Below are 229385 nucleotides of genomic sequence, written 5' to 3'. Positions count from 1 at the left end.
GGCAGCGCGCCGAGCACCTGGTCGGCGGCGTCCACCCAAGTGACCAGTTCACGGTCGGAAGCCGCCCGATGGGCGGCCTCGTTGGCGCTGATGGCCATGCTCAACCCTGCGACAGCAGCTGACGCAGGTCGATGACCGCAGCGTTGGCCCGGGAAATGTAGTTGGCCATGACCAGCGAGTGGTTGGCCCACATGCCGAAGCCGCTGCCATTGAGCACCATCGGGCTCCACAGTGGTTCCTGCGAGGCTTCCAGCTCACGAATGATCTGGCGCACACTGACCGTGGCGTTCTTCTTCGCCAGCACGTCGGCGAAGTCGACCTCGATGGCGCGCAGCAGGTGCGACAGCGCCCAGGCCTGGCCACGGGCTTCGTAGAAGACGTTGTCGATCTGCAGCCACGGGGTTTCCACCAGCTCTTCATCCACCTGCGGCGCCTGGCCGGCAACCACCGACTCGGTCTTCAGGGTGGTGTTGAGCTTGACCCGGCCAACACTGGCCGACAGACGCTGCGACAGCGAACCCAAGCGGGTGGCCACGTCACCCAGCCAGTTGTTCAGGTTGTCGGCGCGGGTATAGAAGGCGGCGCCCTTGTCGCCAGCGGCCAGGCGCGCCTGGTAGCGGCTCAGCGACTTGATGCCCTCTTCGAACTCCGACTCGCTCGATGGCAGGATCCAGCTCTTGTTGTCGAAGTTGAAGCGCGGCTCGGCCTTGGCCAGGTCGGCATCTTCGGTGGACTGCGACTGCGAACGGGCGAAGTCCTTGCGCAAGGCCCGGGAAAGGTCACGCACCTGCACCAGCACGCCATATTCCCAGCTCGGCATGTTGTCCATCCACAGGCCAGGCGGGAAGCGGTCGTTGGAAATGTAACCGCCCGGCTTGTTCAGCAGGGTGCCGGCCACGCTCTTGAGGGTTTCGATGGTGGTATAGCCCACCACCATCTGCTGGCCATTGCGCTCGGCAGCTGCCTGGGCATTCTGCTGCACCGGGAACAACGCCGGCTCCTCGCTCCAGTACCAGCCAAGGCCCAGGCACACCAGCAGGTACAACCCGATCAGGGTCCCCAGGGCACGGCTCCAGAGCCCGCCAAGATAGCTACGGGCAGCGGCGCGGCGACCATCGACACGTTCGCGGGGCTCGGCTTTGGCCTCGCGGTTTTTCCAGTCCAGCATGGCTTTGTCCTTAATCAGTCACGACGGTTCAGGGGCTTGGACCACAGGCCAACGCCAGGGTGCCACGGCAAGCCCGCGTCGCAGCACTATAAAGCAGACACCGCCGTACGCATAAGCGACCAATGAGTCAGTAACTGAATATTCGTCCGCAAGCCTTTGTTGATGCGGCGCACGTACGGGTGGAAAAAGTGGTGCTAGCATACAGCCATCATCGAACCTGCTTAGCCCACTAACAAGTAGCCAGGACATGACCCAAGCCGCGGAGCCGAGCCAGGAGCGCCTCTCGCAGGAGCTCGAACAGCTGTTGCAGCGCCTGTCGCGTACGCGCTTGCGCCACGGCGACCAGCCCGACCAGCTGGAGCTGCCACCTGCGCGCAAACCGGTCTACCTGCTGCTGCACGACCATGAGCGCGCCGAGCGCCTCGCCCAGCAGCTGGAGTTCTTCGGCCTGAGCGCGCAACCGCAACCGTGCGCCAGTGCGTTTCTGGCTTCGCTAGCCGAGCAACCTCCGGCCGCCATCGTCATGGATGTCGACTTCTCTGGCCCCGGTGCTGGCCTGCCGTTGGCGGCGCTGGCGCAGCGCGGCCAGGCGCAACCCATACCGCTGCTGTTCTTCAGCCTGCACGAAGCCGACACGCCGACACGCCTGGCCGCAGTGCGCGCCGGCGGCCAGGCGTTTCTGACCGGTACGCTGGAAGCCTCCAGCCTGCTGGAAAAACTCGAAGCCATGACCAGCAACGCACAGCAGGAACCCCTGCGCGTGCTGATCATCGACGATTCACGCGCCCAGGCCCTGCACACCGAACGCGTACTGGCCAGCGCCGGTATGCTGACCCGCAGCCTGAACGACCCGATCCGCGCCATGGTCGAGCTGGCCGACTTCCAGCCCGACCTGATCATCCTCGACCTGTACATGCCGACGTGCTCGGGCCCGGAACTGGCCAAGGTGATCCGTCACAACGACCGCTACGTCAGCGTGCCGATCATCTACCTGTCCGCCGAGGACGACCTGGACAAGCAGCTCGATGCCATGAGTGAAGGCGGCGACGACTTCCTGACCAAGCCGATCCGTTCGCGGCACCTGATCACCACCGTGCGCAACCGCGCCGCCCGCGCCCGCCACCTCAAGGCCCGCATGGTCCGCGACAGCCTGACCGGGCTGTACAACCACACCCACATCCTGCAACTGCTCGAAGACTGCAGCTACCGTGCCCGCCGCACGCAGCAACCGCTGAGCTTCGCCATGCTCGACATCGACCACTTCAAGAAGATCAACGACCGCCACGGCCACCCCATGGGTGACCGGGTGATCAAGAGCCTGGCGCTGTTCCTCAAGCAACGCCTGCGCAAGACCGACTTCATTGGCCGCTATGGTGGCGAGGAGTTCGCCATCGTCATGCCCAACACTTCGCTGGAGGCCGCGCACAAGGTACTGGACGAGATTCGCCGGCGCTTTGCCGAGATTCTCTACCCGGCGCAGCCGGAGGATCTGCGATGCACCTTCAGTGCCGGGGTGGTGCAGCTGGACGATGAGCTGGATGCGCTGAGCATGGCCAGCACGGCGGACGAGGCGTTGTACCGGGCCAAACATGCCGGGCGTAACTGCGTGGTGAGGGTCGAGCCGTAGCGGCTGCGCTCAATGGCTCAAGGCCACCATCGTCATCACCTGGTAATAAATTCGCCATAAATTCAGGCACCTATCTCTCGACTCCCCCGCAGGAAGTTCGCGGCTATGCGCCTGAAGTGGCTGACCAATTTCAACACCCTGTTGCTGGTGACCGTGTGTATCGCCTTGGGTGCGACCCTGTGGTGGTCGCAACGCGCCCTGGAGCGGCCCTATCAGTTGATGGAGCGCTACCTGGGCCTGTCGCAGCAGTTCCAGAACCAGACGGCGCGCAACATCCAGGCTTACCTGGGCAGTGGCGACGCCTTGCGTCACGCCGCTGCCGTCGACGCCAACCAGCAGCTCGAAGCCTCGCTGACCGACTGGCCGCCAGCGCTCGCCGCCAAGCTGCGCCCGAGCCTGGACACCCTGCAGGCCTTCACCGCCAACGAACTGCTCGCCGCCGGCAAGCTGGCCGGCGACCCGCAAGCCCTGCTGCTGCAGGCCGAACGCGAACTGGGGGCCAACTTCGAACAGTTGACCGCCTATGCCCGCGACAGCGGCAGCAGCGACGCCAACCGCTACCTGCTGCCATTGCTCGATGCCACCGTGCACCTGGGCCGACTGTCGCTGGCCCGGGACAAGCTGGTCAGCAGCGGCCGCGCCGAACTGGCCGACGAGGTCGAGCGCGAACTGCAGCTGATCCGCACCCAGGCCCAGGTCATCGACGGCCTGCCGCTGCTGGGCGTGACCCGAGCTGCAGAATCCAACGCCGACGACTTCGCCGCCATGATGGGCCTGCAGTCCCAGGCCAGCGAACACCAGGAAGACGTGGCGGTCGGCCTCAAGCGCGAGCTGCAAAGCCTGCTCAACCGCTACCCCGCCGAGTTGCAACGCACCCGCGAGCAGATCGAACGCCGCACCGCCCTGGCCGCCAGTACCAACCAACGCCTGGAAGCCGTGCAACAGGCCATCGCCGGCCTGGAGCCGGAAGTGCGTGGCCAGCACGCGAAGATTGCCGGTGAAGTGCGCATCATCCAGGGGCTGATGATCGGCCTGATCCTGCTGATCGCCCTGCTCATCGACACCCTGCAGCGGCGCCTGGCCCGCACCCTGACCAGCCTGGCCCCGGCCCTGTCGCGCTGGGCCGAAGGCGACTTTGCCGCGCCTATCGCGCTGGGCAAGACCAACCGCGAGCTGCACGACATCCAGGAATCGCTCAACCGCCTGCGCCAGTACCTGGTGGAACTGGTCGGCACCATCCGCCACAACGCCGAGCAGGTCGCCGGCAGCAGCCACGCCCTGGCCGGCATGAGCGCCGCCCTGCACGACGGCGCCGAGCGCCAGGCCGGCGACACCGGGCAGATTCGCGATGCGCTGGGCGAGCTGGAAGCGACCATCCAGCAAGTGGCCGGCGACGCCAGCTCTGCCGCCGATGCCAGCCGTGATGCCGGCCGCGCGGTGGAACAGGGCCAGACGGTGATCGGCCAGAGCCTGTCAGGCCTTCGGGCGCTGGTCGACGAGGTGCAGGGCAACGCGCGCATGATCGAGCAGTTGGCCGAGGAGTCGGCCACCATCGGCGGGGTGCTGACGGTCATTCGCTCCATCGCCGAGCAGACCAACCTGCTGGCGTTGAATGCCGCCATCGAGGCCGCCCGCGCCGGTGAGATGGGCCGTGGCTTCGCGGTGGTGGCCGACGAGGTGCGCTCACTGGCGCAGCGCACCACCGGGGCTACCGGCGAGATCCAGGCGCTGATCGACCGCCTGCAGCAGGCGGCGCGAGAGTCGGTGGCCGGGATGCGCACCCAGCTGGAACATGCCGAAGCCACCGCCAACCAGGCCCAGGCCGCCGATGGTGCGCTGGACGAGATTGTCAGCGCGATCCGCACGATTGCCGATACGGCGGTGCGTATTGCCGATGTCACCGCGCAGCAGAGTGGTGCGGTGAGTGAAATTCGCGATCACAGTGAGCGGATTCACAAGTTGGGTGAAGACAACCTGCAGCGTATTGGCGAAGGGCGCGAGCAAGGCGAACAGTTGCTGAGCCTGGGTGGTGAGCTGAGCAAGGCAGTACGGGCCTTCAGAGTCTGAGCCCTCCTGTGCCGGCCTCTTCGCGGCTAAAGCCGCGAAGAGGCCGGAACAGGCAATACATAACTGGCGCCATGTGTCGCCGTCACTTTCAACCACCGCCAACTCCGCTATCATGCGGGCACGTTCCACCTCGCGAGTCCGTCATGCGCCGCCTGTTTTTCCTGCTGCTCCTGCTGCTGGCCAGCCCTGCTTTCGCCTCGGGCCTGCTCGACAACCGCCCCAGCGCCACCCTCGGCGCTGCTTCGCTGTCCAACAATGCCGACTTCCTGCCGGTGCACGAAGCCTTCAAGCTCAGCCTGGTGCAGGCCGACGCGCAGACCCTCAAGCTGCGCTTCGTTGCCACTGATGGCTACTACCTGTACCGCCACCGCTTCCACTTCCGCACGGAACCGGCAGACATCACCCTGGGCCCGCCGAACATCCCCAAGGGCGAAGCCAAGCACGACGAGTTCTTCGGTGACGTCGAGGTGTACCACGGCGTGCTCGACATCGAGATCCCACGCACCGACGCTCGCGCCTTCACCCTGCTGGTGGGTTACCAGGGCTGCGCCGACAAGGGCCTGTGCTACCCGCCGGAAACCGAACGCCTGAGCATTGACGGCAAAGCGCCCGCCGCAGGCACCGCCCTGCCTGCAGGCAGCGAACAGGGCTGGAACTGGAAGTCATTGCTGCTGTTCTTCCTCGCCGGGGTCGGCCTGACCTTCACCCCTTGTGTGCTGCCGATGCTGCCGATCCTCTCTGGTGTGGTCCTGCGTGGCCAGGTCGGTGGCCTGCGTGGCCTGGCCCTGTCGCTCGCCTACGTGCTGCCGATGGCTGCCAGCTTTGCCGTGCTCGGCGCACTGATGGGCCTGTTCGGCGCCGGTCTGAACCTGCAGGCACGCCTGCAGTCGGCCTGGGTACTGGTGCCTTTCGCGCTGTTCTTCGTGGCGTTCGCCCTGGCCATGTTCGGCCTGTTCGAGCTCAAGTTGCCGCAGGCCCTGAGCAACCGTCTGAACAACGTCGCCAACCACACCCGCGGCGGCTCGCTGCTCGGCGCGGCTGTGCTCGGCGTGCTCTCCAGCCTGCTGGTCTCACCCTGTGTTTCGGCGCCGCTGGCGGGCGCCTTGCTGTACATCAGCGCCAGCGGCGATGCCGTGGGCGGCGCGCTCAAGCTGTTCGCCCTGGGCCTGGGCATGGGCGCCCCCTTGCTGCTGATGGCCACGGGGGGAGCCGCCTGGTTGCCCAAGAGCGGCCCTTGGCTGAACACCGTGAAAAACGCCATCGGCGTATTGCTGCTGGGCCTGGCCATCGGCCTGCTCAGCCGCGTGCTGCCGGGGCCGGCGACCTTGTTGCTGGTCGGTTTCCTGGCGGCCGGCGTGGCGCTGTTCCTCGGCGCCCTGGAGTTCGTGGTCAAATCGCCACGCCAGCGCCTGGCACAACTGTTGGGCCTGGCGCTGCTGGTGTATGCGTTGGCCTGCTGGTACGGCGCGCTCAACGGCCAAGGTGACCCACTGCGCCCGCTGCCACCGCCCGCCGCTGCCACCGTCAGCGGTGCAGCGGCCAAGGCAGATGCCTGGCAAACCGTCACCACCCCGGCCACACTGGACGCCGCCCTGGCCGAGGCCAAGGCCGCCGGCCAACCGGTGCTGCTGGACTGGTACGCCGACTGGTGCATCAGCTGCAAGGTGATCGAACACGAAGTGCTCAATGCACCGCAGGTTCAAAGCCAATTGAGCGCCTTCAAGCTGCTGCGCTTCGATATCACCGAGAGCAGCGCCGAGCAGCGCACGCTACTGGATCGCTACCAGCTGTTCGGGCCGCCGGCGCTGTTGTTCTTTGCGGCGAACGGCAGCGAAATGACCACCGATCGGGTGATTGGCGAGATAAACGCCGGGGAATTTGCGCAGATTCTGGCGCGCGTGCGCGGCAAACTCGGTCTATAACTTCCCGCGTGCCGGGAAATTTCTCCAAATGAGTGACCAGATTTAATTATTTGGTCACATATTTCGCGCGAACCTCGGACAACGTGCTGGCTATTGCCGGGAACTGGACACTTGCCGTCGCTTTGCGGCACACTCGCCGCGCTGTGTCGAATTGCCCTACAAATCCAAGGAAACCGCAGATGGCAACCCTACTGGTGCTTCACGGCCCCAACCTGAACCTGCTCGGGACTCGCGAACCAGGCCACTACGGCGCCGTGACCCTGGCCCAGATCAACCAGGACCTGGAGCAGCGCGCCCGCGCCGCTGGCCACCATCTGCAGTACCTGCAGAGCAATGCCGAATACGAACTCATCGATCGTATTCACGCTGCACGCAACGAGGGTGTGGACTTCATCCTGATCAATCCGGCTGCTTTCACCCACACAAGCGTCGCATTACGTGACGCGTTGCTCGCGGTGAGCATCCCATTCATCGAAGTGCACCTGTCCAACGTGCACAAACGCGAACCGTTCCGTCACCACTCCTACTTTTCCGATGTTGCCGTAGGAGTGATCTGCGGCCTGGGCGCCAGCGGTTATCGCCTGGCCCTGGAATCCGCACTGGAACAACTGGCTGCCAACGCACAGCCCTGATAACGAAAACCCTGGCCTCAGTGGGCCGGGGTTAGAGAGAAACGTTCAGATACGTTTTTAAATTTCGCCCCCTGACCGAACCTTTGGGAGTTGATGATTAATGGATATCCGTAAAGTCAAGAAACTGATCGAGCTGCTGGAAGAGTCTGGCATCGACGAGCTGGAGATCAAGGAAGGCGAAGAGTCGGTCCGTATCAGCCGCCACAGCAAGACCCCGGCCGCCCAGCAGTTCTACGCACCTGCGCCAATGGCTGCCCCTGCCGCTGCTCCGGTTGCCGCTGCCGCTGCGCCAGCCGCCGAAGCCGCTGCTGCCGCACCAGCCCTGAAAGGCACCGTGATCCGCTCGCCGATGGTCGGTACCTTCTACCGCAAGCCTTCGCCGACCTCGCCGAACTTCGCTGAAGTTGGCCAGAGCGTGAAGAAAGGCGACACCCTGTGCATCGTCGAAGCCATGAAGATGATGAACCACATCGAAGCCGATGTTGGCGGTGTCATCGACGCCATCCTGGTGGAAGACGGCCAGCCGGTTGAGTTCGACCAGCCGCTGTTCACCATCGTTTGAATCGCGGAGAGCCAACGATGTCTGGGAAGCTCGAAAAAGTCCTGATCGCCAACCGTGGGGAAATTGCCCTGCGGATCCTGCGTGCCTGCAAAGAGCTGGGCATCAAGACCGTCGCCGTGCACTCCACGGCCGACCGTGAACTGATGCACCTGGGCCTGGCAGACGAGTCGGTCTGCATCGGCCCTGCATCGTCCAAGGATTCCTACCTGCACATCCCGGCGATCATCGCTGCCGCCGAAGTCACCGGCGCCACCGCGATCCACCCGGGTTACGGCTTCCTCGCGGAGAACGCCGATTTCGCCGAGCAGGTGGAAAAATCCGGTTTCGCCTTCATCGGCCCGAAAGCCGACACCATTCGCCTGATGGGCGACAAGGTTTCGGCCAAGGACGCGATGATCAAGTCGGGCGTGCCAACCGTACCGGGCTCCGATGGCCCGCTGCCGGAAGACGAAGAGGTCGCCCTGGCGATCGCTCGTGATGTCGGCTACCCGGTGATCATCAAGGCCGCCGGTGGCGGTGGTGGTCGCGGCATGCGCGTGGTGCACAAGGAAGAGGACCTGATTTCCTCGGCCAAGCTCACCCGTACCGAAGCCGGTGCTGCCTTCGGCAACCCGATGGTCTACCTGGAGAAGTTCCTGACCAACCCACGTCACGTGGAAGTTCAGGTACTGTCCGACGGCCAGGGCAACGCCATCCACCTGGGCGACCGCGACTGCTCACTGCAGCGCCGTCACCAGAAGGTGCTGGAAGAAGCCCCAGCCCCGGGCATCGACGAGAAGGCCCGCCAGGAAGTCTACAAGCGCTGCGTCGATGCGTGCATCGAGATCGGCTACCGCGGTGCCGGTACCTTCGAGTTCCTGTACGAGAACGGCCGTTTCTACTTCATCGAGATGAACACCCGTGTGCAGGTTGAGCACCCGGTCTCGGAGATGGTCACCGGTATCGACATCGTCAAGGAGATGCTGAGCATCGCCGCTGGCAACAAGCTGTCGTTCCGCCAGGAAGACGTGGTCATCCGTGGCCACTCGCTGGAGTGCCGGATCAACGCCGAAGACCCGAAGAAGTTCATTCCGAGCCCAGGCAAGGTCAAGCACTTCCACGCCCCGGGCGGCAACGGCGTACGCGTCGATTCGCACCTGTACAGCGGCTACTCGGTTCCGCCGAACTACGACTCGCTGATCGGCAAGCTGATCACCTACGGCAAGGACCGCGACGAAGCCATGGCGCGCATGCGCAATGCCCTGGACGAGATCGTCGTCGACGGCATCAAGACCAACATCCCGCTGCACCGCGACCTGGTGCGTGATGAAGGTTTCTGCAAAGGCGGCGTGAACATCCACTACCTCGAGCACAAACTGGCCAGCCAGGAGTGATCGCGTTAGCGTGATGCATCAAAACCCCGGCCCTGCGCCGGGGTTTTTTATTGCCTGTCAGAAGGCTTGCGCGGCCGCTCCTACACCTTCATACGCGGCATCTCGATCCGGTGCTCATGCACCCGTCGATACAAGGTCGCTCGCGATATCCCCAACGCCCGCGCCGCTTCCGCCGGTTTCCACCGATGGCGGATCAGGGCATCGAGCAGCAATTGCCGAGCCGGGCTCGATACGCCGACGTCAGCCGCAGGCACGGCATCACCCCGCACCTCTTGCGGCAGGTGCTCCAGACACACTTGCCCGCCCTCACTGACCGCACAGGCATAACGCAGCACCTGCCGCAGCTGGCGCAAATTCCCCGGCCAGCGGTACACCAGCAGTGCTTGCAAGGCATCATCTGCCAGCATCACCTCGACCCCACAAGCCTCGGCCTCCTCAGCCAGCAACTGATGAATCAGGCCCAACCGGTCCTCGCGCTCACGCAGCGGTGGCAACTCGAAGCGGGCATTGGCCAGACGGAAATACAGGTCCTCGCGGAAACGCCCTTCACTCACCATCCCCGCCAGGTCGCGGTGGGTCGCACAGATCACCTGGATATCCACCCGCTCCCGCCGCGCAGCGCCCAGTGGCGCCACTTCGCCTTCGGCCAGCACCCGCAGCAGGCGGGTCTGCAGGTGCAGCGGCATGTCGCCGATTTCGTCGAGGAACAAGGTGCCGCCATCGGCCTGCTGTAGCAGCCCCTGCATGCCTTTGCTCGACGCACCGGTAAACGCCCCGGCGACATAACCGAACAGTTCGCTCTCGATCAGGCTCTCGGGGATGGCCGCACAGTTCAGCGTGACGAACGGCCCTTCACGGCGCTGGCTCTGCTGGTGCAACTGGCGCGCGAAGACTTCCTTGCCGGCACCGGTCTCGCCCTGCACCAGCACCGCCAGGTTGCAATCCTTGACCCTTGTGGCCAAGCGCAAGTGCTGTTCGATGCGCGCATCCTGCGCTTGCTGCAAGGGTTGCGCCCGGCCTCGCCGCTGGGGCGCGCTGACCCGCCCGTACAACCCGCCCCAACCTGGCAGGCGCTGGGCCGAGGCCTCGTTGGCGCGGCGCAGCTGGGCCATGTCGAACAGCTCACCGATGTGCTCAGGCAAACGCCCGTGCCGTGCCAGCAAGCGCTCGCGGGCCAGGCTGTTGATCGCCTGCAGGCGGCCGTCGGCATCCCAGGCCAGCAAGTAGTCGGGCTGGCTCTCCACATAACCCGGCGTGCCATGGGCGCGCATCACCCAGTGGCCCTGGGCGCTGTGCATGAAAAAGGCGTTCTCGATTTCCCGCGCGGTCTGTTCCACCAGTTGCAGGATCAGGTGCTGGCTGCGGCGGTCGTCCGGTGATTGCAGGGCCGACACATCCACCACGCCGAGCAGTTCGCCCTGCGGGTCGAATACCGGCGCCGCCGTGCAGGTCAGGCCGATGAAGGCGGCACGAAAATGATCGCGCTTGTGCACCGTGACCGGCGCCTTGCCGGTCAGCACCGCCGCCACGCCACAGGTGCCCTCCTCGCCCTCGGACCAGCAGGTGCCCAGGTACAGGCCGGCCTTGCGGCAGTCGTTGCGGATGGCCGATTCAACCCGGTAATCGATGGTGCGCCCCAGGGCGTCGGTGAGCAGTACGCAGTAGTCGGCGCCACGCACCCGCGCATGCAGGCGCGCCACGGCGTCGCTGGCAATGCGCAGGAACAGTTCGGCGCGTTCGCGGCATTCGTTGAGCAGGGTTTGGGAAAGGATGCGCGGCCCCTGCTGGGACCCGGGGTCAAGACGGTACAGCTCCATGGAACGGCGCCATGAGTCGAGGATCAGCGGCGGCACCGGCGCCTGGGGCAGGCGGTCGGCGTTCTTCAGCACCCGGCTGACGCAATCGACATGGGCTCGGGAGTTCGCGGCAAGCATGGGGCCTCCGGTTCCTGTTTGTTCTTGTCGTTGTGCGGCCATTAAGCGCCTGCCGGCATGTCCCGACAAGCGCCGCGTGATTACCGGCAGGCTTGAGACGCAGCGTCTCAGCCTACCGGCCAGAGCCCGGCAACGCTGGCACGCAGCGTCTCAGGCAAGGGCCGCCGCAGCCTGGCCCGACAGCCTTGCAACCGCTCTGCAGCGGCCCTTGCAGGGCATAGGGAAAAGTCTGGCATCCACCTTGCTCAAGCCTAGGCAAACAAGAACACGAGGTGTGCCATGCCGCAGCCCGCCCCGATCATCGGGATCATTGCCAACCCTGCCTCCGGCCGCGACCTGCGTCGTCTGACCAGCAACGCCGGGCTCTACTCCAGCACCGACAAGGCCTCGGTCATCCAGCGCCTGCTCGCTGCATTCGGTGCCACGGGTGTAAGCGAGGTGCTACTGCCCACCGACATGACCGGGATCGCCGCCGCCGTGCTCAAGGCCAGCCTCGGCCCCGTGGCACAGGACCAGCACTGGCCGCGTCTGGCACTGCTCGACCTGCCATTGACTCAGACCGTCAGCGACACTCGCCTGGCCACCCGGCAGATGGTCGAGCGCGGTGTGGCGATGATCGCCGTGCTGGGCGGCGACGGCACGCACAAAGCCGTGGCGGCAGAGGCCGGGGACACGCCCCTGCTCACCCTGTCCACCGGCACCAACAACGCCTTCCCGGAGCTGCGCGAAGCCACCAGCGCCGGCCTGGCTGGCGGCTTGCTCGCTGGCGGCCGGGTACCGGCCAGCATTGGCCTGCGGCGCAACAAGCGGCTGCTGGTGAAGGTGGCGCAGCAACAGCTGTGTGAATGGGCGCTGGTCGAAGTGGCGGTGTCGCCGCAACGCTTCATTGGCGCCCGCGCGCTGAGCCGCAGCGAAGACCTCAGCGAAATCTTCGCCTGCTTCGCCGAGCCCCATGCCATCGGCCTGTCCGCGCTCTGCGGGCTGTGGCAACCGGTGGCCCGTCATGAACCCTACGGTGCCTGGGTACGGCTCAACCCCGGCGCCGAACAGGCCCTGCTCGCCCCACTGGCCCCCGGCCTGCTGCAAGGCTGCGGCATCACCGCCAGCGGCACACTCAGCCCGGGCGTGGCCCATCGCCTGAGCCTCACCGCCGGCACCCTGGCCCTGGATGGCGAACGCGAGATCGAGTTCGCCGAACACGACACGCCAACCATCACCCTCGACCTGCAAGGCCCGTTGACCGTCGACGTCGAGGCCGTGCTGGCACATGCCGCCCGTCATCACCTGCTGGCCGTCCCGCGCGGCCATCGGCTGCACCCTGCAACCCCGTGTTGAGACAACCCTGGAGAACAACAAGATGTCCACTCACCTCAGTTCCGAGCAATTGCTGCATGCCTATGAAGTGATGCGCACCATCCGCGCCTTCGAAGAACGCCTGCACGTGGAGTTCGCCACGGGCGAGATTCCTGGTTTCGTCCACCTGTATGCCGGTGAAGAAGCCTCCGCCGCCGGGGTCATGGCGCACCTGCGCGACAGCGACTGCATCGCCTCGACCCACCGTGGCCATGGCCACTGCATCGCCAAGGGCGTCGACGTGTACGGCATGATGGCCGAGATCTACGGCAAGAAGACCGGTGTGTGCGGCGGCAAGGGCGGTTCGATGCACATCGCCGACCTGGAAAAAGGCATGCTCGGTGCCAACGGCATCGTCGGTGCCGGTGCGCCCCTGGTGGCCGGCGCCGCCCTGGCGGCCAGGATCAAGGGCAATGACAACGTGGCCGTGGCCTTCTTCGGCGACGGCGCTTCCAACGAGGGCGCGGTGTTCGAGGCGATGAACCTGGCCTCGATCATGAACCTGCCGTGCATCTTCATCGCCGAGAACAACGGCTACGCCGAAGCCACCGCCTCGACCTGGTCGGTGGCCTGCGACCACATCGCCGACCGCGCCGCAGGCTTCGGCATGCCGGGGGTGACCATCGACGGCTTCGACTTCTTTGCCGTGCACGAGGCCGCCGGTGCTGCCATCGAGCGCGCCCGCTCAGGGCAAGGCCCGTCGCTGATCGAGGTCAAGCTGAGCCGCTACTACGGCCACTTCGAAGGCGACGCACAGACCTACCGCGCCCCTGACGAAGTGAAGAACCTGCGCGAATCCCGCGACTGCCTGCTGCAGTTCCGCAACAAGACCACCCGTGCCGGCCTGCTGCAGGCGGCGCAACTGGACGCCATCGACGCCCGTGTCGACGACCTGATCGAAGACGCCGTGCGCCGCGCCAAATCCGATCCTAAGCCACAGCCCGCCGACCTGCTCACCGACGTCTACGTCAGCTACCCCTGAGCCCGGACAACAAGAACAACAGGAGAACCACCATGGCTAGAAAAATCAGCTATCAGCAGGCCATCAACGAGGCCCTGGCCCAGGAAATGCGCCGCGACACCAGCGTGTTCATCATTGGCGAAGACGTGGCCGGTGGCGCGGGCGCCCCAGGCGAGGATGACGCCTGGGGTGGCGTGCTCGGCGTCACCAAAGGCCTGTACCACCAGTTCCCGGGGCGCGTGCTCGATGCGCCGCTGTCGGAAATCGGCTACGTCGGAGCCGCCGTCGGTGCCGCCACCCAGGGCCTGCGCCCGGTGTGCGAGCTGATGTTCGTCGACTTTGCCGGCTGCTGCCTGGACCAGATCCTCAACCAGGCCGCCAAGTTCCGCTACATGTTCGGCGGCAAGGCGGTCACCCCGCTGGTGATGCGCACCATGTACGGCGCCGGCCTGCGCGCCGCGGCCCAGCACTCGCAGATGCTCACGTCGCTATGGACCCACATCCCCGGCCTGAAGGTGGTCTGCCCGTCTTCGCCGTATGACGCCAAGGGACTGCTGATCCAGGCGATCCGTGACAACGACCCGGTGATCTTCTGTGAGCACAAACTGCTCTACAGCCTGCAGGGCGAGGTACCGGAAGAGGTGTATACCGTGCCATTCGGCGAGGCCAACTTCCTGCGCGACGGCGACGACGTGACCCTGGTGACCTATGGGCGCATGGTCCATGTGGCCATGGAAGCGGCCAACAACCTGGCCCGCCAGGGCATCGACTGCGAAGTGCTGGACCTGCGCACCACCAGCCCGCTGGACGAGGACAGCATTCTCGAAAGCGTGGAGAAGACCGGCCGCCTGGTGGTGATCGACGAAGCCAACCCGCGCTGCTCGATGGCCACCGATATCAGCGCACTGGTCGCGCAAAAAGCCTTCGCCGCGCTCAAGGGCCCGATCGAGATGGTCACCGCACCACACACCCCGGTGCCGTTCTCCGATGCCCTGGAAGACCTGTACATCCCTGACTCGGCGAAGGTCGAAGCGGCCGTGCGCAAGGTCATCGAAGCTGCAAGGAGCGCCGCATGAGCCAGATCCATACCCTGACCATGCCCAAGTGGGGCCTGTCGATGACCGAGGGCCGGGTCGACGCCTGGCTCAAGCAGGAGGGCGATGAGATCAGCAAGGGCGACGAGGTGCTGGATGTCGAGACCGACAAGATCAGCAGCAGCGTCGAGGCGCCGTTCAGCGGCGTGCTGCGCCGCCAGGTGGCCCGGCCCGACGAAACCTTGCCGGTCGGTGCGCTGCTGGCCGTGGTGGTGGAGGGTGAAGCCGAGGAGTCGGAGATCGACGCCGTGGTGCAACGCTTCCAGGCCGATTTCGTCGCTGAAGGTGGCGCCGACCAAGCCCAGGGGCCGGTACCGCAGAAGGCCGAGGTGGCCGGGCGCCTGCTGCGCTGGTTCGAACTGGGCGAAGGTGGCACGCCATTGGTGCTGGTGCATGGTTTTGGCGGCGACCTCAACAACTGGCTGTTCAACCACCCGGCGCTGGCGGCCGAGCGTCGGGTCGTCGCCCTCGACCTGCCGGGGCATGGCGAGTCGGCCAAGGCCCTGGCAAAGGGTGATCTGGATGAGTTGAGCGAAACCGTGCTGGCCCTGCTCGATCATCTGGACATCGCCAAGGCTCACCTGGCCGGGCACTCCATGGGCGGCGCGGTCAGCCTGAATGTGGCGCGCCTGGCACCGCAGCGGGTGGCGAGCCTGAGCCTGGCGGCCAGTGCCGGGCTGGGTGAGGCGATCAATGGCCAGTACCTGCAAGGCTTCGTCGCCGCCGCCAACCGCAATGCGCTGAAGCCGCAGATGGTGCAGCTGTTCGCCGACCCGGGACTGGTGACCCGGCAGATGCTGGAGGACATGCTCAAGTTCAAGCGCCTGGAAGGCGTGGATGACGCCTTGCGCCAGCTGGGGTCGGCGCTGGCTGAAGGTGACCGCCAGCGGCATGACCTGCGCGGGGTGCTGGGGCAGCACCCGGCGCTGGTGATCTGGGGGGCCGAGGACGCGATCATTCCGGCGGCGCAGGCCGACGGCGTCGAGGCCGAGGTGCTGGTGGTGCCAGGCGTCGGGCACATGGTGCAGATGGAGGCGGCGGAGCAGGTGAATCAAAAAATGGCCGAATTCCTCGCCAGACATTGAGATCGCCGGGGCCGCTTCGCGGCCCATCGCCGGCAAGCGCGGCGCCCTCAAGTACAGCGCAGGCCTGGAGGCTGGTGATAATCCTGTGGGCGCGGGCTTGCCCGCGAAGAAGGCGACGCAGTCTGCCAGCCCTGCTCTACAAACCCCCCGCACTCGCGTAAACTGCCAGGCTTCTCGCAGCCTCGGGCTGCCCCTGTCAGATTTACCAAAGGTGCCCGCCATGCCTTGGCTGCAAGTACGCCTGGCCATCAGCCCGGAACAAGCCGAAACCTACGAAGACGCCCTGCTCGAAGTCGGCGCCGTATCGGTCACGTTCATGGACGCCGAAGACCAGCCGATCTTCGAACCCGACCTCAACACCACCCCGCTGTGGTCGCACACCCACCTGCTGGCACTGTTCGAAGCCGACGCCGAACCTGAAGCGGTATTCGCCCACCTGCAACTGCTGACCGGCGCCGAGCTGCCCGAGCACCAGGCCGAAGTGATCGAAGACCAGGACTGGGAACGCAGCTGGATGGACGGTTTCCAGCCGATGCGCTTCGGCCAGCGCCTGTGGATCGTGCCGAGCTGGCACGAGGCCCCGGAACAGGACGCGGTCAACCTGCTGCTCGACCCGGGCCTGGCGTTCGGCACCGGCACCCACCCGACCACCGCACTGTGCCTGGAATGGCTCGACGGCCAGCCACTGCAAGGCACCCAGGTGCTGGACTTCGGCTGCGGCTCGGGCATCCTCGCCATCGCTGCCCTGCTGCTGGGCGCGCGTGAGGCCGTCGGCACCGACATCGACGTGCAGGCCATCGAAGCCTCCCGTGACAACGCCCAGCGCAACGGCATCGCCGACGAAAAGCTGGCGCTGTACCTGCCCGAGCACATGCCGGCCATGCAGGCCGACGTGCTGGTCGCCAACATTCTTGCCGGCCCGCTGGTGTCGTTGGCACCGCAGCTGTCCGGCCTGGTCCGCCCAGGTGGGCTGCTGGCCCTGTCGGGCATCCTCGCCGAACAGGGTGAAGAAGTGGCTGCTGCCTACGCTGCCGACTTCGACCTGGACCCGATCGTCGTGCGCGACGGCTGGGTGCGCATCAGTGGTCGGCGCCGCTAAGCGGGCCTAGAATAGTTCTCTGCACAGCTCCCGGATCGCCGCATGACCGACAGTTTCGTCACCCAGTGCCCGCATTGCCAGACCAGCTTTCGCGTCACCCATCACCAGTTGAGCGTGGCTCGCGGCGTCGTGCGCTGCGGTCACTGCCTGCAGGTGTTCAATGCGGCCAAGCAGCTGCTGGAGCAGAACCGTGCCAAGGCCGGTGTTACCCCAGAACTGCCACCACCTGCGGTGGTCGAACCGATCGCCGCGCCTGAACCGGTCGCCAGCGAGCCGCCGCCGGTCGAGAAAGAGGACTGGGCCATCACCGCCCAAGCCCTGGATGAACTCGACCTGGACCAGGAACTCGCCCGCCTCGAACGCCGTGGCGAACCTGCCGAACCGGGCCCGGACGCCAAGGCCGGTGCCCTGCAGGCCCGTCGCGACGAGCCGGCTGCCGATGAGCATGATGATGAACTGTTCGGCACCGCGACCGACGACCGCCATGAACCGCTCGCGGCCCATGACCCGGCGCCAGTGCTGCTGGATGAGCAGCCACTGGAGCCAGAGCCGGGTGATCGCACCGAGCCGACCCTCGGTGGCAACCTGGACCTGGACCTCGACGACGAACCCCCTGCGCCACACACTGTCGAGCCAGAGCCCACGCAACGGTTCGACGAGCACGATGACGATGACGATGTCATTCACGAAAAAGGCCTGAGCGCCCGTGACGACGACGACACCGACCTTCATTTGTCAGCCCGCGATGACGACCCGCTCGAGCCACTGCCCGGCGAACGCCTGGAGCCCGGCTTCGCCGCCAAGCCGGAGCGCCCGTCACGCAAGGAGCCGCTGGTCGACGTGGTCGACGATCCGCTGCAGCTGGGTTGGGAGAAACCTCGGCCCAACTGGGGCAAGCGCCTGCTGTGGAGCTTCCTGACTCTGCTGGCCGCTGGCCTGCTGGCATTCCAGTACATATGGTTCCACTTTGACGAGCTCGCCCGCCAGGACCAGTACCGGCCGATCTTCCAGCAACTGTGCCCGATGCTCGGTTGCCAAGTGCCGACCCGCGTCGATATCGGCCGGATCAAGAGCAGCAACCTGGTGGTGCGCAGCCACCCGGACTTCAAGGGCGCACTGATCGTCGATGCGATCATCTACAACCGCGCACCGTTCGCCCAGCCGTTCCCGCTGCTGGAGCTGCGTTTCGCCGACCTCAACGGCCAGCTGATCGCCAGCCGTCGGTTCAAACCCAGCGAATACCTATCGGGTGAACTGGCGGGGCGGGGCGAAATGCCCAGCCAGACGCCGATCCACATCGCCCTGGATATTCTCGACCCAGGCCCCAAGGCCGTGAACTACAGCCTCAGCTTCCGCTCCCCGGAGTGACAGCCTACGGCTGGCTGCCGGATTCTCGGCGCCAGCCCGCTGCCGCAAACCCTCGGGCATAAGGCCGCAGCTGTTCAGAATTTATCCAAATCCATCTTTATCCGGTCACCGAGAGCGGGTATCATGCCAACCCTTTTTCGACTCCAATGATTCGGCCCCACAACAGGGAACACCTATGTCGGCGGTACGCATCGGCCCATACACACTACGCAACAACCTGATCCTCGCGCCCATGGCCGGGGTCACGGACCAGCCTTTCCGTACACTTTGCAAGCGCCTGGGCGCTGGCATGGTGGTGTCGGAGATGGTCAGCAGCGACATGAGCCTGTGGAACAGCCGCAAGTCCAGCCTGCGCCGCATCCATGAAGGTGATCCCGAGCCACGCTCGGTACAGATCGCCGGTGGTGACGCGCAGATGATGGCGGCGGCAGCCCGGGCCAATGTCGAGGCAGGCGCCCAGATCATCGATATCAACATGGGTTGCCCGGCAAAAAAAGTCTGCAACAAAGCTGCAGGCTCTGCTTTATTGAGAGATGAAGCTCTGGTCGCCGAAATCCTCCACGCCGTAGTCGGCGCGGTGGACGTACCGGTGACGCTGAAAATCCGCACCGGATGGGACCGGGCGAACAAGAACGGCCTGAACGTGGCGAAGATCGCCGAACAGGCCGGTATCCAGGCGCTGGCGGTGCATGGCCGCACACGCGCCGACCTGTACACCGGCGAAGCCGAATATGACACCATCGCTGCCATCAAGCAGGCGGTGTCGATCCCGGTTTTTGCCAATGGCGATATCACTTCGCCAGAAAAGGCCCGGGCAGTGCTGGATGCCACCGGGGTCGACGGCCTGCTGATCGGCCGGGCTGCCCAGGGGCGGCCGTGGATCTTTCGCGAGATCGAACATTTTTTGGGGACTGGCCAGCATTTGCCGGCCCCGCAGTTGGACGAAGTGGAACGCATCCTGCTGGAACACCTGGCCGCGCTGCATGCCTTCTATGGCGATGTGATGGGCGTGCGTATCGCCCGCAAGCACGTGGGCTGGTACCTGGCAACACGACCCGGCGGCAAGGAGTTTCGCTCCCGGTTCAACGCTTTGGAAGACACACAAGCGCAGTGCGCCAACGTTCGCGCGTATTTCAGCGAACGTCGACAGAGCCTTGAGACAGAGGACGGACAAGGGGTGGCCGCATGACGATGATGACCGAGACATTAGTGAGTGGAACAACGCCCGTGAGCGACAACGCCAACCTCAAACAGCACCTCAACACGCCAAGCGAAGAGGGCCAGACCCTTCGTGACAGCGTCGAGAAGGCGCTGCACAACTACTTCGCACACCTGGAAGGCGCGACCGTCACCGACGTGTACAACCTGGTGCTCTCCGAAGTCGAGGCGCCCCTGCTCGAAAGCGTGATGAACTACGTGAAGGGCAACCAGACCAAGGCCAGCGAGATGCTCGGACTCAACCGTGGCACCCTGCGCAAGAAGCTCAAGCAGTACGACTTGCTGTAAGCCAGAATCCCAATCAGAAAAGGCGGCCTCTGCGAAGAGACGCCTTTTTTGCTGACTCCACCGCGTTATTGGAACCCGAAATGACCGACCAGACTACCCGCCTGCCAGTCCGCCGCGCCCTGATCAGCGTCTCCGACAAGACCGGTATCCTCGAATTCGCCCGTGAGCTGCAACAGCTCGGTGTCGAGATCCTGTCCACCGGCGGCACCTACAAGCTGCTCAAGGACAACGGTGTGAACGCGGTGGAAGTGGCCGACTACACTGGCTTCGCCGAAATGATGGATGGCCGGGTCAAGACCCTGCATCCGAAGATCCACGGTGGCATCCTCGGCCGCCGCGGCACCGACGACGCCATCATGAACGAGCACGGCATCAAGCCGATCGACCTGGTCGCAGTCAACCTGTACCCGTTCGAAGCCACCATTTCCAAGCCTGGCTGTGACCTGCCGACCGCCATCGAGAACATCGATATCGGTGGCCCGACCATGGTTCGTTCGGCGGCCAAGAACCACAAGGATGTCGCCATCGTGGTCAACGCCAGCGACTACGCCGGCGTGCTGGAAAGCCTCAAGGCCGGCGGCCTGACCTACGCCCAGCGCTTCGACCTGATGCTCAAGGCGTTCGAGCACACTGCCGCCTACGACGGCATGATCGCCAACTACATGGGCACCATCGACCAGGCCAAAGAAACCCTGTCGACCTCCGCGCGCAGCGAGTTCCCGCGCACCTTCAACAGCCAGTTCGTCAAGGCCCAGGAAATGCGCTACGGCGAGAACCCGCACCAGAGCGCGGCGTTCTACGTCGAAGCCAAGAAAGGCGAAGCCAGCATCTCCACCGCCGTGCAGCTGCAGGGCAAGGAACTGTCGTTCAACAACGTGGCCGACACCGACGCCGCGCTGGAGTGCGTGAAGAGCTTCGTCAAGCCGGCCTGCGTCATCGTCAAGCACGCCAACCCATGCGGCGTGGCCGTGGTGCCTGAAGACGAAGGCGGTATCCGCAAGGCCTACGACCTGGCCTACGCCACCGACACCGAGTCGGCGTTCGGCGGCATCATCGCCTTCAACCGCGAGCTGGATGGCGAAACCGCCCAGGCCATCGTCGACCGTCAGTTCGTCGAAGTGATCATCGCGCCGAAAATTTCCCAGGCTGCCCGCGACGTGGTAGCGGCCAAGCAGAACGTGCGTCTGCTGGAATGCGGCGAGTGGCCAGCCGAGCGCGCTGCCGGTTGGGACTTCAAGCGCGTCAACGGTGGCCTGCTGGTGCAGAGCCGCGATATCGGCATGATCACCGCCGATGACCTGAAGATCGTCACCAAGCGTGCACCGACCGAGCAAGAGATCCACGACCTGGTATTCGCCTGGAAAGTGGCCAAGTTCGTCAAGTCCAACGCCATCGTCTACGCCAAGCAGCGCCAGACCATCGGTGTCGGCGCTGGCCAGATGAGCCGCGTCAACTCCGCCCGCATCGCCGCCATCAAGGCCGAGCATGCCGGCCTGCAGGTGCAGGGTGCGGTCATGGCGTCGGACGCGTTCTTCCCGTTCCGTGACGGCATCGACAATGCGGCTAAAGTGGGTATCAGCGCCGTGATTCAGCCAGGTGGCTCGATGCGTGATGCCGAAGTCATCGCTGCTGCCGACGAGGCAGGCATCGCGATGGTGTTCACCGGTATGCGCCACTTCCGCCACTGATTTACGGCAATCGGCCGCACTGAAGCAGGCATCTGCTGCGTTGGGGCCGGTTCCGCTGATGCTCATTGCCAGAAGGCAACTCCGCTCATCGGAACCGGCCCCGCCTTGCATCTACCTGCTTCATTGCGACCTCGTACAGCGAGAGGCCAGGCCTCTCGTTCGACAGATTTCGAGGTTTTGACATGAAAGTTTTGATCATCGGCAGCGGCGGCCGTGAGCACGCCCTGGCCTGGAAAGTCGCCCAGGACCCACGCGTCGAGAAAGTCTTCGTCGCCCCGGGCAACGCCGGCACCGCCATTGAAGCCAAGTGCGAGAACGTCGCCATCGACGTCTGCGCGCTGGAACAACTGGCCGACTTCGCCGAGAAGAACGTCGACCTGACCATCGTCGGCCCGGAAGCGCCGCTGGTGATCGGCGTGGTCGACCTGTTCCGCAGCCGTGGCCTGGACTGCTTCGGCCCGACCAAGGGCGCGGCCCAGCTGGAAGGTTCCAAGGCCTTCACCAAGGACTTCCTGGCACGCCACAAGATCCCGACCGCCGACTACCAGAACTTCACCGAGATCGAGCCGGCCCTGGCCTACCTGCAGGAAAAAGGCGCACCGATCGTGATCAAGGCCGATGGCCTGGCCGCGGGCAAGGGCGTGATCGTCGCCATGACCCTGGAAGAAGCCGAAGCCGCCGTGCGTGACATGCTGGCCGGCAACGCCTTCGGCGAGGCGGGTTCGCGCGTGGTCATCGAAGAGTTCCTCGACGGCGAGGAAGCCAGCTTCATCGTCATGGTCGACGGCCACAACGTGCTGCCAATGGCCACCAGCCAGGACCACAAGCGCGTCGGCGACCAGGACACCGGCCCGAACACCGGCGGCATGGGCGCCTACTCCCCAGCTCCGGTGGTTACCCCGGATGTGCACCAGCGCGTGATGGACCAGGTGATCTGGCCGACCGTGCGTGGCATGGCCGAGGAAGGCAACGTCTACACCGGTTTCCTGTATGCCGGCCTGATGATCGACAAGGCGGGCAACCCCAAGGTCATCGAATTCAACTGCCGCTTCGGCGACCCTGAAACCCAGCCGGTCATGCTGCGCCTGGAATCGAGCCTGGTGCTGCTGGTCGAAGCCGCCTTCGCCAAGGCGCTGGACAAGGTCGAAGCACAGTGGGACCCGCGCCCGAGCCTGGGCGTGGTGCTGGCTGCCGGCGGCTACCCGGGCGACTACGCCAAGGGTGACGTGATCAACGGCCTGGATGCCGCGGCCAAGATCGAAGGCAAGGTGTTCCATGCCGGTACTTCGCTGAAGGACGGCCAGGTCGTCACCAACGGCGGCCGCGTGCTCTGCGCCACCGCCATGGGTGCCAGCGTTGCCGATGCCCAGCAGCAGGCCTACCGCCTGGCCAAGGAAGTGAGCTGGAACGGCAGCTTCTACCGCACCGACATCGGCTACCGGGCCATCGCCCGCGAGCGCGGTGAGCACCAGCAGTAAGGTGTACCGGGTTGCCGCAGCGCGCCACAGCACGTTGCGCCTGCGCTACCCGGCTCGTCGACAGGGCCCCGAGGGGCCTTGCCTTCGACTTGGCGCGCCGCGCATAGTAAGTATCTGGCACATCGGCTAGGAAAGGATCTCGTAGTGCGTCGGCTTCGGATTGCCATAGCTCTGATCGTCAGCTTGCTGACCTTGTTCTGCCTGTTGCCGGCTTCGGCCGAACAGGGCGGAGGCTGGTCCGTTCTGCTCGATGAACAGGCCAACCTGCAATTGAGCGACGTGCGCTCCGATCGCTATCGCAGCCAGTTCAGCCCGATCACCCTTGGCGAGCTCGATGCAGCACCGGCCGAACAGGCCCTGTGGTTGCACTATCGCCTGGAACCGGGTGACCAGGAGCAGCTGCTGCGCATCTTCGCCCCCGACCTGTCCCGCCTCGATCTGTACGCCCTCGATGGCGACAGGCTGCTGCGCCAACTGCACCATGGCCGCCAGGCCGGCAACGCTAATGGCAGCCCGACCCTGCGCGGCAGCGACCACGTATTACCCTTGCCCAACAGTCAGCACTCGCTGGACATTTACCTGCGCCTGGTCTCGGAACACCAACTGCGCCCGGCGATAAGCCTGGAGCCTGCAGCGGTAGCCGCCTCCGACCGTAGCCAGCCGCTGCTGTTCGGCATCCTGTTCGGCGGCCTGGTGATGCTCATCCTGCATAACCTGATCCGCTTCATCTATACCCGCTCCAGCACCACCCTGTACCTCGCCCTGTATCACGGGCTGATGCTGCTCAGTGGCCTGATCCTGCTCAACCTCAGCGGCCCGTGGTGGCATCTGTGGCACAGCGCACAAACCCCGGCCGCCTACCTGACCCTGGTACTGGCCGGGCTGTCGGGGCTCTATTTCACCCAGCATTTCTTCTCCCCCTGCAACTCACCGCGGCTCAACCGCCTGCTACAGGGCGAAATGCTGGTCGCTGCGGTCAGCGGGCTGATCCTGCTGTTCGTCGATACCTTGCCGCTCAACCTGATGACCTATGCCTTGCTGGCCGTGGGCAGCGTGACCATGCTGCTGGCCAGCAGCTACCACTGGTACAAGGGCTATGCGCCGGCACGGCTGTTCAGCATCGCCATGCTGGTGTTCAACCTTGGCGGCCTGGTGCTGCTGCCTGCCCTGCTCGGCCTGACCCGCACCTCGACACCCTGGCTGCTGTGCATCCTCCTGGGCATGGCGGTGGCCAGCGGCCTGTTGCTCAACCTGGCCGTCAGCGAGCGCCTGCGGCGCATCAGCGAAGAACGCTTCAGCGCCAGCCGCGCACTGGCTGCCAGTGATGCCGAGATCAACGCCAAGGCCGAGTTCCTGGCCAAGATCAGCCACGAAATCCGCACCCCCATGAACGGTGTGCTGGGCATGACCGAGCTGCTGCTCGGCACGCCGCTGTCGGTCAAGCAGCGCGACTATGTGCAGACCATCCACAGCGCCGGCAACGAGTTGCTGACGCTGATCAACGAGATTCTCGACATTTCCAAGCTCGAATCGCGGCAGATCGAACTGGATGACGTGCAGTTCGACCTCAACGCCCTGATCGAAGACTGCCTGAACATTTTCCGCGCCAAGGCCGAGCAGCAGAACATCGAGCTGATCAGCTTCACCCAGCCGCAGGTGCCGCGGGTCATCAGTGGTGACCCGACACGCCTGCGCCAGGCGCTGTCGAGCCTGCTGGAAAATGCCCTGAAGAACACCTCCCAGGGCGAGATCCTGCTGGTGGTGGCACTGGACCAGCGCGGTGAAATCCCGCGCCTGCGTATTGCCGTGCAGGACAGTGGCGAACCGTTGCCAGCTGCCGAGCGTGAAGCCTTGCTGCAGGCCGAGCTGCACAGCCACCACTTCCTCTCCAGCAACAAGCTTGGCGGCCACCTCGGGCTGGTCATCGCCAAGCAACTGATCGGCCTGATGCAAGGCGAGTTCGGCATCAAGAGCAGCACCAGCATGGGCAATACCCTGTGGCTGACCTTGCCGCTCGACCCGTCACGCCTGGAGCAGCCACCAGCAGACCTGGACGGCCCATTGCGCGACGCCCGGGTGCTGGTGGTGGACGACAACGACACCTGCCGCAAAGTCCTGGTGCAACAGTGCAGCGCCTGGGGCATGAATGTCAGCGCGGTGCCGTCCGGCAAGGAGGCGCTGGCCCTGCTGCGCACCAAGGCGCACCTGCGCGACTACTTCGACGCCGTGTTGCTGGACCAGAACATGCCGGGTATGACCGGCATGCAGCTGGCGGCCAAGATCAAGGAAGACCCGAGCCTGAACCACGACATCCTGGTGGTGATGCTCACCGGCATCAGCAACGCGCCCAGCAAGGTCATCGCGCGCAATGCCGGGGTCAAGCGCATCCTCGCCAAGCCGGTTGCCGGCTATACGCTCAAGACCACCTTGGCCGAAGAACTGGCCCAACGCGGCCGCGAGCAGGCTATCCCGGCTCCGCTACCCGGCGCGCCAGGCACGCTTGAGCTGCCGAGCGACTTCCGTGTGCTGGTGGCCGAAGACAACAGCATCTCGACCAAGGTCATCCGCGGCATGCTCGGCAAGCTCAACCTGGAGCCCGATACCGCCAGCAATGGTGAAGAGGCCTTGCAGGCGATGAAGGCACAGCGTTACGACCTGGTGCTGATGGACTGCGAGATGCCGGTGCTGGACGGTTTCTCCGCGACCCAGCAGTTGCGCGCCTGGGAAACCACCCACCAGCGCCAGCGCACCCCGGTGGTGGCGCTGACCGCGCATATACTGGCAGAGCACAAGGAACGCGCGCGGCTGGCCGGCATGGACGGGCACATGGCCAAGCCGGTGGAACTGTCGCAGTTGCGCGAGTTGATCCAGTACTGGGCCAATCAGCGCGAAGCCAAGGCTGACCCTGCGCATACGTCCTGATCACCGAGGCCAGTGAGAACAACCGCAAGGCGGCTGATACACTTCTCCTCACCTTCCCTGCCAGGGGCTACCCCATGCTCCACGAGTTGTTCAGTGTCTACCTGAAGATGCTGGTGCTCTATAGCCCGTTCTTCGTGCTGTCGTGCTTCATCAGCCTGACCCGTGGCCACTCCAGCAAGGAGCGCAAGCAGCTGGCCTGGAAAGTCGCCTTTGCCGCGCTGGTGGCCAGCGTGCTGCTCTATCTGTTCGGCCGGGTGATCTTCGGCATCTTCGGCATCACCGCCGACGCCTTCCGCATCGGTGCCGGCAGCGTGCTGTTCATTTCGGCGCTGGGCATGGCCCAGGGCAAACCGGCGGTGCAGGCCGACAACGTGCAGCAAGACGTGACCATCGTGCCGCTGACCATCCCGCTCACTGTCGGCCCCGGCACCATCGGCGCCTTGCTGGTAATGGGTGTGGGCCAACCGCACTGGGACGACAAGCTGCTGGCTATCATCAGTATCGCGCTGGCCAGTTTCACCGTAGGCCTGGTGCTGTACCTGTCGCACGGCATCGAAAAGTTGCTTGGTGACCAGGGCCTGCAGATCGTCAGCCGCTTGATGGGGCTGTTCGTCTGCGCCCTGGCGGCGCAGATCATCTTTACCGGGATCAAGGGCTACCTGGTCGGCTAGCCCTCGGGCTCAGGGCGCGGCCGGGTACCAGCGCGGGGTGTAGGCCCATTGCCCGCCATCGGCGCGGGCAAAGGTGCAGGTGGTGGACGAGCCAACGAGCACCATGGTGCGCATGTCAACCATATCGGGCTGCAGCTCTGCCAAGGTGACGACCTTGAGCGTCTGCCCTGGCCGACCAATGTCGCGGCCCAGTACTACCGGCGTGCTCCCTTCGCGATGCCGGCGCACCACCTCCAGCGCCACACCCAGCTGATGCGGCCTGGATCTGGAGATCGGGTTGTAGAAGGCCAGCACCAGATCCGCCTGGGCCGCCAGGTCCAGGCGCTTTTCGATGATCGACCAAGGCTTGAGGTTGTCCGACAGCGACATGACGCAGAAGTCATGCCCCAACGGCGCGCCGGCTTGCGCGGCGGTTGCCAGCGAAGCCGATACCCCGGGCAGGATCTGAAGGTCGACACGGTGCCAGGCAGGGTCGCTGGACTCATGCAGGGCTTCGAGCACCGCCGCCGCCATGGCGAACACACCCGGGTCGCCCGAAGACACCACCACCACCGAACGCCCCTGGGCCGCCAGCTCGAAGGCATGGCGGGCACGCTGCATCTCTTCACGGTTGTCGGTGCAGTGCTGCACCTGATCGTCACGGAACGGCCCGGCCATGCGCACGTAGGTCTCGTAGCCGAGGATGTCCTCGGCACGCGCCAGCTCGGCTTTCACCGCCGGCACCATCAGTTCGGCCGCACCAGGGCCCAGGCCGATCACTGCCAGGCGACCACGCTTGCGACCCAGGCGTACCGTGTCGACCGGCAGTGGGGCCGCTGCGATGACCAGGCCCGACTGTTCGACCAGGCGAGCCTCGGGCATGGCCTCGGCCACCATGCTGGCCAGCGTGCCGTTCATGGCCGCGAAGCGCAGCACGACGCCCAGCTCTGCTGCGGCCTCATGCAAGGAAGGCTCGGCCATCGCCTGCTCGGCGACCAGCAGGCAAGCCAGCGAGGGCTCGGCAATGCCGGCCTCACGCAAGGCGCCACGCACCTGCCCGGCCAGGCCGGGCCCGCCTGCCGCGAGCGCCACCACCACGGAGCGTGGGTGGATCAGCAGCTCGTCACGGCTGGCCGCGCGCGCTTCACAGCCAACACGGATGGTGCGCAGGGCCGTGGCACTGGCCGGCAGTTGCGCCTGCGCAAGCCAGGGTGCATCGCCCTCGACACGCACGCTTTCGCCAGCCAGCAGGTCGGAGACAAAGCGCTTGCCCTGCTCGAGGTCCGCCAGGGCATAGCCCTCGGGCGGGTTGAGCAGGCAGGTGCCGAAGCGCAACTCGCCACTGGTGGTGATCGCAGCCGCCACGCCCAGTGCCTCGCCAAGTTCGCGAGCCATGACATTGACCCCGCTCAGGCCGCCCAACAGCGGCACCACCGCGCTACCGTCCTCGGCCACGGCCAGTACTGGCGGCTCCGCACCTTTTTCATCGAGCAGGCTGGCCAGGCTGCGGATGACGATGCCGGCGGCGCACAGGGCGATGATTGGCGTGGCCTGCTGGTACAGCACGCGCAGGGTGTCGCCAAAGCCGTCGTAATACTGATCGGCGCCCTCGACCCGGCCACGCAGGCCGTGGATGGTCGCCTGTGGATAACGCTGCTGGATGCGCTGCGCCGTGACCAGGCTGCCGGCGCCAAGGATGACGATGGCCGGTGCCTGTTGCCTGTTCAGCCCTGCCATTTTTCCCCCGGTACGATGATCAGCGAGAAATACGGCGAGGATTGCGGGTCCACCTCATCCAGCGGCACGATCTTCTGGTTGGCCATGGTTGCCCGCTCGACATACAGCGCACGCCCGTCCAGGCCCAGTTCGCCCAGCACTTGACGCACCTTGGGGAAGTTGCGGCCCAGCTTCATGATCACCGCCGCATCGGCATCTGCCAGGCGGCGCTTGAGCTCTTCGGCGGGCAGCACGCCCGACAGTACCGACAGGCTCTGGTTGCGATACACCAGTGGCGCGCCCAGTACCGAGGCGCCACCGAGCATCGAACAGACGCCCGGGACCACCTCGGCCTCATGCTGCCGGGCCAGGCGGTCGTGCAGGTACATGTAGGAGCCGTAGAAGAACGGGTCACCTTCGCAGATCACTGCCACATCGCGACCGGCGTCCAGGTGTTCGGCCACCTGTACGGCCGCTTCATCGTAGAAATCGCTGATCACCTGCTCGTAGGACAACGGCGCAGGCAGTGCCTCGGTGGTCACCGGGTACACCAGCGGCAGCAGGGTCTGCTCGGCCTGCAGGTGCGCCTCGATGATGCCGAAGGCGTTGCCGCGCTTGCCCTTGGCCACGAAATACGCCACCACCGGCGCCTCGCGCAGCAGGCGCAACGCCTTGACGGTGATCAGCTCAGGGTCGCCGGGGCCTACGCCCAGGCCCAGCAGTCGTCCGCGCGCCATCACTCCACCTCCGTGGCCAGGGCGTTGACTGCGGCAGCGGCCATCGCGCTGCCGCCCAGGCGGCCCTGCATGATCACGAACGGCACGCCGCGGCTGTCGGCGGCAAGCATCGCCTTGGACTCGGCGGCGCCGACGAAGCCGACCGGAAAGCCGAGGATCAGGGCGGGCTTGGGCGCACCGGCATCGATCATCTCCAACAGGTAGAACAGCGCGGTCGGGGCATTGCCGATCACCACCACGCTGCCTTCCAGGTGCGGGCGCCACAGCTCCAGGGCCACGGCGGAGCGGGTATTGCCGGCGTCCTTGGCCAGGCCTGGCACGCTCGGGTCGCGCAGGGTGCAGATCACCGGGTTGTTGGCGGGCAGGCGCGCGCGGGTGATGCCTTCGGCAACCATGTGCGCGTCGCAGAGAATCGGCGCGCCATTGGCCAGGGCCTCGCGACCGGCGCGGCCGGCACCTTCGGAGAACTGCAGGCCGTCGATGGCGTCGACCATGCCGCAGGCATGAATCACACGCACGGCGAGCTTTTCCAGGTCGGCGGGGATCCGCTCGAGCCGGGCTTCCTCGCGGATGATCCGGAAGGAATTGCGATAGATCTCCTGACCATCGCGGATGTAGTCAATCATCAAGGTGCTCCGTCGGCAGGGCGAGCATGGCGCCTGCTTCATTCAAGGTAAGGTCGGTGGCGCGCAGGGCACCCAGGCCCGGCAGGTGCGCGTCACGCAGATACAGGTCATAGCGGCCCGGTGCACGGGCCAGCAAGGTGGCCGGGGCGACATGGGCCACGGCGCAGGAACGGGGGCAGCCAGACAGGTGCACACTGCCGGGCGCGCCACGGCCCAGCAGCGCCGCCAGCTCGACGGCATCGGCTTTGGTTTCGGCATGGGCCTTGGCGCAGCCACTGCTACCGGTGCAGGCGACCAGGCGCGCCAAGGGCTCATCGGCCTGGCAGAGCAGGCCCAGTGCCGTCAGCTCGACGCGGGCTCGTTCGAGCTCGGCTGCGGCGATGTTGGTCAGCATCAGGCTTTGCCACGGGCTCAGGCGCAGGCTGCCGTCACCCCATTGGCGGGCCACCCGGGCAGCACCACGCAACATGGCCGGTGACAGGCGGCCCAGCGGCGGCGCGACGCCCAAAGCCATGCCCTGCTGTTGTGTCACGGCACCCAGCCACGGGCTTTGCGCGGCTTCGCGCTGCCAGTCAAGCACGGCCGCGTCGCGGCGGACCTGTAAGCCGAGGCCGTCGATGAAGGCATCGACCCGGCAATCTTGCAGCAGCTGGCGCATGCGCGACTGCTCCGGGCTGGCCAGGTCGAGGAAGCGATCGAGTACCGCGCGCACCAGCGCCAGCCCCTGCTCCAGCGGCACCGCACCCCGTACCGGGCCACCGGCCGGGCAGCTGGCCAGGCCAAATGCCAGCCAGTCGCGCTGTTCCAGGCGCAGTGCCGAGAGCCACAGGTCGTGAGGATGATCGAGCATCGCCACGCCCTCCCCCCCATCGAGCTGCACGGCGAACTTGGCCGACAACTGATGGAAGCGTGGCGTACCTTGCAGCAGGTCGAGGATCTGACCGGCCAGCGGGCGTACATCCAGCAGCATCGACGGATCATGGCCGGCCAGCGGGCTGAGCATCAGGTTGCGCACGTCATCGCTGGCTGCGTCACGCGGACCGAGGCCGGCGGCCAGCAGGCTTTCGACCAGCCCGGCATGATCGCTGCCGATACCGCGGATCTGCAGATTGCCGCGGTTGGTGGCCTCGATCACCCCACCCGCGAAACGCTCGGCTGCCGCCGCTACCGCCTCGGCCTGGTCGGCCAGCAGCAGGCCGCCGGGCAACTTGATGCGGCAGATGCCACCGTCACGGGCGCTGACGATGCGCCACAACCCCGGGCAGGCCGAGGGACGGGGTGATGCTACGGGGGTGTTGGCTGGCGTCAAAGGGGCGTCCGGCAATCGCTGAAAATGCGCTTGAGTGTAGAAGGCGCGGTATTATGCCTGCTTTGTCCGGCGGCATGAAAAGCCGGTGGTCGAGCGTCAACAGCGATTGAGCTGAAAAAGAGGTATCAATGACCCCCTGGCTGACAGTAGTAGGCATCGGCGAAGACGGCTTCAGCGGCCTGGGCAAACAGGCCCGGCGCGCATTGCTGGGCGCCTCGCGGATCATCGGCAGCCCGCGCCAGCTGGCCCTGCTGCCGCGCTGCATCGGCGCCGAGCGGCAAGATTGGCCGACCCCGTTCTCCCTTGCCCCGGTACTGGCACTGCGCGGTGAACCGACCTGCGTACTGGCCAGCGGTGACCCGATGTTCTACGGCGTCGGCGCCAGCCTGGCACGGCAGGTGGCGGCCGAGGAAATGCAGGTGCTGCCGATGCCTTCTTCCTGTGCCCTGGCCGCCGCCCGCCTCGGCTGGCCACTGCAGGACGTGCAGGTGGTATCGGTGGTCGCTCGCCCCTTGGCGGCGCTCGCTGCCCATCTGTACAGCGGCCAGCGCCTGCTGGTGCTGAGCAACGACGGCGATAGCCCGGCGGCCATCGCCGCACTGCTGCGCGAGCGCGGTTTCGGGCCCAGCCGCCTGCACGCCCTGGAGCACCTCGGTGGTGCGTCCGAGCGGCAGCTCTTGGGCACAGCCGATGACTGGCCGCACAGTGAAATCGCCGCCCTCAACCTGGTCGCCATCGAGTGCCTGGCCAGCCCGGATGCCGTGCGCCTGGCGCGTGTGCCCGGGCTGCCAGACAGCGCCTTCCGCCATGACGGCCAGCTGACCAAGCGCGACGTGCGCGCCATTACCCTGGCGCGCCTGGCGCCGCAGCCCGGCGAATTGCTGTGGGATGTCGGCGCCGGTTGCGGTTCGATCGGTATCGAATGGATGCGCGCCCACCCGGCCTGCCGCACCTTGGCCATCGAAGCCGACGAAGGTCGCCAGGGCTTCATCGAGTACAACCGCGATGCGCTCGGCGTGCCGGGCCTTCAGCTGGTTCGCGGCAAGGCACCCGACGCCCTGGCCGATCTGGAACGCCCGGATGCCATTTTCATTGGCGGCGGCGTCACCCGCGAAGGCGTGTTGCCCCTGTGCTGGGAGCGTTTGCGCCCCGGTGGGCGGCTGGTGGCCAATGCGGTGACCCTGCAAAGCGAACTGGCCCTGGCGCACTTCCGTGAACAGCACGGTGGCGAGCTGACCCGTATCCATGTCGCCCAGGCCCAGCCGTTGGGCGCCTTCGACACCTGGCGCCAGGCGCTGCCAATCACCTTGCTCGACGTGGTGAAACCCCTCGATGCGTGAAGAAACCCGTGAGCAACCCGCGCCCCTGCGCAGCGGCCTGACCACCGGCAGCTGCGCCACCGCGACCAGCCTGGCCGCCGCCAGGCTGCTGCTGACCGGCCAGTGCAACGACGCGGTGAGCATCACCCTGCCCAAGGGCAAGGTGGTGCAGATGCGCCTGGAGTTCTGCCGCCTGGTCGGCGAGCGCGCCGAAGCGGGCACGCTGAAAGATGCCGGCGACGATCCTGACGTCACCCACGGCGCCCTGCTCTACAGCCAGATCCGCTTGCAGGCGCAACCGGGCATACGCTTCGTTGCGGGCCAGGGCGTCGGTACCGTCACCCGCCCCGGCCTGGTGCTGGCAGTGGGTGAACCGGCGATCAATCCGGTGCCACGGCGGATGATCAGCGAGCACTTGCAGCAGCTGGCCGACGACTGCGGCTACCCGGGCGGCTTCGAGGTCACGGTCAATGTGCAAGGCGGTGAGGCACTGGCGCTGAAGACCATGAACCCGCGCCTGGGCATCCTCGGCGGGCTGTCGATCCTCGGCACCAGTGGCATCGTCCGGCCCTTCTCCTGCTCGGCGTACATCGCCTCGATCCACCAGGGCATCGACGTCGCCCACACCAACGGCTACACCCATATCGCTGCCTGCACCGGCAACGCCAGCGAAGACACCATGCGCCGGGTCTACAACCTGCCCGAGATCGCCCTGATCGAAATGGGCGACTTCGTCGGCGCCGTGCTCAAGCACGTGCGCAAAGTGCCGGTGCCACGCCTGACCCTGTGCGGCGGTTTCGGCAAGATCAGCAAGCTGGCTGCCGGGCACATGGACCTGCACAGCCGCCATTCGAGCATCGACCTGCCACAGCTGGCCGGCTGGGCAGCGGACATCGGCGCCGACTCCCAGCTGCAAACAGCCATCATTACCGCCAACACCAGCCAGCAGGCCCTGGCCCTGGCGCATGCCGCCGGCATCGCCCTGGGCGACGCGGTCTGCGCCCATGCCCTGGCCTTCGCCCGCAGCGTGGTGCCGGCTCAGGTGCAGGTCGAAGTGTTTGCCATCGACCGCCAGGGCGGCATCGTCGGCAAGGCCGGTGTGCAATGAGCCGCCGCATCCTGCTGCTCGGCGGCGTCACCGAAGCCTTGGCCATCGCCCGCCAGCTCGGCCCCGAGCATGTCTACAGCCTGGCCGGCATCGGCCGCGTGCCGCAGGACCTCGCGTGCCAGGTGCGGGTCGGCGGCTATGGTGGTGCTGAGGGCCTGGCCGCTTATCTGCGTGAAGCCGGCATTACCCTGCTGATAGACGCCACCCACCCCTATGCCGCGCAGATCAGCCGAAACGCCGCCAGCGCCGCACAGGTTGCCGGTATCCCCTGCTGGGCCCTGCGTCGCCCGGCCTGGCAGGCGCAGCCGGGGGACGACTGGCGCGAAGTGGAGGACTGGGCTGGCCTGATCGAAGCGCTCAAGCCGTTCAAGCGACCACTGTTCACGCTAGGCCGCGAGCCGCTGCAGCATCTTGCGGAGATTCCGCCGGAGCAGTTCTGGACCTTGCGCGCGCTGGAAGCCTGCGCGGGCAATGAGCGCTGTGAGGTAATCGGCGCACGTGGGCCGTTTCAGATCGAAGACGAGTGGGCATTGTTCGAGCGGCGCCGCATCGATGTGCTGGTGAGCAAGAACAGCGGCAGCGTGGCGACCGAACCAAAGCTTGACGTGGCGCGGGAACGCGGGGTGCCGGTGCTGATACTGAAACGCCCTTTGTTACCTGTGGTAGATCGGGAGTTCACATCCTCAGCTCAATTGACTACAGCACTTTCAGACTTTTCTGTCCGCCCGTGAAGTGGTCTTGTGCCGCCCCACTGCCTTAGACTTCGGCTTCCCCCTGGAAGGCGTAGCTCATATGGAAATGCAATGGTGGATCTGGCTGGTCTTCGGTATCGGCCTGATCCTGCTCGAACTGGTCCTGCCCACGTTCTTCATCATCTGGTTCGGCATCGGTGCCGTGCTGGTCTCGCTCATCGCCCTCGCCGCCCCCGCCCTGCAGCTGGATATGCAGGTGCTGCTGTGGGTGCTGTTCTCCTCGGTGACCACGTTCCTCTGGTTCAAGCTGTTCAAGCGCAAGCAGCCGGACGTGCGCTGGACCGCCGACAGCGTGATCGGTGAAGTCGGGCTGCTGACCAGCAGCGTCTCGCAATTCCAGAAAGGCCGCGTGCGCTTCCAGAAGCCACTGCTCGGCAACGAGGAATGGACCTGCGTCGCCGACGGCGACATCCCCGCTGGCGAGCGTGTTCGGCTCGTCGCCATCGAAGGCAATACCGCCCGGGTCGTCCGGGCCTGAATCGGCATTCAAAAGGAAGTTTGCATCATGACCAGTCTCATCGTCGTCGCCGCCCTCGCCCTGTTCGTCCTGATCACCGTGTTCAAGGGCGTGCGCATCGTGCCCCAGGGCGAGGAATGGATCGTCGAACGCCTGGGCCGCTACCACAACACCCTCAAGCCGGGCCTGAACATCGTCATCCCGTACATGGACGTGGTCGCCTACCGCCTGCCGACCAAGGACATCATCCTCGACGTGCAGGAGCAGGAAATCATCACCAAGGACAACGCGGTGATCGTCGCCAACGCCCTGTGCTTCGCCAAGGTGGTCGACCCGCAGAAGGCTTCCTATGGCGTGCAGAATTTCTCGTTCGCCGTCACCAGCCTGACCATGACCTCGCTACGCGCCATCGTCGGTGCCATGGACCTGGACGAGGCGCTGTCGAGCCGCGAACAGATCAAGGCGCGCCTGCGTGAGGCGATGTCCGAGCAGACCGAAGACTGGGGTGTGACCGTGCGCTCGGTGGAGATCCAGGACATCAAGCCGTCGGAGAACATGCAGCTGGCCATGGAACGCCAGGCGGCCGCCGAGCGTGAGCGTAAAGCCGACGTGACCCGCGCCGAAGGTGCCAAGCAGGCGGCGATCCTCGAAGCCGAAGCACGCTTGCAGTCGGCCAAGCTGGACGCCGAAGCGCAGATCAACCTCGCCGAGGCCTCGGCGCGGGCCATTTCGCTGGTCAAGGAAGCGGTGGGCAACGAGACCGTACCGGCCATGTACCTGCTGGGTGAGCGTTATGTGGGCGCCATGGAGAACCTGGCCAGCAGCAACAATGCCAAGGTTGTGGTGCTGCCTGCGGACCTGCAGGAAACCGTGCGCGGCCTGATGGGCCGCAACAAGGCCTGAGTATGCCGGGGGTGCTTTGCGCCCCTTTCCACCCCTGCCTGCGTCACTTCACCGCACCCCACCATTTTTACCTATACTCCGCCTTACAATACCGCCCACGATTCCTGACCGGATCTCTCCATGCCCCCACGTCGGCACATTGCCTGGATAGCCTGCCTTGCAGTGCTGTTCAACCTGCTGGCCATGCCGCTGTCTTCTGCCGCGCCCAAAGGCCCGGCTGAGCAGCTGCTGTGGGGGGCTTTCTGTTCCAGCGTGGCTGGCAAGGCCAAGGTCGATGTCCAGGCTCTGGCCAAGATCGACCTCGGCACCCAAAGCGATCAGCACTCCAACATGCAGCACTGCTGGTGCTGTTCGGGCGCCGCTCCGCTGCTGGCCCTGCCGGGTTATCCGCCGCAACTGCACAACCCGCCCACGCTGCTGGCCGGGCACACACCGCCGCTGCTCGACTACCAACCCACGCCGCGCCAGCTATGGCCCGCGCTCAATCCCCGTGCCTCTCCACCGGTCTGAGTTCTTCATGCTGTCAGCCTGAACCTCACTGATCGGAGACTCACCATGCTCAAGCAAGCCCTTGTACTGGCTGCCCTGCTGCTGCCCGGCGCCTACGCCAACGCCCATGAATACACCGTGGGCGACCTGCACATCGCTCACCCGTGGTCGCTGCAACTGCCGCCCAACGCCCCCAACGTCGCCGCCTATTTCGTCGTGCACAACAACGGCAAGGCCGATGACCGCCTGCTCAGCGTCGACAGCCCGATCAGCGATGACGCACAGCTGCATGAGCACGCCATGAGCGCCAGCGGCGCGATGAAGATGCAACAGGTGCAAAGCGTGGCGGTGCCCGCCGGCAAAGACCTGGTGTTCGCCCCCAGCGCCTACCACGTGATGCTGATGCAGCCCAAGGACCGCAGCCTGCTTACCGACGGCAAGCGCTTCCCGCTGACCCTGCACTTCGAAAAGGCCGGGGACCTCACTGTCGACGTTGCCGTCCAGAAGCAGGCACCGGCAGACCAGCCCCAGGCTCACGAACACGCGCACTGAAGCCAGCTGACAGGCGCTCGCCACCATGAACCTGCCGCGCAACAGCCTCAGCCGTACCACCCGCCCTGAACGCAGGCGCGTCGGTGGCGGCTGGCTGAGCCTGTTCGCCATGTGGATGATCTTCATCGGCCCGCTGGTTTCCCAGTCGATGCCGATGGATCACCACGCCGGCATGAACATGCCGATGGACATGTCGATGTCCATGCCGGCCGAGCACGCCCACGGTAGCGATAGCCATCATGGCCACGGCAACGATGGCCAACTGCATGTGATGTGGGAAAAGTGCGGCTACTGCAGCCTGCTGTTCAATTGCCCGGCCTTGCCGCAAACCCTCAGCCCGCTCAGCGTCGCCAGCACAACTCCCCCTACCCTCATCCCGGCCCCCACGCGCCAGGGCCACGCCCGGCAGGCTGTGTTCCCCGGTGCGCGCAGCCGCGCACCGCCCCTTTCGATCAGCGTCTGACACCACCGTTATCGCACGGAGCCAGGAGGCTTCGCGCACACTCATGACTGATCGACTGGAATCACTATGTCCGGCTGCACCCCTGTTTTAGCCCCGTCCCTGCGAGGGACATTCGCCGCGCTGTGCGGCTCGCTGCTCGCGCCCATGGCCCTGGCTGCCGAACCTGGCCATGAAGGCCCTGAGGCCGAGCTGAGCCCGACGGTGATCACCGCGCTTGCGCCAAGTTCGCCGCTGACCGTGGTCACCAACCCCAAGGAACCGCGCCAACCCGTGCCGGCCAGCGATGGGGCCGACTACCTGAAGACCATCCCTGGCTTTTCGGCCATCCGCGCCGGTGGCACCAATGGCGACCCGGTGCTGCGCGGCATGTTCGGCTCGCGCCTGAACATCCTCACCAACGGCGGCGTGATGCTCGGTGCCTGCCCCAACCGCATGGATGCCCCGACCTCCTACATCGCACCGGAAACCTACGACCGCCTGACCGTGATCAAAGGCCCGCAAAGCGTGATCTGGGGACCAGGCGGCTCGGCGGGGACCATCCTCTTCGAGCGTGAGCCGGAAAAGTTCGGCACCCTCGGCAGCCGGGTCAACGTCAGCCTGCTGGCCGGCTCCAATGGCCGCTTCGACAAGCTGCTCGATGCTGCAGCCGGCAACAGCCAGGGCTATGCGCGCTTCGTCGGCAACCAGTCGCACTCGGACGATTACGAGGATGGCAACGGCAACACCGTGCCTTCGCGCTGGGAGAAATGGAACGGCGACGTGGCCCTGGGCAGGACGTCCGACCAGGACACGCTGCTCGAACTCACCGCCGGCAAGGGTGACGGCGAGGCACGCTATGCCGGCCGTGGCATGGACGGCGCGCAGTTCAAGCGCGAGAGCCTGGGCCTGCGCTTCGAAAAGTCCAACCTCGGCGAGGTACTCGACAAGGTCGAGGCGCAGGTCTACTACAACTACGCCGACCACGTGATGGACAACTACAGCCTGCGCACGCCATCAGGCACCGGCATGATGGGCATGCCCATGGTCAGCAACGTCGACCGCCGCACGCTCGGCGCTCGCCTCAAGGCCACCTGGCGCTGGGCCGATGTGCAGCTGATTGGCGGCATCGACGCGCAGACCAACGAACACCGCCAGCGCGGCGGCATGGGCGTCGATGCGCACAAAGGCCAGCCTTGGACCAAGGACGCCGACTTCCACAACTATGGTGCTTTCGGCGAGCTCACCTGGTACGCCACCGGCGAAGACCGGCTGATCACCGGCGCCCGCCTGGACCGTGCCTCGGCCCGGGACTTCCGCCAGGGCAGCGCGACCCAAGGCGACACCCGCGCCGACACACTGCCCAGCGGCTTCGTGCGTTACGAGCATGACCTCGCGGCGATCCCCGCCACCACCTACATCGGCCTCGGCCACGCCCAGCGCTTCCCGGACTACTGGGAGCTGTTCTCACCCAAGCTGGCGCCACCCGGCGCGGTCAACGCGTTCGACGGCATCAAGCCGGAGAAGACCACCCAGCTCGACTTCGGCATCCAGTACCGTGACGAGCGCCTGGAAGCCTGGGCCTCGGGCTATGTCGGGCAGATCCGCGACTACATCCTGTTCGACTACCGCACCGGGATGATGGGCATGAGCACCTCCCAGGCCCAGAACATCGATGCCCGCATCATGGGCGGCGAACTGGGCGCGGCCTACAAGCTCACCGAGCGCTGGAAGGCCGATGCCACCCTGGCCTACGCCTGGGGCAAGAACAGCAGCGACGGCAAGGCACTGCCGCAGATGCCGCCGCTGGAAAGCCGCCTGGGCCTGACCTACAGCCGCGACAGCTGGAGTGCCGGTGCCCTGTGGCGCCTGGTGGCCGAGCAGAACCGTATCGCCGAGAACCAGGGCAACGTGGTCGGCAAGGACTTCGACAAGAGCGCCGGGTTCGGCGTGTTCTCGCTCAACGGCGCCTACAAGGTGAACCACAACCTCAAGCTCAGCGCAGGGGTCGACAACCTGTTCGACAAGGCCTACGCCGAGCACCTGAACCTGGCCGGGAATGCCGGGTTCGGCTACCCGGCCAATGATCCACAGCCGGTGAACGAGCCAGGCAGGACCTTCTGGACCAAGGTCGATTTCAGCTTCTGACAACAACAACGGGCGCGGCTTCGGGCGCGCCCATCAGCTGGTCAAACAGGAGGTTCCCATGAGCGGAACACGCATCAACTTCTACAACCTGGCCTGGCGTTGGCACTTCTATGCGGGGCTGTTCGTCGCCCCTTTCATGATCCTGCTGGCGCTCACCGGGATCATCTACCTGTTCAAGCCGCAGCTCGACCCGCTGCTGTACCGTGACCTGATGGTGGTCGAGGCCGGCCATCATCGACAGGGCGCCGACACACTGCTGGCCGAAGTGCGCCAGGCCTACCCGAAAGGCCATGTCGGCCAGTACCTGCCGCCGATCAATGCCGAGCGCAGCGCGCAGTTCGTGGTACATGACGGTGGCCGCGAGCTGAACGTGTTCGTCGACCCGTACAGCGGCAAGATCCTTGGCGAGCAGGACGGCAAGCAGAACCTGCAGGCCATTGCCCGCGCCCTGCACGGCGAACTGATGGTCGGTACGGTCGGTGACCGCCTGGTTGAGCTGGCCGCCGGCTGGGGCATCGTGCTGGTGGTGTCTGGCCTGTATCTCTGGTGGCCACGCGGGCGTAACGGTGCCGGCGTGCTGTGGCCACGGTTCGCGGCGAAAGGTCGATTGTTCTGGCGCGACCTGCATGCGGTGACCGGGTTCTGGGGTTCGGCCCTGCTGTTGCTGATGCTGGTCAGCGGCATGACCTGGACCGGCATGTGGGGCAAGCAGTACGCCGACCTGTGGAATCGCTTCCCGGCAGCCATGTGGAATGACGTGCCCAAGTCGGACCAGCAAGCGCGCGAACTGAACAGCGCGCACCGTCAGACCGTGCCGTGGGCGATGGAGAACACACCGATGCCGCAATCCGGCGCGCATGCCGAACATGCCGGGCATCACATGATGGACAGTGCACCGGCTGCGCCACAGGTGAGCCTGCAGCAAGTGGAAGACATCGCCACGGCGCGTCAGGTCGAGCCGGGCTACAGCATCACCGCACCGACCACTGCCGAAGGCGTGTACACCATCGCCGTGTTCGCCGACGACCCGCGCAACGACGCGACCCTGCATGTCGACCAGTACACCGGCAAGGTGCTGGCGGACGTGCGCTGGCAGGATTACAGCCCGGTGGCCCGCGCGACCGAACTGGGCGTGATGCTGCATGAAGGCAAGATGTTCGGGGCGCTGAACCAGATCATCATCCTGCTGGTGTGCCTGATGATCCTGCTGGGTTCGGTGAGCGGACTGGTGATGTGGTGGAAACGCCGGCCCGAGGGTGGGCTTGGGGTGCCGCCGCTGCGCCATGACCTGCCGCGCTGGAAGACTGCGGTGGGCGTGATGCTGATGCTGGGCTTGATGTTCCCGTTAGTGGGCGTGTCGATGGTGGTGATGTGGGTGGTGGATAGCCTGGTGGTGAGGCGCCGCCGGGTGCTGGCCAACGCGTGAGATCGCCGGGGGCGCTTTGCAGCCCCCGTTGCACCCCAAAAGTCGTGTCGATCTGTCGCGCCCCTATCTGGCACGGGCGTGTTAGCCTACTCGGCTACCTCCGACAAGAAGACTGACTCTCAAGGGAATGCAGCCTGATGACGCAACCTTCACCCACAACACCAGATGACCAACATCTGCAGCGCAACCTGACCAACCGCCACATCCAGCTGATCGCCATCGGCGGCGCCATCGGCACCGGCCTGTTCATGGGCTCGGGCAAGACCATCAGCCTGGCGGGGCCGTCGATCATCTTCGTCTACATGATCATCGGCTTCATGCTGTTCTTCGTCATGCGCGCCATGGGCGAACTGCTGCTGTCGAACCTCAACTACAAGTCGTTCATCGACTTCTCCGCCGACCTGCTCGGCCCCTGGGCCGGCTACTTCACCGGCTGGACCTACTGGTTCTGCTGGGTGGTCACCGGCATCGCCGACGTGGTCGCAATCGCCGCCTACACGCAGTTCTGGTTCCCCGACCTGCCGCAGTGGATACCGGCACTCACTTGCGTAGGCCTGTTGCTGTCGCTGAACCTGGTGACGGTGAAGATGTTCGGCGAAATGGAGTTCTGGTTCGCCCTGATCAAGATCATCGCCATCCTCGGCCTGGTCGCCACCGGCCTGTACATGGTCATCACCGGCTTCACCTCGCCCAGCGGGCGCACCGCACAGCTGGCCAACCTGTGGAACGACGGCGGCATGTTTCCCAATGGCCTGATGGGCTTCTTTGCCGGCTTCCAGATCGCCGTGTTCGCGTTCGTCGGCATCGAGCTGGTAGGCACCACCGCCGCTGAAGCGAAGAACCCCGAGCGCACCCTGCCGCGGGCGATCAACTCGATCCCGGTGCGGATCATCGTGTTCTACGTGCTGGCACTGATCGCGATCATGGCGGTGACCCCATGGCGCGACGTAGTGCCGGGCAAGAGCCCGTTCGTGGAACTGTTCGTGCTGGCCGGCCTGCCGGCGGCGGCAAGCATCATCAACTTCGTGGTGCTGACCTCGGCGGCCTCGTCGGCCAACAGCGGCGTGTTCTCCACCAGCCGCATGCTCTACGGCCTGTCCCAGGAAGGCGATGCGCCCAAGGCGTTCGAGAAACTGTCGAGCCGCTCGGTGCCGGCCAACGGCCTGTTCTTTTCCTGCACCTGCCTGCTGCTGGGTGCGGTGCTGATCTACCTGGTGCCTAACGTGATCGAGGCGTTCACCCTGGTGACCACGGTGTCGGCGGTGCTGTTCATGTTCGTCTGGACGCTGATCCTGCTGTCGTACCTGAAGTACCGCAAACACCGCGATGCGCTGCACCAGGCGTCGACCTACAAGATGCCGGGCGGGCGCTTCATGTGCTACGTGTGTTTGGTGTTCTTTGCTTTCATCCTGGTGTTGTTGAGCCTGGAGGCGGATACGCGTTCGGCGCTGCTCGTCACGCCTATCTGGTTCTTGCTGCTGGCAGTGACCTATCAGGGCGTGCGTAGCCGCCGTCATCCGCGCTCGGCCGTGCGTAACGGCTGATGGCCTTGGGGGCTGCTTTGCAGCCCCCAAGGGTATTACCCTTGCTCCATTCCTTCTAGTACAGCCTCGGCCAGCGCCAGGCCTTTCTCCAGCGAGTTTTCCGTAGCCGTCAGCAAGTTTCGCAACGGCTCCCCCGCCTTTTCCAGCGCCATGGCATTGGTTTCGTACGCCGCCTTCAACGCCGCCACGGCACACACCAGCGCATCCTCGCTATCGACACCCTCACGCACCGCGATTATTGGGGCGTGGGCGTGATTGCAGGTGCCGAAGTGGGAACTGGCGGTAACTGGACGGGCTTTGCGGGGCGTGATGTTGACCAGCGATTCCTGGCTCACGGCTACACCTCCCGATGAAAGGTGGCGACTTCAACACATACGAACGGTGGATCTGGAACGATCTTCTTGAGCATGGTGCGTTTCCTTGCGGCCTTCTGAAGTGTATCTCCGTGCCCACACGCCAATATGGGTGGACGGAGCCGTGCGGGTTGGCGTGCCGGTCAGAAGGCCCGGTGAGCCCGAAGGCTCCCACACACGGCTCCGCCCATAACGGGTGCAACCATGCAGGACACAACTATCGCAAGTGCGATGTGTCCGGTTCTGACAACGGGACGCCAATCCCGAACCGCAGAAGCTACTGCGGCACGGCACGGTACTCAAGTGCCGCTTATGTGTCAAAAGTCTTCAGCTGTGCCGCACCTGCGTTGCGGCATTCGTCCTGTCTCGACCTGATATTTTTGCCAGTTGTGACGCCCCCGGCCTTCGCCCTCAAATACGCCCAGACCGCGATGTATGGCAATGACCATCCTCACCCGTCAGGGAGCACGCCCGCATGACCGAGCAAGCCGCTACCGCCCACACCTACGCCAAACTCTTCCCCGAACAGTTGGCCAACCCGTGCAGCCCCGATGCGCCCGAATCGAACACCGGGCCCATCGCCTATCTGCACGCCCTCTACCAAAAGGCCTTGGAAATGGAGGCGGCCAGCACGAGCACCAGCCGCCTGACACTGGCGCAACGGCGCCCGGACATCGGCGCACTGCTGCTCGATCCCGGCAAACTGGAGCACCCCGTCAGCGCACTGACCTTGGCCATTCGCACCCTCACGTACCATGCTCAAGACCGTGCCGGGCCAGCGGCTTACTTGCCCGAGGTGCTGGCCAGCGCAGGCCAGCATGCCCACCTGCCGTTCAACTATGCCCAAGAACAAGCCAAGGCGGTGCTCTCGCACAAAAAAATCCCGCTTTTCGAACTGCTGCAGCAGACGCAATACAGCTACCCCAGCTTCTGCTACGAAGGGTTGCGCAGCGATGAGCTGCGCCAGGTCATGCGTAACGCCAGCGGCTTCAGCCCCGCCCTGCAAGCGTTGCTACTGGAAGAAAAGCCCTTGCGCGCGAAAGGCGACGGATGGCGTCAGTGGTACGGCATGGCCGATATCGACGCCAAAAAGGCCATTGCTTCATTGCTCGATGTCGAAACATTCGGCCGCCGAACCGGGCTGAGCTTCGAGCAGATACTGGAAATGCTGGCCGTGGCCGGGATCGATGACAATGCTGCGGCCAGCTACAGCCTGGTGCGCAGCTCCAATGCCTACCGCCCCACCGGCAAGCCTGTGCTGGACAAATTCCATTACGGCGCGGCCTACATCAATGCGCGCCGAAAAACGCCACTCACAATCAAGGATGCCTTGGCCGGGGCGGGTATCAAACCGCGGTTTGACTGGATGGATTACGACTGCCTGTCGCGCATGTACCAGATGGTCCACCTGCAACGGGCGCTGGCGCTGCCCTTCAAGGACGTCGACCTGCTGTTGACGTCAATCCTGCGTGCCGAAGGTCAGTTCGACAACTGGCACCTGTCGCCATCCACTATCCGTGCCATGGGGGTTTTCCGCTACCTGAACGAGGCCTACGGCATAAGCGCCGAACAGTTCGCCGCCCTGGTGTGTGAAATCAACCCGTTTGCGGTTGGCGAGCAAGCACCAATGCTCGACCGGGTACTCGATGGCCCAGGTGCCGGCCAGCTCGACACACCCAACCCACTGATCCTCGACGATCGCGTATTCGACCCGGCCGATGGCGAGGACGGCCAGTTCAAGGTCGTGCCAGCACTGGCCAAGGCCTTGGGCGTGGATGAGCAGGCAACCTTGGTGTACCTCGCGCAGGTCAAGCAGGCGCAAGGGCTGGAGGCGTACAACGTCTCGCTGTCGTTGATTTCTGCGCTGTATCGCCTCAGCCGTTTGCATCGCCTGTTCAAGCGCTCCGCCCGCGAAGCAAGCGCCTTGGTTGGGCTGCTGGCAACGACCGGCACCGATGTGCTTGCCCAGTTGGCAGGCAGGCCGCTGATCAGTGATGTCCCAGGTGCCAGCGATGTGCTCGACACCCTGGTCGCGCTTGGCAACCTTGACCAGTGGCTGCGTCAACAGCAGATCCTGCCCAGTGTTCTGCTGGTGACTTTGGCGCCATTACCCACAGCGGAGATGGCGGTGGGCAGCTCGCTGTTGAGCGCCGTCCAGAAGCATGGCGAAGCCATCAGGAAAGCTCTGCTCCCCGAGGCTACTGAAAGCGAACAGCAAGAGGCGGCAGCAAGCTTGCTGATGTTCATTTTTGGCAACCAGCGGCCTCAGCCGGGCCTCAGCCAGCAGTATATAACGGCACTATTGGGCTGGCCCGGTACGACAGCAGCGCAGGTGCTGAGGGCTGCGATAACGATCCTCGACCCGAACAACGAGGCCACGGCCGATGACCGGTGGGAATCAAGCCTGGTGTGGTCCAAAGCCGGGCGCCGCTGCGCTCTTGTTGGCCTGCTGCGTGTAAGCCCCGGCGTGCTAAGGGCACTGTGTGACAAGCCGGAATGGTTCGACCTGGAAAAGACCCCGGACGAGGCCATTACCCTCGACCTGTGCTATCAACTCAGTCGCTTCCGGGATTGGGTCGAGGTGAGCAGAGCCAATGGCGCCGATGAGCGTGACGTCATCGATTATCTGACCAGGCACCGTCACTCCACCGTTCCAGAAAAAGTTGCCCAAGCGGTCAAGGCATTGGGCACCTTGGTAGGGTGGGATAAGAGCGAAGTGGAAGAGGCCTGCCCGAACATCATGGAAACTGAGGTGGTGGAGGATACAAGGCCTACGTATGACGACTATCTTGAAACGCTATCTGAGGCAGAACGGTCTAGTCACCACTATTGGGGGATTAAGATATGTCTGAGGGATTTTGTTGTTCGCCGAACAGGCGGCTATAGCTACTCTACTTCATTCCAAGGTCATGTGGACAAACTGATCGAGTTTACCAATCAGAACCCTGGGCCGCTGTTGGTCACGCAAGAGCAATACACGAAAGGGTATTTACCTGAGCTATGGGCAGCGGAGTGGGAAGAATTCAAAACGGACGGCCGTTTTGGTTATTTCCCGATTACCATGGAAGCTCTGGCTGAGCGGCCTGGCACGGTCAATCGTGTCGTCGGCACGCCCTGCGTGCCCAGCACAATCAGCGATATCGACTATGTCCTAAGACTGAAGCTGCTTTGCGATAAAACCGGCTTGGCCTGCAACTCGCTGCTGAGCCTCAGCGAGCTTAACGAAACCTCGCCGTACCGGGAGTTCGAGGGTGCCAGCCAGTTGCTGATGGCCAGCGCCGATGACGCGCTGCGCGAAGTAGTCGACAAACAGATGCGTGAACACTGGCGCGACGCACTGGCCGGCTACCTGATATCACACTGGGCACCGCCCGAGCCTGATGCGAAACCCAACGTTGCCTCTTTCGATGACCTGTCGAGTTACTGCCTGACAGATATCCAGGTCGCCAGCGAGGTCACCACCACGTTGCTGAACCAGGCCATCGGCAGCCTGCAGCACTACCTTTCGCGGCTGTTTGCGAGGCTTGAGCCGGGGTATGGCGATGCCGGGCCTTCCGGCGAGGATCAGGCCGAATGGCAGAATGGGCTGGGGCAGTACGGTACGTGGAAACGCCTGATCGACCGCTACAACCACCCCGCCAACCTCATCTACTACGCCAACCGCACCAACAAGAGCGCGGCGTTCCAGGAATTGGAGGTGGCCCTCAACCAGGGCAAGATGGACACCTCGCTGCTGCACACCGCCATCTGCAGCTACCTGGCCAAGTTCGAACGGGTCAGCAACCTGCAAGTGATCAGCGGCTACCTGGATGGGCATAACCCCAAGCAGGACACCTATCACCTTATCGCCAAGACCAACACCACACCCTACGAGTATTACTGGCGAACACTGGACATCAGCCTGCGTGACGATCAGAACCGGCTAAGCCCGCTGGCCTGGAGCGAGTGGGAGAAAATCGAGCTGGCGCCCACGGGTGAAATTGCCCAAAGCAAGTGCAATGGCAAGCTTCACGACACCGTACGCCCGGTGGTCATTGCTGGTCGTCGGTATGTGTTCTGGGCAGAGCGTGGCAGCACTGACCTGCCGGATCACGAAAACCAGAACAAGACCTTGCATAACAAGCGCAAGCTGTCGGTGAATTTTATATTCCAACAAAGCGACGCGACCTGGAGTACCGGTAATGAGCTGTTCTGCCTGGATGGCTATAAAGACGGAAAATGGGATGAAACACGCGCAAAAGATGTGAACTTCATGCCTGGCTTGATCGTGGTGGTTCAGGAAACCAGTGCTAATGAGCCATTACTGACTGCGCTATTGCATGATAGTGAAAAGGAATTGGAAAAAGGAGAGAATACGCAACATAAGCGGAATACCGACTACTACCTTGAAGCGCGAGACCTCCTGTTGCTAGCGAACAAGGTAATAGATGATACAGACGCTAAGGCACTTTATGTTTCGCTCCTGAGAACGTACAAAAACGCGCACGACATCCAGCATCCTTACAACGGCAACCCAAAACACCTTAAGCTTAAAAGCTCGAAGACTGAACCTGGTCAAAAAAAATTATTTCACACTCAAGTTGAATTTCACTCTCCCGCCAAGGATATAATCAGAATCCACATAACCAAGGACCGTTTCCAAATACCCTCAAGAACCTCCGACTATATTGTTGCAGAAATTCTTGCAGACAACCAGCCAGTTTTCAGAAAAACCCTCTTGGCAAAAGTCTCACCCCTAGGCTTTACAAAAGAAATTGAAGCAAAAGAATACAAGGAAATTACAATACTGATCTATTACCACGATCACAAACACTCATACGTCACTTCAGAATACCATCTAGAATCCGATATCTGCGAAGAAGTATACGAGATCGCGTCCAACACCGCCGCTGACGAGACCTGGACTGTTTCCCTTGCATCCACTGAAAACCAGGCACAGCATCTCGACCTGAGCCAGGTTGAAGAGCATGATCCTAAATTCCCAACGAATAAGATCCGCCTCAATACTCTGTTCGGCAAGAACCTCGTCGCACGCGCCAGCCAGGGGGTCGAGCAGGTACTTGCCTGGGACACGCAGAAACTGCAAGAACCGAGCCTTGAATCAGATTCGGGCACACTTGTCGACATGGACTTCCACGGCGCAAATGCTCTTTATTTCCGAGAACTGTTCCTGCATTTACCCGCCCTGGTGGCCATGCGCCTGACCGAACAACAACAGTTCGAAGAGGCCGAAGACTGGTACCTGCGTTACCTGTTCAACCCTTACCGGACCAAAGCCGACGCACATGGCCGACCCGCGCCTTGGGGTACCCGCCCGCTTGCCCAGGTGGGCACCTTGAGTTCTTCCCTGCGCAAGGGTGTCGACCCCATCAGCCGGGTGTTCACCCTTTCGCGTCACTACCAGCAAGCGATCTACTTGTCGCTGCTGGAAAACTGGCAGTTACAGGGCGACCATTTCTACCGTCAGCTCACCCTCAGCTCACTGAACCAGGCCTGGCTGTGCTACCAGCAGGCGCAACAGTTGCTCGGCCCGCTGCCACAAGGCAGCAATGCCTCGCGCTGGAACGCTGTGACCTTGGCCTCGGTCGACACAGGCAGCTTCCGCCGGCCAATCAATGGCCGGGTGCTTGACCTGCACCAAAACCTGCAAAGCCGCCTGTACAACCTGCGCAACGGGCTTACCCTTGATGGCAAGAAGCTTCCACCGCTGGACTGGGGCAGCGAAAGCCTGGACGCTTTCGACAATGGGCGAGGAGGCGTGAGCAACCTGCCTATCCCTTACCGCAGTGGCCAGGCTGATATCCCGCACTACCGCTTCCGTCAACTACTGCCCCTGGCCAAAGCAGCGGCGCAACAACTGTCGGATTTCGGCCGGCATTACATGAGTTTGATGGAGGAAGAGTTCAATACCAGCCTGTCGGTGCAGTTGAAAGCGCAGGATATCAAGATGTCTGAATTTGCAATTCGCTTGCAAAAAGAGGCTGTTAGTAGCATAAAGGCGAAGAAAAAAGTACTGCTGATTAGCCGTGATAAAGTATCTGCGCAGAAAACATATTTCAGCGACCTCATCGACGTCGGCCGATCCCCGGAAGAAGAGGCAGCCACCGCGTTCACCTGGATTGCCAATACGTCAACGCTTTTGGGTATTCCCTTCCAGTTCCTAGCTGGCGGTTTGGAGGCGGCGGTGCCTACCATTTACGGCATGGCGATTGGTGGCAACAAACCGGCAGCCCCCATGGTCAGAACCGCCCAAGCCTTAGCTGCCGCAGCTGAAGCTTCAAAAATGATCGCCGACGAGCTGACGATCCAGGCAAGTTACAACCGCCGAGCGGCGGAGTGGGCATTTGAAAAAAACCAGGCCGAATGGGACCTGAAAATCATTGACCAACAATTGGCCGAAACCAACATCGAACTCAATGCCAGCACCATTGCCCTTGACCAGTGCCGACAGGACCTGGTCAACCTGAAGGAAGCCTACGTGTCCATGACCACCGGGTTCACCATCATCCCCGTCTATAACTGGCTGGTGGCACGCCAGGAGCAGATCTACGGGGCAGCCTATGACACTGTACGCTCATTGTGCATGGGGGTAGAGGCCGCCTGGCGCTATGAAATCGGTGACTACCGGCGTGACAGCTTCATCGATACCAGCGCCTGGCGGGACAACTACAAAGGCATGCTGGTGGGTGAATCGCTGCTGGTGAACCTGCAGCAGATGGAAAATGAATACCTGGCCAGAAACGAGCGGCGGTTGACTATCAAGAAGTCGTTCAGCCTCAAGAACCAGCTGGACAGTGATGCAACCAAGGCCGAAGAAAAGTGGGCCGGTATTTTCAAAAAGAACACTAAACGCACCACCCCGCTGACCCACACGTTCGAATTCAAGGCAGAAGATTTCGACAAAGGTTACCCGGGTCAGTACCTCCGCCAACTGAAATATGTGTCCGTCACGCTTGTACTCAAGGCAGACAAAAAGGAGCAAGAGCTGTGTGCAATCCTCAAGCAAACAGCCAGTACCACGCTGCTTGAGCCTGACAAGGATGCAGCTCGCTCGTTCTATCCAGGCAAGGAGAACGAAGTCGTGGTGAAGCGCGCGAAAGATAATCCCAGACTGGTCCTGCGCAACCCCCGCGAAAACCAGCAGATTGCGTTGTCGTCAACCGTGGCCGAAGACGGGCTTGGCTACGATGCCGGTACCTGGGTGTATGAATTGATGTTCCACGATGGCCGTTATCTGCCGTTCGAAGGTACCGGCGCGATCTCGCAGTGGACGCTGGAGCTATTGGGCGATGAGGGCCTGCTCAAGGACCTTTCGATCATTGAGGACATACGGTTCAACATGGTTTATACGGCCAAGGCGGGTGATGGCGAGTTCATCAAGGAGATAGACAAGATCAGGAAAGAGGTTGCCACAGCACAACAGGGCGATGCGTAACGGCTGATGGCCTCGGGGGCTGCTTTGCAGCCCCAATCCTGTGCACACAAATCTCCCAGGCACCAACCTGGACCTGAGAAACGCCCTAATAACTCGCACAACCCCTCTACCCCGGCGCTTTCGCCACTAGGCACACCCCTTGCAACACCCCTCCCCGCTTGCCCAACACCATAAAAATACTCAGCGGAGAGAGCACATGAAGCGTCGCAGTCTGATCAAGGCCTTTACCCTCAGTGCATCGCTTGCGGCGATGGGCCTGAGCTGGAGCATCCAGGCCGCCGAGACCATCAAGGTCGGCATCCTGCATTCGCTGTCCGGGACCATGGCGATTTCCGAGACCTCGCTCAAGGACATGGCGCTGATGACCATTGACGAGATCAACGCCAAGGGCGGTGTGAACGGCAAGCTGCTCGAACCGGTGGTGGTCGACCCGGCTTCCAACTGGCCGCTGTTCGCCGAAAAGAGCCGCCAGCTGCTGACCCAGGACAAGGTCGCGGTGGTGTTCGGCTGCTGGACTTCGGTATCGCGCAAATCGGTGCTGCCAGTGTTCGAAGAACTCAACGGCCTGCTGTTCTACCCGGTGCAATACGAGGGTGAAGAAATGTCGCCGAATGTGTTCTACACCGGCGCCGCGCCCAACCAGCAGGCCATCCCGGCCGTCGAGTACCTGATGAGCGAGGACGGCGGCAGCGCCAAGCGCTTCTTCCTGCTGGGCACCGACTACGTCTACCCGCGCACCACCAACAAGATCCTGCGCGCCTTCCTGCACAGCAAGGGCGTGGCCGACAAGGACATCGAAGAGGTCTACACCCCGTTCGGCCATGCCGATTACCAGACCATCGTCGCCAACATCAAGAAGTTCTCCGCCGGCGGCAAGACCGCAGTGATCTCCACCGTCAACGGCGACTCCAACGTGCCGTTCTACAAGGAACTGGCCAACCAGGGCCTGAAGGCCACCGACGTACCGGTGGTGGCGTTCTCGGTGGGTGAAGAAGAACTGCGCGGCATCGATACCAAGCCGCTGGTGGGCCATTTGGCAGCGTGGAACTACTTCGAGTCGGTGGATAACCCGGTCAACCAGAAGTTCGTCGCCGACTGGAAGGCCTACGCCAAGGCCAAGGGCCTGCCGGGTGCCGACAAGGCGGTGACCAACGACCCGATGGAAGCCACCTACGTAGGCATCCACATGTGGGCCCAGGCCGCCGAGAAGGCCAAGTCCACCGACGTCGACAAGGTCCGCGAGGCGCTGGCCGGGCAGACCTTCAAGGCACCGTCGGGCTTCACCCTGACCATGGACAAGACCAACCACCACCTGCACAAGCCGGTGATGATCGGCGAGATCCAGGATGACGGGCAGTTCAGCGTCGTGTGGGAAACCGAGCAGCCGCTGCGGGCGCAGCCATGGAGCCCGTTCATTCCGGGTAACGACAAGCGTCCGGACTATGCAGTGAAAGGTAACTGAGTGCATGGGGCTGCTTTGCAGCCCTATCGCGGATAAATCCGCTCCTACAGGTTCTGCGCCGACCTTGTAGGAGCGGATTTATCCGCGATGAATCCAACACCGATTTCCAGGATTGCCCGCATGCTCAGATTCCTGCTCACACTGCTCCTGCTAATCCCTCTGGCAACCCAGGCCAGCGAGGGCGAATTCTTCCTCACCGCCAAGCCCGCCGAGCAGGCCCAACTGCTCGAAGGCTGGGCGGCACAACCCGATGCCACGCGCCTGCCACTGCTGGACAACCTGCGCCAAGGCCGCATCGCCGCCGATGACACCCGCAAGGTACGCCTGAACAACCGCCTGCGCGGCCTGATCGACAACGCCCTGGCCAGCCACCAGCTGCTCAGCGACGACAATGCCACGCGCCTGGCCGCCGCCCAACAACTGCAAAAGAGCGCGCAACCGGCGCAGATGGCCTTCCTCGACCGGCGCTTCGCCATCGAAATGGACACCGCCGTGCACGCCGCCCTGGGCCTGGCCCTGGCCAACCTGCAACTGGGCGCCAGCGAGCCGGCCGTGCGCCTGGCTGCGGTGCGCCTGCTCGGCGAAACCGGCGACCCGCTGGCCCGCACCCGCCTCGAAGCGCTGCTGCAACCGGGCGCGGAAAGCGACCCCGGCGTGCGCACCGCCGCCGAAACCAGCCTGGCCCAGGTCAAGCGCAAGCTGCTGGTCGGCGAGCTGCTCGGCCAGGCTTTCAGTGGCCTGTCGCTGGGCTCAATCCTGCTGCTGGCCGCACTGGGCCTGGCGATCACCTTCGGCCTGCTCGGGGTGATCAACATGGCCCACGGCGAGATGCTCATGCTCGGCGCCTACAGCACCTACATGGTCCAGGTGCTGCTGCAACGCTACGCCCCCGGTGCCATCGAGTTCTACCCGCTGATCGCCCTGCCGGTGGCCTTCGCGGTCAGCGCCGGGGTCGGCATGGCCCTGGAGCGCACGGTGATCCGCCACCTCTACGGGCGCCCGCTGGAAACCCTGCTGGCTACCTGGGGTATCAGCCTGATCCTGATCCAGGCCATCCGCCTGCTGTTCGGCGCGCAGAATGTAGAAGTCAGCAACCCGGCCTGGTTGTCCGGCGGCATCCAGTTGCTGCCCAACCTGGTGCTGCCGTACAACCGCCTGGTGATCATCGGCTTCGCGCTCGCTGTGGTGCTGCTCACCTGGCTGCTGCTCAACCGCACACGCCTGGGCCTGAACGTGCGCGCCGTCACCCAGAACCGCAACATGGCCGCCTGCTGCGGCGTCTCCACCGGGCGCGTCGACATGCTCGCCTTCGGCCTTGGCTCCGGCATCGCCGGCCTGGGCGGCGTGGCCCTGAGCCAGGTCGGCAACGTCGGCCCGGACCTGGGCCAGAGCTACATCATCGACTCGTTCCTGGTGGTGGTGCTCGGCGGTGTCGGGCAACTGGCCGGCAGCCTCTGGGCAGCGTTCGGCCTAGGGATAGCCAACAAACTGCTGGAGCCGCAGATCGGTGCCGTGCTCGGCAAGATCCTCATCCTTGCGTTGATCATTCTGTTCATCCAGAAGCGCCCGCAAGGCCTGTTCGCCCTCAAGGGACGGGTAATCGACTGATGAACCAGCCACTGCTTGTCACCGCTGCGCAAAAGGCCGGGCCGCGCCTGTCGCTGGCCATCGGCGCGGTCGTCGTCCTGCTGCTGGTAGCCCTGCCGCTGCTGTCACTGCTACCGGCGGATCACGCCCTGCAGGTCTCGGCCTACACCCTCACCCTGGTCGGCAAGATCCTCTGCTACGCGATCGTTGCCCTGGCCCTGGACCTGGTCTGGGGCTACGCCGGGTTGCTGTCGCTGGGCCACGGCCTGTTCTTCGCCCTCGGCGGCTACGCCATGGGCATGTACCTGATGCGCCAGGCGGCCGGCGACGGCCTTCCCGGGTTCATGACCTTCCTGTCGTGGAACGAACTGCCGTGGTACTGGGCCGGCACCCAGCACTTCGCCTGGGCCCTGTGCCTGGTGGTGCTGGCGCCCGGGCTGCTGGCACTGGTGTTTGGCTGGTTCGCCTTTCGCTCGCGGATCAAGGGGGTGTACTTCTCGATCATGACCCAGGCCCTGACTTTCGCCGGCATGCTGCTGTTCTTCCGTAACGAAACGGGCTTCGGCGGCAACAACGGCTTCACCAGCTTCCGCACCATCCTCGGCTTCGACATCGCCGCGCAGGGCACCCGCGCCGTGCTGTTCCTGCTCACCGTCGGCCTGCTGCTGGCCAGCCTGTACCTGTGCTGGCGCCTGACCCAGAGCAAGTTCGGCCGCTTGCTCACCGCCGTGCGCGACGCCGAAAACCGGCTGATGTTCTGCGGCTACGACCCGCGCGGTTTCAAATTGCTGGTGTGGGTCCTCAGCGCCGTGCTGTGCGGCCTGGCCGGTGCGCTGTACGTGCCGCAGGTGGGCATCATCAACCCCAGCGAAATGTCGCCGACCAACTCCATCGAGGCCGCCGTGTGGGTGGCCCTGGGCGGGCGTGGCACGCTGATCGGCCCGCTGCTCGGTGCCGGCCTGGTCAATGGCATGAAGAGCTGGTTCACCGTGGCCTTCCCAGAGTTCTGGCTGTTCTTCCTTGGTGCGCTGTTCATCCTCGTGACCCTGTACCTGCCCAAGGGCGTGGTCGGCCTGTTGAAGAAAAGGAGCCAGCCATGATAGGCGTGCCCCCGGTCCACCCGGAATTCATGCTGGAACCTGTGTTCGACACCCTCGGCAGCGGCCGCGAGGCGATCGGCCTGGGCCACAGCCGCAAGGCCGGCCTCGACACCCGCCACGGCACGGTGCTGAGCCTTGAAGACATCAGCGTCAGCTTCGACGGCTTCAAGGCGCTCAACGCGCTGAACCTGTACATCGGCGTCGGCGAATTGCGTTGCATCATCGGCCCCAACGGCGCCGGCAAGACCACGATGATGGACGTGATCACCGGCAAGACCCGCCCCGACACGGGCAGCGCCTACTTCGGCGACACCCTCGACCTGACCCGCATGAGCGAGTACCAGATCGCCCAGGCCGGCATCGGCCGCAAGTTCCAGAAGCCCACGGTGTTCGAGGCACTGACCGTGTTCGAGAACCTGGAGCTGGCGCTGAAGACCGACAAATCGGTGTGGGCCAGCCTGGCCGCGCGCCTGAGCGGCGAACAGCGCCAGCGCATCGAGGACGTGCTGACCACCCTGCGCCTGCTGCCCCTGGCCCAGCGCCAGGCCGGCCTGCTGTCGCACGGGCAGAAGCAGTTTCTCGAGATCGGCATGCTGCTGGTGCAGGAACCACAACTGCTGTTGCTGGACGAGCCGGTGGCGGGCATGACCGATGCCGAGACCGAGTTCACCGCCGAGCTGTTCAAGGGCTTGGCCGGCAAGCACTCGCTGATGGTGGTGGAACATGACATGGGCTTCGTCGGCAGCATCGCCGACCATGTGACCGTGCTGCACCAGGGCAGCGTGCTGGCGGAAGGGTCGCTGGAGCAGGTGCAGGCGGATGAGCGGGTGGTCGAGGTTTACCTGGGTCGCTGATCAATACCAAGGAAAAGACATGCTGAAAATCGACACCCTGCACCAGTACTACGGCGGCAGTCACATCCTGCGCGGCCTGTCCTTCGAAGCCAAGGTCGGCGAAGTCACCTGCCTGCTCGGGCGCAACGGTGTGGGCAAGACCACCTTGCTGCGCTGCCTGATGGGCCTGGTGCCGGCCCGCGAAGGCAACATCGAATGGGAGGGCAAACCGATCACCACACTCAAGCCACAGCAACGAGTCCACGCCGGGATCGCCTACGTGCCCCAGGGCCGGGAAATCTTCCCGCGCCTGACCGTCGAGGAAAACCTGCTGATGGGCCTGTCGCGCTTCCCGGCCCGCGAGGCAGGTGAAGTACCCGCGTTCATCTATGAACTGTTCCCCGTGCTGGAGCAGATGAAGCAGCGCCGTGGCGGCGACCTGTCCGGCGGCCAGCAGCAGCAGCTGGCCATCGGCCGCGCCTTGGCCAGCCGCCCGCGCTTGCTGATCCTCGACGAGCCGACCGAAGGCATCCAGCCCTCGGTGATCAAGGAGATCGGCGCGGTGATCCGGCGCCTGGCCGAGCGTGGCGACATGGCGATCCTGTTGGTGGAACAGTTCTACGACTTTGCCGAAGAATTGGCCGACCACTATCTGGTCATGGCCCGTGGCGAAATCATCCAGCGTGGCCGCGGCGAAAACATGCAAGCCGAAGGTGTGCGCGGGCTGGTAACCATTTAATCTGCAATCAACGATTCTGCGAGACGCTGTCATGAGTTACCAAATCCGCGACGCCCTGCGCACCGATGTGCCGGGCATCCTCGACATCTACAACGACGCCGTGCGCAACACCACGGCGATCTGGAACGAAACCCCGGTGGACCTGGCCAACCGCCAGGCCTGGTTCGAAGCACGGGCGCAGCAGGGCTATCCGATCCTGGTGGCCGTGGATGAGGCCGGTGTGCTGGGTTATGCGTCGTTCGGCGACTGGCGGCCGTTCGAAGGTTTTCGCCTGACCGTGGAACACTCGGTGTATGTGCGCGGCGACCAGCGTGGCAAGGGCCTGGGCCCGGTGCTGATGGCGGCGCTGATCGAGCGGGCGCGTGGGTGCGGCAAGCATGTGATGGTCGCGGCCATCGAGAGCGGCAATGCCGCGTCGGTGCGCCTGCATGAGCGACTGGGCTTCGTGGTGACCGGGCAGATGCCGCAGGTGGGGGTGAAGTTTGGCCGCTGGCTGGATTTGACCTTCATGCAACTGATGTTGAACCCAGGTGCCGAACCCACCTGAAATGCGACCCCTTGTAGGAGCGGCCTTGTGTCGCGAAAGGGCTGCAAAGCAGCCCCGGCAATCTTGCAATTGGGCAAAAATCTGGGGCTGCTGCGCAGCCCTTTCGCGACACAAGGCCGCTCCTACAAGGGGCCAAGCAAGGCGGCCTACATCTGGGTAAACCGCCCCAACCGCTGCTTCAGCATGCTGTTCTCACTACGCAATTGCTGCACTTCCTGCAGCAGCTCCAGCGCCAGCGCCACCCCTTCCCATTCCAGTTCCAGCTCCTGATGCAGCTTCGCCGCGCGCTTGGCCAACAGCGGCGCCTGATCGTCGAACAACCAGTCCTCCGGCGTTCGCCCCGAAGGTTCGACAATGCCGTGCTCGACGATTTCGATCACGTAGTCAGCCGTGATATCGGCTTCCTGACACAGGGTACGCATGTCCAGTTGAACGATCAGGGTGCTGCTCATGATCACTTACTCCATTGTGTCCTCGGGTCGAACGCCGCTTTCTCGGAAAGCTGGGTCCACAGTTCACGGGTAGCAGCGTCGGAAGCCGGCGGCATTACCACTTTCAGCTGCGCGTAGAGATTGCCGCGCTCGCCGTGCTTGTTGGCCAGGCCCTTGCCCGGCACGCGCAGGCGCTGGCCGCTCTGGCTGTCGGGGCGGATGGTCAGGTTGATCTTGCCGTCCAGGGTCGGCACCGCCACCTTGGTGCCCAGGGCAGCCTCCCACGGCGCCAGCGGCACGGTAATGATCAGGTCATGACCTTCGACATCGAACAGCGGGTGCGGTGCCATGCGCACGGTCAGGAACAGGTCGCCATTGGCACCACCGCCAACGCCCGGGGCGCCCTGGCCCTTGAGGCGGATGCGCTCGCCGTCGGTAACCCCGGCCGGGATCTTCACGTTCAGGGTCTTGGTGGTGAACCCGGTGCGCTGGCCGGCCGCGTTGGTCTGCGGTACCTGGAAGCTGATCTGCTTGGATTCCTTGCTCAGGGTTTCTTCCAGGAAGATCGCCAGTTCCAGTTCCACGTCCTGCCCTCGCCTGCCGGCACTGCGTTGTTGTTGCCGGCCGCCACCACCGAACGGGTTACCGCCGCGGGCCCCGAAGATCGAGCTGAAGAAGTCGGAGAAGTCGCCGCCCTCGAAGCCACCGCCAGCGCCACCCGCGCCGCCACGGCTCTGCCAGCCCGGTGGCGCCTGGAACGGCCGGCCATGCTGGCCGCCGTACTTGCGGATTTCGTCGAACTCGGCGCGCTTCTGCGGGTCACCGAGCACCTCGTAGGCCTCGTTGGCCTCCTTGAACTTGTCCTCGGCGTCACGCTCCTTGCTGACGTCAGGGTGATACTTGCGCGCCAGCTTGCGGTACGCGGCCTTGATCGCCTTCTCGTCCGCCGTGGGCTCTACGCCGAGTATCTTGTAATAGTCTTTGAAGTCCATCTGTGGATCACCAATGTGAATTTTCGTGTTGCATCTGAAGATAGGGTTCAAGCATAGCCTTTCAAGGTTCGCTTGGGGTTGCCTCAAGGCAGACGATCGGTCTTGATTCTGTAGCCAACTGGCATAAACTGCGCGGCCGTTTTGCCTCCGGAAGCTTTTTCCCATGTCTGACGTATCGCCGGCCCGCGCCCTGGGCATCGACTTTGGCACCTCCAACTCCACGGTCGGCTGGCACCGCCCGGGTGTGGAGTCGCTGATCGCCCTCGAAGACGGCAAGATCACCCTGCCGTCGGTGGTGTTCTTCAACATCGAAGAGCGTCGCCCGGTGTATGGCCGCCTGGCGCTGCACGAGTACCTGGAAGGCTACGAAGGCCGCCTGATGCGCTCGCTCAAGAGCCTGCTGGGCTCCAAGCTGATCAAGCACGACACCAGCGTGCTGGGCAGCGCCCTGCCGTTCAAGGACCTGCTGGGCATGTTCATCGGCGAGCTGAAAAAGCGCGCCGAGGCTGCCGCCGGTCGTGAATTCGAGCAAGTGGTGCTGGGCCGCCCGGTATTCTTCGTCGATGAAGACCCGGCCGCCGACCAGGAGGCCGAGGACACCCTGGCCGAGGTGGCGCGCAAGATCGGCTTCAAGGACGTGTCGTTCCAGTACGAGCCGATTGCCGCAGCGTTCGACTACGAGTCGGGCATCAGCCGTGAAGAGCTGGTGCTCATCGTCGATATCGGCGGGGGTACCTCGGACTTTACCCTGATCCGCCTGTCGCCCGAGCGCCATCGGGTGGCCGAGCGCCAGAGCGACATCCTCGCCACCGGCGGCGTGCACATCGGCGGTACCGACTTCGACAAGCAGCTGAGCCTGCAGGGCGTGATGCCACTGTTCGGCTACGGCAGCCGGATGAAGAGCGGCGCGCTGATGCCCACCAGCTACCACCTGAACCTGGCGACCTGGCACACGATCAATGCCCTGTACTCGCAGAAGTCGCAGCTGGCCCTGGGCAGCATGCGCTACGACATCGAGGACACGCTGGGTATCGATCGCCTGTTCAAGCTGATCGAAGAGCGCGCCGGGCACTGGCTGGCGATGGAAGTGGAAGCCAGCAAGATCGAGCTGACCGAGCAGGTCAGCCGCCGCGTCGACCTCAGCCGTGTCGAGCGCGAACTGGGCGTGGACCTGACCCGGGTGCTGTTCGAGGAGGCCATCGAAGGGCTGCTGGAGCGGGTACGCGGCAGTGTGAGCGAGTTGCTGGCCAAGGCTGGCGTGAGCGCGAGCCAGGTCGATACGGTGTTCTTCACCGGCGGTTCGAGCGGGATCCCGGCACTGCGCAACAGCGTGTCGGCGATGCTGCCGAATGCGCGGCATGTGGAAGGCAACATCTTTGGCAGCATCGGTAGCGGCCTGGCGATCGAGGCGCGCAAGCGCTACGGCGCGGCCTGAGCCATTTTGGGGCTGCTTTGCGGCCCCAGCAATCTCTCAGACCAGCTCCGCCCGCTTCAGCTCACTCTTCAGGTAGGCGTAATAGACCGGCCCCGCCACCACCCCCGGCAAGCCGAACGCCGCCTCGAACACCAGCATCGCCAGCAACAGCTCCCAGGCCTTGGCACTGATCTGCCCACCGACGATCTTGGCGTTGAGGAAGTACTCGACCTTGTGGATCACGATCAGGTAACCCAGCGCCGCCGCCGCCACCCAGATCGACAATGACATGCCGACGATGGTGATCAGGGTGTTGGACATCAGGTTGCCGATCACCGGCAGCAGCCCGAGCAGGAAGGTCAGCACGATCAGCGTCTTGGTCAGCGGCAGGTGCACGTCGAACAACGGCATCACCACGGCGAGGAAAATGCCGGTGAACGCGGTGTTGAGCATCGAGATCTTGATCTGCGCGAAGACGATGTTGCGAAACGCCTGCACCAGCAGGTTCAACCGCTCGAACAGGGCCGCAGCCAAGGGCTTGCGCCGGGAAATGTCGGGGATGCGCTGCAGGGCGATGATGGCACCGAGGATCATGCCGATCAGCAGGGTCACGAACATGTGCGCCATGCCCTTGCCCACCAGCTGCAGGTCGCTCAGGTGGCTCTTGATCCAGTCACCGATGGCCACCTTGAACTCCGCCGCGCTGGCCGGCAGGTAGGCTTCGATGAACGGCGGCAGCTGACTGCGAGCGCGTTCGACCAAAGTCATGAACTTGTCCAGCGAGGCACCGGGGTTCTCGGCTTCGTGCAGCAGGAAACTGAAGGCACCGGCAATCAGAAGAGTCAGGACGCTGACTACCAGCACCCCCAGCAGCGCCACCGCCAACCAGCGCGCACGCTGCCCGGCGATCAGCGGCTGCAGGCGCGGGGTGAGCATGTTCACCAGCTCGAACACCAGCAGGCCGGCCAGCAGGCTCGGCAGCAACTTCAGGGGCAAAGCCAGCAGCAGACCGGCCATGACGATGATCAGGCTGGCCAGGGTGATCTGACGGGGGGTGAAAGTCATACAGCCTCGACGGCAGACGGCGGGAATGCCCGCAGTCTGCCAGCCTTCAGGACACAGGCATAGGCGCAGGTCACTTCTTCTTCAGGCAGTCGCTCATGTACGCCTTGCGTTCGTCACCTTTGAGCGCCTTGGTGGTGGCATCGGCGTTGCAGGTCTTCATCTTGTCTTGCTGAGACTGCGGCACGTCCTTTTTCAGGCAGGTGCTCATGAACGCCTTGCGTTCATCGCCCTTGAGGGCCTTGGCCGTGGCGTCGGCGTTGCAGGTTTTCATCTTTTCCTGTTGTGCCGTGTTGGCGGCGAATCCTTGCGCGCTGAACAGCACAGCCAGCGCCAGCAGTGGCACGTGCAACATCTTCATGGAGTGGTCTCCTTGGCTCCGCGCCCGATGCACGGGGTCAGGCTGAGTGTAGACAAGAATTCTTACACACCATGCCGGGCCTGGCGCCGGTACTGCTCCGGCGTACAGCGGGCCTGGCGCTGGAACATGGCAATGAATGCCGACGCGCTGCTGTAGCCCAGGTCAAAGGCAATCGCCTGGATCGGCTGCCCGGCCTCCAGGGCCTCGATGGCGCGCAGAAAGCGCAGACGCAGGCGCCATTCGCCAAAACTGATGCCCAGTTCGCGCAGGAACTGGCGGGCCAGGGTGCGCTCGCTGACATGCACCCGTGCAGCCCAGTCGGCCAACGGCCGGTTGTCGCCGGGTTCGGCGGTGAGGGCATCCAGCACCTTGCGCAGGCCCTCGTTGTGGGAGAAGGGCAGGTAGCAGGTCTGGGTCGGCGCCTGGTGCAGTTGGTCGAGCAATACCTGCACCAGGCGCTGGTCACGTTCATCCTGCGCCACCCGCAGGTCGCGGCGGGCGAAGTCACCGAGGATGGCCTTGAGGATGTCGCTGATGATCAGGCTGCATGGCTGCAACGGCAGCTCAGCGCACAGGCTGCTGTCGAGATAGACCGAACGGTAGACGATGGCCTGGGGGTTGTAACAGCCATGCTCGGTACCTGGCGGCACCCACACCGCATAGTGGGGTGGCGAAAGGAAGCGCTGGCCCGCGACATCCAGATGCATCACCCCGTGGGCGGTGTAGTTGAGCTGGCCCCAGGCATGGCGATGGGGCGCACTGTGGGTGTCGGCGCCGAATTCGTCATGGCGGAAGTACACCGGCGCCGGGAGTCGGGCGAATTGTGGGATGTCGAGGTATTTGCGCGGCATGCTGTCTGCTTCGTGGGGCAGGTTGTCTGGATGGAAGTATAGGCTTATGAACAGACAACCGATAATGAGCCTCCATGAGGGCCTGCCTTTCAGCCCCAGCCAAGCCAAACGAGTAACCGCTCCATGAACTACCTGTTCCCTCTCGTCGCCATCCTGATCTGGGCCGGCAATACCGTGGTCACCAAGATGTCGGCCGGCGCCATCTACCCTGCCGAAATCGGCTTCTACCGCTGGCTGCTGGCCGGCGCACTGTTCACCCCATTCTTGCTGCCCGCCGTGTGGCGCAACCGTGCGACCATCCGCCCGCACCTGGGCAAGGTGGCCATCCTCGGCGTGCTGGGCATGGCCGTGTACCAGAGCCTGGCGTACTTCGCCGCTGGCATCACCAGCGCCACCAACATGGGCATCATCCTCTCGCTGATGCCGCTGATGTCGCTGGCACTGTCCATCGCCTGGCTGGGCCAGCGCCTGAGCTACGGGGCCCTGGCAGGCGCTGTGGTGTCATTCGTCGGCGTGCTCGAGGTGGTCTCCGCCGGCCAGCCCGGTACCTTGCTGGAACAAGGCTTGAACAGCGGCGACCTGCTGATGCTGGTGGCGACCCTGGCCTACGCGCTGTACAGCTTCCTGCTGAAGAAATGGCAATTGCGCCTGCCACCGTTGCAGCTGCTGTACCTGCAGGTGCTGGTGGCCATCCTGGTGTTGCTGCCGCTGTTCCTGCTTTCGGACAAGACCGGCCTGAACGGCCACAACATCGGCCTGGTGCTGTACGCCTGCGTGCTCGCCTCGATGATCGCGCCGCTGGTGTGGATGCAGGCGGTGCATCGCCTGGGGCCAAGCCGTACCACGTTGTTCTTCAACCTGCTGCCGGTGGTGACCGCACTGATCGCTGCGGTGGTCCTCGACGAACAACTGGCCAGCTATCACCTGACCGGTGGTTTGCTGACCTTGGTCGGGGTGATTCTGGCCGAGCGCTGGACCACGCCGGTACGCCGCTAGAGCCCGGCCGCCTTGAGCCGCGCCGCATGTTCGGTGAACAGGCGCAGCGGCTCGGCGCCCTTACCCACGGCACCCAGCTGCTGGTTGACGATGTCCAGGTGATCGAGCGGGTAGTCATCGCCGATCACCTGCCCCAGGTGCGAGCTGAAACGCCCGACCATGCCGTCGCAATGGCCCTTCTCCTTGACGAAACCGCGCGCGAACAGCCGGCAGAAGCGGTTGCTGCCGTCGAAGCGGTTGCGTCCCTGGTCGGTCAACCCCGGCTGCAAGGTGCCGGACCAGGAGTAGTAGCGCACGCCGTTCACCTCATACGCACCCTCCCCGCCCCAGGTTTCCGGCAACCCTTGTGGATAAGCCTGGTTGAACAGGGCCACGCCAGCGCTGGTCAGGGCCTGGTGCGAAGCATGCACGTCGACCGGCAGCGGGTCGCGCCGCCAGCCGGTTTCCAGCCATACCAGCAACACCGCCAGGCCGTGCAGGATGGCCTTGAGCAAGCGCCCCTGGGGTGAATCGCCTGGCGCCTTGCGCTCAAGGTGATCGGCCAGTTCCGAGCCATGGTTGGGGCCCGCCACCGAAGTGACCGAGGCCACCCGATCCGGCCGTTTGGCCGCTGCATAACGTGCGTTCAGCGCCCCCTGGCTGTGACCGATGAGGTTGACCTTGGCCGCCCCCGTGCGCTGGCAGATGTCTTCGATGATCGCCAGCAACTGCTCGCCCCGCACCTCGTTGGAGTGCAGCGGCGAGACCTGCACCGGGAACACCTGCGCGCCGCCCTTGCGCAACGCTGGCACGATGCCGAACCAGTATGGATAGAGCAGCACCCGGACAAAGCCGAGCATGCCCGGCACCAGCACCAACGGGTATCGCGTAGCCAACTCCTGCGGCATGGCTTGAGCCCCTTTCCGTGGACGATGGGCCAACACTAACGCTGCTTCGATGACCATCGCAATCGAACTCCCGACGCGCTGTGTGGTTCCAAACCAGAACAGACCCTTTGCAAGGAGCGGGACCATGTACAAGCAGACCCTGGCAATTCTTCTGGCAAGCGCCGCCCTGGCCGCCTGCAGCAGCCGCCCGGAAAACCCGGTGGACTACGTCACCTACCGCGACGAGCCGCTGGTCAAGCAGGTGGAAAACGGCATGACCATGCAGAGGGTCATTGCCATCGGGGGCAGCCCGTCGAACGCGATCGACCTGCCACACGGGGGTACCTGCAACGACTACATCCTCAACCGCGACGGCCACCAGCAGCCGTACTACGTGCGCTTCGACGCCACCGGCCATGTCGATGCCAAGGGCTTCAAGACCTGCAAGCAACGAGAAGCGGACAGCAAAGCCGCCCATGGCGCTTGAACCATCCGCCCGCCGTGACCACCCGTCCTGATCTGTTTGGAGACAATCATGAGCAACGTTGAACTGACCGATGTGCAAACCCTGCGCAAGCGTGCCCGCCAGCACGTCGAGCAAGGCGCGGTGACCGAGGGTTACCACGCCGACCGCGAGCAAATCCTGCGGCTGCTCAACGAGTCGCTGGCCACCGAACTGGTCTGCGTGCTGCGCTACAAGCGCCATTACTTCATGGCCAGCGGCATCAAGGCCAGTGTCGCGGCCAGCGAATTCCTCGAGCATGCCAATCAGGAAGCCGAACATGCTGACAAGCTGGCCGAACGCATCGTGCAGTTGGGCGGGGAGCCCGACTTCAACCCGGATAACCTCACCAAGAACTCCCATGCGCAATATGTGGCGGGCAGTTCGCTGAAGGAGATGGTGCTGGAGGACCTGGTGGCAGAGCGGATTGCGATCGACAGTTATCGCGAGATCATTCAGTACATTGGCGATAAAGACCCGACTACGCGGCGGATCTTCGAAGACATCCTGGCTCAGGAAGAGGAACACGCCGACGACATGTCCGACCTGCTTCAGGGGCTGTAAGTGCAGGGGGCGCTTTGCGCCCCCAGCTATTTCTGCTTTTTCACCGCAGCCGGCGCCTTGCCGGCTTTCATCTGCTGCAGCAATGGCGTGCACTGGTTGGGCTCATCACCGCTGCTGGGCGCCACCAGCGCCAGCAACCCGGCAGCCGGCCCGGCAACCACGCCTAAAGCAACCATCCCCGCCCCACGCAGCGCCAGCGGCACCGCCTGCACCCCGGCACTCGGTTTGGCAAACGGCCCGCGCACATACAGCGGCGAACGCAGCGAGAACAACCGCAGCCCCTTGGATTCCGGGGTGACCTTCAAGTCCAGCTGCTCGCTGGCAAAGTTGGCTGTACCGTTGATGTAGATGATCGCGTTCTCGGTATCGAAGATGAACAACCGCGTGGTCGCCAGTCCGTCCTTGATCCCGACATCCGCCGCCGCACAGTTGATCTTCACATCCTCGTCGCCGAACAGCTTGCCAACCACGTAGTTGCCGACATTGAGCCCGGCGATCTCCATCAGACTGCGGCTGATGGCGCCATCATTGATCAGCATGCGCAGGTTGCCATTGGCCGTGCCCAGCAACGCCGCCACCGAGTTGCCACGGCCACTGAGGTCGGCATCGCCGTTGAGCTCGCCGAAGCTGGTCTGCATCGGCGCGAAGCTGGGGAACAGCTGCTTGAGCTTGAAGCCACGCGCCGTCAGCTGGGCGTGCCCCTGCAGCGGCACGTTGCGGCCGTCCAGGCGGATGTTGGAGGCCAGGTTGCCACCGGCCACGCCAAAGCGCAGCGGCTCCAGGCGCAGCAGGCCGTCGTCGAGGATCACGTGGGCGGACAGGTCGTTGAAGGGCAGTTTTTCGCTGTGCACGATGCGCTTGCCGGCAAAGGTGACGTCGGCGTCCATGGCCCGCCAGCGCTCGGTGCGGAACTCCTCGACCGGCAGCACCTTGTCGGCCGGCTGCTTGCTGGCACCGCCACGGGCTTTCTGCTCGGCATTGGAGTCGGCGCCGATCAGCGGGGCCAGGTCCTTGAACAGCAGCTGGTTGGATACCAGGTTGCCAGAGAGCTTGGGCCGTGGCTGGCTGGCGACGAAGGCCAGGTCGCCATGGATGTCGCTGTCGCCGATCTTGCCGTTGAAGCCCTGGTAATTGAAGGTCGCGCCTTCGGCGGCATGCAGGTTGGCGCTGAGCCGGCCGTCGGTGGAATAGGCCGGGGTGTCGGGCAGCGTCACGCCGGTCAACGGGTAGAGGTTGCCCAGGCTGGCACCGGACAGGCGCAGGCGCAGGTCCAGCGCGCCGAGGTTACGTGGGTCGGTCAGGGTACCGGCGAGCACCACATGAGTATCGGCAATGCGCACGTCGGCCTGCAGCGGGAACGGCTGGCTGGCGTCCTGCAGCGCCAGCAGGCCGCCGATCTTGCCGGTACCGGACACTGGCTGGCCCTTGTAGCGGCCCTGGGCCTTGAGCCCAAACGCGTAATCCTGGGCGCCTCCAGCCTTTTCGGCGTTGGCCTTGCCGACGATGTCACTGAAGGGGATCGGTTTGCCGAGCGGGTCGATCTGCACCTTCATGCTGGTTTTCAAGGTCTGGTCATCGAAGCTGACATTGCCCTGGTCGAAGCCGATGGCTCCGATGTCCAGCTGCCACTTGGACGGTGCCTCGTTTTCATCCTTGGGGCCGAAGTCGAAGGTCCAGTTGGCGCGGCCATCGGCCAGGCGCTTGAGGCTGGCGGTGGGTTTGGTCAGGTCAATGCGCGGGATGCTGATCTGCTGGAACACCAGCGGCAGCGGCGCCAGGCGGAACTCCACGCGCTCCAGGCCGACCATCTGCGGCTCCTTGAGCCAGTCAGGGTTGCCCAGGGTCAGGTCTTCGGCAATGAAGTGCGGCCACGGCACCCAGGCGCGCCAACCGCCTTCTTCCGGCTCGGTGCGCCAGTGCACGGCGAGGTTGCCATTGATCGCGAAAGGCCGGTGCAATGCCTCGGAAACCTTCTCGTTGAGCAGCGGCTTGACGCGGTTCCAGTCGAAGGTGGCGATGATCACCACCAGAATCGCCAGCAGGGTCAACAGGGTGGTTAAGGTCCAGACGAGGATTCTGGCGGGACGCGTCATTGCGTGATTCTCCTGACGGCATGGCACAAAGCAGGCGTAACGATGGCACTCAAGATCTCGGACTGATGAAAACCCGCTGGGTTTTATCGGAGACGGCCATGATAGCGAGTTTTTTCAGGTTTCCTGCTCGGGTTTTGGCCGTGCAGCGGCACTTGTGTTACCACTACCCATTACTGGCAAAAAGCCGTACACCATGGCGAAACAGCTGGAATAGAGCCTTCCTGAGACGCTATCAATACCGTCGATTGTTACCATTACCCGTATGAACTTCTCTCTGGCGTCACCGGGCGTAGCATTGGCTTCGTACCCACTTTCCAGCCCCCGAGAGGAGCACCGAATCATGAAACGCACCCTGCTGACCCTGACCCTGTCGATCCTTGCTGCCAACGCCTTCGCCCTGCCAGCTGCCGATCAGCACCTGAGCGCCGAAGCACGCTCCAGCGCTGCTGAAATCGCCCAACCGCTCAAAACTGTTGCCGAAGGTGGTTCAGATCGTCTGATCGAACGTTCTGGCCGTGTTGCCGAAGGTGGCTCGGATCGCCTGATCGAACGCTCTGGCCGTGTTGCCGAAGGTGGCTCGGATCGCCTGATCGAACGCTCTGGCCGTGTTGCCGAAGGGGGTTCGGACCGTCTGATCGAACGCTCTGGCCGTGTTGCCGAAGGGGGCTCGGATCGTCTCATCGAACGCTCTGGCCGTGTTGCCGAAGGTGGCTCGGATCGCCTGATCGAACGCTCTGGCCGCGTAGCTGAAGGTGGCTCGGATCGCCTGGTTGCAATCAGCCACGTGAGCTGATCGCCATGGCCGAAAAGAACAACCTCTGTCACACGGCTTGCTCCCCTCCCAGCCCGGTCCATTGACCGGGCTTCGTTTTTTTATCTAGAGTGCCCAGCCTTAACGTCACAGAAGCCCACCCATGCTGCCGCGCGCCGAACAGAAGCTACAGACCCGCCAGGCCCTGCTGGACGCCGCCTGCCAGCTCATGGAGAGCGGCCGTGGCTTTGGCAGCGTGAGCCTGCGCGAAGTGGCCAAGGCAGCAGGCATCGTGCCTACCGGCTTCTATCGGCACTTTTCCGACATGGACGCCCTGGGCCTGGCCTTGGTGGCCGAAGTCGACGCCACATTCCGCCAGACCATCCGCCTGGTACGGCACAACGAATTCGAGCTCGGCGGCATCACCGATGCTTCGGTGCGCATCTTCCTCGACGTGGTCGCCGCTCACCGCGCCCAGTTCCTGTTCCTCGCCCGCGAGCAGTACGGCGGCTCGCAAGCCGTGCGCCAGGCCATCGCCCGCCTGCGCCAGGACATCAGTGACGACCTGGCCACAGACCTTGCGCGGATGAAGCGCTGGCAGCACCTGGACAACGCCGCGCTGGCGGTGATGGCCGACCTGGTGGTGAAGACCGTGTTCGCCACCCTGCCGGAACTGATCGACAGCCCGGAGCCGGGTTATCCACAGGTGCTGAGCGCCCAGGAAAAGATCACCCAGCAACTGCGCTTCATCTTCGTCGGCGCGCGCCACTGGCAAGGCCTCGGCAACCCACAACCCTAGTTCTGCTACCATGGCGCCCTGCCCGAAAGCGACGAGCGCCGACATGCCCAACCCCCGCCCCACCCTGCCCGAACTGGCCCGCTTCAACCAGCACTTCGCCGAACGCATCGTGCCGCTGTGGCAAGGGCCTGGCTGGAACGCCGACATGGCCCTGCCCTACGAGGCCCTGGACGCCCAGCACCGCCCGTTGCCGGTGCAGCGCTACCGGGCCATGGCCTGTGCTCGCCAGCTTTACCTGTTCAGCAGCCGCATCGAGCAACCGGGTGCGGCCGAGCGGGCGGCGGCGCTGTTCCGTTCGCTGCAGAAGCACTTCCACGATGCCGAGCATGGCGGCTGGTTCTACAGCATCGACGCCGAGGGCAAGCCGCTGGACCGGCGCAAGGACCTCTACACCCACGCGTTCATCGTGTTCGCTTGCGCGCACTACTGGGGCAAAGTCGGCGAAGGGCTGGTGGAAGCCACCCTCAATGCCGCGCTGGAAGTGATCGACGAGCAATTTGCCCGGGATGATGGCCTGTATGAAGCCAGCCTCGGCGAAGACTGGGCCGACCTCGGCAGCGGCCCGCTGCAGAACCCGCAGATGCACCTGGCCGAGGCCTTCCTGCAAGTACTGGCGGTACGCGAGGACGAGCACGTGCAGCAATCGCTGCTGCAACTGTGCACAGCCCTGCAAGAACACTTCATCGAGCCGCAGCATGGGTTGATGCTTGAGAAACCCCGAGGGTCTGTGGATAACTGGTTCGAGCCGGGGCATCAGTTCGAATGGTTCTACCTGCTGGAAACCTCGCCGCTGCTGCGCGGGACCGCGCTGCATGCCTCCATCGAGCGGGCCTTCGGTTTTGCCGAGCTATGCGGGGTGAACCATGCGGCCGTGCTGGCCATGCTCGATGTGGAGGGCAACGTGCTCGATGCGACCCAGCGAATCTGGGCACAGGCGGAATACCTGCGGGCACTGGTGTTGCGCCCGGGGAACGAGGCGAAGCTGCTGGTCCAGCTGAAGGCGATGGAACAGCAGTTCCTGCATGCCGGTGGCTGGTATGAGTGTCGCGATGGTGAAGGGGCGGTGAGCCGGCATGACATGCCTTCGACGACGCCCTATCACCTGGCTACTTGCCTGGAAGGCCTGCAACGCCTGGCCTGACACCGCCCCTGTAGCAGGGCCTCGGATCAGCCCTTGGCCGAACGGTCGATCGAGAACCCTGCCCAGTCCTGGCTCACCGGCATCAGCTCGAGGCTGTTGATGTTGATGTGCGCCGGCTGATTGAGGATCCAGAAGATGGTCTCGGCGATGTCCTGCGGCTGGATTGGCTCGGCGCCAGCATAAGTGGCATCGTACTTGGCCTGGTCACCGCCGAAACGCACCAGCGAAAACTCGCTCTCGCACAGCCCCGGCTCGATGTTGCTCACCCGCACGCCAGTGCCGCGCAGGTCGCAACGCAGGCTCAGCGAGAACTGGCCGACGAAGGCCTTGGTGCCGCCATACACGTTGCTGCCCGGGTACGGGTAGTTGCCCGCCACCGAACCCACGTTGAGGATCGACGCGCCGCGGCCGTGGGCGATCAGGCGTGGCAGCAGCAGGCGGGTGGTGTACATCAGGCCCTTGATGTTGGTGTCGACCATGGTCTCCCAATCGTCCAGGCTGCAGTTCTGCGCCGCATCCACACCCAGCGCCAGGCCGGCATTGTTGACCAGGCCGCGAATCTTCTCGAAGCCGGCCGGCAGGCTAGCGATGGCCTGCTCCATGGCCTTGCGGTCACGCACGTCGATAACCAGGCCGTGCACTTCGGTCTTGGCCGACAGTTCGGCACACAGGGCATCCAGGCGATCCTTGCGACGGCCGGTGAGTACCAGCTTCCAGCCGGCTTCGGCGAAGCGGCGGGCGGTGGCCTCGCCAAAACCGGACGTCGCGCCAGTGATGAATACGGTGGATGTCATGCTCTGTTCCTCACGGTAGGTTTTCATCGACAGCTTTGCAGCATGCCCGCGCCGAGCGTTGGCAGCAAGCCGTCAGGGCCGCTGTTCATTTTTTGTTCATATGCGCAAAACCCTTGCGGCAGAGGGCTCGCCGCCAGCTATGCGCATGTTATCCACAAGGCTTTCCCCACGGATTGGGGGCAACTTGTCCATTGCGCGGAACCCTTTCAGCCTGTCGTGGTCGGTTGATATCTTTCACGTGATGGCGCAACGCTTTCAAGCATGCCGCCTGCAGCGGACTGTCCAAGGCTTTCCCACAGACTTATCCACAGACTTTGAAGCACCTTTCGCAGCGGTTGAACTGTGCAGAAAATGCGTGTGAAATCATCCACAAAGGGCAACTGTTCAAATTTTGACCAGAGCCTTGCAAGTGTTGAAAATAAAGGGCTAGAGCGAGGTGCCACCATGTTTTCCACAGGCGGTTCCACATTTATCGTGGAAAAGATTCAACCTGTGGAAACAAGGGCTTGCGAGGGGATTGTCGAGTGGGTCGAGAAAGATATGCGACAAGTTGTCCACATTTGAAGCGGGGGCTGCCAGGCAACCCCCGGATGCAACTCAATGCCCGCCAAGATAGGCGTTGCGCACCTCTTCGTTGACCAGCAGCTCCTGGCCCGTCCCGCTCATGCGAATCTGCCCGTTGACCATCACATAAGCCCGGTCCGACAACTTCAGCGCATGGTTGGCGTTCTGCTCCACCAGGAAGATGGTCATCCCGCTCTTGGCCAGTTCGCGCAAGGTCGCGAAGATCTGCTTGACCACGATCGGCGCCAGCCCCAGCGATGGCTCGTCAAGCAGCAACAGCTTCGGCCGGCTCATCAGCGCCCGGGCAATGGCCAGCATCTGCTGCTCGCCACCGGACATGGTCATGGCGCGCTGGTTGCGCCGCTCCTTCAGGCGCGGGAACAGTTCGAACATGCGCTGCATGTCTTCAGTCGCGTATTTGTCGCCGATGGGGATGGTCCCCATCATCAGGTTCTCCTCGACGGTCATGTCGGGGAACACCCGGCGCCCTTCCGGCGACTGGGCGATGCCGTTGGAAGCGATGTAGTGCGACGACTTGCGGGTGATGTCGGTGCCTCGGTAGACGATATGCCCAGACGCCGCCCGCGGCTGCCCGAAAATAGACATCAGCAGGGTCGACTTGCCGGCACCGTTGGCACCGATCAGGCTGACCGTCTCGCCTTCATTGATGTGCATCGACACCTTTTTCAGCGCCTGGATCGGCCCGTAGAACACGTCCAGTTCCTTCAGTTCGAGAATGGGTGCACTCATACCAGTTCCTCTTCGTCGGCACCCAGGTAGGCGGCGATCACCGTCGGGTTGTGGCGGATTTCCTGCGGGGCGCCTTCGGCGATCACGTTGCCGTGGTCGAGCACGACGATATGGTCGGAAATGCTCATGACCATGCCCATGTCGTGTTCGATCAACACCACGGTGATGTCGTGCTCGTCGCGCAGCACGCGGATCATCCGGCTCAGGGCCTCGGTCTCCTGAGGGTTGAGGCCGGCAGCCGGCTCGTCCAGGCAGATGATCTTCGGCCGCGTGCACATGGCCCGGGCGATTTCCAGGCGGCGCTGCTGGCCGTAGGACAGCTCACCCGCCAGGCGGTTGGCGCAGTCGACCAGGTCGACCACTTCCAGCCAGTAGAACGCGTGGTCCAGGGCGTCGCTCTCGGCCTTGCGGTAGGCCTTGGTGTTGAGTACCCCGGCCAGCAAGTTGCGGTTGACCCACATGTGCTGGGCCACCAGCAGGTTTTCCACCACCGACATTTCCTTGAACAGGCGAATGTTCTGGAAGGTCCGCGCCAGGCCTGCGCGGTTGACCAGGTGGGTACCGCCGAACATCTTGTAGTACAGACGGTTGGCAAAGCGCGCAGGCGACACGAAATCCGCCGCCTGGAAGCGCTCGCCAAGCAGCTGGATGACGTTGGTGTGGCTGCCGCGCACGTTCAGCTCGATGCGCCCGCCACTGGCCTTGTAGAACCCTGTCAGGCAGTTGAACACGGTGGTCTTGCCGGCACCATTGGGGCCGATCAGGGCGAAGATCTGGTTACGCTTGACCTTCAGGCTGACGTCGCTGAGCGCCTTGATGCCGCCGAACTGCATCATCAGGTTGTCGACCGAGAGAATGATTTCGTCGCTCATGGCGCCACTCCTTTACGCGGGGTCACACCGGTACGGCTGATGCGGATCAGCCCACGCGGTCGCCAGATCATCATCAGCACCATCAGCACGCCGAACAGCAGCACGCGGTATTCCGAGAAGCTGCGCAGCAGCTCCGGCGCCACGGTCAGCACGAACGCCGCGATCACCACGCCGACGGTCGAGCCCATGCCGCCGAGCACGACGATGGCGAGGATCAGCGCCGACTCGAAGAAGGTGAACGAGGACGGGTTGACGAAGCCCTGGTAGGTGGCAAAGAACACCCCGGCCAGGCCTGCGGTGGAAGCACCGAGGGTAAAGGCCGAAAGCTTGACCAGCACGTGGTTCAGGCCCATCGAACGGCAGGCGATCTCGTCTTCGCGCAGTGCTTCCCAGGCGCGGCCGACCGGCATGCGGGTCAGCCGGTGCTTGATGTACAGCACCGCCAGCACGACGATGAACAGCACGGCATAGATGAACACGAACTTGAGGTTGGCGTTGTAGTCGATGCCGAGGAACTCGTGGATCGGCACCCCGCCGTCCTTGGCCCTGCGGCCGAATTCCAGGCCGAAGAAGGTCGGCGACGGCGCCGGCATGCCGTTCGGGCCACCGGTGAACGACAGCCAGTTGTTCAGCACCAGGCGGATGATCTCGCCGAAGCCCAGGGTCACGATCGCCAGGTAGTCACCGTGCATTCGTAGTACCGGGAAGCCGAGGATGCACCCCGCCAGCGCTGCGGCGATGGCCGCCAACGGCAGCACGCTCCAGAAGCCCAGGCCGAGGTATTGATAGCCCAGCGCCAGGCCGTAGGCACCGATGGCGTAGAACGCCACGTAGCCCAGGTCGAGCAAGCCGGCGAGGCCGACCACGATGTTCAGGCCCAGGCCCAGCAGTACGTAGATGAGGCCGAGGATGACCACGGTCAGCAGGTACTTGTTGGCGAACACCGGGAAGATGATGGCGATCACCACCAGCGCCGGGATGATGTAGCGCAACCGCGACTTGTAGTCCGGCGAGTTGACGTGCACGCCCGACCCGCCGCTGTCGAAGCCTTCGAGCATGCGCCGGCCGGCGGGGGTCTGCACGTAGAGGCTGAGCAGGAAACGCCCGAGCATCACCCCGCCGACCAGCCACGCCACCCGGCGTGGTTCGGCGTTGAAGGTGTAGCCGTCGAGGACCACACCGACGATCGGGCCGAAGACGATGAGCGCCAGCAGGCCGGCGACGATGGTTTCGAGCAGGCTGCGCTTGATATCGAAACCTTTGGTTTCAGAGGCAGAGGCAATCTTGGCAATCGACATGTTCACACCTTAGCCACGAGCGGGCGACCCAGCAGGCCTTGTGGGCGGAAGATAAGGATCATCACCAGCAGCGAGAAGCTGAACACGTCCTTGTAGTCGGAGTTGATCAGGCCAGAGAACAGCGACTCGGAAATCCCCAGGATGATCCCGCCGAGCATGGCGCCAGGCAGCGAACCGATGCCGCCCAGTACTGCGGCGGTGAATGCCTTGATGCCGATGATGAAGCCGGCGTAGAAGTCGAAGGTGCCGTAGTTGAGGGTGATCAGCACGCCGGCCAGCGCGGCCATCACCGCACCGATGACGAACACGTAGGAAATCACCCGGTCGGTGTTGATGCCGAGGATCGAGGCCATCTTGCGGTCTTGCTGGGTAGCGCGGCACATGCGGCCGAGCTTGGTGTACTTGATCACATAGGTGAGCAGGCCCATGCCGACGAAGGCTGCCACCAGGATGAAGATCTTGGTGTAGGTCAGTTGCACGAAGCCGGTGCCGACTTCGATGCGCATGGCGCCTTCGAGCAGGGTCGGCACGCCTTGCTGGCGGGCGCCCTGGCTGATCTGTGCGTAGTTCTGCAGGATCAGCGAGATGCCGATGGCACTGATCAGCGGTGCCAGGCGTGTGGAGTTACGCAGGGGTTTGTAGGCGATGCGCTCGATGGTGAAGCCATACACGCCCGTGACGACGATGGTGAACAACAGCGTGCCCAGCATCAACAGGGGGAACGACTCGATACCGAAGTAAGCCAGCAATGCCAGGCTGATCGCCGCGAGGTACGCGGAGATCATGTACACCTCGCCGTGCGCGAAGTTGATCATGCCGATGATGCCATAGACCATTGTGTAGCCGATGGCGATCAGGCCATAGACCGACCCGAGGGTCAGGCCGTTGACCAGTTGCTGCAGGAAAATACCATCCATAACGCAATCTCACCTGAGCGAGACTGCACGAGCGCTGACTACTACAAGCCACGGATGAAGCGGCCCCAGCAACGCAGAACCGTGCACGTCTCCGAATAAGGACAGGTACCGCAGGGGCAATGGCCCGGACGGGCGTCCGGGCCAGGTGCCGTTATTATTTTTGTTTTTCCAGCTGGTGGTACTTGCCGTCCTTGTCCCACTGGTAGACCACGTAGTCGGAGACGGTCAGGTCACCCTTGCTGTCCCACTTTTTCTCGCCCATGACGGTTTTGACCGGGTTGGCCTTGAGCCACTTGGCGGCGTCTTCGCCCTTGTTCGACTTGGCGCCGTTGAACGCAGCAGCCAAGGCCTGCAGCGAAGCGTAGGCGTACAGGGTGTAGCCTTCAGGCTCGGTGCCGGCCTTGCGGAACTCTTCCACCACCGCCTTGCTGTCTGGCAGCAGGCGCGGGTCGGCGCCGAAGGTCATGTACACGCCATCGACGTACTGGGCGCCGCCGGCGGTGGACACCAGTTCATCGGTAACGATGCCGTCATCGGACATGAACTTGACGTCCTTCAGGCCCTGCTCGCGCAGCTGGCGCACCAGCGGGCCGGCTTCCGGGTGCAGGCCACCGAAGTAGACCACGTCGGCACCGGCAGCACGGATCTTGGTGACCACAGCGCTGAAGTCCTTCTCGCCACGGGTCAGGCCTTCGTACAGCACCGGCTTGACGCCGCGCTTCTCCAGCTGCGCCTTGGTCGCATCGGCCAGGCCCTGGCCATAGGTGTCCTTGTCGTGCAGCACCGCGACCTTCTTGCCCTTGAGCACGTCGACGATGTAGTCACCGGCGACGATACCCTGCTGGTCGTCACGGCCGCACATGCGGAACATGGCGGAAAGGCCGCGTTCGGTGACCTGCGGGTTGGTGGAGCCTGGGGTGATGGCGATCACGCCGGCTTCGTCATACACCTCGGAGGCCGGGATGGTGTTGGAGGAGCAGAAGTGACCGACCACGCCGATCACCTTGTCCTGGTCGACCAGGCGGTTGGCCACGGCCACGGCCTGCTTGGGCTCGCAGGCGTCATCGCCTTTCACCAGGACGATCTTCTCGCCATTCACGCCGCCAGCGGCGTTGATCTTGTCGGCCGCTGCCTGCGCACCTTTCATGTACTGCTCGCCAAACGCTGCGTTAGCCCCGGTCATGGGGCCCGCGACGCCGATCTTGACGTCGGCCTGAACATACGAAGAAACACCCAGTGCCGTCGCTACGGCCAGGGCCAGAAAACCTTTCTTGTAAAACGTCTGCGACATGAGGTGGTGCTCCTAGAGTTTTTTTAGTGTGGCACTACAACTTCTCAGCCCTGTGCTCAGAGCAAGGGCCGTGCCATCGGTTTTGTCTTCCGGGAAAACACACTGCAAAGGTCGCCCCCTGGCGACCGACGGCCTTTTCTTTATTGAGCGTGCAACCGTCTGCCATGGGGCAGGCGCCACCACACGTACAGACAAGGAGCAACCGTCGCGTGCCATCATTGCAACCCCGGCAAGTGTTTACGTGCAACCGCCCTGTAACAGTGGACGTCACCGAAGTGCACACCGCTGGTGCGCAACTGCTACAGGCCGCACTGTTTCAAGGCTAGCTGGTGCACGGAAAAACCACCTGTTTTGGCTATTACGCGGCCTCCGTGGGAGCGGGCTTGCCCGCGAAGAGGCCGGCCCAGACACAACAAGTCTCAAAAGACTGGCACAATGTCCTCCATTCGCCGCTTCTGGAGCCCCCTTTGATGAGCGAGAGCGCATTCGCCGAGCGCATCGTGCACAACCTGCTCGACACTGACTTCTACAAGCTCACCATGATGCAGGGCGTGCTACACAACTACCCGGACGCCGACGTCGAATGGGAATTCCGCTGCCGCAACGGCGAGGACCTGCGCCCCTACCTTGGCGAGATTCGCCATCAGCTTGAACTGCTCGCCGACCTGACCCTGGATGATGGCCAGCCGGCCTTTCTCGAGCGCATCAGCTTCCTCAAGCCCGACTTCCTGCGCTTTCTGCGCCTGTTCCGCTTCAACTTGCGCTATGTGCGCATCGGCATCGAGAACGACCAGCTGTTCCTGCGCCTGAAAGGCCCATGGCTGCACGTGATCCTGTTCGAAGTGCCACTACTGGCCATCATCAGCGAAGTGCGCAACCGCCACCTGCACCCACGCATGCGCCTGGCCGAGGCCCGTGATCAGCTGTACCGCAAGTTCGACTGGCTGCGCGCCCACGCCAGCGACGACGAGCTGGCCGAGCTGCAGGTGGCCGATTTCGGCACCCGCCGGCGGTTTTCCAGCCGCGTACAGGAAGACGTGGTGCGTGTACTGCGCGACGACTTCCCGGGCCGCTTCGTCGGCACCAGCAACGTCGACCTGGCATGGAAACTGGATATCAAGCCACTGGGCACCATGGCCCATGAATGGATCATGGCCCACCAGCAGCTCGGCCCGCGCCTGATCGACAGCCAGATCGCCGCACTGGACTGCTGGGTCCGCGAGTACCGCGGCCTGCTCGGCATCGCCCTGACCGACTGCATCACCATGGATGCCTTCCTCAACGATTTCGACTTGTACTTCGCCAAGCTGTTCGACGGCCTGCGCCATGATTCGGGCGAGCCGGTGGCCTGGGCGGAAAAGGCCATCGCTCATTACCAGAAGCTGGGTATTGACCCGATGACCAAGACCCTGGTGTTCTCCGATGGCCTCAACCTGACCCGCTCGCTGGAAATCTTCCGTGCCCTGCGCGGTCGCATCAACGTCAGTTTCGGCATCGGTACCAACCTCACCTGCGACATCCCCGGTGTGGCACCGATGAACATCGTGCTTAAAATGACCGACTGCAACGGCTCGCCGGTGGCAAAGATCTCCGACGAAGCCGCCAAGACCCAGTGCCGCGACGAGAACTTCGTCGCCTACATGCGACACGTATTCAAAGTCCCCAGCAAGGAGTAACCCATGCAAGCGGTTCAGCAAGAGATTGCCCAGGCGCTGAAGGTACAGCCGCCGTTCGCCGACGCCGCTGCGCTCGAGGCCGAAGTCGCCCGGCGCGTTGCGTTCATCAAGGACTGCCTGGCCAATGCCCGGCTCAAGACCCTGGTGCTGGGCATCAGCGGCGGCGTCGATTCACTGACCGCCGCCCTGCTCGCCCAGCGCGCCGTCAACGAACTGCGCGCCGAAACCGGCGACAAGGCCTACACCTTCATTGCCGTGCGCCTGCCGTACCAGGTGCAGCATGACGAGCACGACGCCCAGGCCTGCCTGGAGGTGATCAAGGCCGATGAAGTGCACACCGTCGACATCGCCCCGGCCGTGCGCGCACTGGCAGCGGAAGTGGTGGAGTTGAAGAACGGCTCGCCGACCTTGGTGGACTTCGTGGTCGGCAACGTCAAGGCACGCACCCGCATGGTTGCCCAGTACACCATCGCCGGTGCCCGCGCGGGCCTGGTGATCGGCACCGACCACGCTGCCGAGGCGGTGATGGGCTTCTTTACCAAGTTCGGTGATGGTGCCTGCGACCTGGCGCCGCTGAGCGGGCTGGTGAAGAACCAGGTGCGGGCGATCGCGCGCAGCTTTGGTGCGCCGGAATCGCTGGTGGAGAAGGTGCCGACGGCGGACCTGGAAGACCTGGCGCCGGGCAAGCCGGACGAGGCGTCCCATGGTGTGACCTACCAGCAGATCGATGCCTTCCTGCATGGGCTGCCGGTGGATCAGCAGGCGTTCGACATCATCGTCGCCACCTACCGCAAGACCCAGCACAAGCGCGAACTGCCTTTCGCCCCGTGAAAACGACCGGGGCCGCTATGCGGCCCCGGTTTTCACTGCATGCTTACTTGAGCGTGACAGTACCTTTCATCATCGAGATGTGGCCAGGGAACGAGCAGAAGAAGCCGTACTTCTGATCAGCTGCCAGCTTGGATACATCGAACGTCAACTTGTCTGTCTCGCCAGCACCAATGATCTTGGTATGGGCGATGACACGCTCGTCACCGGCCTTCAGGTAGTTCTTCTCGATCCCAGCAGCCAGGCCGTCGGTAGCGATCGGCTGCATGTCAGCTTCCTTGCTGATGACCACGTTGTGACCCATGACGTTCTTCGGCAGGCTGCCGGAGTGGGTCAGGTTGACGGTGAATTCCTTGCAGCTCTTGTCGACAACGATGTCCTTGGTGTTGAAGGACATCTGGTCGGTCGAGTCGACGGTCACCGAACACTCGGCTGCGAAGACGGAGGCGCTGGCGAGGGTCAGCAGGGATACCGCTACAGCTTTCGCAAACATCATGAATCTCCTTGGCAGGGTTTTATCAATTGCGAGACTGCCTGAAACCGTTCAGCCCCCTGCTGATATGGGTCAAGGGGGTGTCAAGTGGCCAGCCAGTTGAATTGTTCAATGGATTGTATACAACCAATCTAAGGGCACATCATGCCCTTTTAATGGACGATGGGACAACCTCTCATTTAGGAGCAATCGCAATGTCCCTCGCAAGTTTCATGAACAGCCTGCTCGCCGCCTACGCCCACGGGGCTACGGGGGCCAGCTGCGAATTTTCCCGACCGGAGTGAAACCGGCATTGGAGACGTCAGACTATTCGCTTTAACCTGTCAGCGATATGACTGGAGAAGCACGATGTCTGTACGTTCCGTTTGTGTGTTCTGTGGCGCCAGTATCGGCGCCAACCCCGCCTACCGTGAAGCGGCCGTTGCGCTTGGCCAGGCCATTGCCCGTCGCGGCCTGACCCTGGTTTATGGCGGAAGTGCGGTCGGCCTGATGGGCACCGTCGCTGATGCGGCCATGGCGGCTGGCGGCGAAGTGATCGGGATCATTCCCGAAAGCCTGATGAGCGCCGAGATCGGCCATAAAAGCCTGAGCCGTCTGGAAGTGGTCGATGGCATGCATGCGCGCAAGGCACGCATGGCCGAGCTGAGCGATGCCTTCATTGCCCTGCCGGGTGGCCTGGGCACGCTGGAGGAGCTGTTCGAGGTGTGGACCTGGGGGCAACTGGGCTATCACGCCAAGCCGCTGGGGCTGCTCGATGTGAATGGCTTCTACGAGAAACTGGGCGGGTTCCTCGACCATATCGTCGAGGAAGGCTTCGTGCGACCACAGCATCGGGCCATGTTGCTGCTGGCGCAGCAGGCGGATGAATTGCTGGACGGGATGGAGCGGTTCGAGTCGCCGGTGTTGCCCAAGTGGGTCGACAAGAAGCCTGATTGAAGGCTGAGATCCTGGGACCGCTGCGATGGGCCGCAAAGCGGCCCCCCGAAATCAGCGCGGAATGACTGGCTGACGCGGCTTCTTGCCTTTGCCGCCACCACCCTTGGCCGCTTCCTTGCGCTCCTTGGCCGCCTGCTGGTTGCGGGCAAACGCCTCGGCCTTGGCCTTCTCGCGCTTGTCCCACGGTTTGCTGCCATCGCTGCCACGCGGTGGCAGGCCGGTGTGCTGGGTGAGGATCTTCTGGTCCTTGCCCACCTTGTGGCTGCCGGCCGGGGTCGAGTTCTTGCGGCGCGCGCTCTGGTACGTGTCGGTCTGCGGCTGGTGCAGCGGGATCAGCTGATGCTTGCCCGGCCCGATCAGGTCGGCACGGCCCATGCGCTGCAGCGCTTCACGCAGCATCGGCCAGCCCTTCGGATCGTGATAGCGCAGGAACGCCTTGTGCAGGCGGCGCTGCTCCTCGCTCTTGACGATCTCCACCCCTTCGCTCTTGTACGTGACCTTGCGCAGCGGGTTCTTGCCCGAGTGGTACATGGCCGTGGCCGATGCCATTGGCGACGGGTAGAACGCCTGCACCTGGTCGGCGCGGAAGCCGTTGCCCTTGAGCCACAGGGCCAGGTTCATCATGTCTTCGTCGGTGGTGCCCGGGTGCGCGGCGATGAAGTACGGGATCAGGTACTGCTCCTTGCCCGCCTCTTTCGAGAATTTCTCGAACATGCGCTTGAAGCGGTCGTAGGTACCGATGCCCGGCTTCATCATCTTGTCCAGCGGGCCACGCTCGGTGTGCTCCGGGGCAATCTTCAGGTAGCCGCCAACGTGGTGGGTGACCAGCTCCTTGACGTACTCCGGCGATTCCACCGCCAGGTCGTAGCGCAGGCCCGAGGCGATCAGGATCTTCTTCACGCCCGGCAAGGCACGGGCCTTGCGGTACAGCTCGATCAGCGAGCTGTGGTCGGTGTTGAGGTTCTCGCAGATGCCCGGGAACACGCACGACGGCTTGCGGCAGTGCTTCTCGATGTCGTGGCTCTTGCAGGCGATGCGGTACATGTTGGCGGTAGGGCCGCCAAGGTCGGAGACCACGCCGGTGAAACCCGGCACCTTGTCACGCATTTCCTCGATCTCGTGCAGGATCGACTCGTGGGAGCGGTTCTGGATGATGCGGCCTTCGTGCTCGGTGATCGAGCAGAAGGTGCAGCCACCGAAGCAGCCACGCATGATGTTGACCGAGAAACGGATCATCTCGTAGGCCGGGATGCGCTCCTTGCCATAGGCCGGGTGCGGCACACGGGCGTAGGGCATGCCGAACACGTAGTCCATTTCCTCGGTGGTCATCGGAATGGGTGGCGGGTTGAACCACACATCCACTTCACCATGCTTCTGCACCAGGGCGCGGGCGTTACCGGGGTTGGTCTCCAGGTGCAGCACGCGGTTGGCGTGGGCATAGAGCACCGGGTCGTTACGGACCTTCTCGAACGACGGCAGGCGGATCACCGACTTTTCCCGGGTCACGCTCGGGCTGTCGAGGATCTGCACCACTTTGGCTTCGTTCGGGTCTTCCTGGTCGCCCTTGGCCTGCTCGATGGCGCAGGCCTGGGTGTCCTGGGTGTTCACGTACGGGTTGATGATCTTGTCGACGCGGCCCGGGCGGTCGATGCGGGTGGAGTCGATCTCGTACCAGCCTTGCGGCGTGTCACGGCGCACGAACGCGGTGCCGCGCACGTCGGTGATCTGCTCGATGCTTTCACCCTGCGACAGGCGCTGGGCCACTTCGACGATGGCCCGCTCGGCGTTGCCGTACAGCAAGATGTCGGCGCTGGCGTCGATCAGGATCGAATGGCGGACCTTGTCCTGCCAGTAGTCATAGTGGGCGATACGACGCAGCGAGGCCTCGATGCCGCCCAACACGATCGGTACATGCTTGTAGGCTTCCTTGCAGCGCTGGCTGTACACCAGGCTGGCACGGTCCGGGCGCTTGCCCGCCAGGCCACCCGGGGTATAGGCGTCGTCGGAACGGATCTTCTTGTCCGCGGTGTAGCGGTTGATCATCGAGTCCATGTTGCCGGCCGCAACGCCAAAGAACAGGTTCGGCTCGCCCAGTTTCATGAAGTCGTCTTTGGACTGCCAGTTCGGCTGGGCGATGATGCCCACGCGGAAGCCCTGGGCTTCCAGCAGTCGGCCGATGATGGCCATGCCGAACGACGCGTGGTCGACGTAGGCATCCCCGGTCACGATGATGATGTCGCAGGAATCCCAGCCGAGCTGATCCATCTCCTCCCTGCTCATCGGCAGGAACGGTGCTGGCCCGAAGCATTCGGCCCAGTACTTGGGATAGTCGTAGAGTGGTTTGGCTGCTTGCATGTCAGTGACCGGTTCTGGTGTGCAGGGAAATCGCGGGCGCGGAATATAGCACAAATTTTGATCAAATCCGACGGTGGTTGTCGGATTCATGTGAGGCCAGTGGCTTATTCGTCGTCGTCGAAGTTGTACATGCCCGGCGCGAGGTTCTCGAAGCGGGTGTACTTGCCGATGAACGCCAGGCGCACGAAGCCGATCGGGCCGTTACGCTGCTTGCCGATGATGATTTCGGCTACGCCCTTGTGCTCGGTCTCGGGGTGGTACACCTCGTCGCGGTACACGAACATGATCACGTCGGCGTCCTGCTCGATTGCACCGGATTCACGCAAGTCGGAGTTCACCGGGCGTTTGTTCGGCCGCTGTTCCAGGGAGCGGTTCAGCTGCGACAGGGCAATCACCGGGCAGTTGAATTCCTTGGCCAGGGCCTTGAGGGAACGGGAGATCTCGGAAATCTCGTTGGTCCGGTTGTCACCGGCCGAGCCTGGAATCTGCATCAGCTGCAGGTAGTCGACCATGATCATGCCGATTTCACCGTGCTCACGCGCCAGACGGCGCGTACGCGCACGCATTTCCGAAGGGCTGATGCCGGCGGTATCGTCGATGAACAGCTTGCGGTCGTTGAGCAGGTTGACTGCCGAGGTCAGGCGCGGCCAATCGTCGTCATCCAGCTGACCTGAACGCACCTTGGTCTGGTCGATGCGCCCAAGCGACGAAAGCATACGCATGATCAGCGATTCACCTGGCATCTCGAGGGAGAACACCAGCACGGCCTTTTCGCTGCGTAGCACGGCGTTTTCCACCAGGTTCATGGCGAAGGTGGTCTTGCCCATCGACGGACGGCCGGCGACGATGATCAGGTCGGCTGCCTGGAGGCCGCTGGTCTTCTCGTCCAGGTCGGTGAAGCCGGTGGACACACCGGTGATGTCGCTGTCGGAGTTGAACAGCGTGTCGATGCGGTCGATGGCCATGGTCAACAGTTCGTTGACGCCCACCGGGCCACCGGTTTTCGGTCGCGCCTCGGCGATCTGGAAGATCTGCCGTTCGGCATCGTCGAGAATTTCCGCAGCGTCGCGCCCTTGCGGGTTGAAGGCGTTGTCGGCGATGTCAGTACTGATGCTGATCAGTTGGCGCAGCGTGGCCCGTTCGCGAATGATCGCGGCGTAGGCCTTGATGTTGGCCACCGACGGGGTGTTCTTGGCCAGCTCGGCCAGGTAGGCCAGGCCGCCGACCTGTGACGACAGGCCTTCCTTGTCCAGCTGCTCGTGCAGGGTCACCACGTCGAATGGCTGGTTGGCGTCGGCCAACTTGTGCACGGCACGGAAGATCAGGCGGTGGTCATGCCGGTAGAAATCGCCATCCGACACCTGGTCCAGCACCCGCTCCCAGGCGTTGTTGTCCAGCATCAGGCCACCGAGCACGGCCTGTTCGGCCTCGATGGAATGCGGCGGCACCTTCAGGGCAGCGGTTTGCAGGTCGAGCTGTTCGGAGTTGGTGATCTCGTTCATGGCCACGAAAGAATTCTGGAGGATGAAAAAGACAAAGGGCACGGCCTGAATGAACAGGACCGTGCCCGATGTTAACCGGCTATCCCGTGAGGGACCACCAGTCAGCGCAGCTTAGGCAGCTACGACGACCACACGTACGGTGGCTTCAACGTCGCTGTGCAGGTGCACGGCTACGTCGTATTCGCCAACTTGACGGATGGTGCCGTTCGGCAGACGAACTTCAGCCTTGGCCACTTCAACGCCGGAGGCGGTCAGGGCGTCAGCGATGTCGTGGGTGCCGATCGAACCGAACAGCTTGCCTTCGTCGCCAGCGGTGGCAGTGATGGTCACTTCCAGCTCGGCCAGTTGGGCAGCACGGCTTTCAGCCGAAGCTTTACGGTCAGCAGCTGCTTTTTCCAGCTCGGCGCGACGCTCTTCGAACGCAGCCAGGTTGGCGGCGTTGGCAACGGTGGCCTTGCCGAATGGCAGCAGGAAGTTACGGCCGTAACCAGCCTTAACTTTAACTTTGTCGCCCAGGTTGCCCAGGTTAGCGACTTTTTCCAGCAGGATCAGTTCCATTTGGTAAAACCTCTTAACTTTTAACCTTCACCGTTCGCGGAGTCTTTCCCCGGAGGGGACTTGCGACCGCGAAAATCAATCAGGCTGTCGACAATGGCCAGGACCATCAGCAACGGGTAGATCAGCTGCATGATCAGCGGCAACGTCACGTACATGCCCACCAGCCAGAAACCGGCCAGTCGCCCCTGTGCCACGAGGCCGTGCATCAAGGCGATGCCAGCCAGCACCAGTACCAGGCTCGATGCCGATGCCAGGATGATGAACTGCGACCCGATAAACGGAGCCACCACCATCACTGCCACCAAGACCGCCATGGTCTGTTTCGGCAACTTCAGTTCGCGAAATTCGCGACCGAAGCCTCCAGGGTTGTACAACGCTGCCTGCCAATAACGCGCCAGCACCAGGGCCAACACGCTGAACAATTGCACCGTCACTGCTGTGGAAGCGACCAGCACAGGGCGGATCAGCTCACCGGAGAGCACCGGCTCGCCTTCGATTTTCGGCATGGCTTCGGCAAACGCCTTGGCCAGCACATCGAAGGTCTGCGCCAGGGCCATGTCGAGCACGAGGCTGAAAACCACGGCAAACACGGCACTGGCGACCAGCACACGGCTCCAGGGATGCTCGGCGCGCAACAGCGCGGCCAGGCCCAGGGCACCGGCAATCACCAGGAAGGTGATCGGATCGCCCATGAACCACACGGCCAGCCCGGCCAGCAGGCCGCCGGCGATGACCGTTGAAGCATCCTTGAACCCACGCCGCAGCAGCACAAGGCTGCCGGCAGCGGCACTCAACCAGAACAGCAGCGGCAGTACCGCGCTGATGACCACCACCAGGGTGGCCTGCACACGACCGCGCATGATCAAACTTGCTAACGCTCGCATGCTAATCCCTTACTGCTTGTCGACGACCCGGTCTCAGCGGCCGTGGCTGTCGGTGTAGGGCAGCAGGGCCAGGAAGCGGGCGCGCTTGATAGCGGTAGCCAGCTGACGCTGATAACGAGCTTTGGTACCGGTGATACGGCTTGGAACGATCTTGCCGGTTTCGGATACGTAAGCTTTCAGGGTGTTGAGATCTTTGAAGTCGATCTCTTTCACGTCTTCAGCAGTGAAGCGGCAGAATTTACGACGACGGAAGAAACGTGCCATTTAATAGGCTCCTCTAAAGGTCCGTGGATTACTCGTCAGCGTTATCGCTGGAGTCGCTGTCATTGCTGTCGTCGCCGTCGGCGGATTCAGCATGCTCAGGACGCTCACGACGCTCACGGCGCTCGCTGCGGTTTTCTTCAGCCTTCAGCATCTCGGACTGGCCGGTTACGGCTTCGTCGCGACGGATGACGAGGTTACGGATAACGGCATCGTTGTAGCGGAAGTTGTCTTCCAGCTCGGCCAGGGCCTTGCCGGTGCACTCAACGTTCAGCATCACGTAGTGAGCCTTGTGAACATTGTTGATTGCGTAGGCCAGTTGACGACGGCCCCAGTCTTCCAGGCGGTGGATCTTGCCGCCATCTTCTTCGATCAGCTTGGTGTAACGCTCTACCATGCCGCCGACTTGCTCGCTCTGGTCCGGGTGAACCAGGAAGATGATTTCGTAATGACGCATGAATGCTCCTTACGGGTTAGTAGTCTGCCAGCGTATCTGGTCAGACAAGGAGTGAATGACACTGTATGTCTTGCACGGAGGGGAGGCACATGTGCGCCTGCCAGCTCGGCAAGGGGCGCAATTGTAGAGAAGGCGGGGCGCACAAGCAAGGTCGCTGGTGATTATTTGAACAGCAGGAAACACTTTATTGCTGAGCTGGCATTGATCGCCTGTAGGAGCGGCCTTGCGTCGCGAAAGGGCCGCAAAGCGGCCCCAGGGTTTTTGCATCAAGATACAGATCGCCGGGACCGCTTCGCGGTCCTTTCGCGACGCAAGGCCGCTCCTACAAGAGCTGGCGCACGGTTAAAAGTTCACCATCAGCGCTTGGCCTGACGCTGACGCACTGCCTCGAACAGGCACACGCCCGTCGCCACCGACACGTTCAGGCTGCTGACGCTACCGCTCATCGGCAACTTCACCAGGAAATCGCAATGCTCGCGGGTCAGCCGGCGCATGCCCTTGCCTTCCGCGCCCATGATCATCACCAGCGGGCCGGTCAGGTCCTGCTGGTAGATCTCCTGCTCGGCCTCGCCAGCGGTGCCCACCACCCACAGGCCACGCTGCTGCAGTTTCTCAAGGGTGCGCGCCAGGTTGGTCACGGCCACCAGCGGAATCACTTCTGCCGCGCCGCAGGCCACCTTGCGCACCACCGGGGTCAGGGTGGCCGACTTGTCCTTGGGCACGATCACCGCCGTGGCACCCGCCGCATCGGCGGTGCGCAGGCAAGCGCCAAGGTTGTGCGGGTCGGTCACGCCGTCCAGCACCAGGATCAGCGGCGGGGTTTCGCTGCGCTCGAGCAGCTCCTCGAGCATCAACTCGCCCCACACCTGGCTCGGGCTGACCTCGGCAACCACACCCTGGTGCACGCCTTCCACCCAGGCATCCAGCTCACGGCGCTCGGCCTGGCCGACCGGCACGCGGTTCTCTGCGGCCAGCTCCAGCAACGCCTGGATGCGCGGCTCGCTGCGCCCTTCCGACAGCCAGATCTGCTTGACCCGCTTCGGATGGTGCTGCAGCAATGCCTGCACGGCGTGCACGCCGTAGATCTTTTCCAGCTGACTCATGACTTGTTCTTGCTCTTGCGTGGCGCGCCGGACTTCGGCGGGCCTTTACGGTGCTTGGTCGGCTTGCCGGATGGCTTGCCGCCCTTGTCCGACTTGCTGCTGGCGTGGCCGCTGGTGCGCGCCTCGCTCATCAGCGCCTTTTTCATTTCACGGCTCTTGCGTACTTCGGCGTTGCGCTGCACGGCGTCTTTCGGGAAGTACGCCTCGGCGGTTTCGCTCTTGCGGCTGCGTGGCTTCGGCGTGGCCTTGGCTTCGACCGCTGGCTCGGGCTTCTCGGTGGCTGGCGCGGCAGCACCACGACCCTTGCGACCGATCGGCGCACTGAGCTGCTGCTCGGAGACTTCGAAGTCGATCTTGCGCTCGTCGAGGTCGACGCGCATGACCTTGACCTCGATGGTGTCGCCCAGGCGGAAGCTGCGGCCGGTACGCTCGCCCGACAGGCGGTGGTGCACCGGGTCGAAGTGGTAGTAGTCGCCCGGCAGCGCACTGACGTGCACCAGGCCTTCCACATAGATATCGGTCAGTTCGACGAACAGGCCGAAACCGGTGACCGCGGTGATCACACCCGGGAAGGTCTCGCCCACGCGGTCCTTCATGAACTCGCACTTGAGCCAGTTGACCACGTCACGGGTGGCCTCGTCGGCACGGCGCTCGGTCATCGAGCACTGCTCGCCGAGCTGGTCGAGGGCATTCACGTCGTACGGGTAGATACGCGCCTTGGGGATGCTCATGGCGCCAGCGCGCTTGACGTGCGGGGTATCGACCTTGGAGCGGATGATGCTGCGGATGGCGCGGTGCACCAGCAGGTCTGGGTAACGGCGGATCGGCGAGGTGAAGTGGGTGTACGCCTCGTAGTTCAAGCCGAAGTGGCCGTTGTTGTCGGTGCTGTACACCGCCTGGCTCAGCGAGCGCAGCATCACGGTCTGGATCAGGTGGAAGTCCGGGCGCCCGGCGATGCTCGCCAGCAGCGCCTGGTAGTCCTTCGGCGACGGGTCCTTGCCCTTGTGCAGGGTCAGGCCCAGCTCGCCGAGGAAGGCGCGCAGTTTTTCCAGGCGCTCCGGCGGCGGGCCGTCGTGCACGCGGTAAAGGGCCGGAACTTCGTGCTTCTGCAGGAACGCTGCGGTGGCGACGTTAGCCGCCAGCATGCACTCTTCGATCAGCTTGTGGGCATCGTTGCGCACGGTCGGGCGGATTTCCGCGATCTTGCGCTCGTCACCGAAGATGATGCGGGTTTCCTGGGTCTCGAAGTCGATGGCACCCCGGGCGTGACGGGCATCCACCAGCACCTTGTACAGGTTGTACAGGTTCTTCAGGTCCGGCACGACCTCCTTGTACTCCTCGCGCAGCGCCTTGCCCTCACGGGTACGGGCATGTTCGAGCATGCTGCTGACCTTGTTGTAGGTCAGGCGAGCGTGGGAGTGGATGACGCCTTCGTAGAACTGATAGTCGACCATCTGGCCGGCTTTGTTCATGGTCATTTCACAGACCATGGCCAGGCGATCGACGTGCGGGTTCAGCGAGCACAGGCCGTTGGACAGCTCCTCGGGGAGCATCGGCACCACGCGCTCAGGGAAATACACCGAGTTGCCGCGCTGCTGGGCTTCGTTGTCCAAGGCCGAGCCCAGGCGTACGTAGCTGGAGACGTCGGCGATTGCCACATACAGGCGCCAGCCGCCAGAGAACATGCGCAGCTTGCCCAGTGGTTCGCAGTAGACGGCGTCATCGAAGTCGCGGGCATCCTCGCCGTCGATGGTGACGAACGGCAGGTGGCGCAGGTCGATGCGCTTCTCCTTGTCCTTCTCTTCGACTTCGGAGCGGAACTTGCGTGCTTCCTTGACCACATCGTTGGGCCAGACATGTGGAATGTCGTAGCTGCGCAGGGCAACGTCGATTTCCATGCCCGGCGCCATGTAGTTGCCGATCACCTCGACCACATCACCCTGCGGCTGGAAGCGCGGGGTAGGCCAGTGGGTGATCTTGATCTCGACGAACTGGCCGATCTTGGCACCGCCGTTACGCCCGGCGGTCACCAGCACTTCCTGCTGGATCTTCGGGTTGTCCGGGGTCACGTAGCCGATGCCACCTTCTTCGAAGTAGCGGCCGACCACGCTTTCGTGGGCGCGGGAGATGACTTCGACCAGCACGCCTTCGCGGCGGCCACGGCGGTCGACACCCGAAACGCGGGCCAGGCCGCGGTCGCCGTCGAATACCAGGCGCATCTGCGACGGGCTGAGGAACAGGTCTTCGCTGCCGTCATCCGGGATCAGGAAGCCGAAGCCGTCACGGTGGCCGGAGACACGACCACAGATCAGGTCCAGCTTGTCTACCGGGGCATAAGTGCCGCGCCGGGTATAGATAAGCTGGCCGTCACGCTCCATGGCACGCAGGCGGCGGCGCAGGGCTTCGATCTGGTCTTCTTCATGAAGACCGAACTCTGCCGCCAGCTCCTCGCGCGCGGCCGGTTCGCCACGGTCGGCGAGGCGCTGCAGGATCAGCTCACGGCTGGGAATGGGGTTGTCGTATTTTTCCGCTTCGCGAGCGGCCTCGGGATCGAGGGATTGCCAATCGGCCATCAGAAGGGGTTCACCTTGGGGTATATAGATAGGAATTCTGGCATGTGCGTATTGAAACCGGAAATGTCAGCCTTGGACAGCCCCCGCTGCTGTGTATAGAGAGGGGCAATAGGCCTTCGGAATCAACAAGTTGAATTTTTTGAAATTTTTTTAGCTTGGGGGGTTTACAGCCCCCCGGACCGTCCGTATAGTGCGCACCACAACGACGGACAAGCCCGAAGTTGTAGTAGAGATGAGCGGCGCTGTAAAGCATCTTTTATCTCGAATGTGTGCCCAGGTGGCGGAATTGGTAGACGCGCTGGTTTCAGGTATCAGTGACCGCAAGGTCGTGGAAGTTCGAGTCTTCTCCTGGGCACCAAGTATTTCAAGTAACAGATGACCAAGGATCTGTTACTACTGTGTGAAAGCGAACGATAGTCGCCTTCTCCAGATGATGTAAAGCTTTGCCCAGGTGGCGGAATTGGTAGACGCGCTGGTTTCAGGTATCAGTGATCGCAAGATCGTGGAAGTTCGAGTCTTCTCCTGGGCACCATACAAAAACCCACTAGCTTGCTAGTGGGTTTTTTCTTGCCTGCGATTTTTCCATTCCCCTCCCCCTCGCAGCCCCGGCATTACACGTTAGTCTGCCGATGAATTTCTCGTCACCCGGCCACTTGAGAAACGATTTCGTTTACCATTGTTTCCGAATATGTAGCCGTAAGCGAGGAAGTACCCGCATGACGATCCGCCCGCAACCGCTGATGCGCACCCTGGCTGCCGCAGTTCTGAGTCTGGTGATCGGCGCCCCGGCCGCCCTGGCAGACGAACCGGTCACGCTGACCATGTACAACGGCCAGCACAAGGAAATCGGCGAAGCCATCGCCAAGGCCTACGAGGCCAAGACCGGTATCCACATCAATATCCGCAAGGGCAGCAGCAACCAGCTGGCCAGCCAGATCATCGAGGAAGGCGACCGCTCGCCGGCCGACATCATCTATACCGAAGAGTCCCCGCCGCTGAACAACCTGGGCGAGCTGGGCCTGCTGGCGAAGATCGATGACGCCACGCTGAACATGCTGCCCAAGGAATACGTGGGCGCCAACGGCACCTGGATGGGCGTGACCGCCCGTACACGCGTGGTGGTGTACAACCCGAAGAAGGTCGATGAGAAAGACCTGCCGACCACCGTGATGGACTTTGCCGGCCCTGAGTGGGAAGGCCGCGTCGGCTACGTGCCCACCAGCGGCGCCTTCCAGGAGCAGGCCGTGGCCATCCTGAAGATGCACGGGCGTGAAGCCACCGAAGAATGGCTGACCGGCCTGAAAGCCTTCGGCAAGACCTACACCAACAACATGGTCGCCCTCAAGGCCGTGGAAAAAGGCGAAGTCGCCGCCGTACTGGTCAACAACTACTACTGGTATGCCCTGGAGCGCGAGCGCGGCAAGCTCGATTCCAAGCTGTACTACCTGGCCGACGGCGACGCCGGCAACCTGGTGACCATCTCCGGCGCTGCTGCGGTGAAGGCCAGCAAGCACCCGAAGGAGGCCCAGGCCCTGCTCAACTGGATGGCCAGCGAAGAAGGCCAGCGGGTGATCACCCAGACCACCGCCGAGTACCCGCTGCACAAGGGCATGGTCTCCGACCGTGGCCTGAAACCGTTCGAGGAGCTGCGCCCGCCGAAGATCTCGCCAGCCGACCTGGGCAATGCCGAGGAAGCCATCGAGCTTGAACGCGAGGTCGGCCTGCTCTGATGACCGCCGCCCTGTCCGAGCCGGCGCCGGTACGTTTCGTACCGCGCCGCAAGCGCCCCTCGATCTGGGTGCTGCTACCTGTGCTGTTCCTGGTGGCGATGAGCTTGCTGCCGTTGCTGTACGTCGCCATGAAAGCCTGGGAGGCTGGCTGGCGCGAAGCCCTGCACCTGCTCTGGCGCCCGTTCGTCTGGGGGCTGATGCGCAACACCCTGATGCTGATGGCCGGGGTGACGCTGGCGTGCATGGTAGTCGGCCTGGCCCTGGCCTGGCTGCTCGAGCGCAGCAACCTGCCCGGCCGCCGGCTATGGGGCGTGGTGCTGTGCCTGCCATTCGCCGTGCCGTCATTCGTCAGCAGCTTTACCTGGGTGTCACTGAGCTCGGACTTCGAAGGCCTCGGCGGGGCGATCCTGGTCATGGCACTGTCCAAATACCCACTGGTGTTCCTGCCGGTGGCGGCGACCCTGCGCAACCTCGACACGTCGCTTGAAGAGTCGGCGCGCACCCTGGGTTACAGCCGCTGGGGCGTGTTCCGCAAAATCACCCTGCCGCTGCTGTGGCCGTCGATGCTGGGCGGCGCACTACTGATCGCCCTGCACATGCTGGTCGAGTTCGGCGCGCTGTCGATCCTTGGCCTGCAGACCTTCACCACGGCGATCTACCAGCAATTCGAACTGGAGTTCAGCAACGCCAATGCGGCGATGCTTTCCGCTGTGCTGCTGGCGCTGTGCCTGCTGATGCTCTGGCTGGAACTGCGCGTGCGCGGCAAGGCCCGTCACGTGCGAATCGGCCAGGGCGTGGCACGTCGCGGACAGCCGGTGCGACTGCGTGGCTGGATGCCGTTGGCGCAGTTGTTCTGCCTGGGCCTGGCGATACTCGGCAGCGGCATTCCGCTGGCCATGCTGGGGTACTGGCTGAGCGTGGGTTCGTCGGCGGCCTTCCCGGTGGCGGCGATCAGTAAAGCCCTGCTGACTTCACTGTCGGTGTCGCTGGGTGGCGCAGGCTTCTGCGTGCTGCTGGCGCTGCCGGTCAGCTTCCTGGTGGTGCGCTACAAAGGCCGCCTGGCAATCTGGGCCGAACGCCTGCCGTACCTGCTGCACGCCCTGCCCGGCCTGGTGATCGCGCTGACTCTGGTGGTGTTCTCGCTGCACTATGTGCCGGCGCTGTACCAGACCACCGCACTGTTGCTGCTGGCCTATGCGCTGCTGTTTCTGCCCCTGGCGCAGTCACCGGTGCGTACAGCACTGAACAAGGCATCGCCAACGCTAGAGGAAGCCGCACGCACGTTGGGTGCGAGCAGCTTCGCCGCGTTTTGCCGGGTAACCTTGCCGATCATCTTCCCAGCGATGGCGGCGGCTTTCGCTCTGGTGTTCCTCGATGCCATGAAGGAGCTGACCGCTACCCTGCTACTCAGCCCGACTGGCATGACCACCCTGGCCACCGAGGTCTGGGCGCATACGGCCAACGTCGAGTTTGCGGCGGCGGCGCCTTATGCGGCGCTGTTGATTGTGGTGTCGGGACTGCCGGTTTATCTACTGACTACGCGCATGTACCTGAACAAGGCATGAAACCAAGGCTCAGGCCGCCTGGCGGCCTGGGCCACTGCTTTGGATATTGCGCAGCATGCGCTTCACGATAGGCCCATGGGCCAGCCCTACCGGCAGCATGTACAGTCGGCCAAAGGTGTTGAAGCACCGCACCGAAGTGGTCACGCTCAAGCAATGCCCGTCGACATCCATGCAGACCATCACCGCCAGGTGCCTATCGCGCGAGGTCAGCACCAGTTGCTGATCGCTGATGGCCTCGACGGTGAAGAAGTCCAGATACTCGCCGACGGCTGGCACATGCGCTGGATCGCGGGGAGAGAAGCCGTGGATATCGGCGACATTGAAACGACGAGAGATGAAGTCGCGAATGCGGAAAGCCTTGGCCAGCCAGCCGGGGACGTCCGAGGTCATGGCGCAGTATGCCTGGATGGGCGTCATCGGCCCGGCGAGGGCAATACTATCGCAATGAAGGAAATCTAGTTCTGCCTGGGTAGCGACCAGTCGAGCTGACATGAACAACTCCCTTTGTCATGTGTCGACCACAGCATATCAACACCGTTCAGGTGTAGGAGCGGCCTTGTGTCGCGAAAGGGGTGCGCAGCAGCCCCAGGATCTCGGCTTTAACGCTGAGATTGCCGGGGCCGCTTTGCGGCCCTTTCGCGACACAAGGCCGCTCCTACAAGAGACCGCGCAACTCTCAAGCCCTGAACTGGCCCAGGCTGGCGCGCAACTGCGCAGCCAGGTCATCCAGCACCTTGCTGCTGGCGGTGGTCTGCATCACCACCTCGGCCGAGCGCTCGGCCTGGGCATGGATGTTCTCCACTCGCCCGCGCACTGCCTGTGCACCGTGGGCCTGCTGCTCGGCAGCGCGAGTCGCCAGGCCGATGGCCGCGTGCACCTGCTCCACGGCGGCCTGCACCGACTGCTGGCGACGCTCGTTATCACGCAACACCAACAGCCCTTCGCTGGCCTTGAGCCCGGCCTGGCTGATGGTCGCCACAGCTTCCTTGGCACCTTTCTGCAGGGCGGCAATGTGCGCCTGGATGTCGCCGGTGGAGCTTTGGGTCTTGCTCGCCAGCGCGCGTACCTCATCGGCCACTACGGCAAACCCGCGACCCGTCTCACCAGCGCGCGCAGCTTCGATTGCAGCATTAAGAGCCAGCAGGTTGGTCTGCTCGGCAATGCCATGGATGACGGTCAGCACCACTTCAATCTGTTCGCTCTGCTTGGCCAATCGCTCGATCACCTGCGAGCCCGTCTCGACCTGGCCGGCCAGGTTCTCGATCAGGCTCGCCAGCTGCGTCGAGGAACGGCTGTTCTCGTCGGTTGCCTGGCGAATGTCCACTACCTGCTGCAACGCCGCCTGCATGGCATGGCTTTCGGCCTGGGCCTCGTCAGCCATGCTCGACAGGTCGCGCAGGCTGGCGGCCACTTCGTCACGCTGTAACGCCGCCGCGGCATCGGCACCGGCGTTGCGCTTGGCCATGGTGCCGATCTCGACGCCGGTACGCTGGGCCACCTCGCCGGCCTCGCGGACGATGGGTTGCAGTTTGTCGACAAAGCGATTGACCGCCGACGCCATGTCGCCGATCTCGTCGCGACTGTCGAGGGTCACGCGCTTGGTCAAGTCGCCTTCGCCAGCGGCCAGATCATTGAGCGCGGCGATCAGCAGGCGCAGCTTGCTGAGCACCCGGCGGCCTAACACCACGGCCACCACCAGCAGCACACCCAGACCAACCACCACCAGGCCCAGGCCAATCCGCCAACGCAGCTCGGCGGCTGCATCGCGCACCGTCTGCGCAGTATTGGCCTGCATCGCCGTGGCGCTGGCCTGCGCGGTTTCCAGGCGCTCGCGCAGGGCCTTGCCACTGTCGGCGGCCGCAGCGCCCAGGCTATCGCCGACCAGTTGCTCGCCGCTGGCGATAAGGGCATTGAAGCGCTTATCGAGGGCCTTGAGTTCCTGATCAACGCCGGCCGTGGAAACACCCATCAGGACTTTGCCGATCTCGGCACCATTGGGGTTGATCGGCGCTTCGACGAAATACACCGAAGGATCGCGACGCGCGGCGTCGAGCACTTTGTCCAGCGCCCGCTCGCCCTGACCCTTCTCGATCAAAGCCTGGTTGATCGGATTCTGCCGGTTCAAGTAGCGGGTCAGGTGCTGGCCCTGGGCATCGTCATAGATCACGAACAGCACGTTGGGGTTGCGCTGGGCGCGGCGGGCGAAGTCGGAGAGCATCGGCACATCGTTATCCCAGATCGCCCGCGGGGCGACCGAGGCCAGCAGCTCGGCCATGTCGTTGGCCGAGTCCTTGAGATTTTTCTCAAGGGTGGCGCGCAGCTGCTGCTGTTCGTCCTGCAGTCGCGTGGAAAGGCCCGCGCTAAGACGCTGACGTGTGCTGCTGGAAAGGCTCTCGAGCCCCCCACGCACGTCCTGCCCAGCCTGCTCCAGCTCACCAGCAAGCTGACGGCTGTCCTTGCCCAGACGCTCGCCCAGGTCGGCCTCCAGGGCCGTCACGGTGCTGCGGGTCAGCGCGACGGCAACCAATACCTGCACCAAAAGGGCGATACCAAGGGCAACAAACACAGGCCGCAAGAGGCGGCTTCGTAACAGTGAAAGGATGGCAGACACGGTGTAACCCTCGTGTTTTCTGGCGCCACTATTTTGATGGCATCTACAGAAACTTCTTACAGCAAGGGTTGTGCCGTACACAGCAGGGATAAGCGCCAAGGTCTAGCAATGTCGCCAGCCCTGCACCACAAATGAAAACGCCGCGATCCTTTGCAGGACCGCGGCGTCAGATCAGCCTGGAGGGCAGATCAGGCGAACGGATGACGCAGGACGATGGTCTCGTTGCGGTCCGGGCCGGTCGAAATGATGTCGATCGGCGCGCCTACCAGCTCTTCGATGCGCTTGATGTAGTCACGCGCTGCTTGCGGCAGCTCTTCCAGGGTTTTCACGCCCAGGGTCGATTCGCTCCAGCCTGGCATCTCTTCGTACACCGGCTCCAGGCCGATGTAGCTGTCGGCATCGGAAGGCGCGTCGATGACGGCACCGTTCTCGTTCTTGTAGCCAACGCAGATGTTGATGGTTTCCAGACCGTCCAGTACGTCCAGCTTGGTCAGGCAGATGCCCGAGATGCTGTTGACGTCGATGGCGCGACGCAGGATGACGGCATCGAACCAGCCGCAACGACGGGCACGGCCGGTGGTCGAACCGAACTCGTGGCCACGCTTGGCCAGGGTGGCACCGGTCTCGTCGAACAGTTCGGTCGGGAACGGACCGGAACCGACGCGAGTGGTGTAGGCCTTGGTGATACCCAGGATGTAGTCCAGGTACATCGGGCCAACGCCGGAACCGGTGGAGATGCCGCCAGCGGTGGTGTTGGAGCTGGTGACGTACGGGTAGGTACCGTGATCGATGTCCAGCAGCGAGCCCTGGGCACCTTCGAACATGATGTCCTTGCCAGCGCGACGCAGGTTGTGCAGCTCGGCGGTGACGTCGAGCATCATCGGCTTGAGCTGTTCGGCGTAGGCCATGCACTCGTCCAGGGTCTGCTGGAAGTCGATGGCCGGCTCCTTGTAGTAGTTCACCAGCTGGAAGTTGTGGTAGTCCAGCAGCTCACCCAGCTTGGCAGCGAAACGTTCGCGGTGGAACAGGTCGCCAACGCGCAGGCCGCGGCGTGCGACCTTGTCTTCGTAGGCTGGGCCGATGCCACGGCCGGTGGTGCCGATCTTGGCTTCGCCACGGGCTTTCTCACGGGCCTGGTCCAGGGCCACGTGGTACGACAGGATCAGCGGCGCAGCCGGGGAGATGCGCAGGCGCTCGCGCACCGGTACGCCCTTCTCTTCCAGCTTGGTGATTTCACGCATCAGGGCGTCCGGCGCAACGACCACGCCGTTGCCGATCAGGCACTGTACGCCTTCACGCAGGATGCCCGAGGGAATCAGGTGCAGAACGGTTTTCTCACCGTTGATCACCAGGGTGTGGCCCGCGTTGTGGCCACCTTGGTAGCGCACTACGGCGGCAGCATGTTCGGTCAGCAGATCGACGATCTTGCCTTTGCCCTCATCACCCCACTGGGTGCCCAGGACGACGACATTCTTACCCATTACATTGGTCCTCATTCACGCAAACTTGGTTGCCGGCCTTTGCCGACGCAGAAACTCACTGGGCCAGCGGCAGAACCTGCCAGTGCCCGTCTTGCTGAATCAATTGCCGATCACAATCCGCCTCGAGAGCAGCACTCAACGGCTGACCAGGCAGAGCCTGGACCACACGCTGGCCCTCGTTGCGCAACTGGCAGACCTGCTGCCAGAGGGCCGCGTCGCCACTGTCCGGCATCCAGATGCCGCCAGTTGGCAATACGACCTCCGCTCGCCCCAGTGTGACCAGGGTCTTCAAATCCGTGGAGAAACCGGTGGCCGGGCGTGCCCGGCCAAAGTCGGCGCCGATGTCGTCATAGCGGCCGCCCTGGGCGATCGATTGACCCTCGCCCGGGACGAACACGGCGAACACCACGCCGGTGTGGTAGTGGTAGCCGCGCAGCTCGCCGAGGTCGAAGTACAGCGGCAGGTCCGGGTAGCGCGACGCCAGGCGATCAGCGATCGCCAGCAGGTCGTCGAGCGCCGCCAGTACGCTGGCCGGGGCACGACCCAGGCGCACGCGGGCCTCGGCCAGCACTTCACGGCCACCGCACAGTTCGACCAGGGCGCGTAGCATGTTGCCCAGGTCCTTCGGCAGGTCGGCGGTCAGTGCCTGTACTTCATCGACCGATTTGCGCTGCAGGGCGTCGAACAGCTGCTGTTCGACCGCGCCCGACAGGCCAGCGGCACGGGCCAGGCCGCGGTAGATACCGACGTGGCCGAGGTCCATGTGCACATCGGCAACGTCGGTCAGCTGCAGCGTGGCGAGCATCAGACTGATGACTTCGACATCGCTGGTCGGGCTGGCGTCGCCGTACAGCTCGGCACCCAGCTGAATCGGGCTGCGCGAGGTGGACAGCGCGCGCGGCTGGGCGTGCAGCACGCTGCCGGCATAGCACAGGCGGCTCGGGCCTTCACGGCGCAGGGTGTGGGCGTCGATGCGCGCCACCTGCGGGGTGAAGTCGGCGCGGAAGCCCATCAGGCGGCCCGACTGCGGGTCGACCACCTTGAAGGTGCGCTGATCCAGGTCCTGGCCGGCGCCGGTGAGCAGCGACTCCAGGTACTCGATATGCGGGGTGACGACCAGCTCGTAGCCCCAACTCTGGAACAGGTCCAACACCTGGCGGCGCGCGATCTCGATGCGCGCAGCCTCAGGTGGCAGTACTTCCTCGATGCCATCTGGCAGCAGCCAGCGGTCTACCGTTGCCATTACGCCATTTCCCCTCTGGTCCGGGCGGCTTGCCAGCTGGCGAGCCGTCAGTAAAGCCGGTATCGCGCACAGCAGCGGGCAGCACTGATCCCAGCGCAGCCACCGTACCCGATACCCTCGAATTGCCTTGCGAGCTGACCAAACCGTCAACTGGCGCTTTGCCAATCAACCTTGCAGACGCAAAAAAGCCGGGAAATTTCCCGGCTGCCTCATCATACACCCCTTTTCATTCAGGATGCACCCCGCCTGGTGTTTTAGCTGCCAGGCGGGGTGCCGCTGCATGAAAATCAGGGCCTGAGCATCACGGCTTGCTCTTATCCAGGAAGCGGAAGAACTCGTTCTTCGCGTCCAGGACCAGCACGTCGCTCTTGCTCGAGAAGCTGTCGCGGTACGCCTGCAGGCTACGATAGAACGCATAGAAATCGGCGTCCTGGGTGTAGGCCTTGGCGTAGATGGCGGCCGCCTGGGCGTCGCCGTCACCGCGGGTTTCTTCCGCTTCGCGGTAGGCTTCGGCCAGCAGTACACGGCGCTGACGGTCGGCATCGGCGCGAATACCTTCGGCCAACTCGTTACCTTTGGCGCGGTGCTCGCGGGCTTCACGCTCACGCTCGGTGCTCATGCGGTCGAACACGCTGCGGTTGACTTCCTTCGGCAGGTCGATGGCCTTGACGCGCACGTCGATGACCTCGATACCCAGCTCCTTGCTGGCCATGCGGTTCAGCGAGGCGGTGATGTCAGCCATCAGCGCGTCACGTTCACCGGAAACCACCTCGTGCAGGGTGCGTTTACCGAACTGGTCACGCAGGCCGCTTTCCAGGCGACGCGACAGACGCTCGTCGGCGATCTGCTTCATGCCGGAAGTGGCGGTGTAGAAGCGCTCGGCATCCTTGACGCGCCACTTGGCGTAGGCGTCGACCATCACCGCCTTCTTCTCCAGGGTCAGGAACCGCTGGGTCGGGGCGTCGAGGGTCATCAGGCGTGCGTCGAACTTGCGTACCTGGTTCACGTACGGAATCTTCACATGCAGGCCCGGCTGGACATCCGCCTGGACCACCTTACCGAAGCGCAGCAGTACCGCACGCTCGGTCTGGGACACGATGTAGAAACTGTTCCAGGCCACAATGGCCAGAACCACGGCGGCGATCAGGGCGATCAGCGATCGGTTGCTCATCAGCGGCTCTCCCTAGTGCGCAGTGGCTGCTGTTGCTGTTGCAGATCCTGCGCGGCACGCGTGGCCGCATCGTTGACCGACGGGCTGACGCTGGTGCTTGGCGCGGCAGCGTTGCGGCTGCCTTCGACCATTTTGTCCAGTGGCAGGTAGAGCAGGTTGTTCTGCCCGTCCTTGGCCGTGACCAGGACCTTGCTGGTGTTGCTGTAGACCTCTTGCATGGTCTCCAGGTACAGGCGCTGACGGGTCACCTCAGGGGCCTTGCGGTACTCGCCGACCAGCTTGGTGAAGCGATCGGCCTCACCCTTGGCACGGGCGATGACTTCGTCGCGGTAACCGTTGGCGTCCTCGATGATGCGCTGGGCCTGACCACGGGCTTCCGGCACCACGCCATTGGCGTAGGACTCGGCCTGGTTGCGGGCACGCTGCTCGTCTTCGCGGGCGCGGATCACGTCGTCGAAGGCTTCCTGCACTTCACGCGGGGCTGCCGCGCTCTGTACGTTGACCTGGGTGACGGTGATACCGGTGCGGTAGTTGTCGAGGAAGCGCTGCAGGCGCTCGCGGATATCCACGGCCATCTGCTCGCGACCCTCGGTCAGCACCTGGTCCATCGAGGTGGAACCCACCACGTGGCGCAAGGCACTGTCGGTCGCATGCTGCAAGCTGACCTCAGGCTGGTCGACGTTGAGCACGAAGTCCTGCAGGTTGCTGATCTTGTACTGGACGGTCAGCGGCACCTCGACGATGTTCTCGTCTTCGGTGAGCATCTGCCCCTGCTTGGTGTAGGCACGCTCGCGCGTGACGTTTTCCATGTACTTGCGATCGATTGGCGGGAAGTAGATGTTCAGGCCGGGACCGACCGTCTCATAGTACTTGCCGAAGCGCAGCACCACGGCCTGCTCCTGCTCGTCGACCACGTACACGGCGCTGTACAGCCAGATTGCGGCAAGCACCGCCAGGCCGATGCCCAGCAGGCCCAAGCCACCGCCCTTGCCGACATTGCGGTCACCGCCGCCACGTTTCTTGCCACTGCCGAACATGCCGTTCAGGCTGTCCTGCAGCTTGCGGAAGGCCTCGTCCAGATCCGGCGGACCCTTCTTGTCGCCACCACCGCCGCCACCGCGACGGCCGCCCCAGGGATCCTGATTGTTCGAGTTGCCACCCGGCTCGTTCCAAGCCATAGCGCTCTCCATCTGATAAAGCAAAGACGCGCCCACGGCGCGCCGTCCAATGCTACAGAATGCCTGCCACTGCTGCCCGGCGACCTCACCGGGCATTTATTGCAAAGTGTGTTGCTCGACAAACACTTGCGGCTCCATGCCTTCACGACTGACCAGGCGATTCAACTCGACCCTGGGCAGGCGAACACTCAGCAGGCTGCGCCCTTCTTCGTCATGCTCTTCACTCTGCACGGCCCCCAAGGCAAAGAATTGCGCGCGCAAGCGGGCAAAACGCTGCTCCAGGCACAGGGTACCGACAAACAGATCATCCCCCAGCAACTCGGCAATCGCCTGGCCGACCAGCTCCAGGCCACGTCCATCTCGTGCCGACACCCAGACCCGCTGCGGCTTGCCATCGGCATCGCGCTGAATCTGCGGCTCGACATCTTCGAGCAGGTCGAGTTTGTTATAGACCTCGAGGATCGGCAAGCCTTCGGCACCGATCTCGCCCAATACGGCCAGCACTTGCTCGATCTGCTCCATGCGCTCTGGCTCATGGGCGTCGATCACATGCAGCAGCAGGTCCGAGTTGCTCGATTCTTCGAGCGTAGCCCGAAATGCCTCGACCAGCTTGTGCGGCAGGTGGCGAATGAAGCCCACGGTGTCGGCCAGCACGATCGGGCCCAGGTCGGCCAGTTCGAGCCGGCGCAAGGTCGGGTCGAGTGTGGCGAACAGCTGGTCGGCCGCGTACACCTCGGATTCGGTCAAGGCATTGAACAGCGTGGACTTGCCGGCGTTGGTATAGCCGACCAGCGACACCGAAGGGATATCTGCGCGCTTGCGGCCACGACGGGCCTGCTCACGCTGGCTGCGCACCTTCTCCAGGCGCCCCTTGATCTGGCGGATGCGTACCCGCAGCAGACGGCGGTCGGTTTCCAGCTGGGTTTCACCCGGGCCACGCAGGCCGATACCACCCTTCTGCCGCTCAAGGTGGGTCCAGCCGCGCACCAGCCGCGTGCTCATGTGGTCGAGCTGGGCCAGTTCGACCTGCAGCTTGCCTTCATGGGTTCGCGCCCGCTGGGCGAAGATATCGAGGATCAGCCCGGTACGGTCGAGCACGCGACACTCGAAGACGCGCTCGAGGTTGCGTTCCTGACTGGGCGTGAGGGTGTGATTGAAAATCACCAGGTCTACCTGTTCGGCTTTGACCAGGTCGCGCAATTCCTCGACCTTGCCGCTGCCAATCAGGTATTTGGCCGTAGGCTGATGCCTGGCTACCGTGGCCAACGAGACGATGTCGGCTCCGGCCGACAGTGCCAGTTCCTGAAACTCCTGCGGGTCTTCGCGCGCCTCAGGGTTCTGACCTTCCAAGTGAACGAGCAGCGCCCGCTCACCACCACCGTGGCGCTCAAAGAACAATGCAGGCTCCTATCAGGCGTTGCCTGGCTCGCTGTCGCCGTGCTCGCCGTCGGTCGGGCTTGGCAGGCGGACCGGACGGGCCGGAACGACGGTCGAAATGGCGTGCTTGTAGACCATCTGGCTGACGGTGTTCTTCAGCAGTACCACGAACTGGTCGAAGGATTCGATCGAGCCCTGCAGCTTGATCCCGTTGACCAGATAGATCGATACCGGGACCTTTTCCTTTCTCAGTTGATTCAAGTAAGGGTCTTGTAGCGAATGCCCTTTTGACATATGCCGCACTCCTGTAAGGATAAATAAATAGAAAATCAGAAAAATTGATAAGTCAGGCCGCCCCTTCGCAAGAATAGACGGCTATCAGCAGGGACTCAGCTCAATATGGAGACGGCCCCAAGGTATTTCAAGGTGCGGGACAGATTGTCGCAGGCCAGGCTATCGAGCCAATGCACATCAGGCCAGCCACGCAACCAGGTGAACTGCCGCTTGGCCAGCTGTCGAGTGGCAATGATACCGCGTTCGCGCATCTCATTCTCAGTCAGCTTGCCGTCGAGGTAGTCCCAGACCTGTCGATAGCCCACTGCCCGTATAGACGGCAGTCCGGCGTGCAAGTCACTTCTGGCGCGCAGCGATCGGACCTCGTCGACGAAGCCCTGTTCCAGCATCTGCGAAAATCGTAACGCAATTCGCTTATGCAAAATGTGACGATCCGCAGGCGCAATCGCCAAACTCGCGACAGTATAGGGCAAATGTCCGCCAGCGCCTGCGTCTGCGCCGCTACTTTCCGCGAATTGACGCTGACGATGAGCCGTCATGCTCTCGCCGCTCACCCGGTAAACTTCCAGCGCCCGGATCAGCCGCTGCGGGTCGTTGGGGTGAATGCGCGCCGCCGACTCCGGGTCGACTTCTGCCAGTTGCCGGTGCAACTCGGCCAGGCCCAGCGCCTCGGCCTGTGCCTCGAGCTCTGCGCGTACGGCGGCATCGGCAGCCGGCATGTCTGCCAGGCCTTCTATCAGCGCCTTGTAATAAAGCATGGTGCCACCGACCAGCAGCGGAATCTTGCCACGCGCGGTGATATCGGCCATCGCTTCCAGGGCGTCAGCGCGAAATTGCGCAGCAGAGTAGCTTTCGGCGGGGTCACGGATGTCGATCAGCCGGTGCGGGTAGGCCGCCAGTATCTCTTTGGAAGGCTTGGCTGAACCAATGTCCAGGCCACGGTAGACCAGCGCCGAGTCGACGCTGATCAGCTCACAAGGCAGGACCTTGGTCAACTCGATGGCGAGGTCGGTCTTGCCGGCCGCCGTCGGGCCCATGAGGAATATTGCAGGGGGTTTGCCACTCATGTCATCGACCGCGCAGGAATAGTTTGTCCAGGTCGTCCAGGCCCATCTGGGTCCAGGTCGGACGGCCGTGGTTGCACTGGCCGCTGCGCTCGGTGTTTTCCATGTCGCGCAGCAGGGCGTTCATCTCGGGGATGGCCAGGCGCCGGTTGGCGCGCACGGCGCCGTGGCAGGCCATGGTGCCGAGCAGTTCGTTGAGGTGCGCCTGGATGCGGTCGCTGGTGCCGTACTCCATCAGGTCGGCGAGCACGTCCTGGACCAGGCGATTGGCCTCGGCCTGCTTGAGCAGCGCCGGGATCTGGCGAATCGCCAGCGTTTCGGGGCCCAGGCGCTGCAGCTCGAAGCCCAGGCGCTGGAACCACTGGCTGTGCTCCTCGGCGCAATCGGCCTCGCGCTGGCTCAGCGCCAGGGTTTCCGGCACCAGCAGCGGTTGGCCGCTGAGGCCTTCGCTGGCCATGGCTACCTTGAGCCGCTCGTACATGATGCGCTCGTGGGCCGCGTGCATGTCCACCAGCACCAGACCCACGGCGTTCTCGGCGAGGATGTAGATGCCTTTAAGCTGCGCCAGGGCATAGCCCAGCGGCGGGATGTCACCCTGGCTTTCCGGCAGTGCCGTAGGGGCGGGCGCGCCCTCGCTCAGCGGCTTGTAGAACTCGCGGTAGACCGCCTGGGACTCGGCAGCCGGCAACGGCTGCGACGGGCGCGGGGTGTACTGGTACTGGTAGCCGGCGCCACTGCCGCCATTGGAAATGGAATGCTGTGGCTGTTCGAGCACCGGCGAAGCCAGGCGCATCTCGCCCTGGGGGCCGAACTCACCGACCTGCTGGCCTGTCGGGCGAACCACTTCAGGCACAGCGGCAGGCGCTGCCAGCTGGTCTTCCGGGCGCACATCAGCCAAGGCACGGTGCAAGGTGCCATAGAGGAAGTCATGCACCGAGCGGCCTTCGCGGAAGCGCACTTCGTGCTTGGTCGGGTGCACGTTGACGTCGACGCCATTCGGCTCGAGCTCAAGGAACAGCACGAAGGTCGGGTGCCGGCCGTTGAACAGCACGTCGCGATAGGCCTGGCGCACGGCATGGGCGACCAGCTTGTCGCGCACCGCACGGCCGTTGACGAAGAAATACTGCAAATCGGCCTGACTGCGCGAGAAGGTCGGCAGGCCGACCCATCCCCACAGCCGCAGGCCATTGCGCTCGACGTCGATTGGCAGCGCCTGCTCCATGAAACCAGGGCCGCAAATGGCACCGACCCGCCGCGCACGGGCAGTTTCGTCATGCGCCTCATGCAGGCTGAGGATACTCTTGCCGTTGTGGCGCAGGTGGAAGCCGACATCGAAGCGGGCCAGGGCCAGGCGGCGAATGACTTCCTGCAGGTGATCGAATTCGGTCTTTTCGGCCTTGAGGAACTTGCGTCGGGCCGGGGTATTGAAGAACAGGTCGCGTACTTCCACCGAGGTGCCGACCGGATGCGCGGCGGGCTGTACGCGCGGGGTCATGTCACGGCCTTCGGTCTCTACCTGCCAGGCCTCACCAGCACTGGCAGTACGCGAAGTCAGGGTCAGGCGCGCCACCGAGCTGATCGATGCCAGCGCCTCACCCCGGAAGCCCAGGCTCAGTACGCCTTCAAGGTCTTCCAGCTCGCGAATCTTGCTGGTGGCATGACGGGCCAGGGCCAGCGGCAGGTCGTCGGCGGAAATGCCGCTGCCATCATCACGTACCCGCAACAGCTTCACACCACCCTGCTCGACTTCCACGTCGATGCGCCGGGCACCGGAGTCCAGGCTGTTTTCCAACAGTTCCTTGGCCACCGAAGCCGGGCGCTCGACCACCTCACCCGCAGCAATCTGGTTGGCCAGCCGCGGGCTGAGCAGCTGGATGCGCGAACCACCACTCATTGCGAAGCCAGTGTGGTAGCGGGGATATCGAGGTGCTGGCCGACCTTCAGCTCATCGGTCTTGAGGCTGTTGGTGCTGCGCAGGCTGGTCACACTGACCTGATAGCGCACGGCAAGCATTGCCAGGGTTTCGCCCGGGCGCACGGTGTGCTCACGCGGACCCTGGGCAATCTTGCCGGTGTCACGCAGCCAGGCAATGTAGGTGCCAGGCGGCGGGTTCTGCTGGAAGTACTGGCGCACGCCGGTATGAATCGAACGCGCCAACGCCTGCTGATGGCTGGCGGTGGCCAGCTTGGCCGCTTCGTTGTTGTTCGAGATGAACCCGGTTTCAACGAGGATCGATGGGATATCCGGCGATTTCAGCACCATGAAACCTGCTTGTTCCACCCGCTGCTTGTGCAGCGAAGTGACGCGCCCCATGTTGCCGAGCACTTTCTGCCCGACGTTCAGGCTGGAACTCAGCGTGGCGGTCATCGACAGGTCGAGCAGAACGCCCGCGAGCATGCGGTCCTTGTCGTCGAGGCTGACGTTGCCGGCGCCACCGATCAGGTCGGAACGGTTTTCCGTGTCGGCCAGCCAGCGCGCGGTCTCGGACGTTGCGCCACGGTCGGACAAGGCGAACACCGAGGCACCAAAGGCGGCGCGCGACGGTGCGGCGTCGGCGTGGATCGAGATGAACAGGTCGGCCCCCTTCTTGCGGGCGATCTCGGTGCGCTTGCGCAGCGGAATGAAGTAGTCACCGGTGCGGGTCAGCTCGGCGCGATAGCCCTTCTCGGTGTTGATCTGGCGCTGCAACTCCTTGGCGATCTGCAGCACGATGTCTTTCTCGTGCTGGCCGCTCGAGCCGGATGCGCCCGGGTCTTCACCACCATGACCGGCATCGATGGCGACCACGATATCGCGCTTGCCACTAGGCACTGGCGGCAGCTTGATTGCAGGCTGAGCCGGGGTCACCGGTACGGCTGGCGTGGTTGCCGGGGCCTGTACCGGCGTTGGCGGCGGGGTCGGCGCCGTGGCAGCAATGGCGTCGGCCTCCTGGTCATACAGATCGACCACCAGGCGGTTGCCATACTGGGCATTGGGTGCCAGGGTGAAGCTCTTGGGCGTGACCGACTTCTTCAGGTCGACCACCACACGCAGGTCGGTGGGGGTTCGTTGGGCCGAGCGCACGCTGTTGATCGGCGTATTCGCCGTCGACACGTTCAGCGGCGCGGCCAAGGTCGCGCCATTGATGTCGATCACCAGGCGATCGGGTGCACTGAGGGTGAAGACGCTATGCTGCACGGGGCCAGACAGATCGAAGACCAACCGCGTGTTGTCCGGCGCGCGCCACAGGCGCACGCTCTTGACTTGAGTGACGGCCAGAGCGTCAACGGTCACCGCTGTCAGCAGCAATCCAACAACAGCGACCAGTGCGCGTATGCGCATACCTACCCCACTTACTGTTTATAGTGTTCGCCCAGCGCAGCGCACCAGGCCTCGCCGCGAGCCCCCTGCGGCGAAAGGTCAAGCGAGCGGCCGCTCGCGTGGGGGCTTATGGTAATGGTCAGGTCAGGCTTTGGCAAAACGCCCGCACCCTTTTGTGGCCATTCGAACAGGCACAGCGGATCGCCCTCGAAATAGTCACGAATGCCCATGAACTCCAGCTCTTCCGGGTCGACCAGGCGATACAGGTCGAAATGGAAGGCGCGCACTTCACCGATTTCGTAGGGTTCTACCACGGTGAAAGTCGGACTTTTCACTGCACCAGTATGGCCCAGCCCACGGATCAAGCCACGCGAGAGCGTGGTCTTGCCCGCCCCCAGGTCGCCTTCCAGGAAAATCACACCACGACCGCCGGTCACCTCGGCCAGTTTTGCGCCGAAATCGACCGTGGCCGCTTCATCGGCCAGAAACAGGGTTAAGCCAGACACGCAGAATGCTCCTCCAACAACTCACGAATGACCGGCACCAGATCACTGGCTGCCAGGCCTCTACCTTTGACGCCCAAGCGCTCCCCGGCACAGGCGTGCAGCCATACGCCCAGGCCCGCCGCGCCCCAGGCGTCCAGCCCCTGGGCCAGCAACGCCGCCAGCACGCCTGTCAGCACGTCGCCCAAGCCTGCACCGGCCATCGCTGGATGCCCCCGCTCGCACAGCGCCAGCTGGCCGGTGGGGTCCGCCACCAGGGTGCCGGCGCCCTTGAGCACGCAGACGCTGGCATAGCGGCGTGCCAGCTTGCGCGCCGCCCCGGGGCGATCGGCCTGCACGGCCTCGGTGGATATGCCCAACAGCCGCGCCGCCTCCCCAGGGTGCGGGGTGAGGATGCTGCCACTGGGCAGCGCCAGTGGCGTGCGAGCCAGAAGGTTCAAGGCGTCGGCATCCCACACCTGCGGCCGCTCGGCATTGGCCACCGCAGACAGCAGGCTGCGGCCCCAGGCGGCCTGACCCAGGCCAGGCCCCACCACCAGCACCGAGGCACGCTCCAGCACAGCAATCAATTGATTAGCCGACTCGACCCCCAGGCACATGGCTTCCGGCATGCGCGCCAGCCCGGCCACGACGTGCTCCGGGCGCGTCGCCACGCTGACCAGCCCGGCACCGCAACGCAGCGCCGCCTCGGCACTGAGCAGCACGGCGCCGCCGGTGCCCAGGTCGCCACCGACCACCAGCACATGGCCGAAGTCGCCTTTATGGGCATGCGCATGACGCGCCGGCAGGCGTGCGACGGTCACGCTGCTGAGCAGTTGCGGGGCATTGCTGGGGTGTTTGGTCTGCGGCATGGGGTCAAAGGCTCCAATGTCTGGCAGAATTATACGCACCTGAGCCCGTATTGCCTGCCCATCCATGTCCGCCTGTACACCTGACCTCGCCCAACTGGCCCAATCCATCAAGATCTGGGGCCAAGAACTCGGTTTTGCCCACGTCGGCATCGCCGGTGTCGACCTTGGCGAACACGAACAGCACCTGCAACGCTGGCTCGACGCCGGCTACCAGGGCGAAATGGAGTACCTCGGCGCCCATGGCAGCAAGCGCGCCCATCCCGACCAGCTGATTCCCGGCACAGTACGCGTGGTCTCGCTGCGCATGGACTACCTCCCCGGCGACACGCAGATGGCGCAACGCCTGGCCCAGCCGGAAAAAGCCTACGTGTCGCGCTACGCCCTGGGCCGCGATTACCACAAGCTGGTGCGCAAGCGCGTGCAGTTCCTGGCGGACCGCATCCAGGAAGCGATCGGCCCGTTCGGCTACCGCGCCTTCGTCGACAGCGCCCCGGTGCTGGAGAAGGCCCTTGCCGAGCAAGCCGGGCTGGGCTGGATCGGCAAGAATACCCTGCTGCTCAACCGCAAGGCCGGCAGCTACTTCTTCCTTGCCGAACTGTTCGTCGACCTGCCGCTGCCGGTAGACGAGGCGCATACCAGTGAACACTGCGGGCGCTGCCAGGCGTGCCTGGATATCTGCCCGACCCAGGCGTTCGTCGGGCCTTACGTACTGGATGCGCGGCGCTGCATCTCCTACCTGACCATCGAGTTGCGCGGGCCAATTCCGGTCGAATTGCGTTCAATGATGGGCAATCGCGTGTTTGGCTGCGATGACTGCCAGATCGTCTGCCCCTGGAACCGTTTTGCCAATCACAGCAAGGAGCAAGACTTCCAGCCGCGGCACGGACTGGAAAATGCCGAGCTGGCTGAAATGTTCCTGTGGGACGAGCGCACCTTCCTGCGCAAGACCGAAGGCGGGCCATTGCGGCGGGCCGGGTATGAGCGGTTTTTGCGTAACCTGGCAGTAGGGCTGGGGAATGCGCCGTCGACGATTCCGGTGATCGAGGCGTTGAAGGCTCGGCGGGAAGATGAGTCGGAGCTCGTGCGTGAGCATGTGGAGTGGGCGCTGGCCCGGCATGGTCTAGTTTAGATCGCGCTGGTGCTGACAGGTGCTTGCCGGGAGTCTTTCAGCGCCTGTGAGATCGAGCGCCGCCCGCGCGGCGCATCGCAGGCAAGCCTGCTCCTACATCTGTTTCAGGCCAGTAAAGCCTGTGCCATTAGCGCGCGTACCCTTGGTGCATGACTCGATATCGCATCGTACAAACAAGGGGCCGCGCGCCAATGAATGCAGGAGAAATTGGCCCGAAACAAGTGTAGGAGCAGGCTTGCCTGCGATGCGCCGCGCGGGCGGCGCTCGATCTCACAGGCGCCACAGCCCCCAAGGCGAGCACTTATTGCTGGTCGTTGTAGTGGAACTTGGGCATTTCCCAATGGAAACGGATCGCCAGCAAACGCACCAGGAAGCCACCGAACAAGGTCAGCAGCATCGCCTGCTCCGCCGGCAGCTTGAAGTACACGCAGCCCAGATAGAACCAGGCCGCCGCGAACGACACGCTGGCATACAGCTCACGACGGAACACCAGCGGGATGTCGTTGCAGAAGATATCCCGCAGGATCCCGCCAAACACACCGGTGATAACCCCGCTGATCGATGCCACCAGCATGCCCTGCCCCATTTCCAGCGCGGTCATGCAGCCAATCAGGGTAAAGGCCACCAGGCCCAAGGCATCCAGCACCAGGAACAGCGAACGCAAACGGCGCATCATCGGTGCGATGAAAATCGTCAGGAGCGCGGCGCAGCTGGTCAACACCAGGTATTCCGGGTGCTTCACCCACGTCAGCGGGTAATGCCCAAGCAGCACATCGCGCACCGAGCCGCCACCCAGGGCGGTCACGCAGGCGATCAGCACCACGCCAAACCAGTCCATGCCGCGGCGGCCGGCGGACAGGGCACCGGTCATGGCTTCGGCGGTAATGGCGATCAGGTAGAGCATCAACAACATGGTGCGGGTCCGTGCGGGAAAGGCGCGCAGTCTAACCAGTTGCCTGAGGCACCAAAAGAGGGCGCGAGCACAATATCTGCGCCCTTTCGGCTCACACCTTGATGAAATGCTCGCGGTAGTGACGCAGTTCGGCGATCGACTCGCGGATATCGTCCAGCGCCAGGTGGGTGCTGCCCTTCTTGAAGCTGTCACGCACATCCGGCGCCCAGCGCGCGGCCAGCTCCTTCAGGGTGGAGACATCGAGGTTGCGGTAGTGGAAGTAGTTTTCCAGGCCGCGCATGTGCCGATAGAGGAAGCGACGATCCTGGCAGATGCTGTTGCCGCAGATCGGCGACTTGCCTTTTGGCACCCACTGTTCGAGGAAGGCGATGGTCTGCGCTTCGGCTTCGGCCATGCTGATCTTGCTCTCGCGCACGCGCTGGGTCAGGCCCGAGGCGCCATGGGTGCGGGTGTTCCACTCGTCCATGCGCGCCAGCACTTCGTCACTGTGGTGGATGGCGATCACCGGGCCTTCGGCCAGGGTGTTGAGTTCGCTGTCGGTGACGATGGTGGCCATCTCGATGATGACGTCGTGGTCCGGATCCAGGCCGGTCATTTCCAGATCGATCCAGATCAGGTTCTGTGGGTTCTGCATGAAGGGGCTCCTCGTATAGGCCGTCATATTAGCCTAGCGACGCCAGCCTGCGCATGCGCGGCGCAAAGGTAACCAGAATGGTCAGCGAGCTGGCGTGCTAAACTGCCTGCCGTTTTCAACTTGCCCCACCTTGGAAGGTCCATGGCCAAACGCCAGCTCAATCGTCGCCAGAACTGGCGTATCGAAAAAATCCAGAACGAACGCGCCGCTCGCGCCGCCAAACGCGAGCAGCACGTGCTGCAGGAGCTGGAGGGCGGCGACCTGGGGCCGGAACAGTTGGGCCTGGTGATCGCCCACTTCGGTGTGCAGGTCGAGGTGGAAGCCCAGGACGGCGAAGCCGCCGGCCAGGTATTCCGCTGCCACCTGCGGGCCAACCTGCCGGCGCTGGTCACTGGCGACCGCGTGGTCTGGCGCGCCGGCAACCAGGGCATCGGCGTGATCGTCGCGCAGATGCCGCGCAGCACCGAGCTGTGCCGGCCGAACAACCACGGCCAGCTCAAGCCGGTCGCGGCCAACGTCGACCTGATCGTGATCGTCTTCGCCCCGGCACCGGAGCCGCACCCGAACCTGATCGACCGTTACCTGGTGGCCGCCGAGCACGCCGGCATCCGCCCGCTGCTGCTGCTGAACAAGGCCGACCTGATCGATGAAGAGAACGGCCCGGGTCTGCACGCACTGCTCGAGGTCTACCGCGACCTGGGCTACCCGCTGCTGGAAGTCTCCGCGCACCACGGCGACGGCATGCTGCGCTTGCAGCAGATGCTCGACGGGCACATCAGCGTGTTCGTCGGCCAGTCTGGCGTGGGCAAGTCGTCGCTGGTCAACAGCCTGCTGCCAGAGGCCGGCACCCGTGTCGGCGACCTCTCCGAATGGTCTGGCCAGGGCCAGCACACCACCACTACGGCGCGCCTGTACCACTTCCCCAACGGCGGCGACCTGATCGACTCGCCGGGCATCCGCGAATTCGGCCTCGGCCATGTCAGCCGCGACGACGTCGAAGACGGCTTCATCGAATTCCGCGATTTGTTCGGTACCTGCCGCTTTCGCGACTGCAAGCATGATCGCGAACCGGGATGCGCATTGCTCAAGGCCCTCGAAGACGGCCGCATCAAGCCGCAGCGGATGAACAGCTACCGTTCGATCATCGCCAGCTTGCCAGAAGACAGTTACTGACTTGTAGGAATCGTTACCGGGGCGCGTAGGACGCCTCCGGTTTCCCTGCCATCTATTGCCCTGCCTGTCGCTTTCCCTGAAGGTCATGACTTCTATCAGGGAGGGCATCGGCGATGCCGGTTTTTATCAGTTACCGCCACGAAGAGCGGCTTGACGCCTTCATCCTCAACGAACGCCTGCTGCTCGAAGGCATCACCGCGCAGCTGGTGGAGTTCGGTGCCGACGGGCACACCCGCGAAGACGCTCATGGCAGCGCCTGCCAACAGATAAACGATGCAACCCACTGGATCGGCCTGCTCCCCGCAGAAGCCGGCGATGACTGGTGGACGGCCAGGTTGCTGGAGGCTGCGATAACAGCCAATCGACGGGTGAGTTTCTATCTCAGCGGGGGCTGCGAGTTACCTGAGCAGCTCGACAGGTGGCCAGTTATGCGCCAACGGTCACATATCGACCTGTTCGTGCGGGCGTATCACGATGAGTGCACGTTTCAGCGGGCGATGATTCTGCCAGCGGAGCGTGGATCGAGTGTCGACCGGGACAATGCGGATTTCTTTCATGCCGATCTCAAGGCCAAGATCAGGCGGGGGTTCTGAGTCTTGGGGCCGCTTTGCGGCCCCTGTCGACCGTTACTGGTTCTTTTGCTCATCCATCTTCAAGGTCCCGTCCTCGAAGATGTTCAGCTTCTGGCGCAGCTCACGCGGCTGCATCGGCGCCTGGGCAGCCGCATCCCCTGCCGACGGTGCTGCCGGGGCCGCGGCCCCGGGCGCTGCTCCTGCTGGCGGAGCCGGCTGGGCTGGCGCCTCGGGTGCACCCTGCTCACCCTCGATGTTGCGCTGCGCCTTCTTGGTCAGGACGATGATGTCGATACGCCGGTTGACCGGGTTGAACGGGTCCTTGCGATCGAACAGCGACGACGAGGCATAACCCACTACCCGCGCCACCTGGCCATCCGGGTAGCCACCGGCCACCAGGGCTCGACGGGCAGCGTTGGCACGGTTGGCCGAGAGTTCCCAGTTACCGAAGTCGCCAGTGCCGGAGTACGGCTTGGCATCGGTGTGCCCACTGATACTGATCTTGTTCGGCACCGCCTTGATGGTGTCGGCCATGGCCAGCAGGATGTCTTCGAAATACGGTTGCAGGCGCGCACTGCCGATGTCGAACATCGGCCGATTCTCGGCATCCATGATCTGGATGCGCAAGCCGTCCTGGGTAATTTCGAACAGGATCTGGTCCTTGAACTTCTGCAGCTGCGGGTTTTCCTCGACCTTGTTCTGCAGTTCCTGCAGCAGCAACTCGAGGCGCTCGCGCTCGACCTGTTCGGCCATGGTCTCGACCTGGTCCTTGTCCAGCTGGATGCTGGTGTCAGGCGTGGGCTCGGACTTCTGCTCCGGGTTGATGGTCTTTTCCGGCGCCAGCTGCGGCGAGCCACCCAGGTCGATGATGTAAGGCGTGCCACTCTCGGAAAAACCGATCGGGTCCTTGAAGTAGCCGGCAATGGCGATCTTCTGTTCAGGCGTAGCCGTGGATAACAGCCACAGCACCAGGAAGAACGCCATCATCGCCGTGGCGAAGTCGGCGAAGGCGATCTTCCAGGCGCCGCCATGGTGCCCGCCACCGAAGCGCTTGACGCGCTTGATGATTATCGGCTGATTGTTCTCCATGACTCAGCGACCGCGAACCGCTTGTTCCAGCTCGGCGAAGCTTGGACGATGCTTCGGATACAGCACCTTGCGCCCGAACTCGACGGCCAGCGAAGGCGGCATGCCGGACGCCGAGGCCACCAGCGAGGCCTTGATCGATTCGTAGAGGTTGAGCTCTTCCTTGGCATCGTGCTCAAGGCACTTGGCCAACGGGCCGAAGAAGCCGTAGGCCGCAAGAATACCGAAGAAGGTACCGACCAGTGCCGCACCGACGTGCATGCCGATGGCCTTCTGGTCGCCATCACCGAGCGACGCCATGGTCACCACGATACCCAGCACCGCCGCCACGATACCGAAGCCAGGCATACCGTCGGCGATGCCGGTAACCGCGTGCGACGGGTGCTCGAGCTCTTCCTTCATGCTCAGCAGCTCCATGTCGAACAGGCCTTCGAGCTCATGGGGTGCCATGTTGCCAGTGGACATGATGCGCAGGTAGTCGCAGATGAACGCGGTCATGCGCTCGTCGCCCAACACCGCCGGGTACTTGGCGAAGATCGGGCTGGCGGCGGCGTCTTCGATATCGCTCTCGATCGCCATCATGCCTTCGCGACGGCTCTTGTTGAGGATCTCGTACACCAGGCCCAGCACTTCCAGATAGAACGTATGGGAAAAGCGTGAGCCGAACATCTTCATCGACTTCTTGATTACATGCATGGTCATGTAACCAGGGTTGGCCTGCATGAAGGCGCCAAAGGCTGCACCGCCGATGATCAGCACTTCGAACGGCTGGATCAGCGCCGCGATCTTGCCGTGGGAGAGTACATATCCGCCGAGCACGCTCGCGAATACGACGATGATGCCGATAATTTTAGCCATAGGATCAAAGCACTTGCTGTCGTGGTCAGGGAGAGGGACGGGAGCTTTAAAACTCTTCTTCTACTTATCGGCAGAACTGCGCCAGACTATAGCCACTAAAAGCGAAAAGCCAGTTCGGACTGATGTCAAAATGCCAATGGAATCCAAGGTGCCCACTCAGAATCCGCGTACCCTAGAGGCCTGGGTCAAGCTGCTCGATGGTGTTCGTGTGCCCGTACCCAAGCAGAGTTACGACCGGGTCATGAGCGCAATCAACGACAGTCGCCGCTCGTTGCGCGAAATTGCCGAACTGATGCAGGACAGCCCCGCCCTGGTGCTGTCGGTGATGCGCGAGGCCAACCACCCCGCCAACGCCAGCCAGGCCGAACCGGCTGAAAGCCTGGAAATTGCCCTGAACCGCCTGGGCCTGGCACGCAGCAGGGAACTGCTGATGCGCCTGCCTGCCCTGCCGGAAGACGACATCCCGCCCGTGCTGCGCCAATTCCTGTTGATCAGCCAGCACGCCGCGCAACAGGCCAACGGTCTGTTTGCCAGCCGCCTGGCGCGCCTGTGGCAGGAGATCCACTGGGGCAGCCTGCTGTTCCTCGCCCCCCTGTGGCCGCTGGCCCTGGCCTACCCCAAGCTGCTGGACGCCTGGGAGCTGCGGGTCATTCACAAGGGCGAAACCGCGGCAGACGTGGAGCAGGAACTGTTCGGCGTGCGCATCTTCGCCCTGTGCCAGGCCATGGCCGAACACTGGCGCCTGCCCAAGTGGGTGACGCAAGGCTATCGCCTGCTGCTCGAAGAGCGCGACCAATTGGCCCTGGTACTGAGCATCGCCCGTGAAGAAGACCTGCTCAGCCAGCAGCATCGGCTGGACGAAGCACCCGGCTTGCGCCGCTGGTTCAACGAACCGGCCAATACTGTGCTGCTGGCCAACAACCTGGCGCTGGCGGCGCAGGTGGGCTGGGACAACCCGCATCTGCTGCGCTGGCAACTGCTGACCGCGCTCTACCTGCAGACCTCGCTGGAAGACGTGCAACAGCAGGTTCACCAACAAGCAGCCGCCAGCGCCCGGCGCCACGCCCGTCATGCCCTGTTCCACCCCGCCGAAGCGCTGATCTGGCCCTGGCACCAGCGCCGCCCGCACCCGGACATGCTGACGCCGCCACCGCCCTCCAGCGAAGACCTCGGCCGCTGGCGCAAGCTGTGCCAGGGCATGCTGGCACAACCAAGCCCGTTCACCAATGCCGTTCACCTGGCCACCCATGCGCGCGAAGCGCTGGAAGCCTGCGGGATGCAGCGCATCATGCTGCTGAGCCTGGACAAGGCCGCCGATTACCTGCGCGTACAGCAGATCGCCGGCCTGCCCAAGGAAGCAGGTGGCATCACCCTGGACATCGAGCAGAACAAGCTGCTGCAAAAGCTGATGAGCAAGGTCGGCCAACTGCGCCTGACGCCCGAGAACCACGCCCAGTTCTCGGCGCTGCTGCCAGCGCCGTTGCGTGCGCTGTTCCGAAGCGAACACCTGTTGCTGCGCTCGCTGGCCGTCGGCGACCAGGTGTTGATGCTGGCCGTGGCCGACCAGGGTGGCAAGCCACTGGCCGATGTCAGCGTGCAGGCCTTCGGCAAGACTTCGCAATGTATCGAGCGTGCGCTGGCGGTGTTTGCCAACCGCGGCGCCTGAGCCTTGCGCTACAATCGCCCCTCTTTCCACACTGGAGAACGTGGATGACTGACTTTTCCGGCCTGCCTTTGGTGATCGAAGCCGCAGACCTGCTGCCGCGCCTGGCTTCACCCCAACTGATCCTGGTCGACCTGAGCAGCGCCAACCGCTATGTCAGCGGGCACATCCCCGGCGCCCGCTTCGTCGAGGGCAAGCGCACCCAGCTCGGCCAGCCGCCGGCGCCCGGCCTGCTGCCGGCCTTGGGCGACCTGGAAAAGCTGTTCAGCGAACTGGGCCACCGTGACGATGCCGTCTATGTGGTATACGACGACGAAGGTGGCGGCTGGGCCGGGCGTTTCATCTGGCTGCTCGATGTCATCGGCCATGCGCGCTACCACTACCTCAATGGCGGCATCCAGGCCTGGCCAGCGGACAAGCTCTCCACCGACGTGCCAACGCCGGGCAATGCCCCCGTGCAACTGCAACTGCACAGCGAGCCGACCGCCACGCGCGAATACCTGCAAAGCCGCCTGGGCGCCGACGACCTGGTGGTCTGGGATGCCCGCGGCCCGCAGGAATTCAACGGCGAAAAAGTCCTGGCCGCCAAGGCTGGGCACATTCCCGGTGCCGTCAATTTCGAGTGGACGGCCGGCATGGACCTCAACGACCATCTGCGCATCCGCAAGGACATCGCTGAAGTCCTGCAACAATTGGGCATCACGCCTGACAAGGAAGTGATCACCCACTGCCAGACCCACCGCCGCTCCGGTTTCACCTACCTGGTGGCCAAGTCCCTCGGCTACCCACGCATCAAGGCCTATGCCGGATCGTGGAGCGAATGGGGCAACCACCCGGACACGCCTGTCGAAGTTCAAGGACAATCAACTCAATGAAATCCCGTCTGTTCATCCTCAGCCAGTACCTGTTGCCGCACCACTTGCTGTCGCGCCTGGCTGGCTGCGTCGCCGAGTGCCGTGCGCGCTGGTTCAAGAACGCCTTCACCGCCTGGTTCGCCAAGCGCTACCAGGTGAACATGAGCGAAGCGCTGGTCGAGGACCTCACCGCCTACGAGCACTTCAACGCCTTCTTCACCCGCGCCCTGAAACCAGGTGCACGCCCGCTGGACGAAACCCCGGGCGCAATCCTCTGCCCGGCCGATGGTGCCGTCAGCCAGCTGGGCCCGATCGAGCACGGTCGTATCTTCCAGGCCAAGGGCCACAGCTTCAGCGCGCTTGAGTTGCTCGGTGGTGATCCGGCACTGGCCGCGCCGTTCATGGGCGGTGAGTTCGCCACCATCTACCTGTCGCCGAAGGACTACCACCGCGTGCACATGCCGCTGGCCGGCACCCTGCGCGAAATGGTCTACGTGCCGGGCCGCCTGTTCTCGGTCAACCAGACCACTGCCGAGAACGTTCCGGAGCTGTTCGCCCGCAACGAACGCGTGGTGTGCCTGTTCGATACCGAGCGCGGGCCGATGGCCGTGGTACTGGTTGGCGCCATGATCGTCGCTTCGATCGAGACCGTATGGGCAGGTCTGGTCACTCCGCCGAAGCGTGAGCTGAAGACCTTCCGTTACGACGAACAAAGCCGTGCGCCGATTCACCTGGAAAAAGGCGCCGAACTGGGCCGCTTCAAGCTGGGTTCGACCGCCATCGTGCTGTTCGGCCCGGAGCAAGTGAAATGGGCCCAGACACTGGGCGCAGCTTCGGCTGTACGCATGGGCGAACTGCTGGCGACCCCTGCCCAGGCTTGATCACATGGCCAAAAAAAAGGCCCTGCATGAACATGCAGGGCCTTTTTTTTACGGCGGATCAGCCGCGGGCGTCGCGGTCGCGCAGGCCCAACAGGTACAGCACGCCATCCAGCCCCAAGGTGGAAATAGCCTGCTTGGCCGACTGGCGCACCAGCGGCTTGGCGCGGAAGGCCACGCCCAGGCCGGCCAGCGACAGCATCGGCAGGTCGTTGGCACCATCGCCCACGGCGATGGTCTGTTCCAGTTGCAGGCCTTCTTCACTGGCCAGCTGCTGCAGAAGGTCAGCCTTGCGCTGGGCATCGACGATCGGCTCCACGGCCACGCCGGTCACCTTGCCATCGACCACTTCCAGTTCGTTGGCGAACACGTAGTCGATGCCCAGGCGCGCCTGCACCTGCCTGGCGAAGTACGAGAAGCCACCGGACAGGATCGCCGTCTTGTAGCCCAGACGCTTGAGCTCGGCGAACAGGTTCTCGGCACCTTCGGTCAGGCGCAGGGAAGCACCGATCTCGTCGAGTACGCCGACATCCAGGCCCTTGAGCAGCGCCATGCGCTCCTTGAAGCTGGCGCGGAAGTCCAGCTCGCCACGCATGGCCCGCTCGGTGATTGCAGCAACCTGCTCACCCACGCCGGCTGCCTTGGCCAGTTCATCGATGACTTCAGCCTCGATCAGCGTCGAGTCCATGTCGAATACTGCCAGGCGGCGATTGCGGCGGAACAGGTCGTCCTTCTGGAATGCGATGTCGATGTTCAGCTCTTCCGACAACGCGAAGAAATCCGCACGCAATGCCTGGGCGTCACTCGGCACGCCACGCACGGAAATTTCCAGCGCTGCCTTGCCCTTCTCGCTCGGCGCGCCCAGGGTAACCCGCGCCGACAGGCGCTCGATACGTTCGATGGTCAGGCCATACTGGCTGATGACGGCGCTGACGCGTTGCAGCTGCTCGGGCGTGATCTTGCGGCTGAGCAGGGTCACGATATGTCGCGCTTCGCCCTGGGCATCGGCCCAATGCTGGTAGTCGGCTTCGGAGATCGGCGTGTAACGCGCTTGCAGGTTCAACTCGTGGGCTTTGGACTGCACGCTCTGCAGCAGGCCGGTAGCCACTTCGTTATCCGGGATATCGACCAGGATGCCGAACGACAGGGTGCCGTGCATGACCGCCAGGCCGATGTCGAGGATGTTCACACCGCCCTGGAGCAGGACGCCGGTAATGGCGGCGGTGAGACCCGGACGGTCCTCACCGGTGATGTTGATCAGAACGATTTCGCGCACAACCTGGCTCCGACTTCGATGAAAAATGCGCATTCTACCGATTTTCCATGACCATCGGGCGCCAACTCTACTTTGCCGACAAAACACTGCTCGCTATACTGCCCAACACTTTTATGCCATTAAGAGCCGCGCTCTGTGAACCGGCCCACGCCCGTCAAAACCGACAACTTCTTCATCATGATCTTCCGAGCCCTGCGCCAACGTCGCGTGCCCCTGGCACTACGCATCGCCACCACCAACATTTTCCTGGTGGCGCTGGCGCTGGTGATCTATGCCTGCGTGATGGGCCTGCAGTTCAAGCAGGCCATGCACGAGCAGGCCGACGCCCTCGGCCAGAGCCTGACCACCCAGACCGCCACCTCGGCGACCGAGCTGCTGGTGTCCAACGACATCCTCAGCCTCAACGTGCTGCTGGGCAACCTGGTGAAGAACCCGCTGGTGGCCCATGCGGCCATCTACAGCGTGGACAACCGCATCCTCGCCGAGGCTGGCCAGCGCCCGCGCAACAGCCTGCTGGGTGAAGCCGAGGGCCTGTACCAGACCAAGATCACGTTCCAGGACGTGACCGCCGGTCAGCTGCGCATCAGCCTGGACATGAGCCAGTTCCAGCAGCCGATGCTGATCAGCCTGCAGAGCATGGGCATCCTCGCCGCCATCCTGCTGGCCCTGGCGCTGAGCCTGAGCCTGCGTCAAGGTCGCCACATCACCCTGCCGCTGCTGCAGCTGCGGGTTTGGCTGCGTGACCCGCACCCTTACACCCCGGCCATCGACCGCCAGGACGAGATCGGCGACATCGCTCGCCAGCTTCATGCGCGCCTGGCGCCGCCACCTCCGCCTGAGCCGGAACCGGAGGAAGAAGAGGACGAACACGAGTTCGACGACCTGCACGACGAAGTCCCGGCCAAGCCCGCTCAGCGCGCCAAGGCTGTGGTCCAGGCGGACGAGGATGACGACGAGGCCTTTGCCGGGCTGCTGGACGACGAAGAGCAACCGGCGGCCAAGCCGGCCGTGGTCGAGTCCGACGAGCCGCAGAACACGGCGGTGCTGGCCGTTCAACTGGGCTCCCAGGAACAACTGCGCCGCCTGCCGCGCACACGCCTGACCGAGCTGCTGGAACGCTATCGTGGCTGCCTGGAGCAGGCTGCCTCGCTGTATGAAGGCGACATCCACACGCTCAACGATGGCAGCACGCTGGTGCTGTTCCACAGCCGCGACTGCGGTGAGGATTACCTGACCAACGCCATCTGCTGTGGCGAGTTGCTGCGTGCGCTGGGCCATGCCCTGCAGATCGAAGTGGCCGACAGCGGCATCACCCTGCAACTGCAGCTGGGCCTGGCCCTGGGTGACGACCTGCAGGGGCTGGAACAGGTCGACCTGCTGATGGCCGAAAAGGCCCAGGATGCGCTGGCCCTGTCGCAACACAGCCGCAACCTGCTGCTGGTGGAGCGGCAGATCAGTGATGACGAGCTGATCCGCAAGCGCGCTCGTATCCGCCCGATCGCCAGCCCTGAAGGAGCATGCTGTGTGGAGCGGTTGATGGAGCCTTACCCTTCGATGCTGGAGCGTCAGTTGGCGCGCATGCACGAGCGCCGGGCCTGACTTCAGATCCCTGGGGCCGCTTTGCGGCCCCAGCAATTTCAGACACCCACAAAAAAGCCCGCTTGGTCGCGGGCTTTTTTGTGGGTGGCGGTTCGATCAGAACCGATAGACTTCCATATCGGTGCGAATCGGCGAAGCCATCGGGATCTTCGACTTCCCGGGTTCTTTCTTGACCTGTACCGGCGCTGCCTGCTTCTTCGGTGCCTCTTCGGCAACCGCCGGCTGATTGGCCAGCGGCTTGACCGCCGTGCTCAACTGCTCGGCGAGCTTCTGCAGCAGCTGCCCCTGGGCCTGAACCTGGGACAACTCGCTACCCTCGTGCGGCTGCTCGAGGTGCACGATACGGTTGTCACGCACATGGCCACGGCGGTCGAGCAGGCGCCATTGCGCATCGAGAATCGCTGGCTGGTTCTTGCCCGAGTCCAGGCGCGTGATCGACAGCAGCACCTGCACGTCCGGGGTGAAGCCCGTGCTGGCCGGGGCCAGCACCACGCGCTGGCTGTCCAGGCGCCAGGCCAGCTGGCGCACCAGCAGCTGATCGATGTCTGCCGACAGGCTACCGGCCCAACGACCGTCGGTCGCCGAACTCAGGCTGCCATCGGCCTGACGCTGCAAGAAGGTTTCGCGCTGCAGGTAATCGGCAACCGACACCGGGCCGAGCACCACGGCCATGCCCGCACTCTGCGAAGGCTGGCCAGGATCACCGCTGTCGAGTTGGTACAGGGCAACCGGCTGATGCATGCTGCACCCGCTCAGCCCCAGCAAACCCGTCATCAACAGCGCAAATGGAAGGCGCAGGAATTTCATTCAACCCATCCAGGCGGTCGCCACCAGGCAAACCGCAGTGATACTGATAGAGATTCAATCGGGCACACGGCCACGCCGGCACCGCAGGGGCACTATCATCCGCGAAATATCGGCCCGACTCCAGCATTTCTGCCTGGAACGGCGCTGAAATTGCCGTTCCAGACATTTCGTCGGATTATGCAGGCCCTTCCACCTGCAGACTGTCGACCCGCTGGAAGCCCCGAGGCAGCTTGCTGCCGCGTCGGCCACGTTCGCCCTTGTAATGCTCCAGGTCGTCGGGCTTAAGAGACAGGGTACGCTTGCCGGCTTGCAATACAAGGGTTGCACCCTCGGCAACCACCGCCAGATCGGTGACAAATTCTTCACGACTGGCAACCCGATCACCGGGCACACCGATGATCTTGTTGCCCTTGCCTTTACCCAGCTGTGGCAGGTCGGAAACCTTGAACACCAGCAGGCGACCTTCAGTGGTCACCGCCGCCAGCCAGTCCTGCTCGCGGTCGGCCACCGGGCGCGGGGTCATGACCTTGGCACCGTTAGGCAAGCTGAGCAGGCCTTTGCCGGCCTTGTTCTTGGCCTGCAGGTCCTCACCCTTGACCACGAAGCCGTAACCGGCGTCCGAGGCCACCACGTACAGCGCTTCATCGTCTGGCAGCAGCACGCACTCGAACGTCGCGCCGGGCGGAGGTGTCAGGCGGCCGGTCAGTGGCTCGCCCTGGCCCCGTGCCGATGGCAGGGTATGCGCGGCCACCGAGTAACTGCGCCCGGTGGAGTCGATCAGCACGGCAAACTGGTTGGAACGGCCTGCAGCCGCGGCCTTGAAGCCGTCACCGGCCTTGTAGGACAGGCCGGTGGCGTCGATGTCGTGGCCCTTGGCGCAGCGCACCCAGCCCTTTTCCGACAACACAACGGTAACCGGCTCGGTCGGCATCAGCTCGTTTTCCGACAGGGCCTTGGCTTCGGCGCGCTCGACGATTGGCGAGCGGCGGTCGTCGCCATAGGTTTCGGCGTCCTTGATCAGCTCGCTGCGCACCAGCTTGCGCAGCTTGGCATCGCTGCCCAGCAGGGCTTGCAGCTTGGCCTGCTCCTTGAGCAGTTCGTCCTGCTCGCCCCGGATCTTCATCTCTTCCAGGCGCGCCAGCTGACGCAGGCGGGTCTCGAGGATGTAGTCGGCCTGGATCTCGGTGAGCTGGAAACGCTCGATCAGGGCCTGCTTGGGATGCTCTTCGGTGCGGATGATGTGAATCACTTCATCCAGGTTGAGGAACGCGGTGAGCAAACCTTCCAACAGGTGCAGGCGCTTCTCGACCTTGTCCAGGCGGTGCTGCAGGCGGCGGCGAACGGTATTGGTGCGGAACTCCAGCCACTCCAGCAGCAGCGCGCGCAGGTTCTTCAGCTGCGGGCGGCCGTCGAGGCCGATGATGTTGACGTTGACCCGGTAGCTGCTCTCAAGGTCGGTGGTGGCGAACAGGTGCTGCATCAGTTCGTCGGCATCGACGCGGTTGGAGCGCGGGATGATGACGATGCGGCACGGGTTCTCGTGGTCCGACTCGTCACGCAGGTCGGCGACCATCGGCAGCTTTTTGGCTTGCATCTGCGCGGCGATCTGCTCCAGCACCTTGGCCCCGGAGACCTGGTGTGGCAGCGCGGTGACAACGATGTCGCCATCTTCCACGCGATATACGGCGCGCATGCGGATCGAGCCGCGGCCGCTTTCGTAGATCTTCTGGATTTCGGCGCGCGGGGTGACGATCTCGGCTTCGGTCGGGTAGTCCGGGCCCTGGATGTGCTCGCACAGTTGCTCGATGGTGGCCTTGGGCTCGTCGAGCAGGCGCACGCAGGCGCTGGCCACTTCACGCAGGTTGTGTGGCGGCACGTCGGTGGCCATGCCCACGGCGATACCCGTGGTACCGTTGAGCAGGATGTTCGGCAAACGTGCCGGCAGTACCGCAGGCTCCTGCAGGGTACCGTCGAAGTTCGGCACCCAGTCGACGGTGCCCTGGCCCACTTCGGTGAGCAGCACTTCCGAGTAACGCGACAGGCGCGCCTCGGTATAACGCATGGCGGCGAACGACTTCGGATCGTCCGGCGCACCCCAGTTGCCCTGGCCGTCGACCAGGGTATAGCGGTAGCTGAACGGCTGCGCCATCAGCACCATGGCTTCATAGCAGGCCGAATCGCCGTGGGGGTGGAACTTGCCGAGCACGTCGCCGACGGTACGGGCGGACTTCTTGTGCTTGGCGTCGGCATCGAGCCCCAACTCGCTCATGGCGTAGACGATGCGTCGCTGCACCGGCTTCAGGCCGTCGCCGATGTGCGGCAAGGCCCGGTCCATGATCACGTACATGGAATAGTTGAGGTAGGCCTGTTCGGTGAAGTCAGCCAGCGAGCGGCGTTCGACGCCGTCCAGGCTGAGTTCCAGTGAGTCGCTCATGCGGGCCTCGTCATTTCAGGTTCTGGCGCAGCAGCATGGTGCCGCCGCGCTGGGTAAATTCAAGTTGTTTCAGGGCGCTCATGCCCAGCAGCACGGTCTGCCCGTCCAGGCCCGGTACCACCAGGGCGCGCACGCTCTGCAGGCGGATATCGCCTAACTGCAATGTATCCAGCCGGGTGCGGTAGCCTTCGGTGCGGCCGTTGGCGGTGCTCAGCATCACCGGGCTGCCACGCTGCAGGTTGAGGTCCTTGGCCAGTGACTCCGGGATCGCCACATCGGTGGCGCCGGTATCGAGCATGAAATGCACCACCTGGTCATTGATCGCGCCGTCCAGCACGAAGTGCCCCTGGCCATTGCTCAGCAGGCGCACCTCGATGAAGCCGTCGCCATGGGACGACTGCACCTGGGTGTTCGGGTTGCGCTCGTGGTCTTCCCAGTGCCCGAAGTAACGCGTGGCAAGGAACAGCCCCGCCACCCAGGCGACGATCATCAGTACCTTGCCGGCGCGCTTGCCCGGTGGCTGGCTCATGGCGTGGCGCTCCAGCCGCCCTGCGGCGCGTCGAAGCGCCAGACGATCGGCCGGCTTTCGCCATCGGCGCGGTCACCATTGTTGTTGTCCAGGCCGATCCAGGCGCCCCTGGCATCGATCACCAGCGCTTCGGCCAGGCCGTACGGCTGGTCGTAGCGGCGTTCCGGCACCAGCGCCTCGGCGGCGAATGACCAGCACTGCTCGACCTTGCCACTGTCGGCATCACGTCGGCACACGCGGTAGGCATTGCGCTCGAGGGTGAACAGCTTGCCCTCGAACCAGGCGAGGTCGGCAAAGTCGCGCGACAGTGCCCGGGGGTCAGGCATCTGTGGTGGCTGCATCTCGACCCCGGCTTCGCTCAGCAACACGCAGCTGCGCCCGCAGGTCCACACCGACTGCTGGCGCTCGATGGCCACCAGGCCACGCCGCTCGCGCTCGGCCGCCAGCCACAGGCGGTCACCTTGCGAGTTGATGGCCAGGCCTTCGAACAAGGCATTGAAGTTGAGCAGCATGCCACTGGCACGGGCCTGACGCACCATCGCCGGGTCGATCTTCAGCCACTCCGGTTCACCCCCGGCAGGCAACTGCAGCACCGCCGCATGGGCCTCGCTGACCAGGTAGAGATTGCCTGCCTGGTCACAGGTGATGCCTTCGTAATCCAGCTCGCCACCGCGCACGTAGGAGGCCGCCCAGTTACGCGACTTCAACCCCCACGGCAGGCCGCTCTCGGGCACGGGGGGTGGCGTGAAGGTCAGCGGCTGCCCGCGCCAGACGGCGTCCTGCTGGTCGAAGCGGTAAATGCGGTCGTCATCACGATCGGAAACACCCCACAGCCCGCCCCGGCACTCGACCAGGCCGGACAGGTTGCCGCCGCGCATGCCCTCGATCGGGTGTTCGGAGGCCAGCTTCAGTTCCGGCCAGTTGCCCGCCAGGCTCGGCAAGGCAACCAGCGTCAGGCAGGCCGCGACCAGCAGACGAATCAAACCAGGACCTCAGCCAGGTTGCCTTTGGTTTCCAGCCAGTTCTTGCGGTCGCCGGCGCGCTTCTTGGCCAACAGCATGTCCATGATCTCGGTGGTGCCCTGCACGTCGTCCAGGGTCAGCTGGACCAGGCGCCGGGTGTTCGGGTCCATGGTGGTTTCGCGCAGTTGCGGCGGGTTCATCTCGCCCAAACCCTTGAATCGGGTGACCTGCGGCTTGCCGCGCTTCTTCTCGGCCACCAGCCGGTCGAGGATGCCGTCGCGCTCGGCTTCGTCGAGAGCGTAGTAGATTTCCTTGCCCAGGTCGATGCGGTACAGCGGCGGCATGGCCACGTAGACATGGCCGGCCTCGACCAGCGGGCGGAAGTGCTGGACGAACAATGCGCAGAGCAACGTGGCGATGTGCAAGCCGTCGGAGTCGGCGTCGGCGAGGATGCAGATCTTGCCGTAACGCAGCTGCGAAAGGTCGGCCGCGCCCGGGTCGACACCGATGGCCACGGCAATGTTGTGCACTTCCTGGCTGGCCAGGACTTCGCCGCCGTCCACTTCCCAAGTGTTGAGGATCTTGCCGCGCAGCGGCAGGATGGCCTGGAATTCCTTGTCACGGGCCTGCTTGGCCGAACCACCGGCGGAGTCACCCTCGACCAGGAACAATTCGGCACGCATCGGGTCCTGCCCGGCGCAGTCGGCCAGTTTGCCTGGCAACGCCGGGCCCTGGGTGATGCGCTTGCGCTCGACCTTCTTGCTGGCCTTGAGGCGACGGCCAGCGTTGCTGATGGCCAGTTCCGCCAGCTGCATGCCCAGCTCGGGGTGGGCGTTGAGCCACAGGCTGAAAGCGTCCTTGACCACGCCTGAAACGAACGCTGCAGCCTCGCGGGACGACAGGCGCTCCTTGGTCTGGCCGGAGAACTGGGGTTCCTGCATCTTCATCGAGAGGACAAAGGTGATGCGCTCCCAGACGTCTTCCGGCGCCAGCTTGACGCCGCGCGGCAACAGGTTGCGGAACTCGCAGAACTCGCGCATGGCATCGAGCAGGCCCTGGCGCAAGCCGTTGACGTGGGTACCGCCCTGGGCCGTGGGGATCAGGTTGACGTAGCTTTCCTGAACGCTGTCACCGCCCTCGGGCAGCCACAACAGGGCCCAGTCGACAGCCTCCTTGTTACCCGCCAGGCTGCCGCAGAACGGCTCGTCGGGCAGGCGCTGGAACTCGCTGACCGAGTCGACCAGGTAGGAACGCAGGCCATCTTCGTAGTGCCACTCGACCTTTTCGCCGCTGGCCTTGTCCTCGAAGCTGACCAGCAGGCCCGGGCACAGTACGGCCTTGGCCTTGAGCACGTGCTTGAGGCGGCTGATGGAAAACTTCGGCGAATCGAAATACTTCGGGTCCGGGCTGAAGTACACGCTGGTACCGGTGTTGCGCTTGCCGACCGTGCCGACCACTTCCAGCTCGCTGGCCTTGAAGCCATCGGCGAAAGTCATCTGGTACTCGTTGCCGTCGCGCTTGACGCGCACGCGCACCTGGGTCGACAGGGCGTTGACCACCGAAATGCCCACGCCGTGCAGGCCGCCGGAGAACTGGTAGTTCTTGTTGGAGAACTTGCCGCCGGCATGCAGCTTGGTGAGGATCAACTCGACACCCGACACACCCTCTTCAGGGTGGATATCCACCGGCATGCCACGGCCATCGTCGCTGACTTCCAGCGAGTGGTCGGCGTGGAGGATGACCTGCACCGAGCGGGCGTGGCCGGCCAGGGCTTCGTCGACACTGTTGTCGATGACTTCCTGGGCCAGGTGGTTGGGCCGGCTGGTATCGGTGTACATGCCCGGGCGTTTACGCACCGGGTCGAGGCCGGAGAGGACTTCGATGGCGTCTGCGTTATAGGCGCTAGCGCTGGGATTGGCCATGGGTTCTCGTCGTCAGTCTGGTGAATGCAAAAAGATCAAAATACAGAAAAATCGAGCGCCGCATACTGCTGCCGGGCAATGCCGGCAAAGGCCAGCAGGCCTGGCAGTTGCTCGGCAAAACCCTGGAAGCTGTGGTCGCCACCGGCCTGGATGCGCAGGGCACAACCCTGGTAATACTGCTCGGCGTGGCGATAGTCCAGGGTTTCATCGGCGGTCTGCAGCCACACTTGATAGCGGCCTGGGTCGGTCGGCGCCGGCACTTCCAGTTCGGCCAGGGCCTGCACATGGTCCAGGGTCAGCTCCCAGTTCTCGCCAGTGTAGTGGTTGCGCTGGGGCCCCAGATAACCGTCGAAGCGCTTGTGCGGGGTGACTGCCGGGTTTATCAGCAGGGCTTTGAGCCCATGGCGCTCGGCCAGATGGGTGGCATAGTAGCCGCCGAGCGAACTGCCGACCAGCAGGGGCGCCCCGAGCTCGGCGATGGCGGCTTCGAGCTGGACCATGGCCTGGCGTGGGTGGTGGTGCAAGTCCGGGACGCGCAGCTGCTGCGACAGGCCCAGCTGCTGCATGACCGCCGCGAGCTGGCGCGCCTTGGTGGACAGCGGCGAGCTGTTGAAGCCATGGATATAGAGGATGGAACCCGACATGCTGCCCCCGGAATCTGTGGCTTCGCGCCCGATCGTGTGGGCGCAGGGACGCGCAGTGTAGCGCGTTCGCCGGGTTTTGGCGCCGCGGCAGGGATTTAGCAACAAATTCTTCAAGAGCTGGGGACGCTGCGCGGCCCCAAAATCTTCAGTATCCCGGACTATTGAAGTCGAGTCTGACTTCAAAGTCTCTGGCCCGCTCTACTCCGGTTTCCACCCGCCCATCGGCATGCAGGCGCAACCAGCGATACCCAGGCTGCTCCTCGCTTACCTTGAACTCCTCGCTGCCCGCCGCGAACTGGATGCAGGTCGACGGCGTGGCCAGCAGGCGCAAGCCATCGCGCCGTTCATCCCACTCTTGGTGAATATGCCCCCATAGCAACGCCTTCACCTGTGGATAACCGCGCAACCGCTGCAGCAGTTCATTGGCATTGCGCAAACCGATCGGTGCAATCCAGGCGCAACCGATATCCACTGGCTGGTGGTGGCAGCACACCAGGCAATGGCGCTCGCCGGCCGTGGCCAGGGCTTCGTCGAGAATGGACAACTGGTCCGGCTCGAGCAGCCCATGGGTAGCACCCGACACCGCCGTGTTGAGCATGACCACGCGCCAGCTGCCGATGTCGGTCACCGAGCGCACCAGATCCGGCGCAACCTCGGCCATGACCTTGGCCTCATCATGGTTGCCCGGCAACCAGCGAGTCGGTACGGCAAATTCGCCGGTCAGCTCACGGAACGCTTGATACGACGCGATACTGCCATCCTGGGACAGATCACCGGTGCACAACAGCAAGTCGACACGCGGTTGCTCGCGACGGACCTGGGCCACCACATGGCGCAGGCTGTCGCGGGTATTGAGGCCCAGCAAGGTGCCCGCCGGGTTGGCGAACAGGTGGGCGTCGGTCAGTTGCACCACATGCACGGGCGCAGGGGAAGGGTCTGGGTGCGGCAACGGCCGTCTCCTCGAACGGATACTGCGCGAATTATGGCGCTGGAACGGCTGCGAGCAAACACTCGCACCCGACCCAGGTCACATTTCAGCGCACACTGGCCAGTTCGTGGCCGCAGGCCAGGCAATGGCTGAGCCATTCGCCGAGGAACAGATTGAGCTGTGCTTTCTCGTCCGGCTGGTGCATGGCCGCGTTGGGGTACGGGTAGATACTGCGCAAGCGGCGGGTATGCTCGGCGCTGATCACTTCGGCCATGCGCGCATCGTGATACACCTGCACCTCCAGGTGCGGCACCGGCAGCCAGGGCAGGCTGTGTTCCTGGCGCACTCGCAAGGTGGTGGTGTACGGGCAAGCCAGGAGCACATCGAGCACCAGCACGCCGAGCATCTGGTCGCCCTGGGTCATGCCGATGCGCCGCGAACTCTGGGTGGTGCGCATATCGGGCAGCAGGCGCATGAGCCGGGCATAGTTGGCCTCGCAGGCTGCCTGCAGCCCGGCCAGATCGACCCGATAACGCTCACGCAAGAGGTTCACTTCCACATACCTCGAACTTCATCTTTGTTCAGCGCCAGCCATTGCAGGCTGATGATGGTCGCCGCGTTGCAGATTTGACCATCGCGCACGGCCTGCATTGCATCGTCAAATGACCACACGCGCACACGGATGTCCTCGCCCTCTTCCTCCAGGCCATGCAGGCCACCCGCGCCATCACTGGTGCAGCGGCCGAGGTACAGGTGCACGTACTCATCACTGCCACCGGGCGAAGGGAAGTAGCGGGTAATCGGCCACAAGGCGCTTATAGTCAGCCCGGCTTCTTCCTCGGCTTCGCGGTGCGCGACATCTTCCAGCTCTTCTTCCCTGTCGATCAGCCCGGCGACCATCTCGATCAGCCAGGGGTTGTCGATCTTGCCCACGGCCCCGACACGGAACTGCTCGATCAGCACCACCTCATCGCGCAGTGGGTCGTAAGGCAGCACGCAGACTGCATCGTGACGCACGAACAGCTCACGGCTGATCTCACGGCTCATGCCACCCGCGAACAGTTCATGGCGCAGCTGCACCTTGTCGAGCTTGTAGAAGCCCTTGAAGCAGTTTTCCTGCTTGACGATCTCGACCGCCCTGGGCACCGAATTCAACGTGTCTGACATGGAAATCCTCATGACCTCATTTACCGCATCGCGCCATCCTACTCTGCACGGTTGCCCGTTTCACCCCTTTCCGGCAACCGTTCGCGCACTCGGGACAGCACGCCTTCACTCTGTTAGCTTAGTGGCGAACTGAAGGCCGCGCAGACGGTCAAAGGCCGACTTTTCCCTGTTCTGCAAGGATCATCATGACACTTGTCAAACTGACTTCCGTGGCCGTGCTGGCACTCGCTCTGGGCGCCTGCCAGAGCCTGTTCGCGCCCAATTACCGGACCCCACTCGAGGTCAAGCGTGATGCCTGGGAGCACGTCAAACCCGGCTGCAGCGCCAGTGACTGCCCGCTGGTGAACATCGACACCGTCCACTTCCCGGCCCAGCCCAAGCTCGATGCCATCGTCGAAAAACGCCTGCTGCAACTGACCGAAGACAATCAGCATGGCACCGCGCCAAGCACCCTGCAGGCCTACGAGCAGCAATACCTGGCCAGTGCCGACAAACGCAACAGCAGCTACCTGCAAGCCAAGGTACGCGAGCAGCATGACGGGCTGGTGATCATCGAGCTGTCCAGCTACCTCGACAGCGGCGGTGCCCACGGCATGCCGGGGCGCGGCTTCATCAACTACTCGCGCAAGCTGGACAAGGTGCTGACCCTGCAGGACATGCTGGTGCCGGGCCAGGAGGAGACCTTCTGGAAGACCGTGGAAGAGTCGCACCGTGCCTGGCTGATCAGCGTGGGCATGGACAAGGACGCCGAGTTCGTCAAGACCTGGCCCTTCAAGCGCTCGCCGCACATCGCCCTGACGTACGGCGCGCTGGTGGTGAAGTACGAGGTCTACGCCATCGCGCCCTACTCCATGGGCCACGTGGAGCTGAAGATCCCGTACCCACGCCTGAACGGCGTGCTCAAGCCTGAGCTGTTTCCCGGCCGCGGCTGAAGCTCAGCAGGCCATGCAGCCCACCTGCCAGCAGCAGTGCTGGCAGGGTAGCCCCCAGCTCCGGCGCCTTGGCGGCGATCACATGATAGGCCGCCACACCCACCACCCAGGCCAGCAGCGCCTGCCAGTGCAAACCACCGACCTGGGTCGGCAGACGGCGACGACGGATCACGTAGTGGTCCATCAGCACCACGCCAAACAGCGGGGCGAACACCGAGCCGATCAACAGCAGGAAGTTTTCGTACTGGGCCAACGGAGCCAGCAGCGCGATCAGGGTGCACAGCACGCCGATGACCAGCGCCAGATGCTCGACCTTGAGGGGCAGCAGCACGCCGGTGGAAACGGCGGCCGAGTGGATATCGGCAAAGGCCTTTTCCGACTCGTCCAGCAGGATCAACAGCAGCGGGATGCCCATGCCGGCGCCCGCGAGGGCCAGCAGCAGCGCATTGACCTCGCCGCTGGCGGCAAAGGCCAGGGTGTATGCCACGCCCAGGCTCATCAGCCAGGTATTGCCGATGAAGTAGCCCACAACGGTTCCGCCGAATACATGTTTGCCGTTACGGGCGAAACGCGAGTAGTCGGCGATCAGCGGCAACCATGACAACGGCATGGCGATGGCAATGTCGAAGCCCACGGCCAGCGACATCGAACCATCCCCGGCGCGGTTCCACAGCCCGGCCAGGTCGGCCTTGGCGAACAGGTTCCAGGTCAGCCACAGGCACGCCCCCAGCAGCAGCCAGATACCCCAGGCACGCAGCACCTTGCGCACGAACGCCAACGGGCCGCTGACCGCCAGCAGGGTGGCCAGGCCACCGAAGCACAGCGTCCAGAGCATCGGGCTGTTCCAGGCACTGTCTTCGCCGAACGCCCGCGCGCCCAGCAAGCTGGCAGCATCGCGCATGACAATGATCTCGAATGCACCCCAGCCCACCAGTTGCAGCAGGTTGAGCAGTGCCGGCAAGCGCGCGCCATGTTTACCCAGGCTCAGCTTCAGGGTGCCCATGGCCGACAGGCCGGTGTCACTGCCGATGACACCGGCGGCGCCGAGCAGCAGCACACCGACACCGGTGCCAAGGGCGATGGCCAGGACCGCGCCGGCCAGGCCAAGGCCAGGGGCCAGCATGGCGCCGACCTGCAGGACCATCAGGCCGATGCCGAGGGAGAACCACAGCGAGAACAGGTCGCGGGCGCCGAAGATGCGCTGGTGGGTGGGGACCGGGTGGTCGGGGGAGAATGGGCTGGGGGTGGTCATGCTTGTTGGCACTCGGCAAAATTTTTGATTGGACACGGTCGTTGTAGGAGCGGCCTTGTGTCGCGAAAGGGCCGCAAGGCGGCCCCGGCGAATTCAGCGGCGAAGCTGAAAACCTGGGGCCGCTTCGCAGCCCTTTCGCGACACAAGGCCGCTCCTACAAGGGGTCAGCCTTGCAGTCAGACTTTGTGGTACAGCTGGCTGCCTTCCTGGCGGAACCGTTCGGCCTGCTCGCGCATGCCTTGCTCGACCGTCACGTCCACAGCCTCGATCTTGGCCGCGTATTCACGCACTTCCTGGGTGATCTTCATCGAGCAGAACTTCGGCCCGCACATCGAGCAGAAGTGCGCGACCTTGGCCGACTCCTTCGGCAGGGTCTCGTCGTGGAAGGCGCGTGCGGTGTCCGGGTCCAGGCCGAGGTTGAACTGGTCTTCCCAGCGGAATTCGAAGCGTGCCTTGGACAAGGCATTGTCACGAATCTGCGCGCCCGGATGGCCCTTGGCAAGGTCGGCGGCATGGGCGGCGATCTTGTAGGTGATGATGCCGGTCTTGACGTCATCCTTGTTCGGCAGGCCCAGGTGCTCCTTGGGCGTGACATAGCAGAGCATGGCGCAACCGAACCAGCCGATCATCGCCGCACCGATACCGGAGGTGATGTGGTCGTAACCCGGAGCGATGTCGGTGGTCAGCGGGCCGAGGGTGTAGAACGGCGCCTCGTCGCAGCATTCCAGCTGCTTGTCCATGTTCTCCTTGATCAGCTGCATCGGTACGTGGCCAGGGCCTTCGATCATGCACTGCACATCATGCTTCCAGGCGATCTTGGTCAGCTCGCCGAGGGTTTCCAGCTCACCGAACTGGGCGGCGTCGTTGGCGTCGGCGATCGAGCCCGGGCGCAGGCCGTCGCCCAGCGAGAAGCTGACGTCATAGGCCTTCATGATTTCGCAGATCTCGTCGAAGTGCGTGTACAGGAAGTTCTCTTTGTGGTGCGCCAGGCACCATTTGGCCATGATCGAGCCACCACGGCTGACGATACCGGTGACCCGCTTGGCGGTCAGCGGCACGTAGCGCAGCAGCACACCGGCGTGGATGGTGAAGTAGTCCACGCCCTGCTCGGCCTGTTCGATCAACGTGTCGCGGAACAGCTCCCAGGTCAGGTCCTCGGCCACGCCATTGACCTTTTCCAGCGCCTGGTAGATCGGCACGGTACCGATCGGCACGGGCGAGTTGCGGATGATCCACTCGCGGGTTTCGTGGATGTGCTTGCCGGTGGACAGGTCCATGACGGTGTCCGAGCCCCAGCGGATGCCCCAGGTCAGCTTGGCCACTTCTTCCTCGATCGAGGAGCCCAGGGCACTGTTGCCGATGTTGCCGTTGATCTTCACCAGGAAGTTGCGGCCGATGATCATCGGCTCCACTTCCGGGTGGTTGATGTTGGCCGGGATGATCGCGCGGCCACGGGCGATTTCCTGGCGAACGAATTCCGGGGTGATTTCTTTCGGGATGTTGGCACCAAAGCTGTGGCCGGCATGCTGCTCGTTGAGCAGACCCGCGGCCCGTGCTTCCTGCAGCTTCATGTTCTCGCGGATGGCCACGTATTCCATCTCGGCCGTGATGATGCCCTGGCGGGCGTAATGCATCTGCGAGACGTTGGCGCCAGCCTTGGCCCGGCGCGGGTTGCGCACGTGGGCGAAGCGCAGCTTGGCCAGTTCGGCATCGTTCAGGCGCTGCTGGCCGAAATCGGAGCTCAGGCCGTCCAGGCGCTCGGTGTCACCGCGCGCGTCGATCCAGGCCGAACGGACATCGGCCAGGCCCTTGCGCACATCGATGATGACGTTGGGGTCGGTGTACGGGCCGGAGGTGTCGTAGACCAGTACCGGCGCATTGCTCTCGCCGCCGAAGTCGGTCGGGGTATCGTCCAGGCTGATTTCACGCATGGGCACGCGGATGTCCGGGCGCGAGCCTTCGACATAGACCTTGCGCGAACGCGGGAACGGTTGCACGGACTGCTGATCGACTTGCGCCGATTCGCTGAGGTTGATCGTTTTTTCTTGTTTGCTCATCACAGGCTCTCCAGACGGCTTCCTAGCAGTGGAATGTCGGGGTGAACCTGAATGGCGTGGACGCACCCGTTGACGGGTGCAGTGCCGGATATGGGGGTGCCTGAAGCTGCATGCAGCTGCGACATTCCCGGACCTGGCACAAGAGGCTCCCCGGGAAGGCGAGCAATCTTGTTCCCTACGCAGGCGCTAACCTGATCAGGTTCAACGGGATCCGCACCTCTGCGATCTCAGCCTTTGCTTCAAGGCACCCCGACAAGAACATGCGCAGTCTAGACTGGAGTGGTCGGCAAAGCCAAGCGGGTAAAACGCAGGGGAGATGAAAGGCGCAACCTATGATTGTTGGCGGGTGCGCATGGCACTACACTGGCCCGTCGCTCGATACTCAACAGTTCAGTAATTAAATTTCGTACAAGGATTGCCTCTATGCTGCGCAAACTTTCACTGGCGATAGCCGTGTCTTGTGCGTCCAACGGAGTGGTCTGGGCAGCGGATATGCCCACGACGGTGAAGACCGATCTGGTCAGTGTTTACCAGGAAGCGGTCGACAACAACGCCGATCTTGCTGCCGCCCGTGCCGATTATGGCGCCCAGAAAGAAGTGGTGCCGCAGGCCCGCGCCGGCCTGCTGCCAAACCTCTCGGCCGGTGCCGAGATGCAGAATACCCGCACCAAGCTCGACCAGCCTTCGACGACCTTCAACCGCAGCGGCAACAGCTGGAGCGCGACCCTTGCGCAACCGATCTTCCGCGCCGATCGCTGGTTCCAGCTACAGGCTGCCGAAGCGGTCAACGAGCAGGCAGCGCTGCAACTGTCGGCTACCGAGCAGAACCTCATCCTGCAGACGGCGCAGGATTACTTCACCGTGCTGCGTGCCCAGGACAACCTGGCGGCGACCAAAGCCGAGGAAGCGGCGTTCAAGCGCCAGCTGGACCAGTCCAACGAACGTTTCGACGTCGGCCTCTCCGACAAGACCGACGTGTTGCAGTCCCAGGCCAGCTACGACACCGCCCGCGCCAACCGAATCGTCGCCGAGCGCCAGGTACAGGATGCCTTCGAGGCCCTGATCACCCTGACCAACCGCGAATACAGCTCGATCCAGGGTGTGGTCCACACACTGCCGGTAAAGGTGCCGACCCCCAACGACGCCAAGGCCTGGGTGGAAACCGCCGGCCGCCAGAACCTCAACCTGCTGGCCACCAACCACGCCGTTGCCGCCGCCGAAGAAACCCTGCGTCAGCGCAAGGCCGGCCACGCCCCGACCCTTGATGCGGTGGCCCAGTACCAGAAAGGCGACAACGACAACCTGGGTTTCAGCAACTCGGCTGCACTGCCCAATGTGCATTACAGCGGTGACGTTGAGCAGACCACCGTCGGCCTGCAGCTGAACATCCCGATCTACAGCGGCGGCCTGACCAGCTCGCAGGTACGCGAGGCCTACCAGCGCCTGAGCCAGAGCGAACAGCAACGCGAAAGCCTGCGCCGTCAGGTGGTGGAGAACACCCGCAACCTGCACCGTGCGGTGAACACCGATGTGGAGCAGGTGCAGGCGCGCAAGCAGTCGATCATCTCCAACCAGAGCGCCCTGGAAGCCACCGAGATCGGCTACCAGGTCGGTACCCGCAACATCGTCGACGTGCTCGACGCCCAGCGCCAGCTGTACACCTCGGTGCGCGACTACAACAACAGCCGCTATGACTACATTCTCGACAACCTGAGCCTGAAGCAGGCGGCCGGGACCTTGAGCCCGCAGGACCTGCAGGACCTCAAGCAGTACCTGAAGCCGGACTACAACCCGGACAAGGACTTCCTGCCACCGGACCTGGCTGCGGCAGCTGCCAAGAACTTCGAGCGCAGGCCTTGAGACCGGTGTTGGCTGCTTCGCGGGTTTACCCGCGAAGAGGCCAACACAAAAAATCAGCTGAGAAGCTTGCCCAACCCATCCAGCAAGCGCTGCAAGGCGCCCTGGTTGGCCCGCATCACCGCCCTGCCCGCCTCGCCCATGCGTCGCGCATCCTGGGGCAGTTCGATCAAGCGACGCACCGCCCCGGCCAGCCCGTCGGCATCATCGACCTGCTGCAACGCCCCCGCCTCGCGCAACATCGCGCTGATTTCCAGAAAGTTGAACACATGTGGCCCCATGAGCACCGGCAATGCCAATGCCGCAGGCTCCAGCGGGTTATGGCCGCCCGTGGCCACCAGGCTGCCGCCGACAAAGGCGATGTCGGCCAGGGCATAGAGGAACAGCAACTCACCCATGGTGTCACCCAGCAACACCTGCGTCCGGGCCTCCACCGGCGTGCCGGCGGAGCGGCGCACCGTGACGAACTGCTCGGCACACAAGGCATGCACGGCATCGAAGCGCTCAGGGTGACGTGGCACCAGGATCAGCAGCGCATCGCCATGTACCTGCAGCAACTGCCGGTGCGCCTGCAAGATCAAGGCATCCTCACCCTCGTGCGTGCTGGCAGCGATCCAAACCGGGCGCTGGTCGGCGCCCCACTGTTCGCGCAATGCCCTGGCACGAGGCTGCAAATGTTCATCGATCTTCAGGTCGAACTTGATCGAGCCGGTCACCTGTACGCACTCGGGGCGCGCCCCCAGGTCACGGAAGCGCCGAGCCTCGGTTTCGGTCTGCACGGCGATCAGGCTCATTTCGCCCAGCATCGGCCGGGTCAGCCTGGCAAAGCGCCCGTAGCCACGGGCCGAGCGCTCGGACAGTCGGGCATTGGCCAGGGCCACCGGAATGCCGCGCCTGGCGCATTGGTGGATATGGTTGGGCCACAGTTCGGTTTCCATGATGATGCCCAGGCGCGGGCGCACATGGTCGAGAAAGCGTCCGGCTGCCCATGGCAGGTCGTAGGGCAGGTAGCAATGCTGGATGCGCGGCTCATCGGCGAACATCGCGCGAATACGCTCGGAGCCGGTCGGGGTCATGCAGGTGAGCGTGATCGGCAGGTCCGGGTAGGCCTTGAGCAGCGCGCGCACCATCGGCGCGGCGGCAATGCTTTCACCCACCGAGACCGCATGCACCCAGATCCCGCCCTGGCGCATGGCCGGCAGGTTGCGGGCAAAGCGCTCGCCGATGCGCTGGCCGTAGGCCGGCGCCTTGCGTGCGCGCAGGTACAGGCGCAGCGCAACCAGCGGCAGGCCCAGGTGAAACAGCAAGGTATAGAGTGTTCTGTTCATGGCCGCGGAGTTTACCCGATCGCGCGCAGGTGCACCGCAAAGCGCTCGGCCAACCATTGCGCGGCAGGGCCCAGCGGCTCATCACGGCGCCAGGCCAGTTCGGCTACCAGCGCGGGTGGGCGCCATTCGCTGTCGAGCTCGACCATGTGCGCCTGGTAGGTCGGGTATTGCACCACATGCCGCGGCAACCAGGCCCAGCCCAGGCCGCGCATCAGCAGCTCGGCCATGGCGTAGAAGCTGTCAGCACGCCAGACCTGCGGGCTGATCGCCTCGCCGCCGGGGTAGCCGCTCTGTTGCGGTGTGATCAGCAATTGCCGGTGCCGGGCCAGCTGCTGGCGGGTGACCCGCCCTTCATGGGCAAGCGGATGATCAATCGCGCAGACCGTCACCATTTCCACACTGCCCAAGGCACGGCGCTCCAGAGATGCCGGGATGCTTTCGTGATGGAAGAACAGCCCCAGGTCGGCGCGTCGCTCGGCCAGCTTGCGTGCTACATCCCCCTGGGCACCACTGGCCAGTTGCACCTCCAGATAAGGGTAACGGCTAGCCAGTTCGTCGAGGCTGTCGATCACTGGCTGATAAGGCATCGCCTCGTCCTGAGCCACCCGCAACAAGGCTTCCTGGCCGCGCATCAAGGCCAAGGCACGACCATCCAGGCGCTCGCACTGGCGCAGGAGCTCGCGGGCATCTTCGAGCAACGCCGCACCGTTTTCAGTCAGCTTCGGCTGGCGTCCGCTGCTGCGCTCGAACAGCGTGACACCGAGGTCGGTTTCCAGCAGGACGATGGCATTGCTGATGGCCGACTGTGCCTTGCGCTGTTCGCGGGCCACGGCGGAAAACGAGCGCAATTCGGCGACCCGCAGAAAGGTGCGCAGTTGTTCAAGGTTCCATTGTTCGGCCATCAACCTATCTCCCATATGGATAGGTAATGACTTTACCGCATCCGGGCAATCGCTAGAATGCCGAGCCAGTTACCGGAGGATCCCGTCATGAATGCCTACACCTATCTCGCCATCGCCATCTGCGCCGAAGTCATCGCCACTGCCTCCATGAAGGCGGTAAAGGGGCTGAGTACGCCGTTGCCGTTGCTGCTGATGGTGGTCGGCTACGGGATCGCGTTCTGGATGCTGACCCTGGTGGTGCGCAGCATTCCGGTGGGCATCGCCTATGCGATCTGGTCGGGCCTTGGCATCGTATTGATCAGCGTGGCAGCGCTGGTGGTCTATGGGCAGAAGCTGGATGTACCGGCAATGCTGGGCATGGCGATGATCGTGGGTGGCGTGGTGGTGATTCAGCTGTTTTCCAAAACTGCCGGGCACTGAGGCAGCCTGTATACTTGCCAGCTGTCCCAGTCTTCGAGGTACCGCCATGCCAACCGCCATTTCCACTGACGTACTGATCGTCGGCGCCGGGGTCGCAGGCCTCTGGCTCAATGCCCGCCTGCGTCGCCTGGGCTACTCGACAGTGCTGGTGGAGCGCGCCAGCCTCGGTGGCGAGCAGACCATCAAGTCCCAGGGCATCATCCATGGCGGTACCAAGTACGCCCTGCACGGCGCCCTGACCGGCGCCTCGGAAGCCATCGCCGACATGCCGCGCCGCTGGCGCGAAGCGATCGATGGCAACGGCGAACTGGACCTGACCCGCACCCGCCTGCTTTCCGATGCCCACTACCTGTGGTCGCCAGGCACCCTGGCCGGCAACCTGACCAGCTTCTTCGCCAGCAAGGCCGTGCGTGGCCGGGTCGATCAGGTAAAGGGCGAGCACTTGCCACCGGCCCTGCAAGACCGTGGTTTCAAGGGCAAGGTCTACCGCCTTGCGGAGCTGGTGATCGATGTGCCCAGCCTGCTCGCCAACCTGGCCGAACTGGCCGGTGACAGCCTGCTCGCGGGTGAACAGGTCGAACCGCTGCGCGAGGGCGACGAACTGGTCGGCTTGCGCGTCGACGGCCGTGAAATCCGCGCCCAGCGCATTGTGCTCAGCGCCGGCGCTGGCACCGAAGACCTGCTGCACGCCTTGGGCCTCAAGCAACCTGCCATGCAGACCCGCCCGTTGCACATGGTTCTGGCCAAAGGGCCAAACCTCAAGCCGCTGTATGCACACTGCCTGGGCGCCGGGCCAAAACCGCGCATGACCGTTACCACCCACCCGGCGGCCGATGGCCAGTGGGTCTGGTACCTCGGCGGCGACCTGGCCGAGGCCGATGGCGTGGCCCGCGAACCTGCCGCGCAGATAGCTGCTGCACAAAAGGAAATTGCCAGCCTGCTGCCTTGGGTCGACCAAGGCCAGGTGCGCTGGGCGACCCTGCGTGTCGACCGCGCCGAGCCCGCGCAGTCCGGCCTGGTGCGCCCCGACAACGCCTTCCTCGCCGAACAGCAGCGCCTGCTGGTGGGCTGGCCAACCAAACTGGCACTGGCACCGGACTTCAGTGACCGGGTACTGGCCAGCCTCGACCGCGACGGCGTGCGCCCCGCAGCGCAGGCCGACCTTTCCGGCCTGCCGCGCCCGGCCTTGGGCGTACCGGCCTGGGAGCAACTGCTGCCATGACCTTGCCAACCTTGCATGGCTTGCACCGCCCGCTGGGCAGCACCGGTTTCAAGGTTTCACCACTGGGCCTGGGCACGGTCAAGCTGGGCCGCGACCAGGGCGTCAAATACCCCAATGGCTTCACCATCCCCGGCGATGACGAAGCCCGAATGCTGCTGGCCCAAGCCCGCGAGCTGGGTATCAACCTGATCGACACCGCCCCGGCCTATGGCCGCAGTGAAGAGCGCCTGGGGCCGCTGCTGCGCGGCCAGCGCGATGAATGGGTGATCGTCAGCAAGGTGGGTGAGGAATTCGAAGACGGGCAGTCCAGCTTCGACTTCAGCGCCGTCCACACCCGCCGCTCGGTGGAACGCAGCCTGCGCCGCCTGGAAACCGACCGTATCGAACTGGTGCTGGTGCACTCCGATGGCAATGACCTGGCAATCCTCGAGCAGGAAGAGGTCTACCAGACACTCGCCGCACTCAAGCAGGAAGGCAAGATTCTCGGCTATGGCCTTTCCGGCAAGACCGTCGCCGGTGGCTTGAAAGCGCTGGAGCAAGGCGATTGCGCCATGGTCACCTACAACCTCAACGAGCAGGCAGAACGCCCGGTGCTGGACTACGCTGCCGAACACGGCAAGGCCATTCTGGTGAAGAAGGCGTTGGCCAGCGGGCATATCTGCCTTGCCCCTGGGGTCGATCCGGTGCAAGCCAGCTTCGAGTTGCTGTTCGCCCACCCGGGCGTGAGCAGTGCTATTGTCGGCACCATCAATCCGTTGCACCTGGCCCACAACGTGGCCACCGTCGCCCGCATCCTGGGCCAGCATTGAGTTGTCACCCACCCAAGATGGGCCTGGAGACTGACCCGACGCAAGGAGGAGCCTCGTGGCGCGTACGCTGATCCGCAAGAACCCGAGCAACTTCAAGACACTGCCGCTGCATGTCGAAGCCACAGCCGAAGGCTTGGTCTACCAGAGCATCGGCATGCCCCTGAACTTCGCCCAGACCCAACAACGGCGGCGCGCGATCCAGCTGGCCGACAAGCAGCGCTTCGTGGTCGAGCTGGCCAACCTGGGTGTTTCCGTACGCCTGACCCTGCACTGGCAGCACCGTGATTACTGGGTGCTGGTGAGGCAGCGTCGTCAGGACCGCGGTGACGTGGTACTGAAACTTATTTCCGGGTATGTCCCCGCCCAGGAACTCAACCTGCCGCTGCACACTGCCGTCCAGGAGGTCGCTGAAGAATGCCTGCTGGAGACCCCGGAAGGCTGGCTGAGCGGGCGTTTCAACGACACCTGGCTGCCAGCCCCCTATGCCGCCGCACTGCATTACCGCGAAGCCTTGCCCTTCGTGCTGACGCCGGAGTCAGGTGCTGCCCGCCCGGTGCACTGTGGCAACCTGATGTTGCTGGAACGGCCACGGGCCTATGTGCACTTGCCGACCGCTTCGCTGCAGCTGATCTACGACATGCGCCTGCAGGTGCCGAGGGAGGCCAAGAAACTCAGCCTGTTCCATGTCGATGAGCGGCTGGAAGGCGACCAACTGGTGGCGCGGCTCAACCGCAAGCGACCAGATCTGTATCTGATGCCGGTACAGGATGGGCAGCCGTTGGCCGAGCTGTACACGTTGAAGAAGGATGAGCTGGTACCGGCGAGTACCCGCGGGCTCTACCTGGCCGAGAGCTTTGCCCGGCAGGAAGGCTGGGTGGTGGCCGATGAGCGGATTCGCTGGAAGGACTGGGTGAAACAGCAGGGGCTGGTAGAGCGCAAAGTGACGCCGGCCTCGCATCTGCAGCGCTTTGGCGACAAGGCACGAGCGTTGCTGGAACGGGCCCGCACTTCACTTCATAAATAGCATTCGGGGCCGCTTTGCGGCCCCTGCGTTCGATCAGTTCTTGCGGATCTTCTCGACGATGGCTGTGGTCGAGCTGTTTTCGACCAGCCCCAGCACCTTCACGGTGCCGCCATAGCCCTTGACGATATCGGCACCCACCACCTGGTCGATACCATAGTCCCCGCCCTTGACCAGCACGTCTGGCTTCACCTGGCTCAGCAGGTTTTCCGGGGTGCCTTCAGGGAAGCTGATCACCCAGTCCACCGCGCCCAGGCCAGCCAGCACGGCCATGCGCCGGTCAACGCTGTTGATCGGACGGCCCGGCCCCTTCAGGCGGCTGACCGACGCGTCGTCGTTGACGGCGACGATCAGGCGATCACCCTGTGCTCGCGCCTGCTCCAGGTAGGTGACATGCCCGGCATGCAGGATATCGAAGCAGCCGTTGGTGAAGACGATCTTTTCTTTGTGCGCCCGTGCATCATCGATGGCCAGCAGCAGTTGCTCCAGGCCCAGCACGCCACGCTCGGAGCCTTCCTCACGCTGGATCGCCCGGCGCAGCTCCGGGGCACTGATGGCAGCGGTACCCAGCTTGCCGACCACGATGCCCGCGGCCAGGTTGGCCAGGGCCACGGCGTGCGGCAGGTCTTCGCCTGCGGCAATGGCAGCCGCCAGGGTAGAGATCACGGTATCGCCGGCACCGGTCACGTCGAACACTTCGCGAGCACGGGCTGGCAAGTGCAACGCTGGCTGGCCGGTGCGCAACAGGGTCATGCCGTGCTCGCCACGGGTCACCAGCAGCGCGCCAAGGTCCAGGTCCTGCAGCAATTGCAGGCCTTTGGCGACCAGTTCGGCCTCATCGGCGCAGCGGCCGACGATGGTCTCGAACTCGCTGAGGTTCGGGGTGATCAGGCTGGCACCACGGTAGATGGAGAAATCCTTGCCCTTGGGATCGGCCAGCACTGGAATGCCCTTGGCACGAGCGGCCTGGATCAGGCTCTGGTGGTTCTTCAGCGCGCCCTTGCCGTAGTCGGACAAGACCAGGACCTTGACGCCTTCAAGCAATGTGTCGACTTCAGCCCCCAGCGACAATGGGTCGGTGGCGAACGGCTCTTCGAAATCGATGCGCAGCAATTGCTGGTGACGGCTCATGACCCGCAGCTTGACGATGGTCGGCTGGTGCGCGATGCGCTGGAACACCGAACGCACACCAGCGGCCTGCAGGCTGTTGGCCAGGCTGTCGGCGGCCTCGTCCTGGCCGGTGACACCGATCAGCGAGGCTGGCGCGCCAAGGGCGGCGATGTTCAAGGCAACGTTGGCCGCGCCGCCGGGGCGATCTTCGATCTGATCGACCTTGACCACCGGCACTGGCGCTTCAGGCGAGATACGCGAAGTACCGCCATGCCAGTAGCGGTCGAGCATGACATCGCCGACCACCAGTACCGGGGCTTGATCGAAACGCGGCATGGACAACTTCATGGGCAACCCATATGGAAATAATGAACAGGGGCAGGATATTAGCACAGGGTAGGCGACGGCTTTACGGCCAGATACACCCTGGAAAATTCCCGTGACAATCGGGGCCGATACGGCCCCGATCAAGGCGGGTCAGGTGATATCGGCCTTGGCCGGCTCATCCAGGCCCATGGCATGCAGGCGGGCATAATGGCCATTGGCCGCGAGCAGTTCGGCATGAGTACCGCGCTCGACCAGGCAACCCTGGTCCATCACCAGGATCAGGTCGGCCTTCTCGATGGTCGACAGGCGGTGGGCGATCACCAGCGTGGTTCGGCCCTCCATGACATGATCCAGGGCCGCCTGGATATGCCGCTCGGACTCGGTATCCAGCGCCGAAGTGGCTTCGTCGAGGATCAGCAGCGGCGCGTTCTTCAACAGTGCCCGGGCAATCGCCAGGCGCTGGCGCTGGCCACCGGAGAGCAGCACGCCGTTCTCACCGACTTCGGTATCGAAGCCTTTTGGCAGGCGGTCGACAAATTCCTTGGCATAGGCATCTGCGGCTGCCGCTTCGATATCGGCACGCGGGGCGCCTGCCAGGTCGCCATAGGCGATATTGTTTGCCACGGTATCGTTGAACAGGGTGACATGCTGGGTCACCTGGGAAACATGGCGGCGCAGGTTGCGCAGGCGATAGTTCTCGATCTCCACGCCATCGAGCAGGATCTGCCCCTGGTCGTGGTGGTAGAAGCGCGGGATCAACGCCGCCAGGGTCGACTTGCCGCTGCCCGAACGCCCGACCAGGGCGATCATCTGCCCAGGCTCGGCGACGAAGCTGATGTTGCTCAGTACCTCGCGCTCGGTGCCCGGGTAGGTGAAGCTCAGGTTGCGCACTTCGAGACGACCTTCCACACGCTCCTTCTCGACAGTGCCGGTATCGATCTCCGGCTGCTCGTCCAGTTGCTCGAAGATGCTCTCGGCACCAGCCAGGCCCTTCTGGATGGTCGAACTGACTTCCGACAGCTGGCGGATCGGCTTGGGCAGCAGGCCTGCCGCCGTGATGTAGGCCACCAGGTCACCAGCGGTGGATTCACCGCGCAGGAACAGCACCAGGAACATCAACGCCGCCATGGCGGTGTAGATCACCAGCTGCAGCAGCGGTGTGTACAGCGAGCCGGTCTTGGTCATGTGCAGCTGCTTGTCGGTGTTGCTCTGGCTGGCGTTGCCGAAGCGCTGCTGCTCGTAGGCTTCACCGCCGAAGCTGCGGACCACGCGGTAACCCTGGATAGTCTCGGACGCGACATGCGTCACGTCGCCCATGGCGGACTGGATCTTCTTGCTCTGCTTGCGGAATTTCTTGCTGGCAACGCTGACCATCACCGCGATCACCGGCAGGATGGCGACCATCACCAAGGTCAGGTGCCAGTTCATCCACAGCAGGTAGCCGAACAGGAATACCACCGTCAGGCCTTCCCGGATGACGACCTTGATGGCATCGGTGGCAGCACCGGTGACCATGGTCACGTTGAAGGTGATCCGCGAAATCAGGTGGCCCGAGTTGTGGTTGTCGAAGTAGCGATTGGGCAGCACCAGCAGCTTGTTGAACAACTCCACGCGCAGGTCATGCACCAGGCACAGGGAAACCTTGGCCAGGAAGTAGTTGCCCAGGAACGAACCCAGGCCTTGCCACGCTGCGATCAGGATGATCAGCAGCGGCACCGCCTGCAGCAACTGCAGGTCGCGCAGGTAGGGAACGTTGGGGAACAACACCGCTTCCGGGTTGCTCAGCCCATCGACGAAATACTTGAGTATCCCGGCCAGCATGGGCTGGGTCGAAGCAAAGATCACGAAACCGACAATGCTCAGCAGGAAAATGCCGATATAGGGTTTCACATAGCTCAGCAGCCGGAAGTAGATCTTCAGGCTGGAGGTGTGCTCCGCCGGTAGCGGTGTTTCGGCCATCATCGAGCTCGCTGTTCAGGTTGAACCGGAAATTTTACCACAGGCATCATTTTCGGCACGCATCCATGGCAACAACATGACCAGGCCGACCGGCAGCCAGCTGACGAACCATTCCGCCCGGGGCGTCGTGGTGAGGCTGGCGGCGTCGAACTGCATGGCCAGGGTCGAGTAGATCCAGAGGCAGAGCAGAATCTTGCCAAAGACCGTGTCGCGCGCTCGGACAATCTCTCCGAGGGTGAACAGCCACACGGCAATCCACAGCAACATACCTGGCAACCCGAGCTCAACCGCAACATGCGTAAACATGTTGTGGGTGTGATCGAACTGCTGGCCAGCGGCCTCTACTTTGTAATAGGCACCCAGCCCCAGGCCACCCCATGGGTGCTCACTGATCATGTGCAGCGTCGAGCGGAAAATTTCGGGACGGAAGGACGAGCCACGCAAGGCGATGAGATCGTAGACGGCGTAGAAGGCCAGCCCGGTGCTCACCACTGCGAGCAGCGCCATGAGCTGGCTGTGCCTGTCACGGAACCACAGGGGTGCCAGGATCACAGGAATGATCAGCGCCAGTACCGCGCCACGGCTCTGGCTCAAGGCGACAAATGCGGCCAGGCACGCCAGTGCCAACAACCAACACAGGCGCAAGGCAGGCTGTCGCGGCAGATCGTACAGCAGCAGCAAAGCGGCGATTCCGACAACATAAGCGCCAAGGATCGGGTGCGAGATCTCGCCGATACCTTCCAGGCGAGTAACCAGCGGCATGGCCTGGACGCCATAGAACCTGACAATGGAGATCAGTGCGGCAATCGCCAGCAATGCAGATCCTATCCGTAACAACTGCCGAATACGGACCGTCCCCAATTGCCCGATGATCGGGAACGCCATCAAGAACACCAGAATGTAAAGCAGCCGCTTGCCTTCTCGCCCATACTCCTGGTTGTTTGACCAGGCCATGCTCAGCTCGCCCCACACCAAAAACAGCGCCAACGCCCCCCACAGCGCGGGCTGACGCCGCCAGGCATCAAGCAGAATCCGTCTCGCCGACCATGCCACTACCAAAGTGGGCAGCCACATGAACACAATCATGCCTTGCTGATACAGCTTGTTGCTGGGAGCCAAGGCAATGGCCGCCAGGAACCAGACCAACCCGAACGCCAACCAGGCCTTGGCCCAGTTCTTCTCATACAACATCCATACTCCCCGGTAACGCGAAATGACACCAGACATGGTGCTACAGCTTTATTTTCGGCATTATTGCCAGTCATTTTTGCTTGCCAGACGACAAGGCCCTATACATGCAGTGCTCCCGCCTCTCCCAGGTCGACTTCGATCAGCTGACACTTGGAGCCCAGGTGCTAGAGGCAGATAGCCATGGCGCCAAAGTTTACCTGCTCAGGGATGGAAATTTCCTAAAGGTTTTTCGTAGAAAGCGTCTAATTTCATCTGCGTTGCTTCGTCCGTATTCACAACGCTTCGTCGACAATGCCGCTCGCCTGCATCAACTGGGGATTCCCACGCTCGAAGTGATCAGCCAGCACAAACTGGATGTACCGGGCAGAACAGCCGTGCTGTATCGCCCGCTGCCAGGGCGCACGTTGCTGCAGCTATCGCGTGACGCCGGGTTCAGCTGGGCCAGCTACCTGCCGCGGCTGATCGAATTGATCCGTCAACTGCACCTCAATGGCGTGTACTTCCGCTCGTTGCACCTGGGCAATGTAGTCGAAACACCTGACCAGCACCTTGGACTGATAGATGTAGCAGACATGCGCTTCCTGCGCCCGCCGCTCTCTGCACGGATGATCAGGCGCAATGTTCAGCACATGGTGCGTTATATCGAGCGGGAAAACCTGGGTGACCAATTCCCGCTCGTCGACTTCGAGGCGGCCCTGCTGGCGCGCTGACTTCAACCACGCAGCAGTTTCTGCGACCCATCACAGAACGCCTGCCATGCCGCCTCGGGCGCCAGCGCCTCGCGCTGACGGGCGGCCATGAACTGAGCGCCGGGGGCATCGCAGCGTTCGATTGCCTGGGCCCAGGCTTCGACACTGCCAACCGGCAGGTAGCAGCCCGCTTCCCGCAATTGCTCACGAAACACTGGCAAGTCGCTGCACAGCACCGGCAGATCCGCCATCACGGCTTCTTGCACCACAAGGCCCAGGCCCTCGGCACGCGACGGCACCAGCAGCCAGTCAAACGCCCGGTAGAGTTGCTGCAAGTCATCGTGGTGGCCGCACAACATCACACGCCCGGCCAGCCCCAAAGCATCAATGCGCGCTTGCAGGCTGGCGCGTAGAGGGCCATCACCGACAATCGCCAGGTGCATGTCCGGCCGGCTGGCGGCCCCCTTGGCGAATGCCTCGATGAGCATCTCGAAGCCTTTGCTTTCTACCAGCCGCCCCACTGCACCGAGCACCTGGCCCGAGGTTTGCGGCAGTGCCAGTTCCTGGCGAGCCTGCTCACGGCTGAGCAGCGGCCTGGCGAAGGCCTGCGGGTCGAATGCCATGCGCAGCGCCTGTACAGGACGACCAATATCCCGCTCAAGCGAGCGCGCCAAGGTTTGCGAGACGGCTGCAATGCTCACCCGCTCAGGGGGCAGCCGGGTCAGCAAACGCACATCGCTGGCATTGAGCCGGGTACTGCCATGGAACAGCACCTTGACCCGCACTCCCGGGATTTGCTGCAACACCGGCAGCACCAAGCGTGCGACCCCGACGCCGTCGAGCAGGATCACATCAGCCTGGGCCTCTTGCAGTGCCCTGCGCAGACGCAGGCGCTGCCAGGGCAGCAATAGACGCCAAAGGCTTTTGCCCTTCAGCACCCGCTGCGGTATGTGCCATACGCGGGTAGGGCCCTGACCATGACACAGCTCACCTCCGAGCAACAACCAGTTACTGATAGACGCATCGGCCCCCGCGTGCGACAGCACCTGTTGGTGGACCTTGTGGATGGACATGTACGGCGAACCGCCTGCCCACATCATGTTGACGATATTCATGGGGATAGCGCCCCTCTCCCGTGCAAGCCAGGTGGGACTGCAGCTTCAACTAACAAGAATCGGATTTCCCATGCAGATAAGGGCGCCCATAACCAGCATCAATGCCGGCCTCACCCGACATGGCGTCGGGAAAGCGCCCTTTCTCCAGCATAGGCTGGAAATGCTGGACAGCACTGCTGCCCCTTAGACGACCCTGGCAACACGGGTTAGTGCCCGAAATCACCATGAAACCTTCTGCGAGTGCTTTCATCAGACATGCTGATGATCAGAAGCCGAGTTTCAACCGCCAGCGTTGCCAAGCAGACAACGGCGGATGAGGCCTGAGTGCCGGGCGCATATGCTCGACGATGCTCCGCCCCACTGCAGCGAAACTGAAGCGGGAAACGGCCAGCTCGCGACCATTTTCGGCAATTTGCTGCGCCAGCGCAGGGTCTTCGCGCAAGACACGCAACTTGGCCTGCAGCGTCGGAATGCTGTCATAGAACACGACGTTGACCATGTCCTGCAGCCCCAGCGCGCGATTCTCTGCTTCGCCCTGGTCGTATGCCAGCAGCACGCAGCCACAGGCCATGGCTTCGAAGTTCTTGATCATGTACTCACCCATGCCAACGTCGGCGCTGACAAAGAAGCGAATACGGTTCAGCGTGTTGCAATAGTCCTCGCCCGACTTGGTGCGGGTGACCACCAGGTTCTCGACCTGCCCCAGTTCGTCCAGCAGCGCCTTGCGGCCGCTGTAGGCGACACTGTTGGTGCTGCCGACGAAGGCCAGTTCGATATCGCGCCCACGGCCCTGGTCGGCCAGCAGTTGTTCATCGTAGCCCTTGGGCACGAACACCGCGTCGAAGCCCTCCTGGCGCAGGCGCTCGCTGACGCTGTAGCCCGAGCTGATCACGCGCGCCCACGGCAGCTTGCGGTAATGCGCGCTGAACTTGCCGGTGTACTTGCAAGGGATGTAGTTCTGGTAGGCATCGTGCTCGAGAATCACCAGGTTCGGCACCGTACGGATGAAGGCCGCCTGGCGGATCTCTTGCTTGAAGCGCAGGAAGAAGACGATGCGGTCATAGCGTTCGACCTGCACTTCACGCTTGAAGTAACGGCGCAGGTTGCGCTGGTCTTCGCTGGTCAGCCAGCGCAGATCGCATTCGCAGTTGGCCGCGACGCCGTCGTACAGGCGATCGAGGATCGCGCGCTGTTCCTTCTGTACCAGAAATAGGACTTTCATTGCTTTCCTTGGGCGCTCTGCGCCATCGCGGTCGGGTTTACAGCTCACGCCGCCAGAACAACTCATGCCGGCGCACGGCCTTGCGGAAGAACTCGTTCTCCCCGTAAGGCGACGGTCGGCGCCCCGCCAGCCAGCGCTGCAGCCATCGACGCAGGCGGCGCTTGAAGGGTGCCAGGGGCTGCAGGTCGTGCATCATGCCCAAGGCCATGGCCTTGTCACGCTGGGTTGTCACATCCAGCAGCAACGAGCACGGCGCCCAGGCCTGCCCGGCGCTCAGCTGCGGCGGCAAGGCCACGCCATCGCCGCTGTCGCCCATTGGCCAGCGGTCGTTGTCATGCAGGTGGTTGGCGTAGCACAGCAGCGTCTGCGGCTGCCAGGCCAGGCCCTGCAGGGCCTCCATGACAGCCGCCTGGGCGCAGATATGGTCAGGATGCGGGTCAAGTTGCGGATGCGGCAAGACCAGCACTTCAGGCCTGGCCATTTCCAGCAGCGCCTGCAGGTCGGCCAGCAGGTTGTGCCAGGTGGGCGCACCATCGCGGTCGGCCGGCAGTGGGAACGGGTTGAACTGGCGGAACAGGCGGATATCGGCCATGCCCGCTTCGCGGGACGCGGCAGGCTGATCAGGAGCGGCCTGCATGCTGGGCAGCTGCAGGCAGAAATACCCCAGCTGCACGCAGCGCGATTCGGGCACGCCGGCCCAGCGTGGCACGGCGATGCTGTCCCAGGCGCGCAGGCGGCCCTTCAAGCGGGCAGCCTCCGACTTGCCCAGCCCCATCTGCTGATAGTGCTCGGCCTCGATCTCACCCGCAGTCAGGGTGACCACCCAGGTTTGGTCGGCCTGGCTGTACAAGCCATAGGCAGCCAGCTCGGCATCATCGGCATGCGGCGCGATCACCATCACCCGGCGGCGCTGCAGTTCGACACCGGGAGTTATCCACAGGCGCGGCTCACCCAGCAGCCGGCAATGGCGCCCGCGCAGGCGCAGCTCACCCGCCTGCAGAGGTGCGGCCAGCCCGGTAAGGTTAAGGAAGCGCAACCCATCGACGCCGCGCTCGAAGGTTTGCTGATCGCCGGGTTCGGCACCAAGCAGCTCGACCCGCGGGTCGAGGAAGCGCCCCAGCCAGCCACTTTTCACCCGCAGTTCAAGCACCAGGGTTTCATTGCCCTGCAACGCCGTGTCGACCTTGAGCAGCCCGTCGCGCAGCATGACCGGCACTTCTTGGCTCAACTCGCCAAAGTCATAGGCGTAATCCTCGCCAGGCGCATAGAACAGGTGATCGGCGAACCAGGCCTCGTGAGCGGCCCAGAGCAGCGGCAGCAGCAACAGCGGCAGCCACCACCAGGTGAAGGCACCCAGCGCCACCAGCACGACCAGGCTGGCGAGCAAGCCCAGGCGCTTGTTGCGCCGATGGCGCTTGAGCAACTGCTGCTTGCGGCTCACGCCTGGAATACCGGCACAGGGTTGCACCAGCGGTCCTTGTACTCCCGGTCGGCACGGCCGAACGAGAAGCGCAGGGGCTTGTTGCGCGCCCGGGCGTCTTCCCAGGCCGCCTGGGTATTGAGGAAGCTCAGCACGCTACCTGGGCTGAAGGCCTTGGTTTCCGGGTCGACACCGCCATTGATGTATTCGACACTGATCCACTCAGGCGCCTCCACGCGATACACCAGCTGGATGGCGATAGGCTTGTCCTCGAGCATCAGCACCGAGCCGATCAGCAGCTCGCGCAGGCGCTCCAGCACTTCGGCCATACGCTCGGCCCCCGTGGCCGGGAAGCCCCAGCGGCGCTGGAACAGGTCACAGTACATGGCGGCGATCTGCTGCGCGCTGAAGTCGCCGATCGGACGCACCACGCCGCCGGCTTCTTCCAGCAGGCGCAATTCGCGGCGCTGGTTGTAGCGGAATTTCTTCGACAGGTCTTCGTGGGCGCGGGCCATGGCCAGCTGCTCCTTCTGCACCTTGAGGCCGCTGAAGCGGCCCTGGTTCAGCTCGGACAGGTAGCGTGCGGCATGGCGCAATGGCGCGCCGGCATCAGCCGCTGCCGGCAGGATGATCTCGGCATTGCCAAGGTCGAACAGGGCCTTCTTGCCGGCACGCTTGAGCACGTCCTTGGACAACGCCAGATGACGCCCCCAGGTCGGGATGGCGGCTTTCAGCTCGCCCGCCTGGTACCAGCCCAGGTAACGCACCGGAATCTGGGCCATGTCCGCCAGCTGCTCGACCACCAACGGGTGCGTCGCGACGCTGCCGCCAAAACGCGCCCAAGCTTCGGCGTAGGTCGGCGCATCGATGGCCTGCCAGCCGCGCTCGCGAAAGGCCTGGATATGATTGAGCATCAAGCCTTCCCCATCAGCGCACGAACCTGTGGCAACTGCCAGAACGCCTCGCGCACGGCCTGGTCGGAGAAACGCTCGTGCAGGCGCCGCAGCATGTGCGCAGCGCAGGTTTCACGCTGCTGTACATCCAGCGCAGCCATATGCTTGAGGCCCTGCGCCAATTGCCCGGCATCGGCCAGCGGGAACAGCACGCCAACCCCCTCGACCACCTCACGCGCACCGCCGCAGGCCGTGGCCAGCACTGGCACGCCGGCGACCATGGCTTCGAGCAGGACCATGCCGAACGGCTCATGGTCGGAGCTCAAGGCAAACACATCGAAGGCCTGAAAATAGCGACGGGCATCCGGCACCTGACCGAGGAAGTCCACCTGTGCGGCAATGCCCAACTCGGCAGCCTGAGCCTTGAGCTGCGCCTCCAGGCGGCCCTTGCCAAGGATTGCCAGGCGTGCGCCGACAGGCAGGCCCGGCAGCGCCTCGGCAAAGCCACGCAGCAAGGTGGCCTGATCCTTGTCAGGGTGCAGGCGACCGACGTTGCCGACCACCCATGCCTGGGCATCCAGGCCCAACGCCGCACGGGCCTCGGCACGGGGCACCAGGGCAGCTTGCAGGGCGTCGATATCAATACGGTTGTACAACGTCTGGATACGCTCGGCCGGCCACTGTGGCAGGCAGCGGCGCATGTCGTCACGCACCGCATCCGACACGCCCAACAGGCTCAGGCGCTTGCTGAACAGGTTGGCGAACAGGCGCCGGCCCTTGCGCTCATAGTCACCGAACGCATGATGCACGCCGATCACCGGCAAGCCGGTGCCCAGCAGCGCGACATAGATCGGCTTGAAACGGTGAGCAATGCAGAAGCTGAAATTGCGCTCGGCCGCAATGCGCCGCAGAGCACGGATCGCACCCAGCTTCAGGCCACGCACGGCCTTGGAGCTGAATTCGAGAAACAGCACCTCGTCCGACGCACAACCTGCCGCAACCTGCGGGTCGGCGGCGCCGGTGAGGAACACGGTGGTGACCTTGTAGCCGCTGCCCTGGAACAGGCTGGCGTACTGACGGGCACAATCGAGGAACGGCCCGTCATAGCCATGGCAGAACTGCAGGATCCGCGCTTCAGAGCGGCTGGTCATAGGCGGCGGCGCCGTCCTTCACGACCAGGATGTCTTCCATGATCAGGTACTGCAGGTCCGAACCGAAGAACATGTTCAGTGCGTCGGTCGGCGAGCAGATCATCGGCTCGCCACGGCGGTTCAGCGAGGTGTTCAGCGACACGCCGTTGCCAGTCAGGTCTTCCAGCGCCTTCATCATGTCGTAGTAGCGCGGGTTGTACTCGCGCTTGAGCACCTGGGCACGCGAGGTACCATCTTCGTGGACCACTTCCGGCACACGGGTCTTCCACTCTTCAGCCACTTCGAAGGTGAAGGTCATGAACGGCGCCGGGTGATCGACCTTGATCATCTGCGGAGCTACGGTGTCGAGCATCGACGGGCAGAAAGGTCTCCAGCGCTCGCGGAACTTGATCTGCTCGTTGATGCGGTTGGCCACGCCCGGCACGCTCGGGCAGCCGATGATCGAACGACCACCCAGGGCACGCGGGCCGAACTCCATGCGGCCCTGGAACCAGGCCACCGGGTTGCCGTCGACCATGATCTTGGCGATACGCTGCGGCATGTCGTCGAGCTTGCGCCACTTCGGCGCGTTCGGGTGACGGGCGCAGGCGGCGATCACGTCTTCGTTGGAGTACGACGGGCCGAGGTAGACGTGTTCCATCTTCTCGACCGGCACACCACGGGCGTGGGAAACGTAGGCCGCAGCACCGACGGCGGTACCGGCGTCGCCGGAAGCCGGCTGGACGAACAGTTCCTTGACGTCGGAACGGGCGATGATCTTCTGGTTGAGCTTGACGTTCAACGCGCAGCCACCAGCAAAGGCCAGCTTGCCGGTCTCACGCAGGGTGTCGCCCAGGTAGTGGTCGATCATCTGCAGGGCGATCTTCTCGAACAACGCTTGCATGCTGGCCGCATAGTGGATGTAAGGCTCGTCGGCGATGTCGCCTTCGCGCTTGGGGCCCAGCCATTCGATCAGCTTCGGCGAGAAGTAGAAGCCCTTGCCCTTCTCTTTATGGCGGCGCAGGCCGATGACGTTGGCGTACTCGGTATTGATCACCAGTTCGCCGTTCTCGAAGCTGGCCAGGCGGGAGAAGTCGTACTTGCTGGCGTCGCCATACGGCGCCATGCCCATGACCTTGAACTCGCCGTCGAGCATCTCGAAACCGAGGAACTCGGTGATTGCGCCGTACAGGCCACCCAGCGAGTCCGGATCGAAGAATTCCTTGATCTTGTGGATCTTGCCGTTCTCGCCGTAGCCGAAGAAGGTGGTAGCGTACTCACCCTTGCCGTCGATGCCGAGGATCGCGGTCTTTTCCTTGAAGCCCGAGCAGTGGTAGGCGCTGGAAGCGTGAGCCAGGTGGTGCTCGACCGGTTCGATCTTGATCTTCTTCGGGTCGAAGCCCAGCTGCTCCAGGCACCAGACGATCTTCTTGCGGTAGCGCTTGTAGCGGCGGTTGCCCATCAGGATCGCGTCGAGGGCGCGGTCCGGGGCGTACCAGTAACGCTTGGCATAGTGCCAGCGGGCCTTGCCGAACAGGCTGATCGGGGCGAACGGAATGGCCACCACGTCGACGTCGGACGGCTTGATGCCGGCTTGTTCCAGGCAGAATTTCGCCGACTCGTAGGGCATGCGGTTCTTCGCATGCTTGTCACGCACGAAGCGCTCTTCTTCGGCGGCGGCAATCAGTTTGCCGTCGATGTACAGGGCCGCGGAAGGGTCATGGCTAAGGGCGCCGGACAGGCCAAGAATCGTCAATGCCAAGGGATTAGCCTCTTCATTCGGTAGAGATGCGCCAGCGGCCTCATGGGCGGCTGGCGGCTAAAGGGCGGGATTATAACGCAAACATCAGGAACTGCGCGGTGCGGCTTACTCGGCGATCAGCCAGTCCATGCGGAAGCTGCCCGCGGTCTGCGCCAGCTCCTTGGCCAGCCATGGCAGCAGCTCGCGCAGCTCCTCTTCCAGCCCCCAAGGCGGGTTGGCAATGGCCAGTCCAGAGCCGTTGAGGCCCTGCGGGCTGTCCTGATGGTGCACATACAGCTCGACCCGCAGCAGTTTCGGCGCGCCGGTACTGGTCAGGTCCTGGTAGAAGCGGGTCAGCGAGCGCTGATCCTTGATCGGGTACCAGATGGCCGCGACGGTCTGGCGCATGCGGCCGATCGCCTCTTTCATCGAGGTGGTGCAGCGCTTGAGCTCGTCAGCCTGCTCGAACGGCGGGTCGATCAGCATGATGGCGCGTTTTTCCTGCACCGGCAGCAATGCCCGCGGCACATGCCAGCCTTCGCCCAGATGCACCACCACACGCGGGTCTTTCTTCATGTTCTCCTTGAGCAGCGGCCCGTCTTCGGGATGCTTCTCATTGAGCAGCGCGCGGTCCTGCTGGCGCATCAGGCGACGGGCCAGCTCGGGCGAGCCAGGGTAGTAGCGCAGCTCACCATCGGCATTCAGGCGCTTGATGATACGCAGGTAGTCCGCAGCCATGGCCGGCAGGTCATCGCGATTCCACAGACGGGCGACACCCTCCAGGTACTCGCCGGTGCGGGTCGCCTGGTCGCCCTGCAAGTCGTAAAGGCCGAGGCCGGCGTGGGTATCGATGTAGGCGAACGGCTGCTCCTTGCGCGACATCAGGGCGATGAGGCGGGTCAGCACGATATGTTTGAGGACGTCGGCGTGGTTGCCGGCGTGGAAGGCGTGACGATAGTTCATGGCAACTCCTGCGGGGGTAGCAAGTTTACCTTGCCTTGCAGCCGGAGTCAGGTAGGAGCGGGCTGATCAACGGCCCCTGACAGGCTGGAGCATCACCAAGCGGAATGAATTCCGAATATCAGTGACTCACCGCAATGACCAACAATCGGGCCTCCAATCAACCAGGAGTACCTGACCATGAAAGCTTCCATCCAGCTTGATAAAGGCAATGCAGTGCCCACCCTGCGCGGCACGCTTGGCATCACCAATGCGCCTTACACTGCAATGATCGAACTTAAGCGACCAGACGGCACCACCGAAAACCTGGTGGTACCTCACAGCGGCAGCGAGACCTGGGAGATCTCCCTGGGCAACTGCGCCCCCGGAAGCTATGAAGCACTGATCAAGCCAAGGGAAGGCAATGCATTTGAAGCCACCCGACTGGCTTTTTCGCTGTAAACCCACAGCTATAGCTATAGGCATACGGCCCGAACAATGCGTTGTTCGGGCCGTATGCTTTTACAGCTACTTGTCAGCGTGATAAGCCACATCGGCAGCTTCGAAACGCTGCACCATCGCCTGCGAAGGCCGGCCCAGCTTGCTCACCAGGATGATGGCAATGCTGGCGAACAGGAAGCCAGGGATGATTTCGTACAGCCCGAGGGTGTCGAAGTTCTTCCACAGGATCACGGTCAGCGCACCCACCACGATACCGGCCAGCGCGCCGTTACGGGTCATGCCTTTCCACAGCACCGAAATCAGCACCACCGGACCGAAGGCGGCGCCAAAACCGGCCCAGGCGTAGGCCACCAGGCCCAGCACGCGGTTTTCCGGGTTGGCGGCCATGGCAATGGCAATCAGGGCCACGGCCAGCACCATCAGGCGACCGACCCACACCAGCTCGCCCTGCGAAGCGTTCTTGCGCAGGAAGGCCTTGTAGAAGTCTTCGGTCAGGGCACTGGAGCAGACCAGCAGCTGGCAGCTCAGGGTGCTCATCACCGCCGCCAGGATGGCCGACAGCAGCACACCGGCGATCCACGGGTTGAACAGGATCTTGGCCAGCTCGATGAACACGCGCTCATGGTTCTCGGTGACCGGGCCGGCCAGGTCAGGGTGCGCCGAGAAGTAGGCGATACCGAAGAAGCCCACGGCGCAGGTACCGGCCAGGCACAGGATCATCCAGGTCATGGAGATGCGACGCGCCTTGGCGATCGACTTGACCGAGTCGGCGGCCATGAAGCGCGCCAGGATGTGCGGCTGGCCGAAGTAACCCAGGCCCCAGCCCATCAGCGAAATGATGCCGATGAAGGTTGCACCTTTGAACATGTCGAAGTGCGCGGGATTCTGCGCCTCGATGGCCAGGAAGGTCGTGTCGAAGCCGCCCGTCGAGATCAGCACGATGATCGGGGTGAGGATCAGGGCGAAGATCATCAGCGAGGCCTGCACGGTGTCAGTCCAGCTGACTGCCAGGAAACCACCGATGAAGGTATAGGCGATGGTTGCCGCAGCACCGGCCCACAGGGCGGTCTCATACGGCATGCCGAAGGTGCTTTCGAACAGGCGCGCACCCGCGACGATGCCAGAGGCGCAATAGATGGTGAAGAACACCAGGATGACGATCGCCGAGATGATCCGCAGCAATCCGCTTTGGTCTTCGAAGCGGCTGGAGAAGTAGTCCGGCAGGGTCAGTGCATCGCCGTTGTGCTCGGTCTGCACGCGCAGACGGCCAGCGACGAACAGCCAGTTCAGGTAAGCGCCTACGGTCAGGCCGATGGCGATCCAGGCTTCGGAAAGGCCGGAGAAATAGATGGCGCCCGGCAGGCCCATCAGCAGCCAGCCGCTCATGTCGGAAGCACCGGCGGAGAGTGCGGTGACCACACTGCCCAGGCTGCGACCGCCGAGGATGTAGTCGGAAAGGTTCTTGGTGGAGCGATAGGCTGCGAAACCGATCAGCACCATTGCCGCGATGTAGATCACGAAGGTGATCGTTAGTGGATTGCCCATGCGTGTGCCCTGGCGTTTGTTTTTATCTCATGCGCAACCTTCTTGACGACGGTTGCACCCAGGCGGCGAATGCTATGCAACAACGCAAAGTCGGTGCAACCACTTTTCATTTGCCAGTTGCACCCAATCGTGCCTTTTCAGAAAAATCCCTTTTTTTGCTTCATTTCGGAGCAAAAACCACATTCCTCATAAAAAAAAGCACTGTAAACGTTTCTTTTTTGGCTGTAGGAAATGCCGCCAGACGAGTTGCACCTTTTCTTCATAAAATTAGGGTTGCACCTGGTTGCACCCAAAATCACCTACAGCTAATCTTGGCGCCAGCTTAAGCCACAACCGTGGCAATAATGAGGATAAGAAATTGGCGACGACCACCCTTGGGGTCAAACTTGACGACCCGACCCGTGAGCGACTCAAGGCAGCTGCGCAATCCATCGACCGCACGCCGCACTGGTTGATCAAGCAAGCGATCTTCAATTACCTGGAGAAGCTCGAGGGTGGTGCCACCCTGACCGAACTCAACGGTCACGCCAACAACCTGGCCGATGACGCCGGCGAGGTCCAGCCAGACCACGCCCACCAGTGCTTCCTCGAATTTGCCGAGAGCATCCTGCCGCAGTCGGTACTGCGCTCGGCAATCACCGCCGCCTACCGTCGCCCCGAGCAGGAAGTCGTGCCGATGCTGCTGGAGCAGGCGCGCCTCAGCGCTCCACTGGCCGAAGCCACCAACAAGCTGGCTGCTGGCATCGCCGAAAAACTGCGTAACCAGAAGAGTGCTGGCGGCCGTGCCGGCATCGTCCAGGGCCTGCTGCAGGAATTTTCCCTGTCGTCCCAGGAAGGCGTCGCCCTGATGTGCCTGGCCGAAGCCCTGCTGCGCATCCCCGACAAAGGTACCCGCGACGCCCTGATCCGCGACAAGATCAGCAACGGCAACTGGCAGCCGCACTTGGGCAACAGCCCGTCGCTGTTCGTCAACGCCGCCACCTGGGGCCTGCTGCTGACCGGCAAGCTGGTCTCCACCCATAACGAAGCCGGCCTCACCTCCTCGCTCACCCGCATCATCGGCAAGAGTGGCGAGCCGATGATCCGCAAGGGCGTCGACATGGCCATGCGCCTGATGGGCGAGCAGTTCGTGACCGGCGAAACCATCGCCGAAGCCCTGGCCAACGCCAGCCGCTTCGAAGCCAAAGGCTTCCGTTACTCCTACGACATGCTCGGCGAAGCCGCACTGACCGAACATGACGCGCAGAAGTACCTGGCCTCCTACGAGCAGGCGATCCACTCGATCGGCAAGGCTTCCCACGGCCGCGGCATCTATGAAGGCCCTGGCATCTCGATCAAGCTGTCGGCACTGCACCCACGCTACAGCCGCGCCCAGTACGAGCGCGTGATGGAAGAGCTGTACCCGCGCCTGCTGTCGCTGACCCTGCTGGCCAAGCAATATGACATTGGCCTGAACATCGACGCCGAAGAGGCCGACCGCCTGGAGCTGTCCCTCGACCTGCTCGAGCGCCTGTGCTTCGAGCCGGCCCTGGCGGGCTGGAACGGTATCGGCTTCGTCATCCAGGCCTACCAGAAGCGCTGCCCGTACGTGATCGACTATGTCATCGACCTGGCCAAGCGCAGCCGCCACCGCCTGATGATCCGCCTGGTGAAAGGCGCCTATTGGGACAGCGAGATCAAGCGCGCCCAGGTCGAAGGCCTGGAAGGCTACCCGGTGTATACCCGCAAGGTTTACACCGACGTGTCCTACGTTGCCTGTGCCCGCAAGCTGCTGGCCGTGCCGGAAGCCATCTACCCGCAGTTCGCTACCCACAACGCCCACACCCTGTCGGCCATCTACCACATCGCCGGCCAGAACTACTACCCGGGCCAGTACGAGTTCCAGTGCCTGCACGGCATGGGCGAGCCGCTGTACGAGCAAGTGGTGGGCAAGGTTTCCGAAGGCAAGCTGAACCGTCCGTGCCGCGTGTACGCGCCGGTCGGCACCCACGAAACCCTGCTGGCCTACCTGGTTCGCCGCCTGCTGGAAAACGGCGCCAACACCTCGTTCGTCAACCGCATCGCCGACCACTCGATCTCCATCCAGGAACTGGTCGCCGACCCGGTCGCCAGCATCGAGCGCATGGGCACCCAGGAAGGCAGCGTCGGCCTGCCGCACCCGCGCATTCCACTGCCGCGTGAACTGTATGGCCGCGAGCGGGCCAACTCGGCCGGTATCGACATGGCCAACGAACACCGCCTGGCATCGCTGTCCTGCGCCATGCTGGCCACTGCCAACAATGACTGGAAAGCCACCCCGCTGCTGGCCTGCGCCGCCAGTGAAGCACCAGCCGTGCCGGTGCTGAACCCGGCGGACCACCGCGACGTGGTCGGCCACGTGCAGGAAGCCACGGTCGCCGACGTCGACAATGCCATCCAGTGCGCACTGAACGCCGCCCCCATCTGGCAGGCCACCCCGCCAGCCGAGCGCGCCGCGATCCTTGAGCGCACCGCCGACCTGATGGAAGCCGAAATCCAGCCGCTGATGGGCCTGCTCATCCGCGAAGCCGGCAAGACCTTCGCCAACGCCATCGCTGAAGTGCGTGAAGCCGTGGACTTCCTGCGCTACTACGCGGTGCAGGCACGCAACGACTTCAGCAATGACGCCCACCGCCCGCTGGGCCCGGTGGTGTGCATCAGCCCGTGGAACTTCCCGCTGGCGATCTTCTCCGGGCAGGTGGCCGCCGCCCTCGCGGCGGGCAACCCGGTACTGGCCAAGCCTGCCGAGCAGACGCCACTGATCGCAGCCCAGGCTGTGCGCCTGCTGCTGGAAGCCGGTATTCCTGAAGGCGTGCTGCAACTGCTGCCGGGCCGCGGCGAAACCGTCGGTGCCGGCCTGGTCGGCGACGAGCGCGTCAAAGGCGTGATGTTCACCGGCTCCACCGAAGTTGCCCGCCTGCTGCAGCGCAATGTCGCTGGCCGCCTCGACAACCAGGGCCGACCGATCCCGCTGATCGCCGAAACGGGTGGCCAGAACGCCATGATCGTCGACTCCTCGGCACTGACCGAGCAGGTGGTGATCGACGTGGTGTCCTCGGCCTTCGACAGCGCTGGTCAGCGTTGCTCGGCCCTGCGCGTGCTGTGCCTGCAGGAAGACTCCGCCGACCGCGTGATCGAAATGCTCAAGGGCGCCATGGCCGAAAGCCGCCTGGGCTGCCCGGACCGCCTGGCCGTGGACATCGGCCCGGTGATCGACGCCGAAGCCAAGGCCGGTATCGAGAAGCACATCCAGGGCATGCGCGAGAAAGGCCGCACGGTCTATCAAGTCGCAATCGCCGATGCGGCGGAGATCAAGCGCGGCACCTTCGTGATGCCGACCCTGATCGAGCTGGACAGTTTCGACGAGCTGAAGCGTGAAATCTTCGGCCCGGTACTGCACGTGGTGCGCTACAACCGTCGCAACCTCGACCAGCTGATCGAGCAGATCAACGCTTCCGGCTACGGCCTGACCCTCGGCGTGCACACCCGCATCGACGAGACCATCGCCAAAGTGGTGGAAACCGCCAACGCCGGCAACATGTACGTCAACCGCAACATCGTTGGCGCCGTGGTGGGCGTGCAGCCGTTCGGTGGTGAAGGCCTGTCCGGCACCGGCCCGAAAGCCGGCGGCCCGCTGTACCTGTACCGCTTGCTGTCGACCCGCCCGGCCGACGCGATCGGCCGCCACTTCCAGCACCAGGATGGCGAAGGCCAGCCGGACCGTGCCCTGCACGACCAGCTGATCAAGCCGCTGCACACCCTCAAGGCTTGGGCCGAGAGCAACCAGCAAGCCGACCTGGCCGCCCTGTGCAGCCAGTTCGCCGGCCAGTCGCAGAGCGGCATCGCCCGCCTGCTGCCAGGCCCGACCGGCGAGCGCAACACCTACACCATCCTGCCGCGCGAGCATGTGCTGTGCCTGGCAGACAACGAAGCCGACCTGCTGGCGCAATTCGCTGCCGTGCTGGCGGTGGGTAGCTCGGCGGTGTGGGCTGACGCAGAACCTGGCAAGGCCCTGCGCAGCCGCCTGCCGCGTGAGCTGCAGGCCAAGGTCAAGCTGGTGGCGGACTGGAACAAGGACGAAGTGGCGTTCGACGCCGTGATCCACCATGGCGACTCGGACCAGCTGCGCGGCGTGTGCCAGCAGGTGGCCAAGCGTGCTGGCGCGATCGTCGGTGTGCACGGGCTGTCCAGCGGCGACCACCAGATTGCGCTGGAGCGCCTGGTGATCGAGCGGGCGGTGAGTGTGAACACTGCGGCGGCGGGCGGTAACGCCAGCCTGATGACCATTGGCTGACGCCATGGGTTGTTGATGAAAAAGGAGAGCTTCGGCTCTCCTTTTTTATGGACGCATGTCTTGAGATGTTTGACGCCAGTCAGATCGAGCGCCGTCCGCGCGGCGCATCGCGGATAAATCCGCTCCTACATTTGTTGCAACGTGGCCACGCCTCTAAGGCCATGGTTGTCAGCCGGTTTGCACGGCTCAAGTCATGCGCCAGGGCTGGCAACCATGGCGTAACAGGTTCGGCACGTTGCAACAAATGTAGGAGCGGATTTATCCGCGATGCGCCGCGCGGGCGGCGCTCGGTCTCACAGGCGCCGAAAGAATCAAGGCAGGCACCTGTATGCCGTGCCCCTTTCTATAGCCATATCACCCAAACCTATTAACCTCCCCCCAACCAATCTAACCCCCTAGACTCGAAGCATCCCGCCTCAGGACAGCCCCCATGCCCGAGACCCTGCTCAGCGCCCGCAACCTCGCCTTCGAACTCTACGAAGTCCTCGACGCCGAAGCCCTGACCCAGCGCCCGCGCTTCGCCGAGCACAGCCGCGAGACCTTCGACGCAGCCCTGGCCACCGCGCGCACCATCGCCGAAAAGTTCTTCGCCCCGCACAATCGCAAGGCCGACGAAAACGAGCCGCGCTACGTGAACGGCCGCGCCGAGCTGATCCCCGAGGTGAAGCCCGCCGTCGACGCTTTCCTCGAAGCCGGCTTCCTCAATGCCAACCGTGATTTCGAAGTCGGCGGCATGCAGCTGCCCAGCCTGGTCTCACAGGCCTGTTTCGCCCACTTCCAGGCGGCCAACGCCGGCACCACGGCCTATCCGTTCCTGACCATGGGCGCGGCCAACCTGATCGAGAGCTTCGGCACTCAAGAGCAGAAGCGCCTGTACCTGCAGCCAATGATCGAAGGTCGCTACTTCGGCACCATGGCGCTGACCGAGCCGCACGCGGGCTCGTCGCTGGCCGATATCCGTACCCGCGCGGAGCCCGCCGGCGATGGCACTTACCGACTCAAGGGCAACAAGATCTTCATCTCTGGCGGCGACCACGAACTGTCAGAAAACATCGTGCACATGGTGCTGGCCAAGCTGCCGGACGCACCGCCCGGCGTTAAGGGCATTTCGCTGTTCATCGTGCCCAAGTACCGGGTCAACCAGGACGGCAGCCGGGGCCCGCGCAACGATGTGTTGCTGGCTGGCCTGTTCCACAAGATGGGCTGGCGCGGCACCACCTCCACCGCGCTGAATTTCGGCGACAACGGCCAGTGCATCGGCTATTTGGTCGGCCAGCCGCACCAGGGCCTGGCGTGCATGTTCCAGATGATGAACGAGGCGCGCATCGGCGTCGGCATGGGCGCGGTGATGCTCGGCTACGCCGGCTATCTGTACTCGCTGGAATACGCCCGCCAGCGGCCGCAGGGCCGCCTGGCGGACAACAAGGATCCGCAAAGCCCGGCCGTGCCGATCATCGAACACACCGACGTGAAACGTATGCTGCTGGCACAGAAGGCTTATGTGGAAGGTGCCTTCGACCTGGGCCTGTATGCAGCGCGCCTGTTCGACGACACCCACACCGCCAGCGATGAAAGCGCCCGCAAGCAGGCCCAGCAAGTGCTCGACCTGCTGACTCCGATCGTCAAGTCCTGGCCTTCGAGCTTCTGCCTCAAGGCCAACGAGCTGGCGATCCAGATTCTCGGTGGCCACGGCTACACGCGCGAATACCCCGTGGAACAGTACTACCGGGACAACCGCCTCAATCCGATCCATGAAGGCACCGAGGGTATTCAGTCGCTCGACCTGCTGGGCCGCAAGCTGGCGCAGAACAACGGCGCAGGCCTCAGGCAACTGATCCGCCTGATCGCCACCACTGCCGAGCGCGCCAGCCATCACCCAGGCCTGGACGCACTGCGCCAGCCGCTGGAGCAGTTGGTCAATCGTCTGCAATCGGTGACCCTGATGCTGCTCGGCGACCTGGCCGAGGGCAAAATCGCCAGTGCCCTGGCCAACTCCGCCCTGTATCTCAAAGCCTTCGGCCACTGCGTGATCGGCTGGCGCTGGCTGGAGCAGGCGATCCACGCCGAACTCGGCCTGCTCAAGGGCAACGCTGCCGACCGCGACTTCTACCTCGGCAAACTGCAGGCCGCGCGTTATTTCCTGACCTGGGAAATCCCTGCCTGCCATAATGAGCTGGCATTGCTCGAAGCACGCGACGACACGTGCCTCGCCATGCAAGACGGGTGGTTCTAGGGGGAGCCACCGTGCCAACGGAGGCTTCCAGATGTTCGATTCCAGCGCCCTGCTGCGCCAGCGCTTTGCCGCGCTGCGCAGTACGGCCGAGTTGTTTTCCCTGCGCCATGTGAAACAGTCGCACCAGGCGCTTTCGGTTCGCCGCAATGTGGCCGAGCCGCCCGTCTTCAGCCATGACGAGGGCGCCATGCTCACGGTGCGGGTCAATGGCGTGGAGGCCTATGCGGCCACCGCCGACCTGTCACAGGCAGGCCTGCAACGGGCACTGGAACAGGCCGAGGCACTGGCTCGCCAGATCGCCCGGCACAGCCTGCTCGACCTGCGCGAGCAGCCAACGACCAGCGCCCGCCACGATCATGTCTCGCCCAACTTCGACCAGCCGGTACCGAGCCTGGCCGACTGCCTTGGCCTGCTCGCCGCCGAATCGGCCAGCGTGCCCAAGGACGGCCGCCTGGTGGACTGGCAGGCCAGCCTGGGCCTGAGCCTGGTCGAGCAGACCTACCTCAACTCGGCCGGCGCCGAACTGCGCCATGCCCAGCGCTTCCTGTTCCCGGGCCTGAGCGTCACCGCCAGCGACGGCCAGGACAGCCAGAGCCGCAGCCTGGGCCGCGACAACTTCGGTCAGCAAGGTGGCTTCGAAATCATCGAGCGCTGTGGCCTGGTCGGCGCTGCCCGCCAGGTCGCCGACGACGCCTTGCAACTGCTGCTGGCACCCAACACCCCCAGCGGCACACGCGACCTGCTGCTGATGCCCGACCAGATGATGCTGCAGATCCACGAGTCCATCGGCCACCCGCTGGAGATGGACCGCATCCTCGGCGACGAGCGCAACTACGCCGGCACCAGCTTCATCAAAGCCACCGACTTCGGCCACCTGCAATACGGCTCCAGCCTGCTCAACGTGACCTTCGACCCGACCATTGGCGAAGAGCTGGCCAGCTACAGCTTCGATGATGACGGCAGCGCCGCCAGCAAGCAGTTCCTGATCCGCGACGGCCTGCTGGTACGCCCGCTGGGCGGCGCCCTGTCGCAGTTCCGCTCGGGCCTGGATGGCGTGGCCAACAGCCGTGCCTGCGGCTGGAACCGCGCACCGATCGACCGCATGGCCAACCTCAATATCGAACCGGGCGACCAGCCCCTCGGCCAGCTGATCCAGGGCATCGAGCATGGCATCCTGATGCGCACCAACCGTTCCTGGTCCATCGACGATGCGCGCAACAAGTTCCAGTTCGGCTGTGAATGGGGCCAGCTGATCGAAAACGGCGAGCTCAAGGGCATCGTCAAGAACCCCAACTACCGCGGCATCTCCGCGCAGTTCTGGCGCAACCTCGCGGCGGTCGGTGACCGCAGCACCTTCCAGGTGCTGGGCACCCCCAATTGCGGCAAGGGTGAACCCAACCAGGTGGTGCGGGTCGGGCATGCTTCGCCCGCCTGCGTGTTCCGCCAGATCGACGTTTTCGGAGGAGATGCCTGATGAAGCACGTTTTCGAAGCGCTGGTCGCGGATGTGCGCCTGGCCCTGCAAGCCGACGAGCAATTCACCCTCGGCTACAGTGCCGAGCAGTCGCAATTCGTGCGTTTCAACCATGCCAAGGTGCGTCAGGCCGGCGAAGTGAGCCAGGCCAGCGCGCAATTGCGGTTGATCCGCGACGGCCGCCAGGCGGAACAGCAGGTTACCCTGAGCGGCGACACATACCTTGACCAGCAACGCCTGATCGCAGCCTTGCAGCAGTTGCGCCAGACCCTGCCACTGCTGGCCGTCGACCCGTACCTGCGCCTGGACGAAAGCGCATGGCACAGCCATAGCCAGCAGGTGCAGCCGCTGCCCGCGCTGAGCGAAGTGCTGGCCCTGATCGACCGCGAAGCCGGCGACCTTGACCTGGTCGGCATCTATGCCGCAGGCCCGATCTGCCGGGGCTTCGCCAGCTCGTTCGGCGCCTTCGGCTGGCACCAGGCCAACAGCTTCAACGTCGACTGGAGCCTGTTCCACGAAAACGGCGAGGCAGTGAAGGCCAATTATGCCGGCCAGCACTGGAGCGCCGACGACTTCACCGCCCGCCTGCGCCTGGCACGGGAACAGCTGAGCTTCCTCGGCCGCCCGGCAGTGCCCCTCAAGCCCGGCAGCTACCGCGCCTACCTGGCCCCTGCGGCCATGGATGAAATCGCTGGCATGCTCTGCTGGGGTGGTTTCTCCGCCCAGGCCCTGGCCACCGGCAACAGTGCCCTGCAGCGCCTGTACAACGGCGATGCGCAACTGCACCCGATGGTAGGTTTCAGCGAGCAGGTCAGCGGCTCGCTGAGCCCGGCATTCTCCGACGAGGGCTCACCGCGCCTGGACGTGACGTTGATCCAGCAGGGCAATGCGATGCAGCGGCTGGTCAGTGCCCGCAGCGCAGCGGAGTTCGACTTGCGGGCCAATGGCGCCGACAGCTACGAGTCGCCATGCGCACTGAGCCTGGCGCCGGGCAGTTTGCCCAGCGAGCAGATCCTTGAGCGGCTCGGGACCGGGCTGTACATCAGCAACCTGTGGTACCTGAACTACTCTGACCTGCCCGCGGCGCGCATGACCGGGCTGACCCGTTTCGCCACCTTCTGGGTGGAGAACGGCGAGATCCAGGGGCCGGTGAGCACCATGCGCTTCGATGACAGCCTGTACAGTTTGCTTGGCAGCCAACTGGAGGATCTGACCCGCGAGCGCGAGATGATCCTGTCGACCAGCACCTATGGGCAGCGCAGTACCGGGTCAAGTCATCTGCCGGGGGCGCTGGTCAAAGGGCTGACCCTGACATTGTGATTGGCTTTGCCGGCCCTATCGCGGCTAAAGCCGCTCCTACAGGGATCGCATGTCTTCTGTGGGAGCGGCTTTAGCCGCGATAGGGCCAGCACTGACGGAAGAGGAAGCCATGCCTGAACGCACCCCGCTGGACCCGACCACCGCCCGCTGGATCCCTTGGGTGGTGGCCATCGCCTTCTTCATGCAGTCCCTGGACGGCACCATCCTCAACACTGCCCTACCGGCCATGGCCCGTTCGCTGGCGGAAGACCCGTTGCGCATGCAGGGTGTGATCATCGCCTACATGCTCACAGTGGCCTTGCTGATCCCCGCCTCCGGCTGGATCGCCGACCGCTTCGGCACCAAGCGCATCTTCTTCAGCGCCATCCTGCTGTTCAGCTTCGGCTCGCTGTTGTGTGCCATGGCCAACAGCCTCGGTTTCCTGATCTTCGCCCGTGTCGTGCAGGGCCTGGGCGGCGCGCTGATGCTGCCGGTCGGGCGCCTGGTGGTGCTGCGCGCCTACCCACGCACCGAACTGGTACGGATCATGAGCTTCATCACCATCCCCGGCCTGCTCGGCCCGCTGCTGGGCCCGACCTTGGGCGGCTGGCTGGTGGAGATCCTCAGCTGGCACTGGATCTTCCTGCTCAACCTGCCAGTCGGTGCGCTGGGCTGCTATGCGGTGTGGAAGTTCATCCCCGACCTGCGCGGGGTCGAGCGCACCCGCTTCGACGGCCCCGGCTTCGTCCTGTTCGGCGCAGCGATGGTGCTGATCACCATCGCCATGGAAGGCCTGGGCGAGCTGCACCTGCCGCACCTGCGGGTGATGTTGCTGCTGTTCGCCGGCATGGCCTGCCTGGCCGCCTACTGGCTGCGCGCCGGGCGCGATCCGGAGCCGCTGTTCTCGCCCAGCCTGTTCCACGTGCGCACCTTCGCCATCGGTATCCTCGGCAACCTGTTCGCGCGCCTGGGCAGCGGTGCCCTGCCGTTTCTGGTGCCGCTGCTGCTGCAAGTAGCGCTGGGCTATTCGCCTGCCCAGGCCGGCATGAGCATGATTCCGCTGGCGGCTTCGGCGATGCTTGCCAAGTCCGTCGCCCGCCCCCTGATCGAGCGCCTGGGCTACCGCATCGTGCTGACCGGCAACACCTTGCTGCTGGGCATCCTGCTGGCCAGCCTGGGCCTGGTCGACGAGCAGACGCCGTATGCCCTGCTGCTGGTGCAGCTGGCCCTGCTTGGCGCAGTCAATTCGATGCAGTTCACGGCGATGAACACGGTGACCCTGATCGACCTCGACGACGCCAGCGCCAGCAGCGGCAACAGCCTGCTATCGGTGGTCGCGCAGCTGTCGCTGAGCCTCGGCGTGGCCTGCGCCGGTGCCTTGCTCGGCGGTTTCACTGCGGCGGGCAGCGCCGAAGGCGTGGAGACCACCCTGGGCGCGTTCCAGCTGACCTTCGTCACCATCGGCGTGATGGCCATGCTGGCGGCAGCGATCTTCCTGCAGCTGTCGCCGACAGACGGAAGGCGTGCCCGTCGTCCGGAACAACACATGGAGTCGTAGGGCGAATGGCCATGAGGCTGGTAGACTGTGCGGCATTTTTCGCTTCGCACCGCAGGCCCGCCTCGTGACCACCGAATCCACCGCCTTTGCCACCTTGCCGCTGTCCACCGCCATGCTGGCCAACCTGGACGCCCTCGGCTATGCCTCGATGACGCCGATCCAGGCCCAGAGCCTGCCCGTCATCCTGCGCGGCCAGGACCTGATCGCCCAGGCCAAGACCGGCAGTGGCAAGACCGCCGCCTTCGGCATCGGCCTGCTCAACCCGATCAACCCACGCTACTTCGGCTGCCAGGCGCTGGTACTGTGCCCGACCCGCGAGCTGGCCGACCAGGTGGCCAAGGAACTGCGCCGCCTGGCCCGTGCCGAGGACAACATCAAGATCCTCACCCTCTGCGGCGGTGTGTCGCTGGGCCCGCAGATCGCCTCGCTGGAGCATGGTGCACACATCATCGTCGGCACCCCAGGGCGCATCCAGCAGCACCTGGACAAGGGCACCCTGGTGCTCGACGGCCTGAACACACTGGTGCTGGACGAAGCCGACCGCATGCTCGACATGGGTTTCTTCGATGCCATCGCCAGCATCATCGGCAAGACCCCGTCGCGTCGCCAGACCCTGTTGTTCTCGGCCACCTACCCGGCCGGCATCGAGCAGCTGGCCGCCGACTTCATGCGCAAGCCGCAGCAGGTCAAGGTCGAAAGCCTGCACGCCGACAACCAGATCGAACAGCGTTTCATCGAGATCGACCCGCAGCAACGTCTGGAAGCCGTCACCCGTGTGCTTGGGCACTACCGCCCGCAATCGTGCGTGGCGTTCTGCTTCACCAAGCAGCAGTGCGAGGACGTGGTTGCCCACCTGACCACCAAGGGCATCGTCGCCCAGGCCCTGCATGGCGACCTGGAGCAGCGTGACCGCGACCAGGTGCTGACCATGTTCGCCAACCGCAGCAGCTCGGTACTGGTGGCCACTGACGTGGCGGCCCGTGGTCTGGATATCGATGGCCTGGACATGGTCATCAACGTCGAGCTGGCGCGCGATGCCGAGATCCATGTGCACCGCGTAGGCCGTACCGGCCGTGCCGGTGAGAAAGGTGTTGCGGTCAGCCTGGTGGCGCCAGCCGAAGGCCATCGTGCCCAGGCCATCGAAGACCTGCAGAAAAGCCCGCTGCGCTGGGACCAGCTGGACAGCCTGAAGAACCAAGGTGGCGCGCCGTTGCTGCCGCTGATGAGCACGCTGTGCATCGCCGCCGGGCGCAAGGACAAGCTGCGCCCGGGCGACATCCTGGGCGCGCTGACCGGCGATGCCGGGATCCCGGGCAAGCAGGTGGGCAAGATCGCCATCTTCGATTTCCAGGCTTTTGTGGCTGTGGAGCGGCCATTGGCCAAGCAGGCCATGCAGCGCTTGAACAGCGGCAAGATCAAGGGCCGGTCCCTGAAAGTCCGTATCGTCTGACATTTTTGGGGGCCGCTTTGCGGCCCCGGCTATCCATAAGGTAAAACCGTGCACTCCACCGATGTGATCATCCTCGGCGCCGGCGCCGCCGGCCTGATGTGCGCCCAGCTCAGCGCCCGCCATGGCCGCCGGGTGCTGCTGCTCGACCACGCCAACAAGCCCGGCAAGAAGATCCTCATGTCCGGCGGCGGGCGCTGCAACTTCACCAACCTGTACACCGAACCAACCAACTTCCTCTCGCACAACGCACACTTCTGCAAGTCGGCCCTGGCCCGCTACACCCAGTGGGACTTCATCGAACTGGTCAGCAAGCACGGCGTGCCCTACCACGAGAAGAAGCTCGGCCAGCTGTTCTGCGACAACAAGGCCAGCGACATCCTCGACATGCTGCTGGCCGAATGCGACGACGCGGGCGCCGAAATCCGCATGCACACCAGCATCGAACACATCGAGAAGACCGAAGGTGGCTACCTGCTGCAGACCAGCGGTGGCCAGTTCGCCTGCCAGTCGCTGGTGATCGCCACCGGTGGCCTGTCGATCCCGACCCTGGGCGCCACCGGTTTCGGTTACCAGGTGGCCCGCCAGTTCGGCCACACCCTGCTGCCGACCCGCGCCGGCTTGGTGCCGTTCACCATCACCGAGCCCCAACTCAAGGCACTGTGCACCGAGTTGTCGGGTACCTCGCTGGACTGCACCGCCAGCTGCAACGGCACCAGCTTCCGCGAGAACCTGCTGTTCACCCACCGCGGTCTCAGTGGCCCGGCGATCCTGCAGATCTCCTCGTTCTGGGAAGCCGGCGACACGGTGGAGATCAACCTGCTGCCCGACCGCGACGCACTGGGCTGGCTGCAACAGATGCAGGCGGAACGTGCCAACGCTGAACTGAAGACCGTGCTGGGCGAGGTGTTCACCCGCAAGCTGGCCAACCTGCTGGCCGAGCAGTGGTTCGAGTCCCGGCCAATGAAACAGTACACCCCGGCAGAACTGGCACAGATCGCCGAAAAACTGGCGAACTGGCAGGTGGTGCCGGCCGGTACCGAAGGCTACCGCACCGCTGAAGTGACCCTAGGCGGCGTGGACACCCGCGAAGTGTCGTCCAAGACCATGGAATCCCTGAAAAGCCCCGGCCTGTACTTCATCGGCGAAGTGCTCGACGTCACCGGCCATCTGGGCGGTTTCAATTTCCAGTGGGCTTGGGCATCCGCCAACGCCGCTGCGCAGTTCGTGTAGAGTAGAATCCATTCAGCAGCACGGAACGCTTCTTGCTGGCCGTGCTGCAATGCATTCATTCGATCACTGCCTAGCAGGCCATCATGTCATCGAGTTCGTTCCGTCAGTCACTGCGTCGCCTGTGGGGCCAAGACAAGTTCAGCTACAGCATCCGGGTCACCATCGCCCTCACCGGCAGCCTGGCCCTGTGCTGGTACCAGAACGAGATGGCCCTGCTGATTCCGCTGTTCCTCGGCATCATCGCCAGTGCCCTGGCCGAGACCGATGACAGCTGGCAGGGCCGCCTCAGCGCCCTGGCCGTTACCCTCACCTGCTTTGCCATCGCCGCGCTGGCGGTCGAGCTGCTGTTCCCCTACCCGTGGATCTTCGTCATCGCCCTGGCGCTGGCAGCGTTCGGCCTGACCATGCTCGGCGCCCTGGGTGAGCGCTATGGCGCGATTGCTTCGGCGACGCTGATCACCTCGGTATACACCATGATTGGCGTGGACCAGCGTGGCGGCCAGGTCACCGATTTCTGGCACGAACCGATGCTGCTGGTGGCTGGCGCGGCCTGGTACGGCCTGCTTTCGGTGCTGTGGCAGGCGCTGTTTTCCAACCAGCCGGTGCAGCAGAGCCTGGCCAAGCTGTTCTTCGAACTCGGCAGCTACCTGAAGCTCAAGGCCAGCCTGTTCGAGCCGATCCGCAACCTCGATGTCGAGGCCCAGCGCCTGGAGCTGGCCCGGCAGAATGGCAAGGTGGTGGCGGCGCTCAACGCGGCCAAGGAAATCATCCTGCACCGGGTCGGCAACAGCCAGCCGAACTCCAAGGTCAGCCGCTACCTCAAACTGTACTTCCTGGCCCAGGACATCCACGAACGGGTCAGCGCCTCGCACTACCCCTACAACGCCCTCAACGAGGCGTTCTTCCATAGCGACGTGATGTTCCGCTGCCAACGCCTGCTGCGCAAACAGGGTGCTTCCTGCCAGGAGCTGGCCCGCTCGATCCGCCTGCGCCAGCCATTCGTGCTGGCCACCGGTTTCGCCGAAGCCCTGGAAGACCTCAACGCCTCGCTTGAACACCTGCGCATCCAGAGCAACCCGGCCTGGCGTGGCCTGTTGCGCTCCTTGCGCGCCCTGGCTGCCAACCTGGCAACCCTCGACCGCCTGCTCAGCGCCGCCAGCAACCCCGACAGCCTGGCCGATGCCAGCGACAGCAGCCTGCTCGACCGCTCGCCACGTTCGCTCAAGGATGTGTGGACGCGCCTGCGCACCCAGCTGACGCCAACCTCGCTGTTGTTCCGCCATGCCCTGCGCCTGCCGCTGGCGCTGTCGATCGGCTACGGCATGGTGCACCTGATCCACCCGACCCAGGGCTACTGGATCATCCTCACCACGCTGTTCGTCTGCCAGCCCAACTACGGCGCCACCCGGCGCAAGCTGGTGCAGCGGATCTTCGGCACGGCGATCGGCCTGACCGTCGGCTGGGCGCTGTTCGACCTGTTCCCCAACCCGCTCATCCAGTCGCTGTTCGCCGTGGCTGCGGGCGTGGTGTTCTTCGTCAACCGTACCACCCGCTACACCCTGGCCACTGCAGCAATCACGCTGATGGTGCTGTTCTGTTTCAACCAGATCGGCGATGGCTATGGCCTGTTCCTTCCGCGCTTATTCGATACCTTGGTCGGCAGCCTGATCGCCATTCTCGCGGTGTTCCTGTTCCTGCCCGACTGGCAAGGCCGGCGCCTGAACAAGGCGCTGGCCAACACCCTGGCCTGCGCCAGCGTGTACCTGCGCCAGATCATGCAGCAATACGCCCACGGCAAGCGCGACGACCTGGCCTATCGCCTGGCCCGGCGCAACGCCCACAACGCCGACGCGGCGCTGTCGACCACACTGGCCAACATGCTCATGGAGCCTGGGCATTTCCGCAAGGAGGCCGATGTCGGTTTCCGCTTCCTGGTGCTGTCGCACACGCTGCTCAGTTACCTGTCAGGGTTGGGCGCGCACCGCGAAACAGCCCTGCCGGCCGAGGTACAGGAGCAATTGATCGATGGCGCGGGGCAGAGCCTGGCCAATAGCCTGGACGAAATTGCCAATGGCCTGGCCGCGCGGCTGCCCGTGGCGATTCACAGTGATGCCGAAGAGGCGCTGGCCGATGCCTTGGAGCAGATGCCGGAAGAACTGGATGAGCACCAGCGGTTGGTGCAGACGCAGCTGGCGTTGATCTGCCGGCAGCTGGGGCCATTGCGGACCTTGGCGGCCCACCTGATCAAAGAGGCACCAGCGGCCTGATTTCGCCTGTGAGATCAAAAGCCATGCTGGCGCATGAGCCTTTCATAGCTGCCATCGGCTTTCATCGCAGCGATGGCCTGATCGAACCGCTCGACGATCTGTTGGTGATCGGGGTGCTTCAGGCTCACCAGGATATGCAGGGTGTTTTCTGCCAGCAGCGGCTCGATCAACGTCACCCCATCGCGCACTTCCTGCGGCTCGCGCTGCAGGTTGTAGCGCGCCACGTACTCATCTTCCACGGCCAGGTTCACTCTTCCGGCTGCCAGCATGCGCACGGCGGTCGAAAAGTTGCGGACCTCCACCTTGTGCAGGCGGGTATCACCATCGAATGCCGGTGAATAGGCATAGTCACGCACGACCGCAATGCTGTGGGGATAAAGGTCGGCCTGATTCTTGTAGCGGAACGCGTCGCCCTTGCGCTTGAGCAAGCGAATGCGATTGCTCAGGTAGCCCTTGGAAAACTGCCCAATCTGCTTGCGCCCGTCGTTGTACCAGGCGCTGATCAGCACGTCGTAGCGCCCTTCACCGATGCCCATCAACGCCCGCGCCCAAGGCACTTCCTCATAGCTGCTGGCATACCCGGCACGGGCCAGCGCCGTGCTGACCAGGCTCGTGGCCAGGCCGCCACCCGGCATGGCGCTGTCGGTGAACGGCGGCCAGTTGTCGGCCACCAGCCGCAGCCTGTCCTGGCCGGATGCGGGTGTTGCCAGGAGCACGGCCAGCAAACCCAACGCGCAAAGCAGTGGCCGCATGCAGAAGTCCTTTTGCAGAGGGAGGCACACGCTGTGGAAGGCGATTCGCAGATGAGATTACACAAAGCCGCTGCCTGGGGCAGCGGCCAATAATGTCATTTAGCCTCTATTTTGGCCGAGCTGCGAAAATTTGCGATGATCCGCCATCCATTTCAGGAGGTACCCCATGTCCATCCACTGGCTTTGCAAGCATCACTCCGACCTCGACAAACATGAGCTCTACGCCATCCTGCAATTGCGTACCGCCGTGTTCGTGGTCGAGCAACGCTGTGCCTACCAGGAAGTCGATGGCCAGGACCTGACAGGCGATACCCTGCATCTCATGGCCTGGCAGGATGACAAGCTGGTGGCCTACCTGCGCCTGCTCGATCCGCAGTCGCAGGGCGGTGATGTGGTCATCGGGCGGGTGGTGACCTCACCCGAGGTGCGCGACCTGAAACTCGGTCATCCGCTGCTGATGAAAGGGCTGGAAGCGGCTGGCCACTGCTGGCACGGGACGCCGGTCTATCTGTCGGCGCAGGCGCACCTGCAAGGGTTCTATGCCCGGCACGGCTTTGCAGTGGTGGGTGAGCAATACCTTGAGGATGACATTCCGCATATCGGCATGCGCAGGGTCATGGATACCCCAGTACTTCCCTGATCTGGCGCAGGTGCTGGATGATCCACTGCTTGTCGATCGCCCCCCAGTCATGGATGCGGTAATGCCCGGCATGGTTGCGCGCACCTTCCTGCTGCTCGAACTCGCAGACGATGTCCAGGTCGGCGAGTGCAGCGATGGTGTCCTGTGCCGTACGCCTCGGCATGCCGGTGGCCTCCATCAGCGCCGGCACGCTGGTGGCGGTTTGGCTGTCGATCAGCCAGGCCACGTACAGGCGACGGTAGAAACTGCTCTTGGTCTTGCTCACATCCATGCTGCGTGATCCTTACAAGTTGCCTGGCAACTCCCGGTAGGTCAGGTAGACGCGCAGGTCGAATTCCAGTTGGTGGTAAGCCGGCTCCATGTGCTGACAGAGCTGGTAGAACGCCTTGTTGTGATCGCGCTCGCGCAAGTGCGCCAGCTCGTGCACCACGATCATGCGTAGGAACTCCGGTGCCGCCTCCTTGAACAGTGAAGCGATACGGATCTCTTTCTTCGCCTTGAGCTTGCCGCCCTGCACCCGCGAAACCGCGGTATTGAGCCCCAGGGCCCGATGGGTCAGGTCCAGGCGGTTGTCGAACAGCACCTTGTCCAGGTTGGGTGCACTGCGCAGGTATTGCTGGCGCAGCTCCTGGGCATAGCCGTACAGCGCCTTGTCGCTCTGCACGTCATGGCGCCCGGGGTAGCGGCGCTGCAGGTACTCGCCCAGGCGGTCGCTGTCGATCATCTGCCGCACCTGCTCCTGCAGGTGCGGTGGGTAGGCTTGCAAATAGCGTAATACGGTCATGGCACGGCATTCGGCGTAACGAATGCCGATTCTAGCCAATCACGGCCGCTGCCAGGGAAAAATCGCCGGAAAGGCACTGGCATCAACCGCTGTCATCGGGTGCGCGACCAGGAAGCCCTGGACGTAAGCGCAACCGTTTGCCTTCAGCCACGCAGCTTGGGCCTGTGTTTCAACCCCCTCTGCGATCACCGTGATGCGGTAATCCGCGCACAGCCCGATGACACTGCGCACCAACGCGGCATCCGCCGCCGAGTCCGGCAGCCGCGCCACCAGATGGCGGTCCAGCTTCAACGTGTCGATGGGCAGGTCGCGCAACATGCGCAGCGAACAGTCGCCCGCGCCGAAATCGTCCAGTGCCACGCGTACGCCCAGTTCGCGCAGGCGGTGAATCTGCTTGATCGCCGCGTCGATGTTGTACATCAGCGAGGTCTCGGCCACCTCGACCTCCAGTTGCGCCGGTTCGAGCTGGTAATCCTGGATCACCCGCTGCAGTTCATCGACCAGGCTGGGCATGGAGAACTGCGCGCGGCTCAGGCTGATACCCAGCACCAGTTTCGGGGCAAAACGCTGGCACCAGGCCTGGCGCTGGGCGGCACCTTGGCGGTAGATCCAGCTGGCCAGGCGGTTGATCAGCCGTGCTTCTTCCAGCAAGGGGATGAACAGCCCAGGAGGCACATCGCCAACACTGGGGTGCTGCCAGCGCAACAGGGCCTCGAAACCCCGTAGCTGACCATCGGCAAAAGCCACCTGGGGTTGGTACACGAGGTTGAAATCCTGGGCTTCGATGGCATTGCGCACGCTGTCTTCAAGCATCAGCCGCGAGCGGGCGCGGCCATTGAGCTCCTGATCATAGAAGCGATACTGCTGGCGACCGGCCTGCTTGGCCGCATACATCGCCGTATCGGCGGCGCGCAGCAGGCCTTCGACATTGCCGCCACAGTCAGGATAGGTGGCGATGCCGATACTGACACCCAGGCACACATCCAGCCCGTCTACCTGCTGCTGGATCGACACCCGCTCAAGCAGTTTCTCGGCATGGCGCCCTGCCTGCTCCGGATAAGGCAGGCCGTCGAACAGTGCGGTGAACTCATCACCCCCCATCCGCGCCAGCAGCGCCTCGCTGCCCAGGCAGTCCTTGATCTGCTCGGCCACCCAGCGCAGCACCCGGTCACCGGCTTCATGGCCCAACGAGTCGTTGATCCGCTTGAAACCGTCCAGATCCATGTACATCAGGGCCTGGGCCTTGTTCGAGCGCTCGCCGCGCAACAATGCGCCTTCTGCGGCCTGGTAGAAGCCGCGGCGGTTGAGCAGCCCGGTCAAGGGGTCGGTCACCGCCTGGTACTCGAGCTGCTGATGCAAGTTGCGCTCTACCGACATGTCCAGCACCGTCACCACCATGGCCTGCTGCTCCGCCGGCAACGGCGCACAAGACAGCGCCACCGGCACCAGCTGACTGCCCGGGATGCGTAGATGGGCATCATGAACGCGCACGATCTGCCGGGCGAGATAGGCGTTGTGGAACTCGGATTCGCTCCACAGGGTGGCATTGGCCAATTGCAGCAGATCGAGCAGGTGCACACCCTGCAGCTGCTCGACCGGGGTGTGCATCAAGCGCGAGATCGCCGGGTTGGCGAAACTGATGACGCCCTCGGCATCAACCACCAGAATGCCTTCGGCGGCGTTTTCCAGGATCGAGGCGTTGAACGCCCGGGCCGCCTCCAGCTCGCGGGTTAGGCGCTGCAGCATGCGCCGGTTGCGCTGCTGGTCCAGCTGCGCCTGTACCTTGGGCTTGAGAATCTGTGGGTCGAAGGGTTTGAACAGGTAATCCACCGCACCGCTGGCATAGCCCTTGAGCACGGCAGCGTCGGACTGCTCGTTGGCGGTGAGGAAGATGATCGGGGTCAGCCGGGTTCGTTGGCTGCCGCGCATCAGGCGGGCGACCTCGAAGCCGTCCATTTCCGGCATCTGCACGTCGAGCAGGACCAGATCGACCTCGTGTTCGAGCAACGTACCCAGGGCTTCCATCCCCGAGCTTGCCGTCAACACTTGCCAATCGTTGCGCGCCAGCAAGGCCCGCATGCTGATGAGGTTTTCCGGGTAATCGTCTACCACCAGGAGAACCGATTTGCCATCCAGTGGTTGAGGGTAAGCGCCATCCATGCTGCTTCTCTTGTTTGACCGACTTCGACTTGCTATTGGATCCGATTAATACTCTAGACCTGCGGTTGCGACAAGCAATGCAATCAGATCGCTATCAGTGGATAAGTTTTACGGTAGCCGACTAACGGTCGTCTTGCCGCATTTTCTACACATAAAAAAACCCGCATCGCTGCGGGTTTTTCATGACTGCACCTGTGGATCAGTTGACCTTGGCGGCCAGCTCACCCTTCAGATAGCGCTGGAACATGCCTTCCAGGGAGATCGGCTTGATCTTCGAGGCATTGCCGGCGGTGCCGAACGCTTCGTAACGGGCGATGCACACGTCACGCATGGCTTTCACGGTTTCACCGAAGAACTTGCGCGGGTCGAACTCGCTCGGGTTCTGTGCCATCAGGCGACGCATGGCACCGGTGGATGCCAGGCGCAGGTCGGTGTCGATGTTGACCTTGCGCACGCCGTGCTTGATGCCTTCGACGATCTCTTCGACCGGTACGCCGTAGGTCTCTTTGATGTCGCCGCCGTACTGGTTGATGATCGCCAGCCACTCTTGCGGTACCGAGGAAGAACCGTGCATCACCAGGTGGGTGTTAGGGATGCGCTTGTGGATTTCCTTGATGCGGTCGATGGCCAGCACGTCACCGGTAGGCGGCTTGGTGAACTTGTAGGCACCGTGGCTGGTGCCGATGGCGATGGCCAGGGCGTCGACCTGGGTCTTCTTGACGAAGTCGGCGGCCTCTTCCGGGTCGGTCAGCATCTGGCTGTGATCCAGCACGCCTTCGGCACCGATGCCGTCTTCTTCACCGGCCATGCCGGTTTCCAGCGAACCCAGGCAGCCCAGCTCGCCTTCCACCGAAACGCCGCAGGCGTGGGCCATGGCCACGGTCTGCTGGGTAACGCGGACGTTGTATTCGTAGTCGGTCGGGGTCTTGCCGTCTTCACCCAGCGAACCGTCCATCATTACCGAGCTGAAGCCCAGCTGGATCGAGCGCTGGCAGACGTCAGGGCTGGTGCCGTGGTCCTGGTGCATGCACACCGGGATGTGCGGGAACTCTTCGATGGCGGCCAGGATCAGGTGGCGCAGGAACGGGGCACCGGCGTACTTGCGGGCACCGGCCGAAGCCTGGACGATCACCGGGGAGTCGGTCTTGTCGGCCGCTTCCATGATGGCGCGCATCTGCTCGAGGTTGTTGACGTTGAAAGCCGGAACGCCGTAACCGAACTCGGCGGCGTGGTCCAGCATCTGGCGCATGCTAATGAGTGCCATTGTGTATCTCTCTCCCGACAAGCGTCGTTTGTTTCGTGCAAGCCTGCCGCAGGGGCGGTTGCTGTTCAAGTAGTGTGGGCCGCCTGTGCGGCCCGGCCAGTCACGGTGCCTTGCAGCCCCGCCCAATCAGATCGTTGGTTGCCACCCAGTACACCAGGCCTTCATCGCCCTTGGTGTGGAAGGCCAGCACGCCATCGCTGTACAGCGCGCCAGAGCCGCCCGGCTCGGCCTTGAGCCGATAGACCTGGTCACCGCCGCCGAGGCGCACGTCTACCTGGTCCCGTTGTGCATCAGCGAAGCGCCACAGCACTTCGGCCTGGGTGTCACAGACCCAGCGGGTCCAGTTGTCCGCCGGGGCGGAAGGCGCAGGCTGCATCAGCGAGCATCCTGCCAGTGTCGCCAGGGCCATCGAGGCCAGCAGCGCTTTCATTACATATCCTCTAGATGACCACACAGCGGCCGCTTGGTTGCCTGCCCCGACGAAACGCTGGATTCGGTCGTTCTCGTCAAGGGCAACCCGGCGCCTGGTGCTGGTGTTCTTCGTCGTACTTTTCCAGGCCTTGCGGGCCGACGCGCTTGCTGATGACCGGCACGGTCTCGGCCTGCCACTCGGACTGGTAGCAACCGCCCTTGGGCGACTGCGCCGGGTCGGCATCCGTGGACGGACCGCTGGAGCAAGCGCCCAGCAGGCCGGCCAGGATCATCACAGGCAATTGCTTGACCATCAGGTCGCTCCCTTTGCCAGGCGCCGCCATTGTCAGGCTTTTGCCCGCTCTTCCAGGATCGCCACGGCGGGCAGCACTTTGCCTTCGACGAACTCGAGGAAGGCACCGCCACCGGTAGAAATGTAGGAGATTTCCTTGCTGACGCCATATTTGTCGATGGCCGCCAGGGTATCGCCACCACCGGCGATGGAGAACGCGGCGCTCTCAGCAATGGCCTTGGCCAGCACCTGGGTGCCGTTACCGAACTGGTCGAACTCGAACACGCCGACCGGGCCGTTCCACAGGATGGTCTTCGACGACTTCAGCAGCTCGGCGAAATTGGCTGCGGTCTGCGGGCCGATATCCAGGATCATGTCATCGGCGGCTACGTCGGCGATGGCCTTGACGGTGGCTTCGGCGTCTTCGGCAAAGGCCTTGGCAACCACCACGTCGACTGGCAGCGGCACGCTGACCTTGGCGGCGATAGCCTTGGCGGTGTCGACCAGGTCAGGCTCGTACAGCGACTTGCCGACCGGGTGACCGGCAGCGGCGAGGAAGGTGTTGGCAATGCCGCCACCAACGATCAGCTGGTCGCAGACGCTGCTCAGGCTGTTCAGCACGTCCAGCTTGGTCGACACCTTGGAGCCGGCGACGATGGCCGCCATCGGCTTGGCCGGGGCTTTCAGGGCCTTGCCCAGTGCATCCAGTTCTGCTGCCAGCAGCGGGCCGGCGGCAGCGACCTTGGCGAACTTGGCAACGCCATGGGTGGAACCTTCAGCGCGGTGAGCGGTGCCGAAAGCATCCATGACGAACACGTCGCACAGGGCGGCGTACTTCTGTGCCAGCTCGTCGGCGTTCTTCTTCTCGCCCTTGTTGAAGCGTACGTTCTCGAACAGCACCAGGTCACCCGCGTTGACCTGAACGCCGTCCAGATAGTCGGCAACCAGTGGCACTTCGCGGCCCAGGGCCTTGCTCAGGTAATCGGCAACCGGCTTGAGGCTGTTCTCGGCAGAGAACTCGCCTTCGGTCGGGCGGCCCAGGTGCGAGCAGACCATTACCGCCGCACCCTTTTCCAGGGCCAGCTTGATGGTCGGCAGCGCTGCCAGGATACGCGCATCGCTGGCTACCACACCGTCCTTCACAGGTACGTTGAGGTCTTCGCGGATCAGTACGCGTTTACCTTGCAGGTCGAGGTCGGTCATCTTCAACACGGTCATGAATGCAGTCCTTCAGGGCTGTTTGCTGCGGGTTGGGTGGACGACGTGCAGATAGTGTTCGGCAACGTCGAGCATACGGTTGGCGAACCCCCATTCGTTGTCGAACCAAGCCAGCAGGTTCACCAGGCGTGGGCCTGAGACGCGGGTCTGGCTGGCATCGACGATGGCCGAATGCGGGTCATGGTTGAAATCACAGCTGGCGTGAGGCAGCTCGGTATAGGCCAGCAGGCCTTTGAGCGGGCCGCTCTGCGCCGCCTCGCGCAACACCCGGTTGACTTCGGCCGCGCTGGTATCGCGAGCGGTCTGCAGGGTAATGTCCAGGCACGAGACGTTGACGGTCGGCACGCGTACCGCTTTGGCCTGAATTCGCCCGGCAAGTTCCGGAAGCAGGCGCTCGATGCCGCGCGCCAGGCCAGTGGACACCGGGATCACCGACTGGAAGGCCGAGCGTGTGCGGCGCAGGTCTTCGTGGTGATAGGCATCGATCACCGGCTGGTCGTTCATCGCCGAGTGGATGGTGGTGATCTGCACGTACTCGATGCCGAATGCCTGGTCCAGCACGCGCAGCAGCGGTACGCCGCAGTTGGTGGTGCAGGAGGCGTTGGACACCAGCTGCTCGTTGCCGGTCAGGCAATCCTGGTTGATGCCATAGACCACGGTGGCGTCGACGTCGGCCTCGCTGGCCATGGGCTGCGAGAACAATACGCGCGGCGCACCGGCATCGAGGAAGCGCTGGCCATCGGCGCGAGTGTGGTAGACACCGGAGCACTCCAGCACCAGGTCGACGCCCAGGGCGGCCCAGTCGATGCCTTCAGGCGTAGCGCTGCGCATGACTTTCACGCAATCGCCATTGATGTGCAGACAGTCGCCGTCGACCTTCACCTCGCCGGGGAACCGCCCGTGGGTGGAGTCGAAGCGTGTCAGGTATTCGATGCTGGCCTGATCGGCCAGGTCGTTCAACGCAACGATCTCGAAACCGGCCTTTGCCCCCCGCTCGAACAGTGCGCGCAGGACACAGCGGCCGATGCGGCCGTAACCGTTGAGTGCAACTTTGTAGGGACGCGGGTGAGGCATTCGTTGGCTCGCTAACGCATGATGGCTGTTGGGGCCGCCTTGCGGCCCATCGCGACGCAAGGCCGCTCCTACAAGGAACGGCGTGCGCAGTACCCTGTAGGAGCGGCCTTGTGCCGCGAAACGAGGGCAAAGCCCTCGTCTTACGCCTGTATCAGTCTTCCAGCAGTTCTTCGGCGGTGCCCAGGATGTTTTCCAGGGTGAAGCCGAATTCCTCGAACAGCGCAGCGGCCGGAGCCGACTCACCGTAGGTGGTCATGCCGATGATACGACCTTCCAGGCCGACGTACTTGTACCAGAAGTCCGCGTGGGCGGCTTCGATGGCGATGCGCGCAGCGACTTCGACCGGCAGTACCGACTGCTTGTAGGCAGCGTCCTGGGCGTCGAACACGCTGGTGCAAGGCATGGAAACCACGCGCACCTTGCGGCCCTGCTCGGTCAGCTTGGCCTGTGCCTGAACGGCCAGGCCCACTTCCGAACCGGTCGCAATCAGGATCAGCTCAGGCTCGCCCGCGCAGTCCTTGAGCACGTAGCCACCACGGCTGATGTCGGCGATCTGCTGGGCGTCGCGTTCCTGGTGCTGCAGGTTCTGGCGCGAGAAGATCAGCGCCGATGGGCCGTCCTTGCGCTCCAGGGCGTTTTTCCAGGACACGGCCGATTCGACTGCGTCGGCTGGGCGCCAGGTGTCCAGGTTCGGCGTGCTGCGCAGGCTGGTCAGCTGCTCGATCGGCTGGTGAGTCGGGCCGTCTTCGCCCAGGCCGATGGAGTCGTGGGTGTAGACGTGGATCACGCGCTGCTTCATCAGTGCCGACATGCGCACGGCATTGCGGGCGTATTCCATGAACATCAGGAAGGTCGCGCCGTAAGGTACCAGGCCACCGTGCAGGGCGACGCCGTTCATGATCGCGGTCATGCCGAACTCACGCACGCCGTAGAACACGTAGTTGCCGCTGGCATCGTTGGCCTCGACGCCCTTGCAGCCTTTCCACAGCGTCAGGTTGGAGCCGGCCAGGTCAGCCGAACCGCCGAGGAACTCAGGCAGCATCGGGCCGAAGGCATTCAGCGCGTTCTGGCTAGCCTTGCGGCTGGCGATGGTTTCACCTTTGGCAGCCACTTCATTGATGTAGGCCTGGGCCTTTTCGCTGAAGTCGGCCGGCAGCTCGCCGCTGTCACGGCGCTTGAACTCGGCAGCCAGCTCCGGGTAGGCCTTGGCGTAGGCGTCGAAACGCTGGTTCCAGTCGGCTTCGGCCTTGGCACCGGCAGCCTTGGCATCCCACTCGGCGTAGATGTCGGCCGGGATTTCGAACGGACCGTGGTTCCAGTTCAGTTCCTTGCGGGCCAGGGCGATTTCGTCGTTGCCCAGCGGTGCGCCGTGGCAGTCTTCCTTGCCCTGCTTGTTCGGCGAACCGAAACCGATGATGGTCTTGCAGCAGATCAGGGTCGGACGGTCGCTCTTGCGGGCGGTGTCGATGGCCATCTTGATTTCATCGGCATCATGGCCGTTGACGTTACGGATGACTTGCCAGTTGTAGGCTTCGAAACGCGCCGGGGTATTGTCGGTGAACCAGCCGTGCACTTCGCCGTCGATGGAAATGCCGTTGTCATCGTAGAAGGCGATCAGCTTGTTCAGGCCGAGGGTGCCGGCCAGCGAGGCGACTTCGTGGGAGATGCCTTCCATCATGCAGCCGTCGCCGAGGAACACGTAGGTGTTGTGGTCGACGATGTTGTGGCCTTCACGGTTGAACTGGGCAGCCAGCACTTTCTCGGCCAGAGCGAAGCCCACGGCGTTGGCGATGCCTTGGCCGAGCGGGCCGGTGGTGGTCTCGACACCTGGGGTGTAGCCGTATTCCGGATGGCCCGGGGTACGGCTGTGCAGCTGGCGGAAGCCTTTGATGTCATCAATGGTGACATCGTAGCCAGTCAGGTGCAGCAGCGAATAGATAAGCATCGAGCCGTGGCCGTTGGACAGCACGAAGCGGTCACGGTCAGCGAAACTCGGGTTGCTCGGATTGTGCTTCATGTAGTCGCGCCAAAGCACTTCGGCGATATCCGCCATGCCCATGGGGGCACCTGGGTGGCCGCTGTTGGCCTTTTGCACGGCATCCATGCTGAGGGCACGAATGGCGTTGGCACGTTCACGACGGCTGGGCATCGCTTATCTCCTGGGGCTTGAATAGGTGGTGTCACGAAAAAGGCGGCCATTTTCGCCCACTGCGGGGGCCGGGGGCAATGACGGATGGTCGCAGTTGGGGGATTTTCCTGTGATTGGCCTCCATAACGGCGAAAAAACCGCCAGGGTCACCCGCCCATCAGCCAATATCAAAACTTTTTGATATTGACCTTGCGGGGGCAGCCTTGCCTGTCTAGACTGCCGCCCCATGAACCTCCGTGCGCAACCGATCCCTCAGCAAAGCGACACACTGGCCGCCCTGTGCAAGGCCAGTGGCGATGAGCTGCGCCTGAACGTGTTGCGCGCCCTGGCCAGTGATTCGTTCGGCGTGCTGGAGCTGGCGCAGATCTTCGACGTCGGCCAGTCGGGCATGAGCCACCACCTCAAGGTGCTGGCCCAGGCCGAGCTGGTGGCCACGCGGCGCGAAGGCAATGCGATCTTCTACCGCCGCGCCCTGCCCGACGGCCAGCGCTTCGGCGGGCGCCTGCACATGGCCCTGCTCGATGAGGTCGACGACCTGACCCTGCCAGAGGATGTCCAGGCCCGCATCGCCCAGGTGCAGCAACGCCGCGCCGCCACCAGCCAGGACTTCTTCCTGCGCGTGGAAGAAAAATTCCGCGCCCAGCAAGACCTGATCGCTGGCTTGCCGCAGTACCGCGAAAGCCTGCTGGCGCTGCTCGACAAGCTGAACTTCGCGTCGACCGCCAGCGCGCTGGAAGTCGGCCCCGGCGATGGCGGCTTCCTGCCGGACCTGGCACGGCGCTTCGCCCAGGTCACGGCCCTGGACAACAGCCCGACCATGCTCGAGCTGGCGCGCCAGGTCTGCGAGCGCGAGCGTCTGGGTAACGTAAACCTGCAGTTGGCCGATGCACTGGGTGCAACGGATGTGGAAGCCGACTGCGTTGTGCTGAACATGGTCCTGCACCATTTCAGCGACCCGGCCCTGGCCCTGCGCCAGCTGGCCAAACGGGTGAAGGCAGGCGGCAGCCTGCTGGTCACCGAACTGTGCAGCCATGACCAGGGTTGGGCGCGGGAAGCCTGCGGCGACCTCTGGCTCGGCTTCGAACAGGACGACCTGGCCCGTTGGGCCACAGCAGCCGGGCTGGCCCCCGGGGATAGCCTCTATGTGGGCTTGCGTAACGGTTTCCAGATCCAGGTCCGCCATTTTCAGCGGACGGCTGGCGACACTCACCATCGGTAAATTTTAGGAACCCGTCGAGATGAGCGAATACTCCCTTTTCACCTCCGAGTCCGTGTCCGAAGGGCATCCGGACAAGATCGCCGACCAGATTTCGGACGCGGTCCTTGATGCCATCATCGCCCAGGACAAGTACGCCCGCGTTGCGTGCGAAACCCTGGTCAAGACCGGTGTCGCCATCATCGCCGGCGAAGTCACCACCTCCGCCTGGGTCGACCTGGAAGAGCTGGTGCGCAAGGTCATCATCGACATCGGCTACAACAGCTCCGACGTTGGCTTCGACGGCGCCACCTGCGCCGTGATGAACATCATCGGCAAACAGTCGGTGGACATCGCCCAAGGCGTCGACCGCTCCAAGCCGGAAGACCAGGGCGCGGGTGACCAGGGCCTGATGTTCGGCTACGCCAGCAACGAAACCGACGTGCTGATGCCAGCACCCATCTGCTTCTCGCACCGCCTGGTCGAGCGCCAGGCCGAAGCGCGCAAGTCCGGCCTGCTGCCGTGGCTGCGCCCGGATGCCAAGTCGCAAGTCACCTGCCGCTACGAGAACGGCAAGGTCGTCGGTATCGATGCCGTGGTCCTGTCGACCCAGCACAATCCTGAGGTTTCGCAGAAAGACCTGCAGGAAGCCGTGATGGAGCTGATCGTCAAGCACACCCTGCCGGCCGAGCTGCTGCACAAGGGCACCCAGTTCCACATCAACCCGACCGGCAACTTCATCATCGGTGGCCCGGTGGGCGACTGCGGCCTGACCGGCCGCAAGATCATCGTCGACTCCTACGGCGGCATGGCCCGACACGGTGGTGGCGCGTTCTCCGGCAAGGACCCGTCCAAGGTCGACCGTTCCGCCGCCTACGCCGGCCGCTACGTGGCCAAGAACATCGTTGCCGCCGGCCTGGCCGAACGTTGCGAGATCCAGGTGTCCTACGCCATCGGCGTGGCCCAGCCGACCTCCATCTCGATCAACACCTTCGGCACCGGCAAGGTTTCCGACGACAAGATCGTCCAGATCGTGCGCGAGTGCTTCGACCTGCGCCCGTACGCCATCACCAAGATGCTCGACCTGCTGCACCCGATGTATCAGGAAACCGCAGCCTACGGCCACTTCGGCCGTGAGCCACAGCAGAAGACTGTCGGCGACGACACCTTCACCACCTTCACCTGGGAGCGCACCGACCGCGCCCAGGCGCTGCGTGACGCTGCCGGCCTGTAATTTTCCTGCAGCGGTAACTGAAAGCCCCTGCCGAGTGATCGGCAGGGGCTTTTTTTGTGACATATCGGCTGACAACTGCACGGCGCAACGCTCGTTCCCGTTGCCTACGCTGAGGTTTCCCCCTGCCAAGCAAGGATGCTGGCCATGCCGTTTGTGCTCCTGTTCCTGCTCTATCTATCGTTCAACGCGCAAGCCGCTGACTGCCCAATCTGGTCAGCCGAAAGAGCTCGCGCAGAAGTCACCAGCCTGCGCGCGACGGTTAGCCAATGGGATGACCACTACCATCGCCTGGGCGAGTCGCTGGTGCCCGATGAGGTCTATGACCAGAGCCGGCAACGCCTGCTGCACCTGCAAGGGTGTTTCGCCCTGGAGCACGCGCTGGATTCGCTGGCCAGCGCACGCGGGACGATTGCCCACCCGATCCGCCACACCGGCGTCGACAAGCTCTCGAACGAACAGGCCGTGAGCCAATGGATGGCCGGCAAGACAGGTGTCTGGCTGCAACCGAAGGTCGATGGCGTCGCGGTGACGCTGGTCTATCGCCAAGGCCGGCTGGTCCAGCTGCTCAGCCGGGGTGACGGCAACCAGGGGCATGACTGGAGCCGGCATATCGAGGCACTGGAAGGCATCAATCGGCAGCTGCCCAACCCGCTGGACCTGATCCTGCAAGGGGAGCTGTACCTACGCCTGGGTGACCATGTGCAAGCGCAGAATGGTAGCGTCAACGCTCGCGCCACCGTCGCGGGGCTGTTGGCGCGCAAGCAACTGGCCCGCGAACAAGGCGCAGGCATTGCGCTGTTTGTCTGGGACTGGCCGCAAGGGCCAAGCGATCAGGGCGAGCGTGTGGCTCAGCTGGCGGCACTGGGCTTCCCCGACAGCCAGCGTTACAGCGTGGCCATTGGCAGCGCTGTCGAAGCTGCACACTGGCGCCAGCACTGGTACCGCTCTGCCCTGCCCTTCGCGACGGATGGCGTGATCCTGCGCCAGAACACACGGCCACCCGCCGAACGCTGGCAAAGCAATGCACCTTACTGGATCGCCGCCTGGAAGCATCCCTTTGCTCAGGTGTTGAGCGAAGTGCGTGACGTGCAGTTTCGCATCGGCCGCACGGGCCGAATCACACCAGTCCTGAAGCTGCAGCCGGTGCAACTGGACGACCGCCGTGTTACCCAGGTGAGCCTGGGCTCCCTGGCCCGCTGGCAGGCACTCGATGTTCGCCCAGGAGATCAGGTAGCCATCAGCCTGGCGGGGCTGACCATCCCACGCTTCGAGCAGGTTGTGCACCGCGCCACCGAGCGCCAGGGCTTGACGGTTCCTGCGCTGGATCAATACGGCGCCTTGACGTGCTGGCAGGCGGGTGAAAACTGCGAAGAGCAGTTCATCGCGCGCCTCACCTGGCTCAGTGGCAAACACGGCCTGGCCATGCCGGGCACCGGGCCCGGCACTTGGCGACGGCTGGTACAGGCCGGGCTGGTAACGTCGCTGACCGACTGGCTGGTGCTGGATGCCGAGCGACTGGCCCAGTTGCCTGGCATCAGCGATACCAGCGCCAGGCGTTTGCAACGAAGCTTCGAGGTTGGCCGAACCAGGCCTTTCGCCCAGTGGATCAGCGGTCTTGGCGTGCCGATACCACGCAACCTGCCACTCGAGGGCGACTGGGCAACCCTCGCCCGGCGCTCGGCCACTGACTGGCAAGCCTTGCCCGGCATTGGCGCAACCCGCGCCAGTCAGCTACAAGCTTTTTTTGCGGCCGAGCCTGTGCAGGCCCTGGCACAACAGTTGAGTGAAAGCAGCATCCAGGGGTTTCCTGCCGCGCCCCCCGGTGCGAGGCAATGAGTTTTAACAAAATCTTTTGTAGGGATCCGTCTGGATTGTTCCAGAAAAATCCAACAAGGGTTCCTAAATCGTCAAAAGCAAGGCAGGATTTGCCCCATCTTTTGCTGCCCCGCCCCCTCAAGGAGGCTTTGATGAAATTGATTTCCACCCTGGCACTGCTGACCACGCTTGGTCTCGCTGCCGGCGTCGCCCAAGCCGCCCAACCCGAAGAAGGCCTGACCGGTTGCGCCGCCAAACGCAGCGCCATCGAGAACCAGCTGAAAATCGCCCGCGACCACGGCAACAGCGATCAGGTGGCAGGGCTCGAGGAAGCACTGCGTGGCGTTGACAATTGCACCGACGCCAGCCTGCGCAAAGAGCGCGAGCAGAAAGTGCTCGATGCTCGTCACGAAGTGAGCCAGCGCACCAAGGACCTGGAAAAGGCCATGAAAAAGGGCGATGCAGAGAAGATCAACAAGCGCAAGGACAAGCTGGCCGAGGCGAAGAAGGAGCTGCAGGAAGCAGTGGACGAACTCGAGCGCTAACCTGGCAGGCTCTTGCGGGACGACCACTCCCACAAGAGCCTGCCAGCTCAGTGATTGCGAAACTCTTCATGACAGGCCTTGCATGCCGCCTCGACCTTGTCCATCGGTGCCTTCAATTGCGCCGCGTCCAACGGCTGGGTCCGCGTCACGTCGACCAACTCGCCGGTCACGCCCTCCAGTTGCCGGGCAAGGTCATGGAAACGCGCCTGCCGCTCCCACACCTCCGGCCGTGCGCTGCTGTCGCCCTCATCCCGCACCTGAGGAAAATGCTGCCACGGCGCGTGGGCCAGGCCATCGAGCTTCAACGCGCCGTCGGCGAACTTCACCCCGTCGAAGGGCAACCGGCCGCGCAACATGCCGCCCATGTCTTCGCTGGTCTTGAGCATGTCCTTGAAGATTGCCTTGCGCTTGCCCAGCGGCGAGTTGGGGTCGACCCGGTCACAGGCGGTCAGGACAAGGGCAGCAAGCAGTACTACGGTCAATCGCTTGAACATCACGGTCACTTCAGCCTACGCAAAGGGGCGGCCAGTATCGCCGCCTGCCAGGCAAAGACCAATAGCCACATAAAACACAAGGGCGAATCTTCATGTTCGCCAGCCACAGGTACCCATTGATGAAATCTGCCCTGCGCCATCTGGCCTGGACACTCCCGGCACTCGCCTTGCTGGCCGGCTGCAACGGCGGCGAAAACGCCAAGCCCGAGCCGCATGCCATCGCCACCTATGCCCCGGCCACCTGGAAAGACCTGCCCGCGGTCAGCGATGAAGACCTGCTGGCCGGCTTCCATGCCTGGCGCAGCGGCTGCGAGAAACTCAAACGCGACCCGGTGTGGGCCGCCACCTGCGAAGCAGCCGGCAGCGACACGGCGAGCGCCACCCAGGTGCGCACCTTCCTCGAGCAGAACCTGCAGGTGTATGGCCTGCGTTCCGCCGATAACAACGCCAACGGCCTGATCACCGGCTACTACGAACCGGTCTACCCCGGCAGCCTGAAGCGCACCGAAGCGGCGCACGTGGCAGTTTATGGCGTACCCGAAGACATGATCGTGGTCGACCTGGCCAGCGTGTACCCCGAACTCAAGGGCAAGCGCCTGCGTGGTCGCCTGGACGGTCGCGTGCTCAAACCCTATGACACTGCCGAGGTGATCAGCCGCGATGGCGTCAAGGCGCCCGTGCTGGCCTGGCTGACCGACCCGATGGACCTGCAGTTCCTGCAGATCCAGGGCTCAGGCAGAATCCAGCTGGAAGATGGCCGTCAGCTGCGGCTCGGCTATGCCGACCAGAACGGCCACCCCTACCGGCCAATCGGCCGCTGGCTGGTGGAGCAAGGCCAGTTGAAAAAAGAAGACGTGACCATGGGCAGCATCCACGCCTGGGCCATGGCCAACCCGCAGCGCGTGCCGGAACTGCTGGCCAGCAACCCTAGCTATGTGTTCTTCAGTGCCCGCCCGGACAGCAACGAAGGGCCGCGCGGCTCGCTGAACGTGCCGCTGACCGCTGGATATAGCGTGGCCATCGACCGCAAGGTGATTCCGCTGGGCAGCCTGCTGTGGCTGTCGACTACACGCCCCGACGGCACGCCGGTGGTACGCCCGGTGGGCGCCCAGGATACCGGCGGTGCCATCGCTGGCGAAGTGCGCGCGGACCTGTTCTGGGGGACCGGGCCGCAAGCCGGCGAGCTGGCGGGGAACATGAAGCAGCAGGGGCAGATCTGGATGCTGTGGCCCAAGGGCAAGCCGCTGCCAGAGGTGCCCAAAGTCCTCTGATCCGGCGTTGAGCAGTTCGTGGTCTCAGATGGAGACCACGAAGAACGCCACGATCAACGCCATCCCGGCAAACCACACCAGCGAACGCAGCGCCGCCCAGTCCGCGAGATAGCAGATGATATAGAGCAGGCGACTGGTGATATACATCACACCCAGCACATCCTGGGTCACCTGCTCGGCATTGCCGACGATATCGGCCACCAGCACCGCCGCCGCAAATGCCGGAAACGCCTCGTAGCTATTCTGCTGGGCGGCATGCGCACGGCGCGGCAAGCCCGACAGCGTGTCGAGGAAGGCACGCGGGTCGTGGTTGTCTTTGAGGCCGAAGCGCCCGCTCGACACCTTGGCAATCAATGCGCAAAGCGGCGCCAGAAACAACGCGATGAGAATGCACCACAGGGCAACGGTCATGGACAGGACTCCTTGTTCGATCGTGAGGTCAGAGCTTCATCACCAGCATGCCTGCCAGGACCAGCCCGCAAGCTAGGAGTCTCGGCCCGCCAAAAGGTTCTTTGAGGTAGCGCATACCCAGCAGTACAACCAGGATCACACTCAGCTCGCGCAGGGCCGCCGCTTCGGCCACCGAGCCCAGGTGCATGGCCCACAGCACCAGTGCATAACTGAACAGCACGCAAAAGCCCACCGCCAGCCCCAGGCGCCATTGTGTGCGCCAGAACAGCACGAATGGCGCCCGCCGCGCCACGCTGGCCAGCAACGGGAATGGCCAGGCACTGAGCAGCGTCAACCACACCAGGTAGTCCCAGGGCTTACCCCACAACCGCACCGCCTGGCCATCGAACCAGGTGTAGCAACCGATACACAGGCCGATCAGCGCAACCACCGGCAGCATCGACCACGGCAAGCGGTCACCGCCGCCGCCCTGCCACAACAGGCACGCCATGCCACAAGGGATCAGCAGGATGCCGATGATCTGCTGCGAGCTGAGCGACTCGCCGGCAAACGCCAGTGTCAGCCCCAGTACCACCAACGGTGACAGGCCGCGCATCAGAGGATAGACCAGCCCCAGATCACCGACCCGATAGGCCTGGATCAGCAGGAACCGGTACAACTGCTCGGCCAGCGCCGAAGCCAGCAGCCAAGGCCAGATCTCGGCGGGCGGGAAGTCAGTGAAGGCCACGGCGCACAAGGCAAACAGCAACGCCACGACGTCCATGCTGGCGATCACCAGCAAGCGCTCGGCGCTGAATTTGATCAGGGTGTTCCAGGTCGCGTGCAGCAGGGCGGCGACCAATACCAGAGAAGTTGCCAGCACGCGAGAGAGTCCTTGCCTTGGATTCAAATGAGTTCGCAGCACTATACCTCGGGGCAGAGGCCCGCTACGGAAAAAGACTACAAGTTCAGTAGAAGTTTCAGCCCTCTCAGAAAACCGTTTCTCATCGCTTCATTCAATACACTCATCACGGGCCGCACCGCATGCAGCTGGACGCTCGCGCTGTACCTGATGGCAGCCAGCACTACGAATACACACCCAATTACGAAACACGATTGACGCATCAACACTCGCAGGTTTAGGATCGCCGTAACGCATGGGGTAAACCGTGCCTACCTTCCGAGGCCCGCGATGCGCAAGCAAGCGGGCTTTCGTGTTTCTGGGGGCAAGGAAACCCGGAATTTATGACTCACTTTGTGGCCTACCTCGACGAATTCGGCCATGTCGGGCAATACATCTCGCGTACACACAGCCACTTCAAGACCAGCCCCGTGCTCGGCCTGGGTGGGATTCTTCTGCCAGCTGCAGAAGTGCGAGAGTTCGCCATCTTCTTCTATCAATTGAAATGCCAGTTACTTGCCTGGGACATAAGCCATGAAAATCCCAGGAGCCTCCCCGCCTATCAGTGGGAAAAGAAAGGCTCCAAACTCTTCACGACACGTAACGTCACGCAATACCGATCATTAAGGCAGGCAACGTTTCGCCTGCTCACCCGCATTAGGAAGATTGGTGGGTATGTCATCTATGCCGGTGAGCACAAGACCGGGCCGGCCGAGCAGCACGACGCGACGGATACATTCAAACGCCAACTGCTGCACGCAATAAGAATAATCGATCGCTACTGCACGCCGTCCGCCTCGACCTTCATGCTCCTTCTAGATGAACAGCGCGCTGGCAATGAATGGCGAGAACAAAATGTGGAAGCCTGCACCCTGGCGATGTTCGAAGATGCCACTGAGAAATGTCGAAGCCTGATAGAGCCTCCCCTGCAGGGCGAAAGTCACCTGTTCCAGACACTGCAATGCGCAGACTGGATCTGCGGCCTGGTGGGGCGGTTGATGGCAATGTCTGTTTCGCCTGAGGAGTATCCGGACTGGGAGCCTTTCGACAGATATTTCTCAGCCCGAATCGCAGAAGCCGCCCTGCCGGGCTCAGGCTTGCAGCGTCATCCCGTCATGTTGCCGGTCGGCAAGCGCGCAACGGCAAGAACAGAGGCCTAAAGCCACATGCAGGAAACCTCGCAACGGATACGCTGTCTACCTGCACAGTCAAAAAGTGTGTCCCGAGCCCCTCGCCAGATCATCAAAGAACTGCCCGAGCCATCCGGGTAACGACTTGGAAGCCACTGTCACAGGATTCGGGATGCTTGAACTAGTTGCCGCGTTTATCTGCCTCACCACCCTCCTCACCTATGTAAATTACCGCTTCATCGGCCTGCCACCCGCCATCGGCGTGATGGTTACGGCGTTGCTGTTCTCCCTGATGCTGCAGGGCCTGAGCCTGATCGGCTTCCCTGGCCTGGAGGAACGCGTCGAAGGCTTGATGAACCAGATCGATTTCAACGACCTGCTGATGCACTGGATGCTGGCCTTCCTGCTGTTCGCCGGCGCACTGCACGTCAACCTCAGCGACCTGCGCAGCTATCGCTGGCCGATCGGCCTGCTGGCGACGATAGGCGTACTCATTGCAACGGTAGTCATTGGCTACCTGTCGCACTGGGTCTTCGCCATGTTCGGCTGGCAAGTACCGCTGATTTACTGCCTGCTGTTCGGCGCACTGATTTCGCCTACCGACCCCATTGCAGTACTCGGCGCCTTGCGTACGGCAAATGCATCGAAACCGCTGAAAACCACCATCGTCGGCGAATCGTTGTTCAACGACGGTACCGCGGTCGTGGTGTTCACCGTACTGCTGGGCATCATCCAGCTAGGTGAAACGCCGAGCGTCTCCGACACCGCCATCCTGTTCGCCCGTGAAGCCATCGGCGGCGTGCTGTTCGGCGGCGTGATCGGCTATGCCACCTACCGCATGATCAAGAGCGTCGAGCAGTACCAGGTCGAGGTCATGTTGACCCTGGCGCTGGTGATCGGTGGTTCGGCGATGTGCTACGAGCTGCATGTTTCGGCGCCGATCGCCATGGTGGTCGCGGGCCTGATCATCGGCAACCTGGGCCGTAACCTGGCAATGAACGACATGACCCGCCGCTACATGGACGGTTTCTGGGAATTGATCGACGACATGCTCAATGCCTTGCTGTTCGCCCTGATCGGCCTGGAGCTGTTGCTGCTGCCATTCAACTGGCTGCACCTGGCAGCGGGTGGCGTGCTGGCACTGGCGGTACTGCTGTCGCGGCTGCTGACCGTGGCGCCTGCGATCGTGCTGTTGCGGCGCTGGCGGCCGGTACCGAAAGGTACCGTACGGGTACTGACCTGGGGTGGCCTGCGTGGCGGGGTATCGGTGGCCCTTGCGCTGTCGCTGCCACTGGGCGCGGAACGCGACCTGCTGCTGTCGATCACCTACATCGTGGTGTTGTCGTCGATCCTGGTGCAGGGTTTGAGCATTGGCCGCGTGGTGCGCAAAGTCAGCGCACAGCCTTGAGGGTTGCGGGGCCGCATCGCGGCCCCGAATCGTCACTCGACTGCGGAGTCCGGGAACTGGTCCTGAACGTACTTGATCTCGGTCCGCCCATGGGCCGCCGGCAAGCCGTCTTCACCCAGGTTGACGAAGACCATCTTGTCGACCGTCAGAATGCTCTTGCGGGTGATCTTGTTGCGCACTTCGCACTTGAGGGTGATCGATGTCCGGCCAAACTCGGTGGCGGTGATGCCCAGTTCGATGATGTCGCCCTGGCGCGAGGCACTGACGAAATTGATCTCCGACATGTACTTGGTCACCACGCGCTGGTTGCCCAGCTGGACGATGGCATAGATTGCCGCTTCTTCGTCGATCCAGCGCAGCAGGCTGCCGCCGAACAGCGTACCGTTGGGGTTGAGGTCTTCGGGTTTTACCCATTTGCGGGTGTGAAAGTTCATCTTTACTCCTGACCTGCTTGGCTAACGTGAAGCAATGATGGCAGAGCGGCCGCCAGCGCTCCATTGAACATCGACTATCGTCGCGATAAATCGACAGAAAGCCTTGGGTGTGTCACACAGCCACGGCTATAATCGCAGCCGTTCTCATGGCTGCCCGCAGTGGCGGCCATCCCGCCACCCATCCGAGGGGCGCTGCAGCAGGCTCGGCCTGTCAGGCTCGGTTGGGGCGTTGTCCGCGCAAGCGGACGCTCAACGCACAACGGCGCCCATTCGCACACTACGAATGGAGGCTCTCATGAGCGCTGTAAACACGCCTGCTGGTTTTTCCGACTTCAAGGTCGCCGACATTTCCCTGGCCGACTGGGGCCGCAAGGAAGTCATCATCGCCGAATCGGAAATGCCGGCACTGATGGGCCTGCGCCGCAAGTATCAAGCCGAGCAACCGCTCAAGGGCGCGAAGATCATCGGCTGCATCCACATGACCATCCAGACTGCCGTGCTGATCGAAACCCTGGTCGCCCTGGGCGCAGAAGTCCGCTGGTCGTCGTGCAACATCTTCTCCACCCAGGACCAGGCCGCTGCCGCCATCGCCGCCGCCGGCATTCCTGTGTTCGCCTGGAAAGGTGAAACCGAGCAAGAGTACGAATGGTGCATCGAGCAGACCATCCTGAAAGATGGCCAGCCTTGGGACGCCAACATGGTGCTGGACGACGGTGGTGACCTGACCGAGATCCTGCACAAGAAATACCCGGCCATGCTGGAAAAGATCCACGGCGTGACCGAAGAAACCACCACTGGCGTGCACCGCCTGCTGGACATGCTGGCCAAGGGCGAGCTGAAAGTCCCGGCGATCAACGTCAACGACTCGGTCACCAAGAGCAAGAACGACAACAAGTACGGCTGCCGTCACAGCCTGAACGATGCCATCAAGCGCGGTACCGACCACCTGCTGTCGGGCAAGCAGGCCCTGGTAATCGGCTACGGTGACGTGGGCAAGGGCTCGGCCCAGTCGCTGCGTCAGGAAGGCATGATCGTCAAGGTCACCGAAGTCGACCCGATCTGCGCCATGCAGGCCTGCATGGACGGCTTCGAAGTCGTTTCGCCGTTCAAGGACGGCATCAACACCGGTACCGAAGCCGGCATCAATGCCGACCTGCTGGGCCGCATCGACCTGATCGTCACCACCACCGGTAACGTCAACGTCTGCGACGCCAACATGCTCAAGGCCCTGAAGAAGCGTGCCGTGGTCTGCAACATCGGCCACTTCGACAACGAAATCGACACCGCCTTCATGCGCAAGAACTGGGCATGGGAAGAGGTCAAGCCGCAGGTTCACAAGATCCACCGCACCGGCGCCGGCACCTTCGACCCGCAGAACGACGACTACCTGATCCTGCTGGCCGAAGGCCGCCTGGTGAACCTGGGCAACGCCACTGGCCACCCAAGCCGCATCATGGACGGTTCGTTCGCCAACCAGGTGCTGGCGCAGATCTTCCTGTTCGAGCAGAAGTTCGCCGAACTGCCAGCGGCCAAGAAGGCCGAGCGCCTGACCGTGGAAGTGCTGCCGAAGAAACTCGACGAAGAAGTGGCCCTGGAAATGGTCCGCGGCTTCGGTGGCGTGGTCACCCAGCTGACCCCGCAACAGGCCGAGTACATCGGCGTAACCGTCGAAGGCCCGTTCAAGCCGCACGCCTACCGCTACTAAGCGGCAGGCTTGGAGCTTCCGGCTCCAACGCCGAAACCTGAACGATGCCCAAGCCAGATCGGCCATCACCGATCTGGCTTTTACTTGCAGCTTGCTGCTTGAGGCTCGCTGCTCGAGGAACGCCTGATGTCCCAAGATCGCCGTTACAGTTTCGAGTTCTTCCCCACCAAGACCGACGCCGGTCACGAGAAGCTGATGGGCGTTGCCCGCCAGCTGGCCGCGTACAACCCGGACTTCTTCTCCTGCACCTACGGTGCCGGTGGCTCTACCCGCGACCGCACGCTGAACACCGTGCTGCAGCTGGAAAGCGAAGTGAAGATCCCTGCCGCGCCGCACCTGTCGTGCGTCGGCGACACCAAGGACGAACTGCGCGCCCTGCTGGCCGAGTACAAGGCAGCCGGCATCCAGCGCATCGTCGCCTTGCGTGGCGACCTGCCGTCGGGCATGGGCATGGCCAGTGGTGAGCTGCGTTATGCCAGCGACCTGGTCGAGTTCATCCGCCAGGAAACCGGCGACCACTTCCACCTGGAAGTTGCCGCCTATCCGGAAATGCACCCGCAAGCGCGCAACTTCGAGGCCGACCTGGGCAACTTCGTGCACAAGGTCAAGGCCGGTGCCGACAGCGCCATCACCCAGTACTTCTTCAACGCCGACAGCTACTTCTACTTCGTCGAGCGTGCACAGAAAATGGGCGTGGACATCCCGGTGGTGCCCGGCATCATGCCGATCACCAACTACAGCAAACTGGCGCGTTTCTCCGATGCCTGCGGCGCCGAGATCCCGCGCTGGATCCGCAAGCAGCTGGAAGCCTACGCCGACGATACCGCGAGCATCCTGGCCTTTGGCGAAGAAGTCATCACCCGCATGTGCGAGCAACTGCTGCAAGGCGGCGCACCGGGCCTGCACTTCTATACCCTTAACCAGGCTGAGGCGAGCCTGGCGATCTGGAACAATCTGAAACTGCCACGCTGAAACTTTTTGGCATCATCGGATTCTGAAACAATTAAGGCTTTAGTCGTAGACTAGGGCCTTATTTACTTTCTGGCCCTGATAGGTGTCGTTCGCCATGCAACATTTCCTGCCATCTCGCCCTCAGCTCGTGTACCTGGCGTTCGGCCCCGCCACCTATCACCAGGAAGCCTGTTTCAGCATCGTCAGCGCCCTCGCGCATCTGGGGGATACTGCCAACCCGGCCATCGACATTCAGGTCTACACCGACAACACCGTGCCTTACGGCAAACTGCCGGTGACCGTTCATCTGCTCGACGAGGCTACGCGCAAGGCCTGGAACCAGCCCCACGGCTATCACTTCCGCAGCAAGCACGTGCTGTTACGCCAGGTGCTGCAGCAACACCCTCAGGCCGTGCTGATCGACACCGATACCTTCTTCCGCAAGTCTCCGTTGCAACTGTTCCAGCGGGTCAAGCCCGGCACGCTGCTGTGCAACGCCATTGGCGCGCGCTACGGTGCGAATCAGCAGTGCCTGCTGTACACCAACCTGCTCGGCATTCTCGAGTCACGCGGCCTCGCCGACTGCCAGATGCCGCTGGTCAACTCGGGCGTGATCGGCCTGTGCGCCGAGGACACCGACGTGCTGGACCGTTCCATTGCCATGATGGACGAGTTCTATCCGCTGGCCCGCACCGCCTACACCCTGGAAGAGTTCTGCCTGGCGGTAGCCGCATACCGCAAGATGGAACTGGCCGAATGCACCGACGTCATCCACCACTACTGGAGCCGCAAGGCCCAGTTCCGCGCCAAGATTCAGGCCTGGCTGCGCAAACACGGCGAGAACCCACTGGCGCCGGCAGCGCTTGCAGATGTGACACTGGTCAACGACCAGCTGCCTCGCCCGCCAACCCTGCAACGCTTGGGCTACAAGGCCTTGAGCCTGACCATGCCCAGCCGCGAGCGCCAGTTCGTGCGCGAGCTGCTGTATGGCTGCTACCCCTACCCCAATGAGTTTGACCGCGCTTGTGCAACGGCCTGGTGGGACAAGGCACTGGAGAACCTCAACGAGCGCCACGGGCGCATCGAGCCCGAGCAACTGCGCCAGTGCCTGCGCCACCCGAGCCTGCGCCTGTCACTGGGTGCCCGGCGCAAGGATATCGAGGCACACCTGCTGCGTTCCTCCCATCGCTGAGGCCGGCACCGGGGGCATCCATCTTCACTGGCCATGCCTTGGGTGAGCGCGTAATCTCGCGCCATGCCTCACATCGCCCACCTGCTGTGCATCCTGCTGCTCGCCTGCCTGAGCCCGATGGCGCTGGGCGAGCGGCTGCGTCTGGTCAGTGACGACTGGGCACCCTACGTGTATCGCGATGGCGGCCGGGTCCGGGGGATCGACTACGAAGTCACCACCGAAGTGTTCCGCCGCCTGGGAGTCGAGGTGGACTGGCAGTTCCTGCCGTGGAAGCGCTGCCTGGCCTTGGTGGAGCAGGGCCACGCTGATGGGGTGATGGACATTTTTCAGGTCGAGTCGCGCAAGGCCTACATGGTTTATCCCGCAGAACCCATGTCGGATGTCGAGTTCGTGCTGTATCAGGCCAGCGACCGGCGCCATGCCATTCGCCAGCTGAATGATCTCGCCGGCCTGACCGTAGGCACGTCGCCGGGCTACGCCTACGACAAGGCGTTCAACGAGTCCCAGGATTTCCGCCGCGAAACCGCGCCAAGCCACGAAGCCAATTTCGGCAAGCTCATACGCGGGCGCATCGATCTGCTGGTCACCGACCGCCTGGTCGGGCGTTACCTGCGCAAGCAGCTGGGCCTCGAACAGCAGGTCGAAGAGCTGCCCCTGGTCATCAGCCGCCAGGCGCAATACCTGGGCTTGGCACGCAAACCCGGGCGCGAGCGACTGGCCGAAGCATTTACCGAAGAGCTGCGCCGCTTCAAGCAGGAACCGGCGTTCGAGGCGATTATCGAACACTACATCGGCGACGCCGGCGATCTTGCCGGCGCCGTTGAGCAGCAGGAAAGCAGCACGCTGCGTTAGCTCTGTTATACTCGGGCCTTCCCGCCCGGCTCACGCCCGGACGCTCGGCCTCGCAACAGGCATCCCGATCGGCATCGACGCCTCTTGGCGTCCACCTTCCGCTTCCCGGATGTGCAGTGAAAGCCCAGCTGGACCGGACGCGATCGCATCCCTTCGATGCCCGTCGCGCCAGGCAGAATATCCCAACGGGCCCAGCCCCCACGAGAACAGGATTGCCCATGTCCTTTGCTTCCCTCGGTCTCTCCGAGGCTCTTGTCCGCGCTATCGAGGCAGCGGGCTACACCCAGCCGACCCCGGTGCAACAGCGGGCCATTCCCGCCGTGTTGCAAGGCCGCGACCTGATGGTTGCCGCACAGACTGGTACTGGTAAAACGGGCGGCTTCGCCTTGCCGATCCTCGAGCGCCTGTTCCCCGCCGGCCACCCCGACAAATCCCAGCGCCACGGCCCGCGCCAGCCGCGTGTACTGGTCCTGACGCCGACCCGCGAACTTGCCGCCCAGGTACACGACAGCTTCAAGGTGTACGCCCGCGACCTGCCACTGGTCAGCGCCTGCATCTTCGGCGGTGTCGGCATGAACCCGCAGATCCAGGCCATTGCCAAGGGTGTCGACGTGCTCGTTGCCTGCCCGGGCCGCCTGCTCGACCTGGCCGGCCAAGGCAAAGTCGACCTGGCCCACGTGGAAATCCTGGTCCTCGACGAAGCCGACCGCATGCTCGACATGGGCTTCATCCATGACGTCAAGAAGGTCCTCGCCCGCCTGCCGGCCAAGCGCCAGAACCTGCTGTTCTCGGCGACCTTCTCCAAGGACATCACCGACCTGGCCGACAAGCTCCTGCACAACCCGGAGCGCATCGAGGTCACCCCGCCGAACACCACCGTCGAGCGTATCGAGCAGCGCGTCTACCGCCTGCCCGCCAGCCACAAGCGTGCCCTGCTGGCGCACTTGATCACGCTGGGTGCCTGGGAACAGGTACTGGTGTTCACCCGTACCAAGCACGGCGCCAACCGCCTGGCCGAATACCTGGAAAAGCACGGCCTGACCGCTGCCGCGATCCACGGCAACAAGAGCCAGAACGCCCGCACCAAGGCCCTGGCCGACTTCAAGGCCAACAGCGTGCGTGTGCTGGTCGCCACCGACATCGCCGCCCGTGGCCTGGACATCGACCAGCTGCCCCACGTGGTCAACTTCGAACTGCCAAACGTCGAGGAAGACTACGTGCACCGCATCGGCCGTACCGGCCGCGCCGGGCGCTCGGGCGAGGCCATTTCCATGGTCGCGCCGGATGAAGAAAAGCTGCTCAAGAGCATCGAACGGGTCACCAAGCAGAAGATCCCGGATGGCGACCTGATGGGCTTCGATGCCAGCCAGGTTGAAGCTGAAAAGCCTGAAGTGCGCGAGCGCCAGCAGAACAACGGCCGCGGCGGCCGCAACCAGCAGCAGGCTCGTGGCGAAGGCAGCAAAGACGCCAACGGCGGCCGCAAGGACAAGGGCAAGGACAAAGGCAAGGCCAAGCAGCAGGCTGCTGACAAGCCGGCCGACAAGGAAACGTCTGGCGACAAGCAACAGCAGCAACGCAAGCCGCGCGACAAGAAGCCGCGCCAGCAGCAGGCCAGCACCAGCACCAGCAGTGCGCCGAAAGCACCGGCCGACCGTGATCCAGAAGAGTTCCTGGACGACGATGTCGACAACTTCGGTAACCGCGCCGACTACGTCAGTCCTTACCAGAACGGTAAAGGCCAAGGCCGCAACCGCCGTCCGGGTGGTGCAGGTCAGGGCCAAAGCCAGGGCAGCGGCCAGCGCAGCAACAACGGCGGCGGCCAGGGCCAGGGCCAGGGCCGCAATGCTGGCGGCCAGCAGCGCAGCGCCAGCGGCGACAAACGCCCACGCAACAACAACGGTGGCGGTGCCCGTCGCGACAATAATGGCGGTGGCCGCAACCGTTCGGCCGGCCGTGACGATGCATCGCGTCAGGAGCCGGCAGTACGCAGCACCCGCGAACAGCACCAGCCCGTGATCATCCGCAAGGAATCCAAGCTCGATCGTTACCCGACGCCCGAGCAACTGGACGACCTGCCGAGCCGCCCGCGCGGTGAGCGCCCTGCACTGCTCACCCGCAAGGGCTGAGTCACGCAGCAGGCAATAAAAAACGCCGCCCAATGGGCGGCGTTTTTTATTGCCTGGGCAATGCTTACTTCTGCTTCACACCTTCGACACTGATGTCCAGGTCGAGGGTTTGCGAAGTCGGGCCTGGGCCCTTGATGCCGAAGTCGTTCAGGTTCAGCGTGGTGGTGGCGTTGAAGCCAGCGCGCTCGCCGCCCCACGGGTCCTTGCCCTCACCGTTGAAGGTGGCCTTGAAGGTAACTGGCTTGGTCACACCGTGCAGGGTCAGGTCGCCGGTCACGTCTGCAGTCTTCTCGCCAGTCGATTTGACAGCGGTAGAGACGAACTTGGCGTCCGGATATTTGGCAACGTCCAGGAAGTCCTTGCTGGCAATGTGCTTGTCGCGCTCGGCATGGTTCGACCAGACACTGGCAGTCTTCAGGTCGACGTTGATCTTGCTGGCTTCAGGCTTGGCGCTGTCCCACGAGAAGTCACCGCTGAAGTCCTTGAAGGTGCCGTGGATGAAGCTGTAGCCCAGGTGGCTGATTTTCCAGTCGACGAACGCGTGCTGGCCTTCCTTGTCGATCTTGTACTCGGCGGCCATGGCCTGGCCGGCGGAGAACAGAGCGGTACCGAGCGCCAGAGCGGCAAAAGTCTTTTTCAACATCCTTACTTCCTTCCTATGCAATTGAGGTTGAGAGTCAAGCTTTGCGGCCCAGCATGCGGGTCAGGGTCGCGTCACGGTCGATGTAATGGTGTTTCAAGGCTGCCAGGGCATGCAGCACCGCGAAGATCACCAGGCCCCATGCCAGCCACAGATGAATCACGCCGGCCACGTCCGCCTGATCAGGCAGGTCGCTGATCAGCGCCGGCACGTCGAACAGACCGAACACTGGAATGCCGACGCCGTCGGCAGTGGAAATCAGGTAACCGGCGATCATGACGGCAAACAGCCCCAGGTACAGCGCCAGGTGCCCCAGCTTGGCCGCCACGCGGGTGAATGCCCCGTGGTTGGCCGGTGCCGGCGGTGGCGGGCTGATGAAACGCCAGACCACACGCAGCAGCATCACCGCCAGCAACACCAGGCCGATGCTCTTGTGCAGGTCCGGGCCGGCCTTGCGCCAAGGGTCGTAGTAGTCGAGACCGACCATCCACAGGCCCAGGCCGAACAGGCCGAAGACTGCCAGTGCAACGCCCCAGTGCAGGACGATGCTGACCACGCCATAGCGAGAAGGTGAATTGCGCAGTTGCATGATGACGTGGTTCCCCGTGAAAGCTGTGCACAGACTAACGCGTAAGGTATCGAATAAAAGCTTAAAAAACTGCTTTGGATTATCGAGAAATACGATGATTAGTGTGTGAGTTTCCTATTAAGGAAACATTAACAATAGTCGGAGAGTTGAGGGTTTCCAGCCTCTTCACGGGGTAAGCCCGCGAAGAGGCCAGCACAGGTCAGTTTGCCTTGGCCTGGGTATCGGCCACCGGTTTTTTCACTGGCTCGGATTTGACCGTGGCCTTTTTCGGCTCCACTGCCTTTTTCGCCTGTTTGGCCGCAGGCTTGTGCGCCGGCGCATGCTTGGCCGGTGCTGCCTTGGTCGCGGCGGGCTTGGCCGGCTCTTCCTTGGCGACTACAGCGGGAGCCGCAGCAGGGGCAGCTACAGGAGCCGGCGCCGGCGCCGGTGCAACTTCCTCGGCCTTGGCAACCGGCGCAGCCTTCACCTCAGGCTTGTCCGAACCACCGAACAGGCGCGAGAAGAACCCGCCGCTGTCCTTCTTCGCCACTGCGGCACCCGCAGTCGCCGCTGCCGCTACGGTCGCAGCCTTGGCCGGGTCGAACGACTTGCCGGCGAGCAGGTCCTGCACCTGGCTGGCAGCACGCTGGCCGCTGCGCAGGGCGCCTTCGAGGGTGCCTGGGTAAAGCGCATCGGTGTGCTCACCGGCAAAGGTGATGCGCTGCACCGGGCGCTCCCACAGACGCCAGTACTTGCTGATCTGCCCCGGGCCGTAGGCCAGGTAGGCGCCGCCGGTGCCGGCATCGATGCTGTAACGCTTGACCTCATAGCCGGTGAACGCGCCACGGGCCTGTGGATAGAACGCATGCAGGCGGATCAGCACCTGGTCGACCATCTGCTTGTCGCCAAAGGCCTGGAGCAACCGCGCGTTGTCACCCGACAGGTTGATCACCACGTTGGCGCCACCCTTGAGCGCCGGTTCGATCCACAGCATGCCAAGGCCGGCGTTACTGAAGATTTCGCCCGACATGCGTGCGCGGCTTTCCCATACCGGCTGCTTGAACTTGAGCATCAGCTGGTCGCGCCAGCCGTAGTTGGTGCCCTTGAGCGCTGCCACGTGCTGGTTGTCCAGGCCAGGCGTGATCTGGATCTTGGCCAGCGCCCGCAGAGGAATCGCCATCACCAGGTAATCGGCCTTGTAGTCCGTGCTGCCAACCTTGACGCTGACGCCATCCTTGTCCTGCACGATCGCCGTGACCGGCGAGCTGGTCTTGATGGTCTTCAGCTGCTTGACGAATGCCTGAGCCAGCACCGGGCTGCCGCCAGGCAGGCGCGCGGCACGCAGGTCGCGATCACTGACGCCACGGTAGACGCGGTTCTGCTGGGCGAAGTAGAGCAGCGACAGGCGCGATGGCTCGTCATAGCGGGTGCGGATCTGCTGGTTGATCAGCTGACGCGCGGTGGTCGGCAACTGCAGCTTGTCGAGCCAGGTGGACACGTTCATCTGGTCGAGGGCGAACAGGGTACTGTTGGCCTGCGGGTTGAGCGGGTCATCGATCGAACGGGCCAGGTCGTCGAGGGTCTTCTCGTAGCGCTTGAGTGCTTCGGCGGTGGCCGGCTGCTTGGCGGTCAGGTCGGTGGCGCTGAAGTACTCGCCGTCGATCAGGTAACCCGGCGTGCGCACGAACTCCGGCGCGGGCAGTGTTTCAAGCTTGAAACGGTCGAGGTACTGGTTGAGCACCGGCTGTGCCTTGGCGTTGCCGATCCACTCGCTGGTGGCCAGGCCCGATCGCCCACCCATGCCCGACTTGGCCTCCAGCAGGGTGACCTGCCAGCCTTTGTTCTGCAGTTCGTAGGCTGCGGTCAGGCCTGCCAGGCCACCACCCACCACGATTGCCGACGGTGTCTTGTCCTTTGCCAGCGCGGCGCCGCTGGACACACCGATCAATACCAACGCGCACAGGCGCACCCAAGCAGCAGCCATGTCGGCGAACTCCGAGTTGAAAAAGCAGGGATGGGAAGAGGCGGGAATGCCCCGAGAGACGATGCGTTAAGAATACGTCAGGTATCCGGACCCTGCCAGCACAGCGATATCAAGTGCCTTTGGCAACTGGCATTTTTGTCAGTAGTCAGGCCTCAGGCCACTAGGTGAAGCTGGCGAAGGTAGCTGAAAAAACCGACAAAAGGAGCTGCACCATGACCTATGAGGAGCACTTCGCGCAGGTAGAAAGGCAATTCTTGTGGCACAACCAAACAGTACTTACCCCCTCAGGCCTGAAGATTCGCTCCAACGGTACGTCGTGGACCGGTTTGCATGAAGCCTTCAAAGGCGAAGATGGCACCGAGCTGGTGATCGGCGAGCACAGTGACGTGGAAATTGCTTTCAATGAGGAAGTCGAATGCCTAAGGCTGGAGTACTACGTAGTCAGCGACCAACACTTCGACGATGTGCAGATGCTGCTGGATACCGACGGCTACGATATGGACCTGATAGCCCCGGTCCCGCGCAACTTCTACTGGCTTACCCTCACCGGCAGCGGCTATACCGATTTCCGGCCGGGCCCGATCTCCACCCAACCCTATCACCAGGTCATCGATGGCCCTTTTCGCCGCCTGACCATATCCACTTCTCAGGCCGGCACCGTTCATATCCGCAAGCTGCAATGGACCCGCACCTGCCGCCATTAAACACTAGCGGTTGTCCTGCCCTCTGGCTTTGCTTAGGCTTACGCGGTCAAAGCAAGCAGTAGCCAGGAGAAGTGCCCATGGGCCTCAACGATCAGTGGATGCAACGCGACCTCAAAGTCCTGTGGCACCCCTGCACCCAGATGAAAGACCACGAGCAACTGCCACTGATCCCGATCCGGCGCGGTGAAGGCGTGTGGCTCGAGGACTTCGACGGCAAGCGCTACCTGGATGCCGTGAGCAGCTGGTGGGTCAACGTGTTCGGCCACGCCAACCCGCGCATCAACCAGCGCATCAAGGACCAGGTCGACCAGCTGGAACATGTGATCCTCGCCGGTTTCAGCCACCAGCCAGTGATCGAGCTGTCCGAGCGCCTGGTGGCCATGACCCCCGCCGGGCTCGACCGGGTGTTCTATGCCGACAACGGTTCGTCGTGCATCGAAGTGGCGCTGAAGATGAGCTTCCACTACTGGCAGAACATCGGCAAACCAGCGAAAAAGCGCTTTGTCACCCTGACCAACAGCTACCACGGCGAAACCATCGCCGCGATGTCGGTAGGCGACGTGCCGTTGTTCACCGAAACCTACAAGGCGCTGCTGCTCGACACCCTCAAGGTGCCGAGCCCAGACTGCTACCTGCGCCCCGAGGGCATGGGCTGGGAAGAACACTCGCGCAATATGTTCGCCGCCATGGAGCAGACCCTGGCCGAGCACCACGAAACGATCTCGGCGGTGATCATCGAACCGCTGATCCAGGGCGCCGGTGGCATGCGCATGTACCACCCGGTGTACCTCAAGCTGCTGCGCGAAGCCTGCGACCGCTATGACGTGCACCTGATCCACGACGAGATCGCCGTCGGTTTCGGCCGCACCGGCACCCTGTTCGCCTGCGAACAAGCCGGCATCCGCCCAGACTTCCTGTGCCTGTCCAAGGCGCTGACCGGTGGCTATCTGCCGCTGGCCGCCTGCCTGACCACCGACAAGGTGTACCAGGCCTTCTATGACGATTACCCGACCCTGCGCGCATTCCTTCACTCGCACAGCTACACCGGCAACCCGCTGGCCTGCGCCGCCGCCCTGGCGACGCTGGACATTTTCGAGCAGGACAACGTGATCGAGGCCAACAAGGCCCTGGCCGCGCGCATGGCCAGCGCCACCGCGCACCTGGCTGACCACGCCCACGTCGCCGAAATCCGCCAGACCGGCATGGCCCTGGCCATCGAGATGGTCCAGGACAAGGCCACCAAGGCCGCCTACCCGTGGCAGGAGCGTCGTGGCCTGAAAGTGTTCGAGCACGCCCTGACCCGCGGCGCCCTGCTGCGCCCGCTGGGCAGCGTGGTGTACTTCCTGCCGCCGTACGTGATCACCCCGGAGCAGATCGACTTCCTTGCCGAAGTGGCCAGCGAAGGCATCGACATCGCCACCCGCGATAGTGTCAGCGTCGCCGTACCGGCCAACTTCCACCCCGACTTCCGCGACCCGGGCTAAGCCCGCTCGCTCCGACACATAACCTTGTGGGAGCGGCCTTGTGTCGCTCCCACAAAGGGCCGAGTACATCCTTATTGACGAGCACTCCATGAGACTGTCCCGCTTCTTCATCGACGCCCCCCTGAGCCTCGGCGAGCACGACCTGCCCGAAGCCCAGGCCCACTACATCGGCCGCGTCCTGCGCATGGTTCCCGGCGACGCCGTGCAACTGTTCGATGGCAGTGGCCAGGAATACCTCGGCCAGTTGCTCGAAGTCGGCAAGAAGACGGTACGCGTGAGCCTCGACCAAGCCCTCGCCGGCCAGCCCGACTCACCGCTTCACGTCCACCTCGGCCAGGGCCTGTCCCGCGGCGAGCGCATGGACTGGGCGATCCAGAAAGCCACCGAGCTTGGCGCCAACGCAATCACCCCGATAGTCAGCGAGCGCTGTGAAGTGCGCCTGAAGGACGAGCGTGCCGACAAACGCCTGGCCCACTGGCGCCAGGTGGCGATCAGTGCCTGCGAACAATGTGGGCGCTCGACCCTGCCGGTCATTCATCCACCGGTGACCCTGGCCGAATGGCTCAAGAGCACCGAAGCCGACCTCAAACTGGTCTTGCACCCGGTCGCCGAGCCATTGACCAGCCATGACAAGCCGGCAACGCTGGCGTTCCTGATCGGCCCGGAAGGTGGGTTGAGCGAGGCAGAAGTCGAACAGGCCAAGGCCGCTGGCTTCCATGCCGCACGCCTCGGGCCGCGGGTATTGCGTACCGAGACAGCGCCGGTGGTGGCGCTGTCGGTAGCGCAGCAGTTGTGGGGTGATTTTTCGTAAACAGAAAGCTAACGCACGTACAGCGACACCGCCACGAAGTGCATCAGGCTCCCGACGATCACGAACAGGTGCCAGATGCCATGTGCGTGGCGCAACCGGCTGTCGAGGGCGAAAAAGATGATGCCCACGGTGTAGAACACACCGCCGGCCGCCAGCCAGGTGAAGCCGGCGGTGCCAAGGCTGTTGAGCAGTGGCTTGACCGCCACCAGCACGATCCAGCCCATCACCGCATAGATGATGATCGACAGGATGCGCGCCTCCGAGCGCGGCTTGATCTCCTGCAGCATGCCGATCACCGCCAGCCCCCAGACCACGCCGAACAGGCTCCAGCCCCAGGGCCCGCGCAGGCTGACCAGGCAGAACGGGGTGTAGCTGCCGGCGATCAACAGGTAGATCGACAGGTGATCGAGCTTGCGCATGATCACCTTCGCCCGCCCGCGGGTGCTGTGGTAGAGGGTGGATATGCTGTAGAGCAACAGCAGGGTGCTGCCGTAGATGGAGAAACTGACGATCTTCCAGGGGTCACCCTGCAGGCCCGCGACGACGATCAGCCAGATGGCACCGATACAGGCCAGGACGGCACCGACCAGGTGGGTCCAGGCATTGAAGCGTTCACCGTAGTACATGCAAACACAGACCTCCCGAAGCGGGCTGGGTTCATGACAGAGTCCATTCCTGACTCATCCTACCCAAGGGCAGGTTGCAGTTCAGCGTCACGCACCAATCTTTCCAGACCGGCCAGGTCCGGCACCCGCGCCACCTGTTCACCCACCTGCACGGCGGCCAGCTCCAGGCTGCCCAGCGGCACATCCACATAATTGAGCTGGCTGTCCAGCTTGCACGAGCGTGGAATGTCCTGCAGCAGCACTGCCAGGTAGCGCAAACCGGTATCGCCCAGCGCATTCAGCACCACGATCCGCGCCCGCTCGCCACACGGCGTCTCACCGCCACAGGCAGCCTCGAAACCGATCAAGGGTAGATGCTGCTGCCGCCAGTCGATCCACCCCAGGTGCCAGGCCGGATCGCCGGGTTCACACACCAGGTTGCGCTGGCCGATCAGCTCGACCACGGCGACGTTGGGCAACGCCAGGGTGCGGTCGCCCAGCGGCAGCAGCAGGCCGGTCAGGCTGCTGCGTTGCCCTGCAATCAGTTCAAGCATGGGTCTGGCTCCAATGGGCGATGCTCTGCAGCAACACCGACTCCTGATAGGGTTTGCCCAGGTAATCGTTGACGCCAATGGCCATGGCACGGTCGCGGTGCTTCTGCCCGGTGCGCGAGGTGATCATGATGATCGGCAGGTCTTTCAGACGCTCGTCGCGGCGAATGCGGGTGGCCACTTCAAAGCCATCCATGCGCGGCATCTCGATGTCCAGCAACAGCACGTCAGGGCGGTGCTCTTCCAGCAGGGCCATGGCATCGACGCCATCCTTGGCCGTCATCACGCTCATGCCATGGCGTTCCAGCAGGCGGCTGGTGACCTTGCGCACGGTGACCGAGTCGTCCACCACCATCACCAGCGTGGCCCGCCGTGGTGCCGGGCCGAACAAGGTCCGTTGCACCCCGCTGCCACCGGGCAGACGCGCCAGCCGCCGCTGCTGACCACGCAACTGGCCCAGCAGGTCAAGGATCAGCACCACCCGGCCATCACCGAGCAAGGTCGCACCCGACAAGCCCGCCACGGCGGCAAACTGCGGGCCGAGGCTCTTCACCACGATTTCACGGCTCGGCGACAGGCTGTCGGCCTGGATGGCGAACGACTGCTCCTGGGAATGCACCAGCAACACTGGTAACGGCACGCTCTGCCCCAGCAGCACCGGGCGCGGCTGCCCCTGCAACAACTCGCCCAGGTAACGCAATTCGTATTCATGCCCGCCGTACACGTAGCGTGGGGCATCCAGTTGGTAACAGGCAGCCAGCTCGGCCGGAGGTACCCGCACGATGCCTTCGATGGTATTCAGCGGAATAGCGTACTGCTCGTCGCCCAGGTGCACCATCAAGGCCCGGTTGATCGACACGGTGAACGGCAGGCGGATCAGGAAGCGCGCGCCCTTGCCCTGGGCCGACTCGATGGTCATCGAGCCGCCCAGCTGCTTGACCTCTTCATGCACCACGTCCATGCCCAGGCCGCGCCCGGAAATCTGGGTGATCTTCTCTGCCGTGGAAAAGCCCGGGCGCAGGATGAACTGCAGGATCTCGTGGTCGCTCAGCTGCGCCTGCGGGTCCAGCAGGCCGCGCTTGATCGCCTTGCGCCTTACCGCCTCCAACGGCACACCGGCGCCGTCGTCGGTCATCTCGATGACGATGTCGGCCCCCTCATGCAGCAAGTTCAGGTGAATGGTGCCCTGCTCCGGCTTGCCTGCGGCCAGGCGTACCTCGCGCGCTTCCAGGCCGTGGTCGACGGCATTGCGCAGCATGTGCTCCAGTGGCGCGACCATGCGTTCGAGCACGCTGCGGTCCAGCTCGCCCTCGGCGTTGCCGACCACCAGCTCGACCTGCTTGCCCAGCTCGCTGGCCACCTGGCGCACCACCCGCTGCAAGCGCGGTACCAGGCGTTCGAACGGCACCATCAGGGTCGCGGTCAGGCCCTCCTGCAACTGGCTGTTCACCCGCGCCTGTTGCTGCAGCAGGCTGTAGGCCTCCTGGGCGCGCTGGGTCAGCGTTTCCTTGAGGTCGAGCAGGTCGGAGGCCGACTCGAACAGCGCCCGCGACAGCTGCTGCAGCTGCGAATGGCGGTCCATCTCCAGCGGGTCGAAATCTTCATAGGCATCCCCCTCGAACGCTTGCCGGCTGCTGATCCGGCCCTGGGTCTCGATGTCCAGGCGCAGCAGCTGGTCGCGCATGCGCTCCAGGGTGGTCTCCATCTCGTTGAGGGCAAACTGGGCGTCGTTGACCTGCTGTTCGATACGGCCACGAATGACCGAATGCTCACCGGCCAGGTTGCCCAGGTCGTCGAGCAGTTCGGCATCGACCTTGACCATGTCGCCCGGCGCCCGCTCCGGCGCCGCGGCCGGTGTTTCGGCGGGTACGGTGTCGGCCGGGGCCTGGCCGGCCGCGCTGTCGGTCAGCGCGGCGCTGCTGAAGTTGCGGATGTAGTCGATCAGCGCGGTAGCGGTGTGCAACGGCTGCCCCAGGCGCACGGCGTCGAGCATGTGCGCCAGACGGTCATGGCAGTTCTGCAGCAATGCGAACAGCGGTGCGCTCGGCGGCAGGCGCCCGGCGGCGAGCAGCTCGTAGAGGAATTCCAGCTCATGGGCCAGGTCGCCAATGGCGCTGATCTCGACCATGCGCGCGCCCCCCTTGAGGGTGTGCAGGTCACGCAACAGGTTCTCCACCTCGACGCTGCTGCGCGGGTCGGCCTGCCAGCGCGCCAGGGCGGCCGCAGCGCTTTCGACGATGTCCGAGCTTTCTTCGAGGAAAACCTCCAGCAGCTCCTTGTCGCCCGGGCTGTCGGGTTCGTCATCCTGCTCCAACGCGCCAGGCAGCGGCGTCACCGCATCAGGGCCTACCAGGCCGGTGGCCTCCGGCGCCAATGCACCCTCCAACAGCTCGCGCAGGGCGTCGACGCAGTCAGGCCGCGGGCTGATTTCTTGCCCGGCAGCCACTTCGTCGAGCATGTCCAGCAGGGCTTCATGGGCTTGCTGGGCAGCGGTGAAGAAGCGCGGGCTGGCGCCCAGGCTGCCCTCTTCCACAGCGCCGTAGAGGTCGAGCAGCGCCTCGCAGACGGCATCCATCTGCCACAGGTCGGCCAGGTGCGCAGCGTGGCCAAGGCTGGTCAGTTCATCGAGCAAGGTATCCAGCGGTTCGCGCTGCCCAGGCTGCTGTTGCCAGCGCGACAGCAGCGACTCGGCATCCAGCAGGATGTCCATGGCCTGAGCCAGGAAACTGGCGATCAGCTGCGGATCGCGCTTGCCATGGCGGGTGTGCTGAGGCTCGGCATGCAGGCTGGCCAGGCGCAGGTCCACCGCTTCGCCGACCTGCTCGATCAGCTGGGCCGCGCCCGCAATGGCTGCCAACGGCGTACTGCCCAGCTGCGCCAGGCCCTGCAGGAACAGGCCGTGGGCGGTTTGCAGCCAATGCATCTCGGCCGCCTGCAACGGCAGCTGGTGCCCCCGGTACTCGCGCACCAGGCGGTCGAACGCGGTGGCCAGCTCGGCGATCGGCATGACCCCGGCCATGGCAGCGCTGCCCTTGAGGGTATGCAAGGCGCGCTGCAGGCTGTCGCTGACGTCGCTGCCCTGGCCCTCGGCGCCCTGCAGAAAGCCTTCCAGGCTGGCCAGGTGGCCCTGTGCTTCGTTGCGGAAGATATCCAGCAACTGCGGGTCCAGGCCATCGATATCGGCGCTGACCGGGCTGTCGTTCTCGGCCAGGGCGTGCAGGTGGCTCGCCAGTTGTTCGATTTCAGTCAACTGCGGTAACTGGCCAGCAGCAAAGTCGGCCAGCAGGTCCGGCAGATGGACGAACACCTGCTGCAGCGCCACCGCACCCTCCGGGGTCAATACGATACGCCCCTCCAACACCCGGTTGAGCAGGTGCTCAGCGCCCCAGGCCAGCTCGGCCACCGCCTCGGCATGCACCATGCGCCCGCTGCCCTTGAGCGTGTGCAGGTCGCGGCGCACTTCGATCAGGGCGTCGCGCAGGCTGTTGTCGGCGCGCCAGCGCAGCCAGTGCCGCTCGATTTCCGGCAATAACTCGCCCGCTTCTTCGAGGAACACTTCACGCAATTCATCATCGATGCCATCGCTGCCATCCTGCGCCTCGGACGGGCCGGCATGGGTACACTGCACACCCAGCCTGGTCAGGCTGGCGCGGGCCATGTCGAGGAACGGTTGAGCATCGGCCAGCGGGTCGGCGACCCGCCATTGCAGGTAGCACTCGGCGGCACTGAGGGACTCGGCCAGGTGGGTCAGTTCGTCCGCCGGCGGCTCCACCTCCAAGTGCTGCAACCAGCCCTGCACATAGCCTGCGCAACCGGCAAACACTTCAGCGGCGGCCGGCAGCATGAGCATCGCCAGCGCGCCGCGTACCTGCTGCAAGAGGCCCGGCAGCGGTTGCAGGCGCTGGCGCGGCCAGCCGGACTCCAGGCAATCGCCGATCAGGTCCTTGGCCTGCTGCAGCACGGACAGTGATTCGTTCAGCACCAACTGGCGGATCTCGGCCAGGTCGGAACCCGGCAGGCCGCCCTGCCCGCCTTCCTCCAGCGGCAGGACCATGCCGTTGAGCGTGGCCTCCACATACAGCAGGGCGCCGGCCACATCCATCAATACCGCGTCGTCCGCCGTGCGCTCACCCTGGGCCAATGCCTGCAGCGCCAGAACCTGATCGATGATCACCCGACGGGGTTGCTGGAAGCCCAGCACTGCCAAGGTGTCGGCAACATGGCGCAATGGCGCGAGCAGCGCCTCCAGGTCCTCGCTGTGCTGGCGGTCGCCGCGCACGAACTGGTCCAGCCGCTCCTTGATCCGCACCAGGTCGTCGCACAGGGCGCTGACCACCGAACGCAGGGCATCACGCCCCGGCCCGGCCTGCATCTGTTCCCGCCAGTTGCCCAGTGACAAGTCGAGGTTGGCCAGGTCATCGGAACCAGCAAAGCGCTGCGCGGCGCCGCTGATCAGGCTGGCCTGGGCCAAGGGCTCGACGCCACGGCAGGCGCGCAGCTGGTTGAGCAGCGGCAGCATCACCAGCGGCAGGTCATGGCGCGCGCCGCGCAACCGCTCCAGATAGGACGGCAGTTGCTCCAGGCCACGGAACAACGGCCCCAGGCAGTCACCGCGGGGGCTCACCTGGCCCTCGGCCAGGGCCTTGGCCAGCAGCTCCAGCTCTTCGGCCAGGCGCGTGGCACCGCGCAGTTCGAGCATGCGCAGGCAGCCATGCACCTGATGCAGGTTATCCACAACGAACGCCAGTATCGACAAGTCGTCGGTCTCGCCAGCAAAGCGCTCCAGGGCCTGTCGGGCCTGGCTCAGGCAATCGAGGATGGCGGCCCGGGTCCAGGCCAGGGCCACGGTATCGTGGCGCTCGGGGCTTACGACGGCAGAAGCCATGGGTTTTCCTCAGCTTCGCTCGGCGGGAGCCGGCAGGGTGAAACCGGAAACCGAGCGGCGCATCTCGCTGGCCATCCGCGCCAGATGGCGGATGCTGTCGGCGGTAGCGCCGGAGCCGGCGGAGGTCTGCGCGGTGATCTGCTGGATCACTGCCATGGTGTGAGAAATCTGCCCCGCCGAAGAAGTCTGCAACTGGGCTGCATCAGAGATGCTGTGGATAAGTTCGGCGAGGTTCTGCGAAACGCCTTCAATCTCGGCCAGCGCCACGCCGGCATCCTGGGCCAGGCGCGCACCGCGCACCACCTCGGCGGTGGTCTGCTCCATGGAGATGACCGCCTCGTTGGTATCCGCCTGGATGGTCCGCACCAGCGCTTCGATCTGTCGGGTCGCCGAGGACGAGCGCTCGGCCAGGCGCTGCACCTCGTCGGCGACCACGGCAAAGCCGCGGCCGGCCTCACCCGCCAGCGAGGCCTGAATCGCCGCATTGAGGGCCAGGATGTTGGTCTGGTCGGCAATGTCGTCGATCAGGCTGACGATGTCGCCGATTTCCTGGGAGGACTCGCCCAGGCGCTTGATCCGTTTGGCGGTGTCCTGGATCTGCTCGCGGATGTTGTCCATGCCGTTGATGGTGTTGTGCACCACTTCGTTGCCCTTGTTGGCGATCGCCACCGAGCGCTCGGCGACCTTGGCCGACTCATAGGCGTGGGCGGAAACCCGGTCGATCGATTCGACCATGTCGCCGACTGCCTCGGACGCCTCGCTGATCTGTTCGGCCTGGTGCTCCGAGGCCTTGGCCAGCTGGCGCGCGGTGTTCTGCGTGTCCTGCACGGCAGCGGCGACCTGCTCGGCACTGTGGTTGATGGTGGCCACCAGGTCGCGCAGCTGGTCGACCGAGTAGTTGATCGAGTCGGCGATGGCGCCGGTGAAGTCTTCGGTCACCGACACGGTGACAGTGAGGTCGCCGTCGGCCAGCTCTTCGATTTCATCGAGCAGGCGCATGATCGCCTGCTGGTTGCGTTCGTTCTTTTCTGCGGTTTCATGCAACTGGCGGTGAGTGGTGCGGACCATCACCAGGCCGATCAGGATGATCGAAGCCAGCGCCAGCAGGCCCAACACATAACCCCCGACGGTATCCAGGGTGCGGCCGCTGGCCAGGTTCTCAAAGCCGTTGGCCAGGTGCGAGGCTTCATCGAGCAGGGTCTGCGACAGGCTGAAGATGTTGCCGGCCGCTTCGCGCACGCGGAACAGCTCGGGCGAGGTTTCGAGAATTTCATCGACCGAACCGGCCACGAACTGGAACAGCTCGGCGATTTCCGCCAGGCGCGCGCGGGCGTCAGCGTCCTCGACGCGGGTCACCTGGATGGCCGGGTTGCCCCCCAGCATGCCTTCGAGCACCTGGCCGAAGCGGCTGGCATCGCGGCCAAAGGCATCGGCGGCCTGCGCCGCCGTGTCGTCGCCGGCCAGCACGGTGTTGACCGAACCGAGAATGCGCTCGGCCAGCAGCAGCTGGCGCTGGGCAACTACCACCTGGTTCGCCGGCGCACCGCTCTGCAGCAGGATCTCGACCACCTTCTCGTACTCGACCTGCAGCTGCGGCACGGTTTCGGCAAGGGTTGCCGCCACCTGATGCAATGACAGCACGGTCTGCTCGCTGGCCAGGATGGTGTCGGTGTTCTTGCGCAGGTTTTCCCAGTCCTGGCGCACCGCCTCCATTTCATCGCGGACCGCGGCCGGTGCCGCAGGCAGGCCGGTGGACTTGTCGCCTTCGCGCAGGTAGCCCCAGCGCCGCTCGAAATCGTTGCGCGCATCCGACAGTAGCTTGAAGGCCAGGGCCTTGCCCGCCGCGGCCTCGGTGGCGTTCTTGGCGATGCGCTGGGACAACACCCGCAGCTCGCCGGCGTGGCCGATGTACTGCTTGTCGTGATTGGCCTGGGTGTTGAGGTAGGCGAAGTTGGCGAACAACAGGATGATCGACAGGATCAGGATCACGAACAGCACGGTGATCTGCACGATGCTGCGCGTGCGTGGGGTCATGCTGGCGGGGGCGACGGGTGTGGCCGGCTTGTTCACGTTCGAAAGTCCTATAGCGCCACGTCAAGAAAGCCCGGCGCCTGGGCCAGGGCGAAGGGGCTGAAGATCGCCCAGTTGCGTTCACGCGGGAAGTGCCCCTGCACGAAGCGGGCAGCAGCCCGCAGCAGCGGTTGCGGTGGCGACAGTTCCAGGCTGCTCAGGGCGAAATGCTGCAGGCCCAGCACCTCGTCGACCAGCAGGCCGACGAACAGGTCTTCGTGGTCCAGCACCAGCACCCGCCGCTGCTTGCCTGGCGCAGCAGGGCCAAGGCCGAAGAAACTGCTCAGGTCCATCACCGGCAACAGCCGGCCGCGCAGGTTGGCCACGCCAAACACCCACGGCTGCACGCCAGGCACGCGGCTGCTGCGCGGCTCGCGCAGCACCTCGGCGACCTCGCCCATGGGCGCGACGAACCACTGCCCGGCGATGCGAAAACCGATGCCGCTCCATTGCTGCAGGCGGGTGTCCTGCGGCGGCTGGTCGGCCACCAGCAGGCGGCAACGCCGGTCGATGTCCAGCAACAGCTCGAACGCGGTCAGCGACGCGCCCTGCGGGCGGGTGGTCAAGCGCCCAGTACTTCTTTGAGCTTGGCGATCAGCGCATCTTCTTCCACCGGCTTGGTCAGGAAGTCGCGGGCACCCTGGCGCGTGGCCCAGATACGGTCGGTTTCCTGGTCCTTGGTGGTCACCACCACCACCGGGATGGCGCTGGTTTCCGGGTCCTTGCTCAGCTGGCGGGTGGCCTGGAAGCCGTTCATGCCGGGCATGACGATGTCCATCAGCACCGCATCGGGCTTTTCCTGGCGGGCCAGGGCCACGCCGTCGGCACCGTTGCTGGCCTTGAGCACCTGGTGACCGTGCTTTTCCAGCCATTCGGTCAATCTGTACATCTCTGTCGGCGAGTCGTCGACAATCAGAACTCGGGCCATGCTGTTTCCCCATCAGGAAATTGAAGGCCGCGCCAGCGCGGCGCGGTCAGGGTGCGGGTTGTTCGGGCGCGGCGAAACCGGGGACATGGGCCCTGATCGCGTCGAGCAGTTCGTCCTTGCTGAATGGTTTGGTCAGGAACTGGTCGGAGCCGACCACCCGGCCGCGGGCCTTGTCGAACAGGCCATCGCGGGACGACAGGAGAATCACCGGGATGTCCTTGAAGGCACTGTTGTGCTTGATCACCGCGCAGGTCTGATAACCGTCCAGGCGGGGCATCAGCACGTCGACGAAGATGATCTGTGGCTGGTGGTCGATGATCTTGGCCAGAGCGTCGAAGCCGTCACTGGCGGTGATCACCTCGCAGCCCGCTTCGCCGAGCAACATCTGCGCGGTGCGGCGGATCGTGCGGGAATCGTCGATCACCATCACCTTCAGGGGCTGTTCCATAAGTCGCGCTACCATCGCTGCACTGTGTGGGCGGCAAGCCACGGATGGCTTGCAGCTTGAAGCTGAGGCCATTTTTAGCACACTCCGGGGACCCGTTCCATCTGCAGCCCCCTTGACCCGCGGCGCTCACAGCGCCACCCTGAGCCACTTTTCTTTCGATTCACCGCGGCCACGGGCCGCCAAGAGGAACCACCCCATGAGCGTTCGCCTCGGCATTGTCATGGACCCGATCGCGTCCATCTCCTACAAGAAGGACAGCTCGCTGGCCATGCTGCTGGCCGCCCAGGCCCGCGGCTGGGAGCTGTTCTACATGGAGCAGCGCGACCTTTATCTGGGTGCCGGCCAGGCCCGCGCGCAGATGCGCCCGCTGAAGGTATTCGCCGACCCCGCGCGCTGGTTCGAGCTGGGCGAGGAGCAGGACAGTGCCCTGGCCGAGCTGGACGTGATCCTGATGCGCAAGGATCCACCCTTCGACATGGAGTTCGTCTACAGCACCTACCTGCTGGAGCAGGCCGAGCGCGAAGGTGTGCTGGTGGTCAACCGCCCACAGAGCCTGCGCGACTGCAACGAAAAACTGTTCGCCACCCAGTTCCCGCAATGCATGGCGCCAACCCTGGTCAGCCGCCGCGTCGACATTCTGCGCGAGTTCGCCGAAAGCCGTGGTGACGTGATCCTCAAGCCGCTGGACGGCATGGGCGGTGCGTCGGTGTTCCGCCACCGCAAGGACGACCCCAACCTGTCGGTCATCCTGGAAACCCTGACTCAGCATGGCACCCAGCAGATCATGGCCCAGGAATACCTGCCGCAGATCGTGGACGGCGACAAGCGCATCCTGATGATCGACGGCGAACCGGTCGACTACTGCCTGGCGCGCATCCCGGCCAGCGGCGAAACCCGTGGCAACCTGGCCGCCGGTGGTCGTGGTGAAGCCCGCCCACTGACTGAGCGCGACCGCTGGATCGCTGCCCAGGTCGGTCCGACCCTGCGTGAAAAGGGCCTGCTGTTCGTCGGCCTGGACGTGATCGGCGACTCCCTCACCGAAATCAACGTCACCAGCCCTACCTGCATCCGCGAGATCGACGCTGCCTATAACACCGATATCGGTGGCAAGCTGATGGATGCCATTGATCGCCAGCTCAAGGCGCGCTGACCGCCGACGCGGAGCAAATGCGCGGAGTGGGGTATGATGCCGGTCCTTTTCGACTGAGCTGCTGCCCCGCCCTGCGGTTGCTGGATACCTGATGACGCTGCCTGCCGACATCCCTGCCGACCTGCTGCCACCGCGCGTTCGCCCGGTGGACCGGCTTGGCTTTACCCTGTTCCTGGCTGCCCTGGTGCACCTGGCGCTGATCCTTGGCGTGGGCTTTACCGTGGTCAAACCGGCCGAGATCCGCCAGACCATGGACATCACACTGGCCACCTTCAAGAGCGAGAAAGCTCCGCAGAAGGCTGATTACCAGGCCCAGGCCAATCAGCAGGGCAGCGGCACCCTGGAAAAGAAAGCGGTACCCACCACCACCGAAGTGGCGCCGTTCCAGGACAGCAAGATCAACAAGGTCACCCCGCCGCCTGCGGCCAAGCCGGAGGTAGCACCACCGCCCGTGCCAGAGAAGTCGGCGGTGGCGACCAAGGCGCCGAAAGCGCAGAAGGTCGAGCCCAAGCCGAAGGAAAGCAAGCCGCAGCCCAAGCCGGCAGCGGCTACCCCGGATTTCGACAGCTCGCAATTGTCGAGCCAGATCGCCAGCCTTGAGGCAGAACTGTCCAACGAACAGCAGATGTACGCCAAGCGCCCGAAGATTCACCGCCTGAATGCGGCTTCGACCATGCGCGACAAGGGCGCCTGGTACAAGGAAGAGTGGCGCAAGAAGGTCGAGCGGGTGGGCAACCTCAACTACCCCGACGAGGCACGCCGGCAACAGATCTACGGCAACTTGCGGATGATGGTGTCGATCAACCGCGATGGCTCGCTGTATGAGGTGCTGGTACTGGAATCGTCCGGGCAGCCGGTGCTGGACCAGGCGGCCCAGCGCATCGTGCGCCTGGCGGCGCCCTTTGCGCCGTTTACCGGTGACCTGGCCGAGTTCGACCGGCTGGAGATCATCCGGACGTGGCGCTTTGCTCGCGGCGACCGCCTGTCCAGTAACTGATCGAGATTGCCGGGGCTGCTGTGCAGCCCCAAATCAGCCTGGCCGAGCACCTTGTCAGCCTCGCCACCTGGCGCCACACTATCCCCCATGAAAACCCTCACCCCGAGCTACCTCAAGCATCAGTTCCTGATCGCCATGCCGCACATGGCCGATCCGAACTTCGCCCAGACCCTCACGTACATCGTCGAGCACAACGCCAATGGCGCCATGGGCCTGGTGGTCAACCGACCACAGGAGCTGAACCTGGCCGACATTCTCGAGCAGTTGCGCCCGAACGAGGTACCTCCGGCCAGCACCTTGCAGGTGCCCATCTACCAGGGTGGCCCGGTGCAGACCGACCGCGGTTTCGTGCTGCACAGCAGTGAATGCAGCTTCCAGGCCACTGTGGCCCTGGAAGGGCTGTCGCTGACTACCTCGCAGGACGTGCTGCTGGCCATCGCCGCCGGGGTGGGGCCGAAACAAAGCCTCATCACGCTCGGCTATGCCGGCTGGGAAGCTGGCCAACTGGAGGCCGAACTGGCCGACAACGCCTGGCTCAACTGCCCGTTCGACCCGGATATCCTCTTCGCCATGGCCAGCGAACAACGCCTGGGCGCCGCAGCCCGCAGCCTGGGGATCAACCTCAGCCTGCTGACCAGCCAGGCGGGGCACGCCTGATGAGCGAATTGCGTTTACTGCTGGGCTTCGACTACGGCACCAAGCAGATCGGCGTCGCCGTCGGCCAGGTGGTGACCGGTCAGGCCCGCGAGTTGTGCACCCTGAAGGCGCAGAACGGCGTACCGGACTGGGCCCAGGTGGAAAAGCTCATTACCGAGTGGAAGCCCGATGCCATCGTCGTCGGCCTGCCGCTGAACATGGACGGCACGCCGAGCGAAATGAGCGAGCGCGCGGAAAAGTTCGCCCGCCGCCTCAATGGCCGCTTCAATCTGCCGGTGCACACCCACGACGAACGCCTGACCACCTTCGAGGCCAAAGGCGAGCGCATGGTCCGTGGCGGCCAGCGCGGCAGCTACCGTGACAACCCGGTCGACGCCATTGCCGCAGCCCTGCTGCTGCAGGGCTGGCTGGAGGCCAATACCTGATTTTTCCCGCGTTTACGTCGTGGCAGTCACAACGCCCTCGGCGCCCCCAGGAGATACGCAATGAGCCTACCCAATCCCGCCGACCTGATCCGGCAGATGGCTGTCGACCTTCGCGCCCATCTGGCCCGCCGCAACATCACCGAGCCGCGCTTCATCGGCATCCGTACCGGCGGCGTCTGGGTTGCCCAGGCCCTGCAGGCGGAAATGTCCGACCAGAGCCCGCTGGGCACTCTGGACGTGTCGTTCTATCGCGATGACTTCAGCCAGAACGGCCTGCACCCGCAGGTGCGCCCGTCGGAGCTGCCGTTCGAGGTCGAAGGCCAGCACCTGGTGCTGATCGACGACGTGCTGATGAGCGGCCGCACCATCCGCGCCGCACTCAACGAACTGTTCGATTACGGCCGCCCGGCCAGTGTCACCCTGGTCTGCCTGCTCGACCTGGATGCCGGCGAGCTGCCCATCCGCCCCAATGTACTCGGCGCCACCCTGTCGCTGGCCGCCCATGAACGGGTAAAATTGACCGGACCCGCACCGCTCGCCCTCGAGCGCCAGGACCTCGCCACCGCTTCCGCCCTTTAAGAGTCCCCTCGCGATGACGCCAATCGACGCCAAGCGCCCGCTGCAGCTCAATGATCAGGGCCAGCTGCGCCACTTCCTCTCGCTCGACGGTTTGCCCCGCGAACTGCTCACCGAGATCCTCGACACCGCCGACTCGTTCCTCGAAGTCGGCGCCCGGGCCGTGAAGAAAGTCCCGTTGCTGCGCGGCAAGACCGTGTGCAACGTGTTCTTCGAGAACTCGACCCGTACCCGCACCACCTTCGAGCTGGCGGCCCAGCGCCTGTCGGCCGACGTGATCAGCCTGAACGTGTCGACTTCCTCGACCAGCAAGGGCGAAACCCTGTTCGACACCCTGCGCAACCTCGAAGCCATGGCCGCCGACATGTTCGTCGTGCGCCACTCCGACTCCGGCGCCGCGCACTTCATCGCCGAGCACGTGTGCCCGGACGTCGCCGTGATCAACGGCGGTGACGGCCGCCACGCGCACCCGACCCAGGGCATGCTCGACATGCTGACCATCCGCCGCCACAAGGGCAGCTTCGAGAACCTCTCGGTGGCGATTGTCGGCGACATCCTGCACTCGCGCGTGGCCCGCTCCGACATGCTCGCGCTGAAAGCGCTGGGCTGCCCCGACATCCGCGTGATCGGCCCGAAGACCCTGATCCCGATCGGTATCGAGCAATACGGTGTGAAGGTCTACACCGACCTTGCCGAAGGCCTCAAGGACGTCGACGTGGTGATCATGCTGCGCCTGCAGCGTGAGCGCATGGCCGGTGGCCTGCTGCCCAGCGAAGGCGAGTTCTACCGCCTGTTCGGCCTGACCACCGCACGCCTGGCCGGCGCCAAGCCCGACGCCATCGTCATGCACCCGGGCCCGATCAACCGTGGCGTGGAGATCGAATCGGCGGTGGCCGACGGCAAACACTCGGTGATCCTCAACCAGGTCACCTACGGCATCGCCGTGCGCATGGCCGTGCTGTCCATGGCCATGAGCGGGCAGAACGCGCAACGTCAATTCGACCAGGAGAACGCCCAGTGACCCTCAGTATTCTTGGCGCCCGGGTCATCGACCCTGCCAGCGGCCTGGACCAGGTCACCGACCTGCACCTGGACGGCGGCCGCATCGCCGCCATCGGCGCTGCTCCGGCCGGTTTCAACGCCAGCCGCACGATTCATGCAGATGGCCTGATCGCCGCGCCCGGCCTGGTCGACCTCGGCGTCTCGCTGCGCGAGCCGGGCTATAGCCGCAAGGGCTCGATCGCCAGTGAAACCCGCGCCGCCGTGGCCGGTGGCGTCACCAGCCTGTGCTGCCCGCCACAAACCAAACCGGTGCTGGATACCTCGGCAGTGGCCGAGCTGATCCTCGACCGCGCCCGCGAAGCGGCCAACAGCAAGGTCTACCCGATCGGCGCCCTGACCAAGGGCCTGGAGGGCGAGCAGCTGGCCGAACTGGTGGCCCTGCGCGACACCGGTTGCGTGGCCTTCGGCAACGGCCTGAAGGAAATCCCCAACAACCGTACCCTGGCCCGCGCCCTGGAGTACGCCGCCACCTTCGACCTGACCGTGGTGTTCCACTCCCAGGACCGCGACCTGGCCCAGGGTGGCCTGGCCCACGAAGGCGCCATGGCCAGCTTCCTCGGCCTGCCCGGCATCCCCGAGACCGCCGAGACCGTGGCCCTGGCGCGCAACCTGCTGCTGGTGGAACAGACCGGCGTGCGTGCGCACTTCACCCAGATCACCAGCGCCCGTGGCGCACGGCTGATCGAGCAGGCCCAGCAGCTGGGCCTGCCGGTAACGGCCGACGTGGCGCTGTACCAGCTGATCCTCACCGACGAGTCGCTGCGTGAGTTCTCCAGCCTGTACCACGTGCAGCCGCCACTGCGCACCGCCGCCGACCGCGACGGCCTGCGCGCGGCAGTTAAGTCGGGCGTGATCCAGGCGATCTCCAGCCACCACCAGCCCCACGAGCGCGATGCCAAGCTGGCGCCGTTCGGCGCCACCGAACCGGGTATCAGCAGCGTCGAACTGCTGCTGCCGCTGGCCATGACCCTGGTCGAGGACGGCCTGCTCGACCTGCCGACCCTGCTCGCCCGCCTGAGCAGCGGCCCGGCCAAGGCCATGCGCCTGCCGGCCGGTGAGCTGAAAGTCGGCGGCGCGGCCGACCTGGTGCTGTTCGACGCCAAGGCCTCGACGATTGCCGGTGAGCAATGGCTGTCGCGCGGCGAAAACTGCCCGTTCATCGGCCACTGCCTGCCGGCGGCCGTACGTTATACCTTGGTCGATGGGCACGTCTGCCACGAGGCCTGACCAAGCTCACAGCTTGCTCTTGTAGGAGCGGCCTTGTGTCGCGAAAGGGCCGCAGAGCGGCCCCGGCGATTTCCGCATGATGCCGAGATCCGGGGCCGCTACGCAGCCCTTTCGCGACACAAGGCCGCTCCTACAATGAACGCGCCCAGCCCCGAAGGGTAGCGACCATTCATCCCCCCCGGTTGAAATCCTTCCCCCCACCCCCATATGAGTCTGCATCAGGCAATTTTGCCCCGCTGCGTGGAGACTCTCCCCTTGACCACCATCGTTTCTGTCCGCCGTAACGGCAAAGTCGTCATGGGCGGCGACGGCCAGGTATCCCTCGGCAACACCGTGATGAAAGGCAACGCCAAGAAAGTCCGTCGCCTGTACAACGGCGAAGTGATCGCCGGTTTCGCCGGTGCCACCGCTGACGCCTTCACCCTGTTCGAGCGCTTCGAAGCCCAACTGCAGAAACACTCCGGCCACCTGGTGCGTGCCGCCGTCGAGCTGGCCAAGGAATGGCGTACCGACCGCTCCCTGAGCCGCCTGGAAGCCATGCTGGCGGTGGCCAACAAGGACGCATCGCTGATCATCACCGGCAACGGTGACGTGGTCGAGCCGGAAGACGGCCTGATCGCCATGGGGTCCGGTGGCGGCTATGCCCAGGCCGCAGCCCGCGCCCTGCTGAACAAGACCGACCTGTCGGCCCGGGAAATCACCGAGGCTGCCCTGAACATCGCCGGTGACATCTGCGTGTTCACCAACCACAACCTGACCATCGAGGAGCAGGACCTGGCCGAGTAATCAGCTGTTCTGGCGCTCCGTCCCGGTGACGGAGCTTTTCCACGCTGATGCCACTCTGTACAAGGACCATTTTCATCATGTCCATGACCCCCCGCGAGATCGTCCACGAACTCAACCGCCACATCATCGGCCAGGACGACGCCAAGCGCGCCGTCGCCATTGCCCTGCGCAACCGCTGGCGGCGCATGCAGCTCCCCGCCGAGCTGCGTGCCGAAGTGACCCCGAAGAACATCCTGATGATCGGCCCTACCGGTGTCGGCAAGACCGAAATCGCCCGCCGCCTGGCCAAGCTGGCCAACGCGCCATTCCTCAAGGTCGAAGCCACCAAGTTCACCGAAGTGGGTTATGTCGGCCGCGACGTCGAGTCGATCATCCGTGACCTGGCCGATGCCGCGCTGAAGATGCTGCGCGAGCAGGAAATCGTCCGCGTGCGCCACCGCGCCGAAGACGCCGCCGAAGACCGCATCCTCGATGCCCTGCTGCCGCAGGCGCGGGTCAGCAGCTTCAGCGAGGAAGCCGCGCAGACCAGCACCGATTCCAACACCCGCCAGCTGTTCCGCAAGCGCCTGCGCGAAGGCCAGCTGGACGACAAGGAAATCGAGATCGAAGTGGCCGAGAACATGGGCGTCGAAATCGCCGCGCCACCCGGCATGGAAGAAATGACCAACCAGCTGCAGAGCCTGTTCGCCAACATGGGCAAGGGCAAGCGCAAGACCCGCAAGCTGAAGGTCAAGGAAGCACTGAAGATGGTGCGCGACGAAGAAGCCAGCCGCCTGGTCAACGAGGAAGAGCTCAAGGGCAAGGCCCTGGAAGCGGTCGAGCAGCACGGCATCGTGTTCATCGACGAAATCGACAAGGTCGCCAAGCGTGGCAATGTCGGCGGTGCCGACGTATCCCGTGAAGGCGTGCAGCGCGACCTGCTGCCGCTGATCGAAGGCTGCACCGTCAACACCAAGCTGGGCATGGTCAAGACCGACCACATCCTGTTCATCGCTTCCGGTGCGTTCCACCTGAGCAAGCCGAGCGACCTGGTGCCCGAGCTGCAGGGCCGCCTGCCGATCCGTGTCGAACTGAAGGCACTGACCCCGGAAGATTTCGAGCGAATCCTGAAAGAGCCGCATGCATCGCTGACCGAGCAGTACAGTGCACTGCTCAAGACCGAAGGCCTGAACATCGAGTTCGCCGCCGACGGTATCAAGCGCCTGGCCGAGATTGCCTATCAGGTGAACGAGAAGACCGAGAACATCGGTGCCCGCCGCCTGCACACCCTGCTCGAGCGCCTGCTCGAGGAGGTGTCGTTCAGCGCCGGGGACCTGGCCAGCACCCACGACGAAGCACCGATTCTGATCGATGCCGCGTATGTGAACGGCCACCTCGGTGAGCTGGCGCAGAACGAAGACCTGTCGCGCTACATCCTGTAAGACCGCACGGGGCCGCTTCGCGGCCCCCTTGCACAATGGCTTGAATCACTCGAAGCTTGCACCATCAGCTCCCGAGAGATTCAGACCATGGCCCGCCTGCCCACCGCCATCAACCTGCACAAAGCCTCCAAGACCCTCAGCCTCACCTACGCCCCCGGCGAGGTCTACCAGCTGCCCGCCGAATTCCTGCGGGTGCACTCCCCCTCCGCCGAGGTCCAGGGCCACGGCAACCCCATCCTGCAATTCGGCAAGATCAATGTCGGCCTCATCGGCCTGGAACCTGCCGGCCAATATGCACTGAAACTGACCTTTGACGATGGCCATGACAGCGGCCTGTTCACCTGGGAATACCTCGAGCAGTTGTGCCTGCGCCAGGAGCAGCTGTGGGCCGATTACCTCGATGAACTGCACAAGGCCGGCAAGTCCCGCGACCCGGCGCAATCGGTGGTCAAACTCATGCTCTAGCTCAAGCCTTGCAGGCTTTAGAGCGCATTTTCTAATCTCATCTGTTTGAATGCCTTACAGACAACTCTTGAACGGGTTGTCTTGCGCATTACATGAAAGTCGGGTAACCAATGGAGCTGGCAAGTTCCCTGCATCGCCTTGAAGGCAATCAGGCACTGGCCGGTATGTAGAGGTCGCGAGCGAAAGCAGGCTGTCTTCACACGCAGAATCCCCCGCAGCTCATCGCCGAATGCATCCGGCCCGCAGCACCGCTGTTCCTTATCACTGGTCACCCGAGTAGCAGTACCGGGCTGTCCGCTGTGCAATGCGCCACAGCAATCCGGTACTCGTCTCAGGACAACGGAGCGTCGTAGATGAGTAACAAGAACAACGATGAGTTGCAGCGGCAAGCCTCGGAAAACACCCTGGGGCTGAACCCGGTCATCGGCATCCGCCGCAAGGACCTGCTGAGCTCTGCGCGTACCGTGTTGCGTCAGGCCGTGCGCCAGCCGCTGCACAGTGCCAAGCATGTGGCGCACTTCGGCCTGGAGCTGAAGAACGTGCTGCTGGGCAAATCCAGCCTCGCCCCGGCAGGTGACGACCGTCGCTTCCAGGACCCGGCCTGGAGCAAGAACCCGCTTTACCGCCGCTACCTGCAAACCTACCTGGCCTGGCGCAAGGAGCTGCAGGAGTGGATCGGCAACAGTGACCTGTCGCCCCAGGACATCGCCCGCGGCCAGTTCGTCATCAACCTGATGACCGAGGCCATGGCGCCGACCAACACCCTGTCCAACCCGGCGGCGGTCAAACGCTTCTTCGAAACCGGCGGCAAAAGCCTGCTGGACGGCCTGTCCAACCTGGCCAAGGACGTGGTCAACAACGGTGGCATGCCCAGCCAGGTCAACATGGAAGCGTTCGAAGTCGGCAAGAACCTCGGCACCAGCGAAGGCGCCGTGGTCTACCGCAACGATGTGCTGGAGCTGATCCAGTACAGCCCCATCACCGAGCAGGTGCATGCCCGCCCGCTGCTGGTGGTTCCGCCGCAGATCAACAAGTTCTACGTCTTCGACCTGAGCCCGGAAAAGAGCCTGGCGCGCTTCTGCCTGCGCTCGCAGCAGCAGACCTTCATCATCAGCTGGCGCAACCCGACCAAGGCCCAGCGCGAGTGGGGCCTGTCGACCTACATCGATGCCTTGAAGGAAGCGGTCGACGCGGTACTGGCAATCACCGGCAGCAAAGACCTGAACATGCTCGGTGCCTGCTCCGGCGGCATCACCTGCACCGCCCTGGTCGGCCACTATGCCGCGCTGGGTGAGCAGAAGGTCAATGCCCTGACCCTGCTGGTCAGCGTGCTGGACACCACGATGGACACCGAGGTAGCGCTGTTCGTCGACGAACAGACACTGGAAGCAGCCAAGCGCCACTCCTACCAGTCCGGGGTGCTCGAAGGCAGCGACATGGCCAAGGTGTTCGCCTGGATGCGCCCCAACGACCTGATCTGGAACTACTGGGTCAACAACTACTTGCTCGGCAACGAGCCACCGGTATTCGACATCCTGTTCTGGAACAACGACACCACGCGCTTGCCCGCCGCCTTCCACGGCGACCTGATCGAGCTGTTCAAGAACAACCCGCTGACCCGCGCGGATGCCCTGGAAGTGTGCGGCACCGCCATCGACCTGAAGAAAGTCCAGTGCGACATCTTCAGCGTCGCCGGCACCTCCGACCACATCACCCCGTGGCAGTCGTGCTACCGCTCGGCACACCTGTTCGGCGGCAAGATCGAGTTCGTGCTGTCCAACAGCGGCCACATCCAGAGCATCCTCAATCCGCCAGGCAACCCCAAGGCGCGCTTCATGACCGGCGCCGACCGCCCGGGCGACCCGGTGGCCTGGCAGGATAACGCCGAAAAGCATGCCGACTCCTGGTGGCTGCACTGGCAGACCTGGCTGGGCGAGCGTGCCGGCGAGCTGAAAAAGGCGCCGACGCGCCTGGGCAACCGTGCCTATGCCGCTGGCGAGGCAGCACCGGGGACATACGTCCACGAGCGTTGAGTCGCAATGCCGTGGCCGCTTGGAGCGCGCCACGGTACTTTTTCAAGCCACAGAGCCACGCGCATGCCGCTACCCTACATCTTCCGCACCGTCGAGCTGGACGACCAATCCATCCGTACCGCGGTGCGCCCGGGCAAGCCGCACCTGACGCCGCTGCTGATCTTCAACGGCATCGGCGCCAACCTGGAGCTGGTGTTCCCGTTCATCGAGGCACTGGACCCGGACCTGGAAGTCATCGCCTTCGACGTCCCCGGCGTGGGCGGCTCGTCCACGCCACGCCACCCTTACCGCTTTCCCGGCCTGGCCAAGCTGACGGCGCGCATGCTCGACTACCTGGACTACGGCCAGGTCAATGTCATCGGCGTGTCCTGGGGCGGCGCCCTGGCCCAACAGTTTGCCCATGACTACCCGGAGCGCTGCAAGAAACTGGTGCTGGCGGCCACTGCGGCAGGTGCGGTGATGGTGCCCGGCAAGCCCAAGGTGCTGTGGATGATGGCGAGCCCCCGGCGTTACGTGCAGCCATCGCATGTGATCCGCATCGCGCCGCTGATCTATGGCGGCGGTTTTCGCCGCGACCCGGACCTGGCCATGCACCACGCCGCCAAGGTGCGCTCCGGCGGCAAGATGGGCTACTACTGGCAGCTGTTCGCCGGGCTGGGCTGGACCAGCATCCACTGGCTGCACAAGATCCAGCAGCCGACCCTGGTGCTGGCCGGCGACGACGACCCGCTGATCCCGCTGATCAACATGCGCCTGCTGGCCTGGCGAATTCCCAATGCCCAGCTACACATTATCGACGACGGCCATCTGTTCCTGATCACCCGGGCCGAGGCCGTCGCCCCCATCATCATGAAGTTTCTCCAGCAAGAACGTCAGCGCGCGGTCATGCACCCCAGTCCGGCCTCTGGTGGCTGAATTGTTGCTTGCTGTTGCACGAGCACGACTGATGAGTACGACCGTGGCCTGACAAGGGAGTTGTTGCCATGAAAGAAAAACCGGCCAAAGGAACGTCAACGCTCCCCGCCACCAGCATGAACGTGCAGAACGCCATCCTCGGTGTGCGCGGTCGCGACCTGATTTCCACCTTGCGCAGTGTTGGCCGCCATAGCCTGCTCAATCCCCTGCACACCGCCCGCCACCTGCTGACGCTGGGCGGCCAGCTGGGCCGGGTGATGCTCGGCGACACGCCCTATCAGCCGAGCGCGCGCGATGCCCGTTTCAGCGACCCGACCTGGAGCCAGAACCCGTTCTACCGGCGCAGCCTGCAGGCCTACCTGGCCTGGCAGAAACAGACCCGCCTGTGGATCGAGGAAAGCCACCTGAACGACGATGACCGGGCCCGTGCACACTTTCTGTTCACCCTGATCAACGACGCCCTGGCACCGAGCAACTCGCTGCTCAACCCGCTGGCGGTCAAGGAGCTATTCAACACCGGCGGGCAGAGCCTGGTGCGTGGCGTCGCCCACCTGCTCGACGATTTGCGCCACAACGACGGCCTACCGCGCCAGGTGGACGAGCGCGCCTTCGAAGTGGGCGGCAACCTGGCAGCCACACCTGGCGCCGTGGTGTTCCGCAACGATCTGCTGGAGCTGATCCAGTACAAGCCGATGAGTGAAAAGCAGTACGCCCGGCCCGTGCTGGTGGTGCCGCCACAGATCAACAAGTACTACATCTTCGACCTGCAGCCGACCAACAGCTACGTCCAGTACATGCTCAAGAACGGCCTGCAGGTGTTCATGGTCAGCTGGCGCAACC

At 63.8% G+C, this 229385-nt stretch carries 197 protein-coding genes, 2 tRNA genes, 1 pseudogene and 2 riboswitches (2 of these 202 running past the window's edge); of the genes and pseudogenes, 103 read left to right on the top strand and 97 right to left on the bottom strand.

The genetic code is table 11. The features are described from left to right. Together ACIPZ8_RS05960 and ACIPZ8_RS05955 are read right to left on the bottom strand one after the other, a co-directional pair. Positions 1–98 carry the 5' portion of an NUDIX hydrolase gene (locus ACIPZ8_RS05960; protein ID WP_400720383.1) on the bottom strand. 439 nt of this gene lie to the left of the window's left edge, so 98 of the gene's 537 nt are visible here — the first part of the coding sequence; it begins with the start codon at positions 96–98; its stop codon lies beyond the left edge, outside the window. 2 nt (positions 99–100) lie between these two features. Beyond that, positions 101–1168 (bottom strand): DUF2333 family protein, encoded by a 1068-nt coding sequence (locus tag ACIPZ8_RS05955; RefSeq protein WP_400720380.1) that lies wholly within the window; start codon positions 1166–1168, stop codon positions 101–103. Positions 1169–1415: 247 nt separating this feature from the next. Between ACIPZ8_RS05955 and ACIPZ8_RS05950 the strand changes: the two genes are divergently transcribed. From ACIPZ8_RS05950 to accC, 6 genes are all read left to right on the top strand, one after another. Next, positions 1416–2795 (top strand): diguanylate cyclase, encoded by a 1380-nt coding sequence (locus ACIPZ8_RS05950; RefSeq protein WP_400720377.1) that lies wholly within the window; start codon positions 1416–1418, stop codon positions 2793–2795. A 105-nt stretch (positions 2796–2900) separates the two neighbouring features. Beyond that, positions 2901–4862 carry a methyl-accepting chemotaxis protein gene (locus tag ACIPZ8_RS05945; RefSeq protein WP_400720374.1) on the top strand — a complete coding sequence of 654 codons (1962 nt, stop codon included), beginning with the start codon at positions 2901–2903 and terminating at the stop codon, positions 4860–4862. A gap of 143 nt (positions 4863–5005) precedes the next feature. Beyond that, positions 5006–6784, top strand: coding sequence for a protein-disulfide reductase DsbD (locus tag ACIPZ8_RS05940; protein WP_400720372.1), 1779 nt, complete (start codon positions 5006–5008; stop codon positions 6782–6784). A 179-nt stretch (positions 6785–6963) separates the two neighbouring features. After that, positions 6964–7416, top strand: a complete 453-nt coding sequence (aroQ, locus tag ACIPZ8_RS05935) for a type II 3-dehydroquinate dehydratase (RefSeq protein WP_008093086.1) — start codon at positions 6964–6966, stop codon at positions 7414–7416. A gap of 100 nt (positions 7417–7516) precedes the next feature. Continuing rightward, complete coding sequence (accB, locus tag ACIPZ8_RS05930) at positions 7517–7978, top strand: acetyl-CoA carboxylase biotin carboxyl carrier protein (protein WP_400720369.1); 462 nt, start codon at positions 7517–7519, stop codon at positions 7976–7978. Between the two features lie 17 nt (positions 7979–7995). Beyond that, positions 7996–9351, top strand: coding sequence for an acetyl-CoA carboxylase biotin carboxylase subunit (gene accC, locus ACIPZ8_RS05925; protein ID WP_152956925.1), 1356 nt, complete (start codon positions 7996–7998; stop codon positions 9349–9351). A gap of 80 nt (positions 9352–9431) precedes the next feature. On the opposite strand, the gene ACIPZ8_RS05920 is transcribed toward accC, so the two are convergent. Further along, positions 9432–11285 carry a sigma-54-dependent Fis family transcriptional regulator gene (locus ACIPZ8_RS05920; protein ID WP_400720367.1) on the bottom strand — a complete coding sequence of 618 codons (1854 nt, stop codon included), beginning with the start codon at positions 11283–11285 and terminating at the stop codon, positions 9432–9434. 279 nt (positions 11286–11564) lie between these two features. Between ACIPZ8_RS05920 and ACIPZ8_RS05915 the strand changes: the two genes are divergently transcribed. From ACIPZ8_RS05915 to ACIPZ8_RS05860, 12 genes are all read left to right on the top strand, one after another. Then, positions 11565–12620 carry an NAD(+)/NADH kinase gene (locus ACIPZ8_RS05915; RefSeq protein WP_400720365.1) on the top strand — a complete coding sequence of 352 codons (1056 nt, stop codon included), beginning with the start codon at positions 11565–11567 and terminating at the stop codon, positions 12618–12620. Positions 12621–12642: 22 nt separating this feature from the next. After that, a complete protein-coding gene (locus ACIPZ8_RS05910; protein WP_400720363.1) occupies positions 12643–13620 on the top strand; it encodes a thiamine pyrophosphate-dependent dehydrogenase E1 component subunit alpha in 978 nt (325 codons plus the stop codon). 32 nt (positions 13621–13652) lie between these two features. After that, positions 13653–14675, top strand: a complete 1023-nt coding sequence (locus ACIPZ8_RS05905; RefSeq protein ID WP_400720361.1) for an alpha-ketoacid dehydrogenase subunit beta — start codon at positions 13653–13655, stop codon at positions 14673–14675. Next, complete coding sequence (locus ACIPZ8_RS05900; protein WP_400720359.1) at positions 14672–15778, top strand: acetoin dehydrogenase dihydrolipoyllysine-residue acetyltransferase subunit; 1107 nt, start codon at positions 14672–14674, stop codon at positions 15776–15778. Before ACIPZ8_RS05905 ends, ACIPZ8_RS05900 begins: the two co-directional genes overlap by 4 nt. A 220-nt stretch (positions 15779–15998) precedes the next feature. Continuing rightward, positions 15999–16877 carry a 50S ribosomal protein L11 methyltransferase gene (prmA, locus tag ACIPZ8_RS05895; RefSeq protein WP_294337220.1) on the top strand — a complete coding sequence of 293 codons (879 nt, stop codon included), beginning with the start codon at positions 15999–16001 and terminating at the stop codon, positions 16875–16877. Between the two features lie 42 nt (positions 16878–16919). Beyond that, entirely contained in the window at positions 16920–18245 is a 1326-nt protein-coding gene (locus ACIPZ8_RS05890; protein WP_400720357.1) for a DUF3426 domain-containing protein, read from the top strand. A 175-nt stretch (positions 18246–18420) separates the two neighbouring features. Next, entirely contained in the window at positions 18421–19434 is a 1014-nt protein-coding gene (gene dusB / locus ACIPZ8_RS05885; protein WP_152956933.1) for a tRNA dihydrouridine synthase DusB, read from the top strand. After that, a complete protein-coding gene (fis, locus tag ACIPZ8_RS05880; RefSeq protein WP_008093076.1) occupies positions 19431–19751 on the top strand; it encodes a DNA-binding transcriptional regulator Fis in 321 nt (106 codons plus the stop codon). The genes dusB and fis overlap by 4 nt, the downstream gene beginning before the upstream one ends. An 80-nt stretch (positions 19752–19831) precedes the next feature. Beyond that, positions 19832–21439 carry a bifunctional phosphoribosylaminoimidazolecarboxamide formyltransferase/IMP cyclohydrolase gene (purH, locus tag ACIPZ8_RS05875; protein WP_400720355.1) on the top strand — a complete coding sequence of 536 codons (1608 nt, stop codon included), beginning with the start codon at positions 19832–19834 and terminating at the stop codon, positions 21437–21439. Positions 21440–21621: 182 nt separating this feature from the next. After that, complete coding sequence (gene purD, locus ACIPZ8_RS05870; protein WP_027920809.1) at positions 21622–22917, top strand: phosphoribosylamine--glycine ligase; 1296 nt, start codon at positions 21622–21624, stop codon at positions 22915–22917. A 144-nt stretch (positions 22918–23061) separates the two neighbouring features. After that, a complete protein-coding gene (locus ACIPZ8_RS05865) occupies positions 23062–25839 on the top strand; it encodes a response regulator (RefSeq protein WP_400720353.1) in 2778 nt (925 codons plus the stop codon). Positions 25840–25913: 74 nt separating this feature from the next. After that, positions 25914–26510, top strand: coding sequence for a MarC family protein (locus tag ACIPZ8_RS05860; protein WP_152956937.1), 597 nt, complete (start codon positions 25914–25916; stop codon positions 26508–26510). Between the two features lie 9 nt (positions 26511–26519). On the opposite strand, the gene cobJ is transcribed toward ACIPZ8_RS05860, so the two are convergent. Genes cobJ through cobG form a run of 4 tightly spaced genes read right to left on the bottom strand, consistent with a single transcriptional unit; the run spans position 26520 to position 30892 of the window. After that, positions 26520–28226 (bottom strand): precorrin-3B C(17)-methyltransferase, encoded by a 1707-nt coding sequence (gene cobJ / locus ACIPZ8_RS05855; protein WP_400720351.1) that lies wholly within the window; start codon positions 28224–28226, stop codon positions 26520–26522. Beyond that, complete coding sequence (locus ACIPZ8_RS05850) at positions 28214–28942, bottom strand: precorrin-2 C(20)-methyltransferase (protein WP_400720349.1); 729 nt, start codon at positions 28940–28942, stop codon at positions 28214–28216. Before ACIPZ8_RS05850 ends, cobJ begins: the two co-directional genes overlap by 13 nt. Further along, the gene (locus ACIPZ8_RS05845) at positions 28942–29568 is read right to left on the bottom strand and encodes a precorrin-8X methylmutase (protein WP_103445841.1); all 627 of its coding nucleotides are present in this window, start codon (positions 29566–29568) and stop codon (positions 28942–28944) included. The genes ACIPZ8_RS05850 and ACIPZ8_RS05845 overlap by 1 nt, the downstream gene beginning before the upstream one ends. Next, positions 29561–30892, bottom strand: a complete 1332-nt coding sequence (gene cobG, locus ACIPZ8_RS05840; RefSeq protein ID WP_400720347.1) for a precorrin-3B synthase — start codon at positions 30890–30892, stop codon at positions 29561–29563. Before cobG ends, ACIPZ8_RS05845 begins: the two co-directional genes overlap by 8 nt. A 113-nt stretch (positions 30893–31005) precedes the next feature. Here cobG and cbiE point away from each other — a divergent pair, with 113 nt between their 5' ends. The 11 genes from cbiE (at position 31006) to cycA (ending at position 42014) form a co-directional block, all read left to right on the top strand. Then, positions 31006–32217: a precorrin-6y C5,15-methyltransferase (decarboxylating) subunit CbiE gene (gene cbiE / locus ACIPZ8_RS05835; protein WP_400720345.1), complete on the top strand. Its 1212-nt coding sequence runs from the start codon at positions 31006–31008 to the stop codon at positions 32215–32217. After that, positions 32210–33304: a cobalt-precorrin-5B (C(1))-methyltransferase gene (locus ACIPZ8_RS05830; RefSeq protein ID WP_400720343.1), complete on the top strand. Its 1095-nt coding sequence runs from the start codon at positions 32210–32212 to the stop codon at positions 33302–33304. The genes cbiE and ACIPZ8_RS05830 overlap by 8 nt, the downstream gene beginning before the upstream one ends. Further along, complete coding sequence (locus ACIPZ8_RS05825; protein ID WP_400720341.1) at positions 33301–34035, top strand: cobalt-precorrin-6A reductase; 735 nt, start codon at positions 33301–33303, stop codon at positions 34033–34035. Before ACIPZ8_RS05830 ends, ACIPZ8_RS05825 begins: the two co-directional genes overlap by 4 nt. A 61-nt stretch (positions 34036–34096) precedes the next feature. Then, on the top strand, positions 34097–34534 hold the full coding sequence (locus tag ACIPZ8_RS05820; protein WP_054887815.1) for an NfeD family protein: 438 nt from the start codon (positions 34097–34099) through the stop codon (positions 34532–34534). Between the two features lie 27 nt (positions 34535–34561). Beyond that, on the top strand, positions 34562–35416 hold the full coding sequence (locus ACIPZ8_RS05815) for an SPFH domain-containing protein (RefSeq protein ID WP_400720339.1): 855 nt from the start codon (positions 34562–34564) through the stop codon (positions 35414–35416). A gap of 120 nt (positions 35417–35536) precedes the next feature. Continuing rightward, positions 35537–35926: a DUF2946 domain-containing protein gene (locus ACIPZ8_RS05810; RefSeq protein WP_400720337.1), complete on the top strand. Its 390-nt coding sequence runs from the start codon at positions 35537–35539 to the stop codon at positions 35924–35926. A gap of 45 nt (positions 35927–35971) precedes the next feature. Beyond that, the gene (locus ACIPZ8_RS05805) at positions 35972–36457 is read left to right on the top strand and encodes a copper chaperone PCu(A)C (RefSeq protein WP_400720335.1); all 486 of its coding nucleotides are present in this window, start codon (positions 35972–35974) and stop codon (positions 36455–36457) included. Positions 36458–36482: 25 nt separating this feature from the next. Continuing rightward, positions 36483–36920, top strand: coding sequence for a DUF2946 domain-containing protein (locus tag ACIPZ8_RS05800; RefSeq protein WP_400720333.1), 438 nt, complete (start codon positions 36483–36485; stop codon positions 36918–36920). Positions 36921–36986: 66 nt separating this feature from the next. Further along, the gene (locus ACIPZ8_RS05795; protein ID WP_400720331.1) at positions 36987–39044 is read left to right on the top strand and encodes a TonB-dependent copper receptor; all 2058 of its coding nucleotides are present in this window, start codon (positions 36987–36989) and stop codon (positions 39042–39044) included. 58 nt (positions 39045–39102) lie between these two features. Next, positions 39103–40470, top strand: a complete 1368-nt coding sequence (locus tag ACIPZ8_RS05790) for a PepSY-associated TM helix domain-containing protein (protein WP_400720329.1) — start codon at positions 39103–39105, stop codon at positions 40468–40470. 137 nt (positions 40471–40607) lie between these two features. After that, positions 40608–42014 carry a D-serine/D-alanine/glycine transporter gene (gene cycA, locus ACIPZ8_RS05785; RefSeq protein ID WP_400720327.1) on the top strand — a complete coding sequence of 469 codons (1407 nt, stop codon included), beginning with the start codon at positions 40608–40610 and terminating at the stop codon, positions 42012–42014. A 35-nt stretch (positions 42015–42049) separates the two neighbouring features. Here the strand turns inward: cycA and ACIPZ8_RS05780 are convergent, their stop codons facing one another. Then, positions 42050–42349, bottom strand: coding sequence for a hypothetical protein (locus ACIPZ8_RS05780; RefSeq protein ID WP_400720325.1), 300 nt, complete (start codon positions 42347–42349; stop codon positions 42050–42052). A gap of 493 nt (positions 42350–42842) precedes the next feature. Between ACIPZ8_RS05780 and ACIPZ8_RS05775 the strand changes: the two genes are divergently transcribed. From ACIPZ8_RS05775 to ACIPZ8_RS05745, 7 genes are all read left to right on the top strand, one after another. Beyond that, complete coding sequence (locus ACIPZ8_RS05775; RefSeq protein WP_400720323.1) at positions 42843–49802, top strand: neuraminidase-like domain-containing protein; 6960 nt, start codon at positions 42843–42845, stop codon at positions 49800–49802. A gap of 196 nt (positions 49803–49998) precedes the next feature. Then, the gene (gene urtA / locus ACIPZ8_RS05770; protein ID WP_110633610.1) at positions 49999–51264 is read left to right on the top strand and encodes an urea ABC transporter substrate-binding protein; all 1266 of its coding nucleotides are present in this window, start codon (positions 49999–50001) and stop codon (positions 51262–51264) included. Positions 51265–51351: 87 nt separating this feature from the next. Next, positions 51352–52872, top strand: coding sequence for an urea ABC transporter permease subunit UrtB (urtB, locus tag ACIPZ8_RS05765; RefSeq protein ID WP_400720321.1), 1521 nt, complete (start codon positions 51352–51354; stop codon positions 52870–52872). Next, complete coding sequence (urtC, locus tag ACIPZ8_RS05760) at positions 52872–53951, top strand: urea ABC transporter permease subunit UrtC (RefSeq protein WP_400720319.1); 1080 nt, start codon at positions 52872–52874, stop codon at positions 53949–53951. Before urtB ends, urtC begins: the two co-directional genes overlap by 1 nt. After that, on the top strand, positions 53948–54805 hold the full coding sequence (urtD, locus tag ACIPZ8_RS05755; protein ID WP_400720317.1) for an urea ABC transporter ATP-binding protein UrtD: 858 nt from the start codon (positions 53948–53950) through the stop codon (positions 54803–54805). Before urtC ends, urtD begins: the two co-directional genes overlap by 4 nt. A 19-nt stretch (positions 54806–54824) precedes the next feature. Beyond that, positions 54825–55523 carry an urea ABC transporter ATP-binding subunit UrtE gene (gene urtE, locus ACIPZ8_RS05750; protein WP_400720315.1) on the top strand — a complete coding sequence of 233 codons (699 nt, stop codon included), beginning with the start codon at positions 54825–54827 and terminating at the stop codon, positions 55521–55523. A gap of 31 nt (positions 55524–55554) precedes the next feature. Continuing rightward, positions 55555–56070 (top strand): GNAT family N-acetyltransferase, encoded by a 516-nt coding sequence (locus ACIPZ8_RS05745; protein ID WP_400720313.1) that lies wholly within the window; start codon positions 55555–55557, stop codon positions 56068–56070. Between the two features lie 146 nt (positions 56071–56216). Here the strand turns inward: ACIPZ8_RS05745 and ACIPZ8_RS05740 are convergent, their stop codons facing one another. Both ACIPZ8_RS05740 and cbpA read right to left on the bottom strand, forming a co-directional pair. Further along, on the bottom strand, positions 56217–56522 hold the full coding sequence (locus tag ACIPZ8_RS05740) for a chaperone modulator CbpM (RefSeq protein WP_110633593.1): 306 nt from the start codon (positions 56520–56522) through the stop codon (positions 56217–56219). A 2-nt stretch (positions 56523–56524) separates the two neighbouring features. Beyond that, positions 56525–57493, bottom strand: coding sequence for a curved DNA-binding protein (gene cbpA, locus ACIPZ8_RS05735; RefSeq protein ID WP_400720311.1), 969 nt, complete (start codon positions 57491–57493; stop codon positions 56525–56527). A 163-nt stretch (positions 57494–57656) separates the two neighbouring features. Between cbpA and ACIPZ8_RS05730 the strand changes: the two genes are divergently transcribed. Next, entirely contained in the window at positions 57657–58928 is a 1272-nt protein-coding gene (locus ACIPZ8_RS05730) for an Hsp70 family protein (RefSeq protein WP_400720309.1), read from the top strand. A gap of 36 nt (positions 58929–58964) precedes the next feature. Here the strand turns inward: ACIPZ8_RS05730 and ACIPZ8_RS05725 are convergent, their stop codons facing one another. From ACIPZ8_RS05725 to ACIPZ8_RS05715, 3 genes are all read right to left on the bottom strand, one after another. Beyond that, entirely contained in the window at positions 58965–59972 is a 1008-nt protein-coding gene (locus ACIPZ8_RS05725) for an AI-2E family transporter (protein WP_400720307.1), read from the bottom strand. Positions 59973–60042: 70 nt separating this feature from the next. Next, complete coding sequence (locus ACIPZ8_RS05720) at positions 60043–60330, bottom strand: PsiF family protein (RefSeq protein WP_400720305.1); 288 nt, start codon at positions 60328–60330, stop codon at positions 60043–60045. A gap of 62 nt (positions 60331–60392) precedes the next feature. After that, on the bottom strand, positions 60393–61181 hold the full coding sequence (locus ACIPZ8_RS05715; protein ID WP_400720303.1) for an AraC family transcriptional regulator: 789 nt from the start codon (positions 61179–61181) through the stop codon (positions 60393–60395). 123 nt (positions 61182–61304) lie between these two features. Here ACIPZ8_RS05715 and ACIPZ8_RS05710 point away from each other — a divergent pair, with 123 nt between their 5' ends. Continuing rightward, complete coding sequence (locus ACIPZ8_RS05710) at positions 61305–62177, top strand: DMT family transporter (RefSeq protein ID WP_400720301.1); 873 nt, start codon at positions 61305–61307, stop codon at positions 62175–62177. On the opposite strand, the gene ACIPZ8_RS05705 is transcribed toward ACIPZ8_RS05710, so the two are convergent. Beyond that, the gene (locus ACIPZ8_RS05705) at positions 62174–63064 is read right to left on the bottom strand and encodes an alpha/beta fold hydrolase (protein WP_400720299.1); all 891 of its coding nucleotides are present in this window, start codon (positions 63062–63064) and stop codon (positions 62174–62176) included. The two genes, ACIPZ8_RS05710 and ACIPZ8_RS05705, sit on opposite strands and share 4 nt — an antisense overlap. A gap of 124 nt (positions 63065–63188) precedes the next feature. Here ACIPZ8_RS05705 and osmE point away from each other — a divergent pair, with 124 nt between their 5' ends. Both osmE and ACIPZ8_RS05695 read left to right on the top strand, forming a co-directional pair. Continuing rightward, complete coding sequence (gene osmE, locus ACIPZ8_RS05700; protein ID WP_400720297.1) at positions 63189–63530, top strand: osmotically-inducible lipoprotein OsmE; 342 nt, start codon at positions 63189–63191, stop codon at positions 63528–63530. Positions 63531–63578: 48 nt separating this feature from the next. Next, positions 63579–64109: a bacterioferritin gene (locus ACIPZ8_RS05695; RefSeq protein ID WP_400720295.1), complete on the top strand. Its 531-nt coding sequence runs from the start codon at positions 63579–63581 to the stop codon at positions 64107–64109. Positions 64110–64135: 26 nt separating this feature from the next. On the opposite strand, the gene ACIPZ8_RS05690 is transcribed toward ACIPZ8_RS05695, so the two are convergent. Beyond that, positions 64136–66202 (bottom strand): AsmA family protein, encoded by a 2067-nt coding sequence (locus ACIPZ8_RS05690; RefSeq protein WP_400720293.1) that lies wholly within the window; start codon positions 66200–66202, stop codon positions 64136–64138. 340 nt (positions 66203–66542) lie between these two features. Here ACIPZ8_RS05690 and ACIPZ8_RS05685 point away from each other — a divergent pair, with 340 nt between their 5' ends. From ACIPZ8_RS05685 to ACIPZ8_RS05675, 3 genes are all read left to right on the top strand, one after another. Next, entirely contained in the window at positions 66543–66995 is a 453-nt protein-coding gene (locus ACIPZ8_RS05685) for a phage infection protein (RefSeq protein WP_400720291.1), read from the top strand. Between the two features lie 121 nt (positions 66996–67116). Then, complete coding sequence (locus ACIPZ8_RS05680) at positions 67117–67752, top strand: TetR family transcriptional regulator (RefSeq protein ID WP_152956971.1); 636 nt, start codon at positions 67117–67119, stop codon at positions 67750–67752. Positions 67753–67795: 43 nt separating this feature from the next. Then, positions 67796–68893, top strand: coding sequence for an AGE family epimerase/isomerase (locus tag ACIPZ8_RS05675; protein WP_400720289.1), 1098 nt, complete (start codon positions 67796–67798; stop codon positions 68891–68893). Between the two features lie 26 nt (positions 68894–68919). On the opposite strand, the gene ACIPZ8_RS05670 is transcribed toward ACIPZ8_RS05675, so the two are convergent. The 6 genes from ACIPZ8_RS05670 to ACIPZ8_RS05645 all read right to left on the bottom strand — a co-directional run bounded on the left by ACIPZ8_RS05670 (position 68920) and on the right by ACIPZ8_RS05645 (position 75379). Next, positions 68920–69687: an SDR family oxidoreductase gene (locus ACIPZ8_RS05670; protein ID WP_294332680.1), complete on the bottom strand. Its 768-nt coding sequence runs from the start codon at positions 69685–69687 to the stop codon at positions 68920–68922. A 597-nt stretch (positions 69688–70284) separates the two neighbouring features. After that, on the bottom strand, positions 70285–71001 hold the full coding sequence (locus ACIPZ8_RS05665; RefSeq protein WP_103445872.1) for an ABC transporter ATP-binding protein: 717 nt from the start codon (positions 70999–71001) through the stop codon (positions 70285–70287). Continuing rightward, the gene (locus ACIPZ8_RS05660; RefSeq protein WP_085676784.1) at positions 70998–71873 is read right to left on the bottom strand and encodes an ATP-binding cassette domain-containing protein; all 876 of its coding nucleotides are present in this window, start codon (positions 71871–71873) and stop codon (positions 70998–71000) included. Before ACIPZ8_RS05660 ends, ACIPZ8_RS05665 begins: the two co-directional genes overlap by 4 nt. Next, complete coding sequence (gene livM, locus ACIPZ8_RS05655) at positions 71870–73171, bottom strand: high-affinity branched-chain amino acid ABC transporter permease LivM (RefSeq protein ID WP_400720286.1); 1302 nt, start codon at positions 73169–73171, stop codon at positions 71870–71872. Before livM ends, ACIPZ8_RS05660 begins: the two co-directional genes overlap by 4 nt. Positions 73172–73173: 2 nt before the next feature. Further along, complete coding sequence (locus tag ACIPZ8_RS05650) at positions 73174–74088, bottom strand: ABC transporter permease subunit (protein WP_054887845.1); 915 nt, start codon at positions 74086–74088, stop codon at positions 73174–73176. A gap of 154 nt (positions 74089–74242) precedes the next feature. After that, positions 74243–75379, bottom strand: a complete 1137-nt coding sequence (locus ACIPZ8_RS05645) for a branched-chain amino acid ABC transporter substrate-binding protein (RefSeq protein WP_085676782.1) — start codon at positions 75377–75379, stop codon at positions 74243–74245. A 470-nt stretch (positions 75380–75849) separates the two neighbouring features. On the opposite strand from ACIPZ8_RS05645, the gene pncB reads away from it, so the two are divergent. Continuing rightward, the gene (pncB, locus tag ACIPZ8_RS05640) at positions 75850–77055 is read left to right on the top strand and encodes a nicotinate phosphoribosyltransferase (protein ID WP_400720284.1); all 1206 of its coding nucleotides are present in this window, start codon (positions 75850–75852) and stop codon (positions 77053–77055) included. Between the two features lie 3 nt (positions 77056–77058). Then, a complete protein-coding gene (gene nadE, locus ACIPZ8_RS05635) occupies positions 77059–77886 on the top strand; it encodes an ammonia-dependent NAD(+) synthetase (RefSeq protein ID WP_400720282.1) in 828 nt (275 codons plus the stop codon). Positions 77887–77929: 43 nt separating this feature from the next. Here the strand turns inward: nadE and azu are convergent, their stop codons facing one another. After that, positions 77930–78376, bottom strand: a complete 447-nt coding sequence (gene azu, locus ACIPZ8_RS05630; RefSeq protein ID WP_261942484.1) for an azurin — start codon at positions 78374–78376, stop codon at positions 77930–77932. Positions 78377–78724: 348 nt separating this feature from the next. Here azu and ACIPZ8_RS05625 point away from each other — a divergent pair, with 348 nt between their 5' ends. Beyond that, complete coding sequence (locus ACIPZ8_RS05625) at positions 78725–79312, top strand: TIGR00730 family Rossman fold protein (RefSeq protein WP_400720280.1); 588 nt, start codon at positions 78725–78727, stop codon at positions 79310–79312. Positions 79313–79363: 51 nt separating this feature from the next. On the opposite strand, the gene ACIPZ8_RS05620 is transcribed toward ACIPZ8_RS05625, so the two are convergent. The 8 genes from ACIPZ8_RS05620 to rnr form a co-directional block, all read right to left on the bottom strand. After that, positions 79364–81667 (bottom strand): YgiQ family radical SAM protein, encoded by a 2304-nt coding sequence (locus tag ACIPZ8_RS05620; RefSeq protein ID WP_103445881.1) that lies wholly within the window; start codon positions 81665–81667, stop codon positions 79364–79366. 104 nt (positions 81668–81771) lie between these two features. Beyond that, positions 81772–83169, bottom strand: a complete 1398-nt coding sequence (gene dnaB, locus ACIPZ8_RS05615; protein ID WP_400720278.1) for a replicative DNA helicase — start codon at positions 83167–83169, stop codon at positions 81772–81774. Between the two features lie 111 nt (positions 83170–83280). Then, complete coding sequence (gene rplI / locus ACIPZ8_RS05610) at positions 83281–83727, bottom strand: 50S ribosomal protein L9 (protein ID WP_008101037.1); 447 nt, start codon at positions 83725–83727, stop codon at positions 83281–83283. Between the two features lie 20 nt (positions 83728–83747). Continuing rightward, positions 83748–84611, bottom strand: a complete 864-nt coding sequence (locus tag ACIPZ8_RS05605) for a hypothetical protein (protein WP_400720276.1) — start codon at positions 84609–84611, stop codon at positions 83748–83750. 33 nt (positions 84612–84644) lie between these two features. Beyond that, positions 84645–84875, bottom strand: a complete 231-nt coding sequence (gene rpsR / locus ACIPZ8_RS05600) for a 30S ribosomal protein S18 (protein WP_003249563.1) — start codon at positions 84873–84875, stop codon at positions 84645–84647. Positions 84876–84903: 28 nt separating this feature from the next. After that, entirely contained in the window at positions 84904–85329 is a 426-nt protein-coding gene (gene rpsF / locus ACIPZ8_RS05595) for a 30S ribosomal protein S6 (RefSeq protein ID WP_013974420.1), read from the bottom strand. 356 nt (positions 85330–85685) lie between these two features. Further along, positions 85686–86432, bottom strand: a complete 747-nt coding sequence (gene rlmB / locus ACIPZ8_RS05590; protein WP_027920757.1) for a 23S rRNA (guanosine(2251)-2'-O)-methyltransferase RlmB — start codon at positions 86430–86432, stop codon at positions 85686–85688. After that, a complete protein-coding gene (rnr, locus tag ACIPZ8_RS05585) occupies positions 86429–89005 on the bottom strand; it encodes a ribonuclease R (protein WP_400720274.1) in 2577 nt (858 codons plus the stop codon). The genes rlmB and rnr overlap by 4 nt, the downstream gene beginning before the upstream one ends. A 271-nt stretch (positions 89006–89276) precedes the next feature. Here rnr and ACIPZ8_RS05580 point away from each other — a divergent pair. The 4 genes from ACIPZ8_RS05580 (at position 89277) to ACIPZ8_RS05565 (ending at position 92300) form a co-directional block, all read left to right on the top strand. Continuing rightward, positions 89277–89363 (top strand) — tRNA-Leu (locus ACIPZ8_RS05580). 87 nt (positions 89364–89450) lie between these two features. Then, positions 89451–89537 (top strand) — tRNA-Leu (locus ACIPZ8_RS05575). Between the two features lie 184 nt (positions 89538–89721). After that, positions 89722–90735: an extracellular solute-binding protein gene (locus ACIPZ8_RS05570; protein ID WP_400720272.1), complete on the top strand. Its 1014-nt coding sequence runs from the start codon at positions 89722–89724 to the stop codon at positions 90733–90735. After that, a complete protein-coding gene (locus ACIPZ8_RS05565; protein WP_400720270.1) occupies positions 90735–92300 on the top strand; it encodes an ABC transporter permease in 1566 nt (521 codons plus the stop codon). The genes ACIPZ8_RS05570 and ACIPZ8_RS05565 overlap by 1 nt, the downstream gene beginning before the upstream one ends. Positions 92301–92309: 9 nt before the next feature. Here ACIPZ8_RS05565 and ACIPZ8_RS05560 read toward each other — a convergent pair whose 3' ends face one another. From ACIPZ8_RS05560 to ACIPZ8_RS05495, 14 genes and pseudogenes are all read right to left on the bottom strand, one after another. Continuing rightward, positions 92310–92792 carry a DUF2867 domain-containing protein gene (locus tag ACIPZ8_RS05560; protein WP_400720268.1) on the bottom strand — a complete coding sequence of 161 codons (483 nt, stop codon included), beginning with the start codon at positions 92790–92792 and terminating at the stop codon, positions 92310–92312. Between the two features lie 184 nt (positions 92793–92976). Continuing rightward, a complete protein-coding gene (locus ACIPZ8_RS05555) occupies positions 92977–93681 on the bottom strand; it encodes a methyl-accepting chemotaxis protein (RefSeq protein WP_400720495.1) in 705 nt (234 codons plus the stop codon). Positions 93682–93882: 201 nt separating this feature from the next. After that, positions 93883–94095, bottom strand: a pseudogene (locus tag ACIPZ8_RS05550) (methyl-accepting chemotaxis protein); the annotation flags it as partial. A 1004-nt stretch (positions 94096–95099) separates the two neighbouring features. Continuing rightward, on the bottom strand, positions 95100–96392 hold the full coding sequence (locus ACIPZ8_RS05545; protein WP_003249542.1) for an adenylosuccinate synthase: 1293 nt from the start codon (positions 96390–96392) through the stop codon (positions 95100–95102). A 55-nt stretch (positions 96393–96447) separates the two neighbouring features. Next, positions 96448–97635 (bottom strand): ATP phosphoribosyltransferase regulatory subunit, encoded by a 1188-nt coding sequence (locus tag ACIPZ8_RS05540; RefSeq protein WP_400720266.1) that lies wholly within the window; start codon positions 97633–97635, stop codon positions 96448–96450. Positions 97636–97936: 301 nt separating this feature from the next. Beyond that, on the bottom strand, positions 97937–98806 hold the full coding sequence (hflC, locus tag ACIPZ8_RS05535; RefSeq protein WP_400720265.1) for a protease modulator HflC: 870 nt from the start codon (positions 98804–98806) through the stop codon (positions 97937–97939). Further along, on the bottom strand, positions 98806–99984 hold the full coding sequence (hflK, locus tag ACIPZ8_RS05530) for an FtsH protease activity modulator HflK (protein ID WP_400720263.1): 1179 nt from the start codon (positions 99982–99984) through the stop codon (positions 98806–98808). The genes hflC and hflK overlap by 1 nt, the downstream gene beginning before the upstream one ends. Positions 99985–100080: 96 nt before the next feature. Then, positions 100081–101382 carry a ribosome rescue GTPase HflX gene (gene hflX / locus ACIPZ8_RS05525; RefSeq protein WP_027920749.1) on the bottom strand — a complete coding sequence of 434 codons (1302 nt, stop codon included), beginning with the start codon at positions 101380–101382 and terminating at the stop codon, positions 100081–100083. A gap of 12 nt (positions 101383–101394) precedes the next feature. Further along, positions 101395–101655, bottom strand: coding sequence for an RNA chaperone Hfq (gene hfq, locus ACIPZ8_RS05520; protein ID WP_060510654.1), 261 nt, complete (start codon positions 101653–101655; stop codon positions 101395–101397). A gap of 95 nt (positions 101656–101750) precedes the next feature. Beyond that, the gene (miaA, locus tag ACIPZ8_RS05515; protein ID WP_152958520.1) at positions 101751–102722 is read right to left on the bottom strand and encodes a tRNA (adenosine(37)-N6)-dimethylallyltransferase MiaA; all 972 of its coding nucleotides are present in this window, start codon (positions 102720–102722) and stop codon (positions 101751–101753) included. Position 102723: 1 nt separating this feature from the next. Continuing rightward, on the bottom strand, positions 102724–104613 hold the full coding sequence (gene mutL, locus ACIPZ8_RS05510) for a DNA mismatch repair endonuclease MutL (RefSeq protein ID WP_400720260.1): 1890 nt from the start codon (positions 104611–104613) through the stop codon (positions 102724–102726). After that, the gene (locus tag ACIPZ8_RS05505; RefSeq protein WP_400720258.1) at positions 104610–106040 is read right to left on the bottom strand and encodes an N-acetylmuramoyl-L-alanine amidase; all 1431 of its coding nucleotides are present in this window, start codon (positions 106038–106040) and stop codon (positions 104610–104612) included. Before ACIPZ8_RS05505 ends, mutL begins: the two co-directional genes overlap by 4 nt. An 11-nt stretch (positions 106041–106051) precedes the next feature. Then, entirely contained in the window at positions 106052–106525 is a 474-nt protein-coding gene (tsaE, locus tag ACIPZ8_RS05500) for a tRNA (adenosine(37)-N6)-threonylcarbamoyltransferase complex ATPase subunit type 1 TsaE (protein WP_400720256.1), read from the bottom strand. Further along, positions 106513–107373: an NAD(P)H-hydrate dehydratase gene (locus ACIPZ8_RS05495; RefSeq protein ID WP_400720254.1), complete on the bottom strand. Its 861-nt coding sequence runs from the start codon at positions 107371–107373 to the stop codon at positions 106513–106515. The genes tsaE and ACIPZ8_RS05495 overlap by 13 nt, the downstream gene beginning before the upstream one ends. A 64-nt stretch (positions 107374–107437) precedes the next feature. Here ACIPZ8_RS05495 and queG point away from each other — a divergent pair, with 64 nt between their 5' ends. Then, a complete protein-coding gene (gene queG / locus ACIPZ8_RS05490; RefSeq protein ID WP_400720252.1) occupies positions 107438–108502 on the top strand; it encodes a tRNA epoxyqueuosine(34) reductase QueG in 1065 nt (354 codons plus the stop codon). Positions 108503–108803: 301 nt separating this feature from the next. Here the strand turns inward: queG and ACIPZ8_RS05485 are convergent, their stop codons facing one another. After that, a complete protein-coding gene (locus ACIPZ8_RS05485) occupies positions 108804–109415 on the bottom strand; it encodes a trimeric intracellular cation channel family protein (RefSeq protein ID WP_103445901.1) in 612 nt (203 codons plus the stop codon). Between the two features lie 91 nt (positions 109416–109506). Further along, positions 109507–110049, bottom strand: a complete 543-nt coding sequence (gene orn / locus ACIPZ8_RS05480; protein WP_400720250.1) for an oligoribonuclease — start codon at positions 110047–110049, stop codon at positions 109507–109509. Between the two features lie 141 nt (positions 110050–110190). On the opposite strand from orn, the gene rsgA reads away from it, so the two are divergent. Together rsgA and ACIPZ8_RS05470 are read left to right on the top strand one after the other, a co-directional pair. After that, positions 110191–111222: a small ribosomal subunit biogenesis GTPase RsgA gene (gene rsgA / locus ACIPZ8_RS05475; RefSeq protein WP_294333146.1), complete on the top strand. Its 1032-nt coding sequence runs from the start codon at positions 110191–110193 to the stop codon at positions 111220–111222. A gap of 113 nt (positions 111223–111335) precedes the next feature. After that, positions 111336–111815 (top strand): molecular chaperone Tir, encoded by a 480-nt coding sequence (locus tag ACIPZ8_RS05470; RefSeq protein ID WP_400720248.1) that lies wholly within the window; start codon positions 111336–111338, stop codon positions 111813–111815. A 33-nt stretch (positions 111816–111848) separates the two neighbouring features. Here ACIPZ8_RS05470 and motB read toward each other — a convergent pair whose 3' ends face one another. Both motB and motA read right to left on the bottom strand, forming a co-directional pair. After that, the gene (gene motB / locus ACIPZ8_RS05465) at positions 111849–112883 is read right to left on the bottom strand and encodes a flagellar motor protein MotB (RefSeq protein WP_400720246.1); all 1035 of its coding nucleotides are present in this window, start codon (positions 112881–112883) and stop codon (positions 111849–111851) included. A 3-nt stretch (positions 112884–112886) separates the two neighbouring features. After that, on the bottom strand, positions 112887–113738 hold the full coding sequence (motA, locus tag ACIPZ8_RS05460; RefSeq protein WP_103445905.1) for a flagellar motor stator protein MotA: 852 nt from the start codon (positions 113736–113738) through the stop codon (positions 112887–112889). Positions 113739–113868: 130 nt separating this feature from the next. On the opposite strand from motA, the gene ACIPZ8_RS05455 reads away from it, so the two are divergent. The 3 genes from ACIPZ8_RS05455 to asd are packed head-to-tail and all read left to right on the top strand — an operon-like array spanning position 113869 to position 117136. Then, a complete protein-coding gene (locus tag ACIPZ8_RS05455) occupies positions 113869–115404 on the top strand; it encodes an HDOD domain-containing protein (protein WP_400720244.1) in 1536 nt (511 codons plus the stop codon). A 44-nt stretch (positions 115405–115448) separates the two neighbouring features. Next, positions 115449–116276: a rhodanese-like domain-containing protein gene (locus ACIPZ8_RS05450; protein ID WP_400720242.1), complete on the top strand. Its 828-nt coding sequence runs from the start codon at positions 115449–115451 to the stop codon at positions 116274–116276. Beyond that, positions 116273–117136 carry an archaetidylserine decarboxylase gene (asd, locus tag ACIPZ8_RS05445; protein ID WP_400720240.1) on the top strand — a complete coding sequence of 288 codons (864 nt, stop codon included), beginning with the start codon at positions 116273–116275 and terminating at the stop codon, positions 117134–117136. Before ACIPZ8_RS05450 ends, asd begins: the two co-directional genes overlap by 4 nt. A gap of 58 nt (positions 117137–117194) precedes the next feature. On the opposite strand, the gene serB is transcribed toward asd, so the two are convergent. After that, on the bottom strand, positions 117195–118409 hold the full coding sequence (gene serB / locus ACIPZ8_RS05440) for a phosphoserine phosphatase SerB (RefSeq protein ID WP_400720238.1): 1215 nt from the start codon (positions 118407–118409) through the stop codon (positions 117195–117197). Positions 118410–118544: 135 nt separating this feature from the next. Between serB and ACIPZ8_RS05435 the strand changes: the two genes are divergently transcribed. Beyond that, the gene (locus ACIPZ8_RS05435; RefSeq protein WP_400720236.1) at positions 118545–120008 is read left to right on the top strand and encodes a histidine kinase; all 1464 of its coding nucleotides are present in this window, start codon (positions 118545–118547) and stop codon (positions 120006–120008) included. 96 nt (positions 120009–120104) lie between these two features. On the opposite strand, the gene ACIPZ8_RS05430 is transcribed toward ACIPZ8_RS05435, so the two are convergent. From ACIPZ8_RS05430 to ACIPZ8_RS05390, 9 genes are all read right to left on the bottom strand, one after another. After that, entirely contained in the window at positions 120105–120815 is a 711-nt protein-coding gene (locus ACIPZ8_RS05430; protein WP_400720234.1) for a membrane integrity-associated transporter subunit PqiC, read from the bottom strand. Between the two features lie 175 nt (positions 120816–120990). Further along, entirely contained in the window at positions 120991–123249 is a 2259-nt protein-coding gene (parC, locus tag ACIPZ8_RS05425) for a DNA topoisomerase IV subunit A (protein ID WP_400720232.1), read from the bottom strand. A 10-nt stretch (positions 123250–123259) separates the two neighbouring features. Beyond that, complete coding sequence (locus tag ACIPZ8_RS05420; RefSeq protein ID WP_400720230.1) at positions 123260–123778, bottom strand: TIGR02281 family clan AA aspartic protease; 519 nt, start codon at positions 123776–123778, stop codon at positions 123260–123262. Next, positions 123775–124761 carry an esterase-like activity of phytase family protein gene (locus tag ACIPZ8_RS05415; protein WP_400720228.1) on the bottom strand — a complete coding sequence of 329 codons (987 nt, stop codon included), beginning with the start codon at positions 124759–124761 and terminating at the stop codon, positions 123775–123777. Before ACIPZ8_RS05415 ends, ACIPZ8_RS05420 begins: the two co-directional genes overlap by 4 nt. Continuing rightward, positions 124758–126662 (bottom strand): DNA topoisomerase IV subunit B, encoded by a 1905-nt coding sequence (parE, locus tag ACIPZ8_RS05410; protein ID WP_294333176.1) that lies wholly within the window; start codon positions 126660–126662, stop codon positions 124758–124760. Before parE ends, ACIPZ8_RS05415 begins: the two co-directional genes overlap by 4 nt. A 35-nt stretch (positions 126663–126697) precedes the next feature. Next, positions 126698–127306, bottom strand: a complete 609-nt coding sequence (locus ACIPZ8_RS05405) for a YqiA/YcfP family alpha/beta fold hydrolase (protein ID WP_400720226.1) — start codon at positions 127304–127306, stop codon at positions 126698–126700. A 145-nt stretch (positions 127307–127451) separates the two neighbouring features. Beyond that, positions 127452–128255 (bottom strand): 3',5'-cyclic-AMP phosphodiesterase, encoded by an 804-nt coding sequence (cpdA, locus tag ACIPZ8_RS05400; protein WP_400720224.1) that lies wholly within the window; start codon positions 128253–128255, stop codon positions 127452–127454. 85 nt (positions 128256–128340) lie between these two features. Then, on the bottom strand, positions 128341–128793 hold the full coding sequence (locus ACIPZ8_RS05395) for a DUF1249 domain-containing protein (protein ID WP_400720222.1): 453 nt from the start codon (positions 128791–128793) through the stop codon (positions 128341–128343). Next, entirely contained in the window at positions 128784–129401 is a 618-nt protein-coding gene (locus ACIPZ8_RS05390; protein ID WP_400720220.1) for an NUDIX domain-containing protein, read from the bottom strand. The genes ACIPZ8_RS05395 and ACIPZ8_RS05390 overlap by 10 nt, the downstream gene beginning before the upstream one ends. A gap of 185 nt (positions 129402–129586) precedes the next feature. Between ACIPZ8_RS05390 and ACIPZ8_RS05385 the strand changes: the two genes are divergently transcribed. Continuing rightward, positions 129587–130333, top strand: a complete 747-nt coding sequence (locus tag ACIPZ8_RS05385) for an RsiV family protein (protein ID WP_079229937.1) — start codon at positions 129587–129589, stop codon at positions 130331–130333. Here the strand turns inward: ACIPZ8_RS05385 and cytX are convergent. Both cytX and thiC read right to left on the bottom strand, forming a co-directional pair. Continuing rightward, entirely contained in the window at positions 130302–131585 is a 1284-nt protein-coding gene (cytX, locus tag ACIPZ8_RS05380) for a putative hydroxymethylpyrimidine transporter CytX (protein WP_400720218.1), read from the bottom strand. The genes ACIPZ8_RS05385 and cytX overlap by 32 nt on opposite strands. Positions 131586–131761: 176 nt before the next feature. Then, the gene (gene thiC / locus ACIPZ8_RS05375; RefSeq protein ID WP_400720216.1) at positions 131762–133642 is read right to left on the bottom strand and encodes a phosphomethylpyrimidine synthase ThiC; all 1881 of its coding nucleotides are present in this window, start codon (positions 133640–133642) and stop codon (positions 131762–131764) included. A 155-nt stretch (positions 133643–133797) separates the two neighbouring features. Then, a riboswitch (TPP riboswitch) is annotated at positions 133798–133904 on the bottom strand. 161 nt (positions 133905–134065) lie between these two features. Here thiC and ACIPZ8_RS05370 point away from each other — a divergent pair. After that, entirely contained in the window at positions 134066–135502 is a 1437-nt protein-coding gene (locus tag ACIPZ8_RS05370) for a TolC family outer membrane protein (protein ID WP_400720214.1), read from the top strand. A 53-nt stretch (positions 135503–135555) separates the two neighbouring features. On the opposite strand, the gene waaA is transcribed toward ACIPZ8_RS05370, so the two are convergent. Next, entirely contained in the window at positions 135556–136827 is a 1272-nt protein-coding gene (gene waaA / locus ACIPZ8_RS05365) for a lipid IV(A) 3-deoxy-D-manno-octulosonic acid transferase (RefSeq protein WP_400720212.1), read from the bottom strand. Positions 136828–136838: 11 nt separating this feature from the next. Then, positions 136839–137729 carry a LysR family transcriptional regulator gene (locus ACIPZ8_RS05360; protein ID WP_400720210.1) on the bottom strand — a complete coding sequence of 297 codons (891 nt, stop codon included), beginning with the start codon at positions 137727–137729 and terminating at the stop codon, positions 136839–136841. 87 nt (positions 137730–137816) lie between these two features. On the opposite strand from ACIPZ8_RS05360, the gene ACIPZ8_RS05355 reads away from it, so the two are divergent. From ACIPZ8_RS05355 to ACIPZ8_RS05340, 4 genes are read left to right on the top strand one after another with little or no spacing between them, the layout of a single operon-like run. Beyond that, positions 137817–138149: a multidrug efflux SMR transporter gene (locus tag ACIPZ8_RS05355; protein ID WP_054887895.1), complete on the top strand. Its 333-nt coding sequence runs from the start codon at positions 137817–137819 to the stop codon at positions 138147–138149. Between the two features lie 46 nt (positions 138150–138195). Further along, on the top strand, positions 138196–139371 hold the full coding sequence (locus tag ACIPZ8_RS05350) for an NAD(P)/FAD-dependent oxidoreductase (RefSeq protein ID WP_400720208.1): 1176 nt from the start codon (positions 138196–138198) through the stop codon (positions 139369–139371). Beyond that, entirely contained in the window at positions 139368–140180 is an 813-nt protein-coding gene (locus tag ACIPZ8_RS05345; protein WP_400720206.1) for an aldo/keto reductase, read from the top strand. The genes ACIPZ8_RS05350 and ACIPZ8_RS05345 overlap by 4 nt, the downstream gene beginning before the upstream one ends. A gap of 55 nt (positions 140181–140235) precedes the next feature. After that, entirely contained in the window at positions 140236–141204 is a 969-nt protein-coding gene (locus ACIPZ8_RS05340; RefSeq protein ID WP_400720204.1) for a metal ABC transporter ATPase, read from the top strand. Between the two features lie 33 nt (positions 141205–141237). On the opposite strand, the gene hldE is transcribed toward ACIPZ8_RS05340, so the two are convergent. From hldE to ACIPZ8_RS05325, 3 genes are all read right to left on the bottom strand, one after another. After that, complete coding sequence (gene hldE, locus ACIPZ8_RS05335) at positions 141238–142659, bottom strand: bifunctional D-glycero-beta-D-manno-heptose-7-phosphate kinase/D-glycero-beta-D-manno-heptose 1-phosphate adenylyltransferase HldE (RefSeq protein WP_103445929.1); 1422 nt, start codon at positions 142657–142659, stop codon at positions 141238–141240. Between the two features lie 129 nt (positions 142660–142788). Continuing rightward, positions 142789–144597 (bottom strand): lipid A export permease/ATP-binding protein MsbA, encoded by a 1809-nt coding sequence (gene msbA / locus ACIPZ8_RS05330; RefSeq protein WP_400720202.1) that lies wholly within the window; start codon positions 144595–144597, stop codon positions 142789–142791. 15 nt (positions 144598–144612) lie between these two features. After that, on the bottom strand, positions 144613–145788 hold the full coding sequence (locus tag ACIPZ8_RS05325) for an O-antigen ligase family protein (RefSeq protein ID WP_400720200.1): 1176 nt from the start codon (positions 145786–145788) through the stop codon (positions 144613–144615). Positions 145789–145892: 104 nt separating this feature from the next. On the opposite strand from ACIPZ8_RS05325, the gene ACIPZ8_RS05320 reads away from it, so the two are divergent. Further along, positions 145893–146498, top strand: coding sequence for a toluene tolerance protein (locus ACIPZ8_RS05320; protein WP_400720198.1), 606 nt, complete (start codon positions 145893–145895; stop codon positions 146496–146498). A 2-nt stretch (positions 146499–146500) separates the two neighbouring features. Here ACIPZ8_RS05320 and ACIPZ8_RS05315 read toward each other — a convergent pair whose 3' ends face one another. From ACIPZ8_RS05315 to ACIPZ8_RS05285, 7 genes are all read right to left on the bottom strand, one after another. Next, positions 146501–147592, bottom strand: a complete 1092-nt coding sequence (locus ACIPZ8_RS05315) for a glycosyltransferase (protein ID WP_400720196.1) — start codon at positions 147590–147592, stop codon at positions 146501–146503. 265 nt (positions 147593–147857) lie between these two features. Beyond that, positions 147858–148814, bottom strand: a complete 957-nt coding sequence (locus ACIPZ8_RS05310; RefSeq protein WP_400720194.1) for a glycosyltransferase — start codon at positions 148812–148814, stop codon at positions 147858–147860. Between the two features lie 37 nt (positions 148815–148851). Further along, positions 148852–150255, bottom strand: coding sequence for a PIG-L deacetylase family protein (locus tag ACIPZ8_RS05305; RefSeq protein WP_400720493.1), 1404 nt, complete (start codon positions 150253–150255; stop codon positions 148852–148854). Further along, the gene (locus ACIPZ8_RS05300; RefSeq protein ID WP_400720192.1) at positions 150252–151148 is read right to left on the bottom strand and encodes an antimicrobial resistance protein Mig-14; all 897 of its coding nucleotides are present in this window, start codon (positions 151146–151148) and stop codon (positions 150252–150254) included. Before ACIPZ8_RS05300 ends, ACIPZ8_RS05305 begins: the two co-directional genes overlap by 4 nt. Beyond that, positions 151148–152278: a glycosyltransferase gene (locus ACIPZ8_RS05295; RefSeq protein ID WP_400720190.1), complete on the bottom strand. Its 1131-nt coding sequence runs from the start codon at positions 152276–152278 to the stop codon at positions 151148–151150. The genes ACIPZ8_RS05300 and ACIPZ8_RS05295 overlap by 1 nt, the downstream gene beginning before the upstream one ends. Further along, positions 152262–154019: a carbamoyltransferase gene (locus ACIPZ8_RS05290; protein WP_400720188.1), complete on the bottom strand. Its 1758-nt coding sequence runs from the start codon at positions 154017–154019 to the stop codon at positions 152262–152264. Before ACIPZ8_RS05290 ends, ACIPZ8_RS05295 begins: the two co-directional genes overlap by 17 nt. A 105-nt stretch (positions 154020–154124) precedes the next feature. Then, the gene (locus ACIPZ8_RS05285) at positions 154125–154961 is read right to left on the bottom strand and encodes a 23S rRNA (adenine(2030)-N(6))-methyltransferase RlmJ (RefSeq protein WP_085676726.1); all 837 of its coding nucleotides are present in this window, start codon (positions 154959–154961) and stop codon (positions 154125–154127) included. 177 nt (positions 154962–155138) lie between these two features. Here ACIPZ8_RS05285 and ACIPZ8_RS05280 point away from each other — a divergent pair, with 177 nt between their 5' ends. Continuing rightward, positions 155139–155399 (top strand): hypothetical protein, encoded by a 261-nt coding sequence (locus tag ACIPZ8_RS05280; RefSeq protein WP_400720186.1) that lies wholly within the window; start codon positions 155139–155141, stop codon positions 155397–155399. 66 nt (positions 155400–155465) lie between these two features. Here the strand turns inward: ACIPZ8_RS05280 and putP are convergent, their stop codons facing one another. Then, positions 155466–156944, bottom strand: a complete 1479-nt coding sequence (gene putP / locus ACIPZ8_RS05275) for a sodium/proline symporter PutP (protein WP_400720184.1) — start codon at positions 156942–156944, stop codon at positions 155466–155468. Positions 156945–157018: 74 nt separating this feature from the next. Between putP and ACIPZ8_RS05270 the strand changes: the two genes are divergently transcribed. The 9 genes from ACIPZ8_RS05270 to yccS all read left to right on the top strand — a co-directional run bounded on the left by ACIPZ8_RS05270 (position 157019) and on the right by yccS (position 172766). Further along, positions 157019–157270 carry a hypothetical protein gene (locus tag ACIPZ8_RS05270; protein ID WP_400720182.1) on the top strand — a complete coding sequence of 84 codons (252 nt, stop codon included), beginning with the start codon at positions 157019–157021 and terminating at the stop codon, positions 157268–157270. Positions 157271–157302: 32 nt separating this feature from the next. Continuing rightward, positions 157303–161256, top strand: coding sequence for a trifunctional transcriptional regulator/proline dehydrogenase/L-glutamate gamma-semialdehyde dehydrogenase (gene putA, locus ACIPZ8_RS05265; RefSeq protein ID WP_400720180.1), 3954 nt, complete (start codon positions 157303–157305; stop codon positions 161254–161256). 430 nt (positions 161257–161686) lie between these two features. Beyond that, positions 161687–163489: an acyl-CoA dehydrogenase gene (locus ACIPZ8_RS05260; RefSeq protein WP_400720178.1), complete on the top strand. Its 1803-nt coding sequence runs from the start codon at positions 161687–161689 to the stop codon at positions 163487–163489. A 31-nt stretch (positions 163490–163520) separates the two neighbouring features. Continuing rightward, the gene (locus tag ACIPZ8_RS05255; RefSeq protein WP_400720176.1) at positions 163521–164963 is read left to right on the top strand and encodes a TldD/PmbA family protein; all 1443 of its coding nucleotides are present in this window, start codon (positions 163521–163523) and stop codon (positions 164961–164963) included. Then, on the top strand, positions 164963–166282 hold the full coding sequence (locus ACIPZ8_RS05250; protein WP_400720174.1) for a TldD/PmbA family protein: 1320 nt from the start codon (positions 164963–164965) through the stop codon (positions 166280–166282). Before ACIPZ8_RS05255 ends, ACIPZ8_RS05250 begins: the two co-directional genes overlap by 1 nt. 109 nt (positions 166283–166391) lie before the next feature. Further along, positions 166392–167819: a multidrug transporter subunit MdtD gene (gene mdtD, locus ACIPZ8_RS05245; protein ID WP_400720172.1), complete on the top strand. Its 1428-nt coding sequence runs from the start codon at positions 166392–166394 to the stop codon at positions 167817–167819. Positions 167820–167931: 112 nt separating this feature from the next. Next, the gene (dbpA, locus tag ACIPZ8_RS05240; RefSeq protein WP_400720490.1) at positions 167932–169269 is read left to right on the top strand and encodes an ATP-dependent RNA helicase DbpA; all 1338 of its coding nucleotides are present in this window, start codon (positions 167932–167934) and stop codon (positions 169267–169269) included. A gap of 48 nt (positions 169270–169317) precedes the next feature. Beyond that, positions 169318–170499: an NAD(P)/FAD-dependent oxidoreductase gene (locus ACIPZ8_RS05235; protein WP_400720170.1), complete on the top strand. Its 1182-nt coding sequence runs from the start codon at positions 169318–169320 to the stop codon at positions 170497–170499. An 83-nt stretch (positions 170500–170582) separates the two neighbouring features. After that, positions 170583–172766, top strand: coding sequence for a YccS family putative transporter (yccS, locus tag ACIPZ8_RS05230; protein WP_400720168.1), 2184 nt, complete (start codon positions 170583–170585; stop codon positions 172764–172766). 14 nt (positions 172767–172780) lie between these two features. On the opposite strand, the gene ACIPZ8_RS05225 is transcribed toward yccS, so the two are convergent. Then, positions 172781–173518, bottom strand: a complete 738-nt coding sequence (locus ACIPZ8_RS05225) for a substrate-binding periplasmic protein (RefSeq protein WP_400720166.1) — start codon at positions 173516–173518, stop codon at positions 172781–172783. A 166-nt stretch (positions 173519–173684) separates the two neighbouring features. On the opposite strand from ACIPZ8_RS05225, the gene ACIPZ8_RS05220 reads away from it, so the two are divergent. Then, positions 173685–174158, top strand: a complete 474-nt coding sequence (locus ACIPZ8_RS05220) for a GNAT family N-acetyltransferase (protein ID WP_400720165.1) — start codon at positions 173685–173687, stop codon at positions 174156–174158. Here the strand turns inward: ACIPZ8_RS05220 and ACIPZ8_RS05215 are convergent. The 9 genes from ACIPZ8_RS05215 to tkt form a co-directional block, all read right to left on the bottom strand. Continuing rightward, on the bottom strand, positions 174133–174429 hold the full coding sequence (locus ACIPZ8_RS05215; protein ID WP_023378388.1) for a helix-turn-helix domain-containing protein: 297 nt from the start codon (positions 174427–174429) through the stop codon (positions 174133–174135). The two genes, ACIPZ8_RS05220 and ACIPZ8_RS05215, sit on opposite strands and share 26 nt — an antisense overlap. Before the next feature lie 12 nt (positions 174430–174441). Beyond that, the gene (locus ACIPZ8_RS05210; RefSeq protein ID WP_400720163.1) at positions 174442–174942 is read right to left on the bottom strand and encodes a M48 family metallopeptidase; all 501 of its coding nucleotides are present in this window, start codon (positions 174940–174942) and stop codon (positions 174442–174444) included. A 39-nt stretch (positions 174943–174981) separates the two neighbouring features. Further along, positions 174982–177102 (bottom strand): putative bifunctional diguanylate cyclase/phosphodiesterase, encoded by a 2121-nt coding sequence (locus ACIPZ8_RS05205; RefSeq protein WP_400720161.1) that lies wholly within the window; start codon positions 177100–177102, stop codon positions 174982–174984. 199 nt (positions 177103–177301) lie between these two features. Beyond that, complete coding sequence (fba, locus tag ACIPZ8_RS05200; RefSeq protein WP_008093958.1) at positions 177302–178366, bottom strand: class II fructose-bisphosphate aldolase; 1065 nt, start codon at positions 178364–178366, stop codon at positions 177302–177304. Between the two features lie 100 nt (positions 178367–178466). Next, complete coding sequence (locus tag ACIPZ8_RS05195; protein ID WP_400720159.1) at positions 178467–178796, bottom strand: MliC family protein; 330 nt, start codon at positions 178794–178796, stop codon at positions 178467–178469. A 76-nt stretch (positions 178797–178872) separates the two neighbouring features. Further along, on the bottom strand, positions 178873–179091 hold the full coding sequence (locus ACIPZ8_RS05190; RefSeq protein ID WP_400720157.1) for a hypothetical protein: 219 nt from the start codon (positions 179089–179091) through the stop codon (positions 178873–178875). Between the two features lie 32 nt (positions 179092–179123). After that, positions 179124–180287 carry a phosphoglycerate kinase gene (locus ACIPZ8_RS05185; RefSeq protein WP_400720155.1) on the bottom strand — a complete coding sequence of 388 codons (1164 nt, stop codon included), beginning with the start codon at positions 180285–180287 and terminating at the stop codon, positions 179124–179126. A 12-nt stretch (positions 180288–180299) separates the two neighbouring features. Further along, the gene (gene epd / locus ACIPZ8_RS05180; RefSeq protein ID WP_400720153.1) at positions 180300–181361 is read right to left on the bottom strand and encodes an erythrose-4-phosphate dehydrogenase; all 1062 of its coding nucleotides are present in this window, start codon (positions 181359–181361) and stop codon (positions 180300–180302) included. 151 nt (positions 181362–181512) lie between these two features. Then, positions 181513–183510, bottom strand: coding sequence for a transketolase (tkt, locus tag ACIPZ8_RS05175; RefSeq protein WP_400720151.1), 1998 nt, complete (start codon positions 183508–183510; stop codon positions 181513–181515). 226 nt (positions 183511–183736) lie between these two features. Here tkt and ACIPZ8_RS05170 point away from each other — a divergent pair, with 226 nt between their 5' ends. The 4 genes from ACIPZ8_RS05170 to ACIPZ8_RS05155 all read left to right on the top strand — a co-directional run bounded on the left by ACIPZ8_RS05170 (position 183737) and on the right by ACIPZ8_RS05155 (position 188299). Next, the gene (locus ACIPZ8_RS05170) at positions 183737–184729 is read left to right on the top strand and encodes an ArsR/SmtB family transcription factor (RefSeq protein ID WP_400720149.1); all 993 of its coding nucleotides are present in this window, start codon (positions 183737–183739) and stop codon (positions 184727–184729) included. A 19-nt stretch (positions 184730–184748) separates the two neighbouring features. Further along, positions 184749–185939, top strand: a complete 1191-nt coding sequence (gene metK / locus ACIPZ8_RS05165; RefSeq protein ID WP_400720147.1) for a methionine adenosyltransferase — start codon at positions 184749–184751, stop codon at positions 185937–185939. 144 nt (positions 185940–186083) lie between these two features. Continuing rightward, complete coding sequence (ligB, locus tag ACIPZ8_RS05160; protein WP_400720145.1) at positions 186084–187775, top strand: NAD-dependent DNA ligase LigB; 1692 nt, start codon at positions 186084–186086, stop codon at positions 187773–187775. 131 nt (positions 187776–187906) lie between these two features. Beyond that, the gene (locus ACIPZ8_RS05155; protein ID WP_400720143.1) at positions 187907–188299 is read left to right on the top strand and encodes a DUF1090 domain-containing protein; all 393 of its coding nucleotides are present in this window, start codon (positions 187907–187909) and stop codon (positions 188297–188299) included. A 47-nt stretch (positions 188300–188346) separates the two neighbouring features. On the opposite strand, the gene ACIPZ8_RS05150 is transcribed toward ACIPZ8_RS05155, so the two are convergent. Beyond that, on the bottom strand, positions 188347–188793 hold the full coding sequence (locus ACIPZ8_RS05150; RefSeq protein ID WP_400720141.1) for a c-type cytochrome: 447 nt from the start codon (positions 188791–188793) through the stop codon (positions 188347–188349). Positions 188794–188912: 119 nt separating this feature from the next. On the opposite strand from ACIPZ8_RS05150, the gene ACIPZ8_RS05145 reads away from it, so the two are divergent. After that, positions 188913–190064, top strand: coding sequence for a murein transglycosylase A (locus tag ACIPZ8_RS05145; RefSeq protein WP_400720139.1), 1152 nt, complete (start codon positions 188913–188915; stop codon positions 190062–190064). Positions 190065–190088: 24 nt separating this feature from the next. On the opposite strand, the gene ACIPZ8_RS05140 is transcribed toward ACIPZ8_RS05145, so the two are convergent. Then, positions 190089–190475 (bottom strand): MAPEG family protein, encoded by a 387-nt coding sequence (locus tag ACIPZ8_RS05140; protein ID WP_159412387.1) that lies wholly within the window; start codon positions 190473–190475, stop codon positions 190089–190091. Positions 190476–190503: 28 nt separating this feature from the next. Next, positions 190504–191337, bottom strand: coding sequence for an EamA family transporter (locus ACIPZ8_RS05135; RefSeq protein WP_400720137.1), 834 nt, complete (start codon positions 191335–191337; stop codon positions 190504–190506). Between the two features lie 362 nt (positions 191338–191699). Here ACIPZ8_RS05135 and ACIPZ8_RS05130 point away from each other — a divergent pair, with 362 nt between their 5' ends. Together ACIPZ8_RS05130 and ACIPZ8_RS05125 are read left to right on the top strand one after the other, a co-directional pair. Beyond that, positions 191700–192515 (top strand): DUF3800 domain-containing protein, encoded by an 816-nt coding sequence (locus tag ACIPZ8_RS05130; RefSeq protein ID WP_400720135.1) that lies wholly within the window; start codon positions 191700–191702, stop codon positions 192513–192515. A gap of 142 nt (positions 192516–192657) precedes the next feature. Further along, positions 192658–193893 carry a cation:proton antiporter gene (locus ACIPZ8_RS05125; protein WP_400720133.1) on the top strand — a complete coding sequence of 412 codons (1236 nt, stop codon included), beginning with the start codon at positions 192658–192660 and terminating at the stop codon, positions 193891–193893. A gap of 32 nt (positions 193894–193925) precedes the next feature. On the opposite strand, the gene ACIPZ8_RS05120 is transcribed toward ACIPZ8_RS05125, so the two are convergent. After that, positions 193926–194327, bottom strand: a complete 402-nt coding sequence (locus ACIPZ8_RS05120) for an acyl-CoA thioesterase (protein ID WP_012274534.1) — start codon at positions 194325–194327, stop codon at positions 193926–193928. A gap of 178 nt (positions 194328–194505) precedes the next feature. After that, positions 194506–194602, top strand: a riboswitch (S-adenosyl-L-homocysteine riboswitch). A 20-nt stretch (positions 194603–194622) separates the two neighbouring features. Here ACIPZ8_RS05120 and ahcY point away from each other — a divergent pair. The 5 genes from ahcY to ACIPZ8_RS05095 all read left to right on the top strand — a co-directional run bounded on the left by ahcY (position 194623) and on the right by ACIPZ8_RS05095 (position 201153). Further along, positions 194623–196032, top strand: coding sequence for an adenosylhomocysteinase (gene ahcY, locus ACIPZ8_RS05115; protein WP_110633282.1), 1410 nt, complete (start codon positions 194623–194625; stop codon positions 196030–196032). A gap of 126 nt (positions 196033–196158) precedes the next feature. Further along, complete coding sequence (gene metF, locus ACIPZ8_RS05110; protein WP_400720131.1) at positions 196159–197004, top strand: methylenetetrahydrofolate reductase [NAD(P)H]; 846 nt, start codon at positions 196159–196161, stop codon at positions 197002–197004. A gap of 94 nt (positions 197005–197098) precedes the next feature. Further along, positions 197099–198175, top strand: coding sequence for a hypothetical protein (locus tag ACIPZ8_RS05105; protein ID WP_400720129.1), 1077 nt, complete (start codon positions 197099–197101; stop codon positions 198173–198175). Positions 198176–198238: 63 nt separating this feature from the next. Beyond that, positions 198239–199027, top strand: coding sequence for a substrate-binding periplasmic protein (locus ACIPZ8_RS05100; protein WP_400720127.1), 789 nt, complete (start codon positions 198239–198241; stop codon positions 199025–199027). A 218-nt stretch (positions 199028–199245) separates the two neighbouring features. Then, positions 199246–201153: a DEAD/DEAH box helicase gene (locus ACIPZ8_RS05095; RefSeq protein WP_400720125.1), complete on the top strand. Its 1908-nt coding sequence runs from the start codon at positions 199246–199248 to the stop codon at positions 201151–201153. A 64-nt stretch (positions 201154–201217) separates the two neighbouring features. On the opposite strand, the gene ACIPZ8_RS05090 is transcribed toward ACIPZ8_RS05095, so the two are convergent. From ACIPZ8_RS05090 to ACIPZ8_RS05080, 3 genes are all read right to left on the bottom strand, one after another. Then, positions 201218–201796: a YceI family protein gene (locus ACIPZ8_RS05090; protein WP_294340322.1), complete on the bottom strand. Its 579-nt coding sequence runs from the start codon at positions 201794–201796 to the stop codon at positions 201218–201220. 34 nt (positions 201797–201830) lie between these two features. After that, positions 201831–202382 (bottom strand): cytochrome b, encoded by a 552-nt coding sequence (locus tag ACIPZ8_RS05085; protein WP_400720123.1) that lies wholly within the window; start codon positions 202380–202382, stop codon positions 201831–201833. Positions 202383–202581: 199 nt separating this feature from the next. Then, on the bottom strand, positions 202582–204345 hold the full coding sequence (locus ACIPZ8_RS05080; protein WP_400720121.1) for a flavin monoamine oxidase family protein: 1764 nt from the start codon (positions 204343–204345) through the stop codon (positions 202582–202584). 212 nt (positions 204346–204557) lie between these two features. Here ACIPZ8_RS05080 and ACIPZ8_RS05075 point away from each other — a divergent pair, with 212 nt between their 5' ends. From ACIPZ8_RS05075 to ACIPZ8_RS05065, 3 genes are all read left to right on the top strand, one after another. After that, complete coding sequence (locus ACIPZ8_RS05075) at positions 204558–205049, top strand: hypothetical protein (RefSeq protein WP_400720119.1); 492 nt, start codon at positions 204558–204560, stop codon at positions 205047–205049. Positions 205050–205126: 77 nt separating this feature from the next. Then, positions 205127–206533, top strand: a complete 1407-nt coding sequence (locus tag ACIPZ8_RS05070) for an adenosylmethionine--8-amino-7-oxononanoate transaminase (RefSeq protein WP_400720117.1) — start codon at positions 205127–205129, stop codon at positions 206531–206533. 88 nt (positions 206534–206621) lie between these two features. Further along, positions 206622–207344 carry a 16S rRNA (uracil(1498)-N(3))-methyltransferase gene (locus ACIPZ8_RS05065; RefSeq protein WP_400720115.1) on the top strand — a complete coding sequence of 241 codons (723 nt, stop codon included), beginning with the start codon at positions 206622–206624 and terminating at the stop codon, positions 207342–207344. Between the two features lie 8 nt (positions 207345–207352). Here the strand turns inward: ACIPZ8_RS05065 and ACIPZ8_RS05060 are convergent, their stop codons facing one another. The 7 genes from ACIPZ8_RS05060 to ACIPZ8_RS05030 are packed head-to-tail and all read right to left on the bottom strand — an operon-like array spanning position 207353 to position 216831. Continuing rightward, positions 207353–207970, bottom strand: coding sequence for a hemolysin III family protein (locus ACIPZ8_RS05060; RefSeq protein WP_159412398.1), 618 nt, complete (start codon positions 207968–207970; stop codon positions 207353–207355). Positions 207971–208029: 59 nt separating this feature from the next. After that, entirely contained in the window at positions 208030–208503 is a 474-nt protein-coding gene (locus tag ACIPZ8_RS05055) for a chemotaxis protein CheW (RefSeq protein ID WP_400720112.1), read from the bottom strand. Next, the gene (locus ACIPZ8_RS05050; RefSeq protein WP_400720110.1) at positions 208496–213385 is read right to left on the bottom strand and encodes an Hpt domain-containing protein; all 4890 of its coding nucleotides are present in this window, start codon (positions 213383–213385) and stop codon (positions 208496–208498) included. The genes ACIPZ8_RS05055 and ACIPZ8_RS05050 overlap by 8 nt, the downstream gene beginning before the upstream one ends. 9 nt (positions 213386–213394) lie before the next feature. After that, positions 213395–215419 (bottom strand): methyl-accepting chemotaxis protein, encoded by a 2025-nt coding sequence (locus ACIPZ8_RS05045; RefSeq protein ID WP_400720487.1) that lies wholly within the window; start codon positions 215417–215419, stop codon positions 213395–213397. Between the two features lie 47 nt (positions 215420–215466). Then, the gene (locus ACIPZ8_RS05040; protein WP_294340334.1) at positions 215467–216021 is read right to left on the bottom strand and encodes a chemotaxis protein CheW; all 555 of its coding nucleotides are present in this window, start codon (positions 216019–216021) and stop codon (positions 215467–215469) included. Next, positions 216018–216383, bottom strand: a complete 366-nt coding sequence (gene pilH, locus ACIPZ8_RS05035; protein ID WP_085676684.1) for a twitching motility response regulator PilH — start codon at positions 216381–216383, stop codon at positions 216018–216020. Before pilH ends, ACIPZ8_RS05040 begins: the two co-directional genes overlap by 4 nt. Positions 216384–216429: 46 nt before the next feature. After that, positions 216430–216831, bottom strand: coding sequence for a PleD family two-component system response regulator (locus ACIPZ8_RS05030; RefSeq protein ID WP_400720108.1), 402 nt, complete (start codon positions 216829–216831; stop codon positions 216430–216432). A 196-nt stretch (positions 216832–217027) separates the two neighbouring features. Here ACIPZ8_RS05030 and gshB point away from each other — a divergent pair, with 196 nt between their 5' ends. From gshB to phaC (ACIPZ8_RS04965), 13 genes are all read left to right on the top strand, one after another. Further along, positions 217028–217981, top strand: coding sequence for a glutathione synthase (gshB, locus tag ACIPZ8_RS05025; RefSeq protein ID WP_400720106.1), 954 nt, complete (start codon positions 217028–217030; stop codon positions 217979–217981). Between the two features lie 91 nt (positions 217982–218072). Continuing rightward, positions 218073–218978: an energy transducer TonB gene (locus ACIPZ8_RS05020; RefSeq protein ID WP_400720104.1), complete on the top strand. Its 906-nt coding sequence runs from the start codon at positions 218073–218075 to the stop codon at positions 218976–218978. A gap of 87 nt (positions 218979–219065) precedes the next feature. After that, positions 219066–219635, top strand: a complete 570-nt coding sequence (locus ACIPZ8_RS05015) for a YqgE/AlgH family protein (RefSeq protein ID WP_400720102.1) — start codon at positions 219066–219068, stop codon at positions 219633–219635. Then, positions 219635–220060, top strand: coding sequence for a Holliday junction resolvase RuvX (ruvX, locus tag ACIPZ8_RS05010; protein ID WP_400720100.1), 426 nt, complete (start codon positions 219635–219637; stop codon positions 220058–220060). Before ACIPZ8_RS05015 ends, ruvX begins: the two co-directional genes overlap by 1 nt. Before the next feature lie 60 nt (positions 220061–220120). Further along, complete coding sequence (pyrR, locus tag ACIPZ8_RS05005) at positions 220121–220639, top strand: bifunctional pyr operon transcriptional regulator/uracil phosphoribosyltransferase PyrR (protein WP_400720098.1); 519 nt, start codon at positions 220121–220123, stop codon at positions 220637–220639. A gap of 13 nt (positions 220640–220652) precedes the next feature. Continuing rightward, entirely contained in the window at positions 220653–221657 is a 1005-nt protein-coding gene (locus ACIPZ8_RS05000; protein ID WP_008099987.1) for an aspartate carbamoyltransferase catalytic subunit, read from the top strand. Continuing rightward, positions 221654–222925 carry a dihydroorotase gene (locus ACIPZ8_RS04995; protein ID WP_400720096.1) on the top strand — a complete coding sequence of 424 codons (1272 nt, stop codon included), beginning with the start codon at positions 221654–221656 and terminating at the stop codon, positions 222923–222925. Before ACIPZ8_RS05000 ends, ACIPZ8_RS04995 begins: the two co-directional genes overlap by 4 nt. Positions 222926–223180: 255 nt before the next feature. After that, positions 223181–223711, top strand: a complete 531-nt coding sequence (hslV, locus tag ACIPZ8_RS04990; protein ID WP_027920652.1) for an ATP-dependent protease subunit HslV — start codon at positions 223181–223183, stop codon at positions 223709–223711. A 77-nt stretch (positions 223712–223788) separates the two neighbouring features. Then, the gene (hslU, locus tag ACIPZ8_RS04985; RefSeq protein ID WP_085676678.1) at positions 223789–225132 is read left to right on the top strand and encodes an ATP-dependent protease ATPase subunit HslU; all 1344 of its coding nucleotides are present in this window, start codon (positions 223789–223791) and stop codon (positions 225130–225132) included. 87 nt (positions 225133–225219) lie between these two features. Then, positions 225220–225597, top strand: a complete 378-nt coding sequence (locus ACIPZ8_RS04980) for a gamma-butyrobetaine hydroxylase-like domain-containing protein (RefSeq protein ID WP_400720094.1) — start codon at positions 225220–225222, stop codon at positions 225595–225597. 353 nt (positions 225598–225950) lie between these two features. Continuing rightward, positions 225951–227630 carry a class II poly(R)-hydroxyalkanoic acid synthase gene (phaC, locus tag ACIPZ8_RS04975; RefSeq protein WP_400720092.1) on the top strand — a complete coding sequence of 560 codons (1680 nt, stop codon included), beginning with the start codon at positions 225951–225953 and terminating at the stop codon, positions 227628–227630. Positions 227631–227693: 63 nt separating this feature from the next. Beyond that, positions 227694–228545 carry a poly(3-hydroxyalkanoate) depolymerase gene (phaZ, locus tag ACIPZ8_RS04970; RefSeq protein WP_400720090.1) on the top strand — a complete coding sequence of 284 codons (852 nt, stop codon included), beginning with the start codon at positions 227694–227696 and terminating at the stop codon, positions 228543–228545. A 68-nt stretch (positions 228546–228613) separates the two neighbouring features. Further along, positions 228614–229385 carry the beginning of a class II poly(R)-hydroxyalkanoic acid synthase gene (gene phaC, locus ACIPZ8_RS04965; RefSeq protein WP_400720088.1) on the top strand. Its footprint extends 911 nt past the window's final position, so the window shows 772 of its 1683 coding nt (coding positions 1–772); the start codon lies at positions 228614–228616; its stop codon lies beyond the right edge, outside the window.

This window comes from Pseudomonas sp. NPDC089422 (assembly GCF_044749405.1).
In the GTDB taxonomy this organism is placed as follows: domain Bacteria; phylum Pseudomonadota; class Gammaproteobacteria; order Pseudomonadales; family Pseudomonadaceae; genus Aquipseudomonas.
This window is presented reverse-complemented; position numbering and strand designations above follow the sequence as displayed.

Bases quoted from the DNA above. Each gene is read 5' to 3' on its own strand.
- ACIPZ8_RS05955 (WP_400720380.1), bottom strand. From the start codon at position 1,168: ATGCTGGACTGGAAAAACCGCGAGGCCAAAGCCGAGCCCCGCGAACGT.
- ACIPZ8_RS05950 (WP_400720377.1), top strand. From the start codon at position 1,416: ATGACCCAAGCCGCGGAGCCGAGCCAGGAGCGCCTCTCGCAGGAGCTC.
- ACIPZ8_RS05945 (WP_400720374.1), top strand. From the start codon at position 2,901: ATGCGCCTGAAGTGGCTGACCAATTTCAACACCCTGTTGCTGGTGACC.
- ACIPZ8_RS05940 (WP_400720372.1), top strand. From the start codon at position 5,006: ATGCGCCGCCTGTTTTTCCTGCTGCTCCTGCTGCTGGCCAGCCCTGCT.
- aroQ (WP_008093086.1), top strand. From the start codon at position 6,964: ATGGCAACCCTACTGGTGCTTCACGGCCCCAACCTGAACCTGCTCGGG.
- accB (WP_400720369.1), top strand. From the start codon at position 7,517: ATGGATATCCGTAAAGTCAAGAAACTGATCGAGCTGCTGGAAGAGTCT.
- accC (WP_152956925.1), top strand. From the start codon at position 7,996: ATGTCTGGGAAGCTCGAAAAAGTCCTGATCGCCAACCGTGGGGAAATT.
- ACIPZ8_RS05920 (WP_400720367.1), bottom strand. From the start codon at position 11,285: ATGCTTGCCGCGAACTCCCGAGCCCATGTCGATTGCGTCAGCCGGGTG.
- ACIPZ8_RS05915 (WP_400720365.1), top strand. From the start codon at position 11,565: ATGCCGCAGCCCGCCCCGATCATCGGGATCATTGCCAACCCTGCCTCC.
- ACIPZ8_RS05910 (WP_400720363.1), top strand. From the start codon at position 12,643: ATGTCCACTCACCTCAGTTCCGAGCAATTGCTGCATGCCTATGAAGTG.
- ACIPZ8_RS05905 (WP_400720361.1), top strand. From the start codon at position 13,653: ATGGCTAGAAAAATCAGCTATCAGCAGGCCATCAACGAGGCCCTGGCC.
- ACIPZ8_RS05900 (WP_400720359.1), top strand. From the start codon at position 14,672: ATGAGCCAGATCCATACCCTGACCATGCCCAAGTGGGGCCTGTCGATG.
- prmA (WP_294337220.1), top strand. From the start codon at position 15,999: ATGCCTTGGCTGCAAGTACGCCTGGCCATCAGCCCGGAACAAGCCGAA.
- ACIPZ8_RS05890 (WP_400720357.1), top strand. From the start codon at position 16,920: ATGACCGACAGTTTCGTCACCCAGTGCCCGCATTGCCAGACCAGCTTT.
- dusB (WP_152956933.1), top strand. From the start codon at position 18,421: ATGTCGGCGGTACGCATCGGCCCATACACACTACGCAACAACCTGATC.
- fis (WP_008093076.1), top strand. From the start codon at position 19,431: ATGACGATGATGACCGAGACATTAGTGAGTGGAACAACGCCCGTGAGC.
- purH (WP_400720355.1), top strand. From the start codon at position 19,832: ATGACCGACCAGACTACCCGCCTGCCAGTCCGCCGCGCCCTGATCAGC.
- purD (WP_027920809.1), top strand. From the start codon at position 21,622: ATGAAAGTTTTGATCATCGGCAGCGGCGGCCGTGAGCACGCCCTGGCC.
- ACIPZ8_RS05860 (WP_152956937.1), top strand. From the start codon at position 25,914: ATGCTCCACGAGTTGTTCAGTGTCTACCTGAAGATGCTGGTGCTCTAT.
- cobJ (WP_400720351.1), bottom strand. From the start codon at position 28,226: ATGGCAGGGCTGAACAGGCAACAGGCACCGGCCATCGTCATCCTTGGC.
- ACIPZ8_RS05850 (WP_400720349.1), bottom strand. From the start codon at position 28,942: ATGGCGCGCGGACGACTGCTGGGCCTGGGCGTAGGCCCCGGCGACCCT.
- ACIPZ8_RS05845 (WP_103445841.1), bottom strand. From the start codon at position 29,568: ATGATTGACTACATCCGCGATGGTCAGGAGATCTATCGCAATTCCTTC.
- cbiE (WP_400720345.1), top strand. From the start codon at position 31,006: ATGACCCCCTGGCTGACAGTAGTAGGCATCGGCGAAGACGGCTTCAGC.
- ACIPZ8_RS05830 (WP_400720343.1), top strand. From the start codon at position 32,210: ATGCGTGAAGAAACCCGTGAGCAACCCGCGCCCCTGCGCAGCGGCCTG.
- ACIPZ8_RS05825 (WP_400720341.1), top strand. From the start codon at position 33,301: ATGAGCCGCCGCATCCTGCTGCTCGGCGGCGTCACCGAAGCCTTGGCC.
- ACIPZ8_RS05820 (WP_054887815.1), top strand. From the start codon at position 34,097: ATGGAAATGCAATGGTGGATCTGGCTGGTCTTCGGTATCGGCCTGATC.
- ACIPZ8_RS05815 (WP_400720339.1), top strand. From the start codon at position 34,562: ATGACCAGTCTCATCGTCGTCGCCGCCCTCGCCCTGTTCGTCCTGATC.
- ACIPZ8_RS05810 (WP_400720337.1), top strand. From the start codon at position 35,537: ATGCCCCCACGTCGGCACATTGCCTGGATAGCCTGCCTTGCAGTGCTG.
- ACIPZ8_RS05805 (WP_400720335.1), top strand. From the start codon at position 35,972: ATGCTCAAGCAAGCCCTTGTACTGGCTGCCCTGCTGCTGCCCGGCGCC.
- ACIPZ8_RS05800 (WP_400720333.1), top strand. From the start codon at position 36,483: ATGAACCTGCCGCGCAACAGCCTCAGCCGTACCACCCGCCCTGAACGC.
- ACIPZ8_RS05795 (WP_400720331.1), top strand. From the start codon at position 36,987: ATGTCCGGCTGCACCCCTGTTTTAGCCCCGTCCCTGCGAGGGACATTC.
- ACIPZ8_RS05790 (WP_400720329.1), top strand. From the start codon at position 39,103: ATGAGCGGAACACGCATCAACTTCTACAACCTGGCCTGGCGTTGGCAC.
- cycA (WP_400720327.1), top strand. From the start codon at position 40,608: ATGACGCAACCTTCACCCACAACACCAGATGACCAACATCTGCAGCGC.
- ACIPZ8_RS05775 (WP_400720323.1), top strand. From the start codon at position 42,843: ATGACCGAGCAAGCCGCTACCGCCCACACCTACGCCAAACTCTTCCCC.
- urtA (WP_110633610.1), top strand. From the start codon at position 49,999: ATGAAGCGTCGCAGTCTGATCAAGGCCTTTACCCTCAGTGCATCGCTT.
- urtB (WP_400720321.1), top strand. From the start codon at position 51,352: ATGAATCCAACACCGATTTCCAGGATTGCCCGCATGCTCAGATTCCTG.
- urtC (WP_400720319.1), top strand. From the start codon at position 52,872: ATGAACCAGCCACTGCTTGTCACCGCTGCGCAAAAGGCCGGGCCGCGC.
- urtD (WP_400720317.1), top strand. From the start codon at position 53,948: ATGATAGGCGTGCCCCCGGTCCACCCGGAATTCATGCTGGAACCTGTG.
- urtE (WP_400720315.1), top strand. From the start codon at position 54,825: ATGCTGAAAATCGACACCCTGCACCAGTACTACGGCGGCAGTCACATC.
- ACIPZ8_RS05745 (WP_400720313.1), top strand. From the start codon at position 55,555: ATGAGTTACCAAATCCGCGACGCCCTGCGCACCGATGTGCCGGGCATC.
- ACIPZ8_RS05740 (WP_110633593.1), bottom strand. From the start codon at position 56,522: ATGAGCAGCACCCTGATCGTTCAACTGGACATGCGTACCCTGTGTCAG.
- cbpA (WP_400720311.1), bottom strand. From the start codon at position 57,493: ATGGACTTCAAAGACTATTACAAGATACTCGGCGTAGAGCCCACGGCG.
- ACIPZ8_RS05730 (WP_400720309.1), top strand. From the start codon at position 57,657: ATGTCTGACGTATCGCCGGCCCGCGCCCTGGGCATCGACTTTGGCACC.
- ACIPZ8_RS05725 (WP_400720307.1), bottom strand. From the start codon at position 59,972: ATGACTTTCACCCCCCGTCAGATCACCCTGGCCAGCCTGATCATCGTC.
- ACIPZ8_RS05720 (WP_400720305.1), bottom strand. From the start codon at position 60,330: ATGAAGATGTTGCACGTGCCACTGCTGGCGCTGGCTGTGCTGTTCAGC.
- ACIPZ8_RS05715 (WP_400720303.1), bottom strand. From the start codon at position 61,181: ATGCCGCGCAAATACCTCGACATCCCACAATTCGCCCGACTCCCGGCG.
- ACIPZ8_RS05710 (WP_400720301.1), top strand. From the start codon at position 61,305: ATGAACTACCTGTTCCCTCTCGTCGCCATCCTGATCTGGGCCGGCAAT.
- ACIPZ8_RS05705 (WP_400720299.1), bottom strand. From the start codon at position 63,064: ATGCCGCAGGAGTTGGCTACGCGATACCCGTTGGTGCTGGTGCCGGGC.
- osmE (WP_400720297.1), top strand. From the start codon at position 63,189: ATGTACAAGCAGACCCTGGCAATTCTTCTGGCAAGCGCCGCCCTGGCC.
- ACIPZ8_RS05695 (WP_400720295.1), top strand. From the start codon at position 63,579: ATGAGCAACGTTGAACTGACCGATGTGCAAACCCTGCGCAAGCGTGCC.
- ACIPZ8_RS05690 (WP_400720293.1), bottom strand. From the start codon at position 66,202: ATGACGCGTCCCGCCAGAATCCTCGTCTGGACCTTAACCACCCTGTTG.
- ACIPZ8_RS05685 (WP_400720291.1), top strand. From the start codon at position 66,543: ATGAAACGCACCCTGCTGACCCTGACCCTGTCGATCCTTGCTGCCAAC.
- ACIPZ8_RS05680 (WP_152956971.1), top strand. From the start codon at position 67,117: ATGCTGCCGCGCGCCGAACAGAAGCTACAGACCCGCCAGGCCCTGCTG.
- ACIPZ8_RS05675 (WP_400720289.1), top strand. From the start codon at position 67,796: ATGCCCAACCCCCGCCCCACCCTGCCCGAACTGGCCCGCTTCAACCAG.
- ACIPZ8_RS05670 (WP_294332680.1), bottom strand. From the start codon at position 69,687: ATGACATCCACCGTATTCATCACTGGCGCGACGTCCGGTTTTGGCGAG.
- ACIPZ8_RS05665 (WP_103445872.1), bottom strand. From the start codon at position 71,001: ATGAGTGCACCCATTCTCGAACTGAAGGAACTGGACGTGTTCTACGGG.
- ACIPZ8_RS05660 (WP_085676784.1), bottom strand. From the start codon at position 71,873: ATGAGCGACGAAATCATTCTCTCGGTCGACAACCTGATGATGCAGTTC.
- livM (WP_400720286.1), bottom strand. From the start codon at position 73,171: ATGTCGATTGCCAAGATTGCCTCTGCCTCTGAAACCAAAGGTTTCGAT.
- ACIPZ8_RS05650 (WP_054887845.1), bottom strand. From the start codon at position 74,088: ATGGATGGTATTTTCCTGCAGCAACTGGTCAACGGCCTGACCCTCGGG.
- ACIPZ8_RS05645 (WP_085676782.1), bottom strand. From the start codon at position 75,379: ATGTCGCAGACGTTTTACAAGAAAGGTTTTCTGGCCCTGGCCGTAGCG.
- pncB (WP_400720284.1), top strand. From the start codon at position 75,850: ATGAGCGAGAGCGCATTCGCCGAGCGCATCGTGCACAACCTGCTCGAC.
- nadE (WP_400720282.1), top strand. From the start codon at position 77,059: ATGCAAGCGGTTCAGCAAGAGATTGCCCAGGCGCTGAAGGTACAGCCG.
- azu (WP_261942484.1), bottom strand. From the start codon at position 78,376: ATGTTTGCGAAAGCTGTAGCGGTATCCCTGCTGACCCTCGCCAGCGCC.
- ACIPZ8_RS05625 (WP_400720280.1), top strand. From the start codon at position 78,725: ATGTCTGTACGTTCCGTTTGTGTGTTCTGTGGCGCCAGTATCGGCGCC.
- ACIPZ8_RS05620 (WP_103445881.1), bottom strand. From the start codon at position 81,667: ATGCAAGCAGCCAAACCACTCTACGACTATCCCAAGTACTGGGCCGAA.
- dnaB (WP_400720278.1), bottom strand. From the start codon at position 83,169: ATGAACGAGATCACCAACTCCGAACAGCTCGACCTGCAAACCGCTGCC.
- rplI (WP_008101037.1), bottom strand. From the start codon at position 83,727: ATGGAACTGATCCTGCTGGAAAAAGTCGCTAACCTGGGCAACCTGGGC.
- ACIPZ8_RS05605 (WP_400720276.1), bottom strand. From the start codon at position 84,611: ATGCGAGCGTTAGCAAGTTTGATCATGCGCGGTCGTGTGCAGGCCACC.
- rpsR (WP_003249563.1), bottom strand. From the start codon at position 84,875: ATGGCACGTTTCTTCCGTCGTCGTAAATTCTGCCGCTTCACTGCTGAA.
- rpsF (WP_013974420.1), bottom strand. From the start codon at position 85,329: ATGCGTCATTACGAAATCATCTTCCTGGTTCACCCGGACCAGAGCGAG.
- rlmB (WP_027920757.1), bottom strand. From the start codon at position 86,432: ATGAGTCAGCTGGAAAAGATCTACGGCGTGCACGCCGTGCAGGCATTG.
- rnr (WP_400720274.1), bottom strand. From the start codon at position 89,005: ATGGCCGATTGGCAATCCCTCGATCCCGAGGCCGCTCGCGAAGCGGAA.
- ACIPZ8_RS05570 (WP_400720272.1), top strand. From the start codon at position 89,722: ATGACGATCCGCCCGCAACCGCTGATGCGCACCCTGGCTGCCGCAGTT.
- ACIPZ8_RS05565 (WP_400720270.1), top strand. From the start codon at position 90,735: ATGACCGCCGCCCTGTCCGAGCCGGCGCCGGTACGTTTCGTACCGCGC.
- ACIPZ8_RS05560 (WP_400720268.1), bottom strand. From the start codon at position 92,792: ATGTCAGCTCGACTGGTCGCTACCCAGGCAGAACTAGATTTCCTTCAT.
- ACIPZ8_RS05555 (WP_400720495.1), bottom strand. From the start codon at position 93,681: ATGGCTGACGAGGCCCAGGCCGAAAGCCATGCCATGCAGGCGGCGTTG.
- ACIPZ8_RS05545 (WP_003249542.1), bottom strand. From the start codon at position 96,392: ATGGGTAAGAATGTCGTCGTCCTGGGCACCCAGTGGGGTGATGAGGGC.
- ACIPZ8_RS05540 (WP_400720266.1), bottom strand. From the start codon at position 97,635: ATGGCAACGGTAGACCGCTGGCTGCTGCCAGATGGCATCGAGGAAGTA.
- hflC (WP_400720265.1), bottom strand. From the start codon at position 98,806: ATGAGCAACCGATCGCTGATCGCCCTGATCGCCGCCGTGGTTCTGGCC.
- hflK (WP_400720263.1), bottom strand. From the start codon at position 99,984: ATGGCTTGGAACGAGCCGGGTGGCAACTCGAACAATCAGGATCCCTGG.
- hfq (WP_060510654.1), bottom strand. From the start codon at position 101,655: ATGTCAAAAGGGCATTCGCTACAAGACCCTTACTTGAATCAACTGAGA.
- miaA (WP_152958520.1), bottom strand. From the start codon at position 102,722: ATGAGTGGCAAACCCCCTGCAATATTCCTCATGGGCCCGACGGCGGCC.
- mutL (WP_400720260.1), bottom strand. From the start codon at position 104,613: ATGAGTGGTGGTTCGCGCATCCAGCTGCTCAGCCCGCGGCTGGCCAAC.
- ACIPZ8_RS05505 (WP_400720258.1), bottom strand. From the start codon at position 106,040: ATGCGCATACGCGCACTGGTCGCTGTTGTTGGATTGCTGCTGACAGCG.
- ACIPZ8_RS05495 (WP_400720254.1), bottom strand. From the start codon at position 107,373: ATGCCGCAGACCAAACACCCCAGCAATGCCCCGCAACTGCTCAGCAGC.
- queG (WP_400720252.1), top strand. From the start codon at position 107,438: ATGTCCGCCTGTACACCTGACCTCGCCCAACTGGCCCAATCCATCAAG.
- ACIPZ8_RS05485 (WP_103445901.1), bottom strand. From the start codon at position 109,415: ATGTTGTTGATGCTCTACCTGATCGCCATTACCGCCGAAGCCATGACC.
- orn (WP_400720250.1), bottom strand. From the start codon at position 110,049: ATGCAGAACCCACAGAACCTGATCTGGATCGATCTGGAAATGACCGGC.
- rsgA (WP_294333146.1), top strand. From the start codon at position 110,191: ATGGCCAAACGCCAGCTCAATCGTCGCCAGAACTGGCGTATCGAAAAA.
- ACIPZ8_RS05470 (WP_400720248.1), top strand. From the start codon at position 111,336: ATGCCGGTTTTTATCAGTTACCGCCACGAAGAGCGGCTTGACGCCTTC.
- motB (WP_400720246.1), bottom strand. From the start codon at position 112,883: ATGGAGAACAATCAGCCGATAATCATCAAGCGCGTCAAGCGCTTCGGT.
- motA (WP_103445905.1), bottom strand. From the start codon at position 113,738: ATGGCTAAAATTATCGGCATCATCGTCGTATTCGCGAGCGTGCTCGGC.
- ACIPZ8_RS05455 (WP_400720244.1), top strand. From the start codon at position 113,869: ATGCCAATGGAATCCAAGGTGCCCACTCAGAATCCGCGTACCCTAGAG.
- ACIPZ8_RS05450 (WP_400720242.1), top strand. From the start codon at position 115,449: ATGACTGACTTTTCCGGCCTGCCTTTGGTGATCGAAGCCGCAGACCTG.
- asd (WP_400720240.1), top strand. From the start codon at position 116,273: ATGAAATCCCGTCTGTTCATCCTCAGCCAGTACCTGTTGCCGCACCAC.
- ACIPZ8_RS05430 (WP_400720234.1), bottom strand. From the start codon at position 120,815: ATGAAATTCCTGCGCCTTCCATTTGCGCTGTTGATGACGGGTTTGCTG.
- parC (WP_400720232.1), bottom strand. From the start codon at position 123,249: ATGAGCGACTCACTGGAACTCAGCCTGGACGGCGTCGAACGCCGCTCG.
- ACIPZ8_RS05420 (WP_400720230.1), bottom strand. From the start codon at position 123,778: ATGAGCCAGCCACCGGGCAAGCGCGCCGGCAAGGTACTGATGATCGTC.
- parE (WP_294333176.1), bottom strand. From the start codon at position 126,662: ATGGCCAATCCCAGCGCTAGCGCCTATAACGCAGACGCCATCGAAGTC.
- ACIPZ8_RS05405 (WP_400720226.1), bottom strand. From the start codon at position 127,306: ATGTCGGGTTCCATCCTCTATATCCATGGCTTCAACAGCTCGCCGCTG.
- ACIPZ8_RS05390 (WP_400720220.1), bottom strand. From the start codon at position 129,401: ATGTCAGACACGTTGAATTCGGTGCCCAGGGCGGTCGAGATCGTCAAG.
- ACIPZ8_RS05385 (WP_079229937.1), top strand. From the start codon at position 129,587: ATGACACTTGTCAAACTGACTTCCGTGGCCGTGCTGGCACTCGCTCTG.
- cytX (WP_400720218.1), bottom strand. From the start codon at position 131,585: ATGACCACCCCCAGCCCATTCTCCCCCGACCACCCGGTCCCCACCCAC.
- thiC (WP_400720216.1), bottom strand. From the start codon at position 133,642: ATGAGCAAACAAGAAAAAACGATCAACCTCAGCGAATCGGCGCAAGTC.
- ACIPZ8_RS05370 (WP_400720214.1), top strand. From the start codon at position 134,066: ATGCTGCGCAAACTTTCACTGGCGATAGCCGTGTCTTGTGCGTCCAAC.
- waaA (WP_400720212.1), bottom strand. From the start codon at position 136,827: ATGAACAGAACACTCTATACCTTGCTGTTTCACCTGGGCCTGCCGCTG.
- ACIPZ8_RS05360 (WP_400720210.1), bottom strand. From the start codon at position 137,729: ATGGCCGAACAATGGAACCTTGAACAACTGCGCACCTTTCTGCGGGTC.
- ACIPZ8_RS05355 (WP_054887895.1), top strand. From the start codon at position 137,817: ATGAATGCCTACACCTATCTCGCCATCGCCATCTGCGCCGAAGTCATC.
- ACIPZ8_RS05350 (WP_400720208.1), top strand. From the start codon at position 138,196: ATGCCAACCGCCATTTCCACTGACGTACTGATCGTCGGCGCCGGGGTC.
- ACIPZ8_RS05345 (WP_400720206.1), top strand. From the start codon at position 139,368: ATGACCTTGCCAACCTTGCATGGCTTGCACCGCCCGCTGGGCAGCACC.
- hldE (WP_103445929.1), bottom strand. From the start codon at position 142,659: ATGAAGTTGTCCATGCCGCGTTTCGATCAAGCCCCGGTACTGGTGGTC.
- msbA (WP_400720202.1), bottom strand. From the start codon at position 144,597: ATGGCCGAAACACCGCTACCGGCGGAGCACACCTCCAGCCTGAAGATC.
- ACIPZ8_RS05325 (WP_400720200.1), bottom strand. From the start codon at position 145,788: ATGTTGTATGAGAAGAACTGGGCCAAGGCCTGGTTGGCGTTCGGGTTG.
- ACIPZ8_RS05320 (WP_400720198.1), top strand. From the start codon at position 145,893: ATGCAGTGCTCCCGCCTCTCCCAGGTCGACTTCGATCAGCTGACACTT.
- ACIPZ8_RS05315 (WP_400720196.1), bottom strand. From the start codon at position 147,592: ATGAATATCGTCAACATGATGTGGGCAGGCGGTTCGCCGTACATGTCC.
- ACIPZ8_RS05310 (WP_400720194.1), bottom strand. From the start codon at position 148,814: ATGAAAGTCCTATTTCTGGTACAGAAGGAACAGCGCGCGATCCTCGAT.
- ACIPZ8_RS05300 (WP_400720192.1), bottom strand. From the start codon at position 151,148: ATGCTCAATCATATCCAGGCCTTTCGCGAGCGCGGCTGGCAGGCCATC.
- ACIPZ8_RS05295 (WP_400720190.1), bottom strand. From the start codon at position 152,278: ATGACCAGCCGCTCTGAAGCGCGGATCCTGCAGTTCTGCCATGGCTAT.
- ACIPZ8_RS05285 (WP_085676726.1), bottom strand. From the start codon at position 154,961: ATGAACTATCGTCACGCCTTCCACGCCGGCAACCACGCCGACGTCCTC.
- ACIPZ8_RS05280 (WP_400720186.1), top strand. From the start codon at position 155,139: ATGAAAGCTTCCATCCAGCTTGATAAAGGCAATGCAGTGCCCACCCTG.
- putP (WP_400720184.1), bottom strand. From the start codon at position 156,944: ATGGGCAATCCACTAACGATCACCTTCGTGATCTACATCGCGGCAATG.
- ACIPZ8_RS05270 (WP_400720182.1), top strand. From the start codon at position 157,019: ATGCAACAACGCAAAGTCGGTGCAACCACTTTTCATTTGCCAGTTGCA.
- ACIPZ8_RS05260 (WP_400720178.1), top strand. From the start codon at position 161,687: ATGCCCGAGACCCTGCTCAGCGCCCGCAACCTCGCCTTCGAACTCTAC.
- ACIPZ8_RS05255 (WP_400720176.1), top strand. From the start codon at position 163,521: ATGTTCGATTCCAGCGCCCTGCTGCGCCAGCGCTTTGCCGCGCTGCGC.
- ACIPZ8_RS05250 (WP_400720174.1), top strand. From the start codon at position 164,963: ATGAAGCACGTTTTCGAAGCGCTGGTCGCGGATGTGCGCCTGGCCCTG.
- mdtD (WP_400720172.1), top strand. From the start codon at position 166,392: ATGCCTGAACGCACCCCGCTGGACCCGACCACCGCCCGCTGGATCCCT.
- dbpA (WP_400720490.1), top strand. From the start codon at position 167,932: ATGCTGGCCAACCTGGACGCCCTCGGCTATGCCTCGATGACGCCGATC.
- yccS (WP_400720168.1), top strand. From the start codon at position 170,583: ATGTCATCGAGTTCGTTCCGTCAGTCACTGCGTCGCCTGTGGGGCCAA.
- ACIPZ8_RS05225 (WP_400720166.1), bottom strand. From the start codon at position 173,518: ATGCGGCCACTGCTTTGCGCGTTGGGTTTGCTGGCCGTGCTCCTGGCA.
- ACIPZ8_RS05220 (WP_400720165.1), top strand. From the start codon at position 173,685: ATGTCCATCCACTGGCTTTGCAAGCATCACTCCGACCTCGACAAACAT.
- ACIPZ8_RS05215 (WP_023378388.1), bottom strand. From the start codon at position 174,429: ATGGATGTGAGCAAGACCAAGAGCAGTTTCTACCGTCGCCTGTACGTG.
- ACIPZ8_RS05210 (WP_400720163.1), bottom strand. From the start codon at position 174,942: ATGACCGTATTACGCTATTTGCAAGCCTACCCACCGCACCTGCAGGAG.
- ACIPZ8_RS05205 (WP_400720161.1), bottom strand. From the start codon at position 177,102: ATGGATGGCGCTTACCCTCAACCACTGGATGGCAAATCGGTTCTCCTG.
- fba (WP_008093958.1), bottom strand. From the start codon at position 178,366: ATGGCACTCATTAGCATGCGCCAGATGCTGGACCACGCCGCCGAGTTC.
- ACIPZ8_RS05195 (WP_400720159.1), bottom strand. From the start codon at position 178,796: ATGAAAGCGCTGCTGGCCTCGATGGCCCTGGCGACACTGGCAGGATGC.
- ACIPZ8_RS05190 (WP_400720157.1), bottom strand. From the start codon at position 179,091: ATGGTCAAGCAATTGCCTGTGATGATCCTGGCCGGCCTGCTGGGCGCT.
- ACIPZ8_RS05185 (WP_400720155.1), bottom strand. From the start codon at position 180,287: ATGACCGTGTTGAAGATGACCGACCTCGACCTGCAAGGTAAACGCGTA.
- epd (WP_400720153.1), bottom strand. From the start codon at position 181,361: ATGCCTCACCCGCGTCCCTACAAAGTTGCACTCAACGGTTACGGCCGC.
- tkt (WP_400720151.1), bottom strand. From the start codon at position 183,510: ATGCCCAGCCGTCGTGAACGTGCCAACGCCATTCGTGCCCTCAGCATG.
- ACIPZ8_RS05170 (WP_400720149.1), top strand. From the start codon at position 183,737: ATGAACCTCCGTGCGCAACCGATCCCTCAGCAAAGCGACACACTGGCC.
- metK (WP_400720147.1), top strand. From the start codon at position 184,749: ATGAGCGAATACTCCCTTTTCACCTCCGAGTCCGTGTCCGAAGGGCAT.
- ligB (WP_400720145.1), top strand. From the start codon at position 186,084: ATGCCGTTTGTGCTCCTGTTCCTGCTCTATCTATCGTTCAACGCGCAA.
- ACIPZ8_RS05155 (WP_400720143.1), top strand. From the start codon at position 187,907: ATGAAATTGATTTCCACCCTGGCACTGCTGACCACGCTTGGTCTCGCT.
- ACIPZ8_RS05150 (WP_400720141.1), bottom strand. From the start codon at position 188,793: ATGTTCAAGCGATTGACCGTAGTACTGCTTGCTGCCCTTGTCCTGACC.
- ACIPZ8_RS05145 (WP_400720139.1), top strand. From the start codon at position 188,913: ATGAAATCTGCCCTGCGCCATCTGGCCTGGACACTCCCGGCACTCGCC.
- ACIPZ8_RS05140 (WP_159412387.1), bottom strand. From the start codon at position 190,475: ATGACCGTTGCCCTGTGGTGCATTCTCATCGCGTTGTTTCTGGCGCCG.
- ACIPZ8_RS05130 (WP_400720135.1), top strand. From the start codon at position 191,700: ATGACTCACTTTGTGGCCTACCTCGACGAATTCGGCCATGTCGGGCAA.
- ACIPZ8_RS05125 (WP_400720133.1), top strand. From the start codon at position 192,658: ATGCTTGAACTAGTTGCCGCGTTTATCTGCCTCACCACCCTCCTCACC.
- ACIPZ8_RS05120 (WP_012274534.1), bottom strand. From the start codon at position 194,327: ATGAACTTTCACACCCGCAAATGGGTAAAACCCGAAGACCTCAACCCC.
- ahcY (WP_110633282.1), top strand. From the start codon at position 194,623: ATGAGCGCTGTAAACACGCCTGCTGGTTTTTCCGACTTCAAGGTCGCC.
- metF (WP_400720131.1), top strand. From the start codon at position 196,159: ATGTCCCAAGATCGCCGTTACAGTTTCGAGTTCTTCCCCACCAAGACC.
- ACIPZ8_RS05105 (WP_400720129.1), top strand. From the start codon at position 197,099: ATGCAACATTTCCTGCCATCTCGCCCTCAGCTCGTGTACCTGGCGTTC.
- ACIPZ8_RS05100 (WP_400720127.1), top strand. From the start codon at position 198,239: ATGCCTCACATCGCCCACCTGCTGTGCATCCTGCTGCTCGCCTGCCTG.
- ACIPZ8_RS05095 (WP_400720125.1), top strand. From the start codon at position 199,246: ATGTCCTTTGCTTCCCTCGGTCTCTCCGAGGCTCTTGTCCGCGCTATC.
- ACIPZ8_RS05090 (WP_294340322.1), bottom strand. From the start codon at position 201,796: ATGTTGAAAAAGACTTTTGCCGCTCTGGCGCTCGGTACCGCTCTGTTC.
- ACIPZ8_RS05085 (WP_400720123.1), bottom strand. From the start codon at position 202,382: ATGCAACTGCGCAATTCACCTTCTCGCTATGGCGTGGTCAGCATCGTC.
- ACIPZ8_RS05080 (WP_400720121.1), bottom strand. From the start codon at position 204,345: ATGGCTGCTGCTTGGGTGCGCCTGTGCGCGTTGGTATTGATCGGTGTG.
- ACIPZ8_RS05075 (WP_400720119.1), top strand. From the start codon at position 204,558: ATGACCTATGAGGAGCACTTCGCGCAGGTAGAAAGGCAATTCTTGTGG.
- ACIPZ8_RS05070 (WP_400720117.1), top strand. From the start codon at position 205,127: ATGGGCCTCAACGATCAGTGGATGCAACGCGACCTCAAAGTCCTGTGG.
- ACIPZ8_RS05065 (WP_400720115.1), top strand. From the start codon at position 206,622: ATGAGACTGTCCCGCTTCTTCATCGACGCCCCCCTGAGCCTCGGCGAG.
- ACIPZ8_RS05060 (WP_159412398.1), bottom strand. From the start codon at position 207,970: ATGTACTACGGTGAACGCTTCAATGCCTGGACCCACCTGGTCGGTGCC.
- ACIPZ8_RS05055 (WP_400720112.1), bottom strand. From the start codon at position 208,503: ATGCTTGAACTGATTGCAGGGCAACGCAGCAGCCTGACCGGCCTGCTG.
- ACIPZ8_RS05050 (WP_400720110.1), bottom strand. From the start codon at position 213,385: ATGGCTTCTGCCGTCGTAAGCCCCGAGCGCCACGATACCGTGGCCCTG.
- ACIPZ8_RS05045 (WP_400720487.1), bottom strand. From the start codon at position 215,419: ATGACCCCACGCACGCGCAGCATCGTGCAGATCACCGTGCTGTTCGTG.
- pilH (WP_085676684.1), bottom strand. From the start codon at position 216,383: ATGGCCCGAGTTCTGATTGTCGACGACTCGCCGACAGAGATGTACAGA.
- ACIPZ8_RS05030 (WP_400720108.1), bottom strand. From the start codon at position 216,831: ATGGAACAGCCCCTGAAGGTGATGGTGATCGACGATTCCCGCACGATC.
- gshB (WP_400720106.1), top strand. From the start codon at position 217,028: ATGAGCGTTCGCCTCGGCATTGTCATGGACCCGATCGCGTCCATCTCC.
- ACIPZ8_RS05020 (WP_400720104.1), top strand. From the start codon at position 218,073: ATGACGCTGCCTGCCGACATCCCTGCCGACCTGCTGCCACCGCGCGTT.
- ACIPZ8_RS05015 (WP_400720102.1), top strand. From the start codon at position 219,066: ATGAAAACCCTCACCCCGAGCTACCTCAAGCATCAGTTCCTGATCGCC.
- ruvX (WP_400720100.1), top strand. From the start codon at position 219,635: ATGAGCGAATTGCGTTTACTGCTGGGCTTCGACTACGGCACCAAGCAG.
- pyrR (WP_400720098.1), top strand. From the start codon at position 220,121: ATGAGCCTACCCAATCCCGCCGACCTGATCCGGCAGATGGCTGTCGAC.
- ACIPZ8_RS05000 (WP_008099987.1), top strand. From the start codon at position 220,653: ATGACGCCAATCGACGCCAAGCGCCCGCTGCAGCTCAATGATCAGGGC.
- hslU (WP_085676678.1), top strand. From the start codon at position 223,789: ATGTCCATGACCCCCCGCGAGATCGTCCACGAACTCAACCGCCACATC.
- ACIPZ8_RS04980 (WP_400720094.1), top strand. From the start codon at position 225,220: ATGGCCCGCCTGCCCACCGCCATCAACCTGCACAAAGCCTCCAAGACC.
- phaC (WP_400720092.1), top strand. From the start codon at position 225,951: ATGAGTAACAAGAACAACGATGAGTTGCAGCGGCAAGCCTCGGAAAAC.
- phaZ (WP_400720090.1), top strand. From the start codon at position 227,694: ATGCCGCTACCCTACATCTTCCGCACCGTCGAGCTGGACGACCAATCC.